Raw genomic sequence first — 227,433 nt, 5'->3', positions numbered from 1 at the left:
ACGTCGTGTGAACATGGCGATTCTCCTGAAACGGGCTCGTCAGTCGAGCAAGGTTGGGGATGGGGTGGTCGCGGTTTGCGCGACGGGTGCCGGCGGGTGATCCTTGCGCTGGAACCACAGCAGGGGCAGGCCCGCCGCCAGCACCGCCACGCCGATCAACGCAGCCGAGCCCGTGTAGGCCAGACTGGCATGCAGCATGTAGAGGCAGGTCAGGCAGAACAGGGCCGGTGTGAGGGGATACAGGGGCACCCGGTAGGTCAACTGCCGGTGGGGCTCGCGACGGCGCAGCACGAACAGTGAAAACGCCACCAGCAGCAGGAAACCCCAGAACACGGGCGCGGTGTAGTCGACCATGGCCTTGAAGCCGTCCGGCGTCGCGGCGCCGAGCGCCACCAGGGCCAGCGAGACCCCGGCCTGCATCAACAAGCCGTTGGCGGGCGTCCGCCCGCGGGCGTTCCATTCCCCGACCCTGGGAAAGAGCGTGATGTCGCGGGCCATCGAATAAAAGACACGCGCCCCGGTGAAGATGGTGGCATTGAGCGTCGACAGCGCCGCCACCACGATGGCCACCGTGACGACCGTGGCGCCGGCCGGGCCGGCCACCTGGCGCATCATCTCCGTGGCCACCGCGTCCGAGCCCCGCAGGCCTTCGAGTCCCAGAATGGACAGCAGCGCCCAGTTGGCGGCCACGTACAGCGTGACCAGGATGGCCGTGCCCGTGACCAGCACCTTGGCGATGTTGCGCGAAGGGTTCTTGAGTTCACCCGTGAGGTAGGCCGCTTCGTTCCAGCCGCCGTAAGTGAGCAGCACAAAAATCATGGCCATGCCCATCGCGGCCGATTCCGGGGGCAACGCCGGTGCGGGGGAGACTTCGGGCGAACCGAAGAAGCCGAATCCGATGATGAGCGCGATCGCGCCGATCTCGATGAAGGTCATGGCCAACTGGAGATTCTTGCCCTGGGTGGTGCCGATGACGTTCACCGCCGTCAGGATCACGATGGAGAGCGCCGCGTAGATCGTGGAGCCGTACGGGCCGATCGGCAGCAGTTGCGCGGCGTAATCGCCCAGCATGAAGGCCACGGCCGCGATGGCGCCGGTCTGTATCACGGTGCATCGTGCCCAGCCGAACATCATCGCGAGTGGCTTGCCGTAGGCTCTCGACAGGAAGTGGTACTCGCCGCCGGCGTCCGGATGCGCCGCCGACAGCTCGGCATAACACAGCGCACCGATGAGCGTGATCGCACCGCCGGCCACCCAGACCAGAATGAACGCGAGTTCCGATTCGACGTTGCCGGCCACGATGGAGGGGGTGCGGAAAATGCCGATGCCCACCACCAAGCCGACCATGATGGCGATCGCGTCGAAGACCGAGAGCGAGGGTTGAGGCAGAGCGGGAGAATTCGTCCCCCCGGATGTTTCGCCAGAGGCGGCATGAGCGCTGCCGGGAGAGCCGGCCGAAGCGGCGGGCACGGTTTGCTGCGGGGAACGAACGGCCATGAACAACCCTTGAAGACGGCGGAGCTCCCACATGGACCATGCGGGAGATGGAGTTTCTTAGGGTTGTTTTGCCGAACAATTTACCAGAATAGGAGCAGTTCCGCATGTCAGCCGGTGGATTTTGTGACGATCGGAAGGCACGCCCAAGAGGGGCTGGCTTCGCATCGATTGATCCTTTTTTCGGAACAATCTAACTCGGTAAACAGACTTTATGAAGCGTCAAGCGTCCGTAGAATGGTTCGATTCCAGACACGGGAACGATGCGCCCGGTCCCAGGTCAGCCAGAACACCGATAACAGGCGGCCCGGATCCCGATTGCGCTCGGACCGACCCGATACCACGATGAGCCATCCTCCCGAACGCTATACCCGCACCGCCATCTATCTGCATTGGCTGATTGCCCTGGCGCTGGTCTCGACCTTTGCCCTGGGCTTCTACATGCAGGGCCTGCCGTTCACGCCGGGCAAGCTGCAGCTGTATTCCTGGCACAAGTGGGCCGGGGTCACGATTTTCTGTTTTGTGGTGTTCCGCCTGGCCTGGCGCCTCACGCACCGCGCCCCGCGTCTGCCCGAAGGCATGGCCCGCTGGCAGCAGATCGCGGCCGAGGCGGGACACGGTCTTCTGTATGTGCTGATGGTCGCGGTGCCGCTCAGCGGCTGGCTGATGAGTTCGTCGCTGGGCTTCCAGACGGTGTGGTTCGGCGTGCTGCCGTTGCCCGATCTGATGTCGCCCGACGAGACCTGGGGCGAGCGCCTCTTGACCGTGCACAAGACCCTGAACTACACCATGGCAGCGCTGGTGGCCGGGCATGTGGCTGCCGCGTTGAAGCATCATTTCGTGGATCGCGACGGCGTGCTGGCGCGCATGCAGCCCCGTCTGCGGCGCTGAGAGCCGCGGGCCTCGCGATCCATCCGACCGACATCACATCCAGACCGACAACGGAGTTATCCAACATGAATCGATTCGTCTCGCGCACTGCCCTGGCCTTGGTGCTGGGAAGCGGGCTGCTGGGTGCCGCCCAGGCGGCCGAGTACACCCAGGTCGACGCGGCAGCCAGCCGTATCGCTTTCACGTACAAACAGATGCAGGTCGGCATGAACGGCAGTTTTGCCAAGTTCGACACGACGCTGCGCTTCGATCCGGCCCATCCCGAGAAGGCCCAGGCAACCGTCAAGGTGACACTGGCCAGCGTGGATGCGGGTTCCAAGCCGGCCACCAGCAGCGCCACCACCAAGGAGTGGCTGGACGTGGCGGGCTCTCCGCTGGCGGTGTTCGAATCCACCCAGGTCAAGTCGCTGGGCAACCAGCGCTTCGAGGCCGCGGGCACCCTGACCATCAAGGGCAAGTCGCAGCCTGCGACCTCGACCTTCACCGTGAAAGAGCAGGGCAAGACGGCTGTGCTCGAAGGCACGTTGCCGCTCAAGCGCACCGCATTCAGCATTGGCGAAGGCGCCTGGAGCGACACCAGCATCGTTGCCGACGAGATCCAGGTGAGCTACCGCATCACCGCCGTTGCCCCCTGATACCGCCGGCTTTGGCGGGGGCCCATGGGCACCCGTCTGCCGATCGTTCGATCCTTCCATTCCCAACCTGACCTCAAAGGAGCTTCATTCCATGGACAAACTGCTGGCCGCCACGTTACTGGCCTCCGCATTCGCCGCTCCCGCCTGGGCCGCCCCCCAGACCTACAACATCGACCCGACCCACACGTTTGCCCGTTTTGCGTACAAGCACATGGGGCTTTCGACCCAGCTGTCGCGTTTCGACAAGACCAGCGGTTCGGTGACCGTGGACCCGGTGGCCAAGACGGGCTCGGTCGATGTGACCGTCGACATCACGTCGGTCGACACCGGCTTTGCGCCATTCAACGGCCATATCCAGGGCGCCAATTTCCTCGATGCGGCGACCTACCCGACGGCCACGTTCAAGTCCACGCGTGTGGTTTTCGAGGGCGACAAGCCCACGAAGGTGGAAGGCAACCTGACGATCAAGGGCGTGACCAAGCCGGTGACGCTGACCATCACGTCGTTCAGCAGCGTCGAGCATCCCATGCTCAAGAAGCCGGCCATCGGCGCGGACGCCACCGCCGTGATCAAGCGCAGCGACTTCAATGCCGGTGCCTATGCGCCCGCCGTGGCCGACGAAGTGACCCTGAACATCGCGCTCGAAGCGATCGCGCCGTAAACGTCGACTGCCGATCCGTGTGACGCCATGTCATGCCGATCGGCCAGTCAAAGCCCGATTCAGAGCGATGCACCGCCGCACACGACCAGCTCCTGACCGGTGATGGCCGCTGCCGCCGGCGAGAGCAGGAACTTCACCAGTTCGGCGATTTCGCCGGGCTGGATGTAACGCCCGATGGGGGGCAGCTTCGGCGGCGAGCTTTCGCGCCCGGGCTGCTTCAGCATGGGGGTTTCGGTCGCACCCGGCGCCACGACATTGACGGTGATGCCGCGCGGTGCGAGCTCGGCGGCCCAACTGCGAGCCATGCCGACCATGGCGGCCTTGGTGCTCACGTACTGGCTGCGTCCGGCCGCGCCACGCGAGGTGCGGCTGCCGATCAGCACGATGCGGCCGCCGGCCTGCATGCGCGGAGCAAAGAGGTTGGCCAGCAGTTCGGATGTGGCCACATGCAGATGCCACAGCCGCGCGCTCACGGCGGCGTCGAGTTCGCCGAGGCGGGCTGCGTGCATCATGCCTGCGGCATGCACCACGGCATCCGGCGTGGGCAGATCGGCCAGACAGGACGCTGCACGGGGGTGGTCGGACAGATCGAGCGTGTGGCTGTTCAGGGCCGCGCCCCAGCCTTCGACGCGCGTTCGGCTCACGCCGTCGACCGTCCAGCCGGCGGCCAGCAGCGTCTGCGCTATAGCGGCCCCGATGCCCGAACTGACCCCGGTGACCAGTGCGCGTGGCGGCGTGCTCATGCCTGCACCCAGGCTTCGGTGACCTGCACGTACTTGATCGCCTGGCGGAAGTAGGTGTAGGTGACATGCAGGTCGCCGTTGGCCGACTGCTTGACGCTGGGGTACGAGAACTCGCGGTTGATCTTCTGCTCGGAGTTGTTGCTCATGCAGTAGCCGTCGCCCACATCCAGATTGCGCCGCCAGGGCCAGGTGCGGCCGCCGTCCGGCGATATCGCCAGGGTCATCGGTGCGCGCGGTGCGCCCCAGAAGGCTTCGCGCTGGCCTGCGGCTGCGGGGTCGGCGACGATGTTGGACTGGTCGTTGTGCACGTTCTGGTCCTCGATCTCGTCGTAGAGCGAGGCGCGGCGTTCGGTGGCCCCGGCGGCACTCATGGCGTTGTAGACCAGGGCCAGATGGCCGTTGTGCAGCGTGGTGACCTGGATGGACGAGTTGTTGTTGGGCAGTTCCGTGGGTTGGGGTTCGCTCCAGGTCTCGCCGTCGTCGAGCGAGCGGCTGGCGTAGATGGCGTCGGCCCAGCGGCTTCGGTAGAGCGCCAGCAGGCTGCCGTCGGCGAGCGGTGTGATGTTCATGTGCACACTGCCGGTGCTGCCGGGCACTGCGACTTCGCGCCAGGTCTTGCCCTGATCGTCGGAGAGTTTCACGGCGCTGATGTCGTAGCTGCCCACCCATTTCTCGCCGGGCCGGGTGCGGCAATAGAAGATCGGCAGCAGCCACTTGCCGCTGGCCGTGACCACGGGCGGCTGGCGCACGAACGTGCCGGGGGTGCCGAACAGCGTGCCGATCTCGCCCCAGGTCGCACCCAGATCGTGCGACTGGCGGTAGCGCACCACGGCGGTGTCTTGGTTGCCCGAGGCCTGTGCGGTCCAGATCAGCCACAGGATGCGATCGGGGGCCAGGAACAGAATGGGGTTCTGCTCGGAGCGGTCGGGGTCGTTCGAGAGCTGGACGGGGCGAGTCCACTGCGTGCTTCCGGCAGGCAGACGCGAACAATTCACCGAAATATCGGAGACGCCTTCCTGTGTCCCTGCGAACCAGACGCACAGCAAGTCGCCGTTGGGCAGCGGGAGGATGTTGGAGGCGTGGTTCTGGGGGCGCAGGGTGGGCAGCATCGCCACCTTGCATTGCGGGTCGGTGGGCAGCGCCGTCACCGTACCGTCGAATACCAGTGCGGACGCGGTTTCGCCCGCGCTCGGTGCGATCGAAGTGTTGTCTGTCATGGGGTCTCCTGGGGCGCTCAGGCCGTGATGTCGTGGCGGCGGAGCACGTCGAGGATGACCTGTTCCTGCTCGGCACCGATGCGGACCGGGTACTTGCTGTCGCCCACCGGGTAGCCCAGCAGCCGGACGGCGCGCTTGACGGCAGCCGGTGCAAAAGCCACACGATAGAGCGCTTCGCGCAGGCTGCTGATCTTGTCCTGGGCAAGGCGCGAGGCTTCGATCCGGCCCGCCTGGAAGTTGCTCCAGATCAGGTTGATCTCACGCGGGGCGACGTTCGCCAGGCCCGACACGCAACCGGCGCAGCCGTCGACAAAGCCTTGATGGATCAGGCTGTCCGGGCCGTTGAAGACGGCAAAGTCGTCGATGTCGCGTGCCACGTCGAGGTAGCCCTTGAGGCTTTCGTAGCTGCCTGCACTGTCCTTGATGCCCGCGATCCGGGGATGCGCCGCCAGGCGTCTTGCGGTTTCGGGCGCGATGGTGTTGCCGGTGCGCGCCGGAATGTTGTAGAGGTAGACGGGCACGTCCAGCGCGTCGGCGATGGCCGTGAAGTGATCGGCCAGTTCGTCCTGGGTCAGCGGCACGAAGTAGGGCGTGATGGCCGCAACGGCATCGACGCCCTGGGCCACGACCTGTCGGCCCATGCGGATGCATTCGGCCGTGGAAATTTCGCCGACGTGGCCGACCACGGGCGCGCGTCCGTTCACCTGTTCGACCGTGACGGCTGCGACGGCGAGCTTTTCGGTTTCGGTCAGGGCAAAGAACTCGCCGTTGGTGCCGCCGCAGAAGATGCCGTTGCCGGCGGCAAGCTGCCGTTCGATCTGTTCGCGGAAGGCTGTCTCGTTGAAACGGTGGTCGGCATCGACCGGCGACACGATGGCGGTCAGCACACCTTCAAGTTTTCTGGACATGTCTAGCTTTCGTTATGGGGTTCGGGTCGGGGTCGTATCCATTCACTGAAACAGCTTCAGGTAGACCTTCTCGATGTCGTCGCCGGTGACCGTGCCGGGCACGTTGCGGATCAGTCGCTGCACGTCGAGTGCGCCTGCGACCAGCGCGGGCAGTTCGTCGGCTTCGATGCGCAGGGCCTGCAGGCTGCCGGGCAACTGGAGACGCTGCACCAGCTCGCCGAAATAGCGCACCAGCGCGTGCGACTTGGCTTCGGCATCCAGGCTGGGGTCGGCACCGGGCACGAGGTCGTAGGCCTGGGCCAGCTTGTCGACTGCCAGCGGGCGCACGAACTCGAAGCAGGGAGCCAGCAGGATGGCGTTCGCCACGCCGTGCGGGATGTGGTACTTGCCGCCCAGCGGATAGGACATGGCGTGGACCAGATGCGTGCCCGCGTGCGCGATGCAGGCGCCGCCGTAGTACGAGGCCCAGAGCATGTCGAGCTTGGCCTCGAGATCGGACGGATCGGCCACCGAGCGTTCGATGCTGGCGAACAGCTTCTTCAGGCCGATCACCGCGTAGTTGTCGCAGACCGGATTGGACTTGTTCGAGGTGAAACACTCGATGAGATGGCACAGGGCATCGACACCCGTCGAGGCGGCGATCTGGTGGGGCATGGACGTGGTCAGCTCGGGGGCCAGCACCACGTAGTCGGGCAGCATGACGGGCGAGATGATGCCCACCTTGGTCTGCCTTTCGGGAATGGCGAGGATGGCATTGGGCGTGGCTTCCGAGCCGGTCCCTGCCGTCGTCGGCACCATCAGCGAAGCCACCCGGCGCGCGATGGGCGCACCGCCGAGCAGGTCGTCGAGCTTCGGCGACTGGTGATCGGCCAGCACCGAGAGCAGCTTGGCGACATCCAGCACGCTGCCGCCGCCGACGCCGATGACCAGGTCCACGCCGCGCAGGTCGTGCGACTGCACGAGGGCTCGCACATGGCCGTCGGTGGGTTCCGGCGCCACCGAGTCGATGAGCTGCACGTCTTCGGCTAGCGTCTGCACCTGCTTCAGCAGGCGCTGAACGCCCTCGATGCGGACGATGTTGGCGTCGCTCACGAAAAGCACGCGGCGCTTGCCTTCGAGCAGATAGGAGATGTCGTCGAGCACGCCTGCGCCGCTCAAGACAGTACTGTGGATATGCATGTCGGATCCTTGGATGCGGGAGATGCGATGGAGCGTGTGCTCAGCGGCGCGTGGCCAGTTCGGCGCCCTGGCGCAGGGCTTCGATCAGGCTGCGTTCGTCGGCGATGCCCTTGCCGGCGATGTCGAAAGCCGTGCCGTGATCGACCGAGGTGCGGATGACGTCCAGGCCCACGGTGATGTTCACGCCGGCTTCCAGCCCCATCACCTTGACCGGCCCGTGGCCCTGGTCGTGGTACATCGCCACCACCAGGTCGAAGTCGCCGCGTCCGGCACGGAAAAACAGCGTATCGGCCGGCAGCGGGCCTTCGATGTCGAGGCCCCGCGCACGCAGCATCTCGATGGCGGGAACGATCTTTTCCTCTTCTTCGCCATAGCCGAACAGCCCGTTCTCGCCGGCGTGCGGATTGATGCCGCAGACAGCGATGCGGGGGTTCTCGATGCCGGCTTTCTGCAGCGTGGCATGACCGCGCTCGATGGTGCGCTGGACCAGGCCGGGCTCGATCTTGCGGATGGCGTCGATGATGCCGATATGCGTGGTCACGTGGATGACGCGCAGGTTGGGGGCCACCAGCATCATCGAGACCTCTTCCACACCGGTCAGGTGGGCCAGCATCTCGGTGTGGCCGGGAAACTTGTGGCCGCCGGCGTGCAGTGCTTCCTTGTTCAGCGGGGCCGTGCAGATGGCGTCGATCTGGCCGGCCTTGGCCAGCTCCACGGCGCGGGCAATGAAGCGGAAGGCCGCATCGCCGGCCACGGCGGACAGCTTGCCGAAGGGCAGGTCGTCCGGGATGAGCGGAAGATCGATGCAGTTGATGACGCCGGGCTCGAAACGGGCATCGGCAGGCTCGGCGATGGTGCGGATGTCGACATCGAGCTGCAGCAGCTGACGGGCCTTGTGAAGGCGCCGGGCGTCGCCGATGACCACGGCGCGGGCCAGCTTGTAGAGGTTCGCGTTGGCAAAGCTCTTGACGATGATCTCGGGGCCGACGCCCGCGGCATCTCCCATGGTGATGCCGATGACAGGGGTGTAAGCGCTCATGGCGGTTGCGTCCGATCTATGGGGGTCAGGAATGCGTGGAAATAAGACGTTGCCGGAGAGTCAGGCGGGCGCGCTGCAGCGACTCTTCGTTGCCGAACGCCCCGGCCTTGGTGGCGATGAAACGGGGAGGGCCGGCCGGTGTGCGAGACACCACGACGCCGGGCTCGCTTTCACCGAGGACCTGCAGTTCGCCCAGTCGAAGTCGATCGAGCATGGCGCGTGCGGTTTCGCCGCCCGTGAGCACCAGACCGCCGGCCATCTGCATGGCCGGCAGGATCTGGGCCGCCAGGTGGCGCGCCAACAGCGGTCCCTCGGCGGGGTCGAATCGATCGTCGGTGCCGATGCACAGCACCACGTCGAGACCGCCGGCCAGATCGGCCTGGATGCGAAGCGGCCAGGAGGCTGCGGATCGGTCTGCACCCGGTGCCTGGCGCAACTCGGCTGCGGCGATGGTGTGCACACGGGTGCGTGTATCCGTTGCCATGCAGGCGATCTGTTGCCGGGTCATGGGAGACAGGCTGCCGGCGACCGTCAGCACGGTGTGGTCGGGCGACTCGGTGGTGCCGGTGGAGGGCAAGGCCGGTGCAATGTCTGGCCCGGCTGTGGGAACGCTTGCGGCCGCCCGTGCGCCGGCAGCAGGCAACGCCGCCGCGAGTTCACGCGACAGGCCGCCCGATCCCACCCAGAAGATGCCGGTGAGCTCGTGCGTGGCGCGGGCCAGTTGCCGCAGGTGATGGGTCTGTTCGACATCGAACACCAGGGCTTGGCAGCCTTGCGTCCAGGCCAGTGTGATCGCCCGGGCGACGGCCTGCTGCACCGCGGCCGCGTCGCCGTCGAGCAAGGTGGAGGGCAGCACTTCGCAGCGCAGGCCGGCTTGCCGCAACTGCACGGCCGGCCGGTCTTCTCGACCGGCATGCTCGAGCTGCCAGGTGGCGGTGTCTGCCAGGCGCTGGCCGTGCACGTACAGCAAGCCGTCACGCATCACCCGTCCCAGTTCAGGGAAGGCCGGTGCCACCAACGCCATGCCGAGTGCCGGCTGCAAGGCCGCCACCTCGGCCACCCAGCCGCCGCGCAGGGTCGAATCGATTTTTTTGATCACCGCGCGCCCGGCGCCATGCCGATCCAGCGCGGCGCAGGCCTTGCCGGCGGCCACCTCGGCGGCATCGCGCCGGCTGTCGGTGTCGACGGTCAGCACGGTGGCTTGCCGCCCCGGACTCACATCGCAACCGAGGAGAACCGTGCTGTCCAGTCCTGCCAGAGCAAAGCCGACGGCACAGTCGGCTGCACCGGAGAGGTCGTCGGCGATGATGAGGAAAGGGGTGTTCACGTCAGGTCCAATTTTGATTGAATCGATCAATCGGCAAGGTCGAATGTGTACTGATTGATTGAGTCAATCTTAAGTGACTCTTGGGTGATGCCGATGCGGGTTTACACTGATTATTGGGCTATTTTGATCAACACGATCATTTTATTGATCGAGTCGATCGTTTTTGCGTGCGAAATGGGTTGACTATTCCGCACGCATGTTTCGTTCAGAGCTTGATGTTGGCGTCGTCCACGATCTTGCGTGCCTTGTCGGACTCGATCTTCTGGAAAGCCTTGAACTCGTCGACCGAGCGTTGTTCCAGGATGAGGCCCTGTGCGCTGAACTTGGTCAGCGCCTCGGATTGCAAGGCGATATTGACTTCCTTGTTGAGCCGGGCGATCACCGCGGCAGGCGTGCCTGCGGGTGCCCACAGGCCGTACCAGCTGAAGAACTCGAAACCGGGAAGGGTCTCGCCGACCGTCGGCACCTCGGGCAGCACGGGAATGCGGGTCTTGGAGGTGGTTGCGATCACCTTGAGCAGGCCGCCCTGGTGGTATTGCAACGAACCGAGAACCGGGTCGATGAAGGCGTCGATCTGTCCGCCGATCAAGTCCTGAAACGCGGGGGCCGTGCCTTTGTAGGGCACGATCATGTAATCGAGTCCGGCCGATTGCTTGAGCAGTTCGGTCGACAGATGGCCGGCCGAGGCAATGGAGCCGACGGCAAACGTCATCTTGCCGGGATTGGCCTTGGCGTACTGGATCAATCCCTTCATGTCCGATATGGGCAGATTCTTGTTGATCGCCACCGACAGAGGGGCCTTGGCAACCAGGGCGACCGGCTGGAAGTCCTTCTCGATCTGGTAGGGGACGGCGGTGGAGATCATCGGACCGCTGAGGAAGGTCGAAGCATTGAAAAGCAGGGTGTAGCCATCGGCCGTGCTGCGCGCCACGGTGGCCGGGCCGATCGTGGCATTGCCGCCCGGTTTGTTCTCGACGATGACGGGTTTGCCCATCTGGTCGCTCAGGCGTTGTGCCAGGGTCCGCCCCACGGTATCGAGCGTGCCGCCGGGCGGGAAGGGAATGACCACCTTGATCGTTTGGTTCGGGTACGCACCGGTGTCCGCCCAGGCGGCAAGGGGGCTGGCCGCCAGCAGGGCAGCGCCGAGGCAGGCCTGCAGGCCCGAGGCGAGCAAGCGGCGTTTGGTCGAGGAAGTGGACTGGGTCATGGTTGTCTCCTGATCGCTCCGGGTGATGGCCCGGCCGGGCCTGGCGCCGACTGTCTGCGGCGTCGCGGCGGCTCGTGCCGGTGGTGGCTTGAATATCTGCTTGAATCAATCATTTTGTAATGATTGATGCGATCAAAACACACAATATTTGCCCTGCGTATCCGTATTTTCCCGGGCCAAGATGACCGGTTCAACAGTTCCAGCGACGACGGATTGCATCAAGTCGGCGCGACGCGAGCGCCCGCAGCGCCACCCCGGCCGCGGTCGGCCCGTGCGCTGGCATCAGACAAGGCGCATCTGCCATCGAGCAATGGAACGGCGCCGCGATTGCCGGAAGCGGCCCTGCAGGTGATCCGACAGTCGCGTGATCGGTCTGCAAAGAGCGGCCGAGGTCTGGTCGATGCCGCCCGGATCCCGGCCGTTCACCGAACGGCGGGGCACCGCTTCTGCCTGTTCGCGGCGAGCGCGGCAATCCCGATGAAGGATCAGTCGTGCGTGGGCGCCAAGGCCTGATGCACCTCGACGAAGGCGTGGCTGGCAAAGGGCTGCAGTTGATGAGCCTGGGCGTGGCTGTCGGTGATCAGCGTCCAGGCCCGGTTGATCGGCGACCAGTACATCTGCGATCGCCTGCTGAGTTTTTCCGATGTGGCCAGCACGATGATCTCGCGTGCCCGGCGAAACACCTTGTCCTTGAACCAGGCTTGTTCTATCGAGCCTTCGCACAGACCGAGTTCGACATCCACGCCATCGGCGCTGGTGTAGACCTTGTCGAAGGTCAGGCGCTCGAGTGCGAGGTCGGCCAGCACGCCGAACACGCTCATGCTGCCGGGCCGCAGATCGCCACCGACCAGCGAGACCGGGATGCCGCGCTCGGCCAGCGTCTGCACGGCCAGCAGGTTGTTGGTGAAGATGCGGATGGCCAGACCCTGCGGGATCTCGCGTGCCAGGCTCTGGGTGGTGGTGCCGCCGTCGATGAACACGGTGTCGCCCTCGGCCAGCATCGCCGCGCCCATGCGCGCGATCGCGGCCTTGGCGTCGTGATGCTGGGATTGACGGGACTCGAGCGATTCCTCGGGCTCATGAAGAATGGGCGTCGCCACCGCGCCGCCGTACACCCGCAGCAAGCGGCCGGCCTGTTGCAGCGCGTGCAAATCGCGGCGGGCCGTGGCCTCGGAGATGCCGAACTTCCGGCACAAGGCCGTGACGTCGGACACCCCCTCTTGCACGGCCTGGAAAATGGCATCTCGACGATTCGCTACTTTCATAAGCCCTTCATGAACCCGTTGGTCAACACAACACGATTGCGGGGATTGTACGAAGTCGGGAGCGTGCGACCGGCTTGAAGCGGCATGGCCAGGCTTGGCCGGGGCGCATGCATCGTGCGCCACGGCTGCTGCGAGATTGGGGGTGGCGATCACCGCAGACGCAATCGAGGACCCTGGCGCGACGGTCCGGCCGGTGCATTTGACCCCGCACCATGATTACCGAAATAGGGATTTCAATTTTAATTTGAAAGTGTTTTGCCGTGCGAGCCGGTTTTTCATATCGAACGACATGATTACCATACCTGAACGTTATCCATGCGACATGGGTACGGGGAATCCTTTCATTATCAGGAGAAGTTAAATGTGTTCGCATCGATATGGCCCAGCCGTCAAAAAATACCTGGCCGCCAGTTTTATCATGGCCGCAGCGGCCTTGGCCTGGCCGGTTGCCGCGCTGGCCGTTCAACCGGGCGAGTTGCAGGTGGTGGCCGAGCTGCCTCTGCGTCCAGGCAATGTCGCCGTATCGAAGCAGGGGCGTGTTTTTGCCACCGTGCATCCCCTCGACGCCCCGCGCGGCGTGCAGTTGATCGAGGTCACGGCCGGCAACCGGTATCGCGCATGGCCCGGCACGGCGGTGCAGAGCGACGGCAAACGCCACACGGCCGCCACGCTCGATTCGCCTTTGGGTATTTATATCGACGGCAAAAATCGGCTGTGGATTGCCGATATGGGTTTCCATGTGGAGAAAACCCGGATCTGGGCCTTCGACATTTCGACGGGAAAACAGCTTCGTCGAATCGAGCTGCCTGCCGACATTGCCCCCAAAGGCAGTTTTATACAGGATCTGGTGGTCGATGATAAAACCGGCTGGATCTATCTCGCCGACATTGCCAAGCCGGGTTTGATCGCCGTCGAAATCGCGACGGGCAAGAGCCGCCGTTTTGGTGAATCGCCCGTCCTTCAGGCCGAGCCGAACGCAGTGATGCGCATTGGCGGACAGGACGTCCAGTTTCAGGGCCAGCCGGCCGCCGTGGGGGTGAACCCGATCACGCTCTCGGCCGATGGCCAACAGCTGTTTTTCGGCGCGATGACCGGCACCCGCTGGTATAGCGTGCCGACCCGCCTGTTCCGCGACGGCGCCACGGACGAGACGATTGCCGCAGCCATCCGCCAAGTGGGCGACAAGCCGATATCCGACGGTGCGACCACGACTGCGGGCGGCAGCCATTTCTTCACCAACATGAACGAGAACGGCATCGACCGGCTGGAGGCCGATGGCCGGCTGACGCCGGTGGTGCGCGATGCACGCCTGGATTGGCCGGACAGCGTGCGTTTCGGCGCCGACGACTGGTTGTACATCGCGGTCAATCAGTTGCACCGCAGCCAGGGTTTCTCGGGCACCGAAGAGACGGGCAAACCGCCTTACCGGATCATGCGCGTCTGGACCGGCGACGCCAAGCCTTGAGTGCGCCGATGCCGTCGACCACCAGGGCCACGAGGCCCAATCCGGTCAGGAGCAGGCCCAGAGGGATCAGGCCGAACTGCTCGTGGAGCATGCCTTGGTTGTCGAGGGTGGGCGGATCGATGAAGTGGTAGGCGAGCTGGCTGGCGGCAGCGAGGAGCAGGCAACCGAGCCAGAAGATGCGGAGTCGGGTCATGCCGTGTTCTTTCGATGGAGCGAAGCATCATCCTCTGCCGCAATGGCCTGATCGGGACATCGCCACCGCTAGCGCGGCAGGCACAGCGAGAACCTGACCGGCTCCGGACCGCCGGCGCCGGTCAGCGCGACACTGCCCTTGAGGCGTTTGGCGATGCGCTGAACCAGGTAGAGCCCCAATCCTGCGCCGGGACGGTGCTGGGCATTCTGGCCGCGATAGTATTTCTGGAACATGCGGTCGCGTTCGGCCGGCTCGATGAATTCGCCGACATTGCCGACGTCGATGCACAGTTGCTGGTCGGCACAGCGCATCAGGATGTCGACGCAGGTGTCGATGGGGGCGTGGCGATCGGCGTTGGCGAGCAGGTTGCGCAGGGCGACACGGAGCAGTCCTGCGTCGCAGAACAGCCAGCGGGTGCCCTCGCCCCGGGTGCAGCGCATGCGCCCAGGCGGGAATTCGCCGCACAGTTCGTCGAGCAGGGCATGCAGGTCGCAGGCCTGCAGCCGGAGATCGGCCCGCGGCTCGCTCATGCGGTCGTCGGTGAGGTACTCGTCCACCAGCGCGAGCAGACGGATGGCCGCGCCGCGGATGTTGCCGCAGCGTGTCCTGCTTTTTTCGAGCGGGCCTTCGAGATGGCGCTCGAGCTGCTGACTCGAGGCGGTGATGATGGCCAACGGCGTCCGGAACTCGTGCGAGACCATGGCCACGAAGTCGCGCTGCTCGGACAGGACCCGCCGCTCGAGGGCCAGCGATGCGCGCAGTTCGTCCTCCAGCCGCTCGCGGCTGAGGATTTCATTGCGCAGTTCGGCGGTACGCAATGCGACTTCGTGTTCGAGCCTGAGGCTGTGTTCCTGCGCCATTTCGGCGGCGGCGTGGGCCTGGCGGCGCTCGTTTGCACGCCGCTGACGCTCGTGGCGCCCGATGATGAACAGGCTCAGCAGCAGCATGTGCACCATGCCGCTGAAGGTGGAGACGAATTCGGTGATCTGATTGACCGGAAGGACACCGAGATTGCGAAGGAAGCCGACGAGCATGCCGGCATAGAAGCCGCCGAAGGCCAGGATGAAGAAGCGGACCGGTCGCCAGCCTCGCCAGAGCAGATAGACGGCCATGAGCGAGAGCATCGTCATGAGCAGCAGGGCTGCCGCCTGCACGGGGGGCATGCCCAGGCCGTAATGGCCCAGCAGGATCAGGACCGAGCATACGGCGGCCAGCAGGCCCGTCGAGCGCCGCACCCAGGCGACCAGACGGGGATAGAGGGTGTCGAGCGCAAGAATGCGGAACGACATCTCCAGTCCCAGCATCATGCCGATCGCGATCCCGACGCCGAGGATGGGGTCGCTCCATTGCACGGGCAGGCGCGTGACTTGCTGGACCAGTCCCAGCGACAGGGTTTCGTTGGCCACGCCGACACTGATGTAGGCCAGGAACAGACCGCTGAGGGGCGCCCGCGTGAACCAGCAGAACAGCGCGTGCAGGGCCATGAGCAGCACATAGAAACCGAAGTACAGGCCGAACAGCAGGCCTTCGCGGCGCGACTGGTTGTCGAAGGCCAGCCGCGGCCAGATGTCCAGGCGGGTGGCCAGTGCGTTCTTGCTCTGCAGCCGAACCAGGATGACGTGGTTGCGCGCGGTTGCGGGATTGAATTCGAAGACGGGGCTGCGATAGTCCACCGGCCAGTCGCGGCGCGGAACGTCTTCGCCGCTGTCGCCCAGTTCGGCCCATCCACCGGCCGGCAGATCGACATAGACACGGGCGTTGTCGAGCAAGGCGTTGCCCAGCTGCAGCATCCAACCGCCGGTTCGCACCGAATCCACATTGACCGTCAGGCGCAGCCACACGGTGGCCTGGGTGAAACCGGCGCTCAGGCCACCGGGCAGCGCCTGCCACTCCGCGGCATTCGCAGCCTGTGCCGCATCCAGGCGGCCGTCGGGGTCGTCCAGACGTTCGAGGTAACCCGCCGTATCCTGGCGACCGCCTTTTGCGTCGAGCGTGAGAACGGCCGCTTCAGCGCGGCCGACCCCCGACACGGCCATCGCGATCATCCAGACGAGGATCGCCAGCCATCCCCCCGTGATGCGGTAACATTTCATTTCAATTGTTTTGGGTTTCCCTGTGCAGTCCGTCAGAATAAACCACATCGTCGGCCGGGCGTCGCTTGGCCATGCCTGAAGTCATCCTGCTTGAAGACGAGCCGGTCCTGAGCCAGGAGCTCGGCGATTTCCTCGAAGAGCTGGGCTATGGAGTCGCCCGTGCGGGCACCATCGGCGACTTCGACCGCCTGTTCGATGCCCAGCGACATCGGCTGGCCATCGTCGACATCGGCCTGCCCGACGGCAGCGGGCTGGAGCTGATCCGCCGTCTGCGGCAAGGCGGTCAACAGGTGGGCATCGTGGTGTTCAGTGCCCGCAGCACCAGTCCCGACCGGATCGCCGGACTGGCGGGTGGAGCCGACCATTACCTGGGCAAGGGATGCGACCTGGACGAACTCGCCGCGACCCTGGATGCGCTGACTCGCCGGCTCGGCCTGCAATCGACCCTGCCGGTACAGCCTGCGGGGCCCTTGCTGCCCGCTGAATACGAGCAACCGGCCACCTGGGTGCTGGAGCTCGGGCCACGGCGCCTGCATGTGCCCGATGCCGGTTTTGTGCCGCTGTCGCAGCAGGACCAGGTGGTGTTGCAATGCCTGATGAGCCAGCCCGGCGACAGCATCAGCCGCCGGCAGATCGTGCAGGCGCTGGGTGCCGACTATCTCGAATACGACCAGCGCCGGCTCGACACGCAGATGCGCCGGCTGCGCCGCCGGGTCGAGGCAATCAGCGGGCATGAGCTCCCGATCAAGACCCTCAGAAACAGCGGTTACTGTTTTTACCTGCCGGCCTCGATCAAGGCCTGAGGCGGCCGGCGGGCTTCAGCGTGTGCCGGCGGTTGCCGCCGCGGCCACGGTCACGAAGACCGGGTTGGAGTAGAACCAGAGGTCGCCGTAGTTGCGTGCGTCGATGGCGTCGAAGCGGGCCTGATTGTCGGCCAGCGTGATCTTGGCGTCGGGCAGGGGTTCGCCCCGGCTGGTCTCGCCGGCGACGTCCACGCCCAGATTGGTGCCGCGCAACCGCAGGTACTGGCTGGCGGCCGGTGTGTAGCGATAGGTGATGACGTTGTAGCCCTCGGCATCGACCTGCCAGTCCTTCTTGAAGAAACGGGCGATGACGCGGGTACTGGCGTTGGTCGATTCGGCATAGGCAGCCGATGCCGGTGCGGCCTTTGCAACGACATGTCCTGCGATCAGGTCGACGTGATCGACCTGCGGCTGCTCGCCGGCCAGTACGCCGCTGCCCAGTGCCGTCTCACGGTTGTTGCGCTCGGGGCTCTTGAAGCGAATGGTGACGGTCACGGTCTCGCCGGGTTTGACGGAGAGTTCGCCGCCCATGGCGGCGCTGGCGTTTTCGGGTGCAGGGCCTGCAGCGCTGAAATCCAGGGCGTCGATCAGGTCGCCCAGCACCCCGAAGGCCTGGCCGGCGCGCAGGCTGTCGAGCCAGCCCTGCGCACCCTCGTCGGCCTGACGAAGGTAGGTCTTGGCGTACTCGCCCGGCGCATAACCGCTGCTGTAGAGGCCCTGGGCGGTCTTGAAGTGGAAGTCGGAGTTCGCCACCGTCCAGACGCGGCGGCCCTCGCCCAGCAGGGCATCCCACATGCCGCCCAGTCGGGCGACCATGTAGTCGGTGCCGCCGTAGGTGCGCGAGGGCAGGTTGGCGGCGGTGTAGCTCTCGGCATAACCGCCGCGGTCCGGTTCCATCTGGTTGCCGACCAGTCCTTCGATCATGAAGAAGACGTTGGGCGCGGTGTCGTTCATCTCGCGCAGTTGGGCGGCGGTGTAGCGGCCGTTGTAGCGCGACGGATGGTTGAGCAGCATGTAGCTGGTTTCGCCATGGTTGTCGCGCAGCCAGGCGATCGCGCCGACGGCATCGGCATGGGTGCTGTAGGCGCGTGCGCGCTGGGTGTTCCAGGCGGCCACGTCCGCCGCATCGAACAGGGCGGCATTGCGGTTGGTGAAGAAATACTCGAACTGGTTCATGGCCTTGAAGGCCTTGTCGCTCATGGGCTGGTCGGTGAGGATGCCGACGTTGACGTGATCGTGGGTGGGCATGTCCCATTCGGCCGACGACAGGATCAGCTTGTCCTTGTAGCGGCCGGCGGCCTGGGCTTGCCGGATGAAGGGCGCCTCGTACTCCGCCATGGCGCGCGAGAAGGGAATGGAGCCGCCGGGCAGGGCGGCGCCGGTGTGGTCGCGTGCCGACAAGCGCAGGTGATTGGACAGTGCCATCCAGTCCAGGCCGTACTGGTCGAAGCCCTGGTCCAGCACCTGTTCGAGTCCGGTCTGAGCGTCGTCCGACTGGTAGGTGTGCACGTGCAGGTCGCCGCGGGTCCAGCGGCCGGTGGCGACGGGCGGCGGCGTCGTGCCGTCGTCTCCGCCGCCGTCCTCTCCCTCTGCGCCGTCGACCGGCGGTGTCGTGGGTTCGGTGGTGGGCGGCGAAGTGACGTCGGGCGTGCCCGAGGAGTCGCCGCCGCCGCCGCAGGCGGTGAGCACTGCGGCGGCGAGGGCCGCCCACAGCCAGTTGCGCGGCAGAGCGGGAAGCAAAGGTCGGTGTGTTGTCGATGCGTACATGATGGATTCGATGGAGTGGCCGGGGCCGCGCGGAAGGCCGGCGGCCGTGGCAGACATTGAGGGTCGTCAAGGGTGGCCCGGGACTAAGCCCTGGGCCGCGGTGTTCAGGCGCTGCGCCGTGCCGTCAGCCACTGGCTGGCCGGCAGGGGTTCGGCACACAGGCGGATCTCTCCGATCTGGCCCAGGAAACCGTTGGTGCGCTGGCCGGCGTAGGCGCCGCCACCGATGACCATGCGGTCGGTCGCACGGCGGTAGGCGATACCGACGCCGCCGGCCGCATTGCGCAGCACGGGCGCACCTTCGACATACATCACCGTTTCGCGGCGGACCGGATCGTTGACGATGGCCACGTGGATCCACTTGCCGGCCATGATTTCGCCCGACCAGTTGGAGGTCGGCGACTTGGCGCCCGTGTTGCCGGGCAGCACTTCCCATTGCACTTCGCGCAGGCTGGAGACGGCGAAGATGATGGGGCATTCTTCGCCGTCGCCGCCGGTGAAGCCGTCGATCTGGCCTCGGCGGCCGTCGCGCTCCATGATGTTCATCCAGGCGTTCTGGCTGGCGGTCCAGCTGGCATCGACCTTGATGAAGGCTTCGACGGTGTAACCCGAGTCGAAGGTCTGCGTGTTGAGCGCGGCCTCCGAGCGTGTCGTGAAGTAGCTCATGCGCAGCGGCTTTGTGGTGGTGCTGGAGAACTTGACGCTGCCGGGGGCCGCCGAGAGATGGTGATGGTCGTCGGCCCAGGTCAGGTCGCCCTCCTGGCCGATGGTGCTGCCGTTGAAGACCAGCGACTCGCGGTAGATGGGATTGGCGCCCGTCTCGTCGGGCACGACGTAACCCACGGGCACCACGGAATCGGCGGCACCGCCGAAGAAACGCCAGTGCGCCAGGGTGGAGGAGACGTGGGGGTAGTCCTCGGTGTCTGCCGCCGGTTTCTGGTCGGGCGTTTCGGGTTCGGTGTAGTTGGCCAGCAGTGCGGCCTTCACCCGTTCGGTGATGGGTTGGTTCGACGGTGCGGGGGCGGCGAAGCCGGGGTTGAAACGGGCGAAGCGTTTCTTGAAATCGATGTCGATCTCGAACTGCTGGTTGTCTTCGGCGAGCACCGCGACGTCGAACTCGTTGAGTGCCTCGACCGGCTTGCTCGGCACCCAGGGCGAAAAGGACAGCACACGGATCTTGTTGTGGGTCAGGTCGAACTCGTAGGTCCGCATGAGCGCATTGCCGCCCATGTAGGCCATCTGATAGTCCACCACCATCTCTTCGACGGCATTGCCGTAGGCATTGGTCTTGGTGAGGCGGCTGGCACCGTGGTAATGGCCGTTGAGGGTCATGAAGATCTGGTCGTTGTCCTTGATCAGGCGATCCCAGAGCATGAGTCCGTAGGGTACTTCGAGCGGGCTGGTGCCGTCCGAGGCGATGTTGAGCAACTGGTGATTGACCAGGATGGCCGGCAGCGTGGGATGCTGGGCCAGCACTTGGCGTGCCCAGTCGATGCCGGCATCCGAGACCCGCCACGAAAGCGACAGGACCAGGAAGGACTGCCCCTCGGCTTCGAAGATGTGGAACTCATGGAAGCCCGAGCTGTCGCGGCCGCCGAAAGTGGCCTGCCGGGCCGCTCGTGTGGTCGGAAACCACTTCAGATAGGGTTCGTTGGCCAGGGTCCGCTGCGCATCGGTATCGGTGGACTGGCTGCCGGCGTTCACGTAGTCGACGTCTCGGATCACGTCATGGTTGCCGGCGAGGATCGAGTAGGGGACTTCGGCATCTTCGAGCACCTGCATGGCTGCATCGGCAATCTCCCACTGCGCCGGCTTGCCTTGCTGGTCGACGATGTCGCCCAGGTGGATGGCGAACGGGATCTTGTAGTCGGCGGCATGCCGGGCGATCCATTCGGTCTGGGCCAGGTAGGGCGTCGAACCGTACATGCGCTGGAACTGCGTGTTCTCGTCGGCGGTGGCATAACGCGAGTAGAACTGCGTGTCGGGCAGCACCGCCAGCGCGAAGCTGGCCACGGCGGGCGGCAGCGGCGTGCCGCCGCCCTCGTCCGGGTTCGGTGTGGTGGTGGGCGGATCGACGGGCGTGCCGCCGGCACCGCTCTCGTCGGCGGGCGCGTCGTTGCCGTCGCCGCCGCAGGCCGCCAACAGCAATGCGCTGCCGACGGACAGGCCGAGGCCGGCACGCAGCAGTGCACGGCGCTGGCGGTCGGGAAGCCCCTGAAGTTCGTTGAGTGAAAGCGGCGAGGTTTTGCGAATGGAATCGGTCATGGGCCTTGGGTACCTGCAGGGAACAAGGTTACGGACTGTAGGAACGAGGGATGACGATTCGATGAAATCAACGAATGGTTCTTGCCGAAATATGTTGAGATATCGTTGACTCTTGCTATGAGAATAAACAATCAATAGTCCGATGCAGGCACCCAAGAGGCCCTTCCTTGTCCCGTCAGATGCAGCGCGTGAGCATTTCGCGGCGGGAAATCGGGCATTCCGGCGGGGCTCGGGCGGCCCTGCAAGGGATCGGGAAAACACGTAGCATCGATCGATCCGTGTTGTCTGGAAACTCCCTTCGCCATGAATGCGCCCCTTCTGACCCCCGTCCCGGCCTGGTCGGCCTTGAGCCCCGAAGCGCTCGAGGCTCAGTTCAATCCCCGTCTGTCGGTGCCCGATTTCACGCGCTACGACGAGCCGCGTGCAGCGATCAACTCGCAGGCCCGCGACACGCTGGATGCGGTGTTCGACGTGGCGTATGGCGAGCATGCGCGCCGCCGCCTCGACATCTACCGGGCGCCGCCGCGTGCCGACGGCCGGCCGGCCCCGGCCCATCTGTTTTTCCATGGCGGCTATTGGCGCGCGCTCGACAAGTCGGCCTTTGCGTTTGTGGCGGCCGGGCTGGTCGAACAGGGCATCACGGCCGTGATCGCCAATTACGAGCTGTGCCCCGGTTCGAACCTCGACGGGGTGGTGGACTCGGCGCTCGCGGCGTTTGCCTGGCTGCACCGGCAGGGAGCCGATCACGGCATCGACCCGGCTCGGCTCAGCATCGGCGGACACTCGGCGGGCGCTCATCTGTGCGCCGCCATCCTGGCCCAGGACTGGCAGACCTACGCCGGACTCGAGCAGGCGCCACCTTTGGCCGGGGCGACGCTGATCAGTGGGGTCTTCGATCCTCGGCCGGCCATGTACACCTCGCTCAACGCGCAACTGCAACTGACGCCCGAAGTGGCCGCTCGCAACAACATGGAGCAGCGCCTGCCCCGGCTGGCCGGTCCGGTGACGCTGCTGGTGGGGGGAGAGGAGCCGCATCATTGGATCGACCTGACGCTGCGTTACGGCAGGCTGCTTCAGATCGAGGGTTATGCGCCCGACATCCACGTGCTCAAGGACTACAACCATTTCAACCTGCTCGACCAATATCTGGCGCCCGAGAGCGTGATCTCGCGGGCTGTGAAGTTGCATGCGGGTTTACCATGAGATGGCATTGCTCTTTCCTGGGAGAAGGCCCGCGATAGGGGATAAAAAGAGCGGCATTGCGTGAAGTTGTGCAAAGAAAAGTGAAGCAAATGTCAACGCTTTGTCATCGGCGGTGACTACGGTCGGGGACTTCTGTCATGTTTTGAAGAAGGACCCTCCGTGTATTTCCAACGCCTTGCCATCGCCATGGCCGCCACTCTTGCACTTGCTGCCTGCGGCGGTTCCGATGACCACGACGATGCGGCTCCCACGCAGCCCGGAACCGAGATCCCCGGTGGCGGTACGCCCGATCCGGGGACACCGCCCACCGAGCCGGAACCCGAACCGGAAACACCGCCTGCACCCGAGCCGGTCGTGCTGCTCGACGAGCGTTTCGACGGCATCGCCACCGGTGCGCTGCCGGCCGGCTGGCAGCAGGCCAACGGCGTGGACGGCGCGGTGTATGTCCAGGAGGGCAGCCTGTTCGTCAACGGCCTGGCCAACAACAGCACGGCCACCGCCGTGCGCCTGCCGGCCTCGCTGGCCAGCCGGGGCGACTACCGGATCGACGCCGAGTTCACGATCGTGCAGGCCAACAACACGTCGCGCTGGGTGAGCGTGATGTACCGCACCTCGGATACGCCCAACCTCGAGCCCTACTACCAGATGGCGGTGCGCCAGACGGCCACGGCAGGCAACGGCACCGAACTTGCCCAGCGCAAGGACGGCGGCTGGATCGTGAGCGAGACGGCTGCGTTCTCCGAAGCCATCCAGCCCGGCAAGACCTACAAGGCGACGGTGATCGTGAAGGGCGGCCGGGTGCGCCAGTACCTGAACGACGTGCTGCTGCACGATGCGGAACTGGGTGGCGCGGCACAGGGCGGCCTGGGCCTGCAGGCCGCAGGCGCGATCATGCGTGTCGATGCCGTCAAGGTGACCGAGCAACTGGAGGCCTTGCCGAGTCTGGGCGACATCTACGACGTGGCCGAGCCGCAGACCGGCGTCGCCATGGCCCCGACGCTGGTCGAGCTGACACAGACCGCCGCGACGGCATCGCAAGCCGGCGCAGCCAACAGCCTGGTGACGCTGGACAGCGCACTCAACGTGTCGACGGCCTCCGGCCAGAGCCTGGGGACCTTGCAGGCCCTGCTGGATCGGGCCGATGCCCGGGCCATTCCTGTGCTGAGCATCGCCGATGCAGCGACGGTGACCGCACTGGCCGAGCAGGTCAAGGCGCGCAATCTGGTCGATCTGACCTTGCTGTCGGCCGACCCGGCGCTGCTGGCGCAGGCCCGCCAGGCGATGCCGCGCGTGCGGGCTGCCGTCGACTACACGCAATCGACCGTGGGCGGCGGGACGGCCGATCTGGCCCGCCTGGTCGCTGCAACCAATCAGGCGGGCGCCAAGATCGCGGTGCTGCCGGCTGCAGCCGCCACGCGCGAGACGGTGGCCTACCTGCAGCGCATGCTGGTGACGGTGTGGGCGGTGCCGCAGGACGGTTCGGCGCTGTCGGCGGCCCGGCTGCTGACTTCGGGCGTCAACGGCGTGGTGGCGGCAGACCTTGCGCCCTACACGGCACTGCTGGCCAAGTTCCCCGCCCGCTCGCTGTTGCGCAAGCCGTTGGTGGTGGGCCACCGTGGCGTGCCTTCACGGGTGGACGAGAACACCCTGGCCGGTGCGATCGAGGCGGTGCGCCTGGGTGCCGACGCGGTCGAGAACGACATCTACATGACGACCGATCGTCACCTGGTCGTGATGCACGATGAAACCGTGGACCGCACGACCGACGGCACCGGAGCAGTCGAATCGATGACCCTGGCCCAGGTTCGTGCCTTGCGCACGACCAGCGGCTTGCCGGTGCCGACGCTCGACGAGTTCTTCACGCAGTTCAAGGGCCAGCCGATCACGCATTTCGTCGAGATCAAGAGTGCGACGCCCGAGGTGGTGGATCTGCTGAAGGTGGCGGTCGACCGTCATGGGGTTGCCGACCAGGTGATTGCGATTTCGTTCCATGCCGCGCAGCTCAAGCGCCTGGCCGAGCTCATGCCGGGTGTTTCGGGCGGCTACCTGACCGGCCTGAGCACCGGCGCCGATGTGAAGAAGGGCATGCGTGCCATTCTGGGCGCGACCCAGCCGCTGTCGTCGACCTTCAACCCCAGCTACGCCGGCGTGCCCGAGGCGGTGCTCGAGGCGGCCAAGCATCGCGGCACGACCTTCTGGCCCTGGACCTTCCGGGACGAGGCGATCTTCGAACGTTATTACATGGCCGGCACCCACGGCCTGACGACGGACATGTCGCAATGGGCGAGTGCCTATCCGGTGCGGCTGAGCGCCGCCGCTGCGGAAACGGTGGCCGCGAACGCCGCCGTGGAACTGCCGGTGCAGATCCGGACCCAGGCCGGACAGGCCAGCCTGTCCAGCAGCCGGCAACTGGTGGTGGTCGAGGCCACCGCACCCTATGCCCAGAGCAATGGCGAGACCGTGTTTAGCGGACCCGGCACGGCCCTGGTGTTGGTGGGCCACACCCACGCCATGGCCAAGGGCGGTCGTTTCACGATCTACTCCGAGCCTGTGCAATTGACGGTGCGTTGAGGCCGAGGCCGGGCGAGCCAGCGGTGGCTGGCTGCGCCCGGCCGGTTTGGCCAAAGGGCTGCATGGCGCTGCCGGTCCCGGCCTTCGGTCAGCGCCTGGACGCTTGCTGCAAGGGGTGCCTGCGCAGCGCGGTCAGGCCGATGTCCAGCAACACGATGAAAGGCAGGCTCCAGCCGAGCACCGGCAGTGCCCAGGCCAGGCCCAGCGTGGCGATGGCCAGGGCGACAAGCGCCGGGGGCGGCGCCTGGCGCAACGTGCCCAGCAGCGACACCGCGGCATACGCTGGCTGCGTGCCCCGATGCCGGCGCCAGACCATGAGGTAACCCCAGACCGTCATCACGGCCAGGCCGCCGGCACCCAGTACCAGCATCAGCTGATTGGGCCAGCCGAAGAGCACGCCCATGTGCAGGTCGACGCCCCAGCGCGTCAGCTTGGCGGCCAGGGGATAGTCCTCGAAACGCGCCCGGCTGACGATCGCCAGGTTGCGGGCATCGATGGCCACGGCATCCACTTGTGTGGGCCAGCGGCGGTCGATTTCGGTGACGGTCCAGGCTCGGTCGGCCTGTCGGGCGGGGCGGATCTCGAGGCGTTCGGCGTCGATCCCGGCCGATCGGGCCGCGGCCAGTACGGCATCGATGCGCCCGATCGGTGCGATCGTGCCGGATTCCTGCGCCACGGCCCGGGGGTGCATGCCGTGCATCGCGTGCCCCGCGGCCGGGGTTTGGGCATGCTCTTCGTGATGGGCATGCTCGGAAACCGGTTCGGCCGCACCGGACAAGGCGGTCGAGACGGTCGGTGTCGCCCATCCCAAGTGCTGGCGCATGGCGCCGATGTTGGTGCCTGCGTATCTCGACCAGGTCAGCCCCGTCGCCGAAAAGAAGACCAGCACGAGCAGCAGCCACAGGCCCAGCGTGGCATGTCGGCGGCGCAGGGCCGCGCGTGGCGGCGCAAGGCGCGTCGCATCGCTCGGCTGGGTGGATGGGGTTGCCGACCGGCGTGCGCAGCGTTGCCAGGCCCACAGCACGCACCCGCCCAGCGCGGCCAGCCACAGCCAGGATGCGGCCAGTTCGCTGTAGAGCCGCCCCGGCGTGCCCAGCAGCAGCGCGCGGTGGAACTGGTCGATGGCGGTCCGCAGCGGCAGGATGCCGCTGGTGCCGTACACCGTGTAGTCGCCGAGAACCTCGCCGTTCACCGGGTCGACGAAGATCGCCCGGCTTTCGGATTCGCCGAGCCCGGGGGCGTTGAACATGACGCGTGTGGTGAAACCCGGGCCGGGTGCGGGCCGGACGACCGACAGCGTTGCGGCGGGACCGGCCGCGCGCTGTGCGGCCGCGACCTGGTCGGCCAGGGGCAGCGGTGCGCCGGTGGTCCGGGTGTTCAGGGCGTCGGCGTAGAGCCAGTTCTCGAGCTGGGGCGTCAGCGCGTAGGCCATGCCGCTGAGCGCGGCCACCAGCAGGAAGGGGCCGACCAGGAATCCGATATACAGATGGAGGCGCCGCAGGGCAGCGACCCACCAGGGAAGCACGGGCGAACGGGTCGCCGAGAGAGGGGGAACAGACAACATGGTGTGACGGCCGGCGCGGCTCAAAGCCGATGCGCCGCGCCAGTGGAAAGGGAACGTACCGAAAGAAAAGTCGACCGCAGCACGTGAGCAGCAATCACCCGCCCTGAAGCCGGCCGGGTGTGTCTGCCCGTGCACGCCACGGGATCGCGAAGGTCAGGCGCGATCGGTGGGCGGGCCGCGAGGCGGCAGGGGCGCACCGGTGGAGGTGGCCAGATGCGCCCGGCGAGCGGGCCTGAGCGCATGCGCCAGCGGGCTGGGCGCGAGCCGGACGACCACGATGGCGGCCGGCGGCGGGGCCTTGGCCAGCAGGCAAAGCGGGCAGTCCAACTGGCCGTGCGAGTGGCCGGCTGCCGGTGCATCGTGCCCGGCGTCGGTGATCAGCACCCGGACCTCGCCGCCGGCGGTACAGACCGTATGCAGCGGATCGGGCTTGTGGACCAGGGGCGACGCGGTCGCGATCGCCACCGTCAAAGCGAACCACGCCAGGACGGCGCGGATCAGCAATGGGAAGGACCGGAAACTGCGCATGCCCGCAATTATGGCAAAGCGTGGTTTCCGGTTTCAGTACTCTGCATGCCGCAGCACCCAGCCGATCGCGGACGCGGCGGAGTGGAACTCGTCGATGCTGCGTGCAGGGATATCGGGGTGACGGGCATTCCAGAGACGGGCCAATGCCTGGCCGGGGCCGATTTCCAGGACGCAGCGCGGCTGGCTGTCGTGCAGTTCGTCCATGCAGGCCTGCCATTGAACGGTGTGGTCGATCTGCCAGGCCAGTGCATGCCTCAGTTCGGCCGCGGTGGTGGCGGCCTGCCCGGTGTTGCTGACGAAGCGGCAGGCGCGGGGTGCCTGCATCTCGATTTCTTCGAGGGCTTCGGCGAAGGCCCGGGCGGCGGCGTGCATCCAGCGGGTGTGCGAGGGAACGGCCACTTTCAGCCGGGTACAGCGCGCGCCTGCGGCCTGGGCCAGGTCCTGCAGCAGGGCCAGCGAGGCGTCAGGACCGCCGCAGATCCACGCATCGGGGCCGTTGACGATGGCGGCTTGTGTGCCGCTTTGTTCGCACAGCGCCGCCAGGCGGGCTTCGGCCAGCCCGCCGACGGCCAACAGTCCGCCGGGCCGGTCCTGGGCGCAGGCATCCATCAGGCGGGCTCGGCAATCGGCCAATGCCAGGGCGGTCTCGGCGTCGTAGGCGCCGGCGGCCGCACCCGCTGCCAGCTCGCCGACGCTGTAGCCCGCCACGGCAGCCGGCGGCGGCAGCCCGGCCGCCAGGACTTGCCAGGCCGTGGTCTGGACGGCGGCGAGCAGCATCTGTGCGTGGCGGTTGGCGTGGGCCCAGTCCGGATCGGCCAGCGCGGTGCGCCAGTCGTCGCGGCCCAGCCGGGCTTCCAGCGCCCGGGTGAGCGGGCTGTCGGGCAGCCAGGGCAGCATGGCCGCATGCTGCATGCCCTGGCCCGAAAAGATCACGGCATAACGCATCATCGGTCCTGTACACGGTGCAGCCAGCAGGCAGCGGCCAAGGTGTCGGCAGCCCCTCCGGGCGAAAGCCGGCGGGCCACGAAATCCCGGTGCACGGCCCAGGCCTGTTTCTGGGCGTCGGCTCGGCCTGCACCGCCGTGCGCCAGGAAAGCCTGGGCAGCGGCGCGGGCATGGGCCAAGCCTGACAGGCCACCGCGGTGGGCCAGATTGGCATCGTCGAGCACGGCCATGACGGAGAACAGGGTCTGCAGCCGCACGGCGTGGGGTGCCAGTCCGCTCCTCTCGGCCTGCTGCCAGGCGGGCAGGGCGGTTTCGAACAGGGTGGGCAGGCCGAGCGCGGCTTCGCGACCGGCGCTGCGCAGGCCAAGCCGGGCCGAGGCCATGCCGCCGGGCAAGGTCGGTGTGCGGTCTGCGCGTGTGCTCAATGCGTCGCCCCATTGCGTCAGCAGGGCCTGGCGCAAGGCGCTTGCGTCCAGGGGCTGCCCCTGGCCGATGAGCACGCCGGCCGCCGCGCACAGCAGGCCCAGCATGAAGATGGCGCCTCGATGCGTGTTGATGCCACCGGTGGCTGCCAGCATGTGGCGTTCGGCCTCGATGCCGCAGCGCTCCAGCGCGGCAAACGGCGCACGGGCCATGCCCAGCGCCGTGATGCGCTCGTAATAGGGGCGCAGCGCAAAGATGCTGCGCATGAAGGTGTGGGCATCCATGTCGTCATGGCTGCCGTTGTCGGCAAACGAAACGAGTCCCGGCTTGGGGGCCAAGGCCAGCTCGTCGTAGAGCGCCCGTGCAGCCGCCCGGCCCACGGCCTGTGCCTGCGGGGCGAGGATGCCGGCATCGGCCTGCGACGGCGCAGTGAAAAACGGCAGCGACGCCGAAACATGCAGGGCCCAGTTCATGGCATCGCTCCCTGCAGGCGGATGTCGGGAACGGTCTCGCCGGGTGCATCGGGCCAGAAGGGCCGGCGGGCCAGGCCGGTCTGTGCGAGGCGTTTCACCAGAATGGCGGGTGTCGCTCCGGCACGCCAGGCCTGCCACTCACGCCAGGCCACGGCCGTGCCGTCCGACCACAGCAGTTCACCGTCGAGCCTTGGCATGCGGGCGTGCGCCTGCTGCGTGTGGCGCGTCAACACGCGGCAGGCGGCATCGGCCTGTTGCGCATCCTGCACGCCCAGCCACAGATCGATATCGGACTGCGGCCGCACATGGTCGAGCCCGCTCAGCCATTGCCAGCCGTGGCTGCCGTAGGCACGTGCCGGAAGACGCAGGGTTTCGAGCTCGGCGCACAGCCGGCGCCATCCGGGCTGGGCGGATGCCGGAAGCAGGGATGTGACCTGATTGGCGCGCGGAAACTCGTCGAACCACAGGATGTCGCGGCGGGCCACCTGCAGCGCGAGTCGACGCTTGTCCCAGCGCAACGGCGCAGGCAGCCCGAGGGCCACGACATCGTCGCCGCCGGGCTGGGGCACGTCCGTCTGCCGTGTGACCACCAGCGGCAATGCATGGCTGGACCAGTGGGTCAGGCAGGCCCTGGCCGAACTGTCCCAGCTCCGGGACAGAATGGCACTCCAGGCGGGCCGGCCCAGATAGACGAGTTGATGGCGGCGTAATGCGACAGCCATGGTGCGGTCCTCAATCGGCGTCCAGCACACGCTGGATCACATCGGCGGCCATGCGTCGGCCGCCGCGCACCTGGCCGTCCCGGGCTCGTGTGTCTTCGGCAGGCGTGTCCTGCAGGGCTTGGCGCAGGGCGGCTTTCAAGTCGCCACGCCACAAGGCCCGCACGCCGCCCATGGCGACATAGTTGTCGACGCCCGGCGCGAACACCGGGTTGCCGACCGACAGCGCCTCGAGTGTGGCCTCGGGCAACTTGGTGACCCGGGCCATGGCCGGAATGCGCATCACGCGGATCTCGGCTTCGGGCAGCGCATAACAGCCATCGGCAATCAGGCCGGAGGTGATGAACCCGCCCGAAAGGGCCTGGTCGTAGACCAGTCCCAGGACGGTGTGGCCCTGCCGGCGGGCAAAGTCGATGGCCATGCCCAAGTGGGCCATGGCCCGGTTGATGCCCAGGAGTTCGTCGCGCCGTCGCAGTTGCTGGCCCTGTGTGTCGACCAGCAGCAGGATCGGCCGCCCCGGATGCTGCTTCACGGTGTCGAGCACCACACGCGCCTGGGCCAGGGCCAGTGCCACGCCGATGGGGGCATGTTCGGTGGTGCCTACGACCGTGACGGCACGGCCGTCGATGTCGGCGCTGCCGCGCAACAGCAGCGCGTCGGCCTCGATGCGGTGGGGGGAGTCGAACAGTTGTTCGGCCAGTGTGTTCCAGTGCATCGTCAAGCTCCAGTCTTCAGTGCGTCGGGGCGCAGGGCCCGGACGTCGGCCACATCGAGTTCGGGGATGCGATCGGCCCCGGCGACCCCGATGGCTTGCCACAGTGCCGTGGCCTCGTCGCCGTCCGATCCCCAGCGCGCCAGGGGCACGGCATTCAGGCGGCGCAGCAGCAGGGCGTGTTCGGCCTCCAGTGCGTCCGGCCCGACGGGGCCGCGTGCCGGCGACCGCAAGGCTTGCGCCGCGGCAGTGCGGAAGGCCGTCACGTCGTCGTCGACCAGCGTGTCGCAGTCGCCTGTGAGCCAGCGGTGTTTGCCGCCGCAGGTGCGCCAGACGAGCGCCCGGTCGCGGGCGTCGTATTCGTCGACGCCATGGCTGGCCTCGATCACTTCCGGGCCCGACATGGCCAGCCGGCCGATGTCGCTCATCACCACATGGTTGGCACAGCGCGCCACGATGCCCATGCCGCCGAAACACCCGTTGGCGCCGCCGATGAGCACCACCGTGGGGATGCCCGCAGCGCGCAGATCGAGCAGCGCACGCATCACTTCGGATACCGCGATCAGGCCGGCGTTGGCCTCGTGCAAGCGGACTCCGCCCGACTCGGCCAGGAGGAGGACACCCGCAGGGCGGTCCCGCTGGGCCCGGCGCAGCAGTCCGGCCAGCTTGGCGCCGTGCAGTTCGCCGACACCGCCGCCCATGAATGCGCCTTCCTGCGCCGCGACGAAGATGGGCAGGCCGTCGATCTTCGCACGGCCGATGACGATGCCGTCGTCGAACGCCGACGGCACGCCCAGTTGGGCCAGGTGAGGGCTGGTGAGGCGCAGGGCCGGGGGCAGCCATTCGTGGAACGTGCCGGCGTCCAGCAGCGCCTGCAGGCGTTCGCGGGCCGTGCATTCGACATAGCTCGTGGCGTCGCGCATCATGGTTGACCTCCTTGGGCTCGATCGGTCAACTCGGCCACGGCCTGGTCCAGGCGCAGGCTGACCACGGCAGGTGTCGCCCCCATGTCGTTGATGGACAGGCGTACGCCGGCCAGCGCATGCCGGCCATGGAAATCCTGCACGACGGCCTGCCAGATGGTGCCGAAACCACGCGCCGACGTGTCGACGTGGATGTGGCAGTCGGTGGCGTCGGCGGCCTCGAGCAGAACCTCGAGGTTGCCCGAACCGACGACGCCGACCAGGATGGGCTCGAATGCGGCCACCGGCCGGCCGCCGGTCAGATGGAAATCCAGGGCTTCGAGCCCTGCGGGAATGTCTTGACTCATCTTTGTTTCTCCGATCGATGGACCCGGGACGTAGACCGCCGGGCTCACCAGTTGCGAAAACGCTTGGGCGGCTGATAGAGGCCGCCGGAGGCCCGCACCAGGTCACGCATGCCGCGCGCGGCCAGCAGGTTGCGGCTGGCCTGCCTGGGGTCGATGCCCAGGTCCTGCGCGCGCCGGACGATGCCCCGGTCGCGCAGGTTCTCGACCATGCGGTGATCGCGGGCCAGTCCGACCGCGGTATAGCCGGCCACGCCCCGGATGGCCTGCTGGCGTTCCTCGTCGTTGCGGCACAGCAGCAGGTTGGCAATGCCTTCCTCGGTGATCACGTGCGTCACGTCCTCGCCATAGATCATGATGGGCGGCAGGTCCATGCCGGCCTGTTCCTGCAGCGTCCAGGCGTCGAGCCGCTCGACAAAGGCGGGCTGCATGTGCTCGCGGAACGTCTCCACCATCTGCACCACCAGCTTCTGGCCGCGCGGCGTACCGCTGGCACCCTGACGGCCGGCGCGTGCCTGCTCGCCGGCCTTGAGCCAGGCCGGGCTGGCATGGCGCCGGCCGCGGGCGTCGGCGCCCATGTTGGGGGCTCCGCCGAAACCGGCAATGCGCCCCAGCGTGGCGGTCGAGCTGTTGGCGTCGAGGTCCATCTGCAGCGTCGAGCCGATGAAGAGATCGCAGGCATAGTGGCCGGCGGCCTGGCAGAACGCACGGTTGCTGCGCAGGCTGCCGTCCGGGCCGGTGAAGAACACGTCCGAGCGTGCACGGATGTAGTTCTCCATGCCCAATTCCGAGCCGAACGAATGCACCGACGACACCCAGCCGGCTTCGATGGCCGGGATCAGGGCCGGGTGCGGATTGAGGGCCCAGTGCTGCGCGATCTTGCCCTTGAGACCGAGCGATTCGCCATAGGTCGGCAGCAGCAGCTCGATGGCGGCGGTGTCGAAACCGATGCCATGGTTGAGCCGCTGCACGCCGTACTCGGCGTACACGCCTTTGATGGCCATCATGGCCATCAGCACCTGGATTTCGCTGATCTGGGCCGGATCGCGCGTGAAGAGCGGTTCGATGAAGTGCGGCCGGGGAGCCGGCACGACAAAACTGACCCAGTCGGCGGGGATGTCGATGCGGGGCAGCCGGGTGGTGGTGCCATCGACCAGCTCGTTCACTTGAGCGATCACGATGCCGCCCTTGAACGCGGTGGCTTCGACGATGGCCGGTGTGTCTTCGGTGTTCGGACCGGTGTACAGGTTGCCCTGCGCGTCCGCGGCCTGCGCGGCGACCAGGGCCACCTGCGGCGTGAGGTCGACGAAATAGCGGGCAAACAGTTCGAGGTAGGTGTGGATGGCCCCGATGTTGATGCGTCCTGCCGAGGCCAGCCGGGCCAGCCGTGCGCCTTGCGGCCCCGAGAAGCTGAAGTCCAGGCGATTGGCCAGGCCTTTCTCGAACACGTCGAGGTGCTCGGGCAGGGCGAGCACGGACTGCACCATGTGCAGGCCGTTGATGCGCTTCGGGTCCAGCCCCACCAGCGCCTCTGCGAGGAAATCGGCCTGCTTCTGGTTGTTGCCCTCCAGGCAGACCCGGTCGCCTGGCCGCAGCACGGCGTCCAGCAGCATGCCGACCGCCTCGGTCGCCACGCTCTTGCCCTGCATGCGTGGGCCCAGCACTTCGGCAGCGCGCGCCAGGCGATCGCTGCGGTTGCGGGATTGGGTGTTCCAGTCTCTGCTCGTCATGTCGGTTGCATCTCCAGTCCTGAGAATCGGATGTCGTGGCTTGCCATCACAGCACCACGAAGATCAGCCACACCACCAGCGGGGCGATCACGGTCACCGCGCCCCCGTACAGCATGAGCTGGCGGAAAAAGCGGTCGCGGTCGACGCCGCGGGCGCTGGCCAGCACCAGTGCGCCATTGGTCGAGAACGGGCTGACGTCGACGATGGTGGAAGACACCGCCATGGCGGCGATGAAGCCCACCGCGCCGACGCCCGCATCGCCCTGCAGGAAGGGCACGGCCAGCGGGATCAGCGAGCCCAGCACCGCGGTCGACGAAGCAAACGCCGACACCACGGCCCCCACGAACAGCAGCAGCAGGGCCGCCATCAGGGGCGATGCCAGCTCGGCCACGCTGTGACCCACGAAGTCGATGGTGCCCATTTTCTGCATCACACCGACATAGGTGCTGACCCCGACGATGAGCATGATCTCGGGCCACGACACCTGCCCGAGCGCCCGTTTCTGCAGATTGGGCGCCATCAGGGTCAGCACGAGGCCGATGACGATCGACACAAAACCGATGTCTTGCTTGAAGAACAGCGTCAGCACCGCCAGCACGCCCAGCCCCAGCAGCGTCATGACCTGGTACCAGCGCTGGCCTTCGGTGGCATTCGCATCGGCCGCAGCGGTGAGTGCGCCGGGTTGACTGCGCGCCGTGGCACGCTCCTCGCCGAACGATTCGCCCTCCGCATCGCCATAGACCTGGGGGCCGCCCTGGCCGTGCGCGGCACGGCCCACGGCGGGCATCGCCGTAGCCGAGCCGCGCGCGGCGCCGGCCGGCTGGCGCTTGAGCCGCAGGCCGCCCATCATCACGAACAGCAGCATCGACACGCCGAGGTTGACGCCCAGGCTGGCCAGCATGGTGGCGGTTTCGTTGAGCGGCAGGCCGGCATTGGCCACGATGCGATTGGTGATGCCGCCGTAGATGCTGATCGGCGAGAACCCGCCGCCCTGCGCACCATGAATCACCAGCAGGCCCATGAGCAGCGGATTGATGCCGTACTGCAGCGCGAAGCCCAACGCAATGGGCGCGATGATGGCCACGGCCGCCGGGCTGACCGCACCGACCGATGTCAATCCTGCGGCGATGAAGAACATCACCCAGGGGATGGCGGCGATGTGTCCTCGCACGGCGCGTACCGCCAGTTGGACCAGCCAGTTGATGGTGCCGTTGTTCTGCGCCAGCGCAAACAGGTAGGTGATGCCGGCCAGGGTCAGGAACAGATCGGCCGGGAAGCCGCCCATGATGGCTTTGGCATTGAGCCCCGCCACCAGTGTGCCGACGAGAAAGGCGCCGGCAAATGCGATCAGGCCCATGTTGATGGGCAGGGCAGTGGCCAGCACGAACATGGCGCCGAGTACCGCGATTGAAATCCAATGGGGATTCATGGTTGTCTTGTCTCCGTCGTTGTGGAACCGGGGGTTCTTTTTGTGATGACACACGCACTGGTGCGGTGTGTCGTCGTCACGATAACGAAGCAGACCCATCCCGATCAATCAAGCCCGGCGTCGGACTTTTACGCTGGGCGTAAAGGTCGAGGGTTTACGCGCGAGGGTAAGCCCTGGAAAGAAGACGGTTGTTCAGAAAGCAGCCATGCGCGCCGTGCGGCACACGGTCTGCAGCGCCAGCAGATTGGGATCGCGCTCGCGGACCCGCAGGAAACTCAGACCGATCTGCTGACGCATGGCAAAGCCGTCCTGCAGCGGCAGCAAGCGGATCCGGCCCGCGAACACCTGTCGAACCCGGCCGGGCAACAGGGTGCAGCCCATGCCGCCGCTGACCAGGCTCATCAGCGAAAAGATATCGTCTGTCTGCATGACGACGTTCGGCTCGAAACCGGCCCGGCGAAAGGCGTCGCGAAAACCGTCGTAGGTGGCAAAGCCTTCGCCCAGACTCACGAACCGTTCGTTCACGCACTGGCGCAGGTCGACGGCGTCGAGCGTGTCGTAACCCGAACCCACCGGTGCCGCAAAAAAGATCTCGTCCTCGAACAGCGGCAGCGATTCGAGGGCCGGCTCGTCGGCGGGAATGGCCATCAGGGCGGCGTCGATATCGCCTTGCTTGAGCTTGTCGATCAGACGGGCGTTGGAGCCGAGCACCAGTTCGGCCTGCAACTGCGGCCGCCGCACCTTGAGGTCGATGAGCAGCGTCGGGACCGCCTTGATGGTCATGGAATAGAGCGAACCGATGCGGATCAGTTCGGCCGAATAGCCGCCGGCTTCGCGTGTGGCGTCGACCCCGCGCGCCATTTGCACGAGCACCTCTTGCGCGGTCTCGGCCAGGACCCGTGCAGACTCGAGCGGCACCAGGTTGCGGCCTTCGGTGCGGAACAAAGGGCAGCGCATGGCTTCTTCGAGCGTGCGCAGCGCACGGTGCACACTCACGGCACTGGTGTCCAGCCGCTCGGCGGCGCGCGCCAGGTTGCCGGCGTCGATAAAGGCCAGCAGCATTTCCAGCTTGCGGAAGGTGATCTGGTCGTCGATGCGGGGAGGCAGGTGGGCCATTCGAGCAGTGTGGGGCGGGTTCCGGGAGTCTACGGACGCTAACATACCCCCGCGCGAGTTTGGTCGCTGCACGTCGCCACCGGCGTCAGGGCTTTCATGGGGTTCAAGGCCGTTTTTCGACCCGGGGCCGCGACCGGCAGAGCATTTCGATGCAATTCGTTTCCGAAGCGATGAAGTAGGACCAGCCGTCGACCGTCTCGAGCTCGAAGGACAGAAAACTTTCGCGGCCCCACTCGTGGTTGCGTGCCCTGAACGTGGTGCCGGCAGGGCGCGGCGTGCGTTTGGAGGCGCCCCACAACGCCAGCAAACCGTACTCGTTGATCTGCCGGTAGGTATGGCAGTCGGCGTGGATCACGTACTGATCGTCGTTGCCCATGACCTGCACCGCGACGTGCAGGCATTCGTGCCGATGGCCGTCGTCGAGGCTGGCGACCTGGATGTCATAGACCAGTTGCAGGATACGGACGTCGTCGGCATTGGCAAAAGGTGTGGTCCAGGCAGCGAATTCGATAGGCATCAGCCATTATCCGTTGGCGGTTTCGAGTGCTGGATCGGCCAAACCCGCAGCCACTTGTGGTGCAAATGACTGGCCGCAGTCCTCGCAGCGAAGACGCAGGCCCGGCTTGCCCCACACGCTGTGGCGGCAGGCACAGGTGTATTTCAAACGATTCGACCGGTCTGCCGGGACCGGGGCGAGCCCGGGCGGCTGTCCCGGCACCACGGATGCCAGGGCGCGGCCACCGGGCCGCACGGCCTGGGCCAGCGCCGGGCTGGCGGCCACGGGCGTGCCGGTTCCAAAGGCGATGGCGGCCTGTGCCGCCATGCTGCTCAAGCCTGCCGCCACATGTTCGTCGGCGGGAAAGCGGTCGTACCAGCTGATGGTGAACCGGCAATTCAGCAGCGATTCGCAGGCCTGCAGGAAGCGGCCGCCTTCGATGGCGTAATCGGCCATGCAGTCTCCGGTGCGCCGGCCGCCGGGCCGGCCGGTCGAGGACGGCATCAGTCCGATGCTCTCCATCTTTCGAGCCCATTGCTCGTTGTGATAACGCCCCCGTCCGGGCTTGCCGTGGTGGTGCTGCCAGAGGTGCACCATTTCGTGAACCAGCGTCTGCAGCGTCTCGATCAGCGGGACCACGGCGAAAAAGGCCGGGTTCAAGGCGATCTCGTCGGTCATGCGGCCGTCGAGCGCAGCGAATCGGGCCGCCGAAAAATACCCGCAGGTGCGTTTTTCTCGCTGCAGGGTGATCAGGCAGGGGGGCAACTGCGCGTCGAACAGCGCGGCGTTGAAATGGTCGTAGGCCTGCTGCAGCTCGGCATAGGTGACCCGCGTGGGAGTGTCCAGGACCGCGGCGCCGGCTGTCGCTGCCGGTCGCGGCGAAGGATCGGAGAGCCAGGGCGGTGAAGATGTCACCGCTATGGGCGACGGCACTTCAGCAGCGGAGAAAACGGATGGCTGACTCATCTTTGTATTGTGCAATACAAAGATAAGCACTCCGCTTCAAGCCATCCGTTTTAAGCAGCCGTCCGGGTCGGCGGGGCTGCCGAACGATCAGTCCAGACGGATGCCGTCGCGGGCGATCAGGTCGCCATACAGCTTGCTGTCGGCCTGGATGCGACGCGACAGGGCCGCAGGCGAGGGATCGACCACGCTCCAGCCTTGCTGGAACAGTTTCTGGCGAACATCCGCCGAGTTCAGGATCTGCGCGAGCGCGTTGCCGAGCTTGGTCTGGTAGGCCTGGGGCATGCCGGCCGGGGCCATGACCGCGTTCCAGACTTCGATGTTCACGCCTTGCGCACCCACTTCGAGCATGGACGGCACATCGGGTGCCAGCGGGCTGCGCTGGGCCGATGTCACGGCCACGGCCTTGAGCTTGCCGGACTGGATGAGCGGCATCACGGTGGAGGTGGGCAGCAGGGACATGTCGACCTGGCCGCCCAGCATGTCGTTGATGATGGCCGGTCCGCCCGCGTAGGGCACATGCAGTGCCTGCAGCTTGAGGGCGGGTTTGAGCAGTTCCATGCCCAGATGTCCGCCCGAGCCCGCGCCGATGGAGCCGTAGGCGAGCTTGTCGCCGGCCTTGCGGGCCTGTTCGATGTATTGCGTCGAACTGCCGGTCATGGCAGAGGCCGGCACCACCCAGACCAGGGGCGAGGTTCCGATCAGGGCCAGGGGGGCGAAGTCCTTTGCCGGATCGTAGGGCAGACGGCTGTAGAGGTACTTGGAGCTCGTCAGGGGACCGTTGCCGATGACTGCCAGCGTGTGGTTGTCGCTGGACTTGGCGAGCTGGTCGGCACCGATGTTGCCGCTGGCGCCGGGTTTGTTTTCGACCACGACGGGCTGGCCCAGCGCTTTGGACAGCGGCTCGGACAGCAGGCGGGCCTGCATGTCGGGCGACGAACCGGCCGGGTAACCGACGATCAGGCGGATGGGTTTGCTGGGCCAGTGGTCTTGCGCATGGGCATTGCCGGGCAGGATGGCTGCGGCAGCCAGCAGCGAGATGCCGCCGAGCACGGCCGTGGCCACCCAGGAGCGGCGTGTGCTTGCAGGGGTCTGAAGGGAAGGCGGGAATCGTGTCATGTGTTGTCTCCGGTTGTTTTGGATAGGGATCGGAAAGGAAAGCCAGGGGTGCGGACCTCAACCCGCGTGGTTCAAACGTGGCCCGGGATACGGGCCGACGGGGGTGCCGATGTGGCGCTGAGTATGGCCTTGACCTCAGGCACCGGCCTGCGGCAGCACCACCACTTTGGTGGCGACCTTGTTGCGGGCCAGCGCAAAACCCTCGAGCGCTTGCGCCAGGGGCACACGGTGCGTGATCATCAGGGCCAGCGTGTCGTGGTTGCGTTCCATGAAGTCGACGACCTGCTGCCAGTTCGCTTCCGGGGCCCGGTAAGAGCCGCGGATCTCCTGGTGGCGCCGCACCAGGGCGGCCAGATCGATCGGGACCGGCGCGGCGTGGATGCCGGTGATCACCAGCACGCCGCGCGGCTTGAGGGCCTGCAATGCGGGCGCGATGACACCGGCCGCTCCGGTGGCTTCGATCACCACGTCGAAGGGGCCGTCCGCCAGATAAGGCGCCAGTCCGGCCTGCATGCCGGACTCGGCAAAATCGACCACGTGTTCGAAGCCCATGGCGCGCAGCACGGCCAGTCGCGGGGCGTCGCCGTGTCCGGCCACCACGACCTGGCTGGCCCCTGCGTCGCGGGCAAAAAGAGCGATGCCCTGGCCGATGTTGCCCGGCCCGAGGACCAGCACCCGGTCACCGGGCCGGACGCCGCCGACCCGCACGGCTTCGTGGCTGACGGTCAAGGGTTCGGCCAGCGAGGCGACCTCGGGCGACACGCCTTCGGGCATGCGCAGGCAATTGCGGGCCGGAGCCACCACCCAGGGCGCAAACGCACCGTCGCGGGCCACGCCGATGCCACGGCGCGTTACGCAGCCGTCGAAATCTCCGGCCTGGCAGGATGCGCAGCGACCGCACACCGTCGAGGGGCGCACGGCCACCAATTGCCCCAGTTTCAGATCTTCGACCCCGGCGCCGATCGCTTCGACCACACCGCTGAACTCGTGTCCGATCGTGACCGGCAGCGCAGCCTTCATGAAGTGGTAGCTGGGTGTCCATTCATCGATGTGCAAGTCTGTCCCGCAGACGCCCGTGGCGTGCACACGGATCAGCACGTCGCCGGCTCCGGGCGATGCGGGGGACGGCAGGTCGAGGAGCTCCAGGCCGTGTTCGGGGCGGGTCTTGCGCAGGGCTTGCATGATGGGCGGGACTTTCGTAGAGGCCTTCAGTGTGCGATGCGTCAATCCATACGTCAAAGACTGTATTGATATGTGATGCATACTTGTAGAGTATGCTTAAACGGGAGAAACAGCATGGAGCTCAGGCATCTGCGTTATTTTGTGGCGGTCGCCGAACTCGGCAGCATCAGCCGGGCCGCCGACAAGCTGTACATGGCGCAGCCGCCGCTGTCGGCGCAGATCCGGCAGCTTGAAGACGAGGTGGGGGCCACGCTGCTGCTGCGGGTCCCGCGCGGGGTTCGCTTGACGCCGGCCGGTCAGTCGTTTCTCGAAGATGCCCGCGCCATATTGGCCCGTGCGCAGCAGGCCACCGTGCGCGCGAGGGAATCGCAGGCCGGGCTGCGCGCGACCTGGCGGCTGGGGCTGATGCCTTCGACGACGCATACGCTGCTGCCCGGCCTGCTGCGCCGCATCGATGCCGCAGGTCTCGACATCCAGGTCGCAGCGCGGGAAATGATCCCGTCGTCACGCCAGTTGCGGGCCTTGCGCAACGACGAGCTCGACTTGGGTTTCCTGCGCCCTGGCGGCGATCTGGAGGGGCTGGAAACCGTCGCCGCCATCAGCGATCCGTATTGCCTGGCGCTGCCGCAGGGCCACCCTTTGGCGCAGGGACAGGGCCCGCTGAATCTCAAGCAGGCATTGCACGAGGTTTTCGTGAGTTTTTCTCGCTACAGCGAATCGGATTTCTTCGACCAGACGGCGGCGCTGTGTGCCGAGGCCGGTTTCATGCCCAACATTCGCCACGAGGCCGGGCAGTTCGTCAACGTGCTGGCCCTGGTGGCCTGCGGCCTGGGGGTGGCCATCGTGCCGGCCTCGTGCGCGACATTGCCCATCCGGCAGGGAGTCGTGTTTCGCCGCATGACGGGCTCGCGCTACAACAGCCGGCTGGTGCTGGTCGCAGCGGAACGGCGGACCCTCGACGACTGGTCGGCCCAGGCGATCGCCTTGGCGGTCGACGAACTGCGTGCCATCGAAAGCAGCCTGCTGGCGATCGGGAACGGCTGAACGGCCTGTCCCCATCGTGCGGACTTACAGAGGCAAGCCGTTTACCCTGCCGGAATCGGTCTGGTTCCACCTGGCGGTGATTGCCCGGGCGCGGCAATTCGATCGGGGGCACGGGTTGCTCGCCGGCGGCGGCACGCGGGATGGACGCGGTGCGATGCCGGCGATGGGCCGGTGCCATCGCGACCGCTTCATGGTCAGCCCATCCGGGCGATCTTGCGGCGGGCCGTGGCCAGGTGTCCGGCCAGTGCGTCGATGCAGGGGGCAAAACGGGGGCTGAAGCGGCCTGCAGCCTGGATGCTGTCGAGGAAGGCGCCAGCCAGTCGTTCGGCCCGTTGCCAGGTGGCGTGCGGCACGTCGGCATGCAGCATGGCCTCGGCCAGCGTCGTCGGCAGAGCGCCGCTGTTGCGGGGCGCAAACGCCATGCAGGTCATGTCGTAGGCCGGGGCCAGCGCATAAGGCCGGCCCTGTTCGGTCACGAACGACAAATTGCCGCTGTGCATGTCGGTGTTGCCGATCAGCGTGCCGTAGGCCCACAGCAGGCTGGCGTCTTCGGCGGCCTGGCGGTCGATGGTGCGGCTCTCGGCCAGCCGGTGGCAGAGGCCGGGCCAGCCGCCGCCGCTGCCGACGAACTCGGCATCGAGTGCGGCCAGCGAGATCAGACCGCGTCGTCCCAGGGTGTCGACGCGGTCGAAGCGGACCACCTCGAGAAAACGCTGGCCGCCGTGGTCGAGGATGGCCGATGCCGCGGCCGATACACCGGCCTCTCTCAGGGTTGCCAGCGCGAGGTGCTCGGCTTCGAGAAGATCGCGCCAGCGCTCGCTGACCGGGCTGTCCAGGGCTTCGGTGAACTTCACGAGCACATGCCGGTCACCTCGCTCCGTCTTGGCGTAGGCGGTGAACTTGGGCTGTTCGCCGCCAGCGGACGACCCCGGCGCCTCGCCGTCGGCGGCCTCGCGTGCCAGCCGGACGTAGGCCTGCAGCTTTCCGTCATCGGCCAGCGGTTCGGGCACAGGGGCCGCGAGAAAACGGTCGCGGGCGAGGTCGCCCAGCAGCACGTTGCCGACCCCGTCATGGCCGTGCACGAGCAGGGCACGCAAGGCATGGGTGTCGGACCAGTGCTGCAACTGCGTCGGCAAGCCCAGCTCGGCGCCGTGCCGCGCGGCATAGGCACGCCCCAGAAAACCCTGGGGCCGCATGTCGAGCAACCACCACGGCAACCCCTCGGTATGCAGGGCAACGCCGTCTTCCTGCCGCATCACGAAGCCTTCCGGGCGCACCGGGATCAGCCGTCCGAGCAGGCAAACGCGGCCTGCCGTATCCACGCGGTAGACCGGCATGTCGGGCAAACCCCTTGTGCCGTCGCGCAAGGCATAGTGAATAGATCTCGCAGCGCCTATGCTGACCCGCTCGCTGCCGAGTTCGGCCAGGGCGCGCGAGATGGTCGGCTGGCTCACCGCCAGGTCTTTTCCCAGTTGACGTGCGCTCGTGGGGCCTGAGGAGAGCGCGCGTCGCAGGGCATCGATGTGCTTCGACAAACGTCCACTCCTTGGATCGAATAAATAAATGAATAGATATTCGAATAGATAAAGGTGTGAATTCTAGCCGAAGACGCGGTCTGCCGCGCATGCCCCTCTGTGTCGGGACGGGCTCACGGCCGTATCCCACGGCGCCAGGGGGAGTGGCGGGTCCGTTGTGTGTCTCACTTCTTCTTGAGGGCCGCGGCCCGCGTCACGGACTGGGCCAGAGGGGACGACGCGATGCCGGCGGCGGGAGGCGCGGGCTTGGGGGCTTGTTTGGGCTTCTTGGCCTCCCGGTTTCCGTTTTGGCGTTTGGACATGAAAGACTCCTGGAGGTTATATGCGCCCGGTCGGGCTCCCTCAGCTTACGCCGTTTATGGGATTCGGGTATCTTTTATAGGCTTTGGAGTTTTTAAATAAATAGAAATCGTGAAATATCAAGAAATAAGGCGCATGATGGTTGAAAGAGACATTTTGTCTTCATTTTCACGAATTCAGTCGGAGCCCCCATGTCAAAACCCATTCTGCATCTTGTCCCCCAAACCAAACCATTGCTTCGGCTGGTTCCCAAGGCACCGCCATCGACCGAGCCCGAGCGCCTGTCGGGCGGATCGCTCTTTGCCACGACAGTGGCCGTCACGGTCAAGGCCTGGAAGCTGCACCCGCTGGAGCCCGCGTTGGCCTGATTCTTCTGCAGTCCTTGACGGCGACCGGCCGATGGGGATGCTGCCTTGTGTTTGCCATCCTCGAACACCGTCTTTCCCGAAACCGTATCTGTGCATTGCATGACATGGGCTAAAGGAAATCGAGGTTGGATTAAAAAGGCGAAACGATGTTTTATGTCGTGCTCGCACTTCTGGTCAAAAACAGCCGACGTGTCGACAGGATTCATGGTTCTGCGGGCGTTATTCCTTGAGAAATTTTTCGCACGGAGGTGCACCATGACATCGGTCGATCAATCCAATTCGGTGGACGTTTGGGAAGACGAAGGCGGCTCGATCGCCACCGCGATCCGTCCGCGCCGTTCGATCACCCCCGTCAGCCTCGCCAGCCCCGCCGGACGGCGGCAAATGCGGCGCATGGCCGCTGCGACCATCGAGTTGTGGGGCAGTGGCCTGTCGCTGCGGCAACGGCGCGAGTTGCTGGTCGGCATTGCACACGGCGCCCAGGCGATCGGCTTGCGCGGATTGAGGGAACGCATCGCGCAGCAATGGCGTCACGCCCTGGCGGCTCGCTGATCAACGACCGGGCGGGCGCACAAGCGCGGAGAGCCCCCCCGGTGTGTACCCGCGCGATTGCGAGGCCATGCCTGGATTCGGCGGCTGACGCGACCGAAAGAACGGTTCTTTCAGCTCGTTCGCTGGGCCTCGAGTGCTTCTTCGACGAAGTCGAGGCGATCCTGACCCCAGAACAGTTCGGTGCCCACCACATAGGTCGGCGTACCGAAGATGCCCAGGTTTTCGGCAGTCGCCAGATCGTTTTCCCAAGCCTCGACGACGGCTGTCGCGGGGCGTTCGAAATCGAGGTCGTCGAGCGGGTCGCCCAGGGTCTCGCGGGCGATGGCGCGCAAAGTCGCGACGTCGGCGATGTCCCGGTCCTCGGCCCACAGTGCACGCTGGACGGCGAACGAATAGGCCCGGCCGTCGAGTCCGGCCTGGGTGACCGCGATCACGGCCTGTGCGGCCAGTTCGATGGTGCGGCAGGGATAGAAGCGCGGCTCGAGATTGAGCGGCATGTCCAGGCGGCGGCGCCAGCGGTCGAGCTCGACGGCGTGGTAGTGCTGGCGGGCATCGGGGCGTGTGCGCAGCGGGATGCCGCCGTTGGCCTGGATCACGCGGATGGGGCGCAGCGCCAGGTCTGCGCCGAGCCGGTCGGCCAGTGCATAGGCGCGGGGAGCGCCCAGATAGGCCCAGGGCGAGGAGATGCCGTAGAAGATCTGCAGCAGCGGCCGCGCCGTGCCGTTGGCGGGTGCCGCCGATTCGGGCCGGCGCACGATCAGGGAACGATCGATATGGAAGTCGTTGGAAGCAGTCATGCTGGGCGTGCTCCGGTGGCTGTGCTCGAGTTGTCGGCCGCGGGCGCATCCGCCGGGGCGTCTGCGTCCGTCCATTCGTCGCCGGCCAGTTCGGCCTTGTCATAGGCCTCCATGCGGGCGTACTGCACCACGATGTCTTCGCGGAACAGCGTGCCTGCGATGGCCAGGGCCAGGCGTTTGGCGCCCACGCTCACGGCCGGCACATCGCCGGAAACCTTGCCGTGGCTGAGCGCTGCAGCGTAATTGAAGCAATGCACATGGTCGAGGCCGGGAAGGGGCAACGGGCCTTTGTTCTGGAATTCGAAACCCGGCCCGAGGTCGGGCAGTTCGCCCAGGGCTTCCGCATGGCGGCTTTCGCCGGGCTCGCATCCGGGGCGGTCGATCCAGCGGCGGATGTGGGGGGCAATCGTCGCCAGTTCGGGGCGCTGGGCCAGGTCGACCGAGAACCCCGTGGCGGCGATCAGCAGATCGGCGCGGTATTCGCCTTTGGGGGTGACGATGCGCACCTGTCCGTCCGCCGGTTCCAGCGTGAGCAGGGGGCTGTCGAGGTGGAAAAAGGCGTTCGGGTGGCGCGAGACCCGCAGCACGCTGGCGCGGGGCGGCGGCGGGCCCGAATCGAGCGAGTAGTGCATCACCCGGAGTTTCCAGGCCTCTTCCAGCTCCTGGTAGCCGTGGACGAGGCCCGGATTGCTCACGCCGGTGAGCTTGTTGATGCGAGGGATGTCGGCACGGCGGATGAAGAGGTCGACCCGGGCCGCGCCGTTTTCCAGCGCCGTGGCGGCGTTGTCCATGGCCGACGCGCCTGCACCGATCACAGCCACGGCCTTGCCGCGCAGTGCGGCGAAGTCGATGTCGTCCGAGGTGTGGGCCCAGAGCGCCTGCGGCAGGCGCTGGACGTTGGCGGGGATGAACTTTCCGCCGAGGCCGTCGCGTCCGTTGGCCAGCACCACATGGCGGGCCAGCACACGTTCCTCGCCGCCCGGGCCGGAGAGCCGCGCGCAGACCAGGCCGCCGGCCTGCGGTTCGAGACCGAGCAGCGCGACACCGTTCTCGACGGGGATGTCCAGCGCATGGCGATACCAGCGGAGGTAGTCCATCCACATCGTGCGGGGGATCTTGTCGACCGCGGCCCAGGCGGCTTCGCCGAATCGCGCGCGATGCCAGGCCCGGAAGGTCAGGGCGGGGATGTCGAGCGCGGGCCCGGTGAGGCTCTTGGGCGAGCGCAGCGTCTCCATGCGGGCATAGGTGACCCACGGACCTTCCTGTCCCTGGGGGGCGCGGTCGACGATGCGCTGGCGGTCGATGCCCAGAAAACGCAGGGCGGCGGAGGCCGACAGTCCACACATGCCGGCGCCGACGATGAGCACGTCGAGCACGGCTTGGCCGTCGACCGTGCGGGGTTCGACCCAGGGGGCGGCAGGCAGGGTGAGGTCGTCGAGCTGTTGTCGCAGTTCGGCCTCGAGGATCGGCAGGCTCAGGTCTGTAGTCATGTCAGGAGGGGGCAATCAATGGAAATGCAGGACGCAAGGTCGCGAGGGTCCGGTCACTGCATGTCGGGTTCGTCCTCGATCAGGTCCGACCAGCGGCTGTCGTCGAGGAGGTGGAAGGGTAATACGGCACGTGTGCGTCCCGCGCTGCCGTCGGTGGCGGGCAAGACACCGATGTAGCGGCGCAGATCCGGACTGGCCCAGCCGCCGCCGTCGGCCACGCGGATGGCGGGCCCGGGCTGCCAGGTGGCGCACGGCGCATAAGCGGCCCGGAAATGGGCCGAGGACTTGAGCAGGATGACGTCGAGTCCGTCGAGTGCGACCTGCTGGCTGAGGAAGGCCTGCGTATCGTAGGGCTGGATGCGTTCGCTGGCCACCAGAACGTGGCCGCTGGCGCCACGGCCGCCTTCGATGTACAGCACGCAGCCCAGGCCGCCGTCCAGTGTTTCGCCCGTCATCATCGGACCGCTGTTGCGATAGACGAATGAGCCGACGCGCACCACACGGGCGGTCCAGACGCCCAGCAAGGCCTGGTCGTCCGGGCCCGGGCCGGCCCGGCGCAATTCGAAGCCGATCTCGCCGTCCACGCCCGCCTGCCGCGCCAGGGCAACCGTCCGGGGATCGATGTGGATGCCGGCGGCGAAACGGCGGGTGCTGCGCAGCACTTCGGCCAGCAGGGTGCCGTCGCGGCCCAGCCCGCCGGCGCCGGGGTTGTCTCCGCAGTCGGCAACGACCAGCGTGCCGGAGCCCGGTTCGTTGAGCCAGTCGCGCAGGAGACGGGCATCGGGCTGAGGCCTGAGCAGCTCCCGGCGCAGGCGCCAGGCCAGGCCGGCCAGCGCGCGGACGGCCTGCTGGCAGGCCTGCTGCGGACCGCTGGCCAGCACGCTCGCGCAGGCCCGGTCGTGATCGGCATAGGGGAAACCGCCCACGATGGCCAGATCGTCGAGACCCAGCTCGATCTCGAGCGCACGGGCCTTGGCCGCCAGTTCGGCGAAAGGGCCGTCGACGGTCTGCATGCGGTTCATCGGCACCACCAGCGGCAGGCGGACGTGGCGCGTGCGGCGGGCACTGCGGGCGGTTTCATGGCCGAGCCGGTGCATGACCAGCCGGACCAGGCGTGCGCCCCGTTCGGCCACATCGACATGCGGGTACGCGCGGCCGGCGACCACCACGTCGGCGGCCTGCACCAGTCCGGGGCCGATGTTGCAATGAAAGTCCAGCGCCACGCCGATCACCGGCCGGGGCCCGACGCGGGTGCGCACGGCCTGCACCAGTTCGGCTTCGGGATCGGCCTGGCCGACGACTGCCAGGGCACCGTGCAACAGCAGCAGCACGGCATCGAACGGGCCATGCTCGCGGCAGGCGGTGTCGACGGCGTCGAACCAGGCTGCCGACAGCGAGGCATAGTCGGCTTCGCGCACCGAGCCGCCCGGCAGGCAGGCGGTGCAAAGACCCAGGTGCACCTGCGCACCGGCGTCGTCGAGGGTGGCCAGCGCACCGGCCATCCAGTTGCTGCCGCGCGCCAGTTGCTGTCTCGCGGCGTCGCCCGAGACGAAGTGCCGGCGCCGAAAGTCGTCGACGCCGACCAGTTGAGGCGTGAAGGCATGTGCCTCGTGAAACAGTTGCAAGAGCAGTACGCGCATCTCGGACGGGCCGTGCGGCCCGCTCTCTCGTTGGTCTACAGAGCCCGCCTGAGGCCCAGCAGGCGCTCGACCAGCAGCACCACCACCACCGACACGGCGATCAGCAATGCGGACAGCGCGGCGACCTGCGGGTCGGTGCGGTATTCGATGTAACGATAGACCTCGACCGGCAGGGTCGAGGTCCGGGTTCCGGTGACGAACAGCGAGATCACGGCTTCATCGAACGAAATCAGGAAAGCAATGACGCCGCCGGCGATGACGCCCGGGCGAATCAGGGGCAGGGTCACACGCCAGAAGACGACGCGGGGCGGTGCACCGAGCGTGAGCGCGGCCTCTTCGCAGCGTGCATCGACCGACTTGAGGCTCAGGCTCACGGTTCGCACCACATAGGGCAGGGTGATGCCCACGTGCGCCAGCACCAGGCCCAGGTAGGAGTCGAGCAGGCCCAGCGACGACAGCACCAGCAGCAGCGCCACGCCGAGCACGATGTTGGGCACCAGCAGGGGCGACATGAACAGGGCCTGCACCGCGTCGCGCCCACGGGCCGGCCGGCGCAGCGCCAGGGCGACACCCACACCGGCGGCCAGCGACAGCAGCGCGGCGATCGCGCCCACCACCAGACTGACGTGGAAGGCCTTGAGGAAGGACTGGTTCTGGAGAACCTGCCGGTAGGAATCCAGCGACCAGCTCTGCGGCGGGAAGCTCAGGTAAGGGCGGTTGTCGAAGGACACCACCAGCACCACCACGATGGGGGCCAGCAGGAAGAGGTAGAGCAGGGCAATGGCCAGCCCATGCAGCCAGCGGCCGATGGGCCAGGGCTTGCGGCGGACGGCCGGCTGCGGCGAGGGAACGGCGGTGTGCGTCATGCGGATTCTCCGTAGCGGCGGTCGGCGGCGCTCAGCACCCGCTGATAGATCACGATGACGCCGCCGAACAGCACGAGCAGGATGGCCGACAGCGCAGCGGCCAGCGGCCAGTTGAGCGTCACCGTGGCTTCGCTGTAGATCTCGGTCGCCAGCAGGAAGACCCGGCCACCGCCCACCAGCCGGGGCGTGACGAACGCCGACAGCGACAGCACGAACACCAGCAGCGCGCCGGTGGCGATGCCGGGCACGCTCAAGGGCAGCACGATGCGCCACAGCACCTTCCAGCGGTTGGCTCCCAGCAGCGCGGCAGCCGATTCGTAGTCCGCATGCAGCCGCCCGAAGCCGCTGAGCATGGCCAGGATGGCGTAGGGCATGAGCAGTTCGGTGAGCGCGATCACGGCGGCAAAGAAGTTGTTGGAGATGGGCAGCGGCGCGTCGATCCACCCCAGCCAGCGCAGGCTGCCGTTGACCAGACCCTGATCGCCGAGGATCACCATCCAGCCATAGGTGCGCACCACCGTCGAGGTCAGCAGCGGCGCGATGGCCAGCGCCACCAGCACACCCCGCCAGCGGCTTTGCGAGCGCGCCAGGAACAACGCGATGGGAAACGACAGCAGCACGGCCAGCACGGCAACCAGTGCCGACATCGCAAAGGTGTTGAGCGCGACCTTCCAGTAGAAGGGATCGGCCAGTGCGCTGGCGTAGTACTGCAGGGTCAGGCGGCCGGTGTCGGGCTGGCCGAGCTGCGCATCCGACAGCGACATGCGAAACAGCCAGGCCAGCGGCAGCAGGAACGTGACGCCGAGTCCGAGCAGCCCCGGCAGCATCAGGGCCAGCCGGATGTGCCGGGCCGCCCCCGAGCCCCGGCGAGAAGGCAGCGCGTGCGCACTCATGCGGACCGCCCGACCAGGGTTGCGGCGTCGGACTGCCAGGTCAGCAGCACCGGCTCGCCCAGGCCGAAACCGCGGGCATCGACGCCGCGTCCGGCCGCGACTTCGGCTTGCAGCAACTGGCCGTTGACCCGCAGACCGTAAGCCAGCAGGTCGCCCCGGTACGCCACGGATTCGACGACGGCCGGCACGCTGTCTTCGCCCAGCGCATCATCGAGCAGTCCGTCGGACACGGCTTGCGCCGGCAGGACCTGAAGACGATGCGGCCGCACGGCCAGCGTCACCTGACCCTGGGGAGCCAGGCTCTGCAGCGCGCGGGCCTGCACCGAGAACATGCCCACGCCATCGACGGCGATGCAGGCCTGTCCGTTCATGTGCGAGACGATGCGGCCGTCGAGCAGGTTGGCCCTGCCGATGAAGTCGGCGACAAAGCGGTCGGCGGGTTCCTCGTAGACTTCACGCGGCGTGCCGAACTGAACGATGCGGCCCTGATGCATCAGCGCGACCTGGTCGGCCATGGACAGCGCTTCGTCCTGGTCGTGGGTCACGAACAGCGTGGTCATGCCCAGTGTCTTCTGAATGCGCCGGATCTCGACCCGCATCTCGTCGCGCAGCTTGGCGTCGAGGTTGGAAAGAGGCTCGTCGAGCAGCAGCACGTCGGGCCGGCTGGCCAGTGCGCGCGCCAGGGCCACGCGCTGCTGCTGGCCGCCCGAGAGCTGGCGCACCGGTCGTGCGTCCAGGCCCTCCAGCCGCACCAGATCGAGCGACTCGCGGACACGGCGCCCGCGCTCCGTGCGATCGACTTTCTGCATCTCGAGCCCGAAGCCCACGTTTTCGGCCACCGTCATGTGCGGGAACAGAGCGTACGACTGGAACACCATGCCGATGTTGCGTTTATAGACCGGCACGCCGGTCAGGTCGCGGCCGGCCAGCAACACCCGCCCGGCATCGGCCTCGACCAGGCCGGCCACCATGCGCAGCACCGTGGTCTTGCCGCAGCCCGACGGCCCCAGCAGCGCGAGCATCTCGCCGCGCGCGAGAGAAAAGCTCACGCCTTCCACCGCCGTGCCCTGCTGGCCGGGATACCGTTTGGCGAGGCCCTGGACCTGCACGTAAGAAGCCGGCGCGGCGGCGCTGGCGGGGTTGGGGGTGGAGTCTGCTGCTGTCATCGGGCTTGTTCTGTCTGCTGTTGGCGGGGCCGGGCGCTCAGCCGCCGATCACTTCACGCTTGATGCGCTGCACCCACGGTGCGTACTGGCCCGAGATCCAGTCCCAGTCGAGTTCGATGGCGCGCTTTTCCACGTCGGGCGTGCCGAAGATGCGGGTGCGCAGCGCCGGGTCGAGCTTGACCTTGCTGTTGGTCGGGCCGTAGAAGACCGCCGCGGCAAAGCGGGCCTGGGCTTCGGGGCTGAGCGCGTAGTTCACGAAACGCTGGGCGGCATCCGACTGGGGTGCATTGGCCACCAGGTTGATGGTGTTGAGCTGGCCCACGCTGCCTTCCTTGGGAATGGCCACCGCGACTTCGCCGTTCGAGATGTCGTGGGTGTACTGGCCACGGCCGTTCCAGCCGATGCCGATGGCGGCCTGGCCGGAGCGCACGGCGGTGTAGATGTCGGGCTGCGGTTCCCAGGTCTGCACATTGGGGGCGATCGTCTTGAGCTGGGCGATCCCCGGATCGATGGTGTCCTTGTAGTCCTTGCCGGCCATGCGGGCAAAGATCGGCAGCAGCACCACGCCGCGCGTGTCGGCGATGGGGAAGGCCAGCTTGCGGCGGAACTCGGGCCGTGCGAGGTCGTTCCAGCTGGTCGGCGGCGTCTTGACCTGCTGCGTGTTGTAGATGATGGCCAGGTCATCGCGCGAGATCACCGCGCCCATGTTGCCGGCCGGGCGGGCCCAGGCCTGCAGGTCGGCCAGGTTGCCGACCTTGCGGGGATCGAGGGCGGTGAACAGGCCTTCCTTGTTGGCGCCGGCGGCCACCGACACATCCAGGATCGCCAGATCGACCGTGGGATTGGCGCGCTGCAGGCGCAGCAGGGCCAGCGTTTCGGCCGAGTTGCGCACGGGACGGTAGTTGACCTTCACATCCGGGTTGGCTTGTTCGAAGGGCTTGATCACCGCCTCCGTGTATTTGTCCTGGAACAGACCGAAAAACCCGACCACGGTGATGTCCTGGGTGGCCTGGGCATGGGCCGAGCCGATCAGGCCCAGCAGACTGGCTGCCGCGATCAGGCGGCGACGGGTAGTGGAACGCAAAGCCATGGCAGTAGTGTCCTTGTGTGAAATGAAGGTGTCGTCGAAATCGAGAGGAAAGAAACGAGGCGAGGCCAACCGGGCTCAGCCGCCCCAGACTTTTTCCAGGTAGTTGAGCCAGTTCTCGCCCAGTACCTTGCGCATGCGTTCGTCGCTCCAGCCGGCACGCGCCATGGCGTCGGCCAGCAGCGGGCGCTCGGCCAGCGGGCCCAAAGGCTTGACGACCTTGTCGCTGCCCCAGGGGGTGAGCTGGCGGGCATAACCCTTGTCCTTGTTGCACCACACCAGGAACTCGCTGGGACGCGCATGGCCCTGCGAGGCGTCCGAGCCGATGCCGACATGGTCCTCGCCGGCGAGGTCGATCACATAGTCCAGCGCCTCGACGTAGTCGTCGATCGTCGAGTCGTTCCCCTTCTTCATGAAGGGACCGAACTGGGACAGGCCCACCATGCCGCCGCGCTGGCCGATGGCCTTGATCTGCGCGTCGGGCTTGTTGCGTCCGATGTCTTTCATGCCGGCGGGCTGAATGTGGGTGAAGCAGGGCGGCACCTTCGCATAGGCGATCACGTCGTCCGTGGTCAGGTTGCCGACGTGCGACAGGTCGCAGACGATGCCCAGTTCGCCCATCTGGTCGACCACCTCGCGGCCAAAACCGGTGAGTCCCGAATCGCGCAATTCGGTGTAGCCGGCTCCCGAGTAGTTCTGGGTGTTGTAGGTCAGTTGCATGATGCGCACGCCCAGGTCGCGGAACACCCGCAGGTAGTCGAGCTGGTCCTCGATGCCCGAGGTGTTCTGCCACGACAGCACCACCGCCGTGCGGCCGTCGCGCTTGGCCTGACGGATGTCGGCCACGCTGTGCGCCTGCACGATGAGGTCGGCGTATTGCTCGAACCATTTCTTCCACTCGACCACCCGCTTGATCGACTCGGGGAAGTTCTCCCACAGGCCGCAGGTCGCCGAGACCGCATCGATGCCGCCGGTCCGCCATTCCTTGAAGATGTCCTCGGACCAGTTGCAGATGTTGAGTGCGTCGAGAACGATGGATTCCTGATAAACGGGATGCACGGTGGACATGGGGGCTTTCAGCGTGTGAGACAAGAAGGGAACGGCGGTGCGAAGCGGCTCAGCCGCGTCCGCCAGGCCGCGCGATGGTCAGCGTGGCCGGAGGCGGTGCCACTTCGCCATGGAATTTCTGCAGCAGGGCCTCGTGGCGGCGGCCTTCGTGGCGCTTGAAACCCTGCAGGGCGCTGGCCGCCTGAGCCAGGGCCTCGAGCAGGGCGGTGGCGACCGGTGTCGACGACTTGCCGTACGGCGTGACGGCGCCGAAGTAGAACGGAATGTGCACGGGCAGCGGGCGCACCACCACGCCGTCGATGCCCGCGCCGTAGGCCGTGGACGGCTCCACCAGCGCGATGCCCAGCCCGGCCCGCGCGGCCAGGATGGCATGCACCGAGGTGTTGGTTTCGAGCAGGCCGGCCGGCTTGACACCCTTCCCGTCGCAGGCCGCGTTCAGTGCGGCGTTGATGCGGCCGCGCAGCCGGAAGGCATTGGCCAGCGTGATCAGGCGATGCGCGGCCATGTCGTGCCACTCGATCCGTGCCTGCGCCGCCAGGGGGCTGTCGCGGTGCACGACCGCCACGCAGGGCGCTTCGCCGATCCAGTGGATTTCCAGGCCGCGATGGTCGAGAGGCAGCGTGGCCAAGCCGATGTCGAAACGCTGGGCCAGCACGGATTCGACCACGTACTCGTCCGAGCCGGTATGGACCTGAAGGCTGGGCGGGAGATCGAGTCCGCCGGCCTGCACCTGGGCCAGCGCCTGCGACAGGATGCCGCTGGCCAGCGACGGCGTGGCGGCAATCGACAAGGGCGCCTGGCTGTCGTTGGCAATCGCCAGGGCCCGTTCGCGGATGCGGTGCAGGCCGATCAGCGAACGCTCGACTTCCTGATACAGCTGGAAGGCGCGAGCCGTGGGCGTGATGCGGGGACCGCTGCGCTCGAAGAGGGCGTAACCCAGGCTGTCTTCGAGCTCCTGGATCAGGCGCGTGACCGCGGGCTGCGAACGCCCCAGCAGGGCGCCGGCAGCCGTGACGCTGCCCGCCGACATGACGGCGGCAAAGGCATCGAAGTGGCGCATTTCCATAGGGCGGTCCGGACGTGGCGGGCTTGCCGCCAGGCAAAGAAAGAGGAGGAAGCAAGAATGCTTTTTATGAATGATAGAAGCCAGATCATTCAAAAACAAATAATCTTTGGTTATTTGCTTGTGACCGTCGATATGGGACACGCGTGTTCGAGCCCGACTTCGACCGTTCCGGGGGGTGTGACTCTCTATAGTGGGCAGCCATGACAACACCCCTTTCAAGACGCGGCGCGGAGTCGGCGATGGTCCATCGCATGGTGACGCGGCTGCGGATGAAACACTTCCTGCTGCTGCAGGCCATCGAGGAGCAGCGGTCGCTGACCCGTGTCGCGCAGCAACTGGCCACCAGCCAGCCCGCCGTCACGCAAGCCCTGGCCGAGCTGGAGTCGCTGTTCGGGGCGCCGTTGTTCACCCGGTCCTCGAGGGGCATGTCGCCGACCGAACTGGGACGGCTGGTGCTGGCACGCGCCAAGACCCTGCTGTCGGACCTCGGCCATTGGGCGCAAGACATCGAGGCCGTGGGCCAGGGGCGTGCGGCCCATCTCCATGTCGGCGTGATTCCGTTCGTGCCCGGCAAGCTGCTGGCGACCGCGATCGCCCGGACCCGGCCCGACGGCCGGCGTGTGACGGTGACCTTGCACGAGAACACCAGCGACCATCTGCTGGCGCAGTTGAGGGCACATGAGCTGGACTGCGTCATCGGGCGCACCTCGGCCATCCTCGACATGACCGGGCTGCGGCACGATGTGCTCTATCAGCAGGAACCGCGTCTGATCGCCCATCGCCAACTCGCCCGGCAGCTCGGGCGCAAGCCCTTGCAGTGGGCCGAACTCACCGAGCTCGACTGGATTCTGGGCGCTCGACGCACCCCCATGCGAGAGCAGATCACCGACTTTTTTCTCAGAGCCAACGTGGTTCCGCCGCCGCCGATCGTCGAGAGTCTTTCCGCCAAGATCATGGGTGAACTCGTCGCGGTGAATGAACGGGCGGTCTCCATCGTGCCCTGGGACATCGCCGATGAGCTGGCACGCATTGCCGGCGTGGGCATCGTCGACCACCGGTTCGGCTGGACCTTGCCGCCCATCACCTTGTTTCAGCGGCTGGAGGGGGCCCAGTACGAGGAGCAGGAGCTGTTCGCGGCTGCACTCCGGCAGGCGGCACAGGAAATGGCGAGGCGATTCACCCGTGTGCCGGAGGTTGGCGGGGCGCCTTCGGCGTCATAAGTTGAGACTTATGGGTTGATATGAATATCAAATATCCAGCTAATGGCACTTCGCCATAATGGCCCCAATCCGGTGCAGGGGCGCCGAGGAGGATGAGCTGTTGGAATCCGTTTATGTGCTGGTGGCCGTCGGGGCGATCGTGGCCGGTTTTGTGCAGGGACTGTCGGGATTCGCTTTCGGCATGGTGGCCATGTCGTTCTGGGTCTGGGTGCTCGACCCTCGCCTGGCGGCCGCGCTCGCCGTGTTCGGCTCGCTGACCGGGCAGATCGTCGCCGCGGCTTCGTTGAGGCGCAAGCTGAATGCGCCGCTGTTGCTGCCGTTTCTGCTGGGGGGCCTGTGCGGCGTGCCGCTGGGGGTCTGGCTGCTGCCGAGGATGGACATCGATGTCTTCAAGGCCGTGCTGGGAGGCCTTCTTGTGCTGTGGTGCCCGGCCATGCTGATGGCGAAGAATCTGCCTCGCATCGAGCGCGGTGGCCGCGTGGCCGATGGGCTGGTCGGTGTGGTGGGCGGCGCCATGGGCGGCATCGGCGGCTTCACCGGCACGGTGCCGACGCTGTGGTGCACGCTGCGCGGTTTCGAGAAAGACACGCAGCGCGCCGTGATCCAGAACTTCAACCTCTCGATGCTGGCCGTGACGATGGCCACCTATCTTGCCACCGGCGTCGTCGAACGCGACATGCTGCCGTATTTCGCCATCGTCGGTCCTGCCATGCTAATTCCCGCTTTCATCGGAACCCGGCTGTATGTGGGCATGAGCGAGGCGGCATTCAGGACGATCGTGCTGGGGCTGCTGACCGTCTCGGGCTGCGCTTTGCTGATATCGGCCTTGCCCCGCTTGATGGCTCGACTGGGTTGAGGGCGATGCCCCATCGCATGCAACCCATGCCGGGCCAGCGCAGGTTCCGATCGAAACCGGCGTCCTCGACTCGCCAAAAACAGATCGCTCAATGTGATAGCCATCATTCTTCTTTTCACGATTTCTCGCAAACAATCAGAACATGAATGGGGCAGGGAATCGCACCGTGCCGGGGGGTGTTTCACCGAGGGGATGCAGGGCTTCGATTCCAGCGGAATGGCGCCGGATGCCGCCATAATGGTGGCGCCGGACATTTCACCTGCCCCGAGGCCACCGGATGATAGGTAAGCTCGCACGTCCGGACTCCCCTCCGTGGAGGGGGTGGGGCCGGGAAAAACAAATTGATACTCTCCTGCGGGATCTGAATCAATATTGTTGTTACACGTTTTTGCATGTCCTACGAAAAATCACTCGCTTTTGTTCTGGACGACCATCCCTTGGTGGCACGCGGTATGGCCCAGTATCTGGTCAACCAATGCGGTTTTGTCCATGCCGAAACGGCGGCGGGCATGGCTCAGCTTCTCGAAGCCATCGATGCCCGGCAGATACCGGATCTGGTTCTCATGGATTTCTGGCTGGCCGACGGCATTTCGCTCGAAGGCTTGCCGGCCCTGCAGGCCCTCTGTCCGGGTGTGCGTGTGCTGGTGGTCAGCGGCGACGAAGACCGGATGATCGCCCGCAAGGCGCGCAACGCGGGGGCGCATGGCTTCGTGCACAAGCAGGCCCCTTCCGAGGTGTTCGCGCAGGCGGTGTCGGTGGTGATGGGCGAGGGCACCTGGTTCGCCCCCGAGCTCGATGCGCTGGACATCTCGCAGCGCCGCGACATGCCCCTCACGTCCAAGGAGATCGGCCTCACCCCGCGCCAGGCCACCATCACCGGCATGATGCTCCGGGGCTACCCGAATCGGCGGATAGCCGATGAACTGCGGATTTCCGAGTACACAATCAAGGAGCACGTGTCGACCATTTTCACCAAACTCGGCGTCAGCAGCCGCATGGATCTCATCATGCTCATGCGCGGCCGCCAGATCGAGCCATGAATCCGACCGAGACGCTGCCGCCGTCCTCTTCGCCGCTCGAGAACACCGACGACGGCATCAGCGTACAGGGCCGCATCAAGCTGCTGGGCATGACGTTCGACCGCCTGGTCTTCAGTGTCCATGCCATCCCGTTCGTCGGCTTGCCGTTCGCAATCTGGCAGTACCACCTCGGCCGATCGACCTGGGGCATGGTGGCGTGGATCGCCGTCTATGCGGTGGCGGCGCTGGGCATGCGCGGGCTGCGGCGGGCCTACGAGCGAGATGCACGTGCGCTGGTGCCGGCGGCGTTCCATGCCAAATGGTGTGCGCTGACCCAGCACGTGGGGTGGATACATGGCCTGGGCATCGGTTGCGGCCCGTTGCTGGTCCTGCCCGATTCGAGCTTCGAGTTGCACCTGCTGCTGCTGGTCAGTATTGCCGCCATACTGGCGGCCAATGCCACGCACCAAACCCCGGTGTTCAGTGTGTTCCAGCGGTTTCTGTTCTGCTGCTGGGGACTGGTGCTTTTGGGCATACCCCTGGTGTTTCCCGATCACTGGATCTATGTGCTGCCGCTGGCATTATTGTTCGGTCTGGCGATTTACCGTCATGCCCGCACGGCACACCATTTTTTCGTGCAGCAGATCGCGCTCGAGGAAAAAGGGGTGCGGCTGGCCGAGAATTACCGGCAGGCCAAGAATCTGGCCGAACGCGCGCTCAACGACAAAAGCCGGTTTCTGGCCACCGCCAGCCACGACCTGCGCCAGCCGGTGCATGCCATGGGTTTCCTGGTCGAAGCGATCTCGTCGCGCAACAAGGACGCGACGCTGGCGCCCGTGCTGCGCGATCTCAAGCAAAGCGTGCGGTCGGTCAACATCATGTTCACTTCGCTGCTCGATCTTTCGCGCATCGAAGGCGGCCATGTCAGCGCCAAGGTGAGGGCCGTGGAGCTGCAGCCCATCTTCGAGGATGTGGTCACGATCTTCAGGGAAGAGGCCCGCAGCCGCGGCCTCGATCTGCGCGAGCGGCTGTCCGAACGCGCGCTGCTTGCCCGAGGCGATGCGACGCTGCTGCGCCGCTGCCTCATCAACCTGGCCCAGAACGGGCTGCGTTACACCTCGCAGGGCGGCGTGTTGCTGTCGGCCCGCCGGCGCGGCAGCGACATCCTGCTGGAGGTCTGGGATACCGGTGTCGGCATCGCCGACGACGACAAGACCCGCATCTATTCGCCGTTCTACCGCCACGAACACGCCTGGAGTCTCGAGAGTGCAGGCCATGGCCTGGGCCTGGCGGTGGTCGCCCGCTGCGCGGCGCTGATGGGTGCGGATTACGGCATGGATTCGACGGAAGGCCGGGGCTCGCGCTTCTGGCTGCGCATGCCTGCGGTCACACGCGAAGTGCCCGCACTGAACCCGGAGAAGCCGCTCGAGAGCCCGGTGCATGTCGCCATGCGTTCATTGAGCGGCCGCTGCCTGATCATCGACGACGATCCGCTCGTCACCTCGGCCTGGCACAACCTGTTCCGGGCGTGGGGGGTGACCGTGAGATCGGCGGCCAACGGTTCCGAAGCGTTCGCCACGCTCGACGATGGATTTGTGCCCCAAGCCGTCTTCTGCGACCAGCGCCTGCGTTCGGGCGAGAGCGGATTCGAGATCCTCGAGGCCGTGCTCGCCCGCTGTCCCGAGGCCTGCGGCGCCATGGTCAGCGGCGAGTTCAATTCCCAGGCGCTGCAGGATGCCGAAGAGGCCGGTTACCTGGTGCTGCAGAAACCCGTGCCGCCCGAACAGCTGCATGCGCTGCTCGACCAGTGGCTCACGCCGTGCAGTCCGCAGGGACGGACCGAGGGGCGGTGGCCGCTCGAAAGCCCGGATAGCCGGTAGCGCACGCTGCCGTTGCGCATCCGGGCGCGTCTGGATTGACCGGGCTAGCGGGTGCGGTTCCTAGCGTCACTGCACCGTGATGCCCGCTTTGCGGATCACCTGGCCCCAGCGGGCCGTGTCGTCGCGCATGAGCTGGCCAAAGGCCTGCGGCGTGGTGGCGCCCGGTTCGACGCCGGCAGCCTGCAGTTTCTTGCGGACGTCGGGCTCGGCCAGCACCTCGCCGATGGCCGCATGCAGCTTGTCGACGATCGGCTGCGGTGTGCCTGTTCGCAGCGCCAGGCCGTACCAGGAAACGATGTCGAACTGCGGAAAACCGGATTCGGCCAGGGTCGGGACCTGAGGCGCACCCGGCATGCGGCGGGACGAGGTGACGGCCAGCGGCTTGAGCTGGCCGCTCTTCACGAAAGCCTCGGACGAGACCTGCTGGTCGAAGATCATGTCGACCCGGCCCGCGATGACATCGGTCAGGGCGGGGGCATTGCCCTTGTACGGCACGTGGACCATGTCGATGCCGGCCTGGCTCTTGAGCTCTTCGCCCGACATGTGGGTCAGGCCGCCCGAACCGCCCGAGGCGAACGTCAGCTGTCCGGGTTTTGCCTTGGCTGCGGCCACCAGGTCTTTCACCGAGTTGAACGACGGGTGGGTCTTGGGATTGACCAGCAGCCAGAACGGCGACGTGCCGACCAGCGAGACGGGTGCAAAGTCCTTGGCCAGGTCATAGGGATGGCCGGGATAGAGCGTTTCGCTCGCCGTGTGGCTGGAGTTCACGAACAGCAGCGTGTTGCCGTCGGCAGGCGCGCGTGCCACGAAGGTCGCGCCCACCGTGCCGCCCGCACCGGGCCGGTTGTCGACCACCACCGTCTGGCCCAGCCGGTCGCCCAGACCCTTGGCCACGATACGGGCCACCTGATCGGCGGCGCCGCCCGGCGCAAAGACGACGACCAGGGTCAGCGGCCGGCTGGGCCAGGCCGCGGCCGGCGCGGACTGGGCCTGGGCGGCGGAGGGCAGGGTGGCGAGCGCGGCGCAGCAGGCGAGGACGCTCAGGGCATGGCGGCGTGCCGCATCGAACTTCAGGGGGATACGCATTGGACATTGTCTCCGTGGCTGGGCAAAGTCCGGCGATGCTAGCCAGAGCCGGGCGCGGGCGCCAACGACGATTGGCAATGGCGTCCATAACGCCCGCTTATGCAGCCTTGTCGGGCGTCGTGCCGGCCCCGTGGATCAGCGTACGGCACAGAAACTCGTGCAGCCGCACGGCCGCGCGGGGCAGATAGCGCTCGGCGGTCTGCATGCGGACCTCGGCCTCGGGCAGGGCCGGAAAGCCATCGGCAGCCGTCAGGATACGCACGGCATCGCCCGCCACGCTGGCATCCTGGAACACGCCGACGGCCAGCCCGGCCACGCAGGCGGCCTTCAACGCGGCGATGTTGGTGCTTTCCTGGACCACATACCAGGGACGCTCGACCTGGGCCAGCGCAGCAATGGCCCAGCTTCTGAAGAGCGACCCATGGGGCAGCAGGGCCAGCGGCAGCGGGTCGCGTGCGTGAGGCGAATCGTTCACCGACGTGACCCAGTGCAAGGGCTCGCGCCGCAGCAGCAGGCCACCGGCCGCCGCGCCGGCGGGATGCACGTTGATGATGATGTCGAAGGTGCTGCCCAGGCGCCGGTCCATGTCGGCGGCGACACCCGTGTGCAGCTCCAGTTGCACCTCGGGGTACTGGCGGCAGAACTGAGCCAGCAGCGGCGGCAGCACGGCCGTCGCATAGTAATTGTTGGCGCCGATCCGCACCTTGCCGCCCACGTCGTCCGAGCGCAGGCTGCCCAGGGCCTCGTCGTTGAGGCTGATCAGGCGGCGCGCGTAGTCGAGCAGCGTGCGGCCCTGTTCGGTGAGCTGAACGGTGCGCCGGGGGTGCTGGAACAGCGCGGTCTGGGCGGCTTCCTCCAGGCGCTTGATCTGCTGGCTCACGGCGGCCTGCGTCCGGTGCAGGGCCTGGGCCGCCGCGGTGTAGCCGCCGTAGTCCACCACCGCCACGAACACACGCAGCAGGTCGTGGTCGAGCACACGGTTGCGCAGGGGATTCGCCAACTGGATAGATGAAGTCATGACCCGGCGAGCGTATCACCGGCCCGGCCGCCGACGATAAAGTCCGCTTATGGACCGCATTGCGCAACGTCGTTGGCTTGCGCGGCACAGGCTGCTTACCATCGGGGCTTCTTTGATGGAGACAGACAATGGATCACACCAACGCCCCGACCGCGGTGGTCACCGGTGCGCGCCGCGGCATCGGCCGTGGCATCGCTTTTGCGCTGGCCGAAGCGGGCTGGCGCAGACTGGTTCTGCTCGACCGGGTGGAAGACGCCGAAACCGCCGCCACGCTCGAGGGCGTGGCCGTGCGGGGTGCCGAGGCCGTGTTTCTGCGCGCGGACATCGCCGACGTGGACCGGGCTGCTGCCGTCGCCGAAACGGCTTTCTCCGCCTTTGGCCGCGTCGATGCCCTGGTCAACAATGCCGGCGTGCAGGTGCAGGATCGCGCCACCGACGTGCTGCAGACCTGCGTGGAGAGCTTCGACCGGCTGATGGCCGTCAACACCCGCGGCACGTTTTTCCTGACGCAGGCCTTTGCACGGCGCATGGTGGCCGTGCCGCCGCAGGATGGCGCTTTCCGCTCGATCGTCACGGTGTCGTCCTCGAACGCGCAGCATGCCAAGACGCGTGGCGCCGAGTACTGCATGTCGAAGGCCGCGCTGTCGATGATGAACAAGATCTTTGCCTTGCAGCTCGCACCGCACGGCATCGCCTGCTACGAGGTGCAGCCCGGCTTGATCAAGACCGACATGAACGTGGCGGTGCATGCCACCTACCAGCCGCTGGTCGAGGCCGGCCTCACGCCCATGCCCCGTTGGGGGCTGGCCGGGGACGTCGGGCGCACGGTGGCCACCTTGGCCGGTGGCGGTCTGCCGTTTGCCACCGGCGAGGTGCTGCATGTGGATGGCGGCCTGCATGTGGCCAAGAGCCCCTTCGAAAGCCCCTTCGTCCGCGAACGGCTGACGGCCTGAGCGCCTGACCGCCTCTCGGGCCCCTTCGGGCCTGATCCGTCCTAGGGCGGCCCTGTGCCGCGCTTGGACGATGCGGTTGGCCCGGGGTTCAGGCCGGTTGCGGCGGCATCAGATCGAGCCGGGGTGCGGGCCGCTGCGGGGCCTGGACATCGGCATGCCGCACGAGCGACAGAAAACGGTAACGGCTGGCATGGGTCCACGCCGGCGCCTGCGGCAACTGCGCACGCAACTGCCCATCCACACGCGCCGCCAGATCCGACAAGGCCTCGGGTTCCGCCGTTTCGACCTGGCACAGCCATTCGCGGCCGGCCGGCGCCCGGTCGGCATTGCGCATGGCCTGCGGTCCTGCCGGCAGGGCCTGCTGGATACGAACCCGGCTCACGCACAGGTCCGCACCCGCGCACAGCAGCTCGGCGGCCAGCGCCGTCCAGCGCACGTCGCCAAGCGCGTCCGCATTCGCATCCGGCCACACCATGCGGACCACGACCAGCGCGCTGCCCTGCACCGACCCGGCCTGGGCCAGCACCGGCCCCGTCTTGCGGACGAAGTCGCTGAATGCGGGTCGCATCGAAGCGCTCCAGGGCGTGGGCCGGTCGACCAGGTCCTGGTATGCGGCGCTCTCCAGGCAATCCAGATCCTGCAGTTCGTAAAGCGTGAAATAGCGGCTCTGGCCCTCGGGTGCAATCTGGGCATCGTCTGCCGCCACATACCGCGAGCCCGAGATGAAACCCGGCACCCAGACGCGCTCGGGCACATGCTCGAGCGTGTGCCAGCGGTTGTACTCCGGGATGCGGTCGGGGGCGATGCTGTTCCACAGCGAGAGCAGGGCGGGGGCGGAAGATCGTGTCATGGCGTCAGGGGGACGGGGTCGAAAGCAAGCCGAGATGGTGCCCAATTTCTACGGTTTCGGCCAATAACATTCCGTGATGCGAGCCTGCTGCAGGTGTGATGCAGGGCGACACGCCGGCCGCTCGTGCGCTCAGGGGGCTTGCATCTGGCCTTTTCTCTTGATGAAAAGCGCCACGCTGCGGCCCATGCGAAGAAACGGGTAGGCCACGACCGCCATGGCTCGCGACGAAAAAATCCAGGCATTGAGCCGATTGAAGACCCCGCTGGGCGTGCACAGCAAGGCCAGGACGTGGACGGCCTCTGCGCCGAAGTAGAGCTTGTCGCGGTGGACAAACAGCATGCCGTCGTTGAGGTCGTAGCCTTGCGCCCAGTACTGCGCAAGCCGCGGATCGCCGGAGCGGGCATCCAGTGTCTCCACCTCGCCGATGGCTTCCCTGAGCCTGACCATGCGCACATAGCTGTGGCACAGCATGCAATCGCCGTCGTAAATGATGAGACTTTTTTGCTGTTGCATCGCTGGCCTTCCCGACCCGTGTCTTGTCGATCCGAATGTTCGATCCAGCCTACCACGGCCGAAAGGGCGGACGCGTGCCCGATGTGTGCCAGCGCACCTCGTTTTGCTTCATCGTCCACGCCGGCGAAATCTCCACAGGATTGCCGATCTTGGTGCTTACACCGATGACAGCCTCGGCGAAGATTGAAATGATGTTACATGTACCAGTTAGTACATAACATTCCGCCGACGACGTCGTATCAAGGATCGCAGCAAAAAAATGACGAGACAAAGAAGCCCCATTCAACGGATTTCCCTTCACCTTCTGAGCGTGGCGGCCATCGCGGCGCTGTCCGGATGTGCCACCTCGACGCAAGACACCGGTGCCCGAACGTCCGATGCGCCTTCGGTGCAGCGCAAGGAGGTGGCCAGCCGCATCGAACATCTGCAGGTCACCCAGCGCAACGTGGCCTTCGACGGCACACGCTTCGGTGAGGTGGGAGAGTACGAGATGGTGTCGGGCATCGCCACCGTGGCGATCGATCCTCGGGCGCCGGCCAACCGGGCCATTGCCGATGTCGCGCTCGCGGCAGAGGCCGATGGATGGGTCCGCTTCCAGACCGAGGTCGTGATGCTGAGCCCGAAGGATCCGACCAGATCGTCGCGCGTGATGATCGTCGACATCCCCAACCGTGGCAACAAACTGGCGCTGGCCCGGCTCAACGACGGGGCCAATCAGTTCCAGACGGCTGCGCAAGCCGGCAACGGCTGGGCCATGCGGCAGGGCCACACCATGTTGTGGATCGGCTGGCAGGGCGACGTCGCGCTCTCGCGCAACGGGCAGACGGTGGGCACGCGTTTTCCGGTCGCCCGCCAGCAGGGCGCTACCGTCACGGGCACCAGCCGGGAAGAGTTCATTTTCGACGACACGGCCCAGGTCAGCACGGGCCCCTTGACCTACCCGGCGGCCAGCCTCGACCCGGCGCGTGCCAGACTGACCGTCCGGCCGCGTCCCGATGCCGATCCCGTGGTGCTGCCGACGTCGTCATGGCGTTACCTGAGCGAGAAACAGATCGAGATCCAGCGGCCGAAGGACTTCGACGGCGGTGCGATCTACCACTTCCAGTACGAAGCGAAGGACCCGGTCGTCATGGGCCTGGGCATGGCCGCGACACGCGATGTGGCGTCGTTCATCCGAAGCGGACAGGCCGACGGGCAGGGCCAGCCGGGCTGGCTGGCCTCGGCGCCGCCGACCACCGTCGTGGCCATGGGCATCTCCCAGTCGGGCCGTTTTCTGCGCGACCTCATCTGGCAGGGATTCAACACCGATGTGCAAGGGCAGAAGGTCTTCGATGCCGCCATGCCCATCATCGCCGGATCGCGCAAGTCGTACACCAACGTGCGCTGGGCGCAACCCGGCCGGTACTCGCGTCAACACGAAGACCACCTCTACGACGGCGACCAGTTTCCCTTTGGCTATGCGGTCACCCAAGACCCGGTGTCGGGCCGCCGGGACGGCATCTTTGCGCAATGCCTGCAGAACGCGACCTGCCCGAAGACCATGCATGTCGACAGCAGCCTGGAGTTCTGGCAGGCACGCGCCTCGCTGATCGTCAGCGACGGCCGGGGCAAAGCCGTGGCCTTGCCGGATAACGTCCGCGCCTATCTCATGGGCAGCACCCAGCATGGTCCGGCTGCGCAGCCCGCTCTGGGCATCTGCCAGACCTTCAGCAATCCCGCCAAGCAGGCGGCAACGGTCCGCGCGCTCATGGATGGACTGGTGCAGTGGAGCCGCGACGGCCGCACGCCGCCGCCCAGTGCCTATCCGTCGGTCGCCGATGGCACGCTGGCGGCGCTGGATCGCCAGGCGATCGGTTTCCCGGACCTGTCGGGACTCGGGATCGGCTTCCCGGATCGCATGAACGCATTGACCGTGACCGACTACGGCGTCGTGCCGCCGCAGGAGAACAAAGCCCAGGCTTACCTTACGCTCCTGCCCCGCACCGACGCCGACGGCATCGATGTCGCAGCCATCCGCACGCCCGAGGTCGCGGTTCCGGTGGCGACCTACACCGGCTGGGCCTTGCGCGCCCAGGGCTATGCGGCCGGTGATCTGTGCAGCATCAACGGATCGATGATTCCCCTGGCCGCCACGGCGCAGGAACGCAGCCGGACGGCCGATCCACGGCCTGCACTGGCCGAACGCTACGCATCGAAGTCCGACTATGTCCGGCAGGCGAGGGCCGTGGCCGAGAAGCTGGCCGGCCAGCGCTACCTGCTGGTCGAGGACATCGACCGCAGTGCGGCTGATGCCCGGGTCCGTATCGAGAAATCGGCCCTGCCCGATTGAGGCCCGAATTTTCACGTCGTCAACTTGAAACCCACTTGAAGAAAAGGAGACCTCAACATGTGTTACCCCGGTTGCATGGAGTCCGTTCAGGAAAATCTCAAGCGCCGCAGTTTTCTGGGGCGCAGCTTGGGGGCCACCCTGGCCGCCGCGACCGCCGTCGGCAGCGCGGCGGCGGTCGCGGCCACGCCTGCCAAGGCCAGAGGCGCGGTGTCGTTCACCGATGTGATCGACCTGACGCATTCGCTCTACGAAGGTTTCCCGACCTTCGACGGCGCCCCATGGTTCTCGAAGAAACCCGCTTTCACCTATGCCAAGGACGGGCTCAACCTCAACGTCTGGACCCTCTACGAGCACACCGGCACCCACATGGATGCGCCGCTGCATTTCTCGGCGCAGGGCATGAGCGTCGACGAAATCCCGGTGGGCGACCTGGTCGTGCCGCTGGCCGTCATCGACATCCGCGACCGGGCCGCGCAAGACCCGGATGCCACGGTCATGCCCGCCGACATCCGGCGCTGGGAAAGCCGGCATGGCCGTTTGCCGGACGGTTGCTGCGTGGTCATGAACTCGGGCTGGCACAAGCTGCTGAAGTCGCCCCGGTTCGTGGGCCGCGATGCGCAGGGCAAGAATCACACGCCTGGCTTCCATCCGTCGACCACCGACTTCCTGATGAAGGAACGGCACGTCAAGGGCATCGGCGTGGACACGCTCTCGTTGGATGCAGGGATCGCCAGCGGGCCGTTTCCCGTGCACAACAGCTGGCTGCCCAGCGGACGCTGGGGCATCGAGGCCCTGGCCAACCTCGATGCCGTTCCCGAGGCGGGCGCCCACCTGATGGTCGGCGGCCCCAAGGTCGAAGGCGCGACGGGCGGACTCAGCCGTGTGCTGGCGCTGGTCTGACGCAGCCCGCAGCCTGCCGTCGCGTCAGGTCGGCTGCGACGTGCTCGCCAGCAGCAGCGCTTCGAATCGCGCATAGGCGCTGCGAGCGCCCTGAACGATGCTGCCATGGTCGCCAGCCGGCTGTTCGTCCAGGCTGGCGATGAAGCGCCGCCAGACCCGCGCCCGTCCTTCGGGGTAGGCGGCGAGATTGCGGGCGCCGAAATCCGCGGACAGGCCGAGCTTTTCCTTGGCCTCGTTGAAAAGAAACGCGGCGCCCAGCGTGGAGCCTTCCGACACGTAGAGCCAGCCCAGTGCCGAGGGCATCGTGACGTGGCGGGTCTGCGGCAGTTGCGGCGGAACGGGCTGCTCGAGATCGAGCAGATCCTGCCGGGCGGCTTCCAGCCGGCCACGGACCTGAAGATCGGGCACGGCCTGCTGCAGACGCGGATCGTCGAAGAAGGCCTCGACATCCTGCTGGAACAGGTATTGCGCGGTCGTGAAACGGCCATAGTTCAGGCGGCTGGCAAACACATCGGCACGCTGCATCAGCGTCTCCATGCGGTCGTGCCAGTCGCGTGTTTCGGCCCTGAGGCGGGAAGACAGGAGGGTATCGGTCATCGGGGGAATCCGTGGCGTGGTTGAAAGAAGGAATGGCGGAGCGCCTCGTTGCCGGCAGGCGCTCCGGGTCGGGTGGGCGTTCAGCCCCGCTTGCGGCGACGGATCAGCACCGTGGCGATGAAGGGCAGGAGCAGCGCGCCGGACAACGCCCCGCCGCCGCCCGACGAACCCGAGTCGCCGCCGGCGCCCGATTCACCGTCGCTTCCGCCGTTGTTCCCGCCATTGCCCGAGCCCTGATCCGACTCCACCGTGACGACCACCGACCGCTCTTCGCTCTGGACGCCCGACTCGCCGGTACAGGCCAATTTGAAGGTGTGCGTTCCGGTGGCGAGCGGGCCGATCTCCTCGCTGCCCTCGGCCAGCTTGGCGCCGGCCCAGTCGCCGTCGGCCGCGCATGTCGTTGCGTGGGTGCTGCTCCAGGTCAATGTCACCTTGCTGTTGGCGGCGACGGTCGCGCTGGCATGGCCGTTGACGAGGAAGTCCGCGATGCCGACGGTCGGCAGGCCGACGCTGGCCTGGAAGACCGATCCGTGGCCCGTACATGTGCTGACGCCGCGGGTGGCCGTTGCTGTCGCCTTGTAGCAGACGTCGGCCGGCGAGCCGCCGTATTCGGTCGCGCCGTAGAGCAGTTGACGGCCTTCGACGACGGGACCTGCCGACAATCCCACCGGAGACGCGCCCGTCGGGGCGTCGAAATAGTGCACGACCTCCAGCCGATCGTCGCTGCGGTCGTTCGCCTGGCCCACGACGATGCGATACAGCGTGCCGCCTGCAACCGGCTCGAGCTTGCCCGAGGCGTTGTATGCCACCTGCCGGCTGTCCCGGCGGCTGACGCCGTAGATGTGACCGTCGGCGGCGCGCACCAGCGGGCCATTGGGCTTCGCCGGGACACCTGTCGTTTCGTTCTCGCGCGGTGCCGTCAGATCGACTGCAAAATCTGCCGCGATGGCAAACGAGGACGGATCGCTCTTGCGCATGCGCCAGACACGGCCCTGGCTTTTCGCCGAGTCCTCCGTCAGCGTGCCGTAGAGCCACTCGCCATCTTCGATCAGACCGCTCTGGACGCCGTCACCCATACTGGGCGTACCGTCGCGGCTCAGCGCAAAGAAATGAAGCACCTCGATGTCATCGGCCACCAGCGCATTTTTCTGCAAGGCTGGAGCAGAGATTTTGATGAGCGACCCCGCTGCCTTATCCGTTGCAGGTACACCTGGATAGGTAGCTTTAGCGTCCGACATGAAGTAGGACATGCCATAAAGTGCCTGATCCTGTTCGCTCCAGACCAGAATCCCCGGAACCGCGCCCTTGGTATAGACACGGGCTCCACCGGTTGTTTCGATGGCCGTATTGAAATCGAACAGTTGCCTGTAACTGCCGTCGGCCTTGCGCGCCAGCAAGGTCGTGCTGCCGACATAGGCATTGCCTTGGCCGTCGACGGCCATCGCGCCGCGCGGCTTGCCGATGTCGACAGACGCGGTGATCGTCTCGGATTGGACCAAGCCATTCGTCAGCGTGAAGAAGCCGCCCAGCGGGATGTAACCCGACGCGGGAATGCCATGGGATGTCGCACCCAGCAGTCGGCCGTCCTTCAGCAAGGCCAGTGTGCTGATGCTGAATCCGATCGACTCGCCCAGCGGCGAGGCGGTGTACGACGACGCGGCATCCGAAGGGTCGAGGCCGTAGGCCACGCCGTGGGTCAGGTCGGAACTGGCAGTCGCTGCGCCCGTACGCGTCGTTCCGTAGATCCGGTTCTGCGATTCGACCCAGACAGGCGGCAAGAACGGCCGGCTGCCTGGAGCGGCACCGCTGGCGCCGGTCAGCGACACCAGCGGTGTCACCGTCAGATCCTGGGCATGGCCGATGGATGCGCCGGCGACCAGGCCGAGCCCGGCCAACAGCAGCGCCCCTGCGCGCAGGCGCGACACGTCATGAAAAGAGTGCATGGTCATTTCCTGAAAGACAAGAGAAGGAGGGTGAGAGGAGACGGGCGCCGTCACTTGCGGCCACGCCGGCGCATCCAGGCCACGAAACCCAGCAGGCCCAGCACGACGGGCCCGGAGGCACCACCGCCGTTTCCGTAGCTGATGCTGTTGCCGTCCGAGCCGGTGCTGGGGGCGTCCACACGCAAGGTCTGGGTGGCCGACGCGATCCGGTAACCCGTCGTGCTGTCCGTGCAGGTCAGCGTGTAGTTGTAGACACCGCTTGCGGGACGGAACTCGTGTGTGCCCTGTGCGTCCTGCGCTCCGGTCCAGTCGTTCTGCAGCGAGCTCGCCTGGCAGTTCTCGGCCTGCGAAGACGTCCAGGTCAGCAGCACCCGGCTGCCGGCCGTGGTCTCGGCCGGCGTGACCGTCAGCGTGACGCTGGCGCCGGCCGGCGGGCCGTAGACAAAGATCGTTCCGTAGCGGTTGTCCTGGTACTCGACGCTCTGGCTGCTGGTCCAGGGTCCGCCTCCATACAGGGTGGTGCCGAAAACGCGCCCGTCGCTGCCCGACCGCACGCCGATCGGCGTCTTGCCGGTGACCGATTTCTCGAAACTTCGAACGAGCTCGAAGCCGCCGTTGCGGACCGTGCCGTCGATCGCCACATCGATCTGGCCGGGACGTATGCGGTAAAGCACGCCGTCGCTGTTGAGCTGCTCGCATTGGCCGGCCGCCTCACGCACGGGCGTGCAGGTGGTGCCGAACGGGCGATCGGTGTCGGTCGTGCGTTTGGCGGAGAAATAGCTGCGATGGCTGCCGCCGCTGGCCGTCGTGCCATAGATGGCGCCATCCGCTGCCAAGGCCAGTGGTCCCGAAGGCGTCGATCCGTCGTCGCCGCCGAAGCGATGCAGGATCTGCATCTCGCCCTGGCCATCCTTGCGGATGCGGTAGACGGTGCCGTGAACGTTCCAGCTGACGTCGTAGTGCGGATAGGCGGCGATCGCATAATTGCTGGCCCAGTCGTAGCGGTTGCCGCAGATGGGATTCTGCGCCGTCGGACCGCTGGTGGCATTGACCGCGCCGTCGGCCAGCGCTGTCGCGCAGCTTCCGACCGACGTGGTGCCGTACAGCCAGCCATCGCCGCCTTCGACCAGCCAGCTGCGGTCGGGCACATAACCGGCGGTGTACGGGAATCCGGTGTACACATCGGTGGCGAGAATCTCGCCGTGTTCCAGCGTGAAGGTATGAAGCACCTCGAAGCTGGCGGGAGTCGCCGGATCGATCCGGTACATGGTGCCGGTCGGGGTATCGGCGCGCGTGCTGGCTCCCGCCATGCCCGGGTAGCCGCGCCAATACGACGTCACGCCGTAAAGCCAGCCGTCCGATGCCAGGATCAGTCCGGCGGGAATCTGTTTGCCGCCGTTGGGTGCCGCCGCAAATTCGTGGACCACGGTGAATCGGTCCTGCGCATCCAACCTGAACAGCCGGCCGTTGCGACCGGGCCCGGTGTCGAGACCGTAGACCGAGCCATCGCTCGCGGCCACCAGCGGTCCCAGCGGATAGGCCACCACGCCCCGGGTGGATTCGATGACCGAGGCTTTCGCACCGTCGAAATCGGTGCGATAGAGCACGCCCTTGCCCATCAAGCCTTCTGCAGCCGGACCGTAGCTGTAGCTGCCGTCTGCATGGCGGGCGCCCGTGGCCGAGGGAGAGAGCGCCCCCACCATGTCGCCGTTGGCGCGTTCGACCAGGGCGCCGACCGTGCCGCCGCCGGCGTTGCGGTAGACATCGAACAGGTCTTTCTGGGTGAAGATCCGCTCGTAGTGAGAGGCCACCGGCGCGACCCGTGCCAGCGCAGGACCGGCACCCGCGCAATCGTTCACGACGCCGGTGGGGCAGTTGTATTCGCGGATGGATCCTTCGACCGGGACATACAGAAACCGTCCGTTGAGGCCGTCGATGTCCAGCGGAACGCCGGTGGGGCGCTGCACGCCGGGCCAGCCCTGCATGGCACCGCCACCGCCGTCGACATCGGGGCCGAAGTACTGAAAGGACGTGATGCGGCTCAGGACGCCCAGGTCCTGGGCGACGGCAGGAATCGGCAAAAGCGCCGTGGCGGCCAGCGAGAGCGCAGCCAGGCGTGCGGCAAGCGAGAGTGAGGTCAGGCGTGTCATAGCGTGTTCGATAAGGGGATCAGAAGCGCCACTGCGCAGTCGCGATCGCGGTGCGGCCGGGCCCGTAGGTGTAGCTGCCGCCCGTGCCTGCGAGCTCGAGGTAGTTGCGATCGGTCACGTTGTCGATCGCCAGGCGAAGCAGGAGCGACGGGTTGACCTGCCAGGCGGCCCAGAGGTCGTAGGTCTGTATGCGCCGGGCCGGCGCATGAAGGGCGAAGGTTTCCTGCCCGGAAGGCTTTTCGATGCGCATGCGGGCACCCAGCTCCAGCTTGCGCTCGAACAGCCGGACTCCGCCGCTGAGCGACAGCTTGAGTTTCGGCGGCCCCGAATAGAACAGGCCGTCCATGCCGACCGCACCGTTCTGGCTGCCCGAGCCCATGTCGGTGGCCGGGTAACCGACCCAACTGCCCAGCGGGAACGGGTCGTAGCGGCGGGCGCCCATGTCGGCCTGCACACGCGTGGCATTGAATTTGCCGAACACAGGGCCCGCGTCGTAATCCAGGTCGAACTCGAGCCCCTGGAAGCGGGCGGGGTCCAGCAGGTTCACGTGACCGGACGGGCACAGAATGCCCGAGCACGAGGTCGTCGCGGTCGGCATCATGATGGCCGCGCTGGTGATGTAGTTCTGGACGCGGTTGTCGAACCAGGCCGTCTTGATGCGCAGCCGATCGCCATGCTTCAGCACATCGTCGAAGTTGACGTTGGCACCGACCTCCCAGTTCGTCGAACGTTCTTCCTTCAGGTTCGGCGCCGGAAAATACGGGAACATGTTGCCCGAATGCATGCCGTACATCAGCGATTCGCTGATGGCCGGCGGCCGCATGCCTTTGCCGTACGAGGTATAGAGCTGAAGCTGCCGCACCGGCTTGTAGGCCAGGGTGAGCTTGGGCGAGAAGGCGCTGGCGTGCCGGTCCACATCGAAATTCGTGAAGATGTTCGTGACCGGCGGACGAACGCCGCCCGGGTTGCGGACAGCGCCGACATACATGTCGCCGCCGCCGCTCAGCGTGTACCAGTCGTACCGCAGGCCGCCGATCAGTTGCACCGTGTCCCTGTAATCCAGCGTCAGCTCGGAGAACCCGCTGGCCACCGTTCGTTTGCCTTGGGGTGTCGCCCCGGTGAACCAATGGTCTTCGTACGTGCTGTCGGCGTTGCGCTGGAACGTGGGATCCGTCCAATCGTGGAAGAACTCGCCGCCGGCGACCCAGATCGTGTCGAACCAGCGGCCGGGCAGGCGCGCGATGTTCTGCACGCTGCCGCCGACCGTCTCGGTCTGGTACGCCACACTGAAGGCGCCCTGGCCGCCGTCGGCATCGGCGTAGTAGTTCTCGCGCGCCTCGCGTCTCCTGGTGCGGTTGTAGTAAAGGCTGGCATCCACCGCGAGCCAGTCCGAGGCGGGCCGCCATTCGTAGCCCAGCGTGAGGGTGTCGGCGTGCACCTTGAAGCGCTGGCTCGCGCTGGTGCTCATCTCGGACGTCGCGTCGGTGGTGTTGCCGCCCCCGCCGTTGCTGAAATCGGCGTTCAGGCCCAGATAACCCAGCTTGAGCTGATGCCCCGGGGCGAGCTGCCAGCGGGTCTTGAACAGGCCCGACCACTGGTCCTGCCCGGTGCTGCGCGTGGTCCATCCCACCCGATTGGATTCATCGGACTGTTCGCTTGCACCGTGGGTGCCGAGCTTGAATGCGCCGACGTGCTTGCGGCTGATCGCCGCCACCAGATCGACCTGGTCGCTGGCCCGCAGGCCGACGGAGGTGCTTCCCGAGAAGTGGTATCCGTTGCTGCCCGTCGAGCCGGTGATCTGACCGCCGCGGGTGGCGCCGGCGGCCACCACGTCGTCGATCTCGAGCGTGCGGAAGTTCACCAGACCGGCGATCATGCCCGCGCCACCGACGGTCGAAGTCGGGCCTTTCTGGACATTGACGCCGCCGATCAGGGCCGGATCGACATACACCTTGCCGTTGGCACCATGCCCGCTGAACTGGAAGTTCTGGCGCGCGCCGTCGATCATCACGTTGACCCGGCCAAAATCCTGCAGGCCCCGGATGTTGACCGCCAGCCCGGGGTCGCTGCGACCCTGCGAGGTGTAGACACCGCTCACGTCACGCAGCACGTCGCTGGCATTGCGGGGCGGCAGGCGGGCAATCTCTTCCTGGGTCACGACCGCTACCGAAGCCGGCGTCTCGTACATCTCGCCGACCGGATCGGGCCGGGCCGTCACCGTCAGCGTGCCGAGCCGGATCTCCCGTACGGAACGGCCGGGCCCAGGGGGCAGGGCGCGCAACAGGAACACGCCCGAGTCGCTGCGCACCGCCTGCAGACCGTGGCTGGCCAACAAAGCGGCAAACCCGCTCTCGACATCGAATCGGCCCTTCAGTGCAGGCGCATGCTTGCCCCGTGTGAGCGCAGCGTCGGCCGACAGCAGCACGCCGGATTCCGCGGCGAACCGGCCCAGCGTCGCATCGAGCGGGCCGTCGGGCAGGTCGTAGTCACGGGCTGCGGCACTCGCTGCGGGCGTGGCCTGCGGCTGTGCGTGGACCGGCTGCGTGCCGGCGAGCGCCGAGACGACAAGAAAGGCGGCCCAGGCCAGGCTGCCTAAAGTGAACCCGCCTCCCCGGGGACCGACACCCGGCGAGGGCCAGGCGGCTGGATCTGGATGAGCGTGGCGCTTCGCACGTCGCGACATGAATGTTCCCTCTTTGCCGGGGAGGGCAGGCCACCCCGGACTGGTTTCGCCAGGACAAACTCCTGGTTCTCAAGGGATGAGCCGAACGAGTCCCGTCAAAACGGAACCTGCGGAACCGATATCCGGAATTTTTTTATTCTTTGAGTGGGCTACGCAGCCTCGACCGTGACCCACCAGCGGGTGCGATGCCGAATGCGCACGGGCAGGGCCAGGGCCACCGCCGCCAGCGCCTGCTCGGTGTCCCTGAGTGGGTACACCCCCGTCAAACGCAACCCGGCCACGCCGTCGTCACACGCCAGATGCCCTGGCCGATACCGTGCGAGCTCGGCGATGAACGTCGCCAGCGGCATATCGGCGGCCACCAGCAAGCCCTGCGACCACGCCTGCCGGGCCAGATCGGCGGTCTGGCTGTGGCCGATGCCGTCTGCCGTGAACACGACCTGCTCGCCGGCGCTCACGATGCGGCTGGCATTGCCTTGCGCCGGGCTGACCTCCACGGCTCCGTCGAAAACCGCCAGCAGCGTATCCAGACTGCGCTGGCGCACCGAAAACCGCGTGCCCAATGCCCGCATGCGCCCATGGTCGCCATCGACGACGAGGGGACGCGTGTCCTTGGCCCGGCCGGGCAGCGCACCGGCGGTCGTGACGAGGATGTCCCCACGCAGCAGAACGATGCGGCGCAACCGGTCGGTGAACGCCACCTTCACCGCACTGTGGGTGTCCAGCCAGAGACGGGTGCCGTCGTCCAGCGTCAGCTCGCGGATTTCTCCGGTCGCGGTCGCGCAGTCGGCACGCCAGTTTTCCCAGACGCCGGTCTGGCTGCCGCTCCAGGCCAGCAAGCCAGTGCTGCCGATCACCGACAGCGCCCTCAGCGCATGGCGGCGCGAGCCGGAGGCCGTACCGGCACGGCGCTGCAGAGTCGAACGCGCCGCCCCGTCATCGATCGTGCCGAACCGTTGTCCGATGCGCTCGACCTGAGCCCAGGCCTGCCGCTGGGGACTGCCGGGCTCGCCGAGCCAATCGTTCCAGCGCTGCCGGTCGGCTACAGCGACATGACCGGAGTGCAGGACCGCAAACCATTCGGAGGCCTCCAGCAGGACGTCGGTCTGCCGGGCCTTTGCCGCAGGTGCACTCATGCCCGGGCGTCGAGCGCCTGCTGCCGCAGCTCGAACTGCAGGCACTGGTACATGGCCTGGGTCAGGTATTTTCGGACCATGCGATCCGACACGCCCAGCCGGGCTGCGATCTCCAGGCCGGTGAGCCCATCGACCTGGGCCAGCAGAAACGCGGTCTTCGCCTTCGCCGACAGTTGATCCAGCATCGCATCGAGCTCACACAAGGTCTGGATGATGGCCAGCCGATGCTCGGGGGAGGGCGCAAAGGCCTCGGGCTGCACCGCCAGCTCGGCCAGATAGGCCTCCTCGATCGCCCGCCGGCGGTATTGGTCGACCACCAGTCCCTTGGCCACCGTGACCAGAAAGTTCTTGGGCTCGCGCAGCGTGGTCTGCGTCAGGCTGCCCTGGCGCAAGAGCACGCGCATGAACACATCTTGCGCGAGATCCGCCGCATCGCTCGAGTTGCCGATCCGCTTGCGCAGCCAGCTCTTGATCCACGCATGATGCTCGCGGTAAAGCGTGTCGACTTGCCACTGCGCAGCGGCTGAATCCAGGGTGACGGCCATGACGGATGTCTTGTGCTTGGTGAACGGCGAATGTGCAAATGTATTTGATTTGCATTATCGATATTTATATCCGTGCGTCATGTGTGGATTCTGAGTCACCTGGAACCGGACCTTGCATGTCGACTATGCGGTGTGCAAAGAAGGCCCGTGTACACTGAACTTCACGTCGGACGACGCCCCAACGCACTCGACGTTTCGCAGTGTGGAAGTCCGCAACCTCACTGACATGGAACTCGATCTGCTGCTGCCAACGTTCGTTGTGGAATTCGACGTCATGGCGGCCTTCGCCCCATGGGCGTTGTCCGCTGGCGAGCCGCCGCTTTGGCAACTCGCGGCATTCTGGGGCGCAGCCTCCCTGGCGGTCTACGGTTCGCAGCGCCTGGCGGAATACGTCGCGCTGTCGGTCGATCACGCCAGCCGCAAGGTCTTCGAGTCCTTCGCATCGATGGGCATGGGTTGCATCTTCTGGGCGCTGGACATGGCGACCTACGCGCTGAGCACCGATACCCCCGTGCACGAGTGGAAACTGCTGCCCGCTCTTTCGGCGCTGGTCGTGATGATGCTCAGCTGCAGGCTGACGGTGCCCGTTCTTCTGAGACGCACCCGTTGGGGTCATATCGTTCTCGCGAGCACCGGAATGGCCGCGGGCGCAATGCTGGCCCATACCCTGCTGGCCACGAGCTACTTCCTGGTCGGCACCGAGATCAGGCTGCTGCCCTTCGGCCTTGCGTTCGTTTTGTTGACCGGCCTCGTCGTCCTGCGGGCGTGGCGGTACCAGCGTATTCGCCTGCAGGCGAATCGATCGCCTCATGCCAACACCACGCCCGAGTGGATCGCCTGCGGCGCCGTCATCGTGGCGGCGCAGTGGCTGCTGTCCCATTCTTTCGGGCATCCCGCAGACACAGGCGCGGTTGCCCCTTTGCCCATGGACGATGCGTCGGTCATGCTGGTGGTCTGCTTCTTCGCCTGCATCGTGACCATCGAACAGGTCGTCAACATCCGGTCCGATCGCAGACGCCAGAGCCTCGTCCATCGCGGACTGTCGATGATCCGATCGAGCGGAGACTCGGCAGCCGTGCACGCCGACGGCCGGCTGGCCCTGATCGCGGATCATCTGCATGAAATGGCCAGGCCGGAGTGCCTTGCACTGCATTTCCAGCCCATCGCCGACTTGCGCGGTGGTTCGGTGCACATGGAGGCGTTGCTTCGACTCGAACACCCGCGTCTGGGCCCGATCAACCCCGAGCAGTTCTTCCTGGTCTGCGAGTTGCGCGGCCGGACCGAACAGGTGGACCGCCTCATCCTGCTCAATGCGCTGGATCACGCCCGAGACTGGCAAGGCCGTGGCCATTCGCCGGCCATCAACGTGAACGTCTCCCCCGTGACGCTGATGGGCGAGGGCTTCGCCGGCTGGGTGACAGCCGAAATCGCACGCCGTCGACTGCCCCCTCAGAAGGTCAGGCTGGAATTGACCGAACATGCCATCACGGCCAGCGGCCGGCACATGGCCGAGTGCGTCCGCGAGCTGCACCGGGTGGGTGTGCAGGTGATCATGGACGACTTCGGGGCCGGTTATTCGTCGCTGGGCGTATTGGCCAACCTGACGCTGGCGGGCATCAAGTGCGATCGGCTGATGCTGCGCGGCGTGACCCACGACAGGCGGCGGCAGACCCTGCTCCGGCATGTGGCCGCCATGGCCCGTGAACTGGAGCTGCCGGTCATCGTGGAAGGCGTCGAAACCGAGGATGAACTGCGGACGGTCGTGGGCTGCGGCATCGACCGCATCCAGGGTTACCTGTTCTCGCGTCCCGTTCCGGCAGCCGACGTGCCGCACTGGCTGCTCCATGTCTGCCCCGAGCGGCTGCGCAGCCTGACGAGATGCCTCGCCGTCCGCTGCGAAGCCGGTCCCGATGCCGACGCCCCAGGGGCCGGATCGCTGCAGCCGAGCTGACAGCCGGGCGGCGTGGAGGGGGTCGACGCCGAAGCGGCGGCCGGTCCATGGACGCCATTCACCATTAGATCACCGCATATTGCTTATCGGCGAAATGATCTAGCCTAATGGAGACCGCCTCCCCATACTGCCTCCACCGTTGCGCACAGACGCACGGTGAAGACCAACAATGAGGAGACAAGTCCATGTCCAGCAGGATTTCGCGCCGGCTCGCCTGCGCCTTTGCCATCGGCAGTTTCGCCGCTGCGTTCTCGGCGGCCCAAGCCGCCGACACCTACCCGTCCAAACCCCTGCGCTGGGTGATCGCGACCGCGGCCGGCGGCGGATCGGACGCCATGGCCCGGATGATCGCCACCCAGCTTTCGGCTCAGCTCGGCCAGAACGTCGTCATCGACAACCGGCCCGGCGGTGCCTCGGTGATCGCCTCCGAGAACGTGATCCGTTCGCCCGCCGATGGCTACACCCTGTTCAGTGCAGACAACGGAACCTTGATCTTCAATACGGTTCTGTTCAAGAAGCTCTCTTACGACCCGGTCAAGGATTTTGTTCCGGTGGGACTGACCGCGCGTTTCCCGCTCGTGCTGGCCACCTATCCGACCTCCGGCTTCTCCACGGTGCAGGATGCCATCGAAGCCATCAAGAAAGCCCCGGGCAAGTACAGCTACGCATCGTCGGGCATCGGCAGCCCGCATCACCTGGCGATGGAGATGCTCAAGCAGCGCGCGGGCCTGGACATCAACCATGCACCCTACAAAGGCGGGGCTCCCGCCATGCAGGACGTCGTCAGCGGGCATGTGCCACTCATCGCCATCGACACCGCAACCGCCAATCCCATGATCAAGGCGGGCCGCCTGAAGGTGCTGGCCGCGTTCTCGGCGCAACGCATGCCGTCGCTGCCCGATGTGCCGACCTTGATCGAGCTGGGCATCACCGATGTCGAAGCCGCCGCCTGGCAGGGCATGGTGGTCGCCAGCGGCACGCCGCCCGCGATTGTCGAAAGACTCGGCAGGGAGCTGCAGTTGGCCATCGGCAACCCCGAGGTCCGCAGCAAGATGCTCGAGCTGGGTGTCGAGCCCACGCCGTCGGATGCCGCAGCCATGAAGGACTACTGGAACAAGCAGGCGCGGTACTGGCCTTCGCTGATCCGCGAACGTCAGATCAGCCTCGACTGACCGCCGGCCGCCGAAGCCGATCAACACAAGGAAAAGACGTGTCCGTCCGACTCAACGTAGAAGACTACCGCAGCCATGCCCGGCGCAGCCTGCCGAAGTTCGTGTTCGACTACCTCGAAGGCGGCGCCGAGGGCGAATCCACGCTCCACGCGAATCGAGCCGACCTCGAAGCGCTGCGCCTGACCACACGCTGCCTCCGGGACACCCGCGACATCGATACATCCATCGAGGTCTTCGGGCAGACATGGGCCATGCCCTATGCGATTGCGCCGATCGGTCTCTGCGGCCTGTTCAGACCGGACGGCGATGTGATGATGTCGCGTGCCGCGCGGGGGGCGGGCATTCCGCATGTCCTGTCCACGGCCTCCAACTCGCGCATCGAAACGCTCCCGGCCGGCAACCCCCTGCAGTGGCTGCAGCTGTACGTGATGTCTCAGCGCAGCATCGCCGAGCAGGTGGTCCGGCGAGCCCGGGCGCAGGGCTTCGGTGCCCTGGTGCTGACCGTGGATGTGCCGGTGAGCGGGGCGCGGGAACGGGACGTCCGCAACCAGTTCAAGGTGCCGTTCAAGCCGACGTCTCGCCTTGCGCTCGACGTGCTGCAGCGTCCGGGCTGGCTGTGGCGCCTGGCCAAGGGCGGCTCGCCCCAGTTCGCCAATCTCGTCGACGGCGATGAAAAGCCGTCCGCCCAGACCCAGGCCATGCTGCTGTCGCGGGAGATGGACCGCAGTCTCGACTGGCAAAGCCTGCAATGGGTGCGCGCGCTGTGGGACGGGCCGCTGCTGATCAAGGGTGTCCTTCATCCGGCCGATGCCCGCATGGCGCTCGCGCACGGTGCCGACGGGCTGATCGTCTCCAACCACGGGGGACGCCAGCTGGACGGCGCGGTGTCGTCGATCTCTGCCCTTCACCCCATCCTGGATGCCGTGGCAGACCGCATCCCGGTGTTCGTCGACGGCGGCTTTCGACGGGCTTCGGACATCGTCAAGGCGCTGGCCCTGGGCGCCCGAGGGGTCTTTCTGGGACGCCCGATGGCCTACGGCCTGGCCAGCGGCGGCGAGGCCGGCGTTGCATCGGTCATCGACCTGCTGCGCAACGAACTGCGGCGCAACATGATCCTGATGGGCGCGAACACGATCGCCGACATCACGCGCGATCATCTTGCGCCGAACCAACCGGTTTTTCCCCGGTTCGACACCTGCCATGAGCAAACTCCACGACCTCCAGCGCATTCGTTTTGATCTGACTTCCATCCGCCTGCTGATCGCCACGGCAGAGCAGGGCAGTGTGACGGCTGCTGCCGAGCGCATGAACCTGGCCAGCGAACTGCATCACTGGCGAGAACTGAGCCGGCGCGTGGGCTTCAAGCCGGGCGATTGAGGATTCTCAACCCACCGACGGTTTTCTCGCCCACCCAGCCAAGTGCCCCGGCGTGCGGGGCGGGCTGAAGAAATGTCTCAATCGATCGTGATCTTGCCCTTCTTGACCAGCTCGGCAAACTTGGCCGTCTCTTCTGCGATCTGCTGCTTCATTTCTTCTCGCGTGTTGCCGACGGGTTGTGCGCCGATTTCGTCCATGCGTTTGACGAAGTCGGGCGACTTGATGATCTCCACCATGTCGCGGCTCAACCGGCCGACCACCTCGTTGGGCGTCGCCGCCGGAGCCAGCACGCCGAACCACGTCCCGATGTTGAACCCCGGCAATCCCGACTCCGCCAGGGTCGGTACATCCGGAAGCGCCTTGGAGCGTTCGGCGGTGGTCACCGCCAGTGCCTTGAGCTTGCCGGCCTGGATCTGGGGCAGAACCGGCGTGAGGGTGTCGAACGACATCAGGATCTGGCCGCCCAGCAGGTCCGTCGCCAAGGGGCCGCTGCCTTTGTAGGGAACATGAATCAGGGTCGTGCCCGTCATGGCCTGGAACTCGGTGCCGATCATGTGCTGAGCGGTGCCGTTCCCGTTCGAGCCGTAGGTGGCCTGGTTGGGATTCTTCTGCACATAACCGACCAACTGTGCGACGTTGTCGACCGGCGTCTTTGCGGCATTGATCACCAGCACGTTCGGGACCATCGCAAGGGTGGTGATGGGCTGGAAGTCCTTCTGGAAGTCGTAGCCCAGTCTTTTGTACACACTGGGCGCAATCGTGTGGTGCACGGCGCCGATCAGCAGGACGTGGCCGTCGGCCGGCCCCTTGGCCACATACTCGGCACCGATGGTCGCTCCTGCGCCAGGTCGGTTTTCGACGATCACCGGCTGCCCGAGCTTTCCGGACAGACGTTCGGCCAGCGTGCGGGCCAGCACATCGGTGGTGCCGCCGGGCGGGAAGGGGACCACCAGCGTCACGGGTCTGTTCGGCCAGTTCGACTGGGCCAGCGCCTGGCTCTGCATCGCACCGAGTGCGGCGACGGAAGTCAATGCCACGAAGGTGAACCGACCGAGTTGACTGTTGAATGTCATGTTTGTCTCCATCTGCGCGGGGGCGCATTCTTTTTTGCTGTCCGGCCCTCGCCGGTACCGGTAGCCGGTTCGATGCAGTCACACATCGGACCGGAACGATCTTGGCGTCGCAGGCTCGATCGCCCGTTCGCTCACGCCACACGACTTCTGACGACGGCGATCTTCAGGAGGTTGGTGGTTCCCGGCACGGCGAACGGCATGCCCGCCGAGATCACGATGTTCTGCCCCGCCTGCGCAAAGCCTTGCGCTTGGACCGTGCGTTCGGCGACTTCGGTCATCTCGTCGACGCTCGAGCTGTCTTTCAAGTTGGGGCTCACCACCGGATGCACGCCCCAGACCAGGCAGAGCCGGCGTGCGGTGGCCGACAAGGGCGTGATGCCGACGATGGGTGCCCTGGGGCGTTCCCTGGCCATGCGGATCGCGGAGTAGCCGGAAGTCGTGAACGCCACGGTCGCGGGCGCGCCCAGCAGCGAGATGACATGGCGCATCGCCAGTCCGATGGCATCCGCGGCCACGGCCTGGGAGACCGAACCGTTCGCCTCGATGCCGTCGCGGTAGCTCGGGTCGGATTCGCAATGCAAGATGATCTTGCGCATGATCTGCACGGCTTCCAGCGGGTATTTGCCGGATGCGGATTCAGCGGACAGCATCACGGCATCGGCCCCCTCGTAGATCGCGGTTGCGACATCGGATGCTTCCGCCCGTGTCGGCACCGGGGACGCGACCATCGATTCCAGCATCTGAGTCGCGACGATCACAGGGCGCCCGAGTTGCCGGCAAGCCCTGACGATGCGGCGCTGAATCACCGGAATCTGCTCGGCCGGGAGCTCCACGCCGAGGTCGCCGCGCGCCACCATGACCGCATCGGTCTCGGCGACGATGGCATCGAGCGCCTCGATGGCCGCCGGCTTCTCGAGCTTGGCCACGATGCCCGCCCGGTCGCCGACCAGTTCGCGGACTTCGGTGATGTCCGCTGCGCGCTGCACAAAGGAGAGAGCCACCCAGTCCACACCCAGTTGCAGACCGAACAGCAGGTCCTCCCTGTCCTTGGCGGTGAGCGCCGAAATCGGCAGCACGACACCCGGCACATTGACCCCCTTGCGGTCGCTCAGCACACCGCCGACGAGCACTTCGGTGTCGGCAAAACCGGCGCCGTGCCGCAGCACACGCAACCGCAGTTTGCCGTCGTCGAGCAACAGGTCGGTGCCGGTTTGCAGTGCGTTGAAGATCTCGGGATGCGGCAGCGAGACACGGCTCTCGTCGCCGGGGCGCTCGCGATCCATGTCCAGGCGGAAGGACTGGCCTTGCCGCAGATCGATGCGTCCGGCAGAGAAGGTCCCGACACGCAGCTTGGGCCCCTGCAGATCGAGCAGCACGCCGATCGGCCGGCCCGTCTCCGCTTCGAGTTCACGGATCATGGCGTGCCGGCGCCGATGATCGGCGTGACTGCCGTGGCTGAAGTTCAGTCGGAACACATTGGCTCCAGCCTCGACCAGGGCTCTCACAAGCGCCTTGTCCGACGTGGCCGGTCCCAGTGTCGCAACGATCTTGGCTTGTTTGCAGCGGTTCATGGGGGTCTTTCCTGGCTAAGCGGTCGAACCCGCTCAAAGAATCAGAATGGCTCGGAAGTCATTCACATTGGTCAAGGTGGGCCCGGTGACGACGGCGTCGCCGAGCGCCTCGAAAAAGCCATGGCCATCGTTGTCGTCCAGATGGTCACGCGCCCGCAGGCCCAGTCGCTCTGCGCGCGGCAGCGTGTCCGGCCCGATGAAAGCGCCGGCGATCTCTTCCTGCCCGTCGACCCCGTCGGTGTCGGCCGCAAGGGCGTGGACCGCGGACACGTCGCGCAGCGCGATGGCCAGGGCCAACAGGAATTCGACGTTGCGCCCACCGCGTCCGGTGCCTCGCACCGTCACCGTGGTCTCGCCGCCCGAGATCAGCACGCAGGGCGGCACAAACGGCTGCCGGTGCTGCCTGACCTGCAGCGCCAGCCCGGCATGCACCTGGCCCACCGTGCGCGCCTCACCCTCGATGGAGTCGCCCAGAATGTGAGCGGGCAGGCCGGCCGCGCGCGCGACCCGGGCCGCGGCTTCGAGCGATGCCTGCGGCGTGGCGATCAGCCGGGTCTCGATGCGGGGCAAGCGCGGGTCGCCGGGCTTGAGGGTTTCCGCGCGGCCGCTTTGCAGGGCATCCAGCACCGGGGCGCCGACTTCGATCGCATAACGCCGAAGCACATCGAGGGCCTCGGCGCAGGTGCTCGGGTCGGCCACGGTGGGACCGGAGGCGATGTCGCAAGGGCGATCGCCCGGCACGTCCGAAAGGACGAGATTGAAGACCCGCGCCGGATGGCAGGCGGCCGCCAGCCGGCCCCCCTTGATGCCGGACAGGTGCCGGCGAACCACATTCATCTCCTGGATGCCGGCCCCGCTGCGCAGCAACTGGCGGGCGATGTCCTGTTCGTCTTCCAGCGTCATGCCCGGCAAGGGCAGGGGCAGCAGCGACGAGCCGCCGCCCGAGATCAGGCAGACGACCAGGTCGTCCGGCCCCAGACCCTCGACCATGGCCATCATGCGCCGGGCGGCCTCGGCTCCGCAGGCATCGGGCACCGGGTGCGCCGCCTCGACGATCTCGATGCGTTCACAGGCCACGGCATAACCATGACGAGTCACCACCAGCCCGCTCAACGGCCCCGGCCATGCCGTCTCGAATGCGCACGCCATGGCGGCCGACGCCTTGCCGGCCCCGATGACGATCAGCCGGCCCGACGGCGGCGGCGGAAGATTCAAGGGAATCTGCCGGCTCGGCTGAGCTTGCGCGATCGCCGCATCGAACATGTCGCGCAGCAGATCCCGGGGCTCGGGAGTCGACCCTGCGGGTGTTTTTTGTTCAATCATGTCCATGCCTGAATGGAACCGGCACGCTTGCCGTGCGAACCTCGGATCAAGCCGCTTTCAACGAGATGCCGGCACTCAAGTACTCGCACACCGCCTGAGTCACTTGAGCGGTCGAGGCCTTGCCGCCCAGGTCGCCGGTGTGCAGCGTAGGCGTGGCCGTGACGCTTTCGATGGCGCGCATGACGCGGTCTGCGGCTTCCTGTTCGCCGAGATGTTCGAGCAGCATGACCACCGACCAGAAAGTACCGACCGGATTGGCCAGTCCCTTGCCCATGATGTCGAAGGCTGAGCCATGAATCGGCTCGAACATCGAGGGGTAACGGCGTTCGGGATCGATGTTGCCCGTCGGTGCGATGCCCAGGCTGCCCGCCAGCGCTGCCGCCAGATCGCTCAGGATGTCGGCGTGCAGGTTGGTCGCCACGATGGTGTCCAGCGTCGATGGCCGATTGACCATGCGCGCCGTCGCCGCATCCACGATTTCCTTGTCCCACCGGACATCCGGGAAATCGCGCGAGACTTCCAGTGCGATCTCGTCCCACATCACCATGGCGTGGCGCTGCGCATTGCTCTTGGTGATGACGGTCAGCAGCTTGCGAGGCCGGGACTGGGCCAGCTTGAACGCAAAGCGGATGACACGCTCGACGCCGACACGCGTCATCATCGAGACATCCGTGGCGGCTTCGATCGGGTGCCCCTGGTGCACGCGGCCGCCGACACCCGAGTACTCGCCTTCGGTGTTCTCGCGCACGATGACCCAGTTCAGATCTTCGGGCTTGCACCGCTTGAGCGGCCCGTCGATGCCGGGCAGGATGCGGGTCGGGCGCACGTTGGCGTACTGGTCGAAGCCCTGGCAGATCTTCAGGCGCAGGCCCCAGAGCGTGATGTGATCCGGGATATCGGGATCGCCGGCCGATCCGAACAGGATCGCATCCTTGTCACGCAGTGCGTCCAGGCCGTCTGCCGGCATCATCACGCCGTGTTTGCGGTAGTAGTCGCCCCCCCAGTCGAAGTCTTCGAACTCGAAGCGGAAACGCTTGGACGTCTTGGCCAGGGTCTCAAGGACCAGGCGGCCTGCGGGCACCACTTCCTTGCCGATGCCGTCTCCCGGGATGGTTGCGATCGAGTAGGTCTTCACGTGTGTTTCCTGAAGCTGAAAAGTAAGAGTGACTGAACTTTAAGCAGCAGGAGCCTGGAACGATCAGGTGTACATTCAAAGCGTCTTTAAGAAAAAGTTAACGATCGACCATGAAAACCCTCATAGAACCGGCCGACCTGTCCTTCTTCGCGAGTGTCGGAGGCTCGGGCAGCCTCAGTGCGGCGGCCAGGGAGCTGGGGGTCACCACGGCAGCCGTCAGCAAGCACCTGTCGCAGATGGAGCAGAGAATCGGCACGCTGCTGCTGCATCGGACGAGCAGGCGCATGAGCCTGACGCCGGAGGGGGAGCTGTATCTGGACCACGCGCGAAAGATCCTGGGCCAGATCGGCGAGCTCGAACATCAGCTCGGCATGGCCATGGCCACGCCCACGGGACTGGTCCGCGTGAATGCCACGCTCGGTTTCGGGCGCACGCACATCGCGCCCCTGATCTCTCGCTTCACAGCAAAACATCCCTCCGTCGAAGTGCAATTGCAGCTGTCCGTGAATCCGCCGCCGGTGACCGAGGATGCCTTCGACGCCTGCATCCGTTTCGGCGAGCCGCCGGACGCTCGTGTCATTGCCGCCAAGCTGGCGTCGAACCGGCGCATGCTGTGCGCGTCGCCGGTCTACCTCAAGAAACACGGCCTGCCGAAGACGCCTGCGGATCTGATGAACCACAACTGCATCGGCATCCGGCAAGGCTCGGAGGCTTACGGGCTGTGGCGTCTGCGCACGACCAAGCCGGACGGCCAGGAACAGGCCATCAAGACCCGTGGCAATCTGTCGACCAACGACGGCGAGATCGCGGTCAGGTGGGCACTCGACGGACACGGCATCCTGATGCGTGCCGAGTGGGACATTCAACGTTACCTGCGCAGCGGCCGGCTGGTGCCGGTGCTGCCGCAATACGCGACGCCCAATGCCGATATCTACGTGGTCTATCCAGAGCACCACAGGTCGACCAGCCGTGTGCGGTCGTTCGTGGACTTCGTCGTCCGGGAATTCAAGAAAGGCCAGTGAACAAAGGCCGGTGGCCAACGATCGGCTGCATGTGCCGGCCTGCTTCGCCCCCGGTCCGCTGGACTCGGGGACGTCACCTCATGACCTGCAGCTCAGGTCAAGCCCTGGGCCAGCATGGCGTCGGCCACCTTGACGAAACCGGCGATGTTGGCGCCGCGCACATAGCTGACGCGCCCTTCGCGGTCCTCGCCGTGCGTGATGCAGGCCTCGTGGATACCCTGCATGATCTGCAGCAGGCGGGCATCGACCTCTTCACGCGGCCACGACAGGCGCGCGGCGTTCTGGCTCATTTCCAGGCCCGAGGTCGCCACGCCGCCGGCATTGCTGGCCTTGCCCGGCGCATACAGCACGCCGTTCGACTCGAACACACGGATGGCTTCGAGCGTGCTGGGCATGTTGGCGCCCTCGGCCACGCACTGCACGCCGTTCTTGACCAGTTCCCGTGCGGCTTCGCCGTCGAGTTCGTTCTGTGTCGCGCAGGGCAGGGCGACATCGGCGGCGACCTGCCAGGGCTTCTGGCCGGGCAGGAATCGGGCGCCCACGCGTTCTGCGTAGTCGCTCACGCGGCCGTACTGCTGGTTCTTCACTTCCATGAGGATCTCGAGTTTTTCAGGGGTGAAGCCCTGTTCGTCGAGCACCGTGCCGCTCGAGTCCGAAGCCGTGATCACCCGGGCGCCGAGTGCCAGGGCCTTTTCGATCGCATACTGGGCCACGTTGCCCGAGCCCGAGACGCTCACGCGCATGCCCTGCAGATCGCGGCCCGAGCGCTTGAGCATTTCGTTGGCGAAGTAGACCGTGCCGTAGCCGGTGGCTTCGGGACGGATCAGCGATCCGCCGAAACTCAGACCCTTGCCCGTGAAGACGCAGTCGGCCCGATTGGTGATCTTCTTGACCATGCCGGCCATGAAACCCACTTCCCGTCCACCCACTCCGATGTCGCCCGCGGGCACATCGGTGTCGGCGCCCAGATGGCGGTGCAGCTCGAGCGCGAAGGCCTGGCAAAAACGCATCACCTCTGACGGGCTCTTGCCCTTGGGGTCGAAGTCGGAGCCGCCCTTGCCACCGCCCATGGGCAGGGTGGTCAGCGCGTTCTTGAAGGTCTGCTCGAAAGCCAGGAACTTCAGGATCGACAGATTGACCGACGGATGGAAACGCAGCCCGCCCTTGAACGGGCCGATCGCCGAACTGTGCTGGATGCGGTAGCCGCGATTGACATGCACCTCGCCCCGGTCGTCCACCCAGGTCACACGAAACACGATCGCACGTTCGGGTTCGATCAGGCGATCGAGCAGACCATGCTCAGCGTACTTCGGATGCGTGCCGATGAACGGCCACAAGCTTTCCATGACCTCGGAGACCGCCTGCAGGAACTCCGGTTGCCCCGGATTGGTGCGTTCGACGTGCTCGAGGAAGTGTTCTGCGCTGTTGTATTTCATGGGTAAAACCTGACAAGCCTTAGTTTGGTGCATAAAGTCATGCGAGAAATGCATTATGTAGGTGCACAACCCAAATTGGTGCAATTCCCGGACGCTTCTGTAGCCTTTGGCATGGCTGCGGCTGGGTCATACAGGCTCGGAAAAGCCACGCGCTACGGGCAGGTCGGCTTCAGTTCGACGGCGTCATCCAGGCCGATCGGTCGTCTGTCCTGATGGGCCTGCCGGTAACGGACCCACTGTGCACCGGTTCAGGCGTTCAGAATTCGGGACAGGACGGCCTGATGGACACGGCGAGGGGTCGCCCACATGAACGCAGCGTTCAACTTGTTCCCGATCCCAGGAACGACGCTGATCCTCCCCGCTTCGAGGGCGTGGATGCCTGCGCGCACCACCGGCGGTGTCGTCATCATGAAGGCTTTCATCAGCGGCGTGATTCTCTGTCCGGCCACGCTCGCGAAGCCGGTGTCCGTCAACCCCGGGCAAAGAGTCGTCACCGTCACCCCATCGCGCTTGAATTCCCGGTGCAGCGCTTCGCCCAATCGAAGCACATAGGCCTTGGCGGCCGAGTAGACGGCGAAGTTCTCGACGCCCTGCAAGGCCAGGATGCTGGCGATCTGCAGGATCTTTCCACGCCCGCGCACTTGCATGTCCTTGCCGAAAACATGGGTCATCGCCGTGAGGCTTGCGATATCCAGTTGGATCATCGACAGCGCCGGTTCCAGCGAACTGTCCAAGAACGGCCCCTGCAACCCATGTCCTGCATTGTTGATGAGAATCTCGATGGCGATATCCCGCTTCTCGAGCCGTGCGTGAAGCGCGTGAATGGCGGGAATGTCCGAGAGGTCGACCTGTTCCACGACGATGTCGATCGGGTACTGCCGGCGCAGCGACTGCGCCAGGGCTTCGAGTCGATCCAGGCGGCGCGCGACGAGCACCAGCGGGTGGCCGCGCTGCGCGTACTGTTTGGCGAACTCTTCACCGAACCCGCTCGATGCGCCGGTGACGAGTACCCAGGGTCTGGGGCTTGATGGCATGGATGGACCTCGTTGCGATCGGAAGGGAGAGTCGGGCGGCCGGCTGCGCTCGCGGCCTGTATTTGGCGCAGCTCCGGCCGCGAACGGGCAAGGCGTCGTCGCCGCCCCGCCGAGGTCAATGAGTCTGGGTTTCGGCCAGCGTCGGGTAGTCGGTATAACCCTCGGCACCGCCGCCGTACAGCGTGGCCGGGTTGAAGCCTGCCAGCGGAGCACCCGCCTTCAGACGCTCGACCAGATCCGGGTTGCCGATGAATGGGCGGCCAAAGGCGAACAGGTCGGCCTGGCCGGCGTTCAGGCGTGAAGTCGCCAGATCCAGGTCGTAGCCGTTGTTGGCGAGGTAGGTGTTCTTGAAACGTTTGCGCAGTGCGTCGAAGTCGAAGGGAGCGACATCGCGCGGACCGCCGGTGGCCCCTTCGACCACATGCAGGTAGACGATGCCCAGTGCATCGAGCTGCTCGACCAGGTAGTTGAATTGCGGCTGCGGGTCGCTGCTGGAGATGGCATTGGCCGGGGACACCGGTGAAATGCGGATGCCGGTACGCTCGGCACCGATCTCGTCGACCACGGCTTTGACGACCTCGAGCACCAGGCGCGCCCGGTTCTCGACGGTGCCGCCATAGGCATCGGTGCGCCGATTGGCGCCGTCCTTGAGGAACTGCTCCAGCAGGTAGCCGTTGGCACCGTGGATCTCCACGCCGTCGAAACCGGCGTCGATCGCGTTGGCTGCGGCCTGACGAAAGTCGTCGACGATGCCCGGCAATTCGTCGATCTCGAGCGCACGCGGCTCGGACACCTCGGCGAAGCCGTTGTTGACGAAGGTCTTGGTCTCGGCACGGATGGCCGAAGGGGCCACCGGTGCGCCGCCGCCGGGCTGCAGGTCGACATGCGAGATCCGGCCCACGTGCCACAGCTGAACAAAGATCTTGCCGCCCTTGGCATGCACGGCCTCGGTGACCTGGCGCCAGCCGTCGATCTGCGCCTGGGTGTACAGACCGGGGGTGTCCTGGTAGCCCTGGGCCTGTGCGGAGACCTGCGTGGCCTCGGTGATCAACAAGCCGGCCGTAGCCCTTTGGCTGTAGTAGGTCGCAGCCAACGGGCTGGGCACCAAGCCGGCGCCGGCCCGATTGCGTGTCAGCGGGGCCAGGACAACGCGGTTGCTCAAGGTCAGCGAGCCCAGCTTGTAGGCTTCGAACAAGGTTTTTTCAGTCATGTCTTCTTTCTTCCATGTCGATCGGTCAAGCCCCGGCATCCGTCGACAGCATCGACGCATGCCACGCGGAGCCAGAACTCTCGAAATAAGCATCGGACCACTATGATGATGGTCATCATCTAATTAGTCAAGATGTTTGATGATGATCGACATCAATAATAAAGAAGCAGGCCGTGTGGGATCTTGCCAAGCCGTATCCGGCCAGACCGCCTGCGCCCTCGGGGCCCGAGGGGGAAGCGGTCAATCAGCGCAGCCGTGCCTACCAGGGCTTTCGGCAGCAAATCATCGACGCGCGTATCCGGCCCGGCCAGTTCGTCTCCCAGCGCGAGCTCGTGCCCCGGCTGGAAGCGGCGGGCCTGATCAAGACCGTGCCCAAGCGCGGACTGCAGATCGCCTCGGTCGACATGAAGCTCATCCGCAATGCCTGGCAGGTGAGGGCGATGATCGAGCGCGAAGCCGTCGTCAATTTTGCGCAGGTGGCCAGCCGTGAAACCCTCGCCCAGTTGATCGACAGCCATGAAGCGATCCTCGAGCGTGCACTGCAGCCACGGCCCGACGAGGCGCTCGAGCGCGATGCGCAGGCGGTCGACTGGGGGCTGCACGACCAGATGGTGGATGCCATCGGCAACGAAATCCTGTCGGAGATCTACCGCGTGAACAGTCTGCATGTCAGGCTGATTCGCTACGACGCGCACTCGATGCGACCGGTTCAGGTGGTGCCGGCGATGCGTGAACACCTGCAGTTCCTGCAAGCCCTGGCCGCGGGCGACAGCGAGGGAGCACTGGCCCGGATGATGTCGCACATCGAGCTGTCCAAGCACCGTGTGCTGGCTGGCATGCTTCGCGTGGGGCAGGGGACGCCGCTCGGCATCGTGCCTGGGTGAGTGCTTCGATGTCGCCGGCAAGCCGGCCGCGCACAGGGGGCGAGACGATAAGATGTGTTCATGCTCTCCACACTTATCTATTCAAGCCAACTGGGCACGGGATACCTTCCCGATCTCGATGGCTTGGCAGAGATTTCGCGCAGAAATAATGCAAGGCAAGACATCACCGGCATCCTCCTGTTCGACGGAGAGAGCTTTTTTCAGATTCTGGAAGGGGATGAAGAAGCCATCGACTCGCTGTTCGACAGAATCAGAATGGACAAACGGCATGACAGCGTCGTCAAGATCATGAGCGACCATTCCCCGGCCAGAAAATTCGGGGAAACGGGAATGCGGGTCTTGGATATTCGCTCGCACAACGTGATGGACGAGGCGTCTCTGGCGCTGCGCCAGGCATTGGGCACGCGGTTACCCCCGAGCGACCGGGTGATCAAACTGATCCGGGCCTTTGTCGAGGGCAAGTGGAGGGCGCCCAACCGGGGCGCCTGCGACTTGCCGCTGCACGAGACAGCCGGCGCGCCGGCCGGGCAGGCCGATGGGAACTCAGAAGACGTGCCGCAGCAGAACGGCCATTGCCAGTTCGCGCTGCAACCCATCGTCGATGCGCTGGGCCGGCACGTGTCGTCTTATGAAGCGTTGATCCGATCGCCCACCGGAGGTCCACCAGCGGAATGTTTTGCAGGCAAGGCCGGCGATGCCCTGTACGAATTCGATCTGTTCAGCAAAAAATATGCGTTCGAACTCGCCGCAAGATTGGGCTTCAAGGAAAAACTGTCCGTCAACCTCCTGCCCATGTCTTTGGTGAAGATTCCAGATGCCACCGGCCGTCTCGATCGTTATCTTTCCGACTACGGCCTCAAGCCGGCGCAGGTCGTCATCGAAATCACCGAAGACGAGGCCATCACGTACTACGACGAGTTTTCCGCGGCGCTCAAGCGGCTCAGGGCACGCGGGTTCGGCCTGGCCATCGACGATTTCGGGGCAGGTTTTGCGGGGCTCTCGTTGCTGACCCGCTTCCAGCCAGAAAAGATCAAGATCGATCGCGCCATCGTCACGGGCATCGAGCAGGACGGCCCCCGGCAAGCCATCGTGAAAGCCATCGTCGAGTGCTGCAGATCGCTGGGCATCACGACGGTTGCCGAAGGCGTCGAGACCGTCGAGGAATGGTGCTGGCTTCAGGCTTCGGGCATCGACCTGTTCCAGGGATACCTCTTTGCCCAGCCCCGCATCGGCGCGATCCCCGGGATCCATTGGCCCACGCGAAGCTGACGCGCCGCGAACGGCAGAGGAGGGGGCTTCCGTTTTCTTGGCTATGATGCTGGCCACGGGATGTCGGCCTCCCGATCCTTTCGAGGAATGACGGTGTCCGTCCAAGTGCTGGTCGCCTAATCGGAGTTATCCGTGGACACCTCGTTGCCGACGCAAACCGCGTCCAAACCCCAATCCCTGACGCTGGGCACCGCCTTGCTGTTCTGGTTCAAGCTGGGCTTCATCAGCTTCGGCGGGCCCGCCGGCCAAATCGCCTTGATGCACACCGAGCTGGTCGAACGCCGCCGCTGGATCAGCGACACACGGTTTCTTCACGCGCTCAACTACTGCATGCTGCTGCCCGGTCCGGAAGCGCAGCAACTGGCGACCTACATCGGCTGGCTGCTGCACCGGACATGGGGCGGCTTGCTGGCCGGCGCGCTGTTCGTATTGCCATCGCTGGCGATCCTGATTGCGCTCTCGTGGGTGTATCTCGAGTTCGGCCATGTCACGGCGATCGCCGGCATCTTCTACGGCATCAAGCCGGCGGTGAGCGCACTGGTGGTGCATGCAGCCCACCGGATCGGCTCGCGCTCGCTCAAGAATCCAACGATGTGGGGCATCGCCATCGCTTCGTTTCTTGCCATCTTTGCCCTCGACACACCGTTCCCGGCCATCGTGCTGACGGCCGCTCTGTTCGGATGGTTCGTCTCCAGAGCGTGGCCGCAGGTGTTCGCCGCCCAGCCGGCTCACACCGGCAAGCCGGCCGCATCGCATGGACCGGCCCTGATCGACGACGACACGCCTGCGCCCGCACATGCTCGTTTCAGCCGGGCCGGGCTGATCAAGGTCCTGGTCATCGGTTCGGCGCTGTGGGCGGCGGTCATGGGGGTGTTGGTGCTGTGGACCGGTGCGAACAGCACATTGACGCAGATGGGGCTGTTCTTCAGCAAGGCCGCGGTGATGACGTTCGGCGGCGCTTACGCGGTGCTGCCTTACGTGTTTCAGGGGGCCGTCGAGCATCACCAGTGGCTGTCGGCCGGACAGATGATCGATGGGCTGGCCCTGGGCGAAAGCACGCCCGGGCCGCTGATCATGGTGGTGGCTTTTGTGGCGTTTCTGGGCGGGTGGAACGGTCAAGTGGCTGGTCCGGATGCCTTGTTCTACGGCGGAGCCGTGGCCGCCACGCTGGTGACCTTTTTCACCTTCCTGCCTTCGTTCATCTTCATTCTGGCCGGCGGCCCTCTGGTCGAGGCCACGCATGGCAAGCTGGGTTTTACAGCACCGCTGGCTGCGATCAGCGCTGCGGTGGTCGGCGTGATCCTGAACCTGGCGCTGTTCTTTGCGTATCACGTCCTTTGGCCCACCGGATCGAGCGGCCGATTCGACGGGGTGGCGGCGTTGATTGCAGCGGCATCCCTGGTGCTGTTTTTCCGTTTCAAGCTCGGTGCGATGACCGTTCTGGCCATGGCCGCAGCCGTTGGAGCCGGTCTCAGTGCCATTTGACGAGACATCGAGGCCCGATCGGCGACATCAACGCCGCATCGGGGCTAAGTGACTGTCCTGAATCGCGTTTTTCCATATCATCCTATTTTACACAATGTATATTATGTTAAATACGCAATGCAGTCAGGCCCGGGAAACACCCCGGCACATGCCCTGCACGCCATCCATCGGCATCGTTTCCCGGCGCTGACCGGGTTGGGCACCCTCGTGCGATCACGCTCACAGTGCCAGACGGACGATGCTCTGGGATTGCGCAGGCAACGCGCAGCACGGCAACGCCTGATCGTGAGGCACGTCGAAGGACGGGCTCGCCGCATAAGTGACCGAACCTTCGAGCACATCCACCCGGCAGGTTCCGCAGCTCCCGCTGCGGCAGCCGAATGCGGGCGTCAGGCCACGGGCCTCTGCGACATCCAGCAAGGGCCCGTCGCCGGGATTCCAGAGCGTTTCGCGCCCGGACTGGGCAAAGACGATGCGGACCGCTTGCGTGGCGGGCGGCGTCAACGCTACCGATGCCTGGCCGCCGTCACGCGAACGCGTCAACGCGGATGGACCGAAGGCCTCGGCGTGAATGCGTGAGTCCTGCACATCGAGCGACCGCAGGCCGTCACCGATCGCCTGCATGAAAGCTGCGGGTCCGCACAGATAGAAGTCGTAGTCGTCGAAAGGCAAAGTCGTCTTGAGCAACGCCAGATCGATGTGTCCGGCCTGTTCGTAGTCGCCACCCGGTTGGGCGTCGCCGGGCTGGCTCAGTGTCCGGATCCACCGGATGCGGCCTCGAGCCCTGCCGACCAATTCGGCGATCTCGCGGTCGAACGCGCGGTCCTCCCGTGTGCGAGCAGCCTGGTACAGCCACGTCGGCCGAACCTCTTGGGCGGAGCGGCCTTCCCGGACGATATGGTGCAGCATCGCCAACAGCGGCGTGATGCCGATGCCGGCCGCGAGCAACACTGCGGGCCGCCTTTCGTCTGCATCGAGGGTGAACCCCCCGGCCGGCTCCAGCGCCTCGATCACGGCACCTGGCTCCAGGGCATGCAGATGGCCTGAGACCCGGCCATGTCTTTTGACGCTGATGCGGTAGAAACCGCTCGCGGGCGCCATGGACAAGGTATAGACCCGGGTCTGCCGTGTCCCGTCGGCCAGGGTCACACGCACAGGCAGATGCTGACCGGCCCGAGGCTGAAAGGCAGCCCTGCCGTCGGCCGGTTCGAGGTAGATCGAGCGAATCGACGTGGTTTCGTCCACGGTCCGCGTCACGCGGAAGGGGCGCCACTGCCCTGCCCCGGCCCCTGGCGTGGTTTGGGCCGGGCCCAGGTGCCGCTCGACATCGGCCCAGCTGCCGGTCATCGGCAGGTCGGGCGCCCATCCGCCGGCGTCCATCCGCCAGCGCAGCGGCAGCCCGTCGGGCCGGTGCAGCACACGGCGCGGCTTGAAGGTCCACAGCCGCTCGGCCCCCTCGAAGGCATCGATCTCAGGGGCATCGAGAACCACCCTCGCTTCGCCGGTCATCTGCAGCATGTCGCCGGTCGAGGGATCGATGAAGAGCAATCCCGCAGCCGGATTCACCAGGAAATTACCCAGCGTCATGAAGAACCGGTTCCCGGAGAAATCGGGAATGGTCAGCATGCCGTCGTGGCCGACACGGACGAATCCGGGCTTGCCGCCGCGATGGGAAACATCGACCTGGCGCGTGCCGTCCCCGCGGTCGACATACGACGCGACGAAAAAAGTGTCTGCCGTGGCGATGATCTCGCGGGCACGCGTGTCCAGGCCCTCGACTTCGGTGGCGGGCCGCTGGCGGGTCAAGGCCGGATCGCGCACGACCTCGAGACTTCGGCTCTGGATGTAGCGCGGGCAGTTGCCGAAGCTCTGTGCCACCTCGATATCGAATGCCAAGCCGTCGCCGTGGCGGCGGACGGTGCCGTTCATCCGGTTGCGCCGGCGTGTCGCGAGCTCGATGCCGAGCAGCCCGATGGCCTGGCCGTCGCCCATGCCGGCATCGGCTGGATCGCCGGGATCACGCGCCAGGGCAACCCGAAGCGTCTGCGGATCGGGCGAGTGCAGAAAACCCGGTGCCCCGGCCCGTATGCTGGCCCATGCATCGCCATGCGCATCGACGCTGCCGATCACGACAAAGGGCAACTGCGCGTAGAACGCACGGTGCTGGTCGAGCAGCAGGTTGCGAACGAAGAGCCGCCCAGGCCGATCCATCTCGCGGACGGCACCGATGCTCTCTTGAATGGCGAGTTCGCCCGGATGCCACGGCGAGGCCTCGGTGTTGTCGGTCCTGAACGATGAGGGTGTCATGTGGGGTGCCTCGCAGTGGAATGTCTCTGGCGATATCAGGCCGTCAGGCCGGCCGGCGTCCGGGCGAATGCAACGAAGCCCGGCAGCGCCTCGATGCGCTCCAGCCACGACCGCACGCTGGGATACGGCTCGAGGTCGACATTCCCTTCGGGCGCGCGTGCGATGTAGCTGTAGAGCGCCACGTCGGCAATCGTCGGCACCGTGCCCACGAGGAAACGGCGGCTCGCGAACTCGGCTTCGAGCAGAGCCAGAATGGCGTGCGCGCGCTGGATCACTTCGGCCGCCTGAAACGACGCGCCGAACACGGTGATGAGGCGAGCGGCACACGGTCCGTAAGCGATCTGGCCCGCGGCCACGCTGAGCCATTTCTGCACGGCGGCCGCGGCTTCGGGCGACTCGGGCAACCAGTCGCGTCGCTTGAGCTTCCGGGCGAGATAGACCAGGATGGCCGTCGAGTCGGTCACAATCGTGCCCTCGTCGTCGAGAACAGGCACCTGCCCGAAGGGATTCAAGGCCAGGAACCCGGCCTGCTTGTGCGCCCCCTTGGCCAGGTCGACTTCGATCAGTTCGTGGGGCAATCCCAGCAGGTTGAGGAACAAGCGGGCCCGGTGGGCGTGGCCGGACAGGGGATGGTGATACAGCTTCATTTCAGCTCCTTTCTGATTGGCAGTGCCAAAATCGTTGATGCGGAGCGTATGGTCCGGCCTTTCGGGTGTCTCTGGAATCCGCGCCGGCGGCAAGTCACTATTCTCGAATCGACAACAACCCCTCCAAGAAACCGGTTACGGCATGGATCGACTTCAGTCAATGGCAGCTTTCCTGGCGGTGGTCGACACCGGCGGCTTTGCCTCGGCGGCCCGGCGCCTCGGTGTTTCGCCTTCCGTCGTGACGCGGGCGGTCTCCGAACTGGAGTCGAGACTGGGCGTGCGGCTGCTGACACGGACGACACGTTTTGTGCGTGTCACAGAAGCCGGGACGGCCTACGCCGACGATTGCCGGCGCATCCTCGCCGATATCGAAGAAGCGGATGGCGCAGCAGCGGGCACCCATGCCGCGCCGAGCGGCCGCCTGACGGTCACGGCGCCCGTGAATTTCGGGCGCATGTATGTGCTGCCCATCGTCCACGCGTATCTGGCTCGGTTTGCGTTGGCGGAGCTCAACTGCCTGTTCGTGGATCGTGTCGTCAACCTCGTCGACGAGGGCGTCGATCTGGCCATCCGTCTCGGCGACCTGCCCGATTCGTCGCTGCAGGCCGTGCAGGTGGGTCAGGTCCGGCGGGTTCTTTGTGCGTCACCCGGCTATCTGGCTCGGCATGGCACACCCGATCGGCCCGAAGAACTGCAGCAGCATGTGATCGTCGCATCGACCGGTGTCAGCACCTCGTCCGAGTGGCGTTTCTTCGACGGCGGCAAACAGGTGCCCGTGCGTGTGCAACCGAGGCTGACGGTGACCACCAACGAAGCGGCCGCCGCCTCGGCCGTCGCGGGGCTGGGCATCACCCGTCTGCCGCTGTATCAGATCGCGCAGGCCGTGCAGGACCAGAGCCTGGTGCTGATCCTGGAGACATTCGAACGCCCGCCGCTGCCCATCCACGTGGTGCACCGCGAAGGTCGCCACGCCACGCACAAGGCGCGCGCCTTCATCGATCTGGCGATCGAGACGCTGCGGAACGACCCACGCCTGAGGTGAGCGGACGAGGCCTGGAACGCAGGTTCACCGAGGGCTTCCCACCTCGCCCGCAATCCTGCGTTGCACCAGACGTGCAAAACTCAGTCCCAGCACGGCCAGCAGCAGTCCGAATGCGATCAGCACGGCAGGGATGGACACGGTGGCGATCAGGTGCGAGACCGCATAGATGCCGATCGACTGCCCCAGGAAAAGGCACGATGCGAACAACGACACGGCCAGTCCGCGGCGCTGGGGGAACATCTGTGTCGCATTGACCTGCAGCGTGTTGTGCAGCGCATAGAAGCCCAGGCCCGCACAGAAGACGCCGATGGCCGACCACGCCGTGTGGGTGCTGGTCGCCAGCACGCCGTAGCCTGCGGCCAGCATCAACCCGCCCAGCAGAGCCAGTCCGCGCTCGCCGAAGCGGCCGAGCAGGCGGCGGGCGTTGCGGCTGTAGGCGATGCCACCCAGGCCGAACACGGCCGCCAGTGCGCCGGCGGCTGCGGCACTGAGGTCGAGGCGCTGCATCAGCAGCGTGGGAATGAAGGCCAGTGCACCGAACACCAGTGCACCTTCGAGGGCCACGGTCAGCAGGATGGTGCGGCACCAGGCCTTGGAACCGATGGCCAGAAGCCCTTGGACCCAGGTGCCCTGCTGGATGTTGGCCGATCCGTGCGAGGTGGCGGCATAGGCCGCACGAAACAGAAAGGCGCCGCTGACCAGAAACAGTGCGGACGACAGCAAGAAGGCCCAGCGCCATCCGGCATGGGCCGCCAGCAGGCCACCCGTCCACTGCCCGGCGATCATGCCCAGCACGGTCGCGGTCAGCAGACGCGCCAGCGCCTCCTGCCTTTCCTCGTATCCCACTTCGTCGCCCAGCCAGGCCATGGCCAGCGGAATGATGCCGCCGGCCGCCGCACCGTTGAGCACGCGGCTCACGATCAGCATATCCAGCGACGGCGACAGCGCAGCCGCCGCGCTGCCGACGATACAGAGCATGGTGGCCCAGGCCATCACCTTGAGTTTGCCCAGCCGATCGCCGAGGTAGCCATAGACCAATTGGCACACGCCGTAGGCCAGCGCAAAACCCGAGATCGTGGCCGCCACCTCTCCGATGCCGACAAGGAAGTCGCCCGAGAGCTGGGGCAGCATGGCATCGCACAGCCGCATGGAGAACATGCTGGCAAAGCCACAGGCGCCCAGCAGCCACCGGATCCGGCCGCTTTCAAGTTGTTGCACGCAATTGTCCCGAAACAGAAAAGGACTGGCATCATGCCATCGACGGCCGATGGCCGCAGAGCCAGGGGAAAAAACATCTCCGGCGTACGGCACTGCGCCGTCCTGCCCGGCACCGTCCCAGGCGTTTGTGCAAAATGCCAATACTGGCGCGATGCGTGCGGCGGCCTGCAGGCCGCACAGCGCGGCGTCGCGCCCCAACCTTCCGCGCACAGCGCCCCCGTCTCATGAAGAAAATCGGTTTCCTGTCTTTCGGACACTGGACCCCCTCCCCCCAATCGCAGACCCGCTCGGCGGCGGATACCCTTCTGCAGTCCATCGATCTGGCGGTCGCGGCCGAGGAGCTGGGTGCGGACGGCGCTTATTTCCGGGTGCATCATTTCGCGCGCCAGCTGGCTTCGCCGTTCCCTTTGCTGGCGGCGGTCGGCGCAAAGACCCGACGCATCGAGATCGGCACCGGCGTGATCGACATGCGTTACGAGAATCCGCTCTACATGGCCGAGAGCGCCGCCGCCGCCGACCTGATCGCGGGTGGCCGGCTGCAACTCGGCATCAGCCGCGGATCGCCCGAACAGGTGATCGACGGCTGGCGTCATTTCGGCTATCAGCCCGTCGAGGGCGAAAGCGATGCGGACATGGGGCGGCGGCATACACAGGCCCTGCTCGAGGTCCTGAAGGGCGAAGGTTTTGCCCAACCCAGTCCACGACCGATGTTTCCGAACCCCCCTGGCCTGCTGCGACTGGAACCTCATTCGGAGGGACTGCGCGAGCGCATCTGGTGGGGTGCGGGATCGAATGCGACAGCCGTCTGGGCGGCCAAGATCGGCATGAACCTGCAGAGCTCGACACTCAAGGACGACGAGACCGGCGAACCCTTCCATATCCAGCAAGCCCGGCAGATCCGCGCCTACCGGGCCGCGTGGAAAGAGGCCGGCCATCTCCGTACCCCCCGGGTTTCGGTCAGCCGCAGCATCTTCGCGATCGTCAACGAGCAGGACCGGCAGTTTTTTGGGCAGAGCGGCAGGGACGGCGATCAGGTCGGGTTCATCGACGAGAACACCCGCTCGATTTTCGGCCGGAGTTATGCCGCCGAGCCCGATGTGCTGGCCCGCCAGTTGGCGCAGGACGAGGCCATCGCCGAAGCGGACACCCTGCTGCTCACCGTGCCCAATCAACTCGGCGTGGCCTACAACACGCATGTCATCGAGGCCATCCTGAAGCATGTCGCCCCGGCGCTCGGCTGGCGCTGAGACCGGCCTGCACCCCTGTGCGCCGCGCAGGTGCAGCTTCCCCGTCAGGCGCCCTGCCCCCTGCTGAATGCGGGGTGCGGGCCTACACCCGCCGCTGGCCAATGGCGGCTATCGTCGGAATCAGACGCTGCCGATCGGCGCAGCCCGGCCCGAAGGGCGCCGATCGGACATACTTCGTCTTTGCCGAGCATGGTTTCCGGCGACTTTGCCAGTTCTTCGACCTTCGTTACTAGCATGTCACACCCTCACACGCCCCGGCATCAGTGGACAGCGCCCGCCTCCGAACGCCAGTTGCTCAGCATCCTGCTGAGCCAGGGACCGTTGGCTGCGATCGAGTACATGAACCACTGGACACCGCATCGCATCACGGCCGTGTTCAGGCTGCAGGACGGTTTTTTCGTTCCGATCCACCTCTTCGACAAGCAAGGCGCACTGCAGACCCATGATGTGGGCCCGGTTCGTTTCCTGGGCAGTTTCGGCGAATTGGCCATGGTCCACGGCTCGTTCATCACCACCGATTCGTCGCGGGATCCGCGTGCCGCGGAAAGCACCTGCCGCAAGCTGTTCCGCAGTTATGTCGGCGTGCCGCTTCTCACCAACGATCGCCAGACCTTCGGCAGCATCTGCCACGCCGACTTCGAGCCCCGCCCTGCCCCCGACAGTGCGCAGTTGAACTTCTTCCGCTCGGCCGCCCAGTCCATCGCCGGCATTCTCGAAGCCAAACGCGAACCACAGAGCTGAACCCACCGCATCTCGGCGGTGTTCCTCTCGTTTGCTCTTTATTGATATTGATATATCATTAGCAATCGAGATAGCTCTTGAGCCCTTGAGATCGGCCTGGCGCATCCGAAGGCCAGTGCCGCGCCGCGCAGGCGCGACCGGCCTACCCCGTCCGATCGACGCTTCCCGAGGTTGCCACAGCCTCTGTTCACCTGTTCGAGTCCACTGCCATGATGCACGCCCCGCACTCCCCGCTCCTGCACAACAAACTGCCCGTGACCGTCCTGTCGGGATTCCTGGGTGCAGGCAAGACCACATTGCTCAACCATATCCTCAACAACCGCGAAGGCCGCCGGGTAGCGGTCATCGTCAACGACATGTCGGAGGTCAACATCGATGCGGCGCTGGTCCGGGACGGCGGCGCAGAACTCTCGCGCACCGATGAAAAGCTGGTCGAGATGAGCAACGGCTGCATCTGCTGCACGCTGCGCGAAGACTTGCTGATCGAGGTCGAGCGCCTGGCCAAGGCGGGCCGTTTCGATCAACTGGTGATCGAGTCGACCGGCATCTCCGAGCCCCTGCCCGTGGCGGAGACATTTACCTTCGAAGGAGAAGACGGCCGCAGCCTCGGCGAAGTCGCCCAGCTCGACACGCTGGTCACGGTGGTCGACGGCTTCAACTTTCTGCGCGACTACAGCTCGCGCGACAGTCTCGGCACCCGAGGCGAATCGCTGGGCGAGCAGGACCGGAGAACCGTCGTGGACCTCCTGGTCGAGCAGGTGGAATTCTGCGACGTGATCGTGCTCAACAAGATCGACCTGATCGGCGATGCGGATCGGGATCGCTTGACCGCGATTCTGCGCGGACTCAATCCACGCGCCAGAATCGAGTTAGCGGAACAAGGCCGCGTCCCGCTGGACCGGGTACTGCGAACCGGCCTGTTCGATTTCGAGGAGGCCTCACGCGCGCCGGGCTGGCTCAGGGAACTGCGCGGTGAACACACGCCGGAGACCGAGACCTACGGCATCCGCAGCTTCGTGTACCAGGCGCGCCGGCCCTTTCATCCGCAGCGCTTCTTCGAACTCGTCGAAAGCGAATGGCCGGGGGTCGTCCGCTCCAAGGGCTTTTTCTGGCTGGCCAGCCATCCGCCATTCGCCGGCTCGTGGTCGCAGGCCGGTGCGGTCGCACGCCATGGCGTGGCGGGCCACTGGTGGGCCGCCGTTCCGCCGGAAAGCTGGCCCGAGGATCCGGAAGCCCTGGCGTCGATTCGTGCCAAGTGGGCAGACGGCGTCGGTGACGCCCGGCAGGAACTGGTGCTGATCGGCATGGACATGGACGAGGCAGCGCTTCGCGAACGGTTCGACGCCTGCCTGCTGAGCGACGAGGAAATGGCGCGGGGCCCGTCGGGCTGGCGCGCTTGGCCCAATCCGTTTCCGGACTGGCCCGAGGCCGCGGCGGTTCAGGCCGTGGACTGATCAGGCCGTGGGGGATGCCGCTCCGGCCTCGCCAGCCCCCCCCCGGTGTGCTTGGTCAGCCCTGGACCACGCCGATCTTCCACTGGCCGGGCGCTGGGACGCCGTTGACCGCAAAATCGCCCGCGATGCGATCCTTGAACACCCGCGGATTGTGGGTGGCCAAGGTACGGGCATTCCGCCAGAAACGATCCAGCCCGTTCGAAGCCAGCGTCGACGAAGCGCCCAAGGCATCGAAGATCTCGCTGGAGGCCTTCAGGATCAGGTCGATCACGATGGACTGGGATTGCGCGATTTCAAGATCGGCGATCGCCCGTGCGTCTTCGACCGCCGCGGCATCGCCGGTCCGGGCCGCCTGCCAGACACGTTCGAGCGCTCGTGCGGTCAGTTGGACGATCGCACCGGAGGTGTAGGCCGCGCTGCGAATGCGGCCGACGATCTCGAGGATCTGCGGATCGTGTTTCACCCGTGCGGCATTGCCGTTGCTGAAGCTTCGTGCCCGTCCACGCACCGCTGCGGCGGTTTCACTGCTGGCAGCGCGCCCTATTCCTGTCAGTGTCGCCAGGTGGACGAGCTGGAAGAATGCCTGCGAGTACGGAAATTTCTCTTCGTCCAGACGGATTTCGTCGGCATCGACGACGACGTTTTTATACACGGTGGTGCCACTCGACGTGAGGCGCTGCCCGAAACCGTTCCAATCGTCCTTGATGTCGACGCCCTCGCTCCTGGCGGAGACCAGCACGGCATAGCTTTTGCCGTCGTCGCCCGTGGTGCCCACATCGGCCCAGTCGGCGTAATAAAGACCGGTCGAGTAGAACTTGGTGCCGTCGAGGTACCATTTGCCGTCCCGCTGCGACAGCCGGGTGTCGAGTGCGCCTTGCCGCACCTCGCCGGTCTCGCCCCGGCCGGGTCCGATCAGGGCCCCGTCGGCGATCCTGCGCAGCCATTTCTCGCGCCATGCCTTGCGCGGCGAATTCAGCACGACCTCGACGAAACCCAGGTGGGCCCGGATGGACTGGACCAGGTTGGAGTCGGCCTCGCCCAGCTCGGCGAGCACACCGAAGAGTTCGGGCAGGCTTGCGCCGCCGCCGCCATACTCTTCGGGCACCCGCAAGGCGGTCAGGCCTGCCTCGGCGAGGCGCCTGACTTCGGTCCCCGGCAGGATGCGCTCGAGTTCGCGCTCGATGGCCCCTGCACGAATCTCGTCGAACAATGGGCGAAACGGCCGTGCCAGCGCGTCGTAGCGGGGGGTGGGGTCTTCTCCCCATCCGGTCTTGATTGAGCTCATGGGATCGTTACCTCGTCTTCGAATGAAAAGTGCCGGCCTGATCGGCAGCCGGCGTGCCACGGATCGTGTGGTTCAGGGGCCGGCCCGCCCGGCGCGCACGTCGAAAGCCCCGCCGGTGAGCGCCCGATCGCGCAGCGTCACCGGCTGCTTGCCGGGCAACAGGGGGAAAACCAGCTCGGCGAAGCGGATCGCCTCCTCCAGATGCGGATAACCCGACAGGACAAAGCTGTCCACGCCCAGGTCGGCGTACTCCTGGAGGCGCGCAGCCACTTCCTCGGCGCTGCCCACCAGAGCCGTTCCGGCACCGCCTCGCACCAGGCCCACGCCCGCCCAGAGGTTGGGGCCGACGATCAGCCGGTCGCGCCGGCCGCCATGCAATGCCGCCATCCGGGCCTGCCCGACGGAATCCATGCCGGCATAGTTGCGCTGGGCTGCGGCGATGTCCTCGTCCGTCAGGTGACCGATCAGGCGATCGGCATCGGCCCAGGCTTCCTCGCCGGTCTCGCGCACGATCACATGGAGGCGCACGCCGAAACGCAGGGTGCGCCCGTGCTCCGCGGCCCGGCGGCGGACGTCGGCGATCTTTTCGGCCACGGCCGCCGGCGGCTCGCCCCAGGTGAGGTAGGCATCGACATGCTTGGCGGCCAGCGCGTGCGCCGCCGGCGACGATCCGCCGAAATACAGCGGGGGATACGGCCGGCTCGCCGGCGTGTGGAAGTTCTGTGCACCCCGCACCTGGACGTGTTCACCGTCGAAATCCACCTTCTCGCCTTGCAGCAGACGCCGCCACACGGTGAGGAATTCGTCTCCTGCAGCGTAACGGGCATCGTGGTCGAGAAACACGCCGTCGGCGGCCAGTTCGGTGGCATCGCCGCCGGGTACGACGTTGAGCAGCAGCCGGCCCTCGCCGAGCGCCTGGTCCAGCGTCGCGGCCTGCCGGGCCGACGCCGTCGGGCCACCCAGCGAAGTGCGCAGCGCGACCAGCAGCTTGATCCGCTGGGTCACCGGCACCAGGCTGGCGGCAGTGACCCAGGGGTCGAGACACGAGCTGCCGGTCGGAATCAGCAGGCCGTCGTAACCGAGGTTTTCGGAGGTCACGGCGATCTGCCGCAGGTAGGCGCTGGTGGCGGCCCGGCCGAAATCGGACTTTCCGAGGTAACGCGTGTCGCCCGAAGTGGGCAAGAACCAGAAGATCTCCAGACTCATGAGAAGGCCTTGTCTGCGATGACGGGCGCGCCCCCGCCTGCCGCCCCGGAAAGCCGGCGGAATGCCTGTGCCGCATGCCGCTCCGGCAGCAGGTCGCCTACGCCGAACAGGCGGCTGCGCAGGGTGCCGTCGGCGTAGGCCGTCTTGTAGAGGCCGCGGCTCTGCAGTTCGGGAATGACGAGGTCCACGAAGTCTTCGTAGCTTTCGGGCACCACGGTGCGGGTCAGGTTGAAGCCGTCGATGCCGGTCTCGTCCATCCAGGATTGAAGTTCGTCGGCGACCTGCTGCGGATCGCCGACGATGGCGGGATAACGCCCGCCGAAGGCCATCAGCTCCAGCAGCTTGCGGCGGGTCCATCCCTGCTGCTGTGCGGCGCGCGAGGCCGACTGGATCGCGTTGGTGGAGCCGTAATCCACCGGTTCGTCGAGGTCGTAGCGGGCAAAGTCGATGCCCGTGCTGGCCGCGAAATGGGCCAGTCCGGCCTCGCTGCTGGCGTAGGCCCGGTAGTCGGCATACTTCTCGCGCGCCTCGGCCGCCGTGCGCCCGGGCACGACCGTGGTGCCCGCAAAGACCTTGATGTCGTCCGGCCGCCGCCCTGCCCTGACGAGCTGCTCGCGCAAGGTCTGCACGGTCTGGCGCGCCATCTCCTGGGTGGTGGGCGAAATGAACACGCACTCGGCATGGCGTGCGGCGAACTGCTGGCCTCGGCCCGAACTGCCGGCCTGGAACAGCACCGGCGTGCGCTGGGGCGAAGGCTCGGTGAGGTGATAACCCTCGACATCGAAATACCGCCCATGGTGGGCGACCCGGTGCACGCGGCCCGGCTCGGTGAAGGTGCGCCCCGCCTTGTCGCGGCGCACGGCGTCGGCCTCCCAACTGCCTTCCCACAGCTTGTAGAGCACCTCGAGGTATTCATCGGCCCGGTCGTAGCGCTCGTCGTGCGGCAACTGCTGCGTGAGGCCCATGGCGCGGGCGGCGCTGTCCAGATAACCGGTCACGACATTCCAGCCGATGCGGCCGCCGGTGAGGTGATCGAGCGTGGAAAAGCGCCGGGCCAGCAGGTAAGGCTGTTCGTAGGTCAGGTTCACGGTCACGCCGAAACCCAGCCCTTGCGTGACCGCGGCCATGGCCGAGACCAGCACGATCGGGTCGTTCACCGGCAGTTGGATGGACTCGCGCAGCGTCACGTCGACATTCGCCTGGTAGACGTCGTAGACGCCCACGATATCGGCGATGAAGAGGCCGTCGAACAGGCCACGCTCCAGCGTGCGGGCCAGTCCGGTCCAGTAGCCCAGCGTGTTGTAGTCTCCCGAGCGGTCGCGCGGATGCGCCCAGAGGCCATGGTTGATATGGCCCACGCAGTTCATGTTGAACGCGTTGAGCAGGATCTGCTTTTTTGGAGTGCCCATACCGAATCGTTCAGATCGCGCCGTGCCGTGGCGGCAGGCGGTCGTTGAGGTAAAAGTTGCCGATGGCGTGGTACTTCCAGCGCACCGGATCGTGAAGCGTGTGGGTTCGCGCATTGCGCCAGAAACGATCCAGCCCCTGCTGCCCCACGGTCGATGCGGTGCCGCCGAGTTCGAACAGCCGTGTACCGGCATCGAGCGAGGCGACGGTGGTTGCCGCTCGCGCGGCGGCAACGGCAATCGATGCTTCGGCCACGCTGCGCTCGGTCGGGTCCCGTTGGGCCACGTCGACAAAACGTGCCGCGCGCCGGACCAGCGCCTCGGCCGCGCGCAATTGCAAGGCCGTTTCGCCCACCTGCCGGATCAGCAACGGATCGTGCGCCGCCTGCGCGACCTTGGCGTCGATCCAGGGGCGGGCCTGTTCCCGGATCACCGGCAGCGTCGCCGCCAATGCCCCGCGTGCGATGCCCAGGTCGATGGCCGCATGCAGGATCTGGGCAAAGGGCCCGATGGTCGCCGGACGCTCGAACGAGACCAGGAAAGGCACGACCCAGTCCGCCTCGACAGCCACGTCGTCGAAGACCACCGAGCCGCTGCCGGTCAGCCGCTGGCCGAAGCCATCCCAATCGTCGGTGACCGTCACGCCCTGGGCCGCTCGCGGCACAAAAGCCAGCAGGGTGACCTCGCGGCCCGCCTCCTGAGCGACGACCAGCGTCGGGATCCAATGCGCATAGACCGCTCCGGTGCAATAGAACTTGCTGCCTCGCACCCGGTAGCCCTGGCCGTCGCGCACCAGGTGCGTGCGGCGCTTGAAGTCCTTGTGGCCGATCTCGGCCAGCGCATTTCCAAACCGTTCGCCCGCCAGCACACGGCCATAGAAAAAGCGTTTCTGGGCCTCGCTCCCGCCCACCCGAAGAACCTCCAGCGCGTAATAGTGATTCTGCGGAATCTGGCCCAGCGAGCCGTCGGCCTCGCTGATGAGGGCGGTGACCTCGGCTACCGTACCGGCCGAGACGCCTGCACCGCCGTAGGCCTGCGGCACGGTGATGGCCCACAGGCCGCTGGCGACGAAGGCATCGAGTTCGTCCCACGGTAGCAGGCGATCGCGGTCCCGCCGCACCGCACCGGGGGCAATGGCATGGGCCACGCGGCGCGCCGCCGCAAGAGCCTCGGCATCGCTGCGGATGCGATCCGGTGCGCGCCGGGGTGCATGCGCAGGCTCGGGCCGGGATTCGGGAGGCGCGGTCGCAAACAGCAAAGACATGATGCCGGGTTCTCCGTTTCTTTTTCTATCGGTCAGTTCCAGGAATGGCGGGCTGGCCGCTCGCCGTTCAGCACGGCGTTGCCGATCAGATGCACTTTCCAGCGCACCGGATCGTGCAAGGTGTGGACACGAGCGTTGCGCCAATGGCGATCGAGGTTGTGCTCGGCGCGGGTGGACGAAGACCCGGCCAGTTCGAACAGTTTCTCGCCGGCCTCGAGGGCGATGCGGGTGGTCAACACCTTGGCCTCGGCAACCGCCACGGAAGCGCGTGCGCTGTCTTCGGCCGTGATGGGGCTCTGCCCTTCCGCGATCGCATCGAACAGCAAGCCGGTCTCGCGCAGCACCTCGCGGGCGGCCAGAAGATCGATCTGCAAGCGCCCGATATCGCCGATGATGTACGGGTCGTCATGGGCGTGGGCCAGGCCCGAATCGACCCAGGGACGGGCACGCTCGCGGACAAAACGGAGGGTGTCGGCCACCGCGGCCTCGGCAATGCCCTGGTCGATGGCGGCCTGGATGAGCTGGGACGTCGGACCGACGAGGCTGGGGCGATCCGCCAATTGCCAGGCCGGCAGCACATCCTGCTCGTCGACCGGCACCTCGTCGAGCAGCACCGTGCCGCTTGCGGTGGTCCGCTGGCCAAAGGCATCCCAGTCGTCGACGACCGTGAGGCCGGGCGCATCGCGCGGCACCCAGACCTGCACGAAACGTCCTTCGTCGTCCTGCGCCCTGACGGGCACCCGGTGCGCGAACAGCGCACCCGTCGAATAGAAGCGCCGCCCGGTCACACGCAAGCCCTCGGGCGTGGCACGGATGCGCGTGATGCCCTGGAGCACGGTGGCGGCTCCATCGGCCTTGCGTTCCGGCCCCGCATTGCCCAGGCGGCGACCCGCCAGGATCTCGCCGTACAGACGTTGTTTCTGGGCCGGCGTGCCGATCTCTGCCAGCACGCCCAGCACGCCGAACTGGTTCTGCGGGATCTGCCCGAGCGACGAGTCGGCCGTGTTGAGAATGACGAAGACCTCGGCCAGCGTGGCATGCGAGACCTGCGGGCCGCCGTAGGCCCGCGGCACGGTGATGCCCCCGAGACCGCTGGCGGACCAGCGATCGAGTTCATCCCAGGGCAGGACGCGCTCGCGATCGCGCCGTGACGCCCCTTGCGCAAAGTCGGCCGCCAGCCGGTGCGCCGCCTCGATGGCCTGGGCGTCGGTACCGATGCGTGTCACCTCGGACGGCGAAAGAATGCGCGGTGCCTTCGCCGGCTCTGCCGTGGGTTTCATACACATCTCTCCGAGGTTCCGAAAAGGGAATTGGAACCGCTGGCAGGCCGTGTTCTTACAAAGCATTGAGAACTTGGATATTCGGTTTCCAGGTTTGATCGCGCGTGCCGGACGATTCACAGGACACATCCGGAAACAGACTTTTGATACTCCTATTTGTCGCAAGGAATCGGGCTTGCATGCCCGGAGAATGCATTTCACAACTTTTGGCAACAGCCCTTGTCCGGTCGATTTCAAGGCCGGTACAGGGTGCCGCCCGATTCCATGGCCTCAACACTTGTATTCCCCTCATCGGCGCCGAGCCGGCGCCGGCCGGAGATTCTCCCCGGCCTGGCCACTGCCTTGGCCTGGGCTTTGGCATCGGCCAGTGCGGCCGGTCTCGAGGACATCGGCGACTGGAGCGAAACTGCCACGTATGCCTTCGCCACGGCCGCCGTTGCGCTGGGTGCGCTGCTGGTGGCCGTCCTTTCCCCGTGGCTTCCCAAGGCCGGCAAAGCGCTGTCCGAGCGGGCGCCCTGGCTGGTCGTGGCGGGGCTTTTCCTGACGGCATGGGAATTGGCCGCGGCCAAATGGGGCTGGTTGCCGCAACCTTTCTTTCCGCCGCCGCAGGCTTTGCTGGAGGTATTGATCTGGGAGTACGCCGAGCTGCTCGGCCATTTGCTGGCGTCACTTCGGCTGGTCGCCGTGGGTTTTGCCTTGGGTGCCGCGGCGGGTTTCATTCTGGGTGTGGCCGTGGGCTGGTCGACTCACATTGCCTACTGGATCCATCCGGTGCTGCGTTTCATCGGTCCGCTTCCTGCAACCTCGCTGCTGCCGATTGTCTTCCTGGCTTTTCCGACCAGTTGGAGCGCCAGTATTTTCATCATTGCACTGGCCGCCGCATTCCCTGTCGCCATCCTGACGTGGTCCGGCGTGGCGAATGTCGACAAGGCCTATTACGACGTCGCACGGACCCAGGGCATGGGCAGCCGCGGCCTGATCACCCAGGTCGCCATCCCCGCCGCGCTGCCGAACGTCTTCGTCGGGTTGTTCATGGCCTTGGGCTCGGCTTTCTCGGCCCTGATGGTCGCCGAGCTGATCGGCGTCAAGGCCGGCCTGGGTTTCTATATCCAGTGGTCCCAGGGCTGGGCGTCCTACGCCAATGTCTGGACCACGATCGTGGTGCTGGCGCTGGTGTGCTCGGGCTCGATCACGGTGTTGTTCAAGATCCGGGGCCGTTGGCTGTCCTGGCAGAAAGGGTTGGTCAAATGGTAGGTCTCGCACAGCGCATCGACACGGCACAGGGCAGTTTCGAGCCCTCTCCCGGCTCCTCGGCGACAGGTCCGGCGTCCCGGTCGGGCCATCCGGGAGCCAGCCCCCAGCGGGCCGGCGCGTCGCTGGACATCCAGCAGGTCAGTCATGCCTTCGATCTCGACGGCAGCACCCTGCCGGTGCTCGATCAGGTCGATCTGCATATCGAACCGGGCGAGTTCGTGGCCCTGCTCGGCCCGTCGGGTTGCGGCAAATCCACGCTGCTGCGGCTGATCGCGGGACTGGAGCCGCCGAGCGAAGGCGCGCTGCAGGAGAACGGGCAGCCCATCACCGGCCCGCATCCGTCGCGTGTCGTGGTGTTCCAGGATCCGACGCTGTTTCCCTGGCGCACGGTGTGGCGCAATGTCGCCCTGGGCCCCGAGGCGCAAGGCACGCTCAAACAACAGCGGCAGCGGGTCGACCAGACGATCGATCGGGTCGGGCTGTCGCAGTTCAGCAAGGCCTTCCCGCACCAGTTGTCGGGCGGCATGGCGCAACGGGTCTCGCTGGCCCGTGCACTGGTCAACGACCCCGCCGTCCTGATCCTCGACGAACCCTTGGGCAAGCTCGACTCGCTGACCCGACTCACCATGCAGTCGGAGATCGTCTCGCTGTGGCGCAACCAGGGTTTCACGGCCGTGCTGGTCACGCACGACGTCGAGGAAGCCCTGTTCATGGCGACCCGCGTGATCGTGTTCAGCGAACGTCCCGCCAGGATCAAGGCCGACTTCAAGGTCGACCTGCCCTACCCCCGCCATCGCGGCGATCCGCGACTGGCCGAGCTCCGGCATCAGAGCCTGTCGCTGCTGGGGCTGGATGCCAGTTGGTAGGCGCGAACGGGCGTTGCAAGCAAAACCGCATGGCCTCGCCGCAGCGAGCGCCTCATTTCCTTAAAGGTGTGTCATGTCTCAAATCCTCCGATCGTCCTTTGATTTCTCGCGCCGCAAGCTGCTGCGCGGCACCGCTGCGCTGGCCGTCGGCGCACCCCTCATCGGCGTCGGCCTGCCCGGCCTGTCGCGTGCGGCTGCCAGCCAGCCCACCGGAGAGGTCATCAAGGCCGGCTGGAACGGATCGGGCATCTGCCTGATCTCGCAGCCGGTGGCGCAGGCCAAGGGTTTTTTCAAGAAGCACGGGGCCAACGTCGAATTCGTCAATTTCGGTTCGAACTTCGCCCAGGGCGTGGAAGCCGTGGCGGCCGGCAAGGTCGACACCTATGTCAACTTCATCCTGCAGTATCTCAAGCCGCTCGAACAGGGCGTCAACGTCAGGTTCACGGGCACGGTACACGGGGGATGCATCCGGGTGCTGGCCAAGACCGGCTCCAAGGAAATCGACTACAAGGCGCTCAAGGGCAAGTCGATCGGCGTGCCCAGCATCGACAACCCGGCCAAACAATACCTGAGCGTCGAGCTGCAGAAGATCGGCATCAATCCGCAGACCGAAGTCGAGTGGAAGGTGTTCCCCAACGACCTGCTGGGCGAAGCGCTTTCCAAGGGCGAAGTCGATGCGGTCTCGGGCGCCGATCCGGCCATCTACGTGACGCTGCGCAGTCACCGCAAGGAGTTCACCGAGATCGGCGGACTGCACCTCGGCACCCACAAGGATCTGGCCTGCTGCGCGATCGGCGTGCGCGAGGACTTCGTGGTCAACCGGCGCGGCGACGCGGCCGCGTTCACCCGGGCGCTCCTCGAATCGGCCCAGTGGATCAGCCAGAACCCCGACGAGTCGGCCGAGATCTTCACGCAGTACTCGCCCATCGAACGACCGATCCTGGCCGAGATCATCCGCTCGCACACGCACGACGTGCACTATCCGGCCAACGACCGCCTGATCCAGCACCTCTCGGCCTATGGCGCGGATCTTCAGGAGGTGGGCATTCTGCGCCGCCGGACCGACGTGAAGGCGCTGGCCCGCAAGGTGTCCGTCGACGTGCTGAGCAGCTGATGCACAGCGCCCACACCCCCATGGCCCACGCTCGAAAGCGCACCCCATGACGACTCGAGCCCTGACGAACCCCGCAGCGGACGCGCGAACGGCAGGCCGCACCGCGCCGGCACACGACCCAGTCACCGCTCGCCGGCTGCTGCGTTTTGCATTCGCGGCGCTGGCCTGGCTGGCGGCCGGTGGCGTCACCTACATCTGGCCCGACATCCCGGACGCGGCCGGCCACCGCCTCACCGACGACCTGGCCGCCGTTCAGGTGGCGCTCGGCCTGCTGCTGCTGGCCGTCGCGCCGCTGTACGGGCGCCTGGGCGCGGCGGGCCGCTGGTTCTACCGCAATGCCCCGCGTCTTGCGGTCCTGGCCATCCTGCTGACGGTGTGGCAGATCGCCTCGAGCAAGACCGGCTACTGGCGGCAAGCCTATCTGCCGGGCCCGCAGGGCATCGTCGAGGTGTACTTCAAGGAGCATGGACGTCTGCTCGACAGCATCCGCTCGTCGCTGATCCTGCTGGCGACGGGTGTCTCGGTCGGCGTGTCGGTGGGTTTTCTCACCGGATTGACCACCGGCTGGTCGCGCAAGGTCGGCTACTGGACACGGCCCGTGCTGCGCTTCATCGGACCGGTGCCTGCCACCGCCATCATTCCCATCGCGCTCTTCCTGTTTCCCAGCAGCTTCACGGCCGGCGTGTTCCTGGTGGCCCTGGCGACCTGGTTCTCGGTGGCCGTGCTGACCTGGTCGGGCGTCGAAAGCGTCAAGTCCGAGTACTACGACGTCGCCCGCACCCAGGGCGCTTCCACGCTCTTCCTGCTGCTGCGCATCGCCGTACCGGCATCGCTGCCGCATGTGTTCGTCGGGCTGTTCATGGGACTGGGCAGCGCACTGACGGTTTTGGTGGCCGCCGAGATGGTCGGTGTAAAGTCCGGGCTCGGCTATTTTCTCGACTGGTCGCAGAGCTGGGGGGCGTATGGCCACCTCATTGCCGGCCTGTTCGTGATGGCCCTGCTTTTTTCATTGCTGACCACAATCCTGTTCAAGATTCGGGACAAGGTGCTCGTGGGTCAAAAAGGAGATATCGAATGGTGAGTGGATCTGCAGCCTTTCGGGCGACGTCCCTGGCAAACCTGCTGCGCAGGCAGGGCCGGGTTGTACTGGCGGCCGCCGCCTGTGTTCTGGCCGCCGCCCCCGCCTGGGCTCATGGCCAACTGGAGTCGGCGCAACCGGCGGTCGACAGCACGGTGAGCCAGTCCCCCCAGCGCGTCCAGATTCACTTCACGGAGCGTCTGGAACCCAAGCTGGCCTCGGTGAGCGTGCGCAATGCCATCGGCCAACGCGTCGACGACGGCAAGCCCGTCGTGTCCCCTGCCGACTCCCGCATCCTGAGCATCGGCTTGAACCCGGCCCTTCCGGCCGGCACCTACCGGGTGGAGTGGGCCATCACGGCCGTCGACACGCACCGCACCAAGGGACAGTACAACTTCACCGTCAAGCCTTGATGACGATGTCCTGTCACCCCGTGCAGGGTCTGCACGGTTCCCGTCGATTGGCCCGGGACGCCTGACCGCAGATGACCTGGGACCTTCCCGGCTCGCTCGAGCTGGCATTGCGGCTGGGACGCGGCCTGGACCTCGCCGCCACGCTGCAGATCTTCGGCGCCCTGCTGTTCACGCTGCTCGTCGCACGGGATCTGGGCACCCCCGACGGGGACGTTCAGCGCGCCTGGACCGTCCGGCTGCTCCGTTTCGCGCTGGCCCTGAAGCTCATTGCACTCGCCGTCTGGCTGCCTGCGCAAGCGGTGTCGATGACCGAAGCGCTCAGCCTCGATGCCGTGTGGCTGGTCGCCGCGCATACACAGTTCGGGCAGGCCGTGATCTTGCGCACGGTGCTGCTGGTGGTGGCGGCCGGCCTGGCCGTCCGGTGCCTCGGACCGGCACGCAGACCCTCGCCGGCACCCGGTTCGCCGTTGCCGGCCCTGTGGTCGGCCAACCTTCTGGCGGGCGGAGCCGTCGCGCTGCAGTCCCTGCTCGGCCATTCGGCGGCAGCCGACGATCGTCTGCTGGTCTGGCTCGTGTCGCTGCATGTGCTGGCGGCTGGGGCCTGGCTCGGCGGCCTGCTGCCGCTCTGGCACTGGCTGCGCACAAGCTCGGCATCGACCTCCCAGGGGCCGGCCCAGCGTGCCGTGTCGCGTTTTTCCTGGCTGGGGCTGGCGGCAGTGATCACGCTGGTGCTCACGGCCTGGTGGCAGGCCGAGGGCCTGATCGGCGGTCTGGGGGGTTGGCTGGGCACCCCTTACGGCTGGCTGGCGCTGCTCAAGACACTGGGTTTTGGACTGCTGCTGGGCGTCGCGGCCCTCAATCGCCTGGTCTTCACCCCACGCCTGCAACGGGGCGATGCGCGCGCGCTGCGTCTCAGCATCGCCTGGGAGGCGGCACTCGGCCTGCTGGTGATCGGCCTGGCCGTGGCGCTGGCCAGTCTGCAACCCGCCGTGCATCTGCAGCCGCAGTGGCCGCTGCCCTGGCAGCCCGATCCCGACGCCTGGGACAAGCCCTGGATCGGCACCGAGATCGAACGAGCGGCCGTCATCGCGCTGATCGCCGTGCTGGGCCTGGCCAGCCTGGTGGGGCGGCGCACCCGCCTGCTGTTTCCTGTCGCGCTTGTCGCGATCTATTTGCTGCCCTTGCCGAACTGGCGGGATTTTGTGCAGCCTGCCCATCCCGGCAGCTTCTACCGCTCCGAGACCGGCTACACGGCTGCGTCCATCGTGCGCGGCCAGGCGCTGACGCTGCAGCATTGCACCCAGGCCTGTGCCAACCCGCAAGACAATCCGGCCGATCTCGACGCCTACAACATCTGGCAGCGCAGCGACGGCGACCTGTTCGACTGGCTCACGCGGGTCTTCGACACCATCGGCCACAGCCCTTTTGCCCACGGTACCCTCGCCAGCCTCGACGCACGCCAGCGCTGGCAGCTCATCGACTACTTCCGCGCCCGGGTTTCCGGCAACAGCGTCAGCCGGACGCAGCGCTGGCCGTACGCGGTACCGCCCCCCGCGTTGTCCATCGCCTGCAAGGACGAGACGGCGCTCGATCTGCGGCAACTGCGGGGCCGATTCGTCTATCTGCTCGCCGTTTCACCGACCGTGTCCGGCTGGCGTCCGCCGGTCGTGCCGGATCATCCGGTCGTGATCGTGACGCTGGGCGACCCCGGCGAGCCGGCCGCTGCCGACGGCCGTGCAGCCGATTGTCAGGCCACCGGCACGGATGCCTGGCAGGCCATGGCCATTGCCGGCGGCCGCGACCCCGCCGCACTCGCCGGAACGGGTTTTGTCATCGACCCCCAGGGCTGGCTGCGGCTCCAGGTGCTGCCCGACGACGCCAAGCCCGACGCCGCGGATTGGGCCCGAGAGTTGCAATCGATGGCGACCACGCCGCAGCCGGGCCGTGCACCGTCGGCGCATGCGCACTGACGGACACGCGGGTTCGTCAGGAACGGACCGACCGCGTCAGCTCCGTCCTTTCCACGGCACCACCCGGGCTTCGATGCCCCGCATCAGCCAATCGAAAGTCCAGGCCACGAGGCCGATCACCAGGATGCCCATCACCACCACGTCGGTGCGCAGGAAATTGGATGCATTGAGCACCATCTGACCCAGGCCCACCGTGGCCGCCACCATCTCGGCGGCCACCAGCGTGGTCCAGCCAAAACCGATGGCGATGCGCAAGCCGACCATGATGTCCGGCAAGGCGGCAGGCACGATCACATGCCGGATCAACTGCCAGCGCGTGGCGCCCAGCGAACTGGCTGCGTTGATCTGCTCGATGCTGGCACTGCGCACGCCGGCCTTGGCAGCCAGGGCGATCGGGGCAAAACAGGCCAGGTAGATCAGCACGATCTTGCTGGCTTCGTCGATGCCCAGCCAGATCACCACCAGCGGCAGATAGGCCAGCGGGGGCAAGGGCCGGTAGAACTCGATCGGCGGATCGAAGATCCCCCGCGCGAACCGGCTGACGCCCATCGCGATGCCGACGGGCACGGCCGTCAGGACCGCCAGCGCAAAAGCGCCGAAGACCCGGATCGCACTCCACTGCAAATGCACGAGCAAGGACTGGCCGCCCTGAATATTGCCGCGCCATGCCTCCAGAAAAGCACGCGAGACGGCTTCGGGCGCCGGCAGGAACAACGCGGGCACCCAGCCTCGATCGGTCGCCAGCCACCATGTGAACACCATCAGCGCCACGCAGGCCGCGCTGACGCCTCGGCTCGATCCGGCCCCCGGTAGCCTGAATGCGGCAACCGCCGGGATCCGTGCCGGGTCGGGCGGGCTCGCTTCGGCGCCACGCGCCACGCCGTCAGGCGCATTCCGGGGAGTCGTCATCTCAAACGGGTCAGAAAGGTTGGACGAGGAAAGAAAAAGCACCCGCGCAAACCGGCGGGCACGCGGCATTCAGGACCGCATGGCATCGGGTGCCACCCATCGCAGCACTTTCTCGCGCCAGGCGATGAAAGCAGGATCGGACTTGACGGCACGCGTGGGCCGGCCTTCGAGGTATTGCCGGTTGAACCCGAGCGGATGCTCTTGCGAGATACGCCCAGGCCTCGGTGTCATCACGATCAGCCGCGAAGCCAGGAACAGGGCTTCCTCGACATCGTGCGTGATGAAAAAAATCGTCTTGCCGGTTCGCTGCCACAGCTTCAGGATCAGTTCCTGGATGGCTTCGCGCGTGAACGCGTCGAGCGCCCCCAGGGGCTCGTCGAGCAGCAGCACGGCAGGGTCGCTCGCCAGCGCGCGCGCAATGCCCACCCGCTGCTGCATGCCCCCCGAAAGCTGCCAGATGGGGACGTTGGCAAAATCCCCGAGACCGACCAGCGCCAGTTGCTCGCGCGCGATCTGCAGCCGCGTGTTGCGCGACAGGCCGCGCATGCGCAGCCCCAGCGCCACGTTGTCGATGACATCGAGCCAGGGCATGAGCGCATGCTTCTGGAACACCACGCCGCGCTCCGCACCCGGGCCCGAGACCTCGCGGCCGTTCAAGTGCAGGCTCCCCACCGACGGCTGGGTAAAGCCCGCGATGCAGTTCAGCAGCGTGGTCTTGCCGCAGCCCGATGCCCCCAGCGCCACCACGAATTCGCCTTCGGCGATGTTCAGGTCGACGTCGCTGAGCGCAAGCACCGGCTCGCTGCCCGAGGCGCCCGCATAACGAACGCTCAAGCCCCGGATGGCCAGGCCCTCCCGGGCCGGCTCGGCCTCACCCTGCACAGGCGGCTGGGCCCACGCGAGGGCAGCCCCTTTATTTGGCACGCTCGACCCAGCTGGGGTTCACCCCCACCGAGTAATCGGGCAGCACGTTCTGGATCGTCCCCTGTTCCTTCAGGAAAGCCGCCGTCGCCGCCAGCGATTTCGTCACCACGGCATCCTTGCCGCCACCCAGCCACTTCGAGGTGGCCTGTTCGGCCGGGGGCACAAAGGCGTACAGCGACAGGCTGTCGGGCACCGCGGCAGGCTGGGCACCGCTCCACTTGGCCACTGCCTTGACCTGCGGGCTGTCCGCGGTCCAGCCCGCTCGGTTCGAGGTGTAGGCCTTGTCCACATCGGCCAGGACCTGCACGAACTGCGTCAGGAAAGCATCGTTGGCCTTGGCGAAATCCCGGCTCACGGCCAGGCCGTCGAAGGTCGCCTTGCCGGTCTTGGCCGCGATCTGCCCCGAAGTCACGATCACCTTGCCGTTCTTCTTGACCTCGGCCAGCGCGGGATCCCAGACAAAGGTCGCGTCGATATCGCCTCGTGCCCAGGCCGCCAGGATCTCGGGCGGACGCAGGTTCAGGATCTGCACCGATTTCGGGTCGACCCCGGCATCCTGCAACGCTACCAGGGCATGGAAATGGGTGGTCGACACAAAAGGCAGGCCGATCTTTTTCCCCTTCAGATCGGCCAGCGTGTTGACGCCCGAGCCGTTGCGGGCGACCAGTGCCTCGGCATCGTTGATGTTGTCGAGAATCCAGAACACCTGGATCGGCACGCCTTGCGAAAGCGCCGACGCAAACGGCGACGAGCCGGCCTCGCCGATGTGGATGGCACCCGAGGCCAGCGCACGCACCACCTCGGCACCGCTGCCGAGCTTGCGGTAGGTCACCTTGTAGCCCGTGCGTTTCTCGACTTCCTGGGTTTCCTGGGCGTAGCGCCAGGGCACCACCATGTCCTGGTAACCGATGACCACTTCCTTGGACTGGCCCCAGGCCTGGCCCACTGCACCCAGCAGGCCCAATGCCGCGATCGCCATGCTCAGACGTCTGTTCATTCCCTTATCCCTCCACGTGTCCATGTGTTCTGCCGACCGGCAGCGTGATGAGCCGTGACCCGGAAAACCCCGTGTCCGGCTGCTTTTCGATTCTAGAAACCGTGGCCGCCACGCCTTGCTACCGTTCCGTCCATCGACATGCCGTCAACAGATGTCGGGCCCCTCAAACCATCGCCGCCGTCCGACTTCGACCAAAACCCGGGGATATCGGGACCGACTTATAGTCGGTGCAGCCCACGGCCGCGCATGTCCACGCGCGGCGAAAGCGGCCGCCTTTCCGCCAAAAACCAATAACTTCATAGGAATCCCATGAACCCTGGAGATATTCAGCTGCTCGCCATCGCGCTTGCGAGCGTCCTGATTCTGGTCGCGCTCATCGTCTCGCGCATCCGGATGCATCCCCTGCTGGCCTTGCTCGTCGTCGCGGTCGGCGTCGGCCTGGCCACCCAGATGCCGGTCGAGAGCCTCATCAAGTCGATGACCAACGGTGCGGGCAAGACGCTCGGGGTGGTCGGTCTCGTGGTCGCGCTGGGCGCCATGCTGGGCAAGATCCTGGCCGACACCGGCGTCACCGAAAGCATCTCGAACTACATCGTGAACAACGCCTCGGGGCGCGTCCTGCCCTGGGCCATGGCCCTGGTGGCCTTCATCGTCGGCATTCCCATGTTCTTCGAGGTCGGACTGGTGGTGCTGCTGCCGCTGATCTTCAGCGTGGCCCGCAAGCTCGAGCAGGACGGCACCCGCAAAGGCTCGGCCTACGTGTACGTGGGCGTGCCGGTGATCGCCGCACTGGCCGCGATGCACGGCATGCTGCCGCCCTTGCTCTCCTCCTGAAGCCCCGAAGACCCGACACGGGGGCCCTGCCCGGCCGCGGCACGCCGTCCGGCACGGTCATAACCAAAGTCGTATTTCATCGTTGGTGGATGCGTACGGTGTTCCTAGACTTCGAGGTCGACACGTCTCGCGCCAGGCCGCAGGGCCACGCGTCGTGTGACCCCGATGCCGACTGCCCCAGTCGCATGGGGCAGCACAGGAGCACCCCCACATGACTCTCTCTCACCTTTCCCTTGCCCCGCTGCAGGCCAGCGCAGGCAGCCTGCAGATCGACACCGACGTCCTGGTGATCGGCGGCGGTCCGGCCGGCACCTGGGCCGCCATCGCGGCCGTGGCGCGGGGCGCCAAGGTGACGCTGGTCGACAAGGGTTTCTGCGGCACATCCGGCGCCACCGCACCGTCGGGCACCGGCCTCTGGCATGTGCCGCGGGATGCCGAGGCCCGCGCCAAGGCCAAGGCCAGCCGCTACACCATGGGCGGCGAACTGGCCGAGCACGCCTGGATGGACCGCGTCCTCGAACAGACCTGGCTCAACACCGAAAAGCTCACCGAGTGGGGCTATCCGTTTCCCAGCAACGACCAAGGCCAGTTGCAGCGCACTTCGCTGCAGGGTCCCGAGTACATGCGACTGATGCGCAAGAAGGCCAAGGAGGCCGGTGCACGCATCCTCGACCACAGCCCCGCGCTCGAACTGCTGGTCGACGAGCACGGTACGGTCGCCGGAGCTACCGGCATCCAGCGCGGCACACTCGATCGCTGGGTGGTGCGCGCCGGTGCCGTGGTCATGGCCAGCGGCGGTTGCGCCTTTCTCAGCCGCGCATTGGGCTGCAACGTCCTGACCGGCGACGGTTACCTGATGGCCGCCGAAGCCGGCGCCGAGCTCTCGGGCATGGAGTTCTCCAACGCCTATGGCCTGGGCCCGGCCTTTTCGTCGGTCACCAAATCCCTGTTCTACAACTGGGCGACCTTCTACGACCGCCAGGGCGTGCCGATCGAAGGCGCGGGCTCCTCGCGCGGCAGGGGGATCATCGCCAAGACCCTCCAGACCGAGCCGGTCTATGCCTGCCTCGACCGGGCCGACGCATCGATCCGGGCCTGGATGCGGACCGCACAACCCAATTTTTTCGTCTCGTTCGACCGGCAGGGCATCGACCCCTTCACCCAGCATTTCCCGGTCGCCTTGCGGCTCGAAGGCACGGTCAGAGGAACCGGCGGCCTGCATGTGATCCGCGAGGACTGCGCCACCTCCGTGCCTGGCCTGTACGCGGCAGGCGATGCCGCGACGAGGGAGCTGATCTGCGGTGCATTTACCGGCGGCGGCAGCCACAACGCGGCCTGGGCACTGTCCTCGGGTTTCTGGGCCGGCGCGGGCGCAGCGGATTTCAGCCGCTCGATCCGCGCCCAGGCACAGCGCAGGCTGCGGCGTGCGGGTACGGCAGGCCTGGCCGAGCGCGCCGGTCCAGGCTGGGATCCGGCCGCCTTGGTCCAGGCCGTCCAGGCCGAAGTCTTTCCTTACGAGCGCAACTGGAACCGCAGCGGCGACCGCCTGCAGGAATCGCTGGCCCGCCTGGATGCGCAGTGGCACCGAGTCAGGCAGGCCGCCGCACCGGAAAAACAGCAGCTCGTGCGAGGCCGCGAAGCGCTGGCGATGCTGGCCACGGCGCGCTGGATGTACCGAAGCGCCCTCGGCCGGACCGAGACACGCGGCATGGCACGCCGCAGCGACCATCCCGAGCTCGACCCTGGCCAGCGTCACCGCCTGGTCAGCGGAGGCCTGGACGACATCTGGGTGCGCCCCCAGCCCGTCGACCGGAACACCCCGGCCTGGCAGCCCTCAATCCCCGAAGGAATCGCCGCATGATAGAAATCGTCAGTCCGACCCGCTGCACAGGCTGCAACATCTGTGTGCAGGCCTGCCCCACCCACGTCTTCGACGCCGTCCCGGGCGGCATCCCCGTCATTGCGCGCCAGGACGACTGCCAGACCTGTTTCATGTGCGAGCTCTACTGTCCTGCCGATGCGCTGTACGTCGCACCGGTCGCCGACGGACCGGTGGCGACGGCAGAACACGAAGCCATCGTCCAGCAATGGATGGGCAGCTACCGCAGCGCCATCGGCTGGGGCAAGGGACGCCGCTCGACGGCCGCCCAGGACGCCAGCTTCGAACTGCTGCGCCGTGCCCACTGATCTCATCTCCCTCACGAAAGATCTCACCATGAAGTCATGGAAATGGCTGGGCATGCTGGCCCTCGCCGCCGCGGCCGCCGCAAACGCCCAGGCCCAACAGCCCGCCGCCACGCAGCAACCGCCCCAAGTCATCCGCTTCGGCGCATTCGGCCAGGGTTTCGGGCAACCCTACGGCCTGGCGATCCTCGCCATCGCCCATGTGAAGGGATTCATCGAAGAGGAGTTCAAGGGCACGCCCGTCAAGCTGACATTCGAGTATTTCACGGGAACCGGCCCGGCCATCAACGAAGCCATTGCCAATGGCCGCCTCGACTTCGCCCAGTACGGCTCTCTGCCCAACATCATCGGCAAGGCCGGCGGACTGCCGACCCGCATCATCGCCTCGTACGGCTACAGCACGGTCTTTGCCGTGGCGCGCAAGGATCTTCCGGCCACGTCGTTCAAGGACCTGAAGGGCAAGAAGGTCGCCGTGGCCAAGGGCACCGTCCTGCATTGGGCGTTGCTCAAGGCCTTGCAGGAAAACGGCTTGACGCTGCGCGACATCACCCTCGTCGACCTCAAGACCGGCGACCAGTTGGCCGCGCTCACCGCAGGCAGCATCGATGCCGCCATCGGCACCAGCAGCCTGCTGACGCTGCGGGACCAAGGCGTGGCCAAGGTGTTCTACTCGTCCAAGGAGCTGGGGGCCAAGGCGTCCGGATTCGGCGCCATCACCGTCACGGAAGCCTTCGAAAAGCAGTATCCGCAGGCCACCCAGAAAGTGGCAGATGCCCTGGTGAAAGCCGCCTACTGGGTGAGCCAGGAATCCAACCGCGAGGAAGCCTACCGCATCTGGGCCAAGTCGGGCGTCCCCTACGAGGCGATCAAGGACGACTTCGACGGCGTGCCCCTCAAGGACGTGCACAACCCGCGTGTCGACGACTTCCTCGTCAGCCAGTACCGCGACGCGATCGAGTTCACACGCGAACAGAAGCTGATCCGCAGCGACATCGACTTGCAACAGTGGGCCGCTCCGAGCTACGTCGAGCAGGCCCTGCGCAGCCAGAACCTGCAGACCTACTGGGCCACCCGCCCTGCAGCGGCCGCGCACTGACGCGGCAGTCATGTCCGCCGACCGATCCTCAATGGCTTCCCTCGACCCTATGGCGGTATTGAACCGCCCCGCCGCCCATGGCCGTCCGGCCCAGGCCGCGGCACGGCAGACCGCGACACCGACCCGGGTGCGCCATGTCCTCCAGGCTTTGGCACTGCCGGCGTTACTGCTGCTGCTCTGGCAGGTTTCGGCCGTCAACCAGTGGGTGTCTCCCCAGATCCTGCCCACGCCGCAGCGTGTGCTGGCCACATTCACCGAACTGCTGCTGTCCGGAGAGATCTTCGAGCACTTGCGGATCAGCCTGCAGCGCATCGCATCCGGTCTGCTGCTGGGCGGCGTGTCGGGCCTGGCGATCGGTATCTGGCTCGGCACCTCGGCCTGGGCCCGCCGCTACGTGGAGCCGACGCTGGTGGCGCTGTTTTCGGTACCGACTCTGGGATGGATCCCGATCCTGATCCTGATCTTCGGCATCGAGGAGACACTGAAGATCCTGGTGATCGCCAAGGCCGTGCTGGTGCCCGTGGTGCTGCATGCCACCCGGGCCATCCGCCAGATTCCGCAGAGTTACATCGAGGCGGCCCGGGTACTGCGCCTGCGCCCCTGGACACGGCTGACACGGCTGACCCTGCCCGCCTGCTTTCCGGTGGTCTTCAGCGGTTTCCGTCTGGGGCTCAGCCATGCGTTCATTGCCCTGGTCGTGGTCGAGATGCTGGCCGCCACCGAAGGCATCGGCTACATGATGGTCTGGGGCAGGACCCTGTTCCAGCTCGACATCGTGATCGTCGGCATCCTGGTCGTCGGTGTCGTCGGCTTTTCTCTGGACGTGGCACTGCGGCAGCTCGAACGCCGCATCGGCCGCTGGCAGCCGGGCCATGACTGAACCGACATCCGACCCAGGGCCACGCCGCCTGCAGAGCCTGTCCCCGCCGGCAGGCGCCCTGCTGCCACTGGCCTTGCTGCTGGTCTGGGCGCTTCTGGTCGACGGTGGATGGGTCCAGCATCCGCTGTTCGTCCCCCTGCACCAGATCCTGGCCGCACCCTTCGTCGACGAACAGGGCCGGCAGCTCTGGGGCTCGGCCGCAGCCAGCCTGCTTCGGCTGCTGCTGGGCTTCGCGCTCGGCGCCACGCTGGGGATCCTGACCGGTCTGGCCGTCGGCCTGTCCCGCCCCGCACAACGAGGAGTGGCTCCCACGCTGCATGCCCTGCGCCAGGTCGCCCTGTTCGCCTGGATCCCGCTGCTCACTGCATGGTTCGGCAACGGCGAAGCGGCCAAGGTGGTGTTCATCTCCATCTCGGCGTTCTTTCCGATCTTCCTCAACACCGAACAAGGTGTGAGAAACATCCCCCTGGCCCTGCGCGAAGTGACCGCGACCCTCAGGCTGGGCCCTTGGATGCGACTGCGGCGGCTGGTCTGGCCTGCAGCCCTGCCCTCCGTGCTCATCGGCATCGAGGTCGGTCTGCTCACGGCATGGATCGGCACCGTCGGCTCCGAATACGCCATCGGCACCGGACGCGGCATCGGGGCCTTCCTGGCCGCAGCCCGCGATGTGTTTCGCATGGACCTCGTCCTGATCGGCGTCTTTGTGCTCGCCGTCGTCGGCTACGGCATCAACCGCCTGGTGCAGGCGGCCTCCCATCGTCTGCTTTCATGGAAGACACGCTGATGTCCGATCTCGCACTCGCACCCCCTGCCGCGCTGTCCGTGCGCCATGTCAGCAAGAGCTACCCCGTCGAAGGCGATACGCTGACGGTGCTGCAACGCATCAGCCTGAACCTCGCGCGCGGCGAGTTCCTCAGCATCGTCGGCGCCTCGGGATGCGGAAAATCCACGCTGCTGCGTTTGATCGCCGGGCTGGACGACCGCTACGAAGGCGAGATTCTGCTCGATGGCACGGCCATTGCCGGACCGGGCCTGGACCGGGGCGTGGTGTTCCAGGACCACCGGCTTTTTCCATGGCTCAACGTGCACGACAACGTCGGCCTCGGGCTCGACACGTTTGCCCTGGCCCGATCCGAACGCGAGGATCGCATCCAAGAGCAACTGGAGCTGGTCGGCCTGGCCTCGTTTGCCTCGGCCTATCCGCATCAGCTGTCGGGCGGCATGTCCCAACGCGCCGCCATCGCCCGCGCCCTGGTATCGAGGCCCGAGATCCTGTTGATGGACGAGCCCTTCGGCGCCCTCGACTCGCTGACGCGTGTCTACCTGCAGGAAGAGCTGCTGCGCATCTGGAGCGAACGCCGGATCACCGCCATCGTCGTCACGCACGACGTGGAAGAAGCGGTGTTTCTGGGCGACCGGGTCGCCGTCATGGAGCCCCGGCCTGGACGCATCCAGCACATCGTTCCCGTGCCCTTGCCGCGTCCCCGGCAGCGGGCGGACGCGGATTTCACCGCCATCAAGCAGCAGATCTCCCAAGGCCTTCGCCGCTAGCGCCAGCCACGGCAACCGACGGCCCGCGACGGCATGCCGCACGCCGTCGTCGGCAGACCATTCCCGAACGTGATAATATGATGGTCATCATAAATATGACCGCCCGCCATGTCTCAGCCCAGCCGCAAGGAATTGACCCGTGAACGCATCGTCACCGCCGCTGCCCGTGCCATCCGGCGCGGGGGTTACGCAGGGGTGGGTGTGGCCGACATCATGAAAGAAGCCGGGCTCACGCACGGCGGCTTCTACGCGCACTTCGACTCGCGCGACGCCATGCTGGCAGCCGCCATGGAACAGGCCGGCCGCGACAGCTCGGCCAGACTGGCCCGCCGCATGGCCGGCCGCCGCGCCGATGGCGACAGTCCCTTGCGGGCATGGGTCGAAACCTACCTCTCGGACACTCACCTTCCCCGCCTCGAAGAAGGCTGCCCCATTGCCGCCCTGGCCAGCGAAATGCCCCGCCAATCGCCCGATGTCCGCGGGGTGGCCGCTCGCCGGGTCTCGACCATGATCGAAGCGATACAGCAGGTGCTGCCGGCCTCGGCCGGCTCGCATGCCGCAGCGGCCATCGTCAGCACCTTGGTCGGCGCCCTTCAACTGGCCCGAACCCTGGGCGACAACGCCGAAGGACGGGCCGTGCTCGCCGCCGCACGCCGGTCCGTCCTCGACCAGTACGACCACGAAGGCCAAGACAACAAGCCTCACTTGCCGCATTGAGTTCACCGCCATGCAGCCGCATGGCTTTTTTTACGTCAATGAATATGACGACCATCATATAAATGGCATGCACGTCGATTCGATCCTGCAACAACAACCGTCAATAAGGAAACCCATCATGAAACTCGACAACGCAGTCGTCCTGGTCACCGGCGCCAATCGCGGCCTCGGCCTGGCCTTCGCACGCGAAGCCCTGGCTCGCGGCGCCAGCAAGGTCTATGCGGCGGCTCGCCAGCCCGCCGCCGTCACCCTGCCCGGCGTGGTGCCGCTGCAGCTCGACGTCACCGATCCCGACAGCGTCGCAGCAGCCGCGGCCCTGGCCTCGGACGTCACGCTGCTGATCAACAACGCGGGCATCGCCGAGTTCGGCGGTTTCCTCGGCACCGACGCCGTCGCATCCGCCCGCCGCCACTTCGAGACCAGGTCGCCAGCTGGATCAACCGGCCCGCGCTCGGCGTCTACGGCATGAGCAAATCCGCAGCCTGGGCATTGACCAATGGCCTGCGCCACGAACTGCGCGACCAGGGCACCCAGGTGCTCGGCCTGCACATGGGCTTTGTCGATACCGACCTGACCCGCGACATCGATGGCCCCAAGGCCACGCCGCAGTCCGTGGTCGAGCAGGCGTTCGACGCCCTCGCAGCCGGCGCCGAGGAAGTCCTCGGCGACGAACTCACGCGGCAGGTCAAGCACGGCCTGTCGCTCGATCCCGCCGTCTACCTGCAACGCTGAGCCCCTTCCACGGCCCTCGATTCCGCCCGTCTGCCCCAGAAAGCCCGCCATGACCCACACGGCCACCACCCATCCCCCTGTGCAGCCGCCGCCTGCATCTGCCGCGTCTCCCTGGCCCGTTTTCTGGGTCGCCAGCATTGCCGTGTTCCTGGTGTCGCTCGACGCCACGCTGCTCTACGCCGCCTTCGGTGCCCTGAGAGCCGGTTTCCCCACCGCATCGCCGGCCGATCTGTCGTGGGTTCTCAACGCCTACACCGTGGTCTATGCGGCCATGCTGATTCCGTCGGGCGGACTGGCCGACACCTACGGCCGCAAACGTGTGTTCATGGGCGGTGTGGTGCTGTTCCTGGCCGCTTCGGCAGCCTGCGGGCTGGCCGGCAGCATCGGCTGGCTGATCGCGGCCCGTATCCTGCAGGCGATCGGTGCGGCCCTGCTCACGCCCGCCTCGCTGTCCATCGTGCTGGCGGCATTCCCGACCTCGCGCCGGGCGGTGGCGGTCAGCCTGTGGGGTGCGGTGGGCGGACTGGCGGCCTCGATCGGCCCCAGCCTGGGCGCCTTTGTGGTCGACACGGCCGGATGGCCCTGGGCCTTCTTCATCAATCTGCCGCTGGGCGCCTTGTCGCTGTGGTTCGGTGCCGGCCTGCTCAAGGAATCGGCGCGGCCCGATGTCCGCCGGCGCGTCGACGGCGTCGGCATCGCCCTGCTGATCGTCGGCGTGGGCGCCCTGGCGTTGTCCATCGTTCAGCTCGAATCGCCCGCTTGGACGGCCGGCGAGCTGGCCCTGGTCGCGGCATCCGGCGCCGTGTCGCTGGCGGTCTTCGTGGCCTGGGCGCGCGCGACGCCTCACCCCTTGGTCGATCTCTCGTTGTTCTCGAACCGTACCTACCGCTACGTCAACCTGGCCACGCTGAGTTTCGGCATCGCGTTTGCGATGATGTTCTTCGCCTTCTTTTTCTACATGACCGGCGTGTGGCACTACAGCCTGCCCAGAGCCGGTCTGGCCGTCACCCCCGGCCCTCTGCTGGTGATGCCGACGGCCATCCTCACCGGGCGTCTGGCCGCCCGCCTGGGTCACCGCCCCTTCCTCGTGGCCGGTTCGCTGGTCTATGCGTGCAGCGGCCTGTGGTTCATGCTCGTACCCGGAGCCGAGCCCGCCTATGTCAGTCAATGGCTGCCGGGCCTGCTGCTCAGCGGCATCGGGGTCGGCATGGTGATGCCCTCGCTGGCAGGCGCAGCCGTCAGCCGCCTGCCGGTCCAGCACTACGCCGTGGGCAGCGCGGTGAACCAGGCCACTCGCCAGATCGGCGCAGTCCTGGGCGTGGCCATCACCGTCGTTTTGCTCGGCAACAGCACCCTGAGCCATGCCGATTTTGTCCCGCTCTACCTCGGTCACGTGGGCCTGGCCCTGCTGACCGCCTTGCTATGCCTGGCGGTCGACACGCGGCCCAATCGGCCGGCGGGCTCCTGACCGGCCCGATACGCTTACCACTTGCCGCCGGTGAACTGCGCACGCTGCGCCGCCCCGATGATCTCGGCGATGTCGACGCGGTTGGTGCGGGATGCAAAATCCAGCGCGGTCATGCCCTGCTGGTTCTTCACATCCAGAAAAGCCCCTTCGTCGATCAGCAGCTTGACGGCTTCGGGCGACCCGTAGCCGGCCGCCATCATCAGCGGCGTGCTGTCGTTGGGCGAGCGGGCATTGATGAAGGCATACTGCTCCAGCAACAGCCGGATGATGGGCAACTGACCGGGCTGGCCGTTGCTCGCCGCGTAGTGCAGCGGCGTCCAGCCTTCGCGGTTCACGTAGGCTCCCCGGGCGATCAGCAGCTTGACCAGGTCGAGCCGGCCCTTGATCGCCGCCAGCATCAGCGGTGTCTCGCCATTGCCGTTGGCCAGGTTGACGTCGGTCTTGGGCTGGGCGATCAGGGCTTGGGCGGCCGTCCACGAGTCCTGCTGCAGGGCGATGTGCAACGGCGGCATGCCCTGGTCGTTGGCGCCGTTGAGGTCCGTCCCCTGGCGCGCCAGGTTCGCGATCTTCTGGGCGTCGTTCTGCAGCACGGCCGCCAGCAACGACTGGTCGATGACCGCCTGCGCCGGGCTCGCAGCCAGCACGCCGCCGCAGGCCAGGGCCAGTACCGCCACCAGGCGGCATGCCGACAGCCTGATTCCGTTGGTGTCTCGGGATTTCGAAGTCATGGCCATCGCGCTCGGGCTCCAGTCGTGTCGATGCCGGCCACCGTGGCGGGCATCATCGGGTTCAGGTCGCTGTGCCGGCCGTCACGCCGGAAAACAGCCGCTCGAAGTTCTGACTCGTGATCTCGGCGATCCGTTCCACGGGCAGGCCGCGAACGGTGGCGATCTCGGCCGCCACATAAGGCACGTACGACGGGTTGTTGGGTTTGCCCCGGTACGGCACAGGTGCCAGGTAGGGGCTGTCGGTCTCGATCAACATGCGGTCGAGCGGAACGAAGGCCGCGACATCCCGCAACGCCTGCGCCTTCTTGAACGTGATGATGCCCGAGAACGAGATGTAGTAGCCGAGATCCAGAGCGGCGCGGGCCACCTCGCGGGTTTCGCTGAAACAATGGAACACGCCGCCCGCCTGGCCGGGCGATCCGTCCTCGCCCTCTTCCTTCAGGATCGCAAGCGTATCGGCCGACGAATCCCGGGTATGGATGACCAGCGGCTTGCCGCAGGTGCGGGCCGCGCGGATATGGACCCGGAACCGATCGCGCTGCCACTCCATGTCGGCAATCGTGCGGCCGCCCTTGCGCTCTTCCATCTGGTAATAGTCGAGTCCGGTCTCGCCGATCGCCACCACGCGGTCGCGCGCGGCCAGTGCCAGCAGGGTCTCGTAGCTCGCCTCCTGCACCCCTTCGTTGTCCGGATGGACCCCGACCGAAGCCCAGAAGTTGTCGTACTGGAGCGCCAGCGCATGAACGGCATCGAACTCCTCGAGCGTGGTGCAGATGCACAGCGCGCGGTCGACCTGGGCCGCGGCCATGGCCTCGCGCACGGCGGGCAATCGGTCTTTCAGTTCGGGATAGGTCAGGTGGCAGTGGGAATCGACAAACATAAACAATCCATCCATCGCGGAATCGGGCACCGCGTTTGGCTTATCAGGCGGCCTTCGCGCGTGTCGGGGAAGAACGCCCGGCCTGCCGGCACAAGGCATGCACCTGGGCCACCAGGGTTTCCTGGAGCAGGCCGGCGTTGTAGGGGTGCTCGGCATGCCGCAGCAGCTTGCGCAGCTCGGCAGACCAGGTGACGAGCGCGGGCAGCGCCGGCGCGGCGGGCAGATCGGCCTCGTCGAAGAACCGGGGTGCGGCGCCGCTGCTCAGGGCCATCCAGTCGTGGCAAAGCTTGATGAGCACATCCAGCATCTGCGCAGGGCTGCGCCCCGCCAGCGCCTGCACATCGCCCTGGGCCAGGGCGCGCGGCAACTGACGCCATTGGCGAGCGCTGACCTGGTCTTCGGTCCAGGCCAGCACGTCTGCCGGCCGGCCGCCGGCTGCACGCAGCAGCACGGCCGCGGTGTCGGCATCGACGCCCTGCTCCTGCAGCCATTGCCGCGACTGCGCCTCGACAGGCCACAGCATGTTGTGGCTGAGACAGCGGCTGCGGATGGTCGGCAGCAGTTGATGCGCGGCCTCGCTGGCCAGCACGAACTTCACATCGCCCGGCGGCTCCTCGAGCGTCTTGAGCAAGGCGTTGGCCGTGACGGCATTCATGCGTTCGGCCGGATACACCAGCAGCACCTTGCCGCGGCCCCGCGCGCTGGTGCGCTGGGAAAACTCGACCGCGCCACGCATGGCCTCGACCCGGATCTCGCGGCTGGCCTTGCGTTCCTTGTCGTCGATCTTCTTCTGGCTGCTTTCGTCCAGCGGCCAGCCCAGGGCAATCATGGCCGTCTCCGGCATCAGCACGCACAGATCGGGGTGGGTGTGCGCATCCACCAGTTTGCAGCTGGCACAGGTGCCGCAAGCGCCCGCCGGCTGCTGATCCTCGCAAAGCCAGTAACGCGCCAGGGCCAGCCCCAGCGCCTGTTGTCCCAGGCCCGAAGGACCCTGCAGCAGCCACGCATGGCCACGCTGGGCCAGCAGATGCTGCAACTGCTGCTGCAGCCAGGGTGCCCAAGCGCTGCCCGGCGTCGCGGCCGAACCCACTGCCGTCGTGCTCATGCCTGGCCTCCCGGGGTGTCCAGGGCCTTGGTGGCCGGTGCTGCCGCGGCTGCATGTTCGGCGGACAGCCAGCCACGGCCCACAAAAGCGGCACCGACCTGCCGCCAGACCTCCGGCTTCGGCTGGCTCGAGTCGACCCGCGCGAACCGCTGCGGCGCGGCGGCGGCGCGGGCGGCATATCCGCCGGCCACGCGCCGGAAGAATTCCACCGGCAAGGCCTCGAAACGATCGGGCGAGCGGGCCGAAGCCAGGCGGCGTGCGGCCTCTTCGGGCGGCACATCGAACCAGACGGTCAGGTCGGGCTGCCGCAGCGCTTCGCCCGGCTGCCGGGCCTGCACCCAGGCCTCGAGCGTGCCCAGCACCGCGAGATCGAAGCCCCGGCCGGCGCCCTGGTAAGCGAACGTGGCATCGGTAAAACGGTCGCACAGCACCACATCGCCGCGCTCGAGCGCCGGTTCGATGACCTGCTGCAGATGGTCGCGCCGGCCGGCGAAGACCAGCAGCGATTCGGTCAGGGCGTCCATGCTGTCGGACAGCAGCATGGCACGGAGTTTTTCGGCCAGCGGCGTACCGCCCGGCTCTCGCGTCAGCGTCACCGCCCGGCCCTGCGCTTTGAAGGCACGGGCCAGCGACTGGATGTGGGTCGACTTGCCCGCGCCGTCTATGCCTTCGAAAGTGATGAAAAGGCCGGTGGCCATATGCGTTCCTGTTTGTATCTATTTCATAGCGGTCCACCCGATGATACCGCCGACCGTTCTCCGAACACGGTTCGAGCAGACCCCGGGCCTCCGCCGTCCGGACGCTTACTTCTTGCGGATGTACTGATCGACCGCGCGGTTGTGTTCGCCCAGGTTGGGGCTGAAATGGCTGCTGCCGTCGCCGCGCGACACAAAATACAGGGCCGAGGTGGCTTCCGGCTTGACCGCGGCCATCAGGGCCGCATTGCCGGGCATGGCAATCGGCGTGGGCGGCAGGCCGGGCCGGGTGTAGGTATTCCAAGGCGTGTCGGTGTCGAGATGAATGCGCCTCAGACGCCCCTCGAACGCCACGCCCTGGGCTTCGCTCGCACCGTAGATCACCGTCGGATCGGTTTGCAGCGGCATGCCGATGCGCAGGCGATTGGCGAACACGCCGGCGATCTGGCCGCGATCGGCCTGCAGGCCGGTCTCTTTCTCGACGATGCTGGCCAGGATCAGGGCCTGCTCGGGCGATTGCAGCGGCAGATCGGGCGCACGCACGCTCCAGGCCGCTTCGAGCCGCCGGTCCATGGCCTGCAGGGCCTGGCGCAGCACACCCAGGTCGCTCGAGTTCTTGGGATACACATAGGTGTCCGGGAAAAACCGTCCCTCGGGGGCGATACCGTCGTGATCCAGCCGGGTCATGATCTCGGGGCCCGACAAGCCGGTCGTGTCCTGCTTCAGGTGATCGGCACGGGCCAGCGCCTCGCGGAACTGCCGGAAAGTCCAGCCTTCCACCAGCGTGACCGAACGCACGGCCTGGCGCCCCTCGGCCAGCATGTCGAGCAGGTATTCAGGGCTGCTGCCGCGCGGAATCTCGTAACTGCCGGCCTTGAGCACACGCGATCGTCCCGAAAGCCGGAAATAGGCGTACAGCAGATCGGGTGGAACCTGCACACCGGCGGCCGCGGTCTTGCGTGCCACGTCGCGTGCCGATTCTCCCCGCTCGATCGACAGATCGATCAGGTCGGCGCCTTGTTTCATGGGATGCTGAACCCACCAGAGCGCAGTGCCGCCCACGATCAGGCCCAGCAGGACCAGGCCCAACAACGTACGGATCAGCCTTTTGAGAAGACGCAAATGAAAACCCCGGATGCAAACATGGATGGACCCATGATGATAATTCAGCCATGAACCACCCGATGACCCCGACCGCCCCCTCCATCCCCTCTCCGTCCAGCCTGTCCTGGAACGGCACCGGCCCGGCCGCTGCGCCGCTCGAACACCTCGGTGTCATTCGTGCGCAAGGACCGGATGCGGCATCCTTTCTTCAGGGACAGCTGAGCAACGACGTGGTGCTGCTCCAGCCCGGACAGGCCCGGCTGGCCGCCTACTGCACGGCCAAGGGCCGCGCCCTGGCCACCTTCATCGTCTACAAGGAGCCGGCAGGCGAAGACGGCGCCCCCGGCGATCTGCTGCTGTTGTGCAGCCGCGATCTGCTGCCGGCGACCCTCAAACGCCTGTCGATGTTTGTGCTGCGGGCCAAAGTGAAACTCACCGACGCCACCTCGCAAGTGGCCGTGCACGGCGTGATCGGCACGCCCGCGCTGCCGGCCGACGACCAGAAAGACCTGGACGAAACACCCTGGTCGGGCCTGCCCCTGGCCAACGGTGCGGCCATCCGCCTCTACCCTGCTGCCGGACTGCCCCGCATGCTGGTCCTGTCTTGGAGCGAAGACCGGCAGTCCCCGGCGCCCCAGCCGGCTTTTTCCGAACCGAATCTGCCGGCTCTCGGGCTGCAGGAGTGGCTTGCGCTCGACGCCGTGAGCGGCGTGGCCACCTTGAGCGCTCCGCTGGTCGACCAGCTCGTGCCCCAGATGCTCAATTACGAGTCCATCGGCGGCATCAGCTTCAAGAAGGGCTGCTATCCCGGCCAGGAGATCATCGCGCGCAGCCAGTTCCGTGGAACGCTCAAGCGCAGGCTGTATGTCGCGACCGCCGCACAGCCCCTTCAGGCCGGCCAGGACGTGCTCATCGGCCAGGATGCCGAACAGGTCACCGGCGTGGTCGTGCAGGCTGCTTCCTGGCCCGGTGCAGAGTACGGGGTGGCCTTGATCTCGATGCAGATCTCGTCGCGCCAGTCACCCGAAGGCCTGTTCGTGCAGGCACCTGACGGGCAAGGTTTCGTCGCTCTCGAAGTCGACGATGCACCTTACAAACTACTTGAAGACATCTGATTTCAGTATTGATTTTAAATAGAAATTCAATACTTTCTAGATTTCACTTTAAGTTGCTTGCAGAAAGAGCCCGGGTGGTGCGCACGACTGCCACCCGGCCTCATCCGTCCTGTTCGTCTGCCTGCCAGCGCAACACACCCAGGCGATGACGCCGCGTATCGGCCACGGGCGCTGCCACTTATCGCCGAAGCTAGAATTCACTTGAAGTTCATTGAAATCCTGTTCAATAACAACAAGATAAGAATATTTTCAAGACTTCACTTCAACTTTAGAGCGACCAGCGAGGCGCATCACGACTCCCCGGTCTTGCGGTTCTCCGCTGCCGGCACCCCAAGGTCATCGACCGGCCGTGCCGCCTGCTGAGCCGCCTTGAGCGGCGCAAGAAGCTGATCCAGCACCTGCTGCTGCCCCTGAACCATGGCCCTTGCGCCTGCAAGATCCAGCTCGGTCTGGCGCTGCACGGCCGCCGCCGCAAGACGGGCCGCCCGCAGCTCTTCGAAATCGGCCGCCAGCGATTCGGCGCGAGCCTGCGCGTGGGCCAGTTCGTGGGCCTGCTCCGCCGCAGCCGCCGCCGCCTCGGATTGCCGGCTCGCCCACTCCTCCTGCCGGGCCGCATGCCCCCTCAGCGCCTCCTCGTCCTCGCGCTGCCGCGCCTGCAAGGCCGCGACCTGCTGCACAAGACGGGCATTGTCCTGATTGGCCGCAATGGCTTCGTGCTGCTTGACCGCCAGGGCCTGGCGCAAGGTATGCAGTTCGCCCTGCAGATACTGCACTTGCTGTTCGTGCTGACGCGCCTCTTGCTCGCGCTGCTCTCGCGAGGCCTGGCGGAAATGCTCCAGGCTCTTCTGGGCATGCCGGTTCTTTTCTTCGAGCGATTCGGTGTGGCGCACCCGGTCGGCCAGCCGCTCCTGCGTACCGGCGAGATCACGGCTGCGATCCGCCAGATCGAGCTGCAGACGGTTTGAGGTCGCCTGCAATGCCTCATGCAAACGCAGAAGACCGGCATGCAAACCCTCGGCCTGGGCTCGTGCATCGCTTTGCACCGCCAACTCGCGCTGCAGAGCCTCGCGCTCGGCCGCCAGCTCGGCCAGCCGAGCGGCTTGGGCCGCCTCCAGCACCTGCACACGCTCACCCGCCTCCTCCCGCAGACGCTCGGCCAGCCTGGCCACCAGTTCCGTCAGCGCTTCGCTGACATGGGCCTGCGCCACCCCCGGGCGATCGCCGCCCTGCTCCTCGTCGATCTCCTTGAGAAAACGGTGAATCGTGCCCTTGGAGCCGGTATCGCCCAGCTCGCGCCGCACGGCATCGATCGATGGATAGCGCCCGTCGGCGACCAGGCGATCCCTGGCCCGCAAAACGTCAGATTTATAGATGCCCGACCGTGCCATGTTCTGTCCTTTTATTACGTACTAAGTTACGTACTGATGTATTACGTACTATTTTACACAAAATACGATTTCAGAAATCCGAATTTATGACATTCGATAATCATGATTTATGCAATGTGAGGCGTAAAAAAGCCCGCAGGTCGCTCCAAAGAGTCGTACCGTGCGGGCAGGAGGGATGGAAAAAAGAAGTCAGGTGCCGTCTGTGTCGCCACCGTCCCAGGGCACCCGGTTTTCAAGTGTCATGGCAGCCAGCATCGACAGCATCAATGCCAGAAAAAAGAACGGCAGGCCCACATCGGGGTGCATGTCGTCGTGGCCTTGCGCGCTCAGGTAGACCACCCAGCCCACGACAAGCACCACGTTGACCAGTGCCACCCATTTGGCAAATGGCAAAACAGGGCGTGTCGCAATGGCATCGGACAAACTTCGCCGCATTCCCCCCCGAGTCTCGGCGCTTGCAGGGCTCGGGGTGGCGTCGGGCTGCAGGGCCAGCAGCAGCAGAACCAACTGGCACACAGGCAAGACCGTGGTGGCCAACGCGATCACACTCGCCACCCCGTAGTGGGCAGTGGTCCAGTATTGATCGACCATGCCCAGAAAACGCAGGTTGTGGCCTTCCAGTCCGTGATCCAGCACTGGCAAGGCATTGGACATGCCAAAAAGCACAAAACTGCCGGCGCACAACACCAGTGCCAGCGTGCGATTGCCCATCACGCGGGAATCGGCGCCCGGCAGCCGCACCGCCTTGGCAAAAGCCGCTTCATCGGACACATCGGACAGGTCGCCCGACAGTGTCCCGGGATGGCTGCCATCGGGCTGAGGGGCGTGGACCCCATGGCCGGGCCCGTCTTTCGAGATGCGTGGTTTCCATCGGGCCATGGCGGCCTCCCTGCGACGATGTGGACACCTCATTCTTTCAAGACTAGACAAATTTGTCGAATATTTTCTGGACAAATTTGTCTAATCCCTGTCTCGTATCTGTGACAAGATCCAGCCCGAGGAGTGAACACCACCATGGGTCAGCAGGATCAACCGCCATCCCCCCGTGACACCGAGCCAGACCCCGCTTCCCCGGCAGCCGCTCCACGTCGGCGCCAGCCCAGCCAGGCGCGCGGCCAGCAGCGGGTGGACGCCATCCTGGATGCCGTCTCGCAACTGGTCGTGAGAGATGGCATTGCCAACGTGACCATGCATACGGTGGCCCGCCAGGCACAGACCTCGGTCGGCTCCATGTACCACTTCTTCCCGGATCGGGAACATCTTCTGGATGCCTTGGCACAGCGGCATGAACAGGCTCTGGCCGACATCGCCCAGACCTTCGACGGCGTGACCCTGGACAGTTGGACCGCCATGCAGCCTCAGGCGCTGTTTCAGTTCCTGACGCGCCCTTATACCGAGTACCTGGTCCGGAATGTCGATGTCCTGCCCGTGCTGCATCACCAGCTGATTCCGGGCAACGACGAGGGTTTCATCCGTTTGCTCATGGCCATCCTGAGCGCCCGGCTGCCCCATACCCCGCAGGCGCAACTCGAGCGCCATGCGGTCGTGGTGCAATCGACGGCGGCGGGTCTGCTGATGTTTGCGTACCGTATGGATGGCGCCAACATCGACTTCTACCTGAAGGAAATGCCGAGAGTGCTGGGCGCCTACCTGGTGCACCTGCATGCCCTGGATGCGGCTCTGGCAGCCGGCCAGCAGGACACCGCCCACGCCGACGCACAGAAGGAAGCTGCCGGTTCGCCATGAACGGACCGCGCCGGTCGGCAGAACCTGCTCGCTCGGAACAGGCCCGCTGCGGGTCTGCGATCCGGCGCCCCGCCGCTCCGCTACGATGGCGGTCATGCGCCATCCCGCTTCAGTCCCCGTAGCCGCCGAGGCCTCGCCTTCACCGCCCGCCACGTCCCGCTCGGTCGAGGACTTTCTGGCTGCCGGCCAGCGCCACAACACCCGGCGCAGCTACGCCTCGGCCGTGCAGCACTTCGAATCGGAATGGGGCGGCCTGCTGCCCGCTGCGCCGGATGCGGTCGCTCGTTATCTGGCGCACTATGCCGGCGCCCTGTCGCTCAACACCTTGCGCCAGCGGCTGGCCGCGCTCTCGCGTTGGCACGCGGATCACGGTTTCTCGGATCCGACCAAAGCGCCTGTGGTCCGGCAGGTGTTCAAGGGCATACGCACCGTGCATCCGCAGCAGGAACGGCAGGCACGGCCGGTGGATCTTGGCCACCTGCAGGCGGTCGATGCCTGGCTGCGGCAGGCCCAGGCCGACGCCGCGGTCCGAGGCGATCAGGCGGCGGCCTTGCGGCATGCGCGCGACCGGTCTCTGGTGCTTCTGGGTTTCTGGCGGGGTTTTCGCTCGGACGAGCTCACGCGGCTGGAACGCCGGTTCGTGGAGATCGCGCCAGGGCGCGGCATGAGCTGTTTCCTGCCGCACAGCAAAACGGATCGGCTGGGGCAGGGTCAGACCTACAAGTGCCCGGCGCTGTCGGCACTGTGCCCGGTCGAGGCGCTCTCGGCCTGGCTGGCGCTGAGCGTGGAGAAGACCGACGGCCCGGTGTTTCCGGCCATCGACCGCTGGGGAAGGCTGGGCGACGAGCCCATGGCGCCCACCAGCCTGAATCTCATCCTGCGCCGTGTGCTCGAGGCCGCTGGCGTCGATGCGGCACAAGGCTTCAGCAGTCACTCGCTGCGGCGCGGCTTTGCAAGCTGGGCGCGCGACAGCGGCTGGGACATCAAGGAACTGATGGCCTACATCGGCTGGCGCGACATGAAATCTGCGCTGCGCTACATGGACATCAGCGGCCAGGATCTGCAGCAGCGCTTCGAAAGAGCCCTGGCACGCTGATGCGCCGGGCCCGTCGGTTCTTCAATCGCGGCGCAAGGTCAGCAGCTCGCGGAAATGGGCTTCCATGCGGTCCGCATCCGCGGTGAGTCCGGGGTTGAACAGCTCGAACGCCCGCACGGCCTGGCCCACGGCCATGCCGCCGCCATGCGCCGTCGCGCAACCGCGTACCCGGGCGGCCTTGAGCAAGGCCGTTTCGAGCGGAAAGTAGACGATCTCGGACACCCACAGACCCGCGTGCAGCAGGTTTTCGTCGAGCGGCAGGCCGGGCAGCTTGTCCATGCCGGTCGGCGTGGCGTGCACCAGTCCGGTCGCACCTTGCAGGGCCACCGCGACATCGCTCTGCGACGTCACCCGATCGGCACCGTAATGACCGGCCAGGCTGGCCGCCAACTGCTCGGCCTTGCGCGCATCGCTGTCGCTCACCACCAGTTCGCCCACACCGCGCGACAGCGCCGCATGGGCGATGGCCGAACCGGCGCCGCCTGCGCCCAGCAGCACCACGCGGGAGAGATCGGCCGCCGGCAACTGGCGCTGCAGCCCATCCCACCAGCCCGAGCCGTCGGTGTTGTGGCCCACGGTGCGGCCGTCGCGGATCACCACCGTGTTGACGGCCCCCATGGCACGCGCTTCGTCCGAGAGCTCGTCGAGCAGCGGGATCACCTGCTGCTTGCACGGGAAGGTGATGTTCAGGCCGTCGAAGCCCATGATGCGCGCGGACTGCAGCAGTGCGGGCAGCACCGAGGGATCGACCTGGGCACGATCGAGATCGATGATCTGGTAGTGAACACGCAGGCCATGATGCCCTCCCTCGCGCTCGTGCATCGCCGGTGTGAGCGAGCGCTGGATGCCCGAGCCGATGAGGCCGAGCAACACCTTGCGAGCGGGTTGTCCAGTTGCTGAATCAACCGGCGAGGACGTGGCGGAAAGAGAGGAAGTCATGGCTACTGCGTCTACAAAAGCTGAGAAATTACTTGCGGATCTTGGCGATCTCGGCGTCGAGCGCCTTGACCGTGTCGGCACCGACCGCAGCCGAGTACTTCTCGACCACCGGCTTGACACGCTCACGCCAGCGCTGGAGTTCCTGTGCGCTGAGCTCGGTCACCTGCACGCCGTCCTTCTTGAGCTGCTCGAGGTCGGCCTGATCCTTGGCGCGCGAAACTTGGCGTTGGAACTGGGTCGCTTCGGCTGCGGCTTCGGTGATCACCTTCTGCTCGTCGGCGCTCAGGCTGTCCCAGAACTTGCGGCTCACCAGCAGGGCTTGGGGATTGTAGATATGACGCGTCAGGGTCAGGTACTTCTGCACTTCGCCGAGCTTGGACGACAGGATGGTCGAAGCCGGGTTCTCCTGGCCGTCGACCGCCTTCTGCTCGAGCGCGCCGTACAGTTCGGGGAAAGGCAGCGGCGTGGCGTTGGCGCCCAGCGTGTTGAAGAGGTCGATGTAGATCGGCGACTGGATGACGCGGATCTTCAGACCGGACACGTCCTCGAGCTTGGCGACCGCATGCTTGCTGTTGGTCAGGTGACGGAAGCCCAGATCCCAGTAGCCCAGACCGATCAGGTTCTTGTCGTGCAGCTTGGCCAGCAGGCCCTTGCCGAAAGCGCCGTCGGTGACGGCATCGGCCTCGGCGGCGCTGGAGAACAGGAAGGGCAGATCGAAGGCGGCGAATTCCTTGACTTGCGCGGACAGGATGCCGGCGTTGAGCACCGTCATCTCGACCGTGCCGCCCTGCAGCGCCGAGACGGTCTGCAGATCGCCGCCCAGAATGCCACCCGCATAGGTGCGGACCTTCATCTTGTCGCCGGACTTGGCAGCGACCAGATCGGCGAATTTCTTGGCGCCTTGGGCCTGGGGATGTTCGCCCTGGTTCTGGAATGCGAACTTGATGGTGCGCGACTTGATGTCCTGCGCCATGGCCGAGCCCAGGGGCAGCAGCGTGGTGGCAACCGCAGCGGCGATGCACAGTGTCTTTTTGAAGGCTTTCATGAGATGTCTCCGTTTAAAAATCAGGGAATCAGACCGCGGCACCCTGCCGCGGCATCGGCGTTCAGCCGCCAAACCACTTGGCAGGCACGGTGATGAGCTGCGGGAACAGCACAAACAGGAACATGATGAGGAACTGAGCGGCCATGAAGGGCAGCACGCCACGCGTGACTTCGTCCATGCGCATGCGGCCCACGCCGGCCACCGTGCTCAGCACCGTCCCCACGGGCGGCGTGATCAGCCCGATGGCGTTGTTGATGATAAACAGCACGCCGAAGTACACCGGGTCGATGCCTGCGGCCTTGACCACCGGCATCAGCACCGGCGTGAGGATCAGGATGGTGGGCGTCATGTCCATGGCCGTCCCGACGATCATCACCAGAATCATGATCACGAAGACCAGCATCTTGGGGCTGTCGAGGAAAGGCTCGAGCAGATCGATCACGGCGCCGGGCAGGTCGGCCACGGTGATCAGCCAGGCTGCGACCATGGCCGCGGCCACCAGCAGCATCACCACGGCACTGGTGCGGGCGGCACTCACGAAGATCGCGTAGAGCTGGCGCAGCTTGAGCTCGCGGTACACCACCGTCGACACGAACAGCGCGTACATCGCAGCGACCACGGCCGCTTCGGTCGGCGTGAACACGCCCATGCGCAGGCCCACCAGGATGATCACCGGCAGCATCAGCGCCCAGGCCGAATCGCGCAGCGCCTTGATCACCACGGCACGCGGCTGGCGCGGCGGAGGCACGATGGTTTCCTTGCGCACCAGCCACCACCAGGTGAACCACAGTGCGGCACCGATCATCAGGCCGGGGGCGATACCGGCCATGAACAGCTTGGAGATCGACACGTTGGCTGCAACGCCGAAGATGATCAGGCCGATGGAAGGCGGCAGAACCGGCGCGATGATGCCGGTGGCCGCGATCAGGCCGCCCGAACGCGCACGGTCGTGACCGGCCTTCACCATCATGGGCAGCAGCAGCGCGGTGAGCGCCGCGGCATCCGCCACGGCCGAGCCCGACAATGCAGCCAGCAGGCAACCGGCCATGATGGTCACGTAACCCAGTCCACCCCGCACATGGCCCACCACCGAGAGCGCCAGTTCGACGATGCGGCGCGACAGTCCGCCGACGTTCATGATCTCGCCGGCCAGCATGAAGAAGGGCACGGCCAGCAGCGGGAAGCTGTCGGCGCCGTTGATGATGTTCTGCGCCAGGATCTGCGCATCGAACAGGTCGAGGTGCAGCATCAGCGCCACCCCCGACAACAGCAGGGCAAAGGCGATGGGTACGCCCAGGGCCATGGCGCCCAGCAGGGCACCGACAAAAATCAGGATGGTCATGGCTGAAGGAATCTGCTCTTCTTGCCTGCGGTCGCGACGTGTGCAGGGGATGCGCGACCGGTCAGGCGTGGGTTTTTCGAGATTGAAGTGGGGCGCAATCGGCGCACGCTACCGGGATCGGGCCGGATCAATGCGCCACGTGGGCGGTTTCCTCGGACTCCTGGATGCCGGTCAGCTCGTGGTCGGCGAGTTTTCCGGTCACCAGGCGAAACAGGTTGAAAGCCAGGATGACCAGGGTCGAGGCGGCAAACACCACGCCGCTGAGGTAGACGACGGCGACCGACCAGCCGGTGGTGGGCGCGCTCACGTCCCAGTTGATCAGGGTCTGCTGCCAGCTGCCCGTCATGACCAGCCAGCAGGCCAGAATCATCAGAGCCTGGGAGATCGCGTAGCAGATCTGCTGACCCAGGCGCGGAAGGCGCGAGATGAGCATGTCGCTGCCGAGGTGGCCGCGGTGGTGCATGGCCGCGATGGCACCCAGGAACACGACCCAGATGAAGGCCCAGCGGGCGACCTCTTCGGACACCGTCCAGCCGGAGTTGAATCCGTAGCGCAGGACGACGTTGCCGAAGACCAGTACGACCATGATCAGCAGCAGCGCAGCGGTCAGGGCGTCGAGTAGTTTGCAGTAAAGGCGGATCAAGCAGTTCAAGGGTGTCTCCCCCCGTATGAGAATGTGGATGGCGTAATGTACGAACTGGTTACTTATGCCGGAATCGGTGATTACCCTTGAAATGGGGAACATCCGTAGAGCCACGGCACAGACCGGCTCGAGATCGTGCGTCGCATCGTGGGCGGATCCGTAGAATCTTATTCATGATTGTCTTGCGCATGGCCGGTTTGTTTGTTCTGAGCATGGTGCTTCTGCTGGCGACGGCATGGGTGTGCGGTGCCCTGTGGTACCAGTTGCCGGTCTCCCGCGGCTGGCGCATCGCCGCGCTGGTGGCATGGGCCCTGCTGGGCCTGGCGACACTCGTGTTGTGCTGGCGCCATCAGGGGATGCGCGCCCTGCCCGCCTACGCCGTGGCCTTCACGGTCGTGCTGGGCTGGTGGGCCGGCATCCAGCCGACCGGGCGAGGCGATTGGGCCGACGATGTCGCACGCCAGACACGCGCCACGGTGCAAGATCACTTCATCACTTTCGATCAGGTGCGCGATTTCGAATGGCGCAGCGAGACCGACTACACCGTGCGCTGGAAAACCGCCCGATACGGCCTCGACACGGTCGAGACCGTGGATGTCGCCACCTCTTACTGGATGGGCCCGGCGATCGCGCACACGCTGGTGTCGTTCGGTTTTCGGGATGGCCGCTACCTGACGTTCTCGATCGAGATCCGCAAGCGCCGCGGCGAGGCTTTTTCGTCGATCGCCGGATTCTTCAAACACTTCGAGGCCACGCTGGTGGCGGCCGAGGAAAGCGACATCCTGCGCACCCGCACCCATGCACGCGGCGAAGACGTCTATCTGTACCGGGTCGGCATGTCGCCCGAAGCCCGGCGCTCGCTGCTGCTGGCCTATGCAGACGAAGCCAATCTGCTGGCAGCCAAGCCCCGGTTCTACAACACGCTCACGGCCAATTGCACCACCATCGTGTATCAGATGGCCGAGCGCATCGTGCCCGGCCTGCCCCTGGACTATCGGCTGCTGCTGTCCGGCCTGCTGCCGCAGTATCTCTACGACATCGGCGCGCTGGATACCGGCCGCCCGTTCGAAGAAGTGCGCACGGCGGCACGCATCACGCAGCGCGCGCAGTCGGCGCCCTCCGGGCCGGCATTCTCGGCCGCCATCCGGGCCGGCCAAGGGGCACGCTGACCGAGACCATGCCCGGGGCGCAGCAGATCGATCCCTGCGGGCCGGTCGAAGCCCGCAGACCGCTCAGACCACGCGTGTGACGGCCGAAGGCTTGAAGCCCAGGTCGGCCGCCTTGCCCTTGCGCGCGCGGGCGGCACGTGCATTGTTGAGCGAACGGATTTCGAGCGTTTCGTCGCGGTCCTTGCCGCCGCGACCCACACCCTCGATGCGCACGCTGCGGATGTAGGCCGCTGCACCGGCCAGGGTGTCCTTGTTTTCCAAGTCGATCAGCATCAGGCCGCGGCCGCCCTTGGGCTGCTGCTTGAGTTCGCCGATCTCGAACGTCAGGATCCGACCGCCGGTCGAGGCGCAGGCCACGTGGGTGGCTTCGGGCAGCGGCAGCCCTTCGACGATGGACCCGCCCACCTGCGAGGGCCGGCACAGCGTTTCGTTGTCGGCCAGGTTGACGAAGGACTTGCCGGCCTTGTGGCGCGAGACCATGTGTTCCACCTGGGCCAGGAAACCGTAGCCTCCCGAGCCGCTGAGCAGCAGGCTGGCCGCCGGCGGCCCGGCAAAAAAATGCGCGAGCTGGGTGCCGCTCTCGAGCTCGATCAGCGTGGTCACGGGCTGGCCGTCGCCACGCCCGCCCGGCAGGGCCGAGACGGGCACCGAGTACACCCGGCCATTGCTGCCGAACACGATGAGCACGTCGACGCTGCGGCATTCGAAGGCTGCATACAGCGTGTCGCCCGACTTGAAGCTGTACTCGGGTGCACCGCCTGCGGCCGCCGCCCGTTCGCTGGCCCAGCCCTTCTGGGTCCGGACCCAGCCCTTCTGAGAGACCACGACGGTCACCGGCTCGTCGACCACCTTGATCTCGGCAACGGCTTTTTTCTCCTCGAGGATGAGGGTGCGCCGCTCGTCGCCGAACTGCTTGGCATCGGCCTCGATCTCCTTGATCATCTGCCGGCGCAGCACCGACGGGTTGTCGATGATGTCGCGCAGCTTCTTTTCCTCGTCGCGCAGGGTCGAGAGTTCCTGTTCGATCTTGATGGCCTCGAGCCTTGCCAGCTGGCGCAGGCGGATCTCGAGGATGTCCTCGGCCTGGCGGTCGCTGAGGCTGAATCGTTCGATCAGGGCCGCCTTGGGCTCGTCGCTCGCCCGGATGATGGCGATCACCTCGTCGAGGTTGAGCAGCACGATCTGCCGGCCTTCGAGGATATGGATGCGATCGAGCACCTTGTCGAGCCGGTATTGCGTGCGGCGCAGGATGGTAGCCTGGCGGAAGGCCAGCCACTCGGTGAGCATCTCGCGCAGCGACTTCTGCACCGGCTTGCCGTCCAGTCCCACCATGGTGAGGTTGACCGACGCCGAGGTCTCGAGGCTGGTGTGGGCCAGCAGCGCGGTGATGACTTCCTGCTGGGGGGTGCGGCTGCTCTTGGGCTCGAACACCAGGCGCACGGCCGCGCTCTTGCTCGACTCGTCGCGCACGCCATCGAGCACGGCCAGCAGGCTGGCCTTGAGCTGCTGCTGATCGGCGGTCAGGGCCTTCTTGCCGGCCTTGACCTTGGGGTTGGTCAGCTCCTCGATCTCTTCGAGCACACGCTGCGAGCTCACGCCGGGCGGCAACTCGGTGATCACGAGCTGCCACTGGCCGCGCGCCAGTTCCTCGATCTTCCAGCGGGCCCGCACCTTGAGGCTGCCCCGTCCGCTGCCATAGGCATCGGCGATGTCGCGCGCCGAGCTGATGATCTGGCCGCCGCCCGGATAGTCGGGGCCGGGCACCAGGGCATAGAGCTCGTCGTCGGTCAGCTTGGGCGACCTGGCCAGCGCCACGCTGGCCGCGGCGATCTCGCGCAGGTTGTGACTGGGAATCTCGGTGGCCATGCCCACGGCGATGCCGCTGGCGCCGTTGAGCAGCGAGAACGGCAGCCGCGCCGGCAACTGGCGGGGCTCTTCGGTCGAACCGTCGTAGTTGGGCACGAAGTCGACCGTGCCCATGTCGATCTCGTCGAGCAGCAGGCGGGCAATCGGGGCCAGCCGGGCTTCGGTGTAGCGCATGGCGGCCGCACCGTCTCCATCGCGGCTGCCGAAATTGCCCTGGCCGTCGATCAGCGGATAACGCTGCGAGAAATCCTGCGCCATGCGCACCAGCGCGTCGTAGGCCGCCTGGTCGCCATGCGGATGGAAGCGGCCCAGCACGTCGCCCACCACACGTGCGCTCTTGACCGGCCTGGGGCCGCCCGTGCCCGTGAACGACAGGCCCATGCGGTCCATGGCGTACAGGATGCGGCGCTGCACGGGTTTCTGGCCGTCGGCCACGTCGGGCAAGGCCCGGCCCTTGACGACCGACAGGGCGTACTCGAGGTACGCACGCTGCGCATAGGCCGCCAGCGAAAGGTTGTCGGCCCCCTCCCCGCTGTCGAGCGGGGCAGCGGGTGGCGGCGGATCGCCGCCGGCATCGGCGGGCTCTGCGGAAAAAAGACTGGATTGTTCGGAGCTCATCTGCGGTGTGGTTCGATTAGCGGGCGGCAAGCCGCCGGACTGCAACAACGAATGCCGGGCGGGCGGAACACCCGCGCCAGGTGCACGAGGCCGGGTTCATCCGGCCTGCGGCGGCGGTATCAGACATCGACTTCGATGTCGTTGCCATGGCGCTCCATGAGGTCGCGGCGCGCGGCCGCTTCGCCCTTGCCCATCAGCTTGGTGATCTCGGACTGGGTCTGCAGGAAATCGAGCGTGCCCAGCGAAATGGGCAGCAGACGGCGCGTGTCCGGGTTCAGCGTGGTGTCCCACAACTGCTCGGCACTCATCTCGCCCAGGCCCTTGAAACGGCTGATGGACCAAGCGCTTTCGCGCACGCCGTCCTTGCGCATCTTGTCGAGCGTGGCGTTGAGCTCGGCCTCGTCGAGCGCATAGATCTTTGCCGCGGGCTTCTTGCCGCGCGCCGGCGCATCGACACGGAACAGCGGCGGACGGGCGATGTAGACATGGCCCGTATCGATCAGCTTGGGGAAATGCCGGAAGAACAGCGTGAGCAGCAGCACCTGGATGTGCGAACCGTCGACGTCGGCATCCGAGAGGATGCAGATCTTGCCGTAGCGCAGGCCGGAGAGATCGGGGCTGTCGCCGGGCCCGTGGGGGTCGACGCCGATGGCCACCGAGATGTCGTGGATCTCGTTGTTGGCGAACAGCCGGTCGCGCTCGACCTCCCAGGTGTTGAGCACCTTGCCCCGCAGCGGCAGCACCGCCTGGGTTTCCTTGTCGCGGCCCATCTTGGCGCTGCCGCCGGCCGAATCGCCTTCGACCAGGAACACCTCGTTGTAGGCGATGTCGCGGCTTTCGCAGTCGGTCAGCTTGCCGGGCAGCACGGCGACGCCCGAACCTTTGCGTTTCTCGACCTTCTGGCCCGCCCGCTGGCGGGTCTGCGCGGCCTTGATCGCGAGTTCGGCGAGCTTCTTGCCGTAGTCCACATGCTCGTTGAGCCACAGCTCGAGCGCCGGGCGCACGAAGCTCGAGACCAGGCGCACCGAATCGCGCGAATTCAGGCGTTCCTTGATCTGGCCCTGGAACTGCGGATCGAGCACCTTGGCCGACAGCACATAGCTGGCCCGTGCAAAGACGTCTTCCGGCATCAGCTTGACGCCCTTGGGCAGCAGCGAATGCAGGTCGATGAAGCTCTTGACGGCGTTGAACAGCCCGTCGCGCAAACCGCTTTCGTGGGTCCCCCCGGCACTGGTGGGAATGAGGTTGACGTAGCTTTCGCGCACCGCCTGGCCTTCTTCGGTGAAGGCCACGGCCCAGGCCGCACCCTCGCCTTCGGCAAAGCTGTCGTGCTGGCGGTCGGCGTAACCCTCGCCCTCGAAGATGGGCACCACCGGATCGGCATTCAGCGTCTGGCTCAGGTAATCGAGCAGGCCGCCCTTGTACTGCCAGGTCTGGCTGTCGCGGGTCTTTTCGTTGACCAGGGTGACGCTGATGCCGGGCATCAGCACCGCCTTGCTGCGCAGCAGGTGCACCAGTTCGTTCTGAGGCAGCGCGGGGGATTCGAAGTACTTGGCATCGGGCCAGACCCGCACGGTCGTGCCGTGCTTGCGGTCGCCGCTGGCCTGGGGCCGCTGGGTGAGCGCCTCGACCACATCGCCGCCCGAGAACACCAGGCTGGCCACCTGGCCCTCGCGGTGGCTGGTGGCCTCGAGCCGCGTGGACAGCGCGTTGGTCACGCTCACGCCGACCCCGTGCAGGCCGCCGGAAAAGCTGTAGGCCCCGCCCTTGCCCTTGTCGAACTTGCCGCCTGCGTGCAGACGGGTGAAGACGAGTTCGATCACCGGGGCCTTTTCCTCGGGATGCAGGCCGAAGGGAATGCCGCGGCCGTCGTCCTCGATGCTCACCGACTGGTCGGCGTGCAAGGTCACCTTGATCTTTTTGCCGTAGCCGGCCAGCGCCTCGTCGGCGGCGTTGTCCAGGACCTCCTGGATGATGTGCAACGGATTGTCGGTACGGGTGTACATGCCCGGACGCTGCTTGACCGGTTCGAGTCCCTTGAGAACCCGGATCGAGCCTTCGCCGTATTCGGGGCTCACGGTAGAGGAAGTTGCTTTGGTCGCCATGGTGGGCGATTGTAGTCAGGTTTGACGACGCCCACTGTATGAATAGACAGCCAGCATCGCGCCGATGCTCAAATCCACACCTAGGGAATACCCTTGAATGCGTCTGCGCCTTTACAAAACCGTTATCGTTGCGCCCGCTGGCCGGGCACCGCCGCCCCCTTTTCCGTTCCAGGCACCGCTGCCTGCCGATCGGTCGACACGCCGGTCCGCATGCCGGCCGGGATCCCGAGAAATGGGGCTCCAGCCCGCAGGCCCGGCCCCGCATTTCCTGATCACACCGCTTATGACTCTGACATCCATGCCACTTCGCCTGCATCCTCTTGCACTGGCCGTGCTGACCCTGGCGACGGCCTCGGTTCAAGCCCAGACCGCTCCCGTGGCCGCATCCGCCGGAACGAGCACGCCGACCTTGCCTGAAGTGACCATTTCGAGCACGCTCACCGAACGCCCCATCACCCGTACGCCGGCTTCGGTGAGCCTGGTCGACGGTGCCGACATGCGCGAGGGCAAGGCCCAGATCAACCTCAGCGAAAGCCTGGGCGGCGTGCCCGGCCTGCAGGTGCAGAACCGCAACAACTACGCCCAGGATCTGCAGTTGTCGGTGCGCGGCTTCGGTGCACGATCCACCTTCGGCGTGCGGGGTCTGCGCATCTATGTCGACGGCATTCCCGCCACCATGCCCGACGGACAGGGCCAGACCTCCAACATCGACATCGCTTCGATCGACCATGTAGAAGTCCTGCGCGGACCGTTCTCTGCGATTTACGGCAACTCGTCGGGCGGCGTGATCCAGGTCTACACCGCGCCGGGCGAAGGCCGGCCGCAGGTCACGACCCGATTCAGCGTCGGCAGCGACCACACCTACCGCTACGGCCTGCAAGCCAGCGGCGCCACCGGCCTGGCCACGGGCGTGACCGACTACAACCTCAGCGCCAACCGGTTCACCACCCAGGGTTACCGCGATCACAGCGCGGCGCGCAAGAACCTGGCCAATGCCCGGGTCGGCGTCTCGCTGGGCGACGACAGCAAACTCACGCTGGTGGCCAACAGCGTCGACCTGACGGCCCAGGACCCGCTGGGACTGACCGCCGCGCAGTACGGCGCCGACTGGCACGCCACAGCGCCCCAGGCCACCACCTTCGACACCCGCAAGACGGTGAAGCAGACCCAGGCTGGCGGCGTGTACGACAAACGCATCGACGGCGACAACGATCTGCGCCTGATGGTCTATTACGGCCAGCGCGACACCGTGCAGTACCAATCGATCCCCAAGGCCTCGCAGGCTCCCGCTGCGCATGCCGGCGGCGTGATCGATCTGGCGCGCCAGTATGGCGGGCTCGATGCCCGCTGGACCAGCCGCCAGTCGCTGGCCGGCCGGCCCCTGACGCTGGTCGGCGGCGTGGCCTACGACCAGATGGAGGAAACCCGCAAGGGCTATGAAAACTTCGTCGGCTCGACCCTGGGCGTGCGCGGCAACCTGCGGCGCGACGAACGCAACACGCTGTGGAACATCGACCCCTACCTGCAGGCCTCCTGGCAGGCCAGCGAACGCTGGACGCTGGACGGCGGCCTGCGCTACAGCAGCGTGCATTTCAAGTCGCGCGATCGCTACATCGCCACCGGCAACGGCGACGACAGCGGCAGCGCCTCCTACCGCGAATGGCTGCCGGTCGCCTCGCTCGGCTACCGGGCCACGCCGGACCTCAACCTGTATGCCACCGCCGGCCGCGGCTTCGAGACGCCGACCTTCAACGAGATTTCCTACCGCACCGACAGCCTGCCCGGCCTGAACTTCGCGCTGCAACCCGCACTGAGCAACAACTACGAAGTCGGCGCCAAGCTGCGCACCGGCAATGGCCTGGCCACGCTGGCCCTGTTCCAGACCGACACCCGCGATGAAATCGTCAGCGCCGGCTCGGACAACGGCCGCACCAGCTACGAAAACGCCGGCAAGACCCGCCGCCAGGGCCTCGAGCTGGGCTGGAGCGGCCAATGGGTGGGGGCGCTGCGCTCGCAAGTGGCCTACACCTGGCTCGACGCCAAGGTCCGCAACAGCAGCAGCGGCTCGGCCATTCCGGGGGTCGCCCGCCAGGCGCTGTTCGCCTCGCTGGACTGGCTGCCGCCCCAGGGCTGGCGCGCCGGCGTGGAATGGCGTTACCTCGACAAGGTCTATGCCAACTCCGCCAACACCGTCTCGGCCCCCAGCTACGCCACCACCGGCCTGTACGGCGGCTACAAGCTGATCTGGCAGAAATGGGACCTCAACGCCATCGCCCGCGTCGACAATCTGTTTGACCGGCGATACGTCGGCTCCGTTATCGTGAACGAAAGCAATAGCCGCTATTACGAGCCCGCAATGGGCCGCAGCTGGCTTCTGTCCTTGACAGGAACCTATCATTTCTGAAGTAAATAAGTCTACTTTGATGCTGGGTCGCCGCCGAGCCGTCGTTCGAACGATGTACCATCTCGGTTTTCAGAGATTTGCGTAATGTGTGAAAGCAGCCTGTCGGCGTGACACCCGACGGCTGCTTTCGCTCGGACGCCGTGAAGGATGCGGACGGCGGCGCACACACCTATCTTTTTTCTTGTACTTCTCTATTACATCGATCGAGCCATGAATTCATCGAAAACCTCAGGACTGGCCCGCTGGTTGCTGTCCATCGGACTGCTGGCATTGCTCAGCGGCTGCAACTTGACCGTGCTGGACCCCAAAGGCCAGATCGGCATTGCGCAGAAGGAACTGCTCATCATCTGTACCGCGCTGATGCTGCTGGTGGTGGTTCCGGTCATCATCATGACCTTCGTGTTCGCGTGGAAGTACCGCGAATCCAACACCGAGGCAGAGTACCTGCCCAACTGGTCGCACTCCACCAAGATCGAAGCCGTGGTCTGGGCCGTGCCCTGCGTGATCATCGTTTTCCTGGCCATCCTGACCTGGAAATCGTCGCACGCCCTCGACCCCTACAAACCGCTGGAATCGAGCGTCAAGCCCGTGACCATCCAGGCCATCTCGATGGACTGGAAGTGGCTCTTCATCTACCCCGAAGAAGGCGTGGCGACGATCAACGAGATCGCCTTCCCCGTCGACACCCCGGTGAACTTCCAGATCACCTCGGACACGGTGATGAACGCCTTCTTCATCCCCCAGCTGGGTTCGATGATCTACTCCATGGCCGGCATGGAAACCAAGCTGCACCTGGACGCCCACGAGATCGGCAACTACGACGGCATGTCCTCGCACTACAGCGGCGGCGGTTTCTCCGGCATGTCCTTCGTGGCCAAGGCCACCTCGAACGAGGACTACCAGGCCTGGCTGGCCAAGGCCAAGGCTTCGCCCCTGCAGCTCAACGCCGAGCAGTACCGCGACCTGTCCCTGCTGCGCAACGACAAGAAAGCCCCCGTGACCTACTTCTCGTCGGTCACGCCCAACCTGTTCACGCAAGTGATCCACAAGTACATGAGCCCAACCGCCAAGGATAGAGAAGTCGCGCTGGCCATGAACACGATTTGCCGCGCCGGAGAATAAGACAATGATGGGAAAACTGAACCTAGATCAAATGCTGTTCCTTCACGAACCGATTGTGTTCGTGACGCTGATCGGCGTGCTCATCGGAGGAGCAGCCCTGCTGGCAGCCATCACCTACTTCAAGAAGTGGACCTGGCTGTGGAAAGAGTGGCTGACGAGCGTCGACCACAAGAAAATCGGCGTGATGTACATCATCGTCGCCCTGGTGATGCTGCTGCGCGGCTTCGCCGACGCCATCATGATGCGCGGCCAGCAGGCCGTTGCAGTTGCCGGTGCCGAAGGTTTCCTGCCGCCCCACCATTACGACCAGATCTTCACCGCCCACGGCGTGATCATGATTTTCTTCATGGCCATGCCTTTCATGACGGGCCTGGTCAACATCGTGGTGCCGCTGCAGATCGGCGCCCGCGACGTGGCTTTCCCTTTCCTGAACTCGCTGAGCTTCTGGCTGTTCGCCTCCGGCGCCGTGATGATCATGCTGTCGCTGTTCGTGGGTGAATTCGCCGCGACCGGCTGGCTGGCCTTCCCGCCGCTGTCGCTGCTGGAGTTCAGTCCGGGCGTGGGGGTCGACTACTACATCTGGGCCCTGCAGTTGTCGGGCCTGGGTACGCTGCTGGCCGGCGTGAACTTCGTGGTCACCATCTTCAAGATGCGTGCCCCCGGCATGACGCTCATGAAGATGCCCATCTTCACCTGGACCGCACTCGTCACCAACGTGCTGATCGTCGCCGCCTTCCCGGTGCTGACGGCCACGCTGGCGCTGCTGGGCGCCGACCGTTACCTGGACACCCACTTCTTCACCAACGACGGTGGTGGGAATGCCATGTTCTACGTCAACCTGATCTGGATCTGGGGCCACCCCGAGGTCTACATCCTGATCCTGCCGGCGTTCGGCGTTTTCTCTGAAATCGTCGCCACCTTCGCCCGCAAGAAGCTGTTCGGCTACGCCTCCATGGTGTACGCCACCTCCGCCATCGGTATCCTGTCCTTCATCGTGTGGCTGCACCACTTCTTCACGATGGGTTCGGGCGCCAACGTCAATGCCTTCTTCGGCATCGCCACCATGATCATCTCCATCCCGACCGGGGTGAAGGTGTTCAACTGGCTGTTCACCATGTACAAGGGCCGCATCCAGTTCAAGAGCCCGATGTACTGGACCATGGGCTTCATGGTGACCTTCGTGATCGGCGGCATGACCGGCGTGATCCTGGCCATCCCCGCCGTCGACTTCGTGCTGCACAACAGCCTGTTCCTGATCGCTCACTTCCACAACGTCATCATCGGCGGCGTGCTGTTCGGTTACGTGGCCGGCCTGGTGTACTGGTTCCCCAAGTCGTTCGGTTTCTCGCTCGACGAAAAGTGGGGCAAGCGTTCGTTCTGGTGCTGGCTGGTGGGCTTCTACCTGGCCTTCATGCCGCTGTACGTGCTGGGCTTCATGGGCATGACGCGCCGTATGCAGAGCTATGAGAACCCGGCATGGCAGCCCTGGCTGATCGTCGCGGCCATCGGCGCCGTGGTGATCGCTGCCGGCATCGCCTGCATGCTGATCATGATCGTGGTCTCCATCATCAACCGCAACAAGAACCTCGACCTGACCGGCGACTACTGGGGCACCGGCCGTACGCTGGAGTGGGCCACCTCCTCGCCCCCGCCGTTCTACAACTTCGCACACGTGCCCCACGTGTCCGAACTCGACGAGTTCTGGGAACAGAAGGTCAAGGGCACGGCTTACAAGAAGCCCGCCAAGTACACCGACATCCACATGCCGCGCAACACCGGCACGGGCGTGATCATGGGTGCATTCGGCACGGCCCTGGGCTTTGCGCTGACCTTCCACATGTGGTGGCTGGCCGTGATCGGCCTGGCCGGCATGATCATCGCGTTCATCGTGCGTTCGTTCGACGACGACATCGATTACTACGTGCCGGCAGCCGAGGTGGAGCGCATCGAAAACGCCCATCGCCAACGCCTGGAAAAAGCCATGCCTGAACTGGCCCGCAACGCCTGATCCACGCATCCATCCGATACACATCGACCAACAACATGTCCAGCACCACACTCGACCCTCACGCCGCGCACGCGGCGCATGACGAGCACGACGAACACCATCACGACGCCGGCGGCAATACCGTCTTCGGCTTCTGGGTGTACCTGATGAGCGACTGCATCATCTTCGCGTGCCTGTTCGCCACCTTTGCCGTGCTCTCCAACGCCGTCGCCGACGGTCCGTCCGGCAAGGAACTGTTCGACCTGTCCTTCGTGGCCGTCGAAACCGCCCTGCTGCTGCTGAGCTCGCTGAGCTTCGGCCTCGGCATGCTGCAGGCCCACAAGGGCAACGTGAAGGGGCTGTTCGCCTGGCTGGCCGTCACCTTCCTGCTGGGTGCGGGCTTCATCGGCATGGAGCTCTACGAGTTCAACCACCTCATCCACGAGGGCGCAGGCCCCGGTGCCAGCGCCTTCTGGTCGTCGTTCTTCCTGCTGGTCGGCACCCACGGCTTGCACGTGACCTGCGGCCTGATCTGGATGGTCATCCTGGTGATCCAGATCAGCCGCAAGGGCCTGACCGCCGTCAACAGCACGCGACTGGCCTGCCTCAGCCTGTTCTGGCACTTCTTGGACATCATCTGGATCGGTGTGTTCACTGTCGTCTATCTTCTGGGAGCCCTGTAAATGAGCGGACATGCACACGCCGAAGGCGGCGCCAGCCACGGCACCGTCACCTCTTACATCACCGGTTTTGTTCTCTCGGCCATCCTGACCATCATTCCGTTCTGGATCGTGATGACCGGGTCGCTGCCGCGCGGCACCACCATCATCGCCATCTCGCTGCTGGCAGCGGTTCAGGTCGTGGTGCAACTGGTCTACTTCCTGCACATGGACCGTTCGTCCGAACAGCGCTGGAACGTGCTGACCTTCATCTTCACGATCAAAGTCCTGGCCATCATTCTGGTGGGCTCGCTCTGGGTCATGCACAACATGAACGCCAACATGATGCACGGCTGAGCGGCCGCATCGGCGGTCCCCTTTCCCAGGGGCCGCCATACACCGGAACCGCCTCGGTATCGAGGCGGTTTTTTTATGCCCGACGCATTCGACGGCTCTGCTGTGTATGCACGGTGTGACCGGCCGGTTCGAAGCGAATGTGCCGTCATAAGCTTGTGGCCTTTCCGACATTGGCAGTCATCCCGTTGCGCCCTAAAGTCGAACCACACGTCTTCCCCGAATACAGCAGTCGTCGAAAGCGAGGGTCCTGTGCCACTGGCAAAAATCGAAGTGAGAAAGAGTCGGCCTGCCGATCAAGTGCAAGCCTTGATCGAGGCGGTCTATCTGGCGCAGAGAGAAGCGCTCAAGGTTCCCGAGAACGACCGGCAAATTCGCTACATCGAGCACAAGCCGGAACACTTTGCCGTGCCGCCGGACAAGGGCGACGACTACACGATCGTGGAAATCAACCTGTTTCCAGGCCGCTCCGCAGAGGCCAAGAAGGCCTTGTTCACGTCCATCGTCACCCGGTTCGAAGCACTGGGCATCTCGAGAGCCGACGTGTTCATCGTGCTGCATGAACCGCCGCTCGAGAACTGGGCGTTACGCGGCGGCATTCCGGCGTCCGAATTGAACCTGGGTTTCCGCCTCGACGTCTAGGAAGGGCTGCTCCACGGCAGCCGCTTCCCAGAGCGCCTCGGCCACCTGGCCCAGTGCGCTGCGGGCGCGGTAAAGCCGGATGTCCAGATCGACATGCCAGTGCGGCGCAGCCGCCGGCACGACCGTGCCCGCGAGCAGGTCATCCCGGATGAGGCTTTGCGGCAGCCAGGCGATGCCGCGTCCATCGAGAACCATGGTCCTCAGTACCGAGGCCAGATGGGCAGTGAAGGCGGTATGAGTCGGGATTCGGTTCAGCTCGGCCTGGCATGTCTCGCGCAGGATCTGGCTCAGGCCCGATTCGGCGCTGTAGCTCAGCAGAGCCACAGGTGACTCGCCCTGCTCGAGACGATGCAGAGGCACGCCCTGCTCATCCACCGCCGTGACGGGAATCAGGCTGTCGCGACCGATCCGCAGCGATCGGTACCCGTCGGTGTCGAGTTTCCCCGGGACCTGCGCATGCGCGTGACACAGCACGAACTGCACTTTGCTGTGTTCCAGCAGCGATTCACAGCGCTGCAGCACGTCCGACTCCAACTGCACGGTTCCGACCAGGGTCAACGCATCGAAACGGCGCAACCACCTGGGCACGAAGGTGAAGGACAGCGCATGCGTGGCCGCGAATCTCAGCGAGCGCGAGCTCATTTCCGCCACGGCCCGCGCTTCGCCCGGCACACGGGCCACCTGCTCCAGCAGGTCTTGCGCGACGTTCTGAAACCATTGCCCGGCGACCGTCAGCCGAACGGGATGCGAGCTGCGGTCGAACAGCTCGGTGCCCAGCCAGTCTTCGAGCGCACGGATCCGTCGGCCGAATGCGGGCTGGGTCATGTGCCTCGCATCGGCGGCCCGAGAGAAATTCCCCAGGGCCGCCAACGTCAGGAAATCATCGAGCCAGGAGAGGTTCATAGCCGGTGCTTTGAAAGCATCAAAAGGAAAAAAATCAGCATTGGCCAGGACCGACGCGATTGCAGATCATAGCCATCCTCCCGCACGACAAACCAAGGAGTCCGCATGAGAATCGTCGACGTCAGAGAAATCACCCTCCCCATCAGTTCCCCCATTCGCAACGCCTACATCGACTTCAGCAAGATGACGCTGAGTCTGGTCGCCGTCGTCACCGATGTGATGCGCGACGGCCGGCCGGTGGTCGGCTACGGCTTCAACTCCAACGGCCGGTATGGCCAGGGCAAGTTGATGCGCGAACGTTTCATCCCGCGCATTCTCGAGGCGGCACCGGACACCCTCGTCGACGACAGCGGGCGCAATCTGTGCCCGCACAAGATCTGGAACGCCATGTTCACCAACGAAAAGCCCGGCGGCCATGGCGAACGCTCGGTGGCCATCGGCACCATCGACATGGCGGTCTGGGATGCGGTGGCCAAGATCGAAGGCAAACCGCTGTTCCAGTTGCTCGCCGATCGCTACGGCAACGGTCAACCCGACCGCAAGATCTTCGTGTATGCCGCCGGCGGTTACTACTACCCCGGCCAGGACCACGGCAAACTCAAGGACGAGATGCGCAGCTATATCGACCGCGGTTACACCGTGGTCAAGAAAAAGATCGGCGGCGCGTCGCTCGACGAGGATCTGCGCCGCATCGATTCGATCCTGAGCGTGCTGCAGGACGGACAGAAACTCTGCGTGGATGCCAACGGCCGTTTCGACCTCGATACCGCGATTCAGTACGCCAAGGCCTTGTCCCAGTACGACCTGTTCTGGTATGAAGAGCCCGGCGATCCGCTGGATTTCGAGCTGCAGGCCACGCTGCGCAATTACTACAGCAACCCCATGGCGACCGGCGAAGACCTGTTCTCGATGCAGGATGCGCGCAACCTGATCCGTTACGGCGGCCTGAGGCCGGATCGCGACTGGCTGCAGTTCGACTGCGCGCTGAGCTACGGCCTGGTCGAGTACCTGCGCACGCTCGACATGCTGAAGGAGCACGGCTGGTCGGCCAGTCGATGCATTCCCCATGGCGGCCATCAGATGTCGCTGAACATCGCAGCCGGTCTGGGCCTGGGCGGCAACGAATCCTATCCCGACCTGTTCCAGCCCTTCGGCGGCTTCCCGGACGGCGTGAAAGTCATCGACGGTCATGTGACGTTGCCCGACCTGCCCGGCATCGGCTTCGAGGGCAAGGCCGATCTTTTTGCGCACATGCAGAAGCTGTCGGGCTGAGCCGGCGTGAATCGGTGAAGCCGCCTGCCGGGCCCGGGAGGCAGGGTCCATCCGTCCTCGCCCCGCGGCGGCACCCACACAGAACAGACAGAACAAACAGGAGACAAGACATGAACATGCTTTCAAAACGCGCCACCTGGCTGGTATCGGCTCTCGCATTCACGTCGGGTGCGGCCTGGGCCGAATTTCCCGACCGGCCGATCACGCTGGTGGTTCCTTTCGCGGCCGGCGGCCCGAGCGACAAGATCGCCCGGGACCTCGCCGAAGCGCTCAGGAAACCGCTGGCCCAGACCGTGCTCGTCGACAACACGGCGGGTGCCGGGGGAACGATCGGATCGGCCCGCGTCGCCCGTGCGAATCCCGACGGCTACACCCTGCTGGTCCATCACATCGGCATGGCGACCGCGCCATCGCTGTACAAGAAGCTGCCGTTCAAGACGCCGGATGACTTCGAATTTCTGGGACTGGTCAACGAGGCGCCGTCGACCCTGATCGGCAGGCCCACGCTGGCCGCCTCCAGCTTCGCCGAGCTGAGGACATGGATCTCGGAGAACGACGGAAAAATCAACTTGGCCAATGCCGGCGTAGGCTCGGCTTCGCACCTCTGTGCACTCATGCTCCAGAGCGCCATGAAATCCACGATGACCGCCGTGCCCTACAAGGGGACGGCCCCTGCCATGAACGATCTCATGGGTGGACAAGTCGACCTGATGTGCGAACAGGCCACCAATGCGGTTCCCCAGATCGAGGGAAAGAAGGTGAAGGTCTATGCCGTGACCAGCGCCCGGCGGCTGGCGCTGCCCGCCCTTGCACAGGTTCCCACGCTGTCGGAATCCGGTTTGAACGGTTTTGACGTGCAGGTCTGGCACGGAGTGTATGCCCCTCGCGGCACGCCGCCTGCCGTGCTCGCCCGGCTGAACGCCGCCTTGCAAACCGCGCTTCGGGAGCCTGACCTGATCAAGCGCCAGGAAGCCCTGGGCCTGCGCATCGTGACGGACGAGCGACTGACTCCTGCAGGGCATCGGCAGTTCGTCGAGCAGGAAATCGAGCGCTGGTCCAAGGTGATCCAGAAATCGGGCGTCACCGCCGAGTGACGAGGCACAGCGCCGGATGCCTTGAACCGGAAACACGCAAGACCATTCGGCGCATAAGCATAGTCGTTTCCCGAGCATTCCTTTTGGTCATACTAAATGAATTCATCATTTCATTTGGTTATGAAAAATTCCAGCTTCCATTCGGGACTTCATTGGGGACGTCGCCGGTTTGTCCTCTCGGCGATGGCTCTCGCCGCCGCGCCCGCGCTTCACGCCAACGGCAAATGGCCCGAGGCCCCCGTCCATCTGGTCGTGACTTTCCCGCCGGGCGGAGCCAGCGACATCGTCGCACGCGTCATCGCGCCGCATCTGTCGTCGCGGCTGGGCCAGCCCGTGGTCATCGACAACCGGCCGGGTGCGGGCTCGACCATCGGCGCACGCCTGGTCGCCGATGCCAAGCCGGACGGGCTGACGCTGCTGATGTCGAATTCGGCGCCGCTGAGCATTTCTCCCGCTCTGCTGAACGCCCCTGGCTACAGCCCGGACGAGAGTTTCAGCCACATCGCCTACATCGGCGCAGTGCCGACGGTGTTCGTGACCCACCCCTCGGTGCCGGCACGCAACCTCGCCGAGCTGGTGCAGTGGATCAGACAGCAAGGCGCCCCTGTGGCCTTCGGCAGCGGCGGTGCGGCCTCGGTGGGCCATATCGTCGGCGAGCAGTTTGCCAAGCTGGCCGGCGTCGAACTGCTGCACGTGCCCTACAAGGGTGCCGGGCCGATGCGTTCGGACCTGCTGGGTGGCCAGATCCTCCTGGCGGTGGATGCGCTGCCGCAGAACATCCCGCTCGCGCAGAGCGACAAGCTACGCCTGCTGGCCGTCACCTCGCGCCAACGTGCGCCGCAGGCGGCCTCGGTGCCCACAGTGGCTGAATCCGGCTATCCGTCGCTGGTCGCGGAAAACTATGTGGGCGTGTCGGCGCCCAAGGGAACGCCCGAGGCGCGCATCGCGCTGCTGCATCAAGCCATTGCGGAGGCCGTCGCCCTGCCCGAGGTGCGCAAGGCCTTGATCGACCAGGGGTTCGAGTTGCGGACGATGAGCGCATCCGAGTTCTCGTCCTTCGTTCATGAACAGGCTCGGACCTGGGCGCCGCTGGTGCGCCAGACCGGAGCGACGCTGTGAGCGCGCGGGCCACCGACGTGGTGTTCTTCGGCCAGGAAGGCGCGGGGGGTTTCAACGAATCGGGCCTGGCCGGAGTCCGGGCCGCCCAGGCCAAGGGCCATGCCGTCAACATCCACTGGATCGCCGATCCGCAGACGCGCAACGCCGCTTTGGCACGCATCGCCGAAAGCCGGCCCGAACTGGTGATCGCCCACGGCGGACAGGGCAACCTGCCCGTGCGGTCGGTGGCCGCCGATTTTCCCGAAACCCGCTTTGTCGTCACGCAGGGCGACTACCTCGCACCCAACGTGGCCAGCTATGAAGTGCTGCAGGAACAATCGGCTTTCCTGGCCGGGGTGCTGGCGGCCAGACTGAGCCGTAGCCAGGTGGTCGGCCATCTGTCCGGCGAGAAGGTGCCGCCTGGACTGAAGGGCCGCGCGGCATTCCATGCCGGGTACGAGGCCGCCGGCGGTCAGCGATTCGTCACGGCTTTCTGCGGCGACCAGCACGATCCGGAGCTGGGCTATCGGTACGGCCGCTCGCTGATCGAGGCCGGTGCCGATGTGATCTTCGCCATGCTCGACGGCGGACGGCCGGGCCTGATCCAGGCCTGCCGCGAGGCCGGCATCAAGCAGATCGGCAACGTGCTGGACTGGACCGCCCGCGAAGGCGCGGTCTTTGCGGCATCGGCCATGGCTGATTCAGGCCAGTTGATCGACATCGCGATCGGCGATCACGCGGCTGGAAACCTGCGCCTGAACCACAAGGTCTGCTTTGGCCTGGAACGGCCCGATCTGGTCCGGCTGCAGCTTCACGCGGAGTTGCAAGCCGCACTGGGCCCGGAGCTGGAAACCTGGCGCGAGCGCATCCTCGCGCATCCGCAACAGGTCAGGACCGCGTACGCAGGTCCGGAACTGCAGAGCCATCCGCTTCCCGCCGTTTAGCGTCTTCTGCCGCGGCGGCGCGCAGACGGTCTTTTTTGCTGGGCCGCTTGCCCTTGATGCCGCCGTTGCCATCCTCGGCGCCCGGTACCGGAGAAGCCGGCACGGCCTCTTCGGTGGGCTCGAACCCTTCCAGCGTTTCCAGCGGAATGTCCAGCCGCTGGCGCTTGGCGATCAGGCGCCAGTGGGCGGCAGTGGGTGCGGTCACGAAGCTCACGGCCAGTCCGCTTTCGCCGGCTCGGCCCGTGCGGCCGATGCGATGCACGTAATCGGCCACCGCGCGCGGCAAATCGTAGTTCACCACCACCGGCAGATCGCTGATGTCGATGCCCCGGGCGGACAGGTCGGTGGCCACGACCACCTCCCAGCGCTCGTCCTTGAACTCGTCGAGCACGCGCGTGCGGGCTCCCTGGCTCAGGCCGCCATGGAAAGCGGTGGCGTAGACGCCCTGGCGATAGAGTTTTTCGGCGACCAGCTCGGCCGCATACTGGGTCGCGACAAAGACCAGCACCCGCGACCATTCGTGGGTCTCGATGAGATGGCGCAGCAGCGCCGTGCGGCGCGTGGTGTCGACGGCGATGGCGCGCTGGGCGATGTCGGGCACGGTCTCGGGCGTCTGCGCGATCTCGATGACCACCGGCCGGTGCAGCAGGCCCTCGGCCAGCCGGACCACGGCGGGTGAATAGGTGGCCGAAAACAGCAGGTTCTGGCGCCGGGCCGGCAGCAGGCCGAGCACACGCTGGAGTTCTTCGGCAAATCCCAGGTCGAGCAGGCGGTCGGCCTCGTCGAGCACCAGGGTGTGCACCTCGGACAGGGCCAGGGCACGGTGCTCGACCAGGTCGATCAGGCGTCCGGGTGTAGCCACCACCAGATCGGCGCCGCCACGCAGTCCCATCATCTGGGGATTGATCGATTCGCCGCCGAACACGACATGGATGCGCAGGCGTTGCGGCAGGTGCCGGGCCAGGTCACGCAGCACCGTGCCGACCTGCAGCGCCAGTTCGCGTGTCGGCACCAGCACCAGTGCGTAAGGACCGCGCGTGCGTGCAGCGCCGAAGCGGCCCGCGTTCCCCTCGATCAGGCGCTGCAGCACGGGCAGGCCGTAAGCAGCCGTCTTACCCGAACCGGTCTGGGCACACGCGCGCAGGTCTGCCCCGCCGAGAACCACCGGGATGGCCGCCGACTGAATGGGCGTGGGCGATTCGAAGCCCAGGGCACGAGCGGCGGTCAGCAGGGCAGCCGGCAGGCCGAGAGAATCAAAAGACATGGAGCAGATGCGCGGAACGCAAAGATGTGGGCAAGGGGGGGATTGTGCATTGCCAGCGACGGCGTCATCCCGCCCGCCGTTGTTCCTGCGCAAGGAATCGGCCGCGCCGCCTGCGCCAAGCCGCATTCAGTTCCTGAACCACCGGTCGATGGCCGCCTGGATGTGGCAGCGCATCGCGGCTTCGGCGACCAGGGGATCCCGCGCCACCAGCGCCCGATAGATCTGCTCGTGCTCGGCCACCGCAGCCGACCAGGTGGGACGGTCCTCCATGCGCGCACGCATGTGTTCGGCCAGCGGACTCTGGCGCTGGTCGAACAGCGTGCCGACCAGGCTGACGAGAACGGAGTTGCCGCTCATCTCGGCAATGCGCACATGGAACTCGCGGTCATGCGCCAGCACGTCGATGCCCTGAACGATGTCTGCGCGCATGGCATCGATGCTGTCCCTGACGCGGGCCAGACCGGCCGGCGTGGCGTGCACGCAGGCCAGGGCCACCACGGCGCCCTCGAGCGCCGAACGGGCCTGCATCAGCTCGACGGGGCTTTCTCCCATGGAGAGAACCACCCCCGTGCGCCGCGGCTGGGCACAGACATAGATGCCCGAGCCCATGCGGATTTCCACGCTGCCTTCGATTTCGAGCGCAATCAGGGCTTCACGCAGCGAAGGCCGCGAAACCCCGAGCTGCGTGGCCAGATCGCGTTCGGGCGGCAGACGGCTGCCCACCGGGTATTGGCCCAGTTGGATCAATTCGCGGACCCGGTCGGCGATCTGCTGATAAAGGCGGCGTGTTTCGACAGGACGCAAGGCTTCTGACATGACGATACCGGAGGACAGTGGCTTCTGGTCAGGCCAACTGGCAAGACCAAAGATGGAATTTCTTTGATTCTCACATGACAACCAGTAGAAATTTGAAATTTTTCAACGACATCCAGAAAGACAGGGTTTTCACGGTAAGGCCAATTTAAAGCTTTGTGCAGAATTGGCCTTACCAGAACATGAAGCGCAACGACGACTTCGACCCTCATGGAGACCCCGCGTGTGAATTACTCATTTGATTTCAGTGTGCCGCTGGCCTACTGGCCCGATTTCCTGGCCGGCGCCTGGACCACCCTGGCCCTGTCCCTGAGCGCCACGGTGTTCGGTTTTCTGGTCGGTGTCTTCTGTGCACTGGCCAAGACCGGCAGCCAGAAATGGCTGGCACACTTGGCCAGTGCCTATGTCGAACTGATCCGCAACACACCGTTGCTGGTCCAGGTCTTCATCGTCTACTTCGGCCTGTCCTCCATGGGCTTGCAGCTGGGCGCCTTTGCCGCCGCCACCATTGCGCTGGTCATCAACGTCGCGGCCTACACCAGCGAAATCGTCCGCGCAGGCATCGACTCCATTCCCAAGGGCCAGCTCGAGGCCGCCGAATGCATGGCCCTGTCGCGCTGGCAGACGCTGTGCCACGTGGTGCTGCCACCGGCCATCGAGCGGGTCTATCCCGCGCTCACCAGCCAGTATGTGCTGCTCATGCTGGCCTCGTCGATCTGCTCGCAGATTTCTGCCGAGGAACTGACAGCCGTGGCCAACCGCATTCAGTCCGACACCTTCCGGTCGGTCGAGACCTACCTGATCGTCGCCGTGGCGTATCTGCTGATGTCGCTGGTCATGCGAGGCATTTTCTGGCTGCTGGCGATGCTGGCATTCCCCCGTCTGCGCCGTCTCGGCACACCGATCTGATCGAGAGGTCCATGTCATGGGTTTTCTGACCACCGCTCATCTGCTGTTCCTGCTGGATGGCTTGTTGTGGACTGTCGGGCTGTCGTTGCTGGCCTTCCTCGGCGGCGGCACGCTCGGTTTTCTGGTTGCGATCGGGTGTTCCTACGGCCCGCGCTGGAGCCGTTTCCTGGTGTCTTGTTATGTCAAGCTGATCCAGGGCACCCCGCTGCTCGTCCTGCTCCCCCTCGCCTACTTCGGTCTGCCGACGCTGGGGCTGGATGTTCCGGCGCTGGCCGCCGCTGCCATCGCCTTGTCGATCTACGTGTCGGCCTACCTGGGCGAAATCTGGCGCGGCTGCCTGCAGTCGGTTCCCCGCCAGCAGGCCGAAGCGGCCGAATGCCTGGCGCTGCGCTGGCATCACCGCCTCGCCCATGTGCTGCTGCCGCAGGCCATCCGCATCGCCACGCCGCCCACGGTGGGCTTCATGGTGCAGATCGTCAAGAACACCTCGCTGGCATCCGCCATCGGCTTCGTCGAGCTGGCTCGCGCCGGCCAGATCATCAACAACTCGACCTTCGAGCCGTTCGTGATCTTCATGATCGTCGCCGCCATGTACTTCGCGCTTTGTTATCCCCTCTCCGTTTTCAGCCGCCGCCTCGAAAGGAAGTTCCATGTCGCCCATCGTTGAAGTCGACAACATCTGCAAGAGCTTTGGAGTCGCCAAGGTCCTGCAGGGTGTCTCGTTCACGGTCAGGAAAGGATCGGTCGTCGCCATCATCGGCCAGAGCGGGTCGGGCAAGAGCACGGCTCTGCGCTGCATCGACCGGCTCGAGACGATAGACAGCGGCCGTATCCGCGTCTGCGGACACGAGCTGGCCTCGCCGGGACTGGACCTGAACCAGTTGCGCCGCGATGTCGGCATCGTGTTCCAGAGCTACAACCTGTTCCCGCACCTGACCGCCGAAGAAAACATCATGCTCGCGCCGCGCCTGGTCAAGCGGCAGAGCCGTTCGGATGCGAGGGAAAAGGCCCGCCACGTCCTGGCCCAGGTGGGACTGTCGGAAAAGGGTCCATGCTACCCCTCGCAGCTTTCAGGCGGTCAGCAGCAGCGTGTGGCCATCGCGCGTTCGCTGGCCATGGAGCCCCAGCTGATGCTGTTCGACGAGGTGACCTCGGCGCTCGACCCCCAACTGACCGGCGAGGTGCTCAGGGTGATGGAAAACCTCGCCGCCGCCGGCATGACCATGATTCTGGTCACCCACGAGATGGCCTTCGCCCGCCGCGTGGCCGACGAGGTGATCTTCATGCACCAGGGCCGGGTCTGGGAACACGGTCCGTCCAGTCTGCTCGACAACCCGGCGACCGCCGAACTGCGCGACTTCATCGGCAACGGCCTTTGATCGCCCCCTTTGCATCACTTCGATAACCTGAAACAGGAGACAACCATGAACCGCCTTTCCCACCTCATGCGCGCGCTGGGCTGGAGCACCGCCCTGTGCTGTCTGCTCGTCACCACGGCCGCACATGCCGATCTGCTCAAGGACATCAAGGCCGCAGGCAAGATCAGGATTGCCCTCGACACCGGCTCGCCGCCCTACGGATTCGTCGACAGTGCGCTCAAGCCGGTGGGCTCGGACGTGGAAACCGCGCAACTGCTGGCTCAGGACCTGGGGGTCCAGCTCGACATCGTTCAGACCACCAGCCCCAATCGCATTCCCTTCCTGCAGACCGGCAAGGCGGACATCGTGGTGGCTTCGCTTTCGATGACCCCCGAGCGCGAAAAGATCGTCGATTTCTCGGTGCCCTACGCGCAGATCCTGGCCGTGGTGGCAGCCCCCAAATCGGTGGTCATCAAGAGCTTCGACGACCTCAAGGGAAAACGCGTCGCCACCACACGCGGCTCGAACAACGACAAGGTCGTGACCACGGGCGCCAACGGGGCACAGATCGTTCGCTACGACGACGACGCGACGCTGGTGACGGCCGCCGTCAGCGGTCAGGCGGACATCCTCGCCACCTCGCCGGCCATCGTCAGCGCCGTGCTGGCCAAGTCGCCGCAAAAGGATCTGGTGACCCAGTTCGTGATGCAGACCGTGCCGCTGGGCATCGGGTTGCGCAAGAACGAGCCGGAGCTCAAGGCCTGGCTCGATGCCTGGGTCACGGAGAACACCCAGAACGGCAAGTTGACCGCGATCTACAAGAAATACCACGGCAGTTGATCACCCGACTGCAAGCCACCGCCGTTTTGGAGCCATTTCAATGAGTACGAACATGCTGACCGTGTCCTGTGTCACCCCGGGCAACCTCAGTCTCGAGCAACGCGAACGCCCCGTGCCGGGCCCGGGCGAAGTGCTGCTGCGCATTCGCCGGGTGGGCGTCTGCGGGACGGATCTGCACATCTTCTCCGGCAATCAGCCGTATCTCCAGTACCCGAGGGTCATGGGGCACGAGATCGCCGCCGTGGTGGAGTGGTCCCCCGCCGGCAGCAGGCTGAGCGCCGGCGACGTGGTCTACGTCATGCCTTACATCGCCTGCGGCCACTGCGTCGCCTGCCGTCAGGGCAAGACCAACTGCTGCGTCTCGCTCCAGGTCCTGGGCGTCCACCGCGACGGTGCGCTGGCCGAATACCTGGCGCTGCCGGAAGCCTATGTGCACAAGGCCGAAGGCGTGACGCTCGACCAGGCCGCGATGGTCGAGTTCCTGGCCATCGGCGCGCATGCGATACGGCGCGCCGATGTACAGGCCGGACAGCGGGTGCTGGTGGTCGGAGCCGGGCCCATCGGCATGGCCGCCATGATCTTTGCCCAGTTGCGAGGCGCATCGGTGACGGCGCTCGACACGCGTGCCGACCGCCTGGCGTTCTGCGAACGTGAACTCGGCATCGCCCGCAGCGTGGCGATCGGCCCCGACGACGTGCAGGCGCTGTCGGCACAGACCGACGGCGAATTCTTCGATGTGGTGTTCGATGCCACCGGCAATGCCAAGGCGATCGAACGCGGCTTCGGTTTCGTCGCCCATGCCGGTCAATACGTGCTGATCTCCATCGTGCGGGACAACATCACGTTTTCCGACCCCGAATTTCACAAGCGGGAAACAACCTTGCTGGGCAGCCGCAATGCGACCACCGAGGACTTTGAAACCGTGCTCCAGGCCATGCGCGCAGGCCGGGTGCCGACGGACGCCCTCAACACCCACCGCTTGAAGTTCACCGAGCTGCCGGAGAAATTCCCGTCGCTGCTGGACCCCGCGCAAGGCGTTGTCAAAGCCATCGTGGAAATCTGAGGATCCTTGCCATGACCACTCCGATCCTGCAGTTCGGCACCAGCCGGTTCCTGCTGGCCCACGTCGATCTCTTCATCTCCGAGGCTCTGGCCGCCGGCGACGGCGGGCAGGCTCTGGGCGGCATCACGATCGTCCAGAGCACCGGAAGCCCGGCCAGCCGGACCCGGGTGCAGGCCCTGGCGAGCGGTGAAGGCTACCCCGTGCGCATCCGCGGACTCGAAGACGGGCAGGTCGTGGACCGGACGATACGGTCGACATCCATTGAGCGGGCGCTCGGCGCGTCGGAAGACTGGCCGGCGCTGCGCGACCTGTTCGGCGACGCGGTCCTGAAGGTCGTCGTCTCGAACACGGCCGATCGGGGCTACCTGCTGCATGACGGCGACAACGCCTCGTCGCTCTTGCACGACGCTGCGGCACCGACGAGCTTTCCGGCCAAGCTGCTGGTGCTGCTGCATGGACGCTGGCGTCGCTGCCCGTCGGCCCCGCTGACGCTGCTGCCCTGCGAGCTGATCGAGCGCAATGGCGAGGTGCTCCGGGACACGGTGGCCGGCCTCGCCGCCGAGTGGCGGACCGAACCCGAATTCGTGAGCTGGCTCGAGCGCCACTGCGTCTGGGCGAATTCGCTGGTGGACCGCATCGTCTCGGAAGCCATCGAGCCCGTCGGTGCCGTGGCCGAGCCCTATGCCCTGTGGGCGGTGGAGACCCAGCCCGGTCTGGTCCTGCCGTGCAGGCACCCTGCCATCGTGCTGACGCAGAACCTGGACCTGCACGAGCGACTGAAGCTGTTCCTGCTCAATGCCGCTCACACCTTTCTGGCCGAACGCTGGCTGGCCGATGGCCGGCCGGCGCAGGAAACCGTGCTGCAGGCCATGAACGACCCGGCCCTGGGCGCGGAACTGGAGGCACTCTGGCAGGACGAGATCCTGCCGGTGTTCGCCGCACGGGGCGAGTCCGAGCTGGCCCTGTCGTATCTCGTTTCCGTGCGCGAGCGGTTCAGGAACCCCTTTCTCGCCCATCGCCTGGCCGACATCGCCCAGAACCATCAACAGAAAAAACAGCGCCGGCTGGCTCCGATTGTCGCGCTCGCCGAACAGGTCGCTCCCGGCCTGGCTCAAGACCGGCTGCGGCTCGCACTCGGTCGAATCCAAGCAGGCTACCCCACATGACGAACAAGACTGATACCCCGAGCGGCCCGGCCGCCCTGCTGCTGAATGCCGAAGACAACGTGGCCGTGGCCTGCCGGGCGCTGGACGCCGGCGAGACCCTCGATATCGGCGGCCTGCAGATCACCACGCAGCAGCCGATCGGAGCCGGCCACAAGCTGGCCCTGCGGCCGATCGGCAGCGGCCACACGGTGCTCAAGTACGGACAGGCGATCGGCATGGCCAGCCGTGCCATCGAGCCGGGCGAGCACGTGCACGTCCACAACCTGGACATGGCGGACTCGGTGCACGACATGGCCTATGGCCACGCCTACCGGCCCACGGAACCTGTCCCCGCCCCGCTGACATTCCAGGGCATCGTGCGATCCGACGGCCGGGTCGCCACCCGCAATTACATCGGCGTGATCTCGAGCGTCAACTGCTCGGCCACGGTCTGCCGGCACATCGCAGGCCATTTCGGCGATGCCGTCCTTGCCGCGTTTCCCCATGTCGACGGTGTCGTGGCGATCACCCATGGCACGGGTTGCGGCATGGGCGGAAATGGGGAAGGACTCGCCCTGCTGCAGCGCACGATCCGGGGTTATGCCGATCACCCCAATTTCGCGGGCGTGCTGGTGATCGGCTTGGGATGCGAGGTCAACCAGATCGCACCGCTGGTCGATACGCTGTCGGCGCGGGATCCCGGCATGTTCGCCGCGCTGACGATCCAGGAAGAAGGCGGCACCCGCGAGACCATCGAACGGGGCAAGGCACTCGTGCACGCCATGCTGGCACAAGCCGACGCCTGCCGCCGCGAGGCGGTGCCCCTGTCTCGCCTGAGCGTGGGCCTGCAATGCGGCGGCTCGGACGGGTACTCGGGCATCAGCGCCAATCCCGCACTGGGCGTGGCAGTCGACCTGCTGGTCCGGCATGGCGGAACCGCCATTCTTTCGGAAACCCCCGAGATCTACGGCGCGGAGCACCTGCTGACCAACCGGGCGGCAACGCCGCAGGTGGCGGACCGCTTGATGCAACGACTGCGCTGGTGGGAGCAGTACGCAGCCCTGCATGGCGGCGACCTCAACAACAACCCGTCGCCCGGCAACAAGGCGGGCGGCATCACGACCATTCTCGAGAAGTCGCTGGGCGCCGTGGCCAAGGCAGGCTCCACCGGGTTGATGGACGTGCTCGAATACGCCGAGCCCGTGGCCACGCCCGGCCTGGTCTTCATGGACACGCCCGGCTACGACCCGGTGTCGGCGACCGGCCAGGTCGCGGGCGGCGCCAACCTCATCTGCTTCACGACCGGCAGAGGATCGACCTATGGCTGCAAGCCCACGCCTTCGCTCAAGCTGGCCAGCAACAGTGCATTGTTCGAACGCATGAGCCTCGACATGGATTTCGACTGCGGCGGCATCGTGGACGGCCGCATGACCCTCGCCGAAGCGGGCGAGGCCATTCTTCAGTTGATGATCGATACGGCATCGGGCCGCCAGAGCCAGAGCGAAAGACATGGCCTGGGCGACAACGAATTTCTGCCCTGGCAACTGGGCGCGGTCATGTGAGCATGGGTGTCATCCGGGTGGGCTGACGGCCCGCCCTGCCCCGTTCATTCATCCGCGCGAACCCGGATGCGCGTGCGGTTCCGCACCGCGGACACCGATAGCCGGGCGTTTTCCTCTGCCGAAGCCAGGGCGATCACCAGCGCCAGCGCGAATGCGATCGCCATGCCCGCCAGCGTGACCGATATCCAGAGCGGCGTGTTCATCATCTGGACGTCGGGCACGGTGAGCTCCACCCAGGACATGGCCGCCGTGCGCAGCATCGACCAGGCCACCAGCAAAAGGTAAAGGCCCCGCAACAGGTTGTCGAGACGACCTGAGCGGCTGGCAGACACGGCGACAGGCTTGACCGGCATGATCAGGAAAGCCGTGATGGCGAAGCTGAGAAACAGGTTCTGTTTGCCGAAATCGTTCTCGACCCATGCGTACTCGGCCACCAGGGCCATCATCGAGAACGCGATCGGGACACTGATCCAGTGGTTGATGGTTCCGCCATACCGGTGGGTCATGCCCACGCAGAGGCCATGGCAGGCCGCGAAGCACAACGCCGCCACCCACAGCCCCACGGACGGAAACAGCCTGCTGTCGACCACGATCTGGAGCACCATCGCGACCGAGACGAGCACATAGCCGGGGCCGATCCACAGCAGCGGCCGGTTGGCGCGGTGGAGCCGCCCTGCATGCGTCAGGTACAGGCCCAGCAGGAAGATGGCCAGCGGCAGGATCAGCAGCAGGACTTGAACACGGAGAGTCGGCATGGCACGTGGGGATAGGTCTGCATGGGGCGATAACCGCTCGGCCCCAGCCTGCAACTCGGTCGGATATCTTTTGTCGTTGGCCGAAGTCTGTCCGATAGGGCCCTCGAAGTCGAGAGCCGCAAGGTCCACCCAGCGATTACCCCAAGTCGATCGGCTGCAACCCGTTGTTTGCATGCCATCGGGCCGCGTCAAATCTATCGAAATGAAACAGCCATACACCATCCACTTGGATGGTTTAAGATGCGTCCATGCCTGCTCGCACACCCCACCTTGCTGCCGTCCCCAAGCCTGCCGACGAAAAGATCACCATCAACCTCGGTTTTGTCGACCTGGGCCAGATCGATCTGCTGGTGCAGGAGGGTTTCTATGCCAACCGCACCGATCTCATCCGCACCGCCATTCGCAATCAACTGGCCACGCATGGCGAGGTGGTTCGCCAGGTGGTCAGCCGCAAGACGCTGGTGCTGGGCATCCAGCACTACGGCACCGAGGATCTGCTCGCGGTGCAGGCGGCCGGCGAGATGCTGCAGGTCCGCGTTCTGGGGCTGGCGACGATCGCACCCGATGTCACACCCGAGCTCGCGCTCGCCACGATCGAATCCCTGACGGTACTGGGCGCCCTGCATGCCAGCCCCGCCGTCAAGGCTGCACTGCGTCAGCGCATTCGCTGACTTTCCCACCTGTCGCAAAAAGGCACACCATGCACCCGAGATTCCAGCAGTTCATGAGCCAGGCGACCCGACTCGCCCAAACCGGCCAGTTGGCCGACGCGACCGCCGCCATCCAGGCCGCCCTGCGCCGAGGACTCTCGCCCGCCGGCGCCCGGCAGGACGATGCCGACGTCATCGATGTCGATGCCCGCGAGATCCGGCAACCCGCCGGCCCCGGCGGACAGGCTCCGGCCCGCCCGGCCGAATCCGCATCGCCCTCATCCGCCCCGGCCGGCAAGGACGATGTGTTCGTCGCCGGCTCGTTCCGCCATGCGTCCGGCCAGCGCGACTACAAACTCTACATTCCGCCGAATGCAGAGGGCAAGCCCTTGCCTCTGGTGGTCATGCTTCATGGCTGCACCCAGGATGCCGACGACTTTGCCGCCGGGACCGCCATGAACGAGGCTGCGCAGGCCCAGGGTTTTTATGTGCTTTATCCGATCCAGTCCCATCAGGCGAATCCCCAGAAATGCTGGAGCTGGTTCAAGCACAACCACCAGCAGCCCGGCCGGGGCGAACCGGCCATCCTGGCGGGCATGACACGGGAAATCATTTCGACCCAGGCCATCGATCCCCGGCGCGTCTATGTCGCCGGGCTGTCGGCCGGAGGCGCGATGGCCGCGATCCTGGCCGGCGCCTATCCCGAGCTGTATGCGGCGGCGGGCGTGCATTCCGGACTGGCACCCGGCGCGGCCTCGGATCTGCCGTCAGCCCTCTCGGCCATGAAGGGCGGAGGTGCCGGGCCGACGCGGGAGCAGGCCGGCAGCGGCGTGCCGACCATCGTTTTCCACGGAGACTGCGACGCCACGGTTCACCCGAACAACGCCCGCGCCGTCGTGGCCGCCAGCGCAGGAACCGGCGCCTCGGTCGAAACCCTCGCCGTGCCAGGCACGGGCAACCGGCGCCACACCACCCGTCATCTGTACCGAAATCCGGCAGGCGATGTCGTCGCGGAATACTGGGATGTCCAAGGGGCGGGCCATGCCTGGGCCGGCGGTTCGTCGCGCGGCACCTATACCGACCGGTCGGGCCCCGATGCGAGTGCCGAGATGCTGCGCTTTTTCCTGGCACGCAGCCTCGGCGGCAAGCCGTAAGGCGCCGGCCCCTTGCGGCCAGCATCGCCGTTCAATCGGCCCAGACGATCTCCACGCTGCGCACCGCCTCGATCTTCGGTCCAAAACTCGTGATGCCGGGCAGCGTCGCATTGTGATGCGCCCGGATCTGCTCGCCGGTGGCATGGGGCTTGTCGTGCGTGGTGTGGGCATCCGAGGCGATCACCACCGGGTAACCCAGCGCGGCCGCACGGCGCACGGTGGTGTCGACACAGAACTCGGACGCATAGCCCGCGACCACGATGCTGCCGATCTTCCGTTCGGCCAGCAGTTCGCCCAGACCCGTGTTCAAGAACGAATCGGGCGTGCGTTTCCTGATCCTCAGATCGGGCGCGGCCACCTCGACTCCCTGTGCGAGCTGCCATCCGTCGGATTCGAACGGCAGCGAGCGGCTGTCCTCGTGCTGGATCCAGATCACGGGCACGCCGGCCGCCCTCGCCCGCCGGGACAATGCGTTGATGCGGTCGACGACGACATGGCCTTCGTGCGGACGGGGCACGACGTCGAACAATGCGCGTTGGACATCGATGACGAGAAGGGCCTGTTTCATCTGGGCCGTGCGGTGTAGCCGCTGTCGATCCAGGCCGCCGCGCTGGCAGCACTCAGCTTGAAGCTGGGTGAAACACGGGCCTCGCCCAACGGCTGGCCGAACTCGTCATAGGCCGAGAGCAAGGCATAGGGATACTCTTCGTCGGGCACGATCCGGAGCTTCACGCGGATGCGCTCGGAACCGGAGCCGATCGCCACTTCCTTGTTGAGCTGGGCATGCAACTGCTGCTCGTGGCGGCGCAGCACTTCGGAGGCGGTTTTCACCAGCGTGTGAAACGCCGGGGCATCGAGCGGCTTGGGGTTCTTTTTGTCGCGGCCCATGGTCCAGGGGCCCACCAGGGCCGGCTCGCTTTCGCCGTGCAAGGTCATGGAGACGGCCCAGCCATCATCGTCCTCGTTCTTGATCACGCAGGCGGTCCATCGTTCGTCGCGCCACAGGCGAGGTTCCTGGATGGACAGGGAATCGACGTCGTCCGGTGCGTCTGTAGAAAATTCGTTCATGCCGCCATTGTGCAATGGCCGCAAGCACCAGTGCCGCAGCCCGGCCGTTCAACCCAGCAGCAACGCGTCGTCGGCCAGCGCCTCGCCACGCACCTGCTCGAACATGTGCAGCAGATCGGCCACTTGCAGCCCCTGGCGCTTCGGACCGGAGACGTCCAGCACCACACGGCCCTGATGTAGCATGACGGTGCGGTCGCCCACATCGAGGGCCTGCCGCATGCTGTGCGTGACCATCATGGTGGTCAACGCCTTTTCGGTGACGATGCGCGCGGTGAGGCGCAGCACAAAATCGGCGGTCCGCGGATCGAGCGCGGCGGTGTGCTCGTCGAGCAGCAGAATGCGCGAGGGCTGCAAGGCCGCCATCAGCAGGCTGACCGCCTGGCGCTGGCCGCCGGAAAGCAGCCCGATACGGTCCGTCAGGCGGTTCTCGAGTCCCAGCCCCAGCGTGGCGAGATGGGCACGGAAACCTTCGCGCATCTCGGCCTTGACCGCACGCGACAGCCCGCGGCCGGCCCCGCGCCGTTGCGCCAGAGCCATGTTCTCCTCGATGGTGAGGTCTTCGCAGGTGCCCGCCATCGGGTCCTGGAACACCCGGGCCACGCGGTCGGCACGGTCCCAGACCGGCTGCCGCGTGACGTCGCGGTCGTCGATCAGGATCTGGCCATGGTCGATCTGCAGGTCGCCCGACACGGCATTCAGGAAGGTCGACTTGCCCGCACCGTTCGAGCCGATGACGGTGACGAACTGGCCGGCCGGTATGTCGAGCGAGAGTCCGCGCAGCGCCCGCGTCTCGATGGGCGTGCCGGGGTTGAACGTGATCTCGAGGTTCTTGGCGCTCAGCATCTCAGGCCTCCTTGCCGTTGGACGAAGCCGGCTTGACGCGCTTCTTGCGCAGCCGCGGCAGCACCAGGGCCAGCACGACCAGCACGGCGGTCACCAGGTTCAGATCCTGTGCCTGCAAGCCGATGAAGTCGCTGTTGAGCGCCAGCGCGATGAAGAAACGGTAGACGATGGCCCCCAGGATCACGGCCAGCGTGACCAGCAGCAGGCGGCGCGACGGCAGAATGCTTTCGCCCACGATGACGGCCGCCAGGCCGATGACGATGGTGCCGATGCCCATCGAGATGTCCGAACCGCCCTGGGTCTGCGCGAACAGCGCACCGGCCAGTGCCACCAGGGCGTTCGACAGCGCCATGCCCAGCAGGATCATGGCACCGGTGTTGACGCCCTGCGCGCGGGCCATGCGCCCGTTGGAGCCGGTGGCGCGGATCGCCAGGCCGGTCTGTGTGCCCAGGAACCAGTCGAGCGCGAACTTGGCGGCGACCACCACCACCGCCAGCAGCAGCGGACGGCCCATGTAGTCGGGCAGCCAGGTGGGCTGCAGCAGCGAGAACAGCGTCGGTTCGGTGATCAGCGGCACATTGGGTGCGCCCATGATGCGGAGGTTGATCGAGTACAGCGCGATCATCATCAGGATGCTGGCCAGCAGATCCATGATGCGAAGCTTGACGTTGAGCCAGGCCGTGACCGCGCCCGCAGCCGCGCCCGCCAGGGTCGCGGCCACGGTACTGGTGTAGGGATCGTGGCCGTTGGCGATGAGGATGGCGCAGACGGCACCGCCCAGGGGAAAGCTGCCGTCGACCGTCAGGTCGGGAAAACGCAGCAGGCGAAACGAGATCAGCACCCCCAGGGCGACCAGGCTGTAGATCAGCCCGATCTCCAGGGCTCCAAACAAGGCAAACGATGACATGGCAACAAGGAGCGGAGACAAAAAGGACGGGCTGTCATGACAGCCCGTGGCAGAGAACCGCCCCTGGGGCCGGTTTTTCAGGCGCAATTCTAGGCCCTGGCGCCGACCGGATCACCCGTTCAGGCAATCATGCCGGAGCCATGCCGGGCGTCGCCTTCATTCCGTTTTCAACGAAAGACCTGTTGCGCGGACTGGATCAGGTCGGGCGGCAGGGCCACGCCTTGTTTTTCCGCGGCGCCGGTGTTGACGAACAGGCGCAGCGTGGAACCGGTCTCGGGCTTGATGGCGCCGGGCTTTTCGCCGTTGAGAATGCGCAGCACCATGGCACCGGTCTGCAGGCCGAGCTCGTGGTAGTCGATGCCGTAGGCAGCGACCGCACCGCGCTTGACGCTGTCGGTATCGGCGGACAGCAAGGGCACCTTGGCGTCGTTCGCGACCTTGACGATGGACTCGTACGCCGACATGACGTTGTTGTCGTTGTTGGTGTAGAACAGATCGACCTTGCCCAGCAGGCTGCGCGCCGAGGTGGCGACGTCGACCGAGCGCGGCGCGGCCGCCTCGACCAGCGTCATGCCGTACTTGGGCAGCAGTTCGCGCAGCTGTTTGATCACCGTGGCGGAATTGGCTTCGCCCGGGTTGTAGACCACGCCCACGCGCTTGGCCTGCGGCAGGATGCGGCGAATCATCTCGGCCTGCTTGGTGAGGTCGAGCGCGTTGGACACGCCGGTCACGTTGGTGCCCGAAGCGTCCCAGCTCGGCGTGAGCTGGCCCGCGACCGGATCGGTCACGGCCGAGAAGACGATGGGGATGTTCTTGGTCGTGGCCAGCAGGGCCTGGGCCGACGGCGTGGAGATGGCGACGATGACGTCGGGCTGGTCGCCCACGAACTTGCGGGCGATCTGCCCGGCCGTGCCGGCATTGCCCTGGGCCGTCTGGTATTGCCAGCGCAGCGTCTTGCCGTCTTCGAGACCGGCCTTCTGCAGGGCTTCCTTGACGCCGTCCCGCACGGCATCCAGCGCGGGATGCTCGACGATCGAGGTCACCGCCACCGATTTCTGCTGCGCCGCGGCCGGCAGGGCGCACGACAGCGCGGCCAGAGCGGCACAGACGGCCGCCCGCAAGGCATGGGAAGAATGCTTCTTGAACATCAATGTTGTCTCCAGTTGTTTTATGCAGGCCAGGCGGCAACCGCCCCGGGCACGCCCTGCCCCGGCCACCTTGCGGCTTCCCGTTCACGCACCTGTCCTAGATTGGCCATTGGTTTGTGCGGGGCATTGGAGTCTACTGCCAAAAACAGGCCGAAACCCAGGCCGAAACCGCATCGCATCGCCATGCGAGCCCGGACACGCTGCGGGTCAGCGAATCACTTCGGCTGCGGTCTTCACCAGTTCATCGGGCAAGGTCGCACCCTGCTTCTGCGCCGCAGCCACGTTGACGAACAGCTGCAGCTTGTCGCTGGTCTGCGGTGCGATCTCGCCCGGGGGCGTGCCTTGCAGGATGCGCACCACCACGCGGCCGGTCTGCAGGCCCAGGTCGCGGTAGTCGATGCCCAGGGCCGCGACGGCGCCGCGCTTGACACTGTCGGTATCGGCTGCGATGAGCGGAATGCGCACGTCGTTGGCGACCTTCACGAGGGCTTCGTAAGCCGAGACCACGTTGTTGTCGGTGTTGGTGTAGATGACGTCGACCTTGCCGGCCAGGCTGCGTGCGGCCGAACCCACATCGACCGAACGCGGGGCCGATGCTTCCACCAGGGTCAGGCCGAGCTGCGGCAACAGCGCCTTGAGCTGCTTGACCACCACCACCGAGTTGGCTTCGCCCGGGTTGTAGACCATGCCGACGCGTTTGGCCTGCGGCACGATCTGCTTGAGCAGCGCCATCTGTTTGTCCAGTGCCAGCAGGTCGGACACGCCCGTGACGTTGCTGCCGGAGGGTTTCCAACTGGGCGTGAGCTGCGCGGCGACCGGGTCGGTCACGGCCGAGAACACGACGGGGATGTTCTTGGTGCCGGCGACCACGGCCTGAGCGGAAGGCGTGGCGATGGCCACGATGGCGTCGGGCCGGTCGCCGATGAACTTGCGCGCGATCTGTGCCGCCGTGCTGTTGTTGCCCTGGGCGCTCTGGTACTGCCAGCGGAGGTTCTTGCCGGCATCGTAGCCGGCCTGCTCGAGCGCCGACTTGACGCCGTCGCGCACGGCATCGAGCGCGGGATGCTCGACGATCGAGATCACGGCCACGGACTTCTGGCCCGTGGCTTGGGCGGCCGCTGTCAGCGGCAGGCTGGCGAACAGGGCGGCGGCAACTGCGCCGAGGCAGGCGCGGCGGGGCCAGGCAGATGCGGTCATGGGCAATCCTTGGTGCCGGCAAGGCGGCATGGAGACGGAAACACCAGCAGCCGACGAGCCCGCCCGCCCCGGCTTTCACCGATGCGGCACGGCAGTCGCCGGGCTGGCAGGAAACGGCCGAGTCTACCAAGCCGGGCCGGTGTTCACGGCCTTGTCGGGCAACGCATGCGACTCGACTTAAAATCGATGGCTTATGACCGCACCAGCCCATCCCGCTATCCCTGCAGCCGACACGGCCGCGCAAGAACCCGCCAAGGTTTCCAACTTCCTGCGCCAGATCATCGAGGCCGACCTCGCGCGCGGCACCTATGCAGAGCGCCACTGGGCCGGTACGCCCGGCGACGGTCCGCACCAGCAGTCGGGCCCGCTCGATCCAGCCCGCGTGCGCATGCGTTTTCCGCCCGAACCCAACGGTTACCTGCACATCGGTCACGCCAAGAGCATCTGCGTCAACTTCGGCCTCGCGGCCGAGTACGGCGGCATCTGCCACATGCGTTTCGACGACACCAATCCCGAAAAGGAAGAGCAGGAGTACGTCGACAGCATCCTCGACGCCGTGCAATGGCTGGGCTACAGCTGGACCTCGCAGTTCGGCGGCCAACCGCAGGAACACCTGTACTTCGCCAGCAACTACTTCGATTTCATGTACCGCGCGGCCGAGGCGCTGATCGAGGCCGGCCATGCCTATGTGGACGAACAGACGCCCGAAGCGATGCGGGCCAACCGCGGCGACTTCACCACGCCGGGTGTCGACAGCCCCTTCCGCAGCCGCACGCCGGCCGAGAACCTGGCGCGTTTCCGCGACATGCGCGACGGCAAGCTGCCCGACGGCGCCGCCGTGCTGCGGGCCAAGATCGACATGGCCAGCCCCAACATCAACCTGCGCGACCCGGCCATCTACCGGATCCGCCGCGCGACCCACCACAACACCGGCGACCAATGGTGCATCTACCCGATGTACACCTTTGCCCATCCGATCGAGGACGCGCTCGAGCAGATCACGCACAGCATCTGCACGCTCGAGTTCGAGGACCAGCGGCCCTTCTACGACTGGCTGCTCGAGCGCCTGGCCGAAAGCGGCCTGCTGCAGACGCCGCCGCCGCGCCAGTACGAGTTCGCCCGCCTGAACGTCACCTACGTGATCACCAGCAAACGCAAGCTCAAGCAACTCGTCGACGAAGGCCACGTGGCGGGCTGGGACGATCCCCGCATGCCGACCATCGTCGGCCTGCGCCGCCGCGGCTACACACCGCAGGCTCTGCAGCTGTTTGCCGAACGCAGCGGCATCAGCAAGTCGGGCGGCTGGATCGACTACAGCAGCCTCGAAGGTGCGCTGCGCGAAGACCTCGACGAAAAGGCTCCGCGCGCCATGGCCGTGCTCGACCCGATCAAGCTCGTCATCACCAATTGGGACGCGCTGCACGGCGAAGGCACGCTCGACAGTTGCACGGCTCCCGTGCACCCCCACCACCCCGAGCGTGGCCAGCGCACGTTCCAGTTCGGCCGCGAACTGTGGATCGAGCGCACCGACTACGAGGAAACGCCGCCCAAGGGGTTTTTCCGCCTGTATCCGCCGCAGACCCTGGCCGACGGCAGCACCAAACCGGGCAACCGTGTGCGCCTGAAGTACGGCCACGTGATCCAGTGCACCGGTGCAGTGAAGAACATCGACGGCGAAGTCATCGAGGTCCATGCCGAACTGGTGCCCGACACCAAGAGCGGCACGCCCGGCGCGGATTCGGTCAAGGTCAAGGGTGTGATCACCTGGGTGGGACTGACGGACGCCGTCGAGGCCGAGGTCCGGCTGTACGACCGCCTGTTCGCCGATCCCCATCCCGATGCAGGCGGCAAGAACTTCCTCGAAGCCCTCAACCCCGACAGCCTGTCCGTGGCCACGGCCTACCTCGAGCCCTCGCTGGCCCAGGCGCAGGCAGGCGACACCTTCCAGTTCGAACGCCACGGCTACTTCGTCGCCGATCGCGAAGACCACAAGCCGGGACGGCCGGTCTTCAACAAGAGCACCGGCCTGCGCGACAGCTGGGGCAAGTGAGCCCGGCACATCGCCGCAGCCGACGGGCCCCTTGCGGCTCGTGAAGCTGGCGAGGGCTCATGAGCCTCGTGAAGCTCACGGACAAGGGCGATGCGCAAGGAGGCGGCTGGACGCGGCACAGCCGCCACGTCAATCGGTCCTCAGGGTCTCCTTGATGGCCGGCGACGCACCCGCGGCCTGACGGACCTTCCTCTCTTGTTCATGGGCCGCTTCGGCCTGCAGGTCGGCTTGCAGGGCCATGGCGGCATCCTGGCGCAGCTCGTCGGCGATCGACATGGCCGAGGTGAGCCGATGCAGCAGCCAGGGCGTGACATCGTCGTCGGTATTCGACGGCAGCGTGGTCGACCCCAGCGTGTCGTCGGGCATGTCCTGCGGCACATCGCCCTGCCCCGCCGGCTTGTGCGGCGGCGCCGACGTCAGATCGGCCATCGACAATGCATGCACCATGTGCGCACTGGCGTACTGCATGGGCTGCGCCGCGCGTTCGGCGTCGATCGAGCCACGCCGCAGCAGCAGCAAGGACTTGACGGCGCTGAGCTGTGCCAGCAATTGGTAGCTGTGGGTCTGGAGCTGCTCGAGCGGCTCCAGCGGCGGGCGTACCGCACGCGGTTCGGACAACGAACGCTGGGTGGCCTGCACCAAGGCAGAGAGGCTGTCGTAAGCCTCGCGCCGCGCGAGCCGCCAGTCCAGTTCGGGCGAGTTGTCGACGGCCTCGAGCTGCGCTAGGCTCAGCGCGGCCTTGGCGTGACGGGCCTGGGCACTCATGGCCCGGCGCACCAGCCGCCGCAGTTGCGATCTTTCCCACGAAGGCAGCACATAACTGAACAGCCAGGCGATGCCCGCGCCGATCAGGGTATCGGCCACCCGTTCGACCAGCGCGAAGGTCGGGCTCACGCCGGTGTTCAGCATATGGGCCTGGACCAGCCCCAGCACGCTCGCGGCCGTGGCCGTGACGATGTACTTGCGCGCGCCGAACGCATGCGCCGTGGCCTGCGCGACGGTCACGCAGACCAGCAGCACCACGGTCGACGGGTGCAGCGACAGCAGGCAGACGGCCAGCACGCAGCCCATGAGGGTTCCGGCCACCCGGCTGTTGCGCCGCTCCAGCGTCTGTGCCAGGCTGCCCCGCAGCACCACCACGATGGTCAGCAGAATCCAGTACTCATGCGAGCCCCATGGCAGCAGCACGCCCACGACGTAGCCGCAGCCCACGGCCATCGCGGCCCGGAGCGCGTGGCGCAGGGGCGGCGCATCCCAGCGCCAGAGCGTGAGCAGCGGCTTGACCGACCAGGCCGTCGGGCTCACGAAAAGCTGCCAGTAGGCCCGCACGATGCGCAGATCCGGCGCCCGGTCGCCGCGGGCCAGGGCCGCCATGCGCAGGATCTCGTCGTTGACATGACCGACCCGGTCGGCCAGGCTGCGAACCAACGCATAGGCGGGATCGACCGGCACATCGGCGGCCGGCGAGGGAAACTCGTCGATCGACGCCTCTGCAGCCGCTTGGGCCATGTCGCGGGGCGTGGCCCGCTGGCCACGGGCCTGGCTGGGCGCCAGCCCCAGGGCGTCGAGCAAGGGCCGCCGATCGCTGGCGAATGTGCCGGCCCGGCCCAGCAGCAGGCTGTCGCCCAGGAGCTCGACTTCGTGCGCCAGCTGTTCCAGCACATGGCGCAGGGCACGAATGGTGCTGGCATGGCCTTGCGCCTGCGCCAGCGCGTTCAGGTCGAGTTCGCTGGCCAGCAGGTGGTCCCGCACTTCGAGCACGTTCATCAGCAAGGCCACCAGTTGCTGCCGCCGGGCTGTCCGAGGCGATTCGAGCACGATGTTGCGGGCATCCTGCAACTGATCGGCCAGCGCCGCCTGCTCGCGCAGCAACTGCCCGAGTTGCGGCGCGCCCGGCTGCCCCGCCGGAATGAAACGCCGGGCCTGCGTGCGCATGAGCGCAGCCAGCGCCATCAGGATGTCGCTGAGCATCAAGGCCCGGTAGCGGGTGTTGAGCGCCAGGTTGAACAGCGTGGCCCACACCAGATAGGCAGCGGCACCGATGCCGACATGCGAGGTGATCTCGAGCGCGTGGTCCCATCCGCCTTCCGGCGGCGTCGCCACCGAAAACACCATGGCCAGCATGATCGAGATGGCGATGGGGATGCCGCGCTTGCCCCAGGCCATGAACAAAAAGGCCACGAAAGTGGCCGGTACGATCAGCAAGCCCAGGCGAATGGGCGCAGCGTGCAGCAGTTGCACACCGAAGAACAGCGGCAGGCCGACCAGCAGGGCCGGCAGCATCTGCCGAATTTTGCCGCGACGCGGGGCGGGCTGATCCGGCGGCGCGGCGATGATGACCCCAACCGCCGTGGCCGATGCTGCGGCCGGCCCGAGCAGCAGGTGCGCCAGGCCCGAGATGAGCAGCAGGCCCAACGCCACCCCCAATCCGCTGAGCACGTAGAAACTCAGCGCCACGCGCAGGAAACGCCGCAGCCACGACTCGGCGTCGCGGGCCAGGGACAAGGCAGACGGGGGAACTGCGATCATGACGTGATGGGTATACGGCCCCACCATGTCATCGCATGGCGAACGGGCCTTTGTCTCCAACCGACAAGATTAACGCAAGTCGGGCCCGCGATTCGGTCTCACGGCCTGGGACTGGCCCTAGCCCTTCGTCACGCCAGGGTACCGATCGGGCCGGATCAGGCCAGCACAGCGGCAAAACCCTGGGCCACGCGCGCCACATTGCCTTCGTTGAGCCCGGCCACGCAGATGCGGCCGCTGCGCACCAGGTAGATGCCGAACGCTTCGCGCAACCGGTCGACCTGAGCGGCCGTGAGACCGGTGTAGCTGAACATGCCGCGCTGCTCGACCAGGTAGTCGAAATCGCGGCCGGGCAGCGCCTGCTTGAGCGCGTCGACCAGGGTCTGGCGCATGGCGATGATGCGGGTGCGCATGGCCTCGACTTCGGCCAGCCAGGCGGCTCGCAGCTCGGCATCGGCCAGCACCGTCTCCACCAGCACCGCGCCGTGGGTCGGCGGGCTGGAGTAGTTGCGCCGCACCGTGGCCTTGAGCTGGCCCAGCACGCGATCGGCGGCTTCGGCGCTTTCGCACACGATGGACAGGCCTCCGACACGCTCGCCGTACAGGGAAAAGATCTTCGAGAACGAGTTGCTCACGAAATACGTCAGGCCCGCGCGCGCCAGTGCACGAATCGCGTAGGCGTCTTCGTCCATGCCCGCACCGAAGCCCTGATAGGCGATGTCGAGGAAAGCGATCAACCCGCGTTCACGCACCACCTCGACCACCTGATCCCACTGCGAGGCATCGAGGTCGGAGCCGGTGGGGTTGTGGCAGCACGGGTGCAGCAGCACGATGCTCTGGTTCGGCAGGGTCTCGAGCGTCGACAGCATGCCCTCGAAATTCACGCCGCGGGTCTGGGCATCGAAGTAGGGATAGGTATGGGTCTTGAAGCCCGCGCCTTCGAAAATCGCCACATGGTTGTCCCAGGTGGGGTCGCTGACCCACACGTCGGAGCCCGGGAAATAACGCGCCAGGAAATCCGCGCCGACCTTGAGTGCGCCCGAGCCGCCCAGGGTCTGGATGGTGGCGATGCGGCCGGTGGCCAGGGCTTCGCAATCCCCGCCGAACAGCAGCTTCTGGATCGCCTGGCGGTACGGCAGCATGCCCTCCATGGGCAGGTACAGGCTGGGGCTGGGAGGCAGCGCCTCGAGCCGGGCCTGGGCCTGCTGCACGGTCTGCAACTGCGGAATGATGCCGCGCTCGTCGTAGTACAGGCCGATGCTCAGATTGACCTTGTCCGTGCGGGCGTCGAGCTTGAACGCCTCCATCAGCGACAGGATGGGATCGCCTGCATAGGACTCGATATGTTGGAACATGGGGGATGACTCCGTTGGAAAGGGATTGAAGACGGGCGCGAGACTTCAGGTGGGCCGGCGCCCGCACGCACGAACGGTCTCGGCCGCTCAGGCGACGTAGCGATGGGGACGGTGGTTCATCGCGATGATGAGGTTCAGGATCACGGCACCCAGGATCGAAGCCAGCAGCATGGGCAGACTGATGACGGCCAGCGAACAGGCCACGATGGTCACGTCGACCATCATCTGCAGCTTGCCGGCGCGGATCACGCCCCGATCCTGGAGGAACAGGGCCAGGATATTAACGCCTCCCAGGCTGGCCTTGTGGCGGAACAGCACGATGAAGCCCAGTCCCATGACGACATTGCCCAGCACCGCCGCATAGAACGGGTCGAGCTGCGAGATGTCGATGAAGCGCGGATGCAGTTCGGCAAACAGCGACACCAGCGCCACGGCGGCAAACGTCTTGAGGACGAACACCCGTCCCATGCGCTTGAAGGCCAGCACATAAAAAGGCAGGTTGAGAAGGAAAAACGCGACACCGAACTTCACGCCGAAGGCGTAATGCAGCAGGAAGGCCAGACCGGCGGTACCGCCCGTCAAGGTGCCCGATTGCTGAAGCAGCGAGACGCCGAAGGAAATCACCAGGCAACCCATCAGCAAGGCCAGGATGTCTTCGACCAAGGTATGGGGAACGGTGACCGGATTCACGGGTGTATCGAGAGTAGGAGCAGACATGGATCAGGACGCGGCAAGGCACACGAAGGCAGCAAAACGTGCCACGACATGCTTGCATGAGTCATTTTTCTATATTTTATGCACGATATGTGCATTAATCAATTTTTTGTGCACGGAATTCACATCTCGTCAGTTTGTGAACACAATGCCGTTCTCTTTGTGCCGCTCGAGCACCACCGCCGTCCGCAGATGGCTCACGCTGCCGCGCAGCGACGCCAGATCGCTGATCAGGCGGCTCATCTCCGCGAGGTCGAGCACGGCGATCTTCAGCAGGTAGTCGTAATCGCCTGTCAGCTTGAAGACGTCGCGAATGGCCGTCTCGCGCCCGACGAACTGGTGCAGGGCCTCCACCGCCTCGGGGCTGTGACTGTGCAGGCGAACCTCGACCATGCCCATCACCGGCGTCCCCTCGGCAACCGGGGCGAGATGGGCGTGGTAACCGAGGATGAGGCCGGCCTGCTCCAGCGCGATGCGGCGACGCGAGCACTGCGATGCCGACAGGCCGACCAGATCGGCCAACTCCTGGTTGGTCAGGCGGCCGTTGTCGCGCAGCAGATCCAGCATCTTGCGGTCGTGTTCGTCGATGGCGTGTTTCATGGGAGCGGCGGATTCAGAAAGGAGTGGTCAGCAATGATGCCACCGTGCGCACGCCTTCGACATAATTGCCCAGGCGCAGGTTTTCGTCGAAGCTGTGCTGGTTGTTGTCGGCGTTGACCAGCGGCACCACCACGTAGGGCACTTTCAGCACGTCGGCCGCGCCGCTCATGGGCAAGGTCGAACCGCCCATGCGGAAGACTTCCGGCTCGATCTGGCGCGGGGCCTTCACACCGCGCAGCGCCCATTGCGCCAGCGGCGACGACATGTCGGTCCGCGCACCGGTCGAGGTACTGGGATAGGCGGTCAGCCCCACCGACACCAACTTGCCGTAGCGGCTGCGTTCGTCGGCGCTGGGCTCGCGGCCCTCGACGATGTGGAACCCTTGGTTCTGGATGTGCTGCCGCACCAGGCCGTACAGGAAATCGGGCGGCGTCTCGGGCACGGTCCGGATGTTGAGGCTGGCCGTCGCCGTCGACGGAATGGCGTTGGCAGCCAGATTGCCGACCCGGCCCGCAGAGAAGCCCAGGATATCGAGCGAGGGGTACTGCACCGCTTCGACCGGGTTGCTGCCCACGGCATCCAGTTGGGCGATGCCGAACCGTTGCTCGAAGGTGCCTGCCACGGGCGCCGAACGGGCCATCTGCAGGCGGTCGCTTGCGCTGATCTGCACGCGGTCGTAGAAGCCGGGAATGACGACGCGTCCCTGCGCGTCCTTCATGCTGTCGAGCAAGCCCGCCAGGCGCAAGGCGGGGTTGGGCACCACGTTGCCGTAGGTCCCGCTGTGCGGGGCCGAGTTGGGGCCGAACACCGTGAGGTCGACCTGCACCGAACCCCGGTTGCCGAAATTCACACCCGGTTTGTTGCCCGGCGGCATGGCGCCGTCGAGGATGACGAGACCGTCGCTCCTGAGCCGCTCGGCGTTGTCGCGCATCACCAGATGCAGATGCGGCGAGCCTTTTTCCTCTTCGGAGTCGAGCAGCACCTTCACATGCACATCCGGGTTGCGGCCGGCGGCCTGCAGCGCATCGATGGCCGCCAGGAACATGGTGATGGGGCCTTTGTCGTCGGCCGAGGCACGGGCGAACACACGCCACTCCGGATCCAGCGCACCGGCCAGCCGGTCGAGCGGCAGCGTCTGCCACTGGCCCTGGGCATCCCGGGCCTTGAGCACGGGGGTCCAGGGATCCGTCTTCCATTCGCCGGGCACCACGGGCTGGCCGTCGAAATGCATGTAGAACAGAATGGTCTTGCGCTGCGGCGAGGCTTCGCCCCATTCCGCAAAGACGGCCGGCCGCTCGCCGTTGGCGAGTTGGCCGACCTTGAAGCCGCGCTTGGCGAAGGCCTGTTCCAGCCAGGCGGCATTGCGCTGGATGTCCGTGGCATTGGCCGCATCGTTGGGCATCGACAGCAGCTCCAGGTACTCGGGAAAACTGCCCTTGGCAAACTGCTCGGCCTGAGCCGTCGTCAGCACATGCTGGGCCTGTGCGGCGCCGCTGCACAGCAGGATCAGGGACGCGGCCACGGTGGCGCGTTTGCGGAGGGTGGAAAAAAATGTCATGGGGTCTCGGCAGACAGGTTGAATTCGGATGACGGGAGCCCGCCGGCGCCATGCAGCAACCGGCAGAGCCGCGAACGCTCAGGCGCGCTGGCCTTCTTGGGGCGACTCGGCCGCACGGCGGCTGCGCAGCCAGTAGCAGGCGCCCAGCAAAGCCAGCCAGGCCGGGATCAGCAGCACCGACACGCGGGTCGAGGGTGTGAGGAACATCACCAGCAGGATGCCGGCCATGAAGACCAGGCACAGCAGATTGGTCGCCGGGTAGCCCCAGCTCCGGAAGCGAGTCTGGCGACCGTCCCGAGCCATGCGGCGGCGGAACTGCATGTGCGTCAGGCTGATCATGGCCCAGTTGATCACCAGGGCCGAGACCACCAGCATCATCAGCAGGCCAAAGGCCTGGCCCGGCATGGCGTAGTTGATCAGCACGCACAGCGCAGTGGCTGCAGCCGACACCGCCAGCGCGGGGATGGGAATGCCGCGCCGGTTGACCCGTGCCAGCGCCTGCGGCGCGTTGCCCTGCAGCGCCAGGCCCAGCAGCATGCGGCTGTTGCAGTACACACAGCTGTTGTAGACCGACAGTGCGGCCGTCAGCACGACGATGTTCAGTGCCGTCGCGACCCAATTGCTGTCGAGCGCATGGAAGATCATCACGAAGGGACTGCCGCCCTGCTGCACCTGGCTCCAGGGATAGAGCGACAGCAGCACCGCCAGCGCACCCACATAGAACAGCAGGATGCGGTACACGACCTGGTTGGTGGCGCGCGGGATGCTTTCCTCCGGCGAATCCGCCTCGGCGGCGGTGATGCCGACCAGCTCGAGCCCGCCGAACGAGAACATGATGATGGCCATGGCCATCACCAGGCCACCCAGACCGTGCGGGAAAAAGCCGCCCAATTGCCACAGATTGGTCACGCTGGCCTGCGGGCCGCCGTTGCCGCTGGCCAGCAGATAAGCGCCGAAGCCGATCATGGCCACGATGGCACCGACCTTGATGATGGAGAACCAGAACTCCATCTCGCCGAACAGCTTGACGTGGAGCAGGTTGATCACGTTGATCAGCACAAAGAACACCAGCGCCGAGACCCAGGTGGGCACACCCGGCCACCAGTACTGCACGTAGATGCCCACCGCCGTGAGCTCGGCCATGCTCACCAGCACATACAGCACCCAGTAGTCCAGCCCGAGACAAAACCCGCGAAAGGTCCCCAGTAGCGGTTGGCGAAGTGGCTGAACGAACCGGCCACCGGCTCCTCGACCACCATCTCGCCCAGTTGCCGCATGATCAGGAAGGCGATCACACCGGCGATCGCATAACCCAGGATGACCGACGGTCCGGCCAGTTGAATGGTCTGCGCAATGCCGAGGAACAAACCGGTTCCGACGGCGCCCCCCAAGGCAATCAGCTGAATGTGACGATTGCTCAACCCTCTTTTGAGCGTGTTCTTGTGTTCGGCTTGGCTCATGGCAAATGAATAAGGAAAAAGAAGTCCCCGCGGGACTCATGACTCACACTTCATGCAAATTGAATGCCAGAAATGCAAGATTCACGCAAATCATGGTCAGTACAGCCATTCCCTGCCTACCCAGTCACGCCATCGACCATGGCCTGAACAAGGCAACCCGGTTTTGGTGCAAACAAAGCCCCAACACGGTGCGCAATCCACCAGAAATGCACGGATTGTGTGATTTATTCGATCAGGCGCGAGAATCGTGATTTTCTAGACCCTGAACCGTAAAAATGCCGTTCAGTGCGCAGCAGCGGAGACCCTCTGTCCACCGACCTCGACGCCACGTTGCCTGGATCGCTCGGGCAAATCCGCCCCGCCCCATGGCCGATCGGCAAACCGCCGGCACATGCACGAAAACGCGCGGCCGGCGTGAGCAGGGTTGGAGCAGAGTGAGGGGCCCGCAGGCGCAAGCGCGACGGCGTGGGTCATGGGCGCGGGCCTCGGCAGGCCGCTCGGCCTCAACCCACGGTCTTGACTTCGCCAGGCTCGTGGGAATGCAGGCCTGCGTGACCCACGACCTCGTCGGCGCCGGTGCGTTCGCCCGGCACACGCTGGCGGGCCAGCAGGGTGTAGACCACCGGCACGACAAAAATCGTCAGCACGGTGCCCAGCGACATGCCGCCGATGATCACCCAGCCGATGGCGTGCCGGCTCTCGGCGCCGGCACCGGTCGCAATGGCCAAGGGCACCACGCCCAGGACCATCGCCGCAGTCGTCATCAGGATGGGACGCAGGCGGGTGCTGGCGGCGTCGACCACGGCATCCACCAACTCCACGCCTTCCTGGCGCAGCTTGTTCGAGAACTCGACGATCAGGATGCCGTGTTTGGTGATCAGGCCGACCAGCGTGATCAGCCCGATCTGGGAATACACGTTCAGCGATCCGCCCGTCCACTGCAAGGCCAGCAGCGCGCCGATGATAGAGAGCGGCACCGACAGCAGGATCACGAAGGGATCGACAAAACTCTCGAACTGCGCCGCCAGCACCAGGAAAATGAACACCAGCGCCAGCACGAACACGATGCCCAGCGCGCCCTGCGAACTGCGGAACTCGCGCGAGGCGCCATTGAGATCGGTGGCATAACCCGGCTTGAGCACCTTGGCCGCCGTCTGATCCATGAAGTCGAGCGCGGCCCCCAAGGGGTAATCGGGCGCCAGGTTGGCCTTGAGCACGGCAGCCCGCCGCTGTCCGAAGTGGTTGAGCTCGCGCGGCGCGGCGCCCTCGCTGACGATGACCAGCGACGACAGCGGGATCATTTCGCCCTGCCCGCCCCGCACGTAGATCCGGTCGATGTCTTCGGGCGTGGTCCGGCCGCTGGACGCCGTCTGCACGATCACGTCGTATTGCTCGGCATTCTTTTTGTAGCGCGTCACGGTCCGGCCACCCAGCATGGTCTCGATGGCTGCGGCGACGACCGACACCTGCACCCCCATATCGGCGGCACGATCGCGATCCACCGCGATCCGCAATTCGGGCTTGTTGAGCTCGAGGTCGGATTCGGGCGCGATCAGACCGGGGTTCGCGCGCATCTCGACCATCATGGCCTGCACCACCTCGTTGAGATGTTCGTAGCTGTCCGAGGTCTGGATGACGTAGTTGACGGGCCGCTCGCGTGCGCCCTGCCCCAGCGGCAAGGGCATGCCGAGGATCACGTCGGCGCCCGCCACCCCGGCCACACCCGGCCGCATGGCCGCGAAGATGTCGCTCATCGTGCGCGAGCGTTCTTCCCACTCGACGGCCCGGAAGGTGACGCTGCCGTTGTTGATCACCGGTCGGCCGACGTTGGTGAAGATGCTGCTGAGCTCGGGAATGCCCGCACCCAGCCGCTCGACCTGCGCGGTATAGCGGTTGGTGTAATCCAGCGTGGCGCCGTCGGGCGCCGTGATGCGTGCGGTGATGACGCCCTGATCCTCGATCGGCGCCAGCTCCTGACGCATCGACGGATACACCAGCGCGATGGCACCGCCGGCCGCCAGCATCACCGCCACCACGAGCCAGCGCGGCTGCAGCAAGGCCCGGCGCAGGCGCGAGCTACCCGGCGGCCGGCGCACCGTCAGCAGCCAGCGCAGCAGTTGTCCATAGCGGTTGGACAAGGCCGTCAGGCGCGCTTCCATGAAACGATCGAAACGCCCAGGCTTGGGGTTGTGCTTGAGCAGCAGCGAGCACATCATGGGCGACAGCGTCAGCGCCACGAAGCCCGAGACCAGCACCGCACCGGCCAGGGCCAACGCAAACTCGACGAACAGGCGCCCCGTGCGCCCGGGCGTGAACGCCAGCGGCGCGTACACGGCAGCCAGCGTCAGCGTCATGGCCACGATGGCGAATCCGACCTCGCGCGCGCCCTTCAGCGCCGCGGCAAACGGCGCCATGCCTTCCTCGATATGGCGATAGATGTTTTCCAGCACCACGATGGCGTCGTCGACCACCAGCCCGATCGCCAGCACCAGCGCCAGCAACGTCAGCGTGTTGATCGAAAAACCCGCCAGCGACATCAGCGCGAAGGTGCCGATCAGGCTCACCGGAATCGTGATGATGGGAATGATCGAGGCCCGCAGCGTGCGCAGAAACACAAAGATCACCAGCGCCACCAGCAGCACCGCTTCGGCGATGGTGCGATAGACGTTGTGGATGGAGCGTTCGATGAACAGCGAACTGTCGTTGGCCACCAGCACCGTCACGCCGCGGCCCAGGTCGGTCTCGACCGCCGGCAGCATGGCCCGCACCGCCTTCGACAGATCGAGCGGATTCGCCGTGGCCTGCCGGGTCACGCCGACCATCACGGCATCGCGCCCGTTGATGCGCGCCGTGCTGCGCTCGTCGCTGGCGGCCTCCTCGACCCGCGCGATGTCGCGCATGCGCACCGGGAAACCGTTGACCGTGCGGATCACGATGTTGGCGAATTGCGCCGGCGTGGTCAGATCGGTCTGCGCCGTCACCCCGAACTCGCGCTGCGTGCTCTCGATGCGGCCGGCCGGCAGTTCCAGGTTGTTGGCCCGCACGGCAGCTTCCACCTCGGTGGTGGTCAGTCCGTAGGCGGCCAGCCGCTCGGGGTCGAGCCAGATGCGCATGGCGTACTGGCGCTCGCCGTAGAGATTGACCTCGGCCACGCCGGTCGCCGTCTGCAGGCGCGGCTTGGCGATGCGGTTGACCAGGTCGCTGAGCTCCAGCCGCGAGATCTGGTCGCTCGAGAACGTCAGCCAGATGATGGGATAGGCATCGGCCTCGACCTTGGAAATGACGGGATCGTCGATGTCGTCGGGCAGGCGTCCGCGCACACGCGAGGTCCGGTCGCGCACGTCGGCGGCGGCCGAATCCGGATTCTTGTCGAGCTTGAAACGCGCGGTCACCTGGCTGCGCTCGGCGCGGCTGATGGAAGTGAGGATGTCGACCCCGTCGATGCCGGCGATCGAGTCCTCGAGGATCTTGCTGACCTGGCTCTCCATGACCTCGGCCGATGCGCCGCTATAGGTCACCGAGACCGTCACGATGGGTTCGTCGATGCGCGGATATTCGCGCACCGGCAGCGTGAAGAAACTGACGATGCCGATGAGCAGGATCAGCAGCGACAGCACCGTCGCGAAGACGGGGCGCCGGATGGAGATTTCAGCCAGTTTCATGGAGCGTGGTGCCTTAGACGCCGGTCGCGATGGGGACGGCACCGGTCACCGGTGCCACGGGTGCCAGGACACTGGCACGCGGCACGGCGGGCTGCCTCGGAGCGACCGTGCGCGGAACACCGGCCGCAGCCGGAATCGCACAAGCGGAAGCGGCCGCGGCGGGCGCGGCATAGGGACTGACAGCGGCCTCGGCGGTCGCCGGCGACGACGCAGCCGCAGCAGCCGTGCGCCCGTCGCGCTGAGCGACCTTCACCGGCTGCGCAGCCTGTTCACCCGGCGTCAGGCCCGCAGCACTGCCGTCGAGCACGCCGCTGCGCACGCCCGTGCCGCCGCTGATCGTCACCGGCGTGCTGCCGGTGCCCAGGCGCTGTTGGCCCGCCAGCACGATCTGTTCGCCGGCCTGCAGGCCGCCCGCAGTCAGCTCGACCTGCCCGGCCCGGCGCACCCCGAGCTTGACCTCCACGCGCTGCGCCACCGCGCTGCCGTTGGGGCCCGTGGGCGAGATGCGGAACACGAAAGGCACGCCGTTGGAGAGCACCACGGCCTCTTCGGGTACCACCGTCACGTTCTCGCGCACATCGAAGACCGCATTGATGCGTGCAAACATGCCGGGACGCAGGAGCAGCCGGCTGTTGTCGATACAGGCCCGCACGCTGATGGATCGACCCTCGGCATCGATGCGCGGATCGATCGCCATCACCCGAGCCGCGAAATCCTGGCCCGGCAGGGCATCGAATCGAAGCTGGGCCAGTTGCCCGGTGCGCACGCGGCCCTGGTCGCGCTCGGGCAGGCGGTAGTCGACGAACATCACCGCCATGTCCTCGAGATTGACGATCTCCTGCCCCGCGCTCAGATAGTCGCCGACGTTGACATTCGAGATGCCGGCGATGCCGTCGAAGGGCGCCAGCACCCGCAGCCGGGCCACTGTCGCCTGCGACAGGGCGTACTGCGCCTGGGCCACCTGCAGCGCGGCGCTGCTCTGGTCGACCGCGCTGGCGCTGATGAAGTTGCGCGCCGCCAGTTCCTGGTTGCGCTGATGATTGGTGCGTGCAATGGCCAGTTGCGCTTCGGATTGGCGCAATTGCGCCAGTTCGAGCTGGTTGTCGAACTGCACCAGCACCTGCCCCTTGCGCACCTGCGCACCGTCGCGGTAGTTGAGCTGCGTCACCCGGCCGTTGACTTCGGGCTTGAGCACCACGGTCTGGCGCGAGCGCAGGCTGCCCACGGCCTGGGCCTCCTCGACCATGCGGGTCACCGAGACCACGCCGGCTTCGACCGACACGGCCTGGCGCGCTCCGCCGCCGCCCGGGCCGGCCGCGCCTGCCGCACCCACCGCCGGACGCGTGAGCGAACTGGCGCCTGCGCGCTCGTGCTGCCACCAATAGGCGGTTGCCGACGCGACGGCAATGCCGGCGATGGCCAGGGACAGATACAGAGCTTTGGAGGCCATGGAAACGGTTGATCCGATGCAAAAAGGACTAATCTGGACCCAGTACAGGCCAGTATCGCAATGTAGCAGTAGCAAATGACGGGCCCGGTATGCTGGGGCCCATCCAGTACTGGATAAAACGCGACTTTACAATCTATTTACATTCGGAGTTCAGCGTCCCCGCACCGCATCCACACCGCGGTTGGCCAGCGCATCGGCACGCTCGTTGCCGGGATTGCCCGCGTGGCCCTTGACCCAGCGCCACTCGATTTCGTGCCCGCTCTGGGCCAGCACCTGATCGAGCTGCTGCCACAGCTCCGCATTCTTGACCGGCTTTTTGTCGGCCGTGCGCCATCCACGCGATTTCCAGCCATGGATCCACTCGGTGATGCCCTTGCGCACATACTCGCTGTCGAGGTGCAAGGTGATGCGGCAGGGACGCTTGAGCGCCGAAAGCGCCTCGATCACCGCCTGGAGTTCCATGCGGTTGTTGGTGGTGTTGGCGTCACCGCCGAACAACTCCTTTTCGGCGTTTCCCGCCAGCAGCAACGCGCCCCAGCCACCCGGCCCGGGGTTGCCCTTGCAGGCGCCGTCTGTATAGATCTCTACGTGGTTCATGGGCCGCGACTATAGAGGACTGCGGGCGTGGACACGGGCTCGCGCCCTCACGATTCGTGCGTCGGGCAGTCACAGCCCATGCGGTTGATCGCCGGGACCGCGCTCTTGCCGACCGCACGCTGGCTTTTCCAGGCCGGCCCGATCAGACGCATGCCCTTGACCCGCTTCACGGCCATCACCGAGTAGACCGCGCCAAAAATCGGCCAGGACCGATGGCCCAGCGCATCCATCCAGGCGTACCGCTGCAGCCATTGAGGGGAACGCATGGCCGGCCGGTAGCAGCCGAACTCGCTCGACTCGACCTCGAAACTCAGCAGGCGCAGCCAGTCCCTCAGGCGCCAATGGGCAATGAACTGCCCTTCGCCCGGCAGGTAGAGCTGGCCCAGCCCCATTCGGCGGTACACATGGGCTCTTTTCTGCCGCAGTCCCCACAGGCTGGCCGGGTTGAGGCCAAGCACCAGCACCCGCCCCTCCGGCACCAGCACACGCTCCACCTCGCGCAAGGTCTCGTGCGGGTCGTCGCTGAGATCCAGCGTCAGCGGCAACACCACCAGATCCAGGCTGGCCGATTCGAAAGGCAGCGCCGTGCCGTCGCACAGCAGCGCAGTGCCGGCGGTCGGCTTGCCCTGGCCCTGGCCGGCGAGCCCTGCCAGCCAGCGCCCCGGCATGCGATTGGCACGCAAGCCCTGCAGCTCGGGCAGACCCAGTTGCAGCGCGTGGTAACCGAACACATCCACCAGCGCCTGGTCGCACCGGTGCTGCATCCAATCGAGGGCATAGGCACCGGGGGCGGTTTCCAGCCATTGGCACATCCCTATAATCTGCGGCTTCATGGACTTGCTTGTCATTCCTGCTTTTTCGGACAACTACATCTGGGCTCTGCATGACGGCGAGCATGCCCTGGTGGTCGACCCTGGAGAGGCCGAACCCGTCCGGCACGCCCTGGCCCGCCTGGGTCTGCGACTGGAAGCGATCCTGATCACCCACCACCACGCGGATCATACGGGCGGCGTCGCCGCTTTGCGTGACGAAACGGGATCGGTCGTCTACGGCCCGGCCGGCGAGTCGGTGCCGCAGCCCTGCACACCGCTGCACGAGGGCGACGGGCTCACGTGGCGCGGTCTCGATTTCCGGGTCATCGACGTACCCGGCCACACTGCCGGCCATATCGCCTACGTGGGTGGCCCGGTGCCCGAAAGGCCCTGGCTGTTCTGCGGCGACACCCTGTTTTCGGGCGGCTGCGGCCGTCTGTTCGAAGGTACGCCGGCCCAGATGCTGTCCTCGCTCGACAAGCTCGCCCAGCTTCCGCCCGCCACGGTGGTGTGCGCGGCGCATGAATACACACTCTCCAACCTGAAATTCGCACGGGCAGTGGAACCCGGCAACGCCGATTTGATCCAGTACGAACGCGATTGCCAGCAGTTGCGTGCCCAGCACCAGCCGACCCTGCCCTCGACGCTGGCGCTGGAGCTCCAGATCAACCCTTTTCTGCGCAGCCGGCTGCCCGCCGTCGTGCAAGCCGTCCAGGCTCACGACCCACAGGCCCATCGCGACGAGACCTCGGTGTTTGCCGCGCTGCGACAGTGGAAAAACGACTACAAGTAATGTCCCATCCGACGCTGCCAGCCCCGGCCAGCTTTTTTCCCGGCGGCATCCGCCGTTCCGCTTCGTCCCTGCTGGCCTGCAGCCTCGCGATCCTGCTCGCTGCCTGTTCCACATTGCCCGCGCCCGACAGCGCCGGCGGCTCGGGCGACACCGGAGAACCCGGTGTCAATCTCGGCTCCCTCGGCCCGCCGACCTTTCCGCAGGGCCCGCTGCAGCCCTTGTCCAACGACAGCTTCCGGGGCCCGGGCGTCGCCGCGCTCACGCCGCCCGAAGACCTCTGGTCACGCATGCGGCAGGGCTTCGCCATGCCCGATCTCGAGAACGAGCTCGTCACCAAGAACACGCAGTGGTACGCCGACCGGCCCGACTACATCACGCGGATGACCGAACGGTCCAACAAATACCTCTTCCACATCGTCGAGGAACTCGAGCGCCGCAACATGCCGACCGAACTGGCTCTGCTGCCCTTCATCGAAAGCGCCTTCAACCCGCAGGCGGTGTCGAGCGCGCAGGCGGCCGGCATGTGGCAGTTCATCCCCAGCACGGGCCGTCATTTCGAGCTGACGCAGAACGCATTCCGCGACGACCGGCGCGACGTGCTGGCCTCGACCCGCGCGGCGCTGGATTATCTCAACCGCCTCTACGGCATGTTCGGCGACTGGCAACTGGCGCTGGCCGCCTACAACTGGGGCGAAGGCAGCGTGAGCCGAGCCCAGGCGCGCAACGAAAAACAAGGCCTGGGCCTGCGCTACACCGACCTCACCATGCCGGCCGAGACACGCAACTACGTGCCCAAGCTGCAGGCGGTCAAGAACATCATCGCCGACCCCGCGCGCTACGGCGTGCGGCTGCCCAAGATCGAGAACCACCCCTACTTCCAGACGGTCGATATCGACCGCGACATGGACGTGACGGTGGCGGCGCAACTGGCCGGCGTCTCCGTCGAGGACTTCAAGTCGCTCAACCCCTCCGCCAGCAAACCGCTGATCATGGCCGCCGGCACGCCGCAGATCCTGCTGCCCTGGGACAACGCCATCACCTTCAGCAACAACCTGCGCCGCTTCCAGGGCCAGTTGGCCAGTTGGACGGTGTGGGTCTCTCCGGCCACCATGACCGCAGCCGAAGCCGCCCAACGGGTCGGCATGGGCGAGTCCGAACTCCGCTCGGCCAACAACATCCCGGCGCGCATGCGCATCGGCAAGGGCTCGGCCCTGCTGGTCACCCGAACGGCGAGCATGAACGATGTCAGCAGCCAGGCTGCCGACAGCGGCCGCATCGCATTTGCGCCCGAGCCACCGAGCAACGTGCGGCATGTGGTCAAGCGCGGCGAATCGGTCGGCGGCATCGCGGCCCGCTACGGCGTCAGCAGCGCCCAGGTCGTGAGCTGGAACAAACTGCGCTCGGCCTCGGCCATCCGCATCGGGCAGTCGCTGGTGATCTATCCCTCGGGACGGGGCGCACCGGCAGCCAGTGCGGCGGCCCCCAGCAGCAGCGCCGCCACCAAGGCGCCGGCACGGGCCGCCGCCCGGTCGGCCGCCAAATCCTCGGCCAAGCCAGCCGCACGCCCGGCGCAGAAGGGCAACACCGCGGCGACCAAAAAGAAACTCTGAACCGTCGGCCCGGGGGCTCCTGCCGCATCCGACCGCATCGGGGCCTCGCGGACGGCCCGGTCACAGGGTCAGGGCAGGAAATGCACCAGCGACATCACCAGCGCCATCGTCGCCAGCCCCAGGATGGTCGAGAGCGCCACGGCTGCGGTCACTTCCTGCTCCGCGACCTTGTAGCGCAGCGAGAACAGGTAGACGTTGGCGCCGATGGGCAGCGAAGCCACCACCACCATCACGGCGAACGGCAATCCCGACAGCCCCAGCAGCAGGCCCAGCACCACCAGGACCAGCGGATGGAACAGGTTCTTGATCAGCGCGAGAAACAGCGCCGCCTTGATCTGACCACCCAGCGGATTGGCGGCCAACGTGATACCGACCAGCACCAGCGCCATCGATGAAAACGAGTTGCCCAGGAGCTGCAGCGGCTTGTCGATCACGGCGGGCAGGCCCCATCCGGTCTGGGCATAGAGCAGCCCGCAGATGATGGGCAGCGGCACCGGATGCAGCACCGATCCCTTGGCGGCGCGCAGCACCGTCGCCGCCATGCGTGTGGTGCGGGCCATGCCGCTCACGGCCACGCCCTGCTCGGCCTGGGCCCGGCTTTCCTCGCGCACCACGACGAACTCGAGCACCACCGTCACCAGCGTCAGCATGATGAAGGCGTGCACCGAAATCAGCGCGAACAGCGTCACCAGGCCCGCTTCGCCGTAAGCCAGCCCGATCAGCGGCACACCGATCATGAGCGTATTGGAAAACGTCGCTGCCAGCCCCATGACGGCAGCCCGGCGATTGAAGCCCTGCTTGAACATGACCAGGCCGAACACCACCCACATGGCTGCGAAGTAGATGGCCACGGGCCGGAAATCCAGCTGCTCGAGGTGCACGCCGCTCATGGTCCGGAACAGCAGTGCCGGCGCCAGCACCAGGAACACGACGTTGGAGAGGTCGCGCACCGACGTGCCGCCGATCCAGCGCAGGCGTCCTGCCAGATAACCCACTCCGATCAGCAGAACGACAGGGATGAGGGCATGGAAGACAGGATTCGACATGGGGCCACATTCTAGGGAGGGTTGAGCCCCAGCGCCTCGTAGACCTGAAACTGGGCCAGCCCCAGGTACTCGTGCAGCGCGATGTCGGTCAGCAGCAGGTTGTAGCCCAGGGCTGCGGGGTTTCGTGCGGCACGCAGCCAATCGGCACGCACGGCGACCGTCCGGACCCCGAAGCGCGCGAAGTACCGCTGGCTGCGCGCCAGGTGCGTGGCCGAGGTCACCAGCACGGTTTGATCGGCCCGCAGGCCATCGAGCAACTGCGCCGTATGGCGGGCATTCTCGAACGTATTGCGGCTGCGTTCCTCGAGCACGATGGACTCGCGCGGCACGCCCAGGGCAACCAGGGAATCGGCATAGACGCCGGCTTCGGTGACGCCCGCAGCGCCGGTGTCGCCTCCGCTCACCAGCACGCGGCAAGACGTGACGGCCACGGCAGGCAGCGGGCGCGTCTGCCCTGCTGCAGGCGCCACGGCAACGGACGCCGCATGGCACGCCCGGTGAACCACCGCAGCCCGGTGGATGCGGGCCAGGGCAAAGGCATTCGGCTCGGGCCGGCTATCGGCACTGGCGCGCGTGTTGCCCGCACCCAGCAGCACGATCACGGAGGATCGTTGCCCCCAATGCGGCTCGGGCCGCTCGGCATAAGGCCCCTGCAGGCCGTCGAGCAGGCGCTGCGGCAGCACCCCCGAGGCCACACCGGCCAGCAGCAAGGCGGCCACGCTCAGCAGCGCCGCCCCCCACCTGCGCCGGCGGCGGGCCAGCGCCAGCCCGCCGGCCAGGGCGAGGCCGAGCATCAGCAGCAAGGACATCCCGGCGGATCAGTTCTTTTTCAGGAAACGCGTCATGGCCCGCTGGAATTTCTCGACCTTCGGCGCAATCACCACGGCGCAGTATCCCTGCTCGGGGTGAAGCGCAAAGTAGTCGTCGTGCTCGGGCTCGGCCGGCCAGAACGCCGTCAACGGTGCCAGCTCGGTGACGATGGCGGATGCGCCGTACGTGCGGGCTGCAGCCAGATCGGCGACAAAAGCGCGCACCGCCTCGCCCTGGGCCTCGTCGTGCCAGTAGATGCCGCTGCGGTATTGCGTGCCGACGTCGTGGCCCTGGCGATTGGGCGTGGTCGGATCGTGTGTGGCAAAAAAGATGGCCAGCAGATCCTGCAGCGCGATGCGCTCGGGGTCGTAGGCGACCTGGACCGCCTCGGCATGGCCGGTACGGCCCGTGCACACCGCCTCGTAGGTCGGATGTTCGACCTGGCCGTTGGCATAACCGGAGCGCACGTCGAGCACTCCTTCGACGCGGTCGAAAACCGCTTCGGTGCACCAGAAACACCCCCCCGCCAGGGTGATGCGCGAAGGCTGCTGCACAGGCAGTTCGCCGGCAGCATCGGGAGCAGTGGACAGAGACATGGATGGAACTCCTGGAACGGGACGGCGCCGCGCTGCCGGCCGCAAGCGAAGCGAGCGGGGCCCGGCAGACCGGCAAATAGGCATTCTGGCATGGCAGACCGCGCGCCGCCGTGTCGTCCGATGAACCCGCTTGGATCGTACGGCTGTCGGCACCCTCTATGATGCGAGCCAACGCAGGTGAACAGACCGCAAGGCCTGCATCCCTTCTCCCCTATCTAACTATGCGCAAGTCGATTTTCAAGTGGCTGGCCCCGGCCATGCTGGTGCTGATCGCGGTGGCCGGCTGGGTCATCTGGCGAACGGTCCAGCAGAGCGGTTCCGCTACGCCGCGGGACGGCCAACCCGTCACGGCCGAACAGGCCAGGCATCCCGGCCCGGCGTCGGATCGCCCGCATTCGCCCCCGCCGGCGGCCTCGCCCGCAGCCGCTACGGTCGAACTCGCCGAAAGCGATCTGATGCGGCTCGAGTCGGTGGACCTGGCCGTCGGCATCGGTCTCACGGGCACGCTGAATGCCGAGGACCAGGCGCAGGTGCGAGCCCGCGTGGCCGGAGAGATCGCCGGACTCTCGGTCCGCGAGGGCGACGTCGTGCGCGAGGGACAGGTGTTGGGCCGTATCGTTTCGGCCGAGTACGAGGCCCGCGTGGCGCAGGCCCGCCAGCAGGCCGCCAGCGCCGAGGCCCAGTTGGCCAACGCCCGGCGCCAGTACGACAACAACAACCGCCTGGTCGAGCGCGGCTTCATTTCCCGCAACGCGCTCGATACGTCTGCCAACGACCTGGCCGCGGCGCAGGCCACCCATCGCGCAGCGCTGGCTGCCGTCGACGTCGCCGGACAGTCCTTGCAGGACACCGTGCTGCGTGCACCCCTGGCCGGCCAGATCGCCGCCCGGCATGCGCAGAACGGCGAACGCGTCGCAGCGGCGGATCAGGTGGTCGACATCGTCAGCCTGGGGCGCTTCGAGGTCGAGGCGGCCTTCAGCGTGACCGACGCCGCCCGCCTGCAGGTCGGCCAGACGGCCGAACTGCGCCTGGAGGGCCTGCCGGCGCTCGCGCAAGGGACGGTCAGCCGCATCAACCCCAGCGTGCAATCGGGCAGCCGCAGTGTGCTGGCCTACATCCGGGTTCCCCCCGCACCGGGCATGCGGCAAGGCCTGTTCGTGCAAGGCACCGTCGGCACCGCCGGCGTGCAGGGCCTGGCCGTGCCCCTGCTGGCCGTGCGCACCGACCAGCCGCAGCCCTATGTCTTGACGGTGACCGACGGCACGGTCCGCCGCCGCCCGGTCACTCTGGGCCAACGCGGCAAGTTCAGGCAGGACACCTGGGTGCTGGTCGAAGGCCAGGGGGCAGCCCTTGCCGCCGGCACGGCCGTCATCGTCAGCCCCGTGGGCGCCCTGCCCGACGGCACCCGCGTGCGCATGACGCCGGACGCGACCGCCGCGCAGTCCGCCGTGACGACGCCTACGCCCGCACCGCGCTGAGCGCCGGGCCCACCGGATCAATCACCCATGTGGATCACCCAGGTTTCGCTGCGCAACCCCGTCTTCGCCGTCATGGTCATGCTGGCCCTGGTGGTTCTGGGCAGTTTTTCCTATCAGCGCATGAAGGTCGACCAGTTCCCCGACGTCGACTTTCCCGTCGTGGTGGTGACGGTCGACTACCCCGGCGCGTCGCCCGAAATCGTCGAGAGCGAAGTCACCCGCAAGGTCGAGGAATCCGTCAACGCCATTGCCGGCATCAACGCCCTCACCTCGCGCAGCTATCCCGGCACCTCGGTCGTCATCATCGAATTCCAGCTCACGGTCGACGGGCGCCGTGCAGCCGAAGACGTACGCGAGAAGATCGCCGCCCTGCGCCCTCTCCTGCGCGACGAGGTCGAAGAACCGCGGGTGCAGCGCTTCGATCCGGCCGACCAGCCCATCTGGCTGCTGGCGGTACAACCCGATCCCCGATCCGAGCAGGCCCCCGACCTCATCGCGCTGAGCAGTTGGACCGACCAGGTCCTGCGCAAACGGCTCGAGAACGTGCGCGGTGTCGGCTCGGTCACGCTCATCGGCGGCACCCGGCGCGAGATCCACATCGAGCTGCAACCGCAGGCCATGGAGTCGCTGGGCGTGTCGGCCAGCGAGGTGGTCGCCGCCGTGCGCAACGAGAACCAGGACCTGCCCCTGGGCGCGCTGCGGTCGCCGGCCCAGGAACGTGCCCTCGAGATCGACGCCCGCATGGTCAGGCCCGAGGACTTCGGCAGCATCATCGTGGGCACCCGCCAGGGCACGCCGGTGCTGCTCGGCCAGGTGGCGAAGGTGAGCGACGGCGCCGAGGAGCTCGAGAACCTGGCCCTCTTCAACGGCCAGCGCACCCTGCTGCTGCAGGTGCAGAAGGTGCAGGACGACAACACCATCGAGGTGGTCGACGGCCTGCGCCAGGTGCTCCAGGACATCGGCCCCGAACTGCCCCCCGGCGTGTCGCTGCGCGAAGTCGGCGATGCCGCCCGCCCGATCCGGGTCGCCGTCGACAACGTGCGCGCCACGCTCATCGAAGGCGCGCTGCTCACCATCCTCATCGTCTTCCTGTTCCTCAACTCGTGGCGCTCGACCGTCATCACCGGCCTCACGTTGCCCGTCGCGCTGATCGGCACGTTCTGGTTCATGAACATGTTCGGTTTCACCATCAACATGATCACGTTGATGGCGCTGTCGCTGTGCGTGGGACTGCTGATCGACGACGCCATCGTGGTGCGCGAGAACATCGTGCGCCATGTGCAGATGGGCAAGAGCCCCTACCGTGCCGCGGCCGAGGGCACCCACGAGATCGGCCTGGCCGTGCTGGCCACCACCTCGTCCATCGTCGCCGTGTTCCTGCCGATCGGCTTCATGGGGGGCATCATCGGGCAGTTCTTCCACCAGTTCGGCATCACCATCGCGGTCGCCGTGCTGATCTCCATGTTCGTGAGCTTCACGCTCGACCCGATGCTGTCGTCGATCTGGCACGACCCGGCCATCCATGCCGCCGGCACGCAGCCGGACGGCCGGCGCTCGCTGTACGACCGCACGCTGGGCCGCGTCACGCATGCCTTCGATCGTTTCACGACCCGCCTGTCCGACGGCTATCAGCACGTGCTGCGCTGGTCGCTGCGCCACAGGCTGGCCACCCTGGGGGCGGCCATCGCCATCTTCGTGGGCAGCGTGATGGCCGTGCCGCTGCTCGGCACCGAGTTCGTGCCGCAGGCGGATTTCTCGCAAAGCAGCGTGGCCTTCAACACGCCTGTCGGCTCGTCGCTCGAAACCACCGAAGCCAAGGCACGCCAGATCCAGGCCATCCTGTCGGCCATGCCCGAAGTGCGCTACAGCACGGCCACCGTCAACGCGGGGGCATCGCGCGGCAAGATCTACGGCAGCGTCGCCATCCGCTGGGTCGACCGCCACGAACGCGACGCCAGCGCGCAAGAGCTCTCGGCACGCCTGCGCCAGCGGCTGGCGGACATTCCCGGCATCGTCGTCACCCATGTGGGCGTGGGCGAATCGGTGGGCGGCGAGAACAAACAGATCTCGTTTTCGCTGCTGGGGCCCGACCAGGCCGAACTCGAACGGCTCAACACCCAGGCCCTGGCCGCGCTGCGCGGCATTCCCGGCCTGGTCGACCTCGACAGCAGCGCCAAGCCCGACAACCCCAACGTCGTGCTCGACGTCAACCGCCAGGCGGCCGCCGCGCTGGGCCTGGGCGTGGCCCCTCTGGCCAGTGCGCTGCGCACGATGGTGGCCGGCGAGACCGTCGGCAACTGGCGCGCGCCCGACAACGAAACCTACGACGTGAAAGTACGCCTGCCGCTGGCCTTGCGCAACACGCCCGAGGACCTGGCCCGCATCCCGCTGGTCGCCACCCAGAACGAGGACGGCAGTCCCCGCATCGTTCGGGTCAACCAGGTGGCCCAGATCCGCGAGTCCACGGGCGCCAGCCAGATCAACCGGCGGGCGCTCAACCGCGAAGTCTCGATCACGGCCAACGCCTACGGCCGCAGCGTGGGCGAAGTCTCCGCCGACATCACCCGCGTCATGCAGGGCATCGCCATGCCGCCCGGCTACCGCTACCAGTTCAGCGGTGCCACCAAGGACATGCAGGAAAGCTTCGCTTACGCCGTCTCGGCCCTGGCCATGGCCATCATCTTCATCTACATGATCCTCGCCAGCCAGTTCAAGAGCTTCGTGCAGCCGCTGGCCATCATGACGTCGCTGCCCCTCACGCTCGTGGGCGTGGTGCTGGCGCTGATGCTCTTCGGCTCCTCGCTGTCCATGTTCTCGGTGATCGGCGTGGTGATGCTCATGGGGCTGGTCACCAAGAACGCCATCCTGCTGGTCGACTTCGCCATCCGCGCACGCAGCGAACACATCGGCGAAGACGGGCTGCCCGCCGCGGCACTGTCCCGCAGCGACGCCCTGCTCGCCGCGGCCCGGGTCCGCATGCGCCCCATCCTCATGACGACGCTGGCCATGATCTTCGGCATGGTGCCCCTGGCCTTTGCATTCAGCGAAGGCTCGGAGCAGCGCGCCCCCATGGGCCAGGCCGTCATCGGCGGCTTGATCACCTCCTCCCTGCTCACGTTGGTGGTGGTGCCCGTCGTTTATAGCTACCTCGATGATGGGGTACTGTGGCTTCGCCGGCGCTGGCGTCGATAGAATCATGAAGTTGACTTGCCGAATCCCGTGATCGGAGCCGCCGCCGGCGCGCTCCCACCCTGCGGCGCCGCAGCCGACGCTTTAATCCTTGCGGAGACACTCACCCCATGACCACGCTACAAGAACTGCCCCCTCTCGAACAGGCCCGCTACTACATGGTTGAACAGCAGATACGCCCGTGGGACGTGCACGACGAGCGCGTGCTGGCGCTGCTGCTGTCCATCCGCCGCGAGAACTACGTGCCGGCCGAGCACCGCAGCCTGGCCTTCGTCGACATGGAACTGCCGATCGGCTACGGAGAAGTGATGCTGGCACCGCGCGTGGAAGCCCGTCTGCTGCAGGATCTGGACGTCAAGCCCACCGACCGCATTCTCGAGATCGGTGCCGGTACCGGCTTCATGGCCGCACTGCTGGCAGGCCTGGGCCAAAGCGTGCTCAGCCTCGAACTCCACCAGCCCCTGGCCGAACTGGCTCAGCGCAACCTGCAGGCCAACGGCGTGGTCAATGCCGAAGTCCGCTGTGCGGACGGCTCCAAGGCCGCGGCGATCGAAGGCCAGTTCGACGTCATCGTGCTCTCGGGCTCGGTGGCCAAGCTGCCGCTCGACCTGATCGAGAAACTGGCACCGGGCGGCCGCCTGGCCGCCATCGTGGGCGACAGCATCATGATGCGTGCGACCATCGTGACGCGCAGCGTCGACACCCCGCAGGCCTCCACCCGCCAACCGTGGGACACCATCGCCCCCCGCCTCGTGGGTTTTGTCGAACCTTCTCGCTTTCAGTTCTGAGCAGACCGCCCATGATCGAACAAGTCCCCGTTTCCCTCCTCAAGGACTGGCTGCAGACTGCCGGCAGCCAGTCCGGCTCTCCGGCCCAGGTCCTCGACATCCGCGAAAGCGACGAACTGCTGGTCGCCTCCATCCAGCCCCAGCACATCGAGGAAGCCGGAGGCACGCTGCGCCATATTCCCATGAGCCAGTTGGCCGGCCGCGTGGGCGAACTCGACCCCGACACACCGGTGGCCTGCCTGTGCCACCACGGCGGACGCAGCCAGCGCGTGGCCCTTTTCCTGGCCCAGCAGGGCTTCGGCAAGGTCGCCAATATCGCGGGCGGCATCGATGCCTGGTCCTGCGAGATCGACGCCTCCACCCCTCGCTATTGAACGGGCCACGGGGCGACACCGCAACCGGCCTGACCTGACACTGCAACCCTCATCGCCCCTCATGTCCACATTCCGGCGCTCCCTGCGCAAGACTTCCCTGTGCGCCGCCTGGCTTCTGCTCGCCGCCTCCGGCGGTGCCGGCGCGCAAAGCCTGCTGTCGCTCTACACGCAGGCCCGCGCCTACGACAGCAGCTACCAGGCCGCCCTGGCCCAGTACCAGGCCGACCTGGCCAGCGCCGAGCAGGCGCGCGCCGGATTGCTGCCCAACGTGGCCTTGAGCGCAGGGGCCCTGCGTTCACGAAACGAACTCTACGGCCCCCGGGCCTCGGTCAACGGCGGCAACGAGAACGTGGCGGTCAACGCCACTCAGCCGCTCTACCGGCCCGCCAACACCGCCACCTACGAGCAGGGACTGCGCAAGGCCGAATCGGCGCAGGCGCAGCTCGAGATCGCCGACCAGGATCTCATCATCCGTCTCAGCCAGGCCTACTTCAATGTGCTGGCCAGCCGCGACAGCCTGGCCTTCGTGCGTGCGCAGAAAACCGCCGTCGCCGAACAACTGGCATCGGCGCAGCGCAACTTCGAAGTCGGCACGACCACCGTCACCGACAGCCGTGAAGCCCAGGCCCAGTACGATCTGGTCCTCGCCCAGGAGATCGCCGCCGAAAACGAACTGCGCGTACGGCAACTGCTGCTGGCGCAGCTCTCGGGCGTGCCTTCGGCTCAACCGATCGAGCCCGCGCAGCCGCTGGCCCTGCCGGCCCTGACCCTCGACGATCCGACGCCTCTGGTGACCGAAGCCCAGAGCCAGCACCCGACCGTGCGGCGGGCCCTGATGGCGCGCGACACCGCCGAACTCGAAACCCGCAAAGCCGAGGCGGCCGGACTGCCGACGATCGACGCCACGGTGGGCTACCAGCTCACCCATGCCCGCAACGGCGGCACGCTGAACTCGCCCGATCGCCGCAACGACGCATCGGTGGGCGTGACGCTCAACCTGCCCCTGTACGCCGGCGGCTCGATCCAGAACCGCATCCGCGAAACCCTGTCGCTCGAGGACAAGGCACGCATCGACCTCGAAGGCGCACGACGCCAGGTGGACCAGAACGTGCGCACCGCTTTCCTCAACCTGCTCTCGAACCGGAGTTCCGTGCGTGCGCTCGAAGCCGCCGAAGCCTCGAGCCAGAGTGCACTCGAAGCCAATCAGCTGGGCTACGAAGTGGGCGTGCGCATCAACATCGACGTACTCAATGCGCAAAGCCAGCTCTACGCCACCAAGCGCGACCTGGCCCAGGCGCGCTACAACGTCCTGCTGGGCGGCTTGCAACTGCGGCAGGCCGCTGGCAACCTGACGGCGGCCGACGTCGAACTGTTGAACACCCAATTGGCCGCACCGCCTGCCACGGCACCCGTGCCTGCCGCTCCCCGAGCCCTGCCGCCGTCGTCCGGCCGCACGGCCCCGACTGCGGCGCCCGGTCTCAATGCGGCCCCTTCGGCTCTCAGGCCGGTACCAGGCGCCACAGCGAGGTGACTTCCTGCTGACGGGCCGCGAACAGCGGATCCGTCGCATCCTGCGATTTGGCATGAACCGGGCGGACATCGTCGCGCCCCGCCACCCGCAGACCGCTCTCGGCAATCCAGGCCAGCAGCTCGTCGCGGCTGCGCAGGCCCAGGTGCTCGGCGAAGTCGGACAGAATCAGCCAGCCTTCGCCGCCCTCGGCCAGGTGGTCCCGCAATCCCGCCAGGAAACCCCTGAGCATGCCGCTCTGCGGATCGTAGATGCCCTGCTCGATCAGCGAGGACGGCTTGCCCGGCAGCCACGGCGGATTGCACACCACGAGCGCCGCACGGCCGGCCGGGAACATATCCTGTTCGAGCAATTCGACCGGTCCGTTCAGCCCCAGCCGCTCGAGATTGAACCGCGCGCAGGCCAGCGCCTTGTCGTTCACGTCGGTGGCGACGACCCGTGGCACGCCGCGCAACGCCAGCAGGGCCGACAACACGCCGGTGCCCGCGCCGATGTCGAAGGCCTGCGCCGGCGCCTGGCCGTTTCCGGCTGCCGGCCAGGCCGCATCGCGCACCAGGGCCAGGTATTCGCCGCGCAAGGGCGAAAACACGCCATGGTAGGGATGGATGTGCCTCGGTTGGCCCGAAGCATCCAGGCCCAGGGCGGGTACCGGCACGCCCTTCTTGCGCCATTCCGAAGCCCCGATCAGGCCCTGCACCTCGCGCAGGCTGACCCAGGCTTTCGGCTGACCCGGCAGTGCCGGCCCATAGGCCTGCGTGCAAGCCGCCACGACATCGGGTGCGCGCCGCAGCGCGATGCGGTAGTCGGCCTCGAGCGGCACGATGAGCATGCCCAGGATACGGGCGCGCTGGGCCTGCCGCTGGCGGTGCAGATGGAAACGCTGGGGGAAAGCGGCATCGGTCTGCGATTTGCCGGGCCCCGAACGGTCGAGCCGCCGGGCCAGGGCCTGCAGCAGCTGACGCGCATTCTGGAAATCGCCCGTCCACAGCAACCCCGTGCCCTCGGCTGCCAGCCGATAGGCGACATCGGCGGCCAGTTGGTCGTCGGCCAGCACAATACGCCTCGGCGGCGCCGAACCGTTCTCGGAGCGCCACGCCACCCGCTGCGCGTTGCCCTCGGCATCGTGCCACTCGAGCAGGGACAGAGTCCCCGCGGTCTCGGGCAGCACCGCGACGGGCACCATGGCAGGCGGCGCAGGCCGTGTCTTCTTGGCGGGTTGGGGAGAATTCATGGGAAGGGAACGGCAGCCGAAAGGAAAAAAGCGGCTGTCAGCAAAACTGACAGCCGCAGGAGTTGCTGGGCAGGATAACACCGCGACCCCGGACCGGCGCGCCCGGCGCCGCCATGGGGAGCGGATCGGCAATGAACGGGATCAGATCGGGCGCTTGAGGCGGATTTCTTCGATCTTGATGTCGCCCACGGGCGTGGTACGCGCCGTGTTGAGTTCGCGCTTGAAGCCGGCCAGTTCATAGAAACGCAGCACACGTTCGTTGCGCAGAGGCACCCAAACGGACGCTTCCGTGCAGCCTTCGTCGTCCAGGCCTTCGCGGGCTTCGTCCCACAGCTGCAGACCGGCACCCTGTCCCCAATGGGTGGGCAGCACGTACTGCGCCCAGATCTCGCCGAAGGTCGGCTTGGTCTTGGGGTCGCGCGAACGGTCGAAACCGACGAAGCCGATGATCTTGTTGTTCTCGTCGAGCACCACCTTCACCTGGGGTTCGCTGTACTCGATGGCTTCGCGCCACATGGCTTGTCGTTTCTCGACAGGCATGCGGCTGATTTTTTCTTCAGGGAGGATGTCTTTGTAAGCGGCCTTGAGCGCCGTGGTGTGAACTTGGGCAATGGCGGACGCGTCGCGCAACGTGGCGGGTCGAACCTGGAAACTGGGCATAACTTTTCTTGTGTACGGAAAGACGAAAACCCGCCATTCTCTCCCAACACCCCACATTGGTTCAAGCCCAAAGCGTGCACCACCACGCACCGCACTAGGGCATCACTTGCATTGTTGCGGTTTTTTGAATTTTTCGATGCACCAATCCAGCGATTCCTGCGCAGCGGCTGCGTTAGCCATTTCCATAGCAAAATTTATCACAGAAAACAATGCCCTCCAGTCAAAATCACCAAAAACCGCGCCCTGGATCCGCAGCGTGCGGGTGGCACGGCATCTGCTTGCGATGCAGACACGTGATAATTCAAGGTTTTGCATCCGGCCCCGCCGATCGTTTCTGTCGATGAATCCCACGCCTCCAACTGTTGTTCCGAACGGACCTGGCCCCGACTTGCTGGCTGCGCCTGCTCACGAGTTGGCGGCCAGCCTCGCTCCCGCGGCTGCGCCTGGGCATTACGACGAACTGCGCGGCGCGGCAAGCTGCCCGCCCGCGCCTGCGCCGCCCTTGCCCGGCAGTGCATCGCCGCTCGCGCCGCTCAAACCCATCCTCATGCCGGTCGATGCCTTGCAGCAAGGCCACCCGGGACAAAACCAGAGTCAGGCGGCTTACAGCCATGCCGGCACCGCCGCCGGCGTCTCCCATGGCGCCGCGCATCAGGCCACCGACGTCCTGGAAAGCGTTGCCGCCTCGCCAGAGACCGAGGGTGCGGAGCCGTTGGCCGGCGACACCCTCACACGCTCCTGGCAGTCCTTTTTCGACCACATCGGCGCCGAGGGTTTCGACGAGCTCGACCACAAGACCCAGGTGCTGCAGCGGCAGATCCGCGACAACGGCATCACCTACAACGTCTACGCCGAGCAGGCCCAGGCCGGGGCCCGGCCGTGGCAGCTCGAGCTGTTCCCGCTCCTCATCACGCCCGACAGCTGGCAGCAGATCGAGGCCGGCATCGGCCAGCGGGCGCGCCTGCTCAATGCCATCGTCGCCGATGTGTACGGCCCCCAGACCCTGCTGCGCCAGGGGCTGCTGCCCGCCGCCCTGGTGCAGGGCCATCCCGATTACCTGCGTCCGCTGCATGGCGTCCGCCCGCCCGGCAACAACTGGCTGCATCTGCTGGCTTTCGATCTCGCGCGCGGCCCGGACGGGCAGTGGTGGGTGATCTCGCAGCGCACGCAGGCGCCCTCCGGCCTGGGCTACCTCATGGAAAACCGGCTCATCACCACCCGGCTTTTCCCCGGTGCCTTCCGCGACATGCGCGTGCAGCGGCTGGCGGGTACCTATCGGGCCCTGCTCGACAACATCCGCCGGCTGAGCCCGGCCGGCGACGACGCCCACATCGCGCTGCTCACGCCCGGCCCATTCAACGAAACGTATTTCGAGCAGGCCTATCTGGCGCGCTATCTGGGTCTCACCCTGGTCGAGGGCAACGACCTGACGGTCCGCGGCGACCGCCTGTTCCTCAAGACGCTGCACGGACTGAAACCCGTGCACGGCCTCATCAAGCGGGTGGACGACAACTTCGTCGACCCGCTCGAGCTCCGCGCCGACTCCACGCTGGGCGTTCCCGGACTGCTTCAGGCTGTCCGGGCCGGCCAGGTCGTCATGGCCAACATGCCGGGCACAGGCTTTCTCGAATCGTCGGCCCTGCTGGGATTCCTGCCGGCCGTGTCGCAGTCGCTGCTGGGCGAGACCCTGTCGATGCCGGCCCTGCACACCTGGTGGTGCGGAGAACGCTCCGTCCTGGACGATGCGCTTCAGCAACTGGCCACCGGCGCGATCAAGCCGACCTACCCGGCACCCGGCGGCGCCTCGTCCACCGTGCTGGGCCGCGACCTCAGCCGTGCCCAGCTCGACGAATGGGCCGGCCGCATCCTGCGCCAGGGCGAGGACTACACCATCCAGGACTACTTGCCCCTGTCGCAGATGCCCACCTGGGACAACGGCCGGCTCGTCCCCCGTTCGATGATGCTGCGGGTGTTCGCCGTGAGCGACGGCGAGGACGCCGGCGGCCAACCCACCTGGCGCGTCCTGCCGGGCGGCATGGTCAGGCTGGCGCCGCGCGGCACCGAAATCGCCTCCATGCAATACGGCGGCAGCAGCGCCGATGCGTGGGTGGTCGCGGCCGGCCGTGTCGATCAGACCACACTCATCCGCAACGAACCCGTCGGTCGCCGCCACGACAAGCACACCCGGCTGGTCACCAGCCGTGCAGCAGAAAACCTGTTCTGGCTGGGTCGTTACACCGAGCGCGCGGAAAACACGGTTCGTCTGGCCCAGTTGGTCATCCATCTGCTGAACAGCGATGAAAACCTCTCGCCGGCCCTCTGCCGCTGGATTTCCGCCATCTGCGTGCGCAGCTCGCTGGTCCTGCCCGATGTGCCGGACGTCGCGCAATCGCCACGCGTCTTCGAGCGCTCGCTCATCGCCAGCTTTGCCGAACGGCAGGATCTGGCCAGCATCGGCTACAACCTGCAGTCCCTCAAGAACGCCGGTTTTGCCGTGCGCGAGCGCCTGGCGCAAGAGTACTGGAACCTCATCGTGCGCACCGAAGCCCGTTTTGGCCAGCAGGCTCAAACCCTGGCCGACGAAGGCGAACTGGCTGCAGACCAGGCCCTGGAGCTGCTGGCGGCGACCGGCGAGGCGCTGGTTGCCATGACGGGTGCGCAGATCGACCGCATGACCCGCGACGACGGCTGGCGCCTGCTGTCGGTCGGCCGTCAGCTCGAAAGGCTGAATTTCCACGCCATGGCGCTCGACCTCGGTGCGGAAACCGGCGTACTGGAAGACGACGCGGGTTTCTCCGCCCTGCTGACGCTGTTCGACAGCATCATCACGTTCAACGACCGATACCAGCATCGCCGGGACCTCGCCCCCCTGCTCGACCTGCTGGTCCTCGACAGCGAAAACCCGCGGTCGCTCGGCTGGGTCACGGATACGCTGCGCGGGCGTGTGGAGAAACTCGCGGTCACGCCGGCCGATGCACGCCCCCTCCGCAAGAGCCCGGTCTCGCTGGCCGGCCTGCTGCCCTCGCCCAAGGATTGGCCGCTCGACCTGCTCTGCATGCGGGACGACGAAGGCCAGCTCGCCATCCTGCGTCACCACCTGCAAGGCGCGATGCAAGCCACCGCCTTGCTTTCGGACGGCATCGGCGCACGCTTCTTCACGCATTCCGACCAGTACCGCCGTAGCGTCGGCGCCTGAGCCACCGGGCACGGCGCGACCTGCGCTGCGCCTAGAATGCGGATCATCCCTCCGCGCTTCCCGTCATCTGTTGCCCCATGCTGCTGCGAGTCCTCCACGAAACCCTCTACGACTACAGCCCTGGCGTCGACACGGCCCAGCATCAGTTGCACCTGCAGCCGCTGTCGGGGGTGACCGGGCAGACCTTGCTGTCCCACCGCCTGCTCATCTCGCCGCCGCCGGACCAGCAGAGCTGCACACAGGACGTCTATGGCAACGCGCAGGCCTTCTTTGCCCTCCACACCGCCCACGATACGCTGCGTGTGAGTGCCGACAGCCTGGTCCAGACCTCCCCCCACACCGCCCAGTTGCCGCCCGGAGCCACCAGCCCCTGGGAAACCGTGCGCGACCACTACCGCTACCGCGGCATGGCGCTGACCGACGAGGCGGCCGAGTTCGTATTTCCATCCCCCTACATCCCGCGCCTGCTGCAATTGCAGGCCTATGGACGCCCCAGCTTTGCACCGGGAATGGCAATCGGCGCCGCCCTGCTCGACCTGATGTCGCGCATCCACGCCGATTTCACCTACGAGACGGCCAGCACCAACGTCAACACGCCCGTGCTCGAGGCGCTGGAGCAGCGCAAAGGCGTCTGCCAGGATTTCGCCCACATCATGATCGGTTGCTTGCGCGGCCTGGGCCTGCCCGCACGGTATGCGAGCGGTTACCTGCTCACGGCACCGCCGCCCGGCCAGGCCCGGCTGGTCGGCAGCGACGCCTCTCACGCCTGGGTGCAGGCATTCATACCCCAGATGGGCACGTCCGACGAGGCGGAGGGCCACTGGCTCGATCTCGACCCCACCAACAACCGGCGCGCCGGCGAAGATTACGTGCTGCTGGCGGTCGGCCGGGATTTTTCGGACGTCTCGCCCATGCGCGGCGTGCTGCACGGCGGCGCCAATCACCAGTTGCGTGTCCAGGTCACCGTGGCCCCGCCTGACGATGCCTTGTGGACGCGCCTCGACCCGCCCGCCGTCCCCCCGCTCGATTCGGCCGAAGGCCCTTGCTGACCGGCGGTTCGTCAGCCCTTGCTCCGCCGGCCCGCAAAGGCTCGATCCGAACGCCGACAACAGCGGTTTTGCTAACAGAGACATAGCACGCTATCATGGTTGCAACAGGCGCCGACGACGATCTGCCCCAGGTCTGACTGCTCGGTCTGCAGGCCCCTGCAGCGTGCGCCTCAACTTGCCAGGATTTCCATGAGCGTTTACGACAAGCTTGAACAACTCGGCATCGTGCTGCCGCCGGTCGCCACACCCGCCGCAGCCTACGTGCCTTACGTCATCAGCGGCCAGCAGATCTTCGTCTCCGGCCACATTGCCAAAAAACCCGACGGCAAGCCCTGGGTCGGTCAACTCGGCGCTGCCATCGATACCGCCGAGGGCCAGCAGGCCGCACGAGCCATCGCCATCGACCTGATCGGCACCCTGCATGCGGCCTGCGGAGACCTCAACCGCATCAAACGCATCGTCAAGCTGTGCAGCCTGGTGAACTCGACCGACTCGTTCACCGAACAGCATCTCGTCACCAACGGTGCCAGCGAGCTTTTCGGCCAGATCTTCGGTGAACGCGGCGCCCATGCCCGCAGTGCCTACGGCGTCGCCCAGTTGCCCTTCGGCACCTGCGTCGAGATCGATCTGGTCGCCGAACTCGACTGATGCAGCACAGCGGTCTCGTGCGATCCGCTTTGGAACTTGTTTCACACAAATTTTTACGCTATATTTTGTATAGCTCTCAGGCCAGTGGAATCTGAGAACCATGCTCCTGAAACCGAACTTTTGACGATGATTCGAGTCAGCCCAACGTCCCCTTAAGGAGATGCACCGATGAGCTACAAAGAAAATCCCGCGACTCCCAAGCTGCTCGCCTTGCTGGAATCCCGCTACGCGCTGCGTGTACTTTGGGCCTTGCGCGACGGTCATCCGCAGACCTTCCGTCTGCTGCAAGACAGCGTGGGCACCATCACGCCCAATACGCTCAATACGCGGCTCAAGGATCTGCGGGGCGCCGGCTTCATCAGCCACGACAACACCGGCTACCGGCTCACGCCCAGCGGCCAGGATCTTCTCAAGCGCCTCAACGACCTGCACGCCTTCGCCATCAAATGGGTGGCCAATCAGAATCTGCAGGCCGAAGCCAAGGCAGCCGCGGCAGCCGCAGCGCCGGCTGCCCACGAGACGCCCTGAGTCGTTCACTGTCCCTCGGCGGCCGAACGGGCTGCAGAGATCCGGACGCTGCAGACGAACGCCAAGCCTGACGCACACCGGACCCCGCTCCGAATCGACCTCATGAAAAAAGCTGCGGCACCGTCGACCGGTGCCGCAGCTTTTTTGTCGGGGCGGCTGCGCATCCGTCGCCACCTCTCTCGCGACCCGGCCGCAGGCCGGCCAGGGCCTGCAGCACCGGTGATCGAACGTCGTTTACCGGTCGCCCGCGTAGCTGAACTTGCCGTTGCGTATCGTGCCCATCACGCGCGAACGCTGGTCGAAGCCGACATGGTCCTTGGCATTCATGTTCATCACCCCGTTGGGAATCACCAGTTCACGGGTGTTCTCCAAGGCTTCGCGCAGGGCCACGCGGAAAGCGGGCGTACCCGGTTTTGCACCGGTCTTCAGCGCACGGCCGGTGGCGTCGTCGAGCAGCAGGTAGGCGCCCCAGGCGTCTCCGGCGAACTGCGTCACCGAGTCGACCTTGTATTTGTTTTCGTAGGCCGTCACGAAGTCCAGCGCCACCTTCTTCGAAGGATGGTTTGCCGGCAACTCCTTGGCCACGACGGACGGACCGGTCGGGAACAGCGTGCCTTCCACATCCTTGCCGCCGATGCGCAGGAATTCGTCGGTGGCAATGCCGTGCGTCTGGTAGATCTTGCCCTTGTAGCCGCGCTGCACCAGCACCTTCTGGGGCAGCACCGCAGGCGTGCCCGCCCCGGCGATCAGAATCGCATCCGGCCTGGAGGCCATGAGCTTGAGCACCTGCCCGGTCACGCTGGTGTCGGTACGGGCAAAACGTTCGTTGGCGACGACCTTGATCTTGCGCGCCTCGGCCAGGTTGGAGAATTCCTTCCACCAGCTGTCGCCATAGCTGTCGGCAAAGCCGATGAAACCCACCGTCTTGATGCCGTTGTCGCTCATGTGCTGGGTCAGCACGGTGGCCATGTGCGAGTCGTTCTGCGGCATCTTGAAAGCCCATTGGCGCTTGCCTTCGGGCGGCTCGACGATCACGGCCGATGCCGCCAGCGCCACCATCGGTGTCTGCGTCTCGGCGATCACATCGAGCACGGCCAGCGCCGAGGCCGTGAGGTTGGGGCCGACGATCACATCGACCTTGTCCTCGCTGGTCAGTTTCTTGAAGTTGCGCACTGCGCCGGACGGATCGGATGCGTCGTCGAGAATCACGTACTCGGCTTTTTGCCCACCCAGCGTCGCCGGCCACATCAGCACGGTGTTCTTGCTCGGGATGCCGATCGAGGCGGCCGGACCGGTGGTCGACAGGTCGATACCGACCTTGATCTGGGCGTGGGCAGCGCAGGCCATGGCCAGCGCGCTGGCCATGGCGGCGGCGCGTAGTGCAAAACGCATGGAATACCTTCTCGAGACAATGAATGGCGGAATCTACAGGCAGCATGTTAGCGCCTGCCGACGCCACCCGCGGCTTCGCCTGCGCCCAGGCCGGTGCCTCCGGGCCTGGGCCGACGCCGGGTCCAGCAGCCGCCGGCGTCCAGACCCGCTTCCGCTTCACGCGGCGGTCAATCCGCGCGCGTGGTGCAGCAGATGATCGGCCATGAAGGTGCCGATGAAGTAGTAGCCGTGGTCGTAGCCGGCATGGCGGCGCAGGGTCAGCGGCTGACCCACGCCGGCACAGGCTTGCTCGAACAGATGCGGATGCAGTTGCTCGGCCAGGAAGTTGTCGGCCAGGCCCTGGTCGATCAGGATGCCCTGCGGATAAGGCGCCTGCGCCTGCGCGGCCATCAGTTGCGTGGCGTCATGAGCCGCCCAGGCACTGCGGTCTTCGCCCAAATACCCCGTGAACGCCTTGTGGCCCCACGGACAGGCCGTGGGCGCACAGATCGGCGCAAAGGCGGATACCGTCTTGAACAAGCCGGGATGCCGCAAGGCCAGCGTCAGCGCACCGTGTCCGCCCATGGAGTGGCCGGTCAGGCCCAGGCGCGCCAGATCGATGGGCAACTCGGCGCCCAGCAATTCACGCAGTTCCTCGACGATGTAGCTCTCCATGCGCCAGTGCTTGGACCAGGGCTGCTGGGTGGCATCCAGATAAAAACCTGCGCCCACGCCGAAATCCCACGCGTCCGATTCGCCTTCCACGCCCGCTCCGCGCGGACTGGTATCGGGCATGATCAGCGCCAGACCGTGCTCGGCGGCCAGCCGCTGGGCACCGGCCTTGATCGTCGCGGTTTCTTCGGTGCAGGTCAGGCCGGCCAGAAACATCAAGGCCGGCACACGTCGCGATGGCTCGCCGAGGGCCTGCGCCGGCAGGAACACGGCAAACCGCATGGGCAACCCGATCTCTCGGGAGTCATGGCGGTAAAACCGTTGTTCGCCGCCAAAACAGGCATGGCTGCCGATGAGTTCCAGGCTCATGCTCGGGTCTCCGGAATCAGTAGACGACCACGCCGCGAATCGATTCGCCGCGCTTCATCAGATCGAAACCCTTGTTGATATCGGCCAGCGGCATGGTGTGGGTGATCAGGCTGTCGATGTCGATCTTGCCTTCCATGTACCAGTCGACGATCTTGGGCACATCGGTGCGGCCCCGTGCGCCGCCGAAAGCGGAACCCTTCCACTCACGGCCCGTCACAAGCTGGAATGGCCGGGTGCTGATTTCTGCGCCCGCTTCGGCCACGCCGATGATCACGCTCTGGCCCCAGCCCTTGTGGGTGCATTCCAGCGCCTGGCGCATGACCTTGGTGTTGCCGATGCACTCGAAGCTGTAGTCGGCACCGCCGTCGGTGAGTTGCTGGATCGCCTCGACGATGTTGCCGCCTGCCGCCTCGATGTCCTTGGGATTGAGGAAGTGGGTCATGCCGAACTGGCGGGCCATGCTTTCGCGCGAGGGGTTGATGTCGACGCCGATGATCTTGTCGGCACCCACCATCTTGGCGCCCTGGATGACGTTGAGGCCGATGCCCCCCAGGCCGAACACCACCACATTGGCACCGGCTTCGACCTTGGCGGTGAACAGCACGGCGCCCAGGCCGGTGGTCACGCCGCAGCCGATGTAGCAGACCTTGTCGAACGGCGCGTCCTTGCGGATCTTGGCCAGCGCGATCTCGGGCACCACGGTGTGGTTGGCGAAAGTCGAGGTTCCCATGTAGTGCAGGATCGGCTCGCCGTTGAGACTGAAGCGGCTGGTGGCATCGGGCATCAGGCCCTTGCCCTGCGTGCCGCGAATCAGTTGGCAGAGATTGGTCTTGCGGCTCAGGCAGAACTTGCACTGGCGGCATTCCGGCGTGTAGAGCGGAATGACATGGTCGCCCTTCTCGAGCGTCGTCACGCCCGGGCCCACGTCGACCACGACGCCCGCGCCTTCGTGTCCCAGAATGGCGGGAAACAGGCCCTCGGGATCCGCGCCCGAGAGGGTGTAGTAGTCGGTATGGCAGATGCCGGTGGCCTTGATCTCGACCAGGACCTCACCCGCGCGGGGACCGTCGAGGTCGACTGTTTCGATGGTCAGGGGGGCGCCGGCTTTCCAGGCGACTGCGGCTTGGGTCTTCATGGGTATCCTTGTTCAGATAACGACAATGCAATGAACGGCCGCGGGAGGCCGTATCCCCCGTTTGTAACGACTGACGGAGAATTTCCCAACCCCTGCGGGGATTAACCCCAGGCTACCGCCTCACACCTTTGCACAAGACCCGTTTGTTTGGTATATATCAGGATATATATCATTGATATAAGATTATCAAGAATACATTGCGATGCAGACTGCCAAGACATTCATGACCGGCCGCAGCCAGGCCGTGCGCCTGCCGGCCGAATTTCGTTTCGACACCGACGAGGTCTACATCCGACGCGATCCGGTGACGGGTGACGTGGTGCTGTCGCGCCGTCCGTGCGACTGGCGCGAGTTCTTTGCCGTGGCCGATGGCGCCGGCTACCCGGCCGGATGGATGGCGGAGTTCGGCTCCTCCACCGCGACGGAGCCGCCCTCTTCAGCCCTGGGCGCAACGGCGCCCGTCGCGCCATGACGCCCGCCTGGCTGCTGCACACGGCCACGGCGCGGGATCTGATCACCGGTGCCTCGCCGCACCTGCGGGCCCACCTGCTGGCGCTGGACGTTCCGCGGTTGGGGATTTCGGTGGTGACCCAGGCCGCGCTGCTCGAGAGCGTCGACCGGCTGGCCCAGGCACACGGCGACCGGTACACACGGGTCGCCGATGTGCTGGACGAGTTCTTTCGCTGGGTGGAGATCCTGCCCTGGGATCAGGCTGCGGCCAGCCGCTACGTGCAGTGCCGCGGCCTGGTGCGCCGTGGCGAACTGGCGCTGGGCGAACACGATCTGATGCTGGCCGCCCATGCGCTGTCGGCCGAACTGCCGTTGGTCAGCGCCGATGCCGCGTTCGACACCGTCCCCGGCCTTCGCCGGGAAGACTGGCGACAGCCCGTGTCGGGCGCTTGAGGCCACACCTCGCCGGTCCTCGAGCGCCCCGTCATCCGTGGCTCGCCCGACAGACCGATCGGCGGCGCCATCCGCACTTCATTCCGCCATTGACAATGAGCAATTGGCAATTGGCAATTGGCAGTTGGCAGTTGGCCGTTCGATCCCCGTTGAACGGGCCGCTCAATTGGCCGACGCGACCCGTTGCTGGCCCTGATCGGGCAACACTTCCATCACCACCTGGGCCGTGCCGCTGTTGACGATGCCCAGCGTGCGGGCAGCCTGGTAACTCAGGTCGAGAATACGGCGCTTGACGTGAGGACCGCGGTCGTTGACGCGCACGACGACGCTGCGCCGGGAGTCCGAGCGCGTCACTTTCACCCAGGTGCCCATGGGCAGCGTGGGATGGGCGGCAGTCAGGGCATGCCGGTCGTAAGGCTCGCCGGTGGATGTCGGCAGACCGTGCAGGCTGTTGGCATACCAACTGGCGGTTCCGCGCTCACGGGTGCCGATGCGGCCTTCGGCCAGAGCCGCCCGCAAGTCTGCGCGATGCAGCTTGTCTTGCTCGGCCTGGCTCAGTCGGGTGGTGCGGGCATTCTGCACCGCCCGACCCGGCTGCATCTGGGCCGCTTTGCTCTGGGCCTGGCTGACCAGGGACGCCGTCTTGCCCACGGTACCCGCGGCGGGTTCACCGGAGGCCGACCACCGGGATTCGGACTTGCCTTTGCCGGGAGCCGAGGCCACACCGCTCTTCTTTGCAGGGGCGGTTGCCTGGGCTGCAGTAGGCAGGGGTGGCGCTTCAGTCCGCCTTTGCACCGCCAGCGGCGAAGCCAGCCGTTCGGAGGCATTGCGAGCCGAGAGCCGGTCGAATGCAGACGGATGCCCGGACTCGTACACCTTGGTCGAGTCCTGGCTCAGCCGTGAAAGCCACTGACTGGCCGGCACGGAGCCGGCTTCGGCCGCATGGCCTGTCGTGCCCATGAGGGACAGACCCAATACACAAGCCGGGACGGCCTTGAGAGAGAACTTGAACGGCGAAAAAAAGACCATCGGACAGGCGCGACCAGCGCGCCGCCGGCTCATGGGCCATGTGCCCCGGCTGCCACGCCAGCCGCGATCATGGGTCGCGCAACGGACAGGCCGAAGCCAAAATGTTCACGTGCAGTGAACTTCGATTCTATGTTTTTCATAGCTTAAGATAAAGATTTACAGAGCCCGCGCAGCCGATTTTTCAATCATCCAGCAGCGCCCGCCAGCTTCCACCATAACGGAAGCTGCAAAATATTCCTAACGGGTGCACACTGCGGGGGCCTCAGATTGACTCGAGATTTGCCATGCAGTTCAACTTCATCGCCAATGCCCAGGTGCCTTCCCTCTCGGGACGCACGCTGCCCGTCATCGACCCGTCGGACGGTCAGCCCTATGACGAAATCCAGCGCAGCTCGCCCGCCGACCTGCACGACGCAGTGGGTGCGGCGCAGCAGTGCCTCTATGCCACCTGGCGCAGCACCAGCGCCGTCGAGCGCGGCCGCCTGCTGTACAGGCTGTCTCAGCTCGTGACCGAGCACGCGGATGAACTCGCCGCCATCGAGCAGCGAGACTGCGGCAAACCGACGCGGCAGGCTCGCGCCGACGCGCAGGCTCTGGCCCGCTACTTCGAGTTCTACGCCGGCGCGGCCGACAAGCTGCACGGCGAGACCCTACCGTATCAGCAGGGCTACAGCGTGCTGACGTGGCACGAGCCCCATGGCGTCACGGGGCATGTCATCCCGTGGAACTACCCCATGCAGATCTTCGGGCGCAGCGTGGGTGCTGCACTGGCCGCCGGCAACACCTGCGTGGTCAAGCCCAGCGAGGATGCATGCCTGTCGCTGCTGCGCGTGGCCGAACTCGCCGCGCAGGCCGGTTTCCCGGCAGGGGCCATCAACATCGTCACCGGCCTGGGCCATGAAGTGGGCGATGCACTGGCCCGCCACCCGGGCATCGACCACATCAGCTTCACCGGCAGTCCCACCGTCGGCACGCTGATCCAGCAGGCAGCGGCAGAGCGCCATTGCCCGGTCACGCTCGAACTCGGCGGCAAGAGCCCCCAGATCCTCTTCGAGGACGCCGACCTGGACCGCGCCATTCCGGCCGTGGTCAATGCCATCGTGCAGAACGCGGGCCAGACCTGTTCGGCCGGCTCGCGCCTGCTGATCGCCCAGCCCATCTACGAGGACGTGCTGGCCCGGCTCGGCAAGGTGTTCGAATCCCTGCGCGTCGGACCGGCGGCGCTGGACCTGGATCTCGGTCCGCTGATCCGCGCCAGCCAGCAGCAGCGGGTGTGGGATTTCCTGTCCGACGCCCAGGTCGCAGGCATCCCCATGGTGGCGCAGGGCCAGATCGCCGACGACGCCCCCGAATCCGGCTTCTATCAAGTGCCGACGCTGCTGCGCGATGTCCCGCCGGACCACCGCCTGGCACAGGAGGAAGTCTTCGGACCGGTGCTGGCCGCCATGCCCTTCCGGGACGACGAGCAGGCCGTCGAGCTCGCCAATGCCACCCGGTTCGGGCTGGTCGCCGGGGTATGGACCCGCGACGGCGGCCGGCAACTGCGCATGGCCCGGGCGATCCACAGCGGCCAGGTCTTCATCAACAACTACGGCGCCGGCGGCGGCGTCGAACTCCCCTTCGGCGGGGTGAAGTCGAGCGGTTACGGGCGAGAGAAGGGTTTCGAAGCCCTCTACGGCTTCACCACACTCAAGACGGTGGCCATCCGCCACGACTGAGATCCGCGGACTCGCCCAGACACCACAACGACATAACAACACGCCTTCCTCTCCATGATCAACGATTCGACCTCCTCGACCCGGCGCCTCGGCATGCTGCAGGTCCTGCTGTGCGGCGCCACCATCGTCACGATGTCCATGGGCATCCGGCACGGCTTCGGCCTGTGGCTGCAACCCATCACGCAGGAACAGGGCTGGACCCGCGAGACCTTTGCCTTCGCGCTGGCCATCCAGAACCTTTCCTGGGGTGTATTCGGCATCTTCGCCGGCATGGCGGCCGATCGTTTCGGCGGCTTCCGGGTGCTGCTGGCCGGTGCGGTGCTGTATGCCATCGGCCTTGCCGGGATGTCCCTGTCCACCAGCCCGACGATGTTCGCGCTGACCGCCGGCGTGCTCATCGGCATGGCCCAGGCCGGCACCACCTATGCCGTCATCTACGGCATCGTCGGACGGCAGATTCCGCCCGAACGCCGCTCTTGGGCGATGGGCGTCACGGCGGCCGCGGGCTCTTTCGGACAGTTCCTCATGGTTCCCGTGGAGGGACTGCTGATCGACCAGTTGGGCTGGCAAGGCGCCCTGCTGGCACTGGCCGTCGTGGTGCTCGTGATCATGCCGCTGGCCCTCGGACTGCGTGAACCGGTATCGTCGCCGGCCGGTGGAGCCGGCAGCCCGAGCGCCGGGGCCATTCCCAAACAAGGCATCGTCGAGGCCTTGCGCGAAGCCGCCGGCTACCGCAGCTTCCAGTTGCTGATGGCCGGCTACTTCGTCTGCGGTTTCCAGGTGGTGTTCATCGGCGTGCACATGCCCAGCTACCTGCGCGACCACGGCCTCTCGCCCCAGGTCGCCAGCTACGCATTGGCGCTGATCGGCCTGTTCAACGTGTTCGGCAGCTACATCGCGGGCTCGCTGGGCCAGCGCCTGGCCAAGAAGAACATCCTGGCGTTCATCTACGGCGCGCGGTCGATCGCCATCGCCGTCTTCCTGGCCGTCCCGCTCACCGACCTCTCGGTCTACATCTTCTCGGCGGTCATGGGTTTCCTCTGGTTGTCGACCGTACCGCCCACCAATGCCCTGGTTGCACAGATATTCGGCGTGCGCCACCTCTCCATGCTGGGCGGCTTCGTGTTCTTCAGCCACCAGGTCGGCAGCTTCCTGGGCGTATGGCTGGGCGGTGTGCTGTACGACCAGACCGGCAGCTACGACATCGTGTGGCTGCTGTCCATTGCGCTGGGCGTGCTGGCCGCCGGCGTCAACCTGGGCGTGCGCGAGGCCCCCATCGCACGCCCGACAGCCACCGCGGCGGCCGCCTGAGATCGCGGACAGAGCCTGCATCAACCCCGGGAACCCTTGCCATGCCTCGATTGAACACCTCGCCCTCCGCGGCGGACCCACCCCGCCTTCAGGCGGTCGCCCCTGGCCACCGCCGGTGGCTGCCGGCCACGCTGTGGCTGTTGGCCGGTCTGGTGCTGGGCGCAGTCTTCATGCTGTACACCCGGCCGGATCTGGTCCTCACGCTGGGGCAGCAGATGTGGTCGTGTTTCGGCGGGAGCGTGCGCTGATGCATGTCGGATCGACGGGTATGCCGGCTTCGCCCTGGGTGGTGCGATGGGCGGCTCTGGCACGGCCCGGCGGCGACGCCCTGGATGTCGCCTGCGGCAGTGGCCGCCACGCACGATGGCTGGCGCAGTCGGGTTTCGGCCTGCATGCGGTGGACCGCGACGCGCAGGCCATCGCCTCGCTGCAGCAGGCCCTGCCCGGCCTTCCGTCGTCCAGGCTGGTGTGCAGCGACCTGGAGCAGGCCCCCTGGCCTTTCGGGGGCCGGCGTTTCGACCTGGTCGTCGTCACCCATTACCTGTGGCGCCCCTTGCTCCCGGCGCTGGCCGACAGCCTTGCCGAAGACGGTGTCCTGATTTACGAAACTTTCACGCGCGACCACGCCGGCATCGGCAAACCCAGCCGCCCCGACTTCCTTCTGCAACCCGGCGAACTGCTGCTTCACGCCGCTCGTGCAGGCCTTCGGGTCGTGGCCTACGAAGACGGTTTCGAGGCACCGCCCGGACGCTTCATCCAGCGTATCGCCGCCGTTCGCGAAAGCAAAGCTGCGCAAAGCGGGGAACCTGCCCGTCGATATTCACTCTAGAGCTACTGGAACACCGAACGCCGCCCAAGCGTCCCCCAGTACGGCATACCCGCCAGCCGGGCGGCGGCACTGGGTAGAATGCTCGACTGGTGTTTCAACAGACGACCCGAGAACATGACACTCATCACAGGCAGCATCGTTGCTCTGACCACTCCCTTGCACGAAGACGGTAGCGTTGACTATCCGGCTTTGCGCAAGCTCATCGACTGGCACATTGCCGAAGGAACCGACTGCATCGGCGTGGTCGGTACCACGGGCGAGTCGCCCACCGTCAATGTCGAAGAACACTGCGAGATCATCCGCGTGTCGGTCGAGCAGGCTGCCAAACGCGTGCCCATCATGGCCGGCTGCGGCGCGAACTCCACCGCCGAAGCCATCGAACTGGCCAAGTACGCGCGCGGCGTGGGTGCCGACTGCCAGTTGCAGGTGGTCCCCTACTACAACAAGCCGACGCAAGAAGGCCAGTATCAGCATTTCAAGGCCATTGCCGAAGCCGTGGGCGACCTGCCCATCATGCTGTACAACGTGCCCGGCCGCACCGTCGCCGACATGCAGCACCACACCGTGCTGCGTCTGGCCCAGGTGCCGGGCATCGTCGGCGTCAAGGAAGCCACCGGCAACATCGAACGGGCCCAGTGGCTGATCAAGGAAGCACCCGAAGGCTTCGGCATCTACTCGGGCGACGACCCCACGGCCGTGGCGCTGATGCTCTGCGGCGGCCATGGCAACGTGAGCGTGACGGCCAACGTGGCACCGCGCCTGATGCATGAGCTCTGCGTGGCGGCCATCGCCGGCAATGCGCCGCAGGCCATGGCTCTGCAGCGCCAGTTGCTGCCGCTGCACCGTGCACTGTTCGTCGAACCCAACCCGATCCCGGTCAAGTGGGCCATGCACCGCATGGGCCTGGCCGGTCCCACGCTGCGCCTGCCGATGACACCGCTGTCGCCGGAATTCCACGCCACCGTCGAGTCCGCCCTGCAAGCCGGCGGCCTGATCGACTGATCTTTTTTGTTCTAGGAAAACATGCTCGCACATCCTTTTGCCCGCCTGTCGCTTCTGGCCGTGGCCTGCTCCCTGGCTGCGTGCACCAGCACAGGCCTCCAATCAGAAAAAGTCAACTACCGCAGTGCCCAGCGTGCTCCTACTCTCGAAGTTCCGCCCGATCTGAACCAGCTGACCTCGCAGACCCGTTATGCGCTGCCCGGCGATGCCGTGACGGCCAGCAGCATGGGTGTGGCCCAGCCCGGTGCAGCGGCCAAACAGGCGCCGGTTGCCGCCAACGCCGTGGGCGACGTGCGCATCGAACGCCAGGGCTCGCAGCGCTGGCTGGTGGTCAGCCTGCCGGCCGAAAAAGTCTGGCCCCAGTTGCGTGACTTCTGGCAGGAAAACGGCTTCCTGCTGGTGCAGGACGACGAGCGCCTGGGCATCATGGAAACCGACTGGGCCGAGAACCGCGCCAAGATTCCGCAGGATTTCATCCGCAACACGCTGGGCAAGGTGTTCGACGGCCTGTACTCGACCGGCGAACGCGACAAGTTCCGCACACGCATCGAGCGCTCGAGCAACGGCACGGAGATCTACATCACCCACCGCGGCATGCAGGAAGTCGCCCCCGACACCAAGACCAGCCTGAGTGCGATCGGTTCGACCATCTGGGCTCCCCGCGACGCCGACCCCGAGCTCGAAACCGAGTTCCTGCGCCGCCTGATGGTGCGCCTGGGTGTCGACGAGCAGCGTGCACAGACCGTGGCAGCGGCTTCGGCTCCGGTCACCGCGCCCGCCAAGGTGAGCACGATCAACGGCCAGCCGGCCGTCGAGCTCAACGACGACTTCGACCGCGCCTGGCGTCGTGTCGGCCTGAGCCTGGATCGCACCGGCTTCACGGTCGAAGACCGCGACCGCGCCCAAGGCGTGTACTACGTGCGTTACGTGCCGCCGACCGATGGCCCCCAGAAGCAGCCTGGCTTCTTCAGCCGCATGCTCGGCGCCACCGCGACGGGTCCGGCTCCCCAGCAGTACCGCATCGTGGTGCGCAGCCAGGGCAGCAGCAGCGTGGTCACCGTGCTCAACAGCAGCGGCGCAGCCGAAAGCTCGAACAATGCCCAGCGCATCGTTTCCATCCTGGCCGACGACCTGAAGTAATCCAGGTCCTCGCCTGCGGCCCAGGTGTGGCGCGTCCGGTCCGGTCGACCGGGTACGCCGCCCTGCCCCGCCAGGTTTTCTCCATGCAGGCAGCCTCGGGCTGCTTGTTGTCTTTTAAGTCCGCGCTTTTCGGAGCCCCGTTTCGACATGCTTCGTTTCCGTAACCTCGCCAGCGGCAGCACGGGCAATGCCACCGTGGTCGAAGCCCAGCAGCCGCACAGCCTGCGCCCGACACGGCTGCTGGTCGACTGCGGGCTGGGCATCCGGCAGTTGCAGACCCGGCTGGCCGCAGCCGGCTTGGCGATCGACGATATCGACGGCATCTTCATCACCCACGAGCACAGCGACCACATCGGCTGCGTGGAAAAACTGGTCCACCGGTACGACAAGCCGGTCTGGATGAGCGCGGGCACCCGCTCTGCGCTGCCTCGCCTGGATTTTGGCCAAGCCTGGTGCGAGGCACGCGACAACCAGCCGGTGACCCTCGGCGACATCCGCTTCACACCTTTCACAGTGCCGCACGACGCGCGCGAACCCCTGCAACTCAGTTGTACGGACGGGGTGCACAAGCTGGGCATCGCAACCGACCTGGGCATGCCCACGCCCCATGTCATGCAGCACCTGCAGCAGTGCCACGCGCTGATCATCGAGAGCAACCATGATCCCGCGCTGCTGGCGGCCTCGTCCTATCCCTACTTCCTGCAGCGCCGCATCTCGGGCAGCCATGGCCACCTCGCCAATGCGGTGGCCGCCGAAATGGTCGCCGCCCTCATGCACGATGCCTTGGCGCTGGTGGTCGGAGCGCACCTGAGCCAGCAGAACAACCGGCCCGACATCGCCCGCCAGCACCTCGAACAGGCCGTCGCCGGGCTCGCCCACGCACCCGGGGTGGTCGTGGCCGACCCCGTGTCGGGCACCGCCTGGCACGATGTCACGCCGCTGCACGCCAGCCTCGCGGCCTGAGCCTGAGCCGCGAGAGTCCCGGCGCTTTACTGGCCGGGTTGTCCGCTGGGCGACAGCACCGGCTCCCGAACGGCTCCGGGCCCCACACCGGACCGGCCGTGGCGGCAGGCATCTTCGCTATAGTGGACAACCGGAACGGCACAGATTCTTGTGCCGCTCCGACGCCCGGACAGACCGGGCGGCAGTGCCATTCCACCGGAGACCCGCCGTGACTTATCAGAACATCCTGGTCCGAACCGAAGGCGAAAAAGTCGGCCTCATCACGCTCAACCGTCCCAAACAACTCAATGCCCTCAACGACGAGCTGATGGACGAACTGGGCCAAGCCCTGCTCGCGTTCGATGCCGATCCGGCCATCGGCGCCATCGTCATCACCGGCAGCGAGAAGGCCTTTGCCGCCGGCGCCGATATCAGCCGCATGGCGGGCTACGGTTTTGCTGACGCCTATGGCGGCAACTACATCTCGCGCAACTGGGAAGCCGTGGCCAAGGTCCGCAAACCCGTGATTGCCGCCGTTTCCGGTTATGCGCTCGGTGGCGGCTGCGAGCTCGCCATGATGTGCGACATGCTGATCGCGGCCGAGAACGCCCGGTTCGGCCAACCCGAAATCAAGCTGGGCGTGATTCCCGGTGCGGGCGGCACGCAACGGCTGCCACGCGCCGTCGGCAAGGCCAAGGCCATGGACCTGGCCCTCACCGGCCGCATGATGGATGCCGGCGAAGCCGAACGGGCCGGCCTGGTCAGCCGCATCGTTCCCACCGACAAGCTGCTCGAAGAGGCGCTGGGCGCCGCCCTGCTCATCGCGGGCTACGGCCAGTTGGCCGTGATGGCGGCCAAGGAGTCCGTCAACCGGGCCTTCGAGAGTGGCCTGGGCGACGGCATCCAGTTCGAGCGCCGGCTGTTCCACGCCCTCTTCGGCACCGAAGACCAGAAGGAAGGCATGCAGGCCTTCGTCGAGAAACGCCAGCCGGTCTTCAAGAACCGCTGAACGCCATCGTTCGAAAGCTTGCCGTGATCACCGTCCATCACCTCAACAACTCGCGTTCGCAGCGGGTGCTGTGGTTGCTCGAAGAGCTGGAACTGCCGTACGAGATCCAGCGCTACAAACGCAATCCGGAAACCATGCTGGCGCCGGCGTCCCTGCGTGCCGTGCATCCGCTGGGCAAGTCGCCGGTCATCACCGACGGTGACCGGGTGGTTGCCGAGTCGGGTGCCATCATCGAGTACCTCGTCGAGCGTCACGGACACGGCCGACTGATCCCCCCCGCCGGCACCGACGACCATTTGAAGTACCGCTATTGGTTGCATTTTGCGGAAGGCTCGGCCATGCCGCCGTTGCTGCTGAAACTTGTTTTCGACAAGATCGAACGCACGCCGATGCCGTTTTTCGTGAAGCCGGTGGCACAGCGCATCAGCCACAGCGTCAAGAGCCGATTCATCGTGCCGCAGTTGGCGGCACAGATGGAATACATGGAGTCGACCCTGGCCCGGAGCCCCTGGTTCGCTGGGGAAACCTTCAGTGCCGCCGATATTCAGATGAGTTTCCCGCTCGAGGCGGCCGCTGCACGCGGGGGGCTGGACGTGCGTTATCCGGCGCTGCGGACCTTCCTCGAAACCGTCCATGCCCGGCCGGCCTATGCCCGCGCGCTGGCCCGCGGCGGTCCTTACGAAATCGTGGGCGGCGACTGAAAGCGGACTTTACGCGGCAACATCGTTTCCGGATGCGACAATAGTCCATTGTGAATGCCGACATCCTCCAAACCGTTCTGATCTATGCCCTGCCCGTGCTGTTCGCCATCACGGTCCACGAGGCAGCGCATGGCTATGCAGCCCGCCACTTCGGCGACAACACGGCCGCCATGATGGGCCGGCTGACGCTCAATCCCCTCAAGCACATCGACCCCATCGGCACCATCCTGATGCCGGTGCTGCTGTACTTCGCAACCTCGGGTGCATTCCTGTTCGGTTATGCCAAGCCGGTGCCCGTCAATTTCAGCCATCTGCGCAATCCACGGCGCGACATGATCTGGGTCGCGCTGGCGGGGCCCATGTCCAACTTCGCTCAGGCCATACTCTGGGCGCTCGTGCTTTTCACGATGCTGCTCTCGGGCATCGACGAGCGTTTTTTCCTTGAAATGGCACGGGCCGGCATTCTGGTCAATCTGGTGATGTGGGCCTTCAACCTCTTTCCTATCCCTCCGCTCGACGGCGGCAGGGTGCTGGTGGCTCTGCTACCCTGGAAGCAGGCACAGGCCGTGAGCCGCATCGAACCTTACGGTTTTTTCATCGTCCTCGGCCTGGTCGTCGCCGGCGTGATGGGGTCGCTCTGGTTGCGCCCCTTGATTCTGCTGGGCTCCAGCATCATCAATCTACTGTTGTCACCGCTGCGTCTCCTGGCCTGAAACGATCTTTTTTGTAGTAAATAGTCGCTACAGGCGGACTGCCCGCCCGCGATCGAACAACATGACCATTCAACGTGTACTCACGGGAATCACCACGACGGGCACGCCCCATCTGGGCAACTATGTCGGCGCCATTCGTCCGGCCATCGAAGCCAGCCGCCAGCCCGACACCCAGAGTTTCTATTTCCTCGCCGATTTCCATGCGCTGATCAAGTGCGACGAACCGGCACGCATCCAGCGTTCCACGCTCGAAATCGCCGCGACCTGGATTGCCGCCGGTCTGGATCCCGAGCGCGTGACCTTCTATCGCCAGTCGGACATCCCCGAGATTCCGGAACTGATGTGGCTGCTGACCTGCGTGACCGGCAAGGGCCT

201 protein-coding genes and 3 pseudogenes (2 of these 204 running past the window's edge) are annotated in these 227,433 nt (G+C 66.2%); 93 read left to right on the top strand and 111 right to left on the bottom strand.

The annotated features are described in order from the left end of the window. On the bottom strand, positions 1 to 15 hold the beginning of the coding sequence (locus EC845_RS02515; protein WP_123295636.1) for a cyclopropane-fatty-acyl-phospholipid synthase family protein. It extends 822 nt beyond the left edge of the window; 15 of the gene's 837 nt are visible here — the first part of the coding sequence; it begins with the start codon at positions 13 to 15; its stop codon lies off the left edge, out of view. 24 nt (positions 16 to 39) lie between these two features. Beyond that, positions 40 to 1,497: an APC family permease gene (locus EC845_RS02510; RefSeq protein ID WP_123296319.1), complete on the bottom strand. Its 1,458-nt coding sequence runs from the start codon at positions 1,495 to 1,497 to the stop codon at positions 40 to 42. A 342-nt stretch (positions 1,498 to 1,839) separates the two neighbouring features. Here EC845_RS02510 and EC845_RS02505 point away from each other — a divergent pair, with 342 nt between their 5' ends. The 3 genes from EC845_RS02505 to EC845_RS02495 all read left to right on the top strand — a co-directional run bounded on the left by EC845_RS02505 (position 1,840) and on the right by EC845_RS02495 (position 3,681). Then, the gene (locus EC845_RS02505) at positions 1,840 to 2,385 is read left to right on the top strand and encodes a cytochrome b (RefSeq protein WP_123295635.1); all 546 of its coding nucleotides are present in this window, start codon (positions 1,840 to 1,842) and stop codon (positions 2,383 to 2,385) included. Between the two features lie 65 nt (positions 2,386 to 2,450). Next, entirely contained in the window at positions 2,451 to 3,020 is a 570-nt protein-coding gene (locus tag EC845_RS02500) for a YceI family protein (protein WP_123295634.1), read from the top strand. A gap of 91 nt (positions 3,021 to 3,111) precedes the next feature. Beyond that, on the top strand, positions 3,112 to 3,681 hold the full coding sequence (locus EC845_RS02495) for a YceI family protein (protein ID WP_123295633.1): 570 nt from the start codon (positions 3,112 to 3,114) through the stop codon (positions 3,679 to 3,681). A gap of 59 nt (positions 3,682 to 3,740) precedes the next feature. Here EC845_RS02495 and EC845_RS02490 read toward each other — a convergent pair whose 3' ends face one another. From EC845_RS02490 to EC845_RS02455, 8 genes are all read right to left on the bottom strand, one after another. Then, the gene (locus tag EC845_RS02490; protein WP_123295632.1) at positions 3,741 to 4,424 is read right to left on the bottom strand and encodes an SDR family NAD(P)-dependent oxidoreductase; all 684 of its coding nucleotides are present in this window, start codon (positions 4,422 to 4,424) and stop codon (positions 3,741 to 3,743) included. Beyond that, a complete protein-coding gene (locus EC845_RS02485; RefSeq protein ID WP_123295631.1) occupies positions 4,421 to 5,641 on the bottom strand; it encodes an exo-alpha-sialidase in 1,221 nt (406 codons plus the stop codon). Before EC845_RS02485 ends, EC845_RS02490 begins: the two co-directional genes overlap by 4 nt. Positions 5,642 to 5,658: 17 nt before the next feature. Continuing rightward, on the bottom strand, positions 5,659 to 6,549 hold the full coding sequence (locus EC845_RS02480) for a dihydrodipicolinate synthase family protein (RefSeq protein WP_123295630.1): 891 nt from the start codon (positions 6,547 to 6,549) through the stop codon (positions 5,659 to 5,661). Between the two features lie 42 nt (positions 6,550 to 6,591). Then, a complete protein-coding gene (locus tag EC845_RS02475; RefSeq protein ID WP_123295629.1) occupies positions 6,592 to 7,728 on the bottom strand; it encodes an iron-containing alcohol dehydrogenase in 1,137 nt (378 codons plus the stop codon). 40 nt (positions 7,729 to 7,768) lie between these two features. Continuing rightward, positions 7,769 to 8,767, bottom strand: a complete 999-nt coding sequence (gene pdxA / locus EC845_RS02470; protein WP_123295628.1) for a 4-hydroxythreonine-4-phosphate dehydrogenase PdxA — start codon at positions 8,765 to 8,767, stop codon at positions 7,769 to 7,771. Between the two features lie 25 nt (positions 8,768 to 8,792). After that, complete coding sequence (locus EC845_RS02465) at positions 8,793 to 10,094, bottom strand: four-carbon acid sugar kinase family protein (protein ID WP_148077219.1); 1,302 nt, start codon at positions 10,092 to 10,094, stop codon at positions 8,793 to 8,795. 205 nt (positions 10,095 to 10,299) lie between these two features. After that, on the bottom strand, positions 10,300 to 11,301 hold the full coding sequence (locus tag EC845_RS02460) for a tripartite tricarboxylate transporter substrate binding protein (protein ID WP_123295626.1): 1,002 nt from the start codon (positions 11,299 to 11,301) through the stop codon (positions 10,300 to 10,302). A gap of 485 nt (positions 11,302 to 11,786) precedes the next feature. After that, positions 11,787 to 12,566, bottom strand: a complete 780-nt coding sequence (locus EC845_RS02455; RefSeq protein ID WP_123295625.1) for a DeoR/GlpR family DNA-binding transcription regulator — start codon at positions 12,564 to 12,566, stop codon at positions 11,787 to 11,789. A gap of 418 nt (positions 12,567 to 12,984) precedes the next feature. On the opposite strand from EC845_RS02455, the gene EC845_RS02450 reads away from it, so the two are divergent. Further along, positions 12,985 to 14,031 carry an L-dopachrome tautomerase-related protein gene (locus EC845_RS02450; RefSeq protein WP_123296318.1) on the top strand — a complete coding sequence of 349 codons (1,047 nt, stop codon included), beginning with the start codon at positions 12,985 to 12,987 and terminating at the stop codon, positions 14,029 to 14,031. Here the strand turns inward: EC845_RS02450 and EC845_RS02445 are convergent. After that, positions 13,997 to 14,224, bottom strand: a complete 228-nt coding sequence (locus tag EC845_RS02445; RefSeq protein ID WP_123295624.1) for a DUF3955 domain-containing protein — start codon at positions 14,222 to 14,224, stop codon at positions 13,997 to 13,999. The genes EC845_RS02450 and EC845_RS02445 overlap by 35 nt on opposite strands. Before the next feature lie 68 nt (positions 14,225 to 14,292). Further along, complete coding sequence (locus EC845_RS02440) at positions 14,293 to 16,317, bottom strand: sensor histidine kinase (RefSeq protein WP_123295623.1); 2,025 nt, start codon at positions 16,315 to 16,317, stop codon at positions 14,293 to 14,295. A 71-nt stretch (positions 16,318 to 16,388) separates the two neighbouring features. Between EC845_RS02440 and EC845_RS02435 the strand changes: the two genes are divergently transcribed. Then, complete coding sequence (locus tag EC845_RS02435; RefSeq protein ID WP_123295622.1) at positions 16,389 to 17,120, top strand: response regulator transcription factor; 732 nt, start codon at positions 16,389 to 16,391, stop codon at positions 17,118 to 17,120. A 15-nt stretch (positions 17,121 to 17,135) separates the two neighbouring features. Here the strand turns inward: EC845_RS02435 and EC845_RS02430 are convergent, their stop codons facing one another. Both EC845_RS02430 and EC845_RS02425 read right to left on the bottom strand, forming a co-directional pair. Next, on the bottom strand, positions 17,136 to 18,944 hold the full coding sequence (locus EC845_RS02430) for an S-layer protein (protein ID WP_233597909.1): 1,809 nt from the start codon (positions 18,942 to 18,944) through the stop codon (positions 17,136 to 17,138). A gap of 47 nt (positions 18,945 to 18,991) precedes the next feature. Then, a complete protein-coding gene (locus EC845_RS02425) occupies positions 18,992 to 21,151 on the bottom strand; it encodes a LamG-like jellyroll fold domain-containing protein (RefSeq protein ID WP_123295621.1) in 2,160 nt (719 codons plus the stop codon). Positions 21,152 to 21,454: 303 nt separating this feature from the next. Here EC845_RS02425 and EC845_RS02420 point away from each other — a divergent pair, with 303 nt between their 5' ends. Both EC845_RS02420 and EC845_RS02415 read left to right on the top strand, forming a co-directional pair. Next, positions 21,455 to 22,354 (top strand): alpha/beta hydrolase, encoded by a 900-nt coding sequence (locus EC845_RS02420; RefSeq protein ID WP_123295620.1) that lies wholly within the window; start codon positions 21,455 to 21,457, stop codon positions 22,352 to 22,354. A 186-nt stretch (positions 22,355 to 22,540) separates the two neighbouring features. Continuing rightward, on the top strand, positions 22,541 to 24,925 hold the full coding sequence (locus tag EC845_RS02415; protein WP_148077218.1) for a glycerophosphodiester phosphodiesterase family protein: 2,385 nt from the start codon (positions 22,541 to 22,543) through the stop codon (positions 24,923 to 24,925). An 88-nt stretch (positions 24,926 to 25,013) separates the two neighbouring features. Here the strand turns inward: EC845_RS02415 and EC845_RS02410 are convergent, their stop codons facing one another. From EC845_RS02410 to EC845_RS02340, 15 genes are all read right to left on the bottom strand, one after another. Continuing rightward, the gene (locus EC845_RS02410; protein ID WP_123295618.1) at positions 25,014 to 26,489 is read right to left on the bottom strand and encodes a PepSY domain-containing protein; all 1,476 of its coding nucleotides are present in this window, start codon (positions 26,487 to 26,489) and stop codon (positions 25,014 to 25,016) included. Positions 26,490 to 26,642: 153 nt separating this feature from the next. Further along, positions 26,643 to 27,017 (bottom strand): DUF2946 family protein, encoded by a 375-nt coding sequence (locus EC845_RS02405; protein WP_123295617.1) that lies wholly within the window; start codon positions 27,015 to 27,017, stop codon positions 26,643 to 26,645. Between the two features lie 33 nt (positions 27,018 to 27,050). Then, a complete protein-coding gene (locus tag EC845_RS02400; protein ID WP_233597908.1) occupies positions 27,051 to 27,965 on the bottom strand; it encodes an acyltransferase domain-containing protein in 915 nt (304 codons plus the stop codon). Next, positions 27,962 to 28,858: a triphosphoribosyl-dephospho-CoA synthase gene (locus EC845_RS02395; RefSeq protein WP_123295615.1), complete on the bottom strand. Its 897-nt coding sequence runs from the start codon at positions 28,856 to 28,858 to the stop codon at positions 27,962 to 27,964. Before EC845_RS02395 ends, EC845_RS02400 begins: the two co-directional genes overlap by 4 nt. Continuing rightward, the gene (mdcG, locus tag EC845_RS02390) at positions 28,855 to 29,580 is read right to left on the bottom strand and encodes a malonate decarboxylase holo-[acyl-carrier-protein] synthase (protein WP_123295614.1); all 726 of its coding nucleotides are present in this window, start codon (positions 29,578 to 29,580) and stop codon (positions 28,855 to 28,857) included. The genes EC845_RS02395 and mdcG overlap by 4 nt, the downstream gene beginning before the upstream one ends. A gap of 10 nt (positions 29,581 to 29,590) precedes the next feature. Continuing rightward, positions 29,591 to 30,292 carry a biotin-independent malonate decarboxylase subunit gamma gene (locus EC845_RS02385; protein ID WP_123295613.1) on the bottom strand — a complete coding sequence of 234 codons (702 nt, stop codon included), beginning with the start codon at positions 30,290 to 30,292 and terminating at the stop codon, positions 29,591 to 29,593. A gap of 2 nt (positions 30,293 to 30,294) precedes the next feature. After that, on the bottom strand, positions 30,295 to 31,215 hold the full coding sequence (locus tag EC845_RS02380) for a biotin-independent malonate decarboxylase subunit beta (RefSeq protein ID WP_123295612.1): 921 nt from the start codon (positions 31,213 to 31,215) through the stop codon (positions 30,295 to 30,297). Beyond that, positions 31,212 to 31,559 (bottom strand): malonate decarboxylase acyl carrier protein, encoded by a 348-nt coding sequence (gene mdcC / locus EC845_RS02375; protein WP_123295611.1) that lies wholly within the window; start codon positions 31,557 to 31,559, stop codon positions 31,212 to 31,214. The genes EC845_RS02380 and mdcC overlap by 4 nt, the downstream gene beginning before the upstream one ends. 44 nt (positions 31,560 to 31,603) lie before the next feature. Next, positions 31,604 to 33,286 (bottom strand): malonate decarboxylase subunit alpha, encoded by a 1,683-nt coding sequence (gene mdcA / locus EC845_RS02370; RefSeq protein ID WP_123295610.1) that lies wholly within the window; start codon positions 33,284 to 33,286, stop codon positions 31,604 to 31,606. A 46-nt stretch (positions 33,287 to 33,332) separates the two neighbouring features. Next, complete coding sequence (locus EC845_RS02365; protein WP_123295609.1) at positions 33,333 to 34,715, bottom strand: SLC13 family permease; 1,383 nt, start codon at positions 34,713 to 34,715, stop codon at positions 33,333 to 33,335. Between the two features lie 192 nt (positions 34,716 to 34,907). Next, entirely contained in the window at positions 34,908 to 35,822 is a 915-nt protein-coding gene (locus EC845_RS02360; RefSeq protein ID WP_123296316.1) for a LysR substrate-binding domain-containing protein, read from the bottom strand. Between the two features lie 112 nt (positions 35,823 to 35,934). Continuing rightward, positions 35,935 to 36,348 carry a hypothetical protein gene (locus EC845_RS02355; RefSeq protein ID WP_123295608.1) on the bottom strand — a complete coding sequence of 138 codons (414 nt, stop codon included), beginning with the start codon at positions 36,346 to 36,348 and terminating at the stop codon, positions 35,935 to 35,937. Positions 36,349 to 36,354: 6 nt separating this feature from the next. Next, the gene (locus tag EC845_RS02350; protein ID WP_123295607.1) at positions 36,355 to 37,293 is read right to left on the bottom strand and encodes a SprT-like domain-containing protein; all 939 of its coding nucleotides are present in this window, start codon (positions 37,291 to 37,293) and stop codon (positions 36,355 to 36,357) included. Between the two features lie 87 nt (positions 37,294 to 37,380). Then, positions 37,381 to 38,409 carry a tripartite tricarboxylate transporter substrate binding protein gene (locus EC845_RS02345; protein WP_123295606.1) on the bottom strand — a complete coding sequence of 343 codons (1,029 nt, stop codon included), beginning with the start codon at positions 38,407 to 38,409 and terminating at the stop codon, positions 37,381 to 37,383. 135 nt (positions 38,410 to 38,544) lie between these two features. Continuing rightward, a complete protein-coding gene (locus EC845_RS02340) occupies positions 38,545 to 39,591 on the bottom strand; it encodes a zinc-binding dehydrogenase (protein WP_123295605.1) in 1,047 nt (348 codons plus the stop codon). A gap of 114 nt (positions 39,592 to 39,705) precedes the next feature. Between EC845_RS02340 and EC845_RS02335 the strand changes: the two genes are divergently transcribed. Then, positions 39,706 to 40,635 carry a LysR family transcriptional regulator gene (locus EC845_RS02335; RefSeq protein WP_123295604.1) on the top strand — a complete coding sequence of 310 codons (930 nt, stop codon included), beginning with the start codon at positions 39,706 to 39,708 and terminating at the stop codon, positions 40,633 to 40,635. Positions 40,636 to 40,829: 194 nt separating this feature from the next. Here the strand turns inward: EC845_RS02335 and yjjJ are convergent, their stop codons facing one another. Beyond that, the gene (gene yjjJ, locus EC845_RS02330; protein ID WP_123295603.1) at positions 40,830 to 42,170 is read right to left on the bottom strand and encodes a type II toxin-antitoxin system HipA family toxin YjjJ; all 1,341 of its coding nucleotides are present in this window, start codon (positions 42,168 to 42,170) and stop codon (positions 40,830 to 40,832) included. Positions 42,171 to 42,334: 164 nt separating this feature from the next. Further along, complete coding sequence (locus tag EC845_RS22250; protein ID WP_158615586.1) at positions 42,335 to 42,472, bottom strand: hypothetical protein; 138 nt, start codon at positions 42,470 to 42,472, stop codon at positions 42,335 to 42,337. A 189-nt stretch (positions 42,473 to 42,661) separates the two neighbouring features. Between EC845_RS22250 and EC845_RS22245 the strand changes: the two genes are divergently transcribed. Together EC845_RS22245 and EC845_RS02325 are read left to right on the top strand one after the other, a co-directional pair. Then, a complete protein-coding gene (locus EC845_RS22245) occupies positions 42,662 to 42,838 on the top strand; it encodes a hypothetical protein (protein WP_158615585.1) in 177 nt (58 codons plus the stop codon). A 255-nt stretch (positions 42,839 to 43,093) separates the two neighbouring features. Continuing rightward, a complete protein-coding gene (locus EC845_RS02325) occupies positions 43,094 to 43,390 on the top strand; it encodes a hypothetical protein (protein WP_123295602.1) in 297 nt (98 codons plus the stop codon). 110 nt (positions 43,391 to 43,500) lie between these two features. On the opposite strand, the gene EC845_RS02320 is transcribed toward EC845_RS02325, so the two are convergent. From EC845_RS02320 to EC845_RS02280, 9 genes are all read right to left on the bottom strand, one after another. Next, positions 43,501 to 44,187, bottom strand: a complete 687-nt coding sequence (locus tag EC845_RS02320; RefSeq protein ID WP_123295601.1) for a 2-hydroxychromene-2-carboxylate isomerase — start codon at positions 44,185 to 44,187, stop codon at positions 43,501 to 43,503. Further along, positions 44,184 to 45,677 (bottom strand): NAD(P)-binding domain-containing protein, encoded by a 1,494-nt coding sequence (locus EC845_RS02315; RefSeq protein WP_123295600.1) that lies wholly within the window; start codon positions 45,675 to 45,677, stop codon positions 44,184 to 44,186. Before EC845_RS02315 ends, EC845_RS02320 begins: the two co-directional genes overlap by 4 nt. A 53-nt stretch (positions 45,678 to 45,730) precedes the next feature. Beyond that, positions 45,731 to 47,317 (bottom strand): M81 family metallopeptidase, encoded by a 1,587-nt coding sequence (locus EC845_RS02310; protein WP_123295599.1) that lies wholly within the window; start codon positions 47,315 to 47,317, stop codon positions 45,731 to 45,733. Between the two features lie 35 nt (positions 47,318 to 47,352). Next, positions 47,353 to 48,183: an ABC transporter permease gene (locus EC845_RS02305; protein ID WP_123295598.1), complete on the bottom strand. Its 831-nt coding sequence runs from the start codon at positions 48,181 to 48,183 to the stop codon at positions 47,353 to 47,355. After that, complete coding sequence (locus EC845_RS02300) at positions 48,180 to 49,076, bottom strand: ABC transporter permease (RefSeq protein WP_123295597.1); 897 nt, start codon at positions 49,074 to 49,076, stop codon at positions 48,180 to 48,182. Before EC845_RS02300 ends, EC845_RS02305 begins: the two co-directional genes overlap by 4 nt. Next, positions 49,073 to 50,242 carry an ABC transporter ATP-binding protein gene (locus EC845_RS02295; RefSeq protein WP_123295596.1) on the bottom strand — a complete coding sequence of 390 codons (1,170 nt, stop codon included), beginning with the start codon at positions 50,240 to 50,242 and terminating at the stop codon, positions 49,073 to 49,075. The genes EC845_RS02300 and EC845_RS02295 overlap by 4 nt, the downstream gene beginning before the upstream one ends. A 37-nt stretch (positions 50,243 to 50,279) precedes the next feature. Further along, positions 50,280 to 51,332, bottom strand: a complete 1,053-nt coding sequence (locus EC845_RS02290; protein ID WP_123296315.1) for an ABC transporter substrate-binding protein — start codon at positions 51,330 to 51,332, stop codon at positions 50,280 to 50,282. Between the two features lie 75 nt (positions 51,333 to 51,407). Continuing rightward, positions 51,408 to 52,397: a membrane dipeptidase gene (locus tag EC845_RS02285; protein ID WP_123295595.1), complete on the bottom strand. Its 990-nt coding sequence runs from the start codon at positions 52,395 to 52,397 to the stop codon at positions 51,408 to 51,410. A 49-nt stretch (positions 52,398 to 52,446) separates the two neighbouring features. Continuing rightward, complete coding sequence (locus EC845_RS02280; protein WP_123295594.1) at positions 52,447 to 53,463, bottom strand: LysR substrate-binding domain-containing protein; 1,017 nt, start codon at positions 53,461 to 53,463, stop codon at positions 52,447 to 52,449. 200 nt (positions 53,464 to 53,663) lie between these two features. Here EC845_RS02280 and EC845_RS02275 point away from each other — a divergent pair, with 200 nt between their 5' ends. The 4 genes from EC845_RS02275 to EC845_RS02260 all read left to right on the top strand — a co-directional run bounded on the left by EC845_RS02275 (position 53,664) and on the right by EC845_RS02260 (position 58,438). After that, complete coding sequence (locus tag EC845_RS02275; protein ID WP_199739705.1) at positions 53,664 to 54,683, top strand: LysR substrate-binding domain-containing protein; 1,020 nt, start codon at positions 53,664 to 53,666, stop codon at positions 54,681 to 54,683. A gap of 100 nt (positions 54,684 to 54,783) precedes the next feature. Continuing rightward, a complete protein-coding gene (locus tag EC845_RS02270; protein WP_199739704.1) occupies positions 54,784 to 55,539 on the top strand; it encodes a sulfite exporter TauE/SafE family protein in 756 nt (251 codons plus the stop codon). Between the two features lie 392 nt (positions 55,540 to 55,931). After that, a complete protein-coding gene (locus tag EC845_RS02265; protein ID WP_123295592.1) occupies positions 55,932 to 56,579 on the top strand; it encodes a response regulator transcription factor in 648 nt (215 codons plus the stop codon). Beyond that, positions 56,576 to 58,438: a hybrid sensor histidine kinase/response regulator gene (locus EC845_RS02260; RefSeq protein ID WP_123295591.1), complete on the top strand. Its 1,863-nt coding sequence runs from the start codon at positions 56,576 to 56,578 to the stop codon at positions 58,436 to 58,438. Before EC845_RS02265 ends, EC845_RS02260 begins: the two co-directional genes overlap by 4 nt. A 66-nt stretch (positions 58,439 to 58,504) precedes the next feature. Here EC845_RS02260 and EC845_RS02255 read toward each other — a convergent pair whose 3' ends face one another. Further along, positions 58,505 to 59,524, bottom strand: coding sequence for a tripartite tricarboxylate transporter substrate binding protein (locus EC845_RS02255; protein WP_123295590.1), 1,020 nt, complete (start codon positions 59,522 to 59,524; stop codon positions 58,505 to 58,507). Positions 59,525 to 59,621: 97 nt separating this feature from the next. Next, entirely contained in the window at positions 59,622 to 60,542 is a 921-nt protein-coding gene (locus EC845_RS02250; protein WP_233597907.1) for a LysR substrate-binding domain-containing protein, read from the bottom strand. Between the two features lie 128 nt (positions 60,543 to 60,670). Here EC845_RS02250 and EC845_RS02245 point away from each other — a divergent pair, with 128 nt between their 5' ends. After that, positions 60,671 to 61,495, top strand: coding sequence for a 3-ketoacyl-ACP reductase (locus EC845_RS02245; RefSeq protein WP_123295589.1), 825 nt, complete (start codon positions 60,671 to 60,673; stop codon positions 61,493 to 61,495). Between the two features lie 88 nt (positions 61,496 to 61,583). Here EC845_RS02245 and EC845_RS02240 read toward each other — a convergent pair whose 3' ends face one another. Together EC845_RS02240 and EC845_RS02235 are read right to left on the bottom strand one after the other, a co-directional pair. Next, entirely contained in the window at positions 61,584 to 62,345 is a 762-nt protein-coding gene (locus EC845_RS02240; RefSeq protein ID WP_123295588.1) for a hypothetical protein, read from the bottom strand. Between the two features lie 129 nt (positions 62,346 to 62,474). Beyond that, positions 62,475 to 62,858 carry a DCC1-like thiol-disulfide oxidoreductase family protein gene (locus tag EC845_RS02235; protein ID WP_123295587.1) on the bottom strand — a complete coding sequence of 128 codons (384 nt, stop codon included), beginning with the start codon at positions 62,856 to 62,858 and terminating at the stop codon, positions 62,475 to 62,477. Positions 62,859 to 63,117: 259 nt separating this feature from the next. On the opposite strand from EC845_RS02235, the gene EC845_RS02230 reads away from it, so the two are divergent. Together EC845_RS02230 and EC845_RS02225 are read left to right on the top strand one after the other, a co-directional pair. Continuing rightward, positions 63,118 to 65,187: an alpha/beta hydrolase domain-containing protein gene (locus EC845_RS02230; protein ID WP_148077217.1), complete on the top strand. Its 2,070-nt coding sequence runs from the start codon at positions 63,118 to 63,120 to the stop codon at positions 65,185 to 65,187. 57 nt (positions 65,188 to 65,244) lie between these two features. Further along, entirely contained in the window at positions 65,245 to 66,087 is an 843-nt protein-coding gene (locus tag EC845_RS02225; RefSeq protein ID WP_123295585.1) for a cyclase family protein, read from the top strand. 24 nt (positions 66,088 to 66,111) lie between these two features. Here EC845_RS02225 and EC845_RS02220 read toward each other — a convergent pair whose 3' ends face one another. The 6 genes from EC845_RS02220 to EC845_RS02195 all read right to left on the bottom strand — a co-directional run bounded on the left by EC845_RS02220 (position 66,112) and on the right by EC845_RS02195 (position 75,141). Then, positions 66,112 to 66,684, bottom strand: a complete 573-nt coding sequence (locus EC845_RS02220) for a biliverdin-producing heme oxygenase (protein ID WP_123295584.1) — start codon at positions 66,682 to 66,684, stop codon at positions 66,112 to 66,114. Between the two features lie 80 nt (positions 66,685 to 66,764). Continuing rightward, positions 66,765 to 68,627 (bottom strand): hypothetical protein, encoded by a 1,863-nt coding sequence (locus EC845_RS02215; RefSeq protein ID WP_123295583.1) that lies wholly within the window; start codon positions 68,625 to 68,627, stop codon positions 66,765 to 66,767. A gap of 50 nt (positions 68,628 to 68,677) precedes the next feature. Further along, a complete protein-coding gene (locus tag EC845_RS02210; protein WP_123295582.1) occupies positions 68,678 to 70,777 on the bottom strand; it encodes a choice-of-anchor tandem repeat GloVer-containing protein in 2,100 nt (699 codons plus the stop codon). Between the two features lie 19 nt (positions 70,778 to 70,796). Next, the gene (locus EC845_RS02205; protein WP_123295581.1) at positions 70,797 to 73,460 is read right to left on the bottom strand and encodes a TonB-dependent receptor; all 2,664 of its coding nucleotides are present in this window, start codon (positions 73,458 to 73,460) and stop codon (positions 70,797 to 70,799) included. 149 nt (positions 73,461 to 73,609) lie between these two features. Next, a complete protein-coding gene (locus EC845_RS02200; protein ID WP_123295580.1) occupies positions 73,610 to 74,596 on the bottom strand; it encodes a FecR domain-containing protein in 987 nt (328 codons plus the stop codon). After that, positions 74,593 to 75,141: a sigma-70 family RNA polymerase sigma factor gene (locus tag EC845_RS02195; RefSeq protein WP_123295579.1), complete on the bottom strand. Its 549-nt coding sequence runs from the start codon at positions 75,139 to 75,141 to the stop codon at positions 74,593 to 74,595. Before EC845_RS02195 ends, EC845_RS02200 begins: the two co-directional genes overlap by 4 nt. Before the next feature lie 226 nt (positions 75,142 to 75,367). Between EC845_RS02195 and EC845_RS02190 the strand changes: the two genes are divergently transcribed. The 4 genes from EC845_RS02190 (at position 75,368) to EC845_RS22445 (ending at position 79,641) form a co-directional block, all read left to right on the top strand. Continuing rightward, the gene (locus EC845_RS02190) at positions 75,368 to 77,092 is read left to right on the top strand and encodes an EAL domain-containing protein (RefSeq protein ID WP_123295578.1); all 1,725 of its coding nucleotides are present in this window, start codon (positions 75,368 to 75,370) and stop codon (positions 77,090 to 77,092) included. A gap of 185 nt (positions 77,093 to 77,277) precedes the next feature. Then, positions 77,278 to 78,264: a tripartite tricarboxylate transporter substrate binding protein gene (locus tag EC845_RS02185; protein WP_123295577.1), complete on the top strand. Its 987-nt coding sequence runs from the start codon at positions 77,278 to 77,280 to the stop codon at positions 78,262 to 78,264. A gap of 38 nt (positions 78,265 to 78,302) precedes the next feature. Continuing rightward, positions 78,303 to 79,502 (top strand): alpha-hydroxy acid oxidase, encoded by a 1,200-nt coding sequence (locus EC845_RS02180; protein WP_123295576.1) that lies wholly within the window; start codon positions 78,303 to 78,305, stop codon positions 79,500 to 79,502. After that, complete coding sequence (locus EC845_RS22445) at positions 79,465 to 79,641, top strand: LysR family transcriptional regulator (RefSeq protein ID WP_199739703.1); 177 nt, start codon at positions 79,465 to 79,467, stop codon at positions 79,639 to 79,641. The genes EC845_RS02180 and EC845_RS22445 overlap by 38 nt, the downstream gene beginning before the upstream one ends. 77 nt (positions 79,642 to 79,718) lie before the next feature. On the opposite strand, the gene EC845_RS02170 is transcribed toward EC845_RS22445, so the two are convergent. The 4 genes from EC845_RS02170 to EC845_RS02155 all read right to left on the bottom strand — a co-directional run bounded on the left by EC845_RS02170 (position 79,719) and on the right by EC845_RS02155 (position 84,743). Next, positions 79,719 to 80,714 carry a tripartite tricarboxylate transporter substrate binding protein gene (locus EC845_RS02170; RefSeq protein WP_123295575.1) on the bottom strand — a complete coding sequence of 332 codons (996 nt, stop codon included), beginning with the start codon at positions 80,712 to 80,714 and terminating at the stop codon, positions 79,719 to 79,721. Positions 80,715 to 80,845: 131 nt separating this feature from the next. Beyond that, positions 80,846 to 82,285, bottom strand: coding sequence for a pyruvate kinase (gene pyk, locus EC845_RS02165; RefSeq protein WP_123295574.1), 1,440 nt, complete (start codon positions 82,283 to 82,285; stop codon positions 80,846 to 80,848). Between the two features lie 33 nt (positions 82,286 to 82,318). Then, on the bottom strand, positions 82,319 to 83,608 hold the full coding sequence (locus EC845_RS02160; protein ID WP_123296312.1) for a glycerate kinase: 1,290 nt from the start codon (positions 83,606 to 83,608) through the stop codon (positions 82,319 to 82,321). Positions 83,609 to 83,654: 46 nt separating this feature from the next. Continuing rightward, positions 83,655 to 84,743, bottom strand: a complete 1,089-nt coding sequence (locus EC845_RS02155) for a tartrate dehydrogenase (protein ID WP_123295573.1) — start codon at positions 84,741 to 84,743, stop codon at positions 83,655 to 83,657. Positions 84,744 to 84,853: 110 nt separating this feature from the next. Between EC845_RS02155 and EC845_RS02150 the strand changes: the two genes are divergently transcribed. Further along, positions 84,854 to 85,765, top strand: a complete 912-nt coding sequence (locus EC845_RS02150) for a LysR family transcriptional regulator (RefSeq protein ID WP_123295572.1) — start codon at positions 84,854 to 84,856, stop codon at positions 85,763 to 85,765. Between the two features lie 92 nt (positions 85,766 to 85,857). On the opposite strand, the gene gdhA is transcribed toward EC845_RS02150, so the two are convergent. From gdhA to EC845_RS02135, 3 genes are all read right to left on the bottom strand, one after another. After that, positions 85,858 to 87,201: an NADP-specific glutamate dehydrogenase gene (gene gdhA, locus EC845_RS02145; RefSeq protein ID WP_123295571.1), complete on the bottom strand. Its 1,344-nt coding sequence runs from the start codon at positions 87,199 to 87,201 to the stop codon at positions 85,858 to 85,860. Positions 87,202 to 87,449: 248 nt separating this feature from the next. Further along, positions 87,450 to 88,235: an SDR family oxidoreductase gene (locus tag EC845_RS02140; RefSeq protein WP_123295570.1), complete on the bottom strand. Its 786-nt coding sequence runs from the start codon at positions 88,233 to 88,235 to the stop codon at positions 87,450 to 87,452. 115 nt (positions 88,236 to 88,350) lie between these two features. Next, complete coding sequence (locus EC845_RS02135; protein ID WP_123295569.1) at positions 88,351 to 89,445, bottom strand: alkene reductase; 1,095 nt, start codon at positions 89,443 to 89,445, stop codon at positions 88,351 to 88,353. Between the two features lie 173 nt (positions 89,446 to 89,618). Between EC845_RS02135 and EC845_RS02130 the strand changes: the two genes are divergently transcribed. The 3 genes from EC845_RS02130 (at position 89,619) to chrA (ending at position 93,083) form a co-directional block, all read left to right on the top strand. Continuing rightward, a complete protein-coding gene (locus EC845_RS02130; RefSeq protein ID WP_123295568.1) occupies positions 89,619 to 90,329 on the top strand; it encodes a GntR family transcriptional regulator in 711 nt (236 codons plus the stop codon). 60 nt (positions 90,330 to 90,389) lie between these two features. Further along, the gene (locus EC845_RS02125; protein WP_123296311.1) at positions 90,390 to 91,598 is read left to right on the top strand and encodes a diguanylate phosphodiesterase; all 1,209 of its coding nucleotides are present in this window, start codon (positions 90,390 to 90,392) and stop codon (positions 91,596 to 91,598) included. A gap of 132 nt (positions 91,599 to 91,730) precedes the next feature. After that, positions 91,731 to 93,083 carry a chromate efflux transporter gene (gene chrA, locus EC845_RS02120; protein ID WP_123295567.1) on the top strand — a complete coding sequence of 451 codons (1,353 nt, stop codon included), beginning with the start codon at positions 91,731 to 91,733 and terminating at the stop codon, positions 93,081 to 93,083. A 219-nt stretch (positions 93,084 to 93,302) separates the two neighbouring features. On the opposite strand, the gene EC845_RS02115 is transcribed toward chrA, so the two are convergent. Both EC845_RS02115 and EC845_RS02110 read right to left on the bottom strand, forming a co-directional pair. Further along, a complete protein-coding gene (locus EC845_RS02115) occupies positions 93,303 to 95,390 on the bottom strand; it encodes a pyridoxamine 5'-phosphate oxidase family protein (RefSeq protein ID WP_123295566.1) in 2,088 nt (695 codons plus the stop codon). A gap of 35 nt (positions 95,391 to 95,425) precedes the next feature. Further along, positions 95,426 to 96,037: a glutathione S-transferase family protein gene (locus EC845_RS02110; protein WP_123295565.1), complete on the bottom strand. Its 612-nt coding sequence runs from the start codon at positions 96,035 to 96,037 to the stop codon at positions 95,426 to 95,428. A gap of 142 nt (positions 96,038 to 96,179) precedes the next feature. On the opposite strand from EC845_RS02110, the gene EC845_RS02105 reads away from it, so the two are divergent. Continuing rightward, positions 96,180 to 97,079, top strand: coding sequence for a LysR family transcriptional regulator (locus tag EC845_RS02105; RefSeq protein ID WP_123295564.1), 900 nt, complete (start codon positions 96,180 to 96,182; stop codon positions 97,077 to 97,079). Positions 97,080 to 97,103: 24 nt separating this feature from the next. Here EC845_RS02105 and EC845_RS02100 read toward each other — a convergent pair whose 3' ends face one another. After that, complete coding sequence (locus tag EC845_RS02100) at positions 97,104 to 98,297, bottom strand: MFS transporter (protein ID WP_233597906.1); 1,194 nt, start codon at positions 98,295 to 98,297, stop codon at positions 97,104 to 97,106. A gap of 224 nt (positions 98,298 to 98,521) precedes the next feature. Between EC845_RS02100 and EC845_RS02095 the strand changes: the two genes are divergently transcribed. From EC845_RS02095 to zigA, 3 genes are all read left to right on the top strand, one after another. Next, complete coding sequence (locus tag EC845_RS02095) at positions 98,522 to 99,544, top strand: LLM class flavin-dependent oxidoreductase (RefSeq protein WP_123295563.1); 1,023 nt, start codon at positions 98,522 to 98,524, stop codon at positions 99,542 to 99,544. Positions 99,545 to 99,778: 234 nt separating this feature from the next. Further along, positions 99,779 to 100,285: a GAF domain-containing protein gene (locus tag EC845_RS02090; protein ID WP_148077216.1), complete on the top strand. Its 507-nt coding sequence runs from the start codon at positions 99,779 to 99,781 to the stop codon at positions 100,283 to 100,285. Positions 100,286 to 100,494: 209 nt separating this feature from the next. After that, positions 100,495 to 101,739 carry a zinc metallochaperone GTPase ZigA gene (zigA, locus tag EC845_RS02085; RefSeq protein WP_370451223.1) on the top strand — a complete coding sequence of 415 codons (1,245 nt, stop codon included), beginning with the start codon at positions 100,495 to 100,497 and terminating at the stop codon, positions 101,737 to 101,739. Positions 101,740 to 101,794: 55 nt separating this feature from the next. Here zigA and EC845_RS02080 read toward each other — a convergent pair whose 3' ends face one another. From EC845_RS02080 to EC845_RS02060, 5 genes are all read right to left on the bottom strand, one after another. Then, the gene (locus tag EC845_RS02080; RefSeq protein ID WP_123295561.1) at positions 101,795 to 103,024 is read right to left on the bottom strand and encodes an acyl-CoA dehydrogenase family protein; all 1,230 of its coding nucleotides are present in this window, start codon (positions 103,022 to 103,024) and stop codon (positions 101,795 to 101,797) included. A 72-nt stretch (positions 103,025 to 103,096) separates the two neighbouring features. Next, a complete protein-coding gene (gene ssuD / locus EC845_RS02075) occupies positions 103,097 to 104,230 on the bottom strand; it encodes an FMNH2-dependent alkanesulfonate monooxygenase (RefSeq protein WP_123295560.1) in 1,134 nt (377 codons plus the stop codon). Next, on the bottom strand, positions 104,227 to 105,639 hold the full coding sequence (locus EC845_RS02070; protein ID WP_123295559.1) for an LLM class flavin-dependent oxidoreductase: 1,413 nt from the start codon (positions 105,637 to 105,639) through the stop codon (positions 104,227 to 104,229). Before EC845_RS02070 ends, ssuD begins: the two co-directional genes overlap by 4 nt. Positions 105,640 to 105,649: 10 nt before the next feature. Continuing rightward, positions 105,650 to 106,900, bottom strand: a complete 1,251-nt coding sequence (locus tag EC845_RS02065) for an SfnB family sulfur acquisition oxidoreductase (protein WP_123295558.1) — start codon at positions 106,898 to 106,900, stop codon at positions 105,650 to 105,652. Between the two features lie 32 nt (positions 106,901 to 106,932). Further along, positions 106,933 to 108,180 carry an SfnB family sulfur acquisition oxidoreductase gene (locus EC845_RS02060; protein ID WP_199739702.1) on the bottom strand — a complete coding sequence of 416 codons (1,248 nt, stop codon included), beginning with the start codon at positions 108,178 to 108,180 and terminating at the stop codon, positions 106,933 to 106,935. Positions 108,181 to 108,522: 342 nt separating this feature from the next. Between EC845_RS02060 and EC845_RS02055 the strand changes: the two genes are divergently transcribed. The 6 genes from EC845_RS02055 (at position 108,523) to EC845_RS02030 (ending at position 114,875) form a co-directional block, all read left to right on the top strand. Further along, positions 108,523 to 109,434, top strand: coding sequence for an ABC transporter permease (locus EC845_RS02055; protein WP_233597905.1), 912 nt, complete (start codon positions 108,523 to 108,525; stop codon positions 109,432 to 109,434). Beyond that, the gene (locus tag EC845_RS02050) at positions 109,428 to 110,300 is read left to right on the top strand and encodes an ABC transporter ATP-binding protein (RefSeq protein ID WP_123295555.1); all 873 of its coding nucleotides are present in this window, start codon (positions 109,428 to 109,430) and stop codon (positions 110,298 to 110,300) included. The genes EC845_RS02055 and EC845_RS02050 overlap by 7 nt, the downstream gene beginning before the upstream one ends. 73 nt (positions 110,301 to 110,373) lie before the next feature. Next, positions 110,374 to 111,414, top strand: a complete 1,041-nt coding sequence (locus tag EC845_RS02045) for an ABC transporter substrate-binding protein (RefSeq protein WP_123295554.1) — start codon at positions 110,374 to 110,376, stop codon at positions 111,412 to 111,414. Between the two features lie 46 nt (positions 111,415 to 111,460). Then, complete coding sequence (locus tag EC845_RS02040) at positions 111,461 to 112,495, top strand: ABC transporter permease (RefSeq protein WP_123295553.1); 1,035 nt, start codon at positions 111,461 to 111,463, stop codon at positions 112,493 to 112,495. Beyond that, complete coding sequence (gene copC, locus EC845_RS02035) at positions 112,489 to 112,905, top strand: copper homeostasis periplasmic binding protein CopC (RefSeq protein WP_123295552.1); 417 nt, start codon at positions 112,489 to 112,491, stop codon at positions 112,903 to 112,905. Before EC845_RS02040 ends, copC begins: the two co-directional genes overlap by 7 nt. A gap of 71 nt (positions 112,906 to 112,976) precedes the next feature. Beyond that, a complete protein-coding gene (locus EC845_RS02030; RefSeq protein WP_123295551.1) occupies positions 112,977 to 114,875 on the top strand; it encodes a CopD family protein in 1,899 nt (632 codons plus the stop codon). Positions 114,876 to 114,911: 36 nt separating this feature from the next. On the opposite strand, the gene EC845_RS02025 is transcribed toward EC845_RS02030, so the two are convergent. The 3 genes from EC845_RS02025 to tauA form a co-directional block, all read right to left on the bottom strand. Next, positions 114,912 to 115,784, bottom strand: coding sequence for an ABC transporter permease subunit (locus EC845_RS02025; protein ID WP_123295550.1), 873 nt, complete (start codon positions 115,782 to 115,784; stop codon positions 114,912 to 114,914). Between the two features lie 69 nt (positions 115,785 to 115,853). Beyond that, complete coding sequence (locus EC845_RS02020) at positions 115,854 to 116,618, bottom strand: taurine ABC transporter ATP-binding protein (RefSeq protein ID WP_233597904.1); 765 nt, start codon at positions 116,616 to 116,618, stop codon at positions 115,854 to 115,856. A 79-nt stretch (positions 116,619 to 116,697) separates the two neighbouring features. Beyond that, entirely contained in the window at positions 116,698 to 117,705 is a 1,008-nt protein-coding gene (tauA, locus tag EC845_RS02015; protein ID WP_123295549.1) for a taurine ABC transporter substrate-binding protein, read from the bottom strand. A 309-nt stretch (positions 117,706 to 118,014) separates the two neighbouring features. Between tauA and EC845_RS02010 the strand changes: the two are divergent. The 10 genes and pseudogenes from EC845_RS02010 to EC845_RS01965 all read left to right on the top strand — a co-directional run. Further along, positions 118,015 to 118,524 (top strand): annotated as a pseudogene (locus EC845_RS02010) (GntP family permease); the annotation flags it as partial. Positions 118,525 to 118,750: 226 nt separating this feature from the next. After that, entirely contained in the window at positions 118,751 to 120,400 is a 1,650-nt protein-coding gene (locus EC845_RS02005; RefSeq protein ID WP_123295547.1) for an FAD-dependent oxidoreductase, read from the top strand. Further along, positions 120,397 to 120,726 carry a ferredoxin family protein gene (locus EC845_RS02000; RefSeq protein WP_123295546.1) on the top strand — a complete coding sequence of 110 codons (330 nt, stop codon included), beginning with the start codon at positions 120,397 to 120,399 and terminating at the stop codon, positions 120,724 to 120,726. Before EC845_RS02005 ends, EC845_RS02000 begins: the two co-directional genes overlap by 4 nt. Before the next feature lie 28 nt (positions 120,727 to 120,754). Continuing rightward, positions 120,755 to 121,819 carry an ABC transporter substrate-binding protein gene (locus tag EC845_RS01995; RefSeq protein ID WP_199739701.1) on the top strand — a complete coding sequence of 355 codons (1,065 nt, stop codon included), beginning with the start codon at positions 120,755 to 120,757 and terminating at the stop codon, positions 121,817 to 121,819. A gap of 49 nt (positions 121,820 to 121,868) precedes the next feature. Further along, positions 121,869 to 122,699: an ABC transporter permease gene (locus tag EC845_RS01990; RefSeq protein ID WP_158615584.1), complete on the top strand. Its 831-nt coding sequence runs from the start codon at positions 121,869 to 121,871 to the stop codon at positions 122,697 to 122,699. Further along, on the top strand, positions 122,692 to 123,483 hold the full coding sequence (locus EC845_RS01985; protein WP_123295544.1) for an ABC transporter permease: 792 nt from the start codon (positions 122,692 to 122,694) through the stop codon (positions 123,481 to 123,483). The genes EC845_RS01990 and EC845_RS01985 overlap by 8 nt, the downstream gene beginning before the upstream one ends. Beyond that, positions 123,483 to 124,250, top strand: a complete 768-nt coding sequence (locus tag EC845_RS01980; protein ID WP_123295543.1) for an ABC transporter ATP-binding protein — start codon at positions 123,483 to 123,485, stop codon at positions 124,248 to 124,250. The genes EC845_RS01985 and EC845_RS01980 overlap by 1 nt, the downstream gene beginning before the upstream one ends. Before the next feature lie 108 nt (positions 124,251 to 124,358). Then, entirely contained in the window at positions 124,359 to 124,967 is a 609-nt protein-coding gene (locus EC845_RS01975) for a TetR/AcrR family transcriptional regulator (protein ID WP_123295542.1), read from the top strand. Positions 124,968 to 125,085: 118 nt separating this feature from the next. Next, positions 125,086 to 125,699, top strand: a pseudogene (locus EC845_RS01970) (SDR family NAD(P)-dependent oxidoreductase). Between the two features lie 49 nt (positions 125,700 to 125,748). Then, positions 125,749 to 127,167, top strand: a complete 1,419-nt coding sequence (locus tag EC845_RS01965) for an MFS transporter (RefSeq protein WP_123295541.1) — start codon at positions 125,749 to 125,751, stop codon at positions 127,165 to 127,167. A 14-nt stretch (positions 127,168 to 127,181) separates the two neighbouring features. Here the strand turns inward: EC845_RS01965 and EC845_RS01960 are convergent, their stop codons facing one another. From EC845_RS01960 to mltG, 5 genes are all read right to left on the bottom strand, one after another. After that, complete coding sequence (locus EC845_RS01960) at positions 127,182 to 127,895, bottom strand: ankyrin repeat domain-containing protein (protein WP_123296306.1); 714 nt, start codon at positions 127,893 to 127,895, stop codon at positions 127,182 to 127,184. A gap of 61 nt (positions 127,896 to 127,956) precedes the next feature. Then, on the bottom strand, positions 127,957 to 128,775 hold the full coding sequence (locus EC845_RS01955) for a TatD family hydrolase (protein ID WP_123295540.1): 819 nt from the start codon (positions 128,773 to 128,775) through the stop codon (positions 127,957 to 127,959). 43 nt (positions 128,776 to 128,818) lie between these two features. Continuing rightward, on the bottom strand, positions 128,819 to 129,880 hold the full coding sequence (locus EC845_RS01950) for a DNA polymerase III subunit delta' (RefSeq protein ID WP_123295539.1): 1,062 nt from the start codon (positions 129,878 to 129,880) through the stop codon (positions 128,819 to 128,821). Beyond that, positions 129,877 to 130,578 (bottom strand): dTMP kinase, encoded by a 702-nt coding sequence (gene tmk / locus EC845_RS01945; RefSeq protein ID WP_123295538.1) that lies wholly within the window; start codon positions 130,576 to 130,578, stop codon positions 129,877 to 129,879. The genes EC845_RS01950 and tmk overlap by 4 nt, the downstream gene beginning before the upstream one ends. Before the next feature lie 105 nt (positions 130,579 to 130,683). Beyond that, positions 130,684 to 131,697 (bottom strand): endolytic transglycosylase MltG, encoded by a 1,014-nt coding sequence (gene mltG, locus EC845_RS01940; protein ID WP_233597903.1) that lies wholly within the window; start codon positions 131,695 to 131,697, stop codon positions 130,684 to 130,686. Positions 131,698 to 131,747: 50 nt separating this feature from the next. Here mltG and EC845_RS01935 point away from each other — a divergent pair, with 50 nt between their 5' ends. Beyond that, positions 131,748 to 132,794, top strand: a complete 1,047-nt coding sequence (locus EC845_RS01935; protein WP_233597902.1) for a folate-binding protein YgfZ — start codon at positions 131,748 to 131,750, stop codon at positions 132,792 to 132,794. Between the two features lie 290 nt (positions 132,795 to 133,084). On the opposite strand, the gene EC845_RS01930 is transcribed toward EC845_RS01935, so the two are convergent. Both EC845_RS01930 and EC845_RS01925 read right to left on the bottom strand, forming a co-directional pair. Beyond that, positions 133,085 to 134,149 carry a DNA-binding protein gene (locus EC845_RS01930; protein WP_158615583.1) on the bottom strand — a complete coding sequence of 355 codons (1,065 nt, stop codon included), beginning with the start codon at positions 134,147 to 134,149 and terminating at the stop codon, positions 133,085 to 133,087. 222 nt (positions 134,150 to 134,371) lie between these two features. Next, entirely contained in the window at positions 134,372 to 135,061 is a 690-nt protein-coding gene (locus EC845_RS01925) for a paraquat-inducible protein A (RefSeq protein ID WP_158615582.1), read from the bottom strand. Between the two features lie 123 nt (positions 135,062 to 135,184). Here EC845_RS01925 and EC845_RS01920 point away from each other — a divergent pair, with 123 nt between their 5' ends. Next, positions 135,185 to 135,928, top strand: coding sequence for a TetR/AcrR family transcriptional regulator (locus EC845_RS01920; protein ID WP_148077214.1), 744 nt, complete (start codon positions 135,185 to 135,187; stop codon positions 135,926 to 135,928). 94 nt (positions 135,929 to 136,022) lie between these two features. Beyond that, positions 136,023 to 137,024, top strand: coding sequence for a site-specific integrase (locus EC845_RS01915; protein ID WP_123296304.1), 1,002 nt, complete (start codon positions 136,023 to 136,025; stop codon positions 137,022 to 137,024). A 21-nt stretch (positions 137,025 to 137,045) separates the two neighbouring features. Here the strand turns inward: EC845_RS01915 and EC845_RS01910 are convergent, their stop codons facing one another. From EC845_RS01910 to EC845_RS01895, 4 genes are all read right to left on the bottom strand, one after another. Beyond that, positions 137,046 to 137,963, bottom strand: a complete 918-nt coding sequence (locus EC845_RS01910) for a shikimate dehydrogenase (RefSeq protein WP_123295533.1) — start codon at positions 137,961 to 137,963, stop codon at positions 137,046 to 137,048. A gap of 28 nt (positions 137,964 to 137,991) precedes the next feature. Next, positions 137,992 to 139,008 (bottom strand): TRAP transporter substrate-binding protein, encoded by a 1,017-nt coding sequence (locus tag EC845_RS01905; protein WP_123295532.1) that lies wholly within the window; start codon positions 139,006 to 139,008, stop codon positions 137,992 to 137,994. Positions 139,009 to 139,069: 61 nt separating this feature from the next. Next, entirely contained in the window at positions 139,070 to 140,350 is a 1,281-nt protein-coding gene (locus EC845_RS01900; RefSeq protein ID WP_123295531.1) for a TRAP transporter large permease subunit, read from the bottom strand. 127 nt (positions 140,351 to 140,477) lie between these two features. Further along, complete coding sequence (locus EC845_RS01895) at positions 140,478 to 141,002, bottom strand: TRAP transporter small permease (protein ID WP_233597901.1); 525 nt, start codon at positions 141,000 to 141,002, stop codon at positions 140,478 to 140,480. A 179-nt stretch (positions 141,003 to 141,181) separates the two neighbouring features. On the opposite strand from EC845_RS01895, the gene EC845_RS01890 reads away from it, so the two are divergent. Continuing rightward, the gene (locus tag EC845_RS01890) at positions 141,182 to 142,162 is read left to right on the top strand and encodes a DUF4105 domain-containing protein (protein ID WP_233597900.1); all 981 of its coding nucleotides are present in this window, start codon (positions 141,182 to 141,184) and stop codon (positions 142,160 to 142,162) included. 63 nt (positions 142,163 to 142,225) lie between these two features. Here the strand turns inward: EC845_RS01890 and parC are convergent, their stop codons facing one another. Further along, positions 142,226 to 144,646, bottom strand: coding sequence for a DNA topoisomerase IV subunit A (parC, locus tag EC845_RS01885; protein WP_123295528.1), 2,421 nt, complete (start codon positions 144,644 to 144,646; stop codon positions 142,226 to 142,228). 119 nt (positions 144,647 to 144,765) lie between these two features. After that, positions 144,766 to 146,751: a DNA topoisomerase IV subunit B gene (locus EC845_RS01880; protein WP_123295527.1), complete on the bottom strand. Its 1,986-nt coding sequence runs from the start codon at positions 146,749 to 146,751 to the stop codon at positions 144,766 to 144,768. 298 nt (positions 146,752 to 147,049) lie between these two features. Here EC845_RS01880 and EC845_RS01875 point away from each other — a divergent pair, with 298 nt between their 5' ends. The 6 genes from EC845_RS01875 to EC845_RS01850 all read left to right on the top strand — a co-directional run bounded on the left by EC845_RS01875 (position 147,050) and on the right by EC845_RS01850 (position 153,919). Next, entirely contained in the window at positions 147,050 to 149,155 is a 2,106-nt protein-coding gene (locus tag EC845_RS01875) for a TonB-dependent receptor (protein ID WP_123295526.1), read from the top strand. 210 nt (positions 149,156 to 149,365) lie between these two features. Beyond that, positions 149,366 to 150,277 (top strand): ubiquinol oxidase subunit II, encoded by a 912-nt coding sequence (cyoA, locus tag EC845_RS01870; protein ID WP_123295525.1) that lies wholly within the window; start codon positions 149,366 to 149,368, stop codon positions 150,275 to 150,277. 4 nt (positions 150,278 to 150,281) lie between these two features. After that, a complete protein-coding gene (cyoB, locus tag EC845_RS01865; protein ID WP_123295524.1) occupies positions 150,282 to 152,285 on the top strand; it encodes a cytochrome o ubiquinol oxidase subunit I in 2,004 nt (667 codons plus the stop codon). Between the two features lie 35 nt (positions 152,286 to 152,320). Further along, positions 152,321 to 152,947: a cytochrome o ubiquinol oxidase subunit III gene (cyoC, locus tag EC845_RS01860; RefSeq protein WP_123295523.1), complete on the top strand. Its 627-nt coding sequence runs from the start codon at positions 152,321 to 152,323 to the stop codon at positions 152,945 to 152,947. Further along, positions 152,948 to 153,280 carry a cytochrome o ubiquinol oxidase subunit IV gene (gene cyoD, locus EC845_RS01855; protein ID WP_123295522.1) on the top strand — a complete coding sequence of 111 codons (333 nt, stop codon included), beginning with the start codon at positions 152,948 to 152,950 and terminating at the stop codon, positions 153,278 to 153,280. It abuts the gene before it with no gap. Positions 153,281 to 153,577: 297 nt separating this feature from the next. Further along, positions 153,578 to 153,919 carry a tautomerase family protein gene (locus EC845_RS01850; RefSeq protein ID WP_199739700.1) on the top strand — a complete coding sequence of 114 codons (342 nt, stop codon included), beginning with the start codon at positions 153,578 to 153,580 and terminating at the stop codon, positions 153,917 to 153,919. Here EC845_RS01850 and EC845_RS01845 read toward each other — a convergent pair. Continuing rightward, positions 153,863 to 154,822: a LysR substrate-binding domain-containing protein gene (locus EC845_RS01845; RefSeq protein ID WP_123295520.1), complete on the bottom strand. Its 960-nt coding sequence runs from the start codon at positions 154,820 to 154,822 to the stop codon at positions 153,863 to 153,865. The two genes, EC845_RS01850 and EC845_RS01845, sit on opposite strands and share 57 nt — an antisense overlap. A 105-nt stretch (positions 154,823 to 154,927) precedes the next feature. Here EC845_RS01845 and EC845_RS01840 point away from each other — a divergent pair, with 105 nt between their 5' ends. The 4 genes from EC845_RS01840 (at position 154,928) to EC845_RS01825 (ending at position 159,230) form a co-directional block, all read left to right on the top strand. Further along, positions 154,928 to 156,094 (top strand): mandelate racemase/muconate lactonizing enzyme family protein, encoded by a 1,167-nt coding sequence (locus tag EC845_RS01840; protein WP_123295519.1) that lies wholly within the window; start codon positions 154,928 to 154,930, stop codon positions 156,092 to 156,094. A 116-nt stretch (positions 156,095 to 156,210) separates the two neighbouring features. Beyond that, entirely contained in the window at positions 156,211 to 157,188 is a 978-nt protein-coding gene (locus EC845_RS01835; RefSeq protein ID WP_123296303.1) for a tripartite tricarboxylate transporter substrate-binding protein, read from the top strand. 183 nt (positions 157,189 to 157,371) lie between these two features. Then, positions 157,372 to 158,307 carry a tripartite tricarboxylate transporter substrate binding protein gene (locus tag EC845_RS01830; RefSeq protein ID WP_233597899.1) on the top strand — a complete coding sequence of 312 codons (936 nt, stop codon included), beginning with the start codon at positions 157,372 to 157,374 and terminating at the stop codon, positions 158,305 to 158,307. After that, entirely contained in the window at positions 158,304 to 159,230 is a 927-nt protein-coding gene (locus EC845_RS01825) for a BMP family ABC transporter substrate-binding protein (protein ID WP_123295517.1), read from the top strand. The genes EC845_RS01830 and EC845_RS01825 overlap by 4 nt, the downstream gene beginning before the upstream one ends. Here the strand turns inward: EC845_RS01825 and EC845_RS01820 are convergent. Both EC845_RS01820 and EC845_RS01815 read right to left on the bottom strand, forming a co-directional pair. Further along, positions 159,175 to 160,494: a DEAD/DEAH box helicase gene (locus tag EC845_RS01820; protein ID WP_123295516.1), complete on the bottom strand. Its 1,320-nt coding sequence runs from the start codon at positions 160,492 to 160,494 to the stop codon at positions 159,175 to 159,177. The genes EC845_RS01825 and EC845_RS01820 overlap by 56 nt on opposite strands. Positions 160,495 to 160,620: 126 nt before the next feature. Further along, positions 160,621 to 161,310, bottom strand: a complete 690-nt coding sequence (locus EC845_RS01815; protein WP_123295515.1) for a FadR/GntR family transcriptional regulator — start codon at positions 161,308 to 161,310, stop codon at positions 160,621 to 160,623. Between the two features lie 222 nt (positions 161,311 to 161,532). Here EC845_RS01815 and EC845_RS01810 point away from each other — a divergent pair, with 222 nt between their 5' ends. The 7 genes from EC845_RS01810 to EC845_RS01780 are packed head-to-tail and all read left to right on the top strand — an operon-like array spanning position 161,533 to position 168,184. Beyond that, complete coding sequence (locus EC845_RS01810) at positions 161,533 to 162,216, top strand: amino acid ABC transporter permease (protein ID WP_123296302.1); 684 nt, start codon at positions 161,533 to 161,535, stop codon at positions 162,214 to 162,216. 16 nt (positions 162,217 to 162,232) lie between these two features. Beyond that, a complete protein-coding gene (locus tag EC845_RS01805; RefSeq protein ID WP_123295514.1) occupies positions 162,233 to 162,883 on the top strand; it encodes an amino acid ABC transporter permease in 651 nt (216 codons plus the stop codon). Continuing rightward, complete coding sequence (locus EC845_RS01800) at positions 162,867 to 163,595, top strand: amino acid ABC transporter ATP-binding protein (protein WP_123295513.1); 729 nt, start codon at positions 162,867 to 162,869, stop codon at positions 163,593 to 163,595. Before EC845_RS01805 ends, EC845_RS01800 begins: the two co-directional genes overlap by 17 nt. A gap of 45 nt (positions 163,596 to 163,640) precedes the next feature. After that, positions 163,641 to 164,414 (top strand): transporter substrate-binding domain-containing protein, encoded by a 774-nt coding sequence (locus EC845_RS01795; protein WP_123295512.1) that lies wholly within the window; start codon positions 163,641 to 163,643, stop codon positions 164,412 to 164,414. 52 nt (positions 164,415 to 164,466) lie between these two features. Then, the gene (locus EC845_RS01790) at positions 164,467 to 165,477 is read left to right on the top strand and encodes a zinc-binding alcohol dehydrogenase family protein (protein WP_123295511.1); all 1,011 of its coding nucleotides are present in this window, start codon (positions 164,467 to 164,469) and stop codon (positions 165,475 to 165,477) included. Between the two features lie 11 nt (positions 165,478 to 165,488). Continuing rightward, entirely contained in the window at positions 165,489 to 166,643 is a 1,155-nt protein-coding gene (locus EC845_RS01785) for a mannitol dehydrogenase family protein (protein WP_123295510.1), read from the top strand. Continuing rightward, entirely contained in the window at positions 166,640 to 168,184 is a 1,545-nt protein-coding gene (locus EC845_RS01780; protein ID WP_123295509.1) for a UxaA family hydrolase, read from the top strand. Before EC845_RS01785 ends, EC845_RS01780 begins: the two co-directional genes overlap by 4 nt. A gap of 44 nt (positions 168,185 to 168,228) precedes the next feature. On the opposite strand, the gene EC845_RS01775 is transcribed toward EC845_RS01780, so the two are convergent. Then, positions 168,229 to 168,939: a hypothetical protein gene (locus EC845_RS01775; RefSeq protein ID WP_123295508.1), complete on the bottom strand. Its 711-nt coding sequence runs from the start codon at positions 168,937 to 168,939 to the stop codon at positions 168,229 to 168,231. Positions 168,940 to 169,187: 248 nt separating this feature from the next. Between EC845_RS01775 and EC845_RS01770 the strand changes: the two genes are divergently transcribed. Further along, positions 169,188 to 169,610 carry a CopG family transcriptional regulator gene (locus EC845_RS01770; RefSeq protein ID WP_123295507.1) on the top strand — a complete coding sequence of 141 codons (423 nt, stop codon included), beginning with the start codon at positions 169,188 to 169,190 and terminating at the stop codon, positions 169,608 to 169,610. 29 nt (positions 169,611 to 169,639) lie between these two features. After that, positions 169,640 to 170,743: a PHB depolymerase family esterase gene (locus EC845_RS01765; RefSeq protein ID WP_123295506.1), complete on the top strand. Its 1,104-nt coding sequence runs from the start codon at positions 169,640 to 169,642 to the stop codon at positions 170,741 to 170,743. A gap of 31 nt (positions 170,744 to 170,774) precedes the next feature. Here EC845_RS01765 and EC845_RS01760 read toward each other — a convergent pair whose 3' ends face one another. The 6 genes from EC845_RS01760 to EC845_RS01735 form a co-directional block, all read right to left on the bottom strand. Continuing rightward, positions 170,775 to 171,311: a cysteine hydrolase family protein gene (locus tag EC845_RS01760; protein ID WP_123295505.1), complete on the bottom strand. Its 537-nt coding sequence runs from the start codon at positions 171,309 to 171,311 to the stop codon at positions 170,775 to 170,777. Further along, a complete protein-coding gene (locus EC845_RS01755; protein ID WP_123296301.1) occupies positions 171,308 to 171,811 on the bottom strand; it encodes a hypothetical protein in 504 nt (167 codons plus the stop codon). The genes EC845_RS01760 and EC845_RS01755 overlap by 4 nt, the downstream gene beginning before the upstream one ends. Positions 171,812 to 171,859: 48 nt before the next feature. Next, positions 171,860 to 172,654, bottom strand: a complete 795-nt coding sequence (locus EC845_RS01750) for an ABC transporter ATP-binding protein (protein WP_123295504.1) — start codon at positions 172,652 to 172,654, stop codon at positions 171,860 to 171,862. Position 172,655: 1 nt separating this feature from the next. Further along, entirely contained in the window at positions 172,656 to 173,561 is a 906-nt protein-coding gene (locus EC845_RS01745) for an ABC transporter permease (protein ID WP_123295503.1), read from the bottom strand. Between the two features lie 167 nt (positions 173,562 to 173,728). Beyond that, positions 173,729 to 174,709, bottom strand: coding sequence for an ABC transporter substrate-binding protein (locus EC845_RS01740; protein WP_123295502.1), 981 nt, complete (start codon positions 174,707 to 174,709; stop codon positions 173,729 to 173,731). 207 nt (positions 174,710 to 174,916) lie between these two features. Continuing rightward, entirely contained in the window at positions 174,917 to 175,906 is a 990-nt protein-coding gene (locus EC845_RS01735) for an ABC transporter substrate-binding protein (RefSeq protein ID WP_123295501.1), read from the bottom strand. Between the two features lie 193 nt (positions 175,907 to 176,099). Here EC845_RS01735 and EC845_RS01730 point away from each other — a divergent pair, with 193 nt between their 5' ends. Further along, positions 176,100 to 177,956, top strand: a complete 1,857-nt coding sequence (locus tag EC845_RS01730) for a glutamine--tRNA ligase/YqeY domain fusion protein (protein WP_123295500.1) — start codon at positions 176,100 to 176,102, stop codon at positions 177,954 to 177,956. 129 nt (positions 177,957 to 178,085) lie between these two features. Here the strand turns inward: EC845_RS01730 and EC845_RS01725 are convergent, their stop codons facing one another. From EC845_RS01725 to EC845_RS01680, 10 genes and pseudogenes are all read right to left on the bottom strand, one after another. Then, positions 178,086 to 180,485 carry an FUSC family membrane protein gene (locus EC845_RS01725; protein ID WP_123295499.1) on the bottom strand — a complete coding sequence of 800 codons (2,400 nt, stop codon included), beginning with the start codon at positions 180,483 to 180,485 and terminating at the stop codon, positions 178,086 to 178,088. Positions 180,486 to 180,640: 155 nt separating this feature from the next. Continuing rightward, the gene (locus tag EC845_RS01720) at positions 180,641 to 181,837 is read right to left on the bottom strand and encodes an amino acid aminotransferase (protein WP_123295498.1); all 1,197 of its coding nucleotides are present in this window, start codon (positions 181,835 to 181,837) and stop codon (positions 180,641 to 180,643) included. Positions 181,838 to 181,924: 87 nt separating this feature from the next. Next, the gene (locus tag EC845_RS01715; protein ID WP_123295497.1) at positions 181,925 to 182,554 is read right to left on the bottom strand and encodes a YitT family protein; all 630 of its coding nucleotides are present in this window, start codon (positions 182,552 to 182,554) and stop codon (positions 181,925 to 181,927) included. A gap of 129 nt (positions 182,555 to 182,683) precedes the next feature. Then, positions 182,684 to 183,151, bottom strand: coding sequence for an Lrp/AsnC family transcriptional regulator (locus tag EC845_RS01710; protein WP_123295496.1), 468 nt, complete (start codon positions 183,149 to 183,151; stop codon positions 182,684 to 182,686). Between the two features lie 13 nt (positions 183,152 to 183,164). After that, on the bottom strand, positions 183,165 to 184,709 hold the full coding sequence (locus tag EC845_RS01705) for a M20/M25/M40 family metallo-hydrolase (protein ID WP_123295495.1): 1,545 nt from the start codon (positions 184,707 to 184,709) through the stop codon (positions 183,165 to 183,167). A gap of 78 nt (positions 184,710 to 184,787) precedes the next feature. Then, positions 184,788 to 186,169 (bottom strand): annotated as a pseudogene (locus tag EC845_RS01700) (amino acid permease). Positions 186,170 to 186,672: 503 nt separating this feature from the next. Further along, positions 186,673 to 189,831 carry an efflux RND transporter permease subunit gene (locus tag EC845_RS01695; RefSeq protein ID WP_123295494.1) on the bottom strand — a complete coding sequence of 1,053 codons (3,159 nt, stop codon included), beginning with the start codon at positions 189,829 to 189,831 and terminating at the stop codon, positions 186,673 to 186,675. A gap of 13 nt (positions 189,832 to 189,844) precedes the next feature. Continuing rightward, positions 189,845 to 191,281: an efflux RND transporter periplasmic adaptor subunit gene (locus tag EC845_RS01690; RefSeq protein WP_123295493.1), complete on the bottom strand. Its 1,437-nt coding sequence runs from the start codon at positions 191,279 to 191,281 to the stop codon at positions 189,845 to 189,847. Positions 191,282 to 191,431: 150 nt separating this feature from the next. After that, complete coding sequence (gene rnhA, locus EC845_RS01685) at positions 191,432 to 191,878, bottom strand: ribonuclease HI (RefSeq protein ID WP_123295492.1); 447 nt, start codon at positions 191,876 to 191,878, stop codon at positions 191,432 to 191,434. A 47-nt stretch (positions 191,879 to 191,925) separates the two neighbouring features. Further along, positions 191,926 to 192,711, bottom strand: coding sequence for a class I SAM-dependent methyltransferase (locus EC845_RS01680; RefSeq protein WP_199739699.1), 786 nt, complete (start codon positions 192,709 to 192,711; stop codon positions 191,926 to 191,928). Between EC845_RS01680 and gloB the strand changes: the two genes are divergently transcribed. Next, positions 192,710 to 193,483 carry a hydroxyacylglutathione hydrolase gene (gloB, locus tag EC845_RS01675; RefSeq protein ID WP_123295490.1) on the top strand — a complete coding sequence of 258 codons (774 nt, stop codon included), beginning with the start codon at positions 192,710 to 192,712 and terminating at the stop codon, positions 193,481 to 193,483. The genes EC845_RS01680 and gloB overlap by 2 nt on opposite strands. Beyond that, positions 193,483 to 195,093, top strand: coding sequence for a transglycosylase SLT domain-containing protein (locus EC845_RS01670; protein ID WP_123295489.1), 1,611 nt, complete (start codon positions 193,483 to 193,485; stop codon positions 195,091 to 195,093). Before gloB ends, EC845_RS01670 begins: the two co-directional genes overlap by 1 nt. Positions 195,094 to 195,161: 68 nt before the next feature. Here the strand turns inward: EC845_RS01670 and EC845_RS01665 are convergent, their stop codons facing one another. The 3 genes from EC845_RS01665 to msrA are packed head-to-tail and all read right to left on the bottom strand — an operon-like array spanning position 195,162 to position 197,545. Continuing rightward, on the bottom strand, positions 195,162 to 196,139 hold the full coding sequence (locus EC845_RS01665; RefSeq protein WP_123295488.1) for an AEC family transporter: 978 nt from the start codon (positions 196,137 to 196,139) through the stop codon (positions 195,162 to 195,164). An 11-nt stretch (positions 196,140 to 196,150) separates the two neighbouring features. Then, positions 196,151 to 196,948 (bottom strand): YdcF family protein, encoded by a 798-nt coding sequence (locus EC845_RS01660; RefSeq protein WP_123295487.1) that lies wholly within the window; start codon positions 196,946 to 196,948, stop codon positions 196,151 to 196,153. A gap of 9 nt (positions 196,949 to 196,957) precedes the next feature. Next, positions 196,958 to 197,545, bottom strand: a complete 588-nt coding sequence (gene msrA / locus EC845_RS01655; RefSeq protein ID WP_123295486.1) for a peptide-methionine (S)-S-oxide reductase MsrA — start codon at positions 197,543 to 197,545, stop codon at positions 196,958 to 196,960. A gap of 221 nt (positions 197,546 to 197,766) precedes the next feature. Between msrA and EC845_RS01650 the strand changes: the two genes are divergently transcribed. The 5 genes from EC845_RS01650 to EC845_RS01630 all read left to right on the top strand — a co-directional run bounded on the left by EC845_RS01650 (position 197,767) and on the right by EC845_RS01630 (position 204,905). Continuing rightward, positions 197,767 to 199,023 (top strand): efflux RND transporter periplasmic adaptor subunit, encoded by a 1,257-nt coding sequence (locus EC845_RS01650; RefSeq protein ID WP_158615581.1) that lies wholly within the window; start codon positions 197,767 to 197,769, stop codon positions 199,021 to 199,023. A 27-nt stretch (positions 199,024 to 199,050) separates the two neighbouring features. Beyond that, the gene (locus tag EC845_RS01645) at positions 199,051 to 202,215 is read left to right on the top strand and encodes an efflux RND transporter permease subunit (protein ID WP_123295484.1); all 3,165 of its coding nucleotides are present in this window, start codon (positions 199,051 to 199,053) and stop codon (positions 202,213 to 202,215) included. A 107-nt stretch (positions 202,216 to 202,322) separates the two neighbouring features. Then, a complete protein-coding gene (locus EC845_RS01640) occupies positions 202,323 to 203,000 on the top strand; it encodes a protein-L-isoaspartate O-methyltransferase (protein WP_123295483.1) in 678 nt (225 codons plus the stop codon). 11 nt (positions 203,001 to 203,011) lie between these two features. Next, a complete protein-coding gene (locus EC845_RS01635; protein ID WP_123295482.1) occupies positions 203,012 to 203,374 on the top strand; it encodes a rhodanese-like domain-containing protein in 363 nt (120 codons plus the stop codon). A 61-nt stretch (positions 203,375 to 203,435) separates the two neighbouring features. Beyond that, positions 203,436 to 204,905: a TolC family outer membrane protein gene (locus EC845_RS01630; protein WP_123295481.1), complete on the top strand. Its 1,470-nt coding sequence runs from the start codon at positions 203,436 to 203,438 to the stop codon at positions 204,903 to 204,905. On the opposite strand, the gene EC845_RS01625 is transcribed toward EC845_RS01630, so the two are convergent. From EC845_RS01625 to EC845_RS22010, 3 genes are all read right to left on the bottom strand, one after another. Further along, entirely contained in the window at positions 204,874 to 206,085 is a 1,212-nt protein-coding gene (locus EC845_RS01625) for a methyltransferase (protein WP_123295480.1), read from the bottom strand. The two genes, EC845_RS01630 and EC845_RS01625, sit on opposite strands and share 32 nt — an antisense overlap. Before the next feature lie 189 nt (positions 206,086 to 206,274). After that, positions 206,275 to 206,793 carry a GNAT family N-acetyltransferase gene (locus EC845_RS01620; RefSeq protein ID WP_123295479.1) on the bottom strand — a complete coding sequence of 173 codons (519 nt, stop codon included), beginning with the start codon at positions 206,791 to 206,793 and terminating at the stop codon, positions 206,275 to 206,277. Between the two features lie 102 nt (positions 206,794 to 206,895). After that, positions 206,896 to 207,144, bottom strand: a complete 249-nt coding sequence (locus tag EC845_RS22010; protein ID WP_148077213.1) for a hypothetical protein — start codon at positions 207,142 to 207,144, stop codon at positions 206,896 to 206,898. Between EC845_RS22010 and EC845_RS01615 the strand changes: the two genes are divergently transcribed. From EC845_RS01615 to EC845_RS01600, 4 genes are all read left to right on the top strand, one after another. Next, positions 207,134 to 209,989: a circularly permuted type 2 ATP-grasp protein gene (locus EC845_RS01615; protein WP_123295478.1), complete on the top strand. Its 2,856-nt coding sequence runs from the start codon at positions 207,134 to 207,136 to the stop codon at positions 209,987 to 209,989. The genes EC845_RS22010 and EC845_RS01615 overlap by 11 nt on opposite strands. Positions 209,990 to 210,066: 77 nt before the next feature. Then, complete coding sequence (locus EC845_RS01610) at positions 210,067 to 211,038, top strand: transglutaminase family protein (RefSeq protein WP_123295477.1); 972 nt, start codon at positions 210,067 to 210,069, stop codon at positions 211,036 to 211,038. Between the two features lie 189 nt (positions 211,039 to 211,227). Continuing rightward, on the top strand, positions 211,228 to 211,686 hold the full coding sequence (locus tag EC845_RS01605) for a RidA family protein (RefSeq protein WP_123295476.1): 459 nt from the start codon (positions 211,228 to 211,230) through the stop codon (positions 211,684 to 211,686). Positions 211,687 to 211,854: 168 nt separating this feature from the next. Next, the gene (locus tag EC845_RS01600) at positions 211,855 to 212,214 is read left to right on the top strand and encodes a helix-turn-helix domain-containing protein (protein ID WP_123295475.1); all 360 of its coding nucleotides are present in this window, start codon (positions 211,855 to 211,857) and stop codon (positions 212,212 to 212,214) included. A 234-nt stretch (positions 212,215 to 212,448) separates the two neighbouring features. Here EC845_RS01600 and EC845_RS01595 read toward each other — a convergent pair whose 3' ends face one another. From EC845_RS01595 to EC845_RS01585, 3 genes are all read right to left on the bottom strand, one after another. Beyond that, positions 212,449 to 213,606: an ABC transporter substrate-binding protein gene (locus tag EC845_RS01595; protein ID WP_123295474.1), complete on the bottom strand. Its 1,158-nt coding sequence runs from the start codon at positions 213,604 to 213,606 to the stop codon at positions 212,449 to 212,451. Positions 213,607 to 213,762: 156 nt separating this feature from the next. Beyond that, positions 213,763 to 214,626 carry an S-formylglutathione hydrolase gene (gene fghA, locus EC845_RS01590; RefSeq protein ID WP_123295473.1) on the bottom strand — a complete coding sequence of 288 codons (864 nt, stop codon included), beginning with the start codon at positions 214,624 to 214,626 and terminating at the stop codon, positions 213,763 to 213,765. A 16-nt stretch (positions 214,627 to 214,642) separates the two neighbouring features. After that, a complete protein-coding gene (locus EC845_RS01585) occupies positions 214,643 to 215,761 on the bottom strand; it encodes an S-(hydroxymethyl)glutathione dehydrogenase/class III alcohol dehydrogenase (RefSeq protein ID WP_123295472.1) in 1,119 nt (372 codons plus the stop codon). Positions 215,762 to 215,963: 202 nt separating this feature from the next. Here EC845_RS01585 and EC845_RS01580 point away from each other — a divergent pair, with 202 nt between their 5' ends. Together EC845_RS01580 and EC845_RS01575 are read left to right on the top strand one after the other, a co-directional pair. Beyond that, on the top strand, positions 215,964 to 216,233 hold the full coding sequence (locus EC845_RS01580; RefSeq protein WP_123295471.1) for an antitoxin: 270 nt from the start codon (positions 215,964 to 215,966) through the stop codon (positions 216,231 to 216,233). Beyond that, positions 216,230 to 216,664: a PIN domain-containing protein gene (locus tag EC845_RS01575; protein ID WP_123295470.1), complete on the top strand. Its 435-nt coding sequence runs from the start codon at positions 216,230 to 216,232 to the stop codon at positions 216,662 to 216,664. The genes EC845_RS01580 and EC845_RS01575 overlap by 4 nt, the downstream gene beginning before the upstream one ends. A 162-nt stretch (positions 216,665 to 216,826) precedes the next feature. Here the strand turns inward: EC845_RS01575 and EC845_RS22440 are convergent, their stop codons facing one another. Further along, positions 216,827 to 217,693 (bottom strand): septal ring lytic transglycosylase RlpA family protein, encoded by an 867-nt coding sequence (locus tag EC845_RS22440; protein WP_199739698.1) that lies wholly within the window; start codon positions 217,691 to 217,693, stop codon positions 216,827 to 216,829. 284 nt (positions 217,694 to 217,977) lie between these two features. On the opposite strand from EC845_RS22440, the gene EC845_RS01565 reads away from it, so the two are divergent. The 11 genes from EC845_RS01565 to EC845_RS01515 all read left to right on the top strand — a co-directional run. Next, entirely contained in the window at positions 217,978 to 219,411 is a 1,434-nt protein-coding gene (locus EC845_RS01565) for an aldehyde dehydrogenase family protein (RefSeq protein ID WP_123295469.1), read from the top strand. Between the two features lie 54 nt (positions 219,412 to 219,465). After that, positions 219,466 to 220,722, top strand: coding sequence for an MFS transporter (locus EC845_RS01560; RefSeq protein WP_199739697.1), 1,257 nt, complete (start codon positions 219,466 to 219,468; stop codon positions 220,720 to 220,722). A 41-nt stretch (positions 220,723 to 220,763) separates the two neighbouring features. After that, positions 220,764 to 220,970: a hypothetical protein gene (locus tag EC845_RS01555; RefSeq protein WP_148077212.1), complete on the top strand. Its 207-nt coding sequence runs from the start codon at positions 220,764 to 220,766 to the stop codon at positions 220,968 to 220,970. A gap of 20 nt (positions 220,971 to 220,990) precedes the next feature. Further along, entirely contained in the window at positions 220,991 to 221,551 is a 561-nt protein-coding gene (locus tag EC845_RS01550; protein ID WP_233597897.1) for a bifunctional 2-polyprenyl-6-hydroxyphenol methylase/3-demethylubiquinol 3-O-methyltransferase UbiG, read from the top strand. A 114-nt stretch (positions 221,552 to 221,665) separates the two neighbouring features. Then, on the top strand, positions 221,666 to 222,553 hold the full coding sequence (gene dapA, locus EC845_RS01545) for a 4-hydroxy-tetrahydrodipicolinate synthase (protein ID WP_123296298.1): 888 nt from the start codon (positions 221,666 to 221,668) through the stop codon (positions 222,551 to 222,553). 21 nt (positions 222,554 to 222,574) lie between these two features. After that, on the top strand, positions 222,575 to 223,693 hold the full coding sequence (gene bamC, locus EC845_RS01540) for an outer membrane protein assembly factor BamC (RefSeq protein ID WP_123295466.1): 1,119 nt from the start codon (positions 222,575 to 222,577) through the stop codon (positions 223,691 to 223,693). A gap of 147 nt (positions 223,694 to 223,840) precedes the next feature. Further along, entirely contained in the window at positions 223,841 to 224,656 is an 816-nt protein-coding gene (locus EC845_RS01535) for an MBL fold metallo-hydrolase (protein WP_123295465.1), read from the top strand. A 208-nt stretch (positions 224,657 to 224,864) separates the two neighbouring features. Then, a complete protein-coding gene (locus EC845_RS01530) occupies positions 224,865 to 225,644 on the top strand; it encodes an enoyl-CoA hydratase (protein ID WP_123295464.1) in 780 nt (259 codons plus the stop codon). Positions 225,645 to 225,667: 23 nt separating this feature from the next. Then, entirely contained in the window at positions 225,668 to 226,345 is a 678-nt protein-coding gene (locus tag EC845_RS01525; RefSeq protein WP_123295463.1) for a glutathione S-transferase, read from the top strand. A gap of 50 nt (positions 226,346 to 226,395) precedes the next feature. Beyond that, positions 226,396 to 227,058, top strand: coding sequence for a site-2 protease family protein (locus EC845_RS01520; RefSeq protein WP_370451221.1), 663 nt, complete (start codon positions 226,396 to 226,398; stop codon positions 227,056 to 227,058). A gap of 61 nt (positions 227,059 to 227,119) precedes the next feature. Next, positions 227,120 to 227,433: the start of a tryptophan--tRNA ligase gene (locus tag EC845_RS01515; RefSeq protein WP_123295461.1), read on the top strand. Its footprint extends 1,027 nt past the window's final position; only the first 314 of its 1,341 coding nucleotides appear in the window; it begins with the start codon at positions 227,120 to 227,122; its stop codon lies beyond the right edge, outside the window.

This window comes from Comamonas sp. BIGb0124 (genome assembly GCF_003752175.1).
Taxonomy (GTDB): Bacteria; Pseudomonadota; Gammaproteobacteria; order Burkholderiales; family Burkholderiaceae_C; genus Comamonas_F.
Note: the sequence above shows the minus strand (reverse complement) of the source record. Positions and strands in the feature narration are given on the sequence as shown.

Excerpts from the sequence above, each read along its gene's own strand:
- EC845_RS02510 (WP_123296319.1), bottom strand. The coding sequence starts at position 1,497 with ATGGCCGTTCGTTCCCCGCAGCAAACCGTGCCCGCCGCTTCGGCCGGC.
- EC845_RS02505 (WP_123295635.1), top strand. The coding sequence starts at position 1,840 with ATGAGCCATCCTCCCGAACGCTATACCCGCACCGCCATCTATCTGCAT.
- EC845_RS02500 (WP_123295634.1), top strand. The coding sequence starts at position 2,451 with ATGAATCGATTCGTCTCGCGCACTGCCCTGGCCTTGGTGCTGGGAAGC.
- EC845_RS02495 (WP_123295633.1), top strand. The coding sequence starts at position 3,112 with ATGGACAAACTGCTGGCCGCCACGTTACTGGCCTCCGCATTCGCCGCT.
- EC845_RS02490 (WP_123295632.1), bottom strand. The coding sequence starts at position 4,424 with ATGAGCACGCCGCCACGCGCACTGGTCACCGGGGTCAGTTCGGGCATC.
- EC845_RS02485 (WP_123295631.1), bottom strand. The coding sequence starts at position 5,641 with ATGACAGACAACACTTCGATCGCACCGAGCGCGGGCGAAACCGCGTCC.
- EC845_RS02480 (WP_123295630.1), bottom strand. The coding sequence starts at position 6,549 with ATGTCCAGAAAACTTGAAGGTGTGCTGACCGCCATCGTGTCGCCGGTC.
- EC845_RS02475 (WP_123295629.1), bottom strand. The coding sequence starts at position 7,728 with ATGCATATCCACAGTACTGTCTTGAGCGGCGCAGGCGTGCTCGACGAC.
- pdxA (WP_123295628.1), bottom strand. The coding sequence starts at position 8,767 with ATGAGCGCTTACACCCCTGTCATCGGCATCACCATGGGAGATGCCGCG.
- EC845_RS02460 (WP_123295626.1), bottom strand. The coding sequence starts at position 11,301 with ATGACCCAGTCCACTTCCTCGACCAAACGCCGCTTGCTCGCCTCGGGC.
- EC845_RS02455 (WP_123295625.1), bottom strand. The coding sequence starts at position 12,566 with ATGAAAGTAGCGAATCGTCGAGATGCCATTTTCCAGGCCGTGCAAGAG.
- EC845_RS02450 (WP_123296318.1), top strand. The coding sequence starts at position 12,985 with ATGGCCGCAGCGGCCTTGGCCTGGCCGGTTGCCGCGCTGGCCGTTCAA.
- EC845_RS02445 (WP_123295624.1), bottom strand. The coding sequence starts at position 14,224 with ATGACCCGACTCCGCATCTTCTGGCTCGGTTGCCTGCTCCTCGCTGCC.
- EC845_RS02440 (WP_123295623.1), bottom strand. The coding sequence starts at position 16,317 with ATGAAATGTTACCGCATCACGGGGGGATGGCTGGCGATCCTCGTCTGG.
- EC845_RS02435 (WP_123295622.1), top strand. The coding sequence starts at position 16,389 with ATGCCTGAAGTCATCCTGCTTGAAGACGAGCCGGTCCTGAGCCAGGAG.
- EC845_RS02430 (WP_233597909.1), bottom strand. The coding sequence starts at position 18,944 with ATGTCTGCCACGGCCGCCGGCCTTCCGCGCGGCCCCGGCCACTCCATC.
- EC845_RS02425 (WP_123295621.1), bottom strand. The coding sequence starts at position 21,151 with ATGACCGATTCCATTCGCAAAACCTCGCCGCTTTCACTCAACGAACTT.
- EC845_RS02420 (WP_123295620.1), top strand. The coding sequence starts at position 21,455 with ATGAATGCGCCCCTTCTGACCCCCGTCCCGGCCTGGTCGGCCTTGAGC.
- EC845_RS02415 (WP_148077218.1), top strand. The coding sequence starts at position 22,541 with ATGGCCGCCACTCTTGCACTTGCTGCCTGCGGCGGTTCCGATGACCAC.
- EC845_RS02410 (WP_123295618.1), bottom strand. The coding sequence starts at position 26,489 with ATGTTGTCTGTTCCCCCTCTCTCGGCGACCCGTTCGCCCGTGCTTCCC.
- EC845_RS02405 (WP_123295617.1), bottom strand. The coding sequence starts at position 27,017 with ATGCGCAGTTTCCGGTCCTTCCCATTGCTGATCCGCGCCGTCCTGGCG.
- EC845_RS02400 (WP_233597908.1), bottom strand. The coding sequence starts at position 27,965 with ATGATGCGTTATGCCGTGATCTTTTCGGGCCAGGGCATGCAGCATGCG.
- EC845_RS02395 (WP_123295615.1), bottom strand. The coding sequence starts at position 28,858 with ATGAACTGGGCCCTGCATGTTTCGGCGTCGCTGCCGTTTTTCACTGCG.
- mdcG (WP_123295614.1), bottom strand. The coding sequence starts at position 29,580 with ATGGCTGTCGCATTACGCCGCCATCAACTCGTCTATCTGGGCCGGCCC.
- EC845_RS02385 (WP_123295613.1), bottom strand. The coding sequence starts at position 30,292 with ATGCACTGGAACACACTGGCCGAACAACTGTTCGACTCCCCCCACCGC.
- EC845_RS02380 (WP_123295612.1), bottom strand. The coding sequence starts at position 31,215 with ATGATGCGCGACGCCACGAGCTATGTCGAATGCACGGCCCGCGAACGC.
- mdcC (WP_123295611.1), bottom strand. The coding sequence starts at position 31,559 with ATGAGTCAAGACATTCCCGCAGGGCTCGAAGCCCTGGATTTCCATCTG.
- mdcA (WP_123295610.1), bottom strand. The coding sequence starts at position 33,286 with ATGACGAGCAGAGACTGGAACACCCAATCCCGCAACCGCAGCGATCGC.
- EC845_RS02365 (WP_123295609.1), bottom strand. The coding sequence starts at position 34,715 with ATGAATCCCCATTGGATTTCAATCGCGGTACTCGGCGCCATGTTCGTG.
- EC845_RS02355 (WP_123295608.1), bottom strand. The coding sequence starts at position 36,348 with ATGCCTATCGAATTCGCTGCCTGGACCACACCTTTTGCCAATGCCGAC.
- EC845_RS02350 (WP_123295607.1), bottom strand. The coding sequence starts at position 37,293 with ATGAGTCAGCCATCCGTTTTCTCCGCTGCTGAAGTGCCGTCGCCCATA.
- EC845_RS02345 (WP_123295606.1), bottom strand. The coding sequence starts at position 38,409 with ATGACACGATTCCCGCCTTCCCTTCAGACCCCTGCAAGCACACGCCGC.
- EC845_RS02340 (WP_123295605.1), bottom strand. The coding sequence starts at position 39,591 with ATGCAAGCCCTGCGCAAGACCCGCCCCGAACACGGCCTGGAGCTCCTC.
- EC845_RS02335 (WP_123295604.1), top strand. The coding sequence starts at position 39,706 with ATGGAGCTCAGGCATCTGCGTTATTTTGTGGCGGTCGCCGAACTCGGC.
- EC845_RS22250 (WP_158615586.1), bottom strand. The coding sequence starts at position 42,472 with ATGTCCAAACGCCAAAACGGAAACCGGGAGGCCAAGAAGCCCAAACAA.
- EC845_RS22245 (WP_158615585.1), top strand. The coding sequence starts at position 42,662 with ATGTCAAAACCCATTCTGCATCTTGTCCCCCAAACCAAACCATTGCTT.
- EC845_RS02325 (WP_123295602.1), top strand. The coding sequence starts at position 43,094 with ATGACATCGGTCGATCAATCCAATTCGGTGGACGTTTGGGAAGACGAA.
- EC845_RS02320 (WP_123295601.1), bottom strand. The coding sequence starts at position 44,187 with ATGACTGCTTCCAACGACTTCCATATCGATCGTTCCCTGATCGTGCGC.
- EC845_RS02315 (WP_123295600.1), bottom strand. The coding sequence starts at position 45,677 with ATGACTACAGACCTGAGCCTGCCGATCCTCGAGGCCGAACTGCGACAA.
- EC845_RS02310 (WP_123295599.1), bottom strand. The coding sequence starts at position 47,317 with ATGCGCGTACTGCTCTTGCAACTGTTTCACGAGGCACATGCCTTCACG.
- EC845_RS02305 (WP_123295598.1), bottom strand. The coding sequence starts at position 48,183 with ATGACGCACACCGCCGTTCCCTCGCCGCAGCCGGCCGTCCGCCGCAAG.
- EC845_RS02300 (WP_123295597.1), bottom strand. The coding sequence starts at position 49,076 with ATGAGTGCGCACGCGCTGCCTTCTCGCCGGGGCTCGGGGGCGGCCCGG.
- EC845_RS02295 (WP_123295596.1), bottom strand. The coding sequence starts at position 50,242 with ATGACAGCAGCAGACTCCACCCCCAACCCCGCCAGCGCCGCCGCGCCG.
- EC845_RS02290 (WP_123296315.1), bottom strand. The coding sequence starts at position 51,332 with ATGGCTTTGCGTTCCACTACCCGTCGCCGCCTGATCGCGGCAGCCAGT.
- EC845_RS02285 (WP_123295595.1), bottom strand. The coding sequence starts at position 52,397 with ATGTCCACCGTGCATCCCGTTTATCAGGAATCCATCGTTCTCGACGCA.
- EC845_RS02280 (WP_123295594.1), bottom strand. The coding sequence starts at position 53,463 with ATGGAAATGCGCCACTTCGATGCCTTTGCCGCCGTCATGTCGGCGGGC.
- EC845_RS02275 (WP_199739705.1), top strand. The coding sequence starts at position 53,664 with ATGACAACACCCCTTTCAAGACGCGGCGCGGAGTCGGCGATGGTCCAT.
- EC845_RS02265 (WP_123295592.1), top strand. The coding sequence starts at position 55,932 with ATGTCCTACGAAAAATCACTCGCTTTTGTTCTGGACGACCATCCCTTG.
- EC845_RS02260 (WP_123295591.1), top strand. The coding sequence starts at position 56,576 with ATGAATCCGACCGAGACGCTGCCGCCGTCCTCTTCGCCGCTCGAGAAC.
- EC845_RS02255 (WP_123295590.1), bottom strand. The coding sequence starts at position 59,524 with ATGCGTATCCCCCTGAAGTTCGATGCGGCACGCCGCCATGCCCTGAGC.
- EC845_RS02250 (WP_233597907.1), bottom strand. The coding sequence starts at position 60,542 with ATGACTTCATCTATCCAGTTGGCGAATCCCCTGCGCAACCGTGTGCTC.
- EC845_RS02245 (WP_123295589.1), top strand. The coding sequence starts at position 60,671 with ATGGATCACACCAACGCCCCGACCGCGGTGGTCACCGGTGCGCGCCGC.
- EC845_RS02240 (WP_123295588.1), bottom strand. The coding sequence starts at position 62,345 with ATGACACGATCTTCCGCCCCCGCCCTGCTCTCGCTGTGGAACAGCATC.
- EC845_RS02235 (WP_123295587.1), bottom strand. The coding sequence starts at position 62,858 with ATGCAACAGCAAAAAAGTCTCATCATTTACGACGGCGATTGCATGCTG.
- EC845_RS02230 (WP_148077217.1), top strand. The coding sequence starts at position 63,118 with ATGACGAGACAAAGAAGCCCCATTCAACGGATTTCCCTTCACCTTCTG.
- EC845_RS02225 (WP_123295585.1), top strand. The coding sequence starts at position 65,245 with ATGTGTTACCCCGGTTGCATGGAGTCCGTTCAGGAAAATCTCAAGCGC.
- EC845_RS02220 (WP_123295584.1), bottom strand. The coding sequence starts at position 66,684 with ATGACCGATACCCTCCTGTCTTCCCGCCTCAGGGCCGAAACACGCGAC.
- EC845_RS02215 (WP_123295583.1), bottom strand. The coding sequence starts at position 68,627 with ATGCACTCTTTTCATGACGTGTCGCGCCTGCGCGCAGGGGCGCTGCTG.
- EC845_RS02210 (WP_123295582.1), bottom strand. The coding sequence starts at position 70,777 with ATGACACGCCTGACCTCACTCTCGCTTGCCGCACGCCTGGCTGCGCTC.
- EC845_RS02205 (WP_123295581.1), bottom strand. The coding sequence starts at position 73,460 with ATGTCGCGACGTGCGAAGCGCCACGCTCATCCAGATCCAGCCGCCTGG.
- EC845_RS02200 (WP_123295580.1), bottom strand. The coding sequence starts at position 74,596 with ATGAGTGCACCTGCGGCAAAGGCCCGGCAGACCGACGTCCTGCTGGAG.
- EC845_RS02195 (WP_123295579.1), bottom strand. The coding sequence starts at position 75,141 with ATGGCCGTCACCCTGGATTCAGCCGCTGCGCAGTGGCAAGTCGACACG.
- EC845_RS02190 (WP_123295578.1), top strand. The coding sequence starts at position 75,368 with ATGGAACTCGATCTGCTGCTGCCAACGTTCGTTGTGGAATTCGACGTC.
- EC845_RS02185 (WP_123295577.1), top strand. The coding sequence starts at position 77,278 with ATGTCCAGCAGGATTTCGCGCCGGCTCGCCTGCGCCTTTGCCATCGGC.
- EC845_RS22445 (WP_199739703.1), top strand. The coding sequence starts at position 79,465 with ATGAGCAAACTCCACGACCTCCAGCGCATTCGTTTTGATCTGACTTCC.
- EC845_RS02170 (WP_123295575.1), bottom strand. The coding sequence starts at position 80,714 with ATGACATTCAACAGTCAACTCGGTCGGTTCACCTTCGTGGCATTGACT.
- pyk (WP_123295574.1), bottom strand. The coding sequence starts at position 82,285 with ATGAACCGCTGCAAACAAGCCAAGATCGTTGCGACACTGGGACCGGCC.
- EC845_RS02160 (WP_123296312.1), bottom strand. The coding sequence starts at position 83,608 with ATGATTGAACAAAAAACACCCGCAGGGTCGACTCCCGAGCCCCGGGAT.
- EC845_RS02150 (WP_123295572.1), top strand. The coding sequence starts at position 84,854 with ATGAAAACCCTCATAGAACCGGCCGACCTGTCCTTCTTCGCGAGTGTC.
- gdhA (WP_123295571.1), bottom strand. The coding sequence starts at position 87,201 with ATGAAATACAACAGCGCAGAACACTTCCTCGAGCACGTCGAACGCACC.
- EC845_RS02140 (WP_123295570.1), bottom strand. The coding sequence starts at position 88,235 with ATGCCATCAAGCCCCAGACCCTGGGTACTCGTCACCGGCGCATCGAGC.
- EC845_RS02135 (WP_123295569.1), bottom strand. The coding sequence starts at position 89,445 with ATGACTGAAAAAACCTTGTTCGAAGCCTACAAGCTGGGCTCGCTGACC.
- EC845_RS02125 (WP_123296311.1), top strand. The coding sequence starts at position 90,390 with ATGCTCTCCACACTTATCTATTCAAGCCAACTGGGCACGGGATACCTT.
- EC845_RS02115 (WP_123295566.1), bottom strand. The coding sequence starts at position 95,390 with ATGACACCCTCATCGTTCAGGACCGACAACACCGAGGCCTCGCCGTGG.
- EC845_RS02110 (WP_123295565.1), bottom strand. The coding sequence starts at position 96,037 with ATGAAGCTGTATCACCATCCCCTGTCCGGCCACGCCCACCGGGCCCGC.
- EC845_RS02105 (WP_123295564.1), top strand. The coding sequence starts at position 96,180 with ATGGATCGACTTCAGTCAATGGCAGCTTTCCTGGCGGTGGTCGACACC.
- EC845_RS02095 (WP_123295563.1), top strand. The coding sequence starts at position 98,522 with ATGAAGAAAATCGGTTTCCTGTCTTTCGGACACTGGACCCCCTCCCCC.
- EC845_RS02090 (WP_148077216.1), top strand. The coding sequence starts at position 99,779 with ATGTCACACCCTCACACGCCCCGGCATCAGTGGACAGCGCCCGCCTCC.
- zigA (WP_370451223.1), top strand. The coding sequence starts at position 100,495 with ATGATGCACGCCCCGCACTCCCCGCTCCTGCACAACAAACTGCCCGTG.
- EC845_RS02080 (WP_123295561.1), bottom strand. The coding sequence starts at position 103,024 with ATGAGCTCAATCAAGACCGGATGGGGAGAAGACCCCACCCCCCGCTAC.
- ssuD (WP_123295560.1), bottom strand. The coding sequence starts at position 104,230 with ATGAGTCTGGAGATCTTCTGGTTCTTGCCCACTTCGGGCGACACGCGT.
- EC845_RS02070 (WP_123295559.1), bottom strand. The coding sequence starts at position 105,639 with ATGGGCACTCCAAAAAAGCAGATCCTGCTCAACGCGTTCAACATGAAC.
- EC845_RS02065 (WP_123295558.1), bottom strand. The coding sequence starts at position 106,900 with ATGTCTTTGCTGTTTGCGACCGCGCCTCCCGAATCCCGGCCCGAGCCT.
- EC845_RS02060 (WP_199739702.1), bottom strand. The coding sequence starts at position 108,180 with ATGAAACCCACGGCAGAGCCGGCGAAGGCACCGCGCATTCTTTCGCCG.
- EC845_RS02050 (WP_123295555.1), top strand. The coding sequence starts at position 109,428 with ATGGTAGGTCTCGCACAGCGCATCGACACGGCACAGGGCAGTTTCGAG.
- EC845_RS02045 (WP_123295554.1), top strand. The coding sequence starts at position 110,374 with ATGTCTCAAATCCTCCGATCGTCCTTTGATTTCTCGCGCCGCAAGCTG.
- EC845_RS02040 (WP_123295553.1), top strand. The coding sequence starts at position 111,461 with ATGACGACTCGAGCCCTGACGAACCCCGCAGCGGACGCGCGAACGGCA.
- copC (WP_123295552.1), top strand. The coding sequence starts at position 112,489 with ATGGTGAGTGGATCTGCAGCCTTTCGGGCGACGTCCCTGGCAAACCTG.
- EC845_RS02030 (WP_123295551.1), top strand. The coding sequence starts at position 112,977 with ATGACCTGGGACCTTCCCGGCTCGCTCGAGCTGGCATTGCGGCTGGGA.
- EC845_RS02025 (WP_123295550.1), bottom strand. The coding sequence starts at position 115,784 with ATGACGACTCCCCGGAATGCGCCTGACGGCGTGGCGCGTGGCGCCGAA.
- tauA (WP_123295549.1), bottom strand. The coding sequence starts at position 117,705 with ATGAACAGACGTCTGAGCATGGCGATCGCGGCATTGGGCCTGCTGGGT.
- EC845_RS02005 (WP_123295547.1), top strand. The coding sequence starts at position 118,751 with ATGACTCTCTCTCACCTTTCCCTTGCCCCGCTGCAGGCCAGCGCAGGC.
- EC845_RS02000 (WP_123295546.1), top strand. The coding sequence starts at position 120,397 with ATGATAGAAATCGTCAGTCCGACCCGCTGCACAGGCTGCAACATCTGT.
- EC845_RS01995 (WP_199739701.1), top strand. The coding sequence starts at position 120,755 with ATGAAGTCATGGAAATGGCTGGGCATGCTGGCCCTCGCCGCCGCGGCC.
- EC845_RS01990 (WP_158615584.1), top strand. The coding sequence starts at position 121,869 with ATGGCGGTATTGAACCGCCCCGCCGCCCATGGCCGTCCGGCCCAGGCC.
- EC845_RS01985 (WP_123295544.1), top strand. The coding sequence starts at position 122,692 with ATGACTGAACCGACATCCGACCCAGGGCCACGCCGCCTGCAGAGCCTG.
- EC845_RS01980 (WP_123295543.1), top strand. The coding sequence starts at position 123,483 with ATGTCCGATCTCGCACTCGCACCCCCTGCCGCGCTGTCCGTGCGCCAT.
- EC845_RS01975 (WP_123295542.1), top strand. The coding sequence starts at position 124,359 with ATGTCTCAGCCCAGCCGCAAGGAATTGACCCGTGAACGCATCGTCACC.
- EC845_RS01965 (WP_123295541.1), top strand. The coding sequence starts at position 125,749 with ATGACCCACACGGCCACCACCCATCCCCCTGTGCAGCCGCCGCCTGCA.
- EC845_RS01960 (WP_123296306.1), bottom strand. The coding sequence starts at position 127,895 with ATGACTTCGAAATCCCGAGACACCAACGGAATCAGGCTGTCGGCATGC.
- EC845_RS01955 (WP_123295540.1), bottom strand. The coding sequence starts at position 128,775 with ATGTTTGTCGATTCCCACTGCCACCTGACCTATCCCGAACTGAAAGAC.
- EC845_RS01950 (WP_123295539.1), bottom strand. The coding sequence starts at position 129,880 with ATGAGCACGACGGCAGTGGGTTCGGCCGCGACGCCGGGCAGCGCTTGG.
- tmk (WP_123295538.1), bottom strand. The coding sequence starts at position 130,578 with ATGGCCACCGGCCTTTTCATCACTTTCGAAGGCATAGACGGCGCGGGC.
- EC845_RS01935 (WP_233597902.1), top strand. The coding sequence starts at position 131,748 with ATGAACCACCCGATGACCCCGACCGCCCCCTCCATCCCCTCTCCGTCC.
- EC845_RS01925 (WP_158615582.1), bottom strand. The coding sequence starts at position 135,061 with ATGGCCCGATGGAAACCACGCATCTCGAAAGACGGGCCCGGCCATGGG.
- EC845_RS01915 (WP_123296304.1), top strand. The coding sequence starts at position 136,023 with ATGCGCCATCCCGCTTCAGTCCCCGTAGCCGCCGAGGCCTCGCCTTCA.
- EC845_RS01910 (WP_123295533.1), bottom strand. The coding sequence starts at position 137,963 with ATGACTTCCTCTCTTTCCGCCACGTCCTCGCCGGTTGATTCAGCAACT.
- EC845_RS01905 (WP_123295532.1), bottom strand. The coding sequence starts at position 139,008 with ATGAAAGCCTTCAAAAAGACACTGTGCATCGCCGCTGCGGTTGCCACC.
- EC845_RS01900 (WP_123295531.1), bottom strand. The coding sequence starts at position 140,350 with ATGACCATCCTGATTTTTGTCGGTGCCCTGCTGGGCGCCATGGCCCTG.
- EC845_RS01890 (WP_233597900.1), top strand. The coding sequence starts at position 141,182 with ATGGCCGGTTTGTTTGTTCTGAGCATGGTGCTTCTGCTGGCGACGGCA.
- parC (WP_123295528.1), bottom strand. The coding sequence starts at position 144,646 with ATGAGCTCCGAACAATCCAGTCTTTTTTCCGCAGAGCCCGCCGATGCC.
- EC845_RS01880 (WP_123295527.1), bottom strand. The coding sequence starts at position 146,751 with ATGGCGACCAAAGCAACTTCCTCTACCGTGAGCCCCGAATACGGCGAA.
- EC845_RS01875 (WP_123295526.1), top strand. The coding sequence starts at position 147,050 with ATGCCACTTCGCCTGCATCCTCTTGCACTGGCCGTGCTGACCCTGGCG.
- cyoA (WP_123295525.1), top strand. The coding sequence starts at position 149,366 with ATGAATTCATCGAAAACCTCAGGACTGGCCCGCTGGTTGCTGTCCATC.
- cyoB (WP_123295524.1), top strand. The coding sequence starts at position 150,282 with ATGATGGGAAAACTGAACCTAGATCAAATGCTGTTCCTTCACGAACCG.
- cyoC (WP_123295523.1), top strand. The coding sequence starts at position 152,321 with ATGTCCAGCACCACACTCGACCCTCACGCCGCGCACGCGGCGCATGAC.
- cyoD (WP_123295522.1), top strand. The coding sequence starts at position 152,948 with ATGAGCGGACATGCACACGCCGAAGGCGGCGCCAGCCACGGCACCGTC.
- EC845_RS01845 (WP_123295520.1), bottom strand. The coding sequence starts at position 154,822 with ATGAACCTCTCCTGGCTCGATGATTTCCTGACGTTGGCGGCCCTGGGG.
- EC845_RS01840 (WP_123295519.1), top strand. The coding sequence starts at position 154,928 with ATGAGAATCGTCGACGTCAGAGAAATCACCCTCCCCATCAGTTCCCCC.
- EC845_RS01835 (WP_123296303.1), top strand. The coding sequence starts at position 156,211 with ATGCTTTCAAAACGCGCCACCTGGCTGGTATCGGCTCTCGCATTCACG.
- EC845_RS01830 (WP_233597899.1), top strand. The coding sequence starts at position 157,372 with ATGGCTCTCGCCGCCGCGCCCGCGCTTCACGCCAACGGCAAATGGCCC.
- EC845_RS01820 (WP_123295516.1), bottom strand. The coding sequence starts at position 160,494 with ATGTCTTTTGATTCTCTCGGCCTGCCGGCTGCCCTGCTGACCGCCGCT.
- EC845_RS01815 (WP_123295515.1), bottom strand. The coding sequence starts at position 161,310 with ATGTCAGAAGCCTTGCGTCCTGTCGAAACACGCCGCCTTTATCAGCAG.
- EC845_RS01805 (WP_123295514.1), top strand. The coding sequence starts at position 162,233 with ATGGGTTTTCTGACCACCGCTCATCTGCTGTTCCTGCTGGATGGCTTG.
- EC845_RS01800 (WP_123295513.1), top strand. The coding sequence starts at position 162,867 with ATGTCGCCCATCGTTGAAGTCGACAACATCTGCAAGAGCTTTGGAGTC.
- EC845_RS01795 (WP_123295512.1), top strand. The coding sequence starts at position 163,641 with ATGAACCGCCTTTCCCACCTCATGCGCGCGCTGGGCTGGAGCACCGCC.
- EC845_RS01790 (WP_123295511.1), top strand. The coding sequence starts at position 164,467 with ATGCTGACCGTGTCCTGTGTCACCCCGGGCAACCTCAGTCTCGAGCAA.
- EC845_RS01785 (WP_123295510.1), top strand. The coding sequence starts at position 165,489 with ATGACCACTCCGATCCTGCAGTTCGGCACCAGCCGGTTCCTGCTGGCC.
- EC845_RS01780 (WP_123295509.1), top strand. The coding sequence starts at position 166,640 with ATGACGAACAAGACTGATACCCCGAGCGGCCCGGCCGCCCTGCTGCTG.
- EC845_RS01775 (WP_123295508.1), bottom strand. The coding sequence starts at position 168,939 with ATGCCGACTCTCCGTGTTCAAGTCCTGCTGCTGATCCTGCCGCTGGCC.
- EC845_RS01770 (WP_123295507.1), top strand. The coding sequence starts at position 169,188 with ATGCCTGCTCGCACACCCCACCTTGCTGCCGTCCCCAAGCCTGCCGAC.
- EC845_RS01765 (WP_123295506.1), top strand. The coding sequence starts at position 169,640 with ATGCACCCGAGATTCCAGCAGTTCATGAGCCAGGCGACCCGACTCGCC.
- EC845_RS01760 (WP_123295505.1), bottom strand. The coding sequence starts at position 171,311 with ATGAAACAGGCCCTTCTCGTCATCGATGTCCAACGCGCATTGTTCGAC.
- EC845_RS01755 (WP_123296301.1), bottom strand. The coding sequence starts at position 171,811 with ATGAACGAATTTTCTACAGACGCACCGGACGACGTCGATTCCCTGTCC.
- EC845_RS01750 (WP_123295504.1), bottom strand. The coding sequence starts at position 172,654 with ATGCTGAGCGCCAAGAACCTCGAGATCACGTTCAACCCCGGCACGCCC.
- EC845_RS01745 (WP_123295503.1), bottom strand. The coding sequence starts at position 173,561 with ATGTCATCGTTTGCCTTGTTTGGAGCCCTGGAGATCGGGCTGATCTAC.
- EC845_RS01740 (WP_123295502.1), bottom strand. The coding sequence starts at position 174,709 with ATGTTCAAGAAGCATTCTTCCCATGCCTTGCGGGCGGCCGTCTGTGCC.
- EC845_RS01735 (WP_123295501.1), bottom strand. The coding sequence starts at position 175,906 with ATGACCGCATCTGCCTGGCCCCGCCGCGCCTGCCTCGGCGCAGTTGCC.
- EC845_RS01730 (WP_123295500.1), top strand. The coding sequence starts at position 176,100 with ATGACCGCACCAGCCCATCCCGCTATCCCTGCAGCCGACACGGCCGCG.
- EC845_RS01725 (WP_123295499.1), bottom strand. The coding sequence starts at position 180,485 with ATGATCGCAGTTCCCCCGTCTGCCTTGTCCCTGGCCCGCGACGCCGAG.
- EC845_RS01720 (WP_123295498.1), bottom strand. The coding sequence starts at position 181,837 with ATGTTCCAACATATCGAGTCCTATGCAGGCGATCCCATCCTGTCGCTG.
- EC845_RS01715 (WP_123295497.1), bottom strand. The coding sequence starts at position 182,554 with ATGTCTGCTCCTACTCTCGATACACCCGTGAATCCGGTCACCGTTCCC.
- EC845_RS01710 (WP_123295496.1), bottom strand. The coding sequence starts at position 183,151 with ATGAAACACGCCATCGACGAACACGACCGCAAGATGCTGGATCTGCTG.
- EC845_RS01705 (WP_123295495.1), bottom strand. The coding sequence starts at position 184,709 with ATGACATTTTTTTCCACCCTCCGCAAACGCGCCACCGTGGCCGCGTCC.
- EC845_RS01695 (WP_123295494.1), bottom strand. The coding sequence starts at position 189,831 with ATGAAACTGGCTGAAATCTCCATCCGGCGCCCCGTCTTCGCGACGGTG.
- EC845_RS01690 (WP_123295493.1), bottom strand. The coding sequence starts at position 191,281 with ATGGCCTCCAAAGCTCTGTATCTGTCCCTGGCCATCGCCGGCATTGCC.
- rnhA (WP_123295492.1), bottom strand. The coding sequence starts at position 191,878 with ATGAACCACGTAGAGATCTATACAGACGGCGCCTGCAAGGGCAACCCC.
- gloB (WP_123295490.1), top strand. The coding sequence starts at position 192,710 with ATGGACTTGCTTGTCATTCCTGCTTTTTCGGACAACTACATCTGGGCT.
- EC845_RS01680 (WP_199739699.1), bottom strand. The coding sequence starts at position 192,711 with ATGAAGCCGCAGATTATAGGGATGTGCCAATGGCTGGAAACCGCCCCC.
- EC845_RS01670 (WP_123295489.1), top strand. The coding sequence starts at position 193,483 with ATGTCCCATCCGACGCTGCCAGCCCCGGCCAGCTTTTTTCCCGGCGGC.
- EC845_RS01665 (WP_123295488.1), bottom strand. The coding sequence starts at position 196,139 with ATGTCGAATCCTGTCTTCCATGCCCTCATCCCTGTCGTTCTGCTGATC.
- EC845_RS01660 (WP_123295487.1), bottom strand. The coding sequence starts at position 196,948 with ATGTCCTTGCTGCTGATGCTCGGCCTCGCCCTGGCCGGCGGGCTGGCG.
- msrA (WP_123295486.1), bottom strand. The coding sequence starts at position 197,545 with ATGTCTCTGTCCACTGCTCCCGATGCTGCCGGCGAACTGCCTGTGCAG.
- EC845_RS01650 (WP_158615581.1), top strand. The coding sequence starts at position 197,767 with ATGCGCAAGTCGATTTTCAAGTGGCTGGCCCCGGCCATGCTGGTGCTG.
- EC845_RS01645 (WP_123295484.1), top strand. The coding sequence starts at position 199,051 with ATGTGGATCACCCAGGTTTCGCTGCGCAACCCCGTCTTCGCCGTCATG.
- EC845_RS01640 (WP_123295483.1), top strand. The coding sequence starts at position 202,323 with ATGACCACGCTACAAGAACTGCCCCCTCTCGAACAGGCCCGCTACTAC.
- EC845_RS01635 (WP_123295482.1), top strand. The coding sequence starts at position 203,012 with ATGATCGAACAAGTCCCCGTTTCCCTCCTCAAGGACTGGCTGCAGACT.
- EC845_RS01630 (WP_123295481.1), top strand. The coding sequence starts at position 203,436 with ATGTCCACATTCCGGCGCTCCCTGCGCAAGACTTCCCTGTGCGCCGCC.
- EC845_RS01625 (WP_123295480.1), bottom strand. The coding sequence starts at position 206,085 with ATGGTGCCCGTCGCGGTGCTGCCCGAGACCGCGGGGACTCTGTCCCTG.
- EC845_RS01620 (WP_123295479.1), bottom strand. The coding sequence starts at position 206,793 with ATGCCCAGTTTCCAGGTTCGACCCGCCACGTTGCGCGACGCGTCCGCC.
- EC845_RS01615 (WP_123295478.1), top strand. The coding sequence starts at position 207,134 with ATGAATCCCACGCCTCCAACTGTTGTTCCGAACGGACCTGGCCCCGAC.
- EC845_RS01610 (WP_123295477.1), top strand. The coding sequence starts at position 210,067 with ATGCTGCTGCGAGTCCTCCACGAAACCCTCTACGACTACAGCCCTGGC.
- EC845_RS01605 (WP_123295476.1), top strand. The coding sequence starts at position 211,228 with ATGAGCGTTTACGACAAGCTTGAACAACTCGGCATCGTGCTGCCGCCG.
- EC845_RS01600 (WP_123295475.1), top strand. The coding sequence starts at position 211,855 with ATGAGCTACAAAGAAAATCCCGCGACTCCCAAGCTGCTCGCCTTGCTG.
- EC845_RS01595 (WP_123295474.1), bottom strand. The coding sequence starts at position 213,606 with ATGCGTTTTGCACTACGCGCCGCCGCCATGGCCAGCGCGCTGGCCATG.
- fghA (WP_123295473.1), bottom strand. The coding sequence starts at position 214,626 with ATGAGCCTGGAACTCATCGGCAGCCATGCCTGTTTTGGCGGCGAACAA.
- EC845_RS01585 (WP_123295472.1), bottom strand. The coding sequence starts at position 215,761 with ATGAAGACCCAAGCCGCAGTCGCCTGGAAAGCCGGCGCCCCCCTGACC.
- EC845_RS01580 (WP_123295471.1), top strand. The coding sequence starts at position 215,964 with ATGCAGACTGCCAAGACATTCATGACCGGCCGCAGCCAGGCCGTGCGC.
- EC845_RS01575 (WP_123295470.1), top strand. The coding sequence starts at position 216,230 with ATGACGCCCGCCTGGCTGCTGCACACGGCCACGGCGCGGGATCTGATC.
- EC845_RS22440 (WP_199739698.1), bottom strand. The coding sequence starts at position 217,693 with ATGGTCTTTTTTTCGCCGTTCAAGTTCTCTCTCAAGGCCGTCCCGGCT.
- EC845_RS01565 (WP_123295469.1), top strand. The coding sequence starts at position 217,978 with ATGCAGTTCAACTTCATCGCCAATGCCCAGGTGCCTTCCCTCTCGGGA.
- EC845_RS01560 (WP_199739697.1), top strand. The coding sequence starts at position 219,466 with ATGATCAACGATTCGACCTCCTCGACCCGGCGCCTCGGCATGCTGCAG.
- EC845_RS01555 (WP_148077212.1), top strand. The coding sequence starts at position 220,764 with ATGCCTCGATTGAACACCTCGCCCTCCGCGGCGGACCCACCCCGCCTT.
- EC845_RS01550 (WP_233597897.1), top strand. The coding sequence starts at position 220,991 with ATGCCGGCTTCGCCCTGGGTGGTGCGATGGGCGGCTCTGGCACGGCCC.
- dapA (WP_123296298.1), top strand. The coding sequence starts at position 221,666 with ATGACACTCATCACAGGCAGCATCGTTGCTCTGACCACTCCCTTGCAC.
- bamC (WP_123295466.1), top strand. The coding sequence starts at position 222,575 with ATGCTCGCACATCCTTTTGCCCGCCTGTCGCTTCTGGCCGTGGCCTGC.
- EC845_RS01535 (WP_123295465.1), top strand. The coding sequence starts at position 223,841 with ATGCTTCGTTTCCGTAACCTCGCCAGCGGCAGCACGGGCAATGCCACC.